This window comes from Diaphorobacter aerolatus (assembly GCF_014489535.1).
GTDB classification, from domain to species: domain Bacteria; phylum Pseudomonadota; class Gammaproteobacteria; order Burkholderiales; family Burkholderiaceae_C; genus Diaphorobacter_A; species Diaphorobacter_A aerolatus.
Window position 1 is genome coordinate 634,386 of the sequence record NZ_CP060783.1, and the last position, 230,686, is coordinate 865,071.

Consider the following 230,686-nt stretch of genomic DNA (forward strand, 5'->3'; position numbering starts at 1 on the left):
TGCGTAAAAATCACCATCGCGCCCTATGTACGAGAACTGCGTTACCTGCCCGGAGAGAAACCGCTTATCGCTGCCTGCCGATTCGGTTGTGAGATCGATCTCGATGGACATGTCCTTGCCCAGCAAACTCCTGGCGGCAATCGACGAATTCTGGCTGATCACGCGAACCCGGTATTCAAACAATCGCGAGATCTGCTCACTGCCCTCCAATGAGCGGAATTCCAGTTCCTCACCCAGCGGACTGTGGGCAACGAAGGTTCTGTTGGACATGGAAACTCCATCGAGAAATAGTTTTAGATAGTTTTCATAAATACTATGCGTAACTCTGGTTACCAGCAACACATGTTCCAACACGTTATACGGGAAGACTCGGCTTTTAGACCCGCAACAGATCAGGTTTCACTTTCGTGCGAGGGGAAACGTATGAATTGTTAAAAATCATGCTCAAACACGAGTGCTCTAACAATAGTGTCTGTCCAGGTGACGAATGCCTCATTCGCTACAGGCTTTTTACTGCTTGAGAGGCAATTTTTCAGCGCTACACTCGGGCCGAAGTGAGCCGCAGTCGCGTTGATTTCCACTGCGCTCGCACCAAAGCCACGCGCTGGCTGGTTGTGCAACATAGGAGGACCGCCGATGAACACCCCAGACACCGTATATGCCTGCATCGACGGACTCGATGCGACCGCGTCCGTAATCGATAGTGCCGCATGGTCTGCTCGGCGGTTGCATGCGCCGATCACGTTGCTCCATGCGCTGGAACGCCCTGACCCGCTGCCGCCCGTGGGTGACTACAGCGGGCTGATCGGCGTGGGCGCGCAGGAGGTGCTGCTGCAGCGCCTCAACGAGCTTGACGAAGAGCGCGCCAAGATCGCGCATCAGGCCGCGCATCAGATGATCGAACAGGCGCTCAAGCACATCGATCCCGAGAGCGTTCCCGCGCTGCATACCTATATCAAGGATGGCAATCTGACGGACGTGTTGCTGGAGCAGGAGCCCACCGCGCGCCTGTTCGTGCTCGGCAAGGGCTACTGCGCGACGGTCGCGCGCAAGCTGCGGCTTGATCACCGCGTGGAGAGCGTGATCCGTAGCGTGAAGCAGCCAGTGCTGGTGATCACGGCTGGGAGCTTTGTTGCACCGACTCAGTTCGTCGTCGCGTTTGACGGCAGTCCTACCTCGATGCGCGCGGTGCAGGCGGTCGCGCGCAGTCCGCTTCTGCGGGGGATGGCGGCGAGTCTGGTGATGGCGGGCGAGCCGACCACCGACATGCTGGAGCAGCTCCGTATCGCGCAGGAACTGCTCGACACTTCAGGATTCAAGGTGACGACCAAGATCGTTGCAGGCGTACCCGAAGAAGCGATTCCGGCATTTCTTTCGACCCGCGCAGACGCCTTTCTGGTGCTCGGTGCCTACGGACATTCACGCATCCGCCAATTGATCGTCGGCAGCACCACGACCACACTGCTGCGCCTGAGCACGGTTCCCGTGCTGGTGCTGCGCTGAACACCGGAACAATCGGGAGCTATCCGCCGCGTAGAAACGGCAGCGCCGCTTCCAGCAACGGTCCGGGCGCTTCTTCGGCGATGTAGTGCCCGCATGGCAAGGTGTGGCCTTGTACGTTGGTTGCCACGTTCTGCCATTCCTTGAGCGGATCGAAGCAGCGATGAACCACGCCCTGCTCGCCCCACAGCACGAGCGTGGGCACATCGAGCAGGTGACCGGCCTCGATGTCGTCGCGATCATGTTCGAGGTCGATGTCCGCCGAGGCGCGATAGTCTTCGCACAGGGCCTGCGCTGCGCCCGGCAAGGCCATGCAGCGCTCGTATTCGGCCAGCGCGCGCAGGTCGAACGGTGCGAGACCGGCACTGCGCCCGCCAATCACGTCACGCACATAGGCAGCAGGATTCGCGTTGATCAGGCGCTCCGGCAACGGCGACTTCTGGATCAAAAAGAACCAGTGCCAGTAGGCGCGCGCGAATTCGTCCGTCGTGTTTGCATACATGGCGAGTGTTGGCGCGATGTCCAGCAAGACCATGCGCTCGACCGAGCCAGCATGATCCAGCGCGAGCCGATGCGCCACGCGCGCACCACGGTCGTGCGCCATTACCTTGAAGCGCTCATGCCCGAAATGCTGCATCACCTGCAACATGTCGCGCGCCATCACCCGCTTGCTGTAGTCGGCACTTCGCGCTCCGCCATTGGGCTTGGACGAATCGCCATAACCACGCAAATCCGCCATCACCAACGTGAAATGCCTGGCAAGTTCGGGAGCCACCTTGTGCCAGATGGCCGACGTCTGCGGATGCCCGTGCAGCAGAAGCAATGCAGGCCCCTGGCCGCCGGTGAGCGCGTGAATGAAGATGCCATCTCCGGCAGGAATCAGTTCACTCCGAAATTCGGGAAAAAGTTCTGGATGCATGTTCCATCATAGGCACAGTCTCCATTCAACGAACTTAACTTCGCTCAAGCTGGGCCACCGTTGCCGAACGCCTCGGCGCAGAAGCGAAGGATCTGGTCTCCCAGCCAGTGCTCGTCGGTATCGAAGTGCGCCATGATGGAGACATGGTTATGGTCGGCGAGCGTGAGGTGCAAGGGTGCCTTTCCCCGAGTCACGCCGCCGCGAGCCTCCGCTCACCCATCCACCCGGGCGGCCGCAACCAGCTTCTGCGTATATGGATGCCTGGGCGCATCCAGCACGTCGGTCACCGAGCCGCTCTCCAGGATCTTGCCGTCCTTCATCACGATCACTCGGTGTGCCATGGCGCGGACCACGGCGACGTCGTGCGTGATGAGCAGATAGGAAAGCCGATGCTCCTTCTGAAGGCGTTGCAGAAGGCTCAGCACCTGCTGCTGAATGGTGACGTCCAGCGCGCTGGTGGGCTCGTCGAGTACCAGTAGTCGGGGCTCGACGATCAATGCACGCGCAATGGCCAGGCGTTGGCGTTGGCCGCCCGAGAACTCGTGCGGATAGCGCAGAAGCAGTCCGGGAAATTGCGCATCGGTCAGGCCGACGTCGGTGAGCATCTGAATCACGCGTTCGCGGCGCTGGGTTTCGGTGAGTTGTGCCGCGTGCACCTTGAGGCCCTCACCGACGATCTCCTCGACGGTCATGCGCGGCGACAGGGAGGAGAACGGGTCCTGAAACACCACCTGCACATGCCGCCTGAGCGCCTTGTTGTGGACGTTGTTGCGCTCCGCGGGTTGCTGCCAGTGCTGGTGGGCGATCTCCATCTCGCCCGAGAACGGCAGCAGGCCGAGCATGGCCTGCGCGAGCGTGGATTTGCCCGAGCCGGATTCGCCTACCACGCCGAGCGTCTGGGCCGCCGGAAGCACGAACTGCGCATGTTCGACCGCGTTGAACCGGCCCTTGCGAAACCAGCCGCGAATGCCCGGCAGCGGCACGGGGTAGCTCACCGTCAGATCGTTGACCTGCGCGGCGATGTCGCCCACCGGGTTTGACTCGTCCACCTCGATCACGTCGCGCACCGGCGCACTGCCGATCAGGCGTTGCGTGTAGGGGTGCTGCGGGTTGCTGAAAATGTCTTCGACCGGCCCCTGCTCCACCAACACGCCGCGCTCCATCACGGCCACGTGATCGGCGAAACGTCGCACCAGCACCAGATCGTGCGTGATCAGCAACACCGCCATACCGGTCTGGCGCTGCAGGTCGGAGAGCAGGTCCAGAATCTGGCCGCGCAGGGTCACGTCGAGTGCGGTGGTGGGCTCATCGGCCAGCAGCAGACGTGGCTTGCTCGCCAACGCCATGGCAATCATCGCGCGCTGCCTCTGGCCTCCCGAGAGCTGGTGCGGGAACGCGGCCGCGCGCCGCCCGGGCTCCGGGATGCCGGTGCTCGCGAGCAGCTCTATCGCCTGGTCATGGGCCTGCTGACGGGTCAGCGCCTGCTTGAGCTGCAGGACCTCGGCGATCTGCTCGCCCACCGTCATGAGCGGGTTCAGCGCGGTCATCGGCTCCTGGAAGATCATGGCAATGTCGCCACCGCGCACGCCGCGCAACTCGCGTTCGCTCAGCCCGAGCAGATCGCGACCATTGAACATCGCCTGACCGGAGATATCGGCATCGCTTGCCAGCCGCAACAACGAAAGCGCGGTAATGGTCTTGCCGGAGCCTGACTCGCCGACCAGCGCGAGTTTCTCGCCGGCAGCCACGTCGAAACTTACGCCGCGCACGACCTCCTTGTCGCCAAATCGCACATGCAGGTCCCGCACCGAGAGCAGCGGTGTCCGGGCGTCGGCAGGGGTGGTGTCAGTGGCGCGCATCGGGTTCGTCGAATCGGAAATGGGAGGATTGGCAGCCATGGCGTGATCACTTGTCCAGCTTGCGCGGGTCCAGCGCATCGCGCAACGCGTCGCCCATGAAGGTCAGCAGCAGCAAGGTCATCACCAGCACCACGAACGTGGACAGCGAAATCCACCACGCGTCGATATTGTTCTTGCCCTGCGACAGCAGCTCGCCCAGACTCGGCGTGCCGGGCGGAACACCCAGCCCGAGAAAATCGAGCGATGTGAGCGCCAGAATGGCCGCCCCCATTCGAAATGGCAGAAAGGTCACCACCGGCGTCATGCTGTTGGGCAGGATGTGGCGCGTGATGATCTGCCAGTTGCTGACGCCGAGCGCCCGCGCGGCCTTCACGTAATCGAGTTGGCGATTGCGCAGGAACTCGGCGCGCACATAGTCCGACAACCCCATCCACCCGAACAGCGACAGCAGCACCAGCAGCAAGGTGATGCTTGGCGCGAACACGGCCGAGAAGATGATCAGCAGGTAAAGCTCGGGCATCGACCCCCAGATTTCGATGAAGCGCTGAAATGCCAGATCGACCTTGCCGCCAAAGAATCCCTGCACCGCCCGGCCACCACGCCCAGCACCACGCCCACGGCGGTAAGCGCAAGGGCAAACAGCACGCTCACACGAAATCCATAAATCAGTTGCGCGAGCAGATCACGCCCACGATCATCGGTTCCGAGCCAGTTTTCGGCGGTGGGGCCGGAAGGATTGGGCGACTTGGCGAAGTAATTCAGCGTCTCGGGCCCGTAGCGGTTGATCGTGTGGATCGCCCAGTTGCCGTCGCTCGAGAGCTTCTGTTGAATGAACGGATCGAGGTAGTCGGTCGGCGTCTGAAAATCCCCGGCGAAGGTGGTCTCCGGGTAGCTGTGCAGCATCGGCACATAAAGCTCGCCTTGGTACTTGACCAGCAGCGGCTTGTCGTTGGAGATCAGTTCCGCGCCAAGGCTCAACACCACCAGCACGACGAAGAACACCAGGCTGAAGAACCCCAGACGGTTCCTGCGAAAACGGCGCCAGGCCCGCTTCGCGGGTGACTGATGTTTGTTCGTGTTGGTGGTAGCGCGCTCGGTCATTGCCAATCATTCTATGAGGGTTTACAGACGCCATGTCGGCATGCCTGCCGACAGGCGAGAACATGGCTGTTGCTCTCCAATCGTGTGCACCGTACAAAAAATACTCCCACACGTGTCATCCAAAGAATCGCGCCTGCGCCAGGCCATCAAGGCCGTTGCCGTATTCGAGGCGCTCAAGGGTCTGGCTGCGCTGCTCGGATTGCTTGGGCTGCTGAGCCTGCTCCATCACGACCTGCATCGCCTCGTGGTGGAGCTGATCGGTCACTTCGGCCTCTCGCCCGATTCGCGTTATCCGCACATCGTCGTCAACGCCGTCGACAAGCTGATCGGCACTCCCACGCATGCCATCGTGCTGCTCGGCTGTACATACATCGCCATACGCTGGGTCGAGGCCTGGGGACTGTGGCATGACAAGGCGTGGGGCGAATGGTTTGGCGCGCTTTCGAGCGGCATCTACATTCCGCTCGAAGTCCGGCACATCATGATCGACCGCCATTGGCAAGGCGTGGCCGTGCTCGCGCTCAACGTGGCCTTGATGCTGGTGCTGCTGTGGCGCATCCGGGATCGCAAACGTTCGCATGCCGCTGCGCCGTCAGGGACTGTGGTGAACAGGTCCTAGGGCCTGTTCACGCAACCCACGGGGTCGCGCAAGCCCGAAGAGTTGTGCAGTCTTGGGCGGTCTGCGGCGTTGCAGTCTCTCACAAGGTACCTACCTTGCTTCGAGCCTGCGCCTTGCATCCCATCCCAAGAATGCACAACGCGATCCCCGTGCGTTGGGTGAACAGGCCCTAGTCAAACTTGACGCGCGGATCGACCCACACGTAGCAGAGGTCGCTGACGAGCTTGGTGACGAGGCCAATGAGCGTGAACAGGTACAGCGTGCCCAACACGACCGGATAGTCGCGGCGGATCACGCTTTCATAACTCAGCAATCCCAGGCCGTCGAGCGAGAAAAGCGTCTCGATCAGCAACGAGCCCGCGAAGAACGCGCCGATGAAGGCCGCCGGAAACCCGGTGATGATGGGAATCAGCGCATTGCGGAACACGTGCTTCCACAGCACCTGTTTTTCGGAGAGGCCCTTGGCGCGCGCGGTGAGCACATATTGCTTGCGGATTTCCTCAAGGAACGCGTTCTTGGTGAGCATGGCCGTCACCGCAAAGCTGCCTGCGACCATGGCTGTGATCGGCAGCGTGATGTGCCAGAGATAGTCGGTCACCTTTCCCATCAGACTCAGCTCATCCCAATTCGGCGAAGTCAGGCCGCGCAGCGGAAACCACTGCAACTGCCCACCAAAGATTACCAGCAGCGCCACGCCGAGCACGAAGCCCGGTATCGCATAGCCGACGAGAATGATCAACGTGGTCACGAAGTCGAAGCGCGAGCCCGCGCGCACGGCCTTGGCCACGCCCAGTGGCACGGCCACCAGATAGCTGATGAAGAAGGTCCAGAGACCGAGGCTGATCGACACCGGCAGCTTTTCCTTCACCAGCGCCCAGACATCCTTGTTCTGAAAAAAGCTGCGCCCCAAATCGAAACGCGCGAACTGACCCAGCATCTGAAAGAAGCGTTCATGCGCGGGCTTGTCGAAACCGTAGAGCTTCTTGATCTGCTCTAGCCGCTGCTTGTCCACCCCTTGCGCGCCCCGGTACGCCAGGCCACCGCCCTCGCCTGCTCCGCTGTCACCACCACCCATGCCCTGTACACCGGCCTTGGACTCGGCCAGGTATTGTTCGACCGGGCCGCCGGGCACGAACTGGATCACCACGAAGGTCAGCAGCAAGACGCCCAGCAAGGTGGGAATCATGAGCAGGAAGCGTTTGAGAATGTAGGCAAACATGGCTGATTCCGGTTTCGTTCAGGGCTTGCCGGGCGTTGCGGTCAGCGGCGGCACGCGCGCCCACCAGTTGCCGATCACCCAGGGCTCGCCGTTGACATAGGGTGGCACGATGCCCGGGCGCTCCAGGCGCCAGGCGTTGTAGACCATGCGGTGCACGCCCGAAAAATATTGCGGAATCAAATAATGCTCGGACGCGATGATGCGCTCCAGCGCATGGCATGCGGGCAACATCTGCTCCTTGGTCTTGGCGCTCACCATGGCCTTGATCATGGCATCGACGGCGGGATTCTTCACACCGGGGAAATTTCCAGAATCCTCCTGATCGGCGGCCGCGCTGCCGAAAACGTCGAGGAATTCCTGCCCTGGATTGGTAGTCCCCTGATAGGCGATCGTGGTGATGTCGAAATCAAACTTCTGCAGGCGCTGCTGGTACAGCGCAAAGTCCACGGCGCGGAATTTGAGTGTGACGCCGAGCTTCTGCAGATTGCGCATCCACGATGAAAAGGTCTTGATGCCAGTTTCGCTGCTGTCCAGATATTCGAGCACCATCGCCTCGCCCTGGGTGTTGCGCAGGACGCCATCACGCACCTCCCAACCCGCATCCTTGAGCAGCGCCTGGGCGCGCCGCAGATTGTCGCGCAGGCTGGTCGCTCCATCGGTGGTGGGCGGCGCATACATGTCGCCGAACACCGCCTCGGGCAGATCCTTGCGCCACGGTTCGAGCAAGGCCAGCTCGTCTGCGGAGGGCTTGCCCGTGGTCTCGCACATGGTGTTGCCGAACAGTCCCTTCACGCGCGTGTAGGAGCCGTAGAACAACTGGCGATTCATCCATTCGAAGTCGAACGCCAACCCCAGCGCCTCACGCACGCGGCGATCCGCGAGCACGGGCCTGCGCGTGTTCAGCACAAAGCTCTGGAAACCCGAGGGCAGCTTGTTCTGAAACTCGCCCTTGACCAGTTCGCCCGAATCGAATTTTTTGCCGTTGACGCGACGCGCCCAATCGCCCGCGCTGAAAATGCGCATCAGATCGAACTCGCCCGCTTTGAGCGCCTCGAGCCGCGCCGTGTTGTCCTTGTAGATCTTCACCTGCACGCGGTCGAAATTGTTCGAACCCTTGATGACGTTCAGGTCGCGCGCCCAGTATTGCGGATCGCGCACGTAGGTGATGTCCTTGCCGAAATTCACCGGGCCGATTCTGTAGGCTCCGCTTCCGATCGGAATGTCCATCACGACCTGATCGAAGGGCTTGGGCTTGCCGTCCTCCATGCCCCAGTCGCGGCTGAAGATCGGCAGCGCTCCCACGGTCAGCGGAAGCTCGCGGTTCGGGCTCTTGAAGCGAAAACGCACGCTGCGGTCGCCCAGGATGTCCACGCCCGCCACATCGATGAGCAGCGTCTTGTAGCCGGGCGAGACATGCGGGCCGACGAGCGTGTCGTAGCTGAACTTCACATCCTGCGCCAACACCGGTTTGCCGTTGTGAAAGCGCGCCCTGGGGTTCAGCCGAAAGGTGGCCGAGAGTCCGTCAGCGGCGACCTCGACGTCCTCGGCGAGCAATCCGTAGCCCACTCCGGTCTCGTCAAGCGGGGATGTGAGCAGTGAATCGAACATCATGCTGCCCAGATACGCCGGAGCATTGCCGCGCACGGTGAACGGGTTGTACTTGTCGAACGTGGAAACCCGCAGATTGCTCACCAGCCGGATCTCGCCGCCCTTGGGCGCATTCACGTTCACATAGGCGAAATGGTCGAAGCCTGCGGGAAGCGCCGGTTCGCCCCACATCGCATAACCGTGCGCCGCCCACACGGGCACCGTGGACAACAGGCCCACGCCCACAAACCCAAGCTCTTGATTAACCGCATGCGACAATTCTGCACCAGACGGGCAAAAGCGCTCCTCAGCGGTTGCGCGCCGTCATCCGATCCGATTTTTTCTGGAGAACAACACAATGGGTTTCCTCGCTGGCAAGAAGCTGCTCATCACGGGCGTGCTGTCCAACCGCTCCATCGCCTACGGCATCGCCAGGGCCTGCCACCAACAGGGCGCCGAGCTGGCATTCAGCTATGTGGGTGAGCGCTTCAAGGACCGCATCACCGAGTTTGCCGCCGAATTCAACTCCACGATGATCTACGACTGCGACGTTGCAGATGACGCCCAGATCGAGAAGATGTTCGCCGATCTGTCGGCCACGTGGGGCACGTTCGACGGCTTCGTGCACTCCATCGGTTTCGCCCCGCGCGAGGCGATTGCCGGCAACTTCCTAGAAGGCCTGAGCCGCGAGGGTTTCCGCATCGCGCACGACATCAGCGCCTACAGCTTCCCGGCCATGGCCAAGGCGGCGCTGCCGCACCTGAACGACAAATCGTCGTTGCTGACGCTGTCATACCTAGGTGCGCTGCGCTCGATTCCCAACTACAACACCATGGGTCTGGCCAAGGCCTCGCTCGAAGCATCGGTTCGTTATCTGGCCGAAGCCGTGGGCCGCACCGCCGATGGTCGTGCGATTCGCGCCAACGGAATTTCCGCAGGACCGATCAAGACACTGGCCGCATCGGGCATCAAGGACTTCGGCAAGCTGCTGGGCCGCGTCGCCGATGCCGCGCCGCTGCGCCGCAACGTGACCATCGAGGACGTCGGCAACGTGGCCGCGTTCCTGCTCTCGGACCTCGCGAGCGGCGTCACGGCCGAAATCACCTATGTCGATGGCGGCTTCAGCCAGACCGCGGGACTGTCCGCGGATCAGGTCTGACGCGACATTGCGCTACGCGCACCGGCATTGATTGACTGATTGACTGACTGATTGATCGTTCTTTTGCAGGCCCCGTGAGTTTGCCCGCTCGCGGGCCTTGTTCCTTTCCGATCCGGCGCGCGCCACCAACGGCTAAGGGCGCATGCTTGACACGGTGGATTCATCGCCAGCAAGATCGTCCACATGCAGACAACACACACATACGACGTGCTCATCAGCGAGGTCGGCCCGCGCGACGGACTCCAGTCGGTCGCGCGCACGATGGCAACCGCCGACAAATTCGCGTGGATCGATGCGCTGGTCGCCGCCGGGTTGCAGGAGATCGAAGTGGGCTCGTTTGTCTCGCCCAAGCTGTTGCCGCAAATGGCGGACACCGCCGATGTGGTCAGGCACGCACGCGGGCATGCGGGCGTGACCATCATGGCGCTGGTTCCCAATCTGCGTGGCGCGCAGGCCGCGATGCAGGCGGGCGTGCACAAGATCACCATGCCGATCTCCGCGAGCCGCGCGCATTCGCTCGCCAACGTGCGCAAGACTCCCGAGGAAATGGTCGACGAAGTGCGCCAGATCGCCGCGCTGCGCGACGACATCGCGCCCGGTGTTCATATCGAAGCGGGCATCTCCACCGCCTTTGGCTGCACCTTGCAAGGCCTGGTGCCCGAGGACGAGGTGATCGCGCTCGCGGTTGCCTGCGTCGAAGCGGGCGTGGACGAATGCGGACTCTCGGACACCACCGGAATGGCCAACCCCGCGCAGGTCAGGCGGCTGTTCACGCGCCTGATCGCACAGCTTGGTGACAGGGCCGGCGCGGCGCACATGCACAACACGCGCGGCCTGGGACTGGCCAATTGCCTTGCCGCCCATGAGGCCGGAACCCGCACTTTCGATGCATCGCTTGCGGGCCTCGGCGGATGTCCCTATGCGCCGGGAGCTTCCGGCAACGTGGTGACCGAAGACCTGGTCTTCATGTTCGAAGCCATGGGCATTCGCACCGGCGTCGATCTCGCGCGCCTGATCGCCGCACGCGAGCCGCTCGCGCTGGGCTTGCCCGGCGAGCCGCTCTACGGCATGACGCCGCTTGCCGGTCTGCCCAAGGGCTTCGCACCCCAACACTACCGCTGAACAGGCCCACATGACAGAACAATCACCGCCCGCATCCACCAGCGATCACACAAGGCTGCCGTACAGCGGCATCCGCGTGGTCGAATTCGTCCACATGGTCATGGGCCCGAGCTGCGGGCTGATGCTGGCGGATATGGGCGCGGAAGTCATCAAGGTTGAACCCGTCGGCCATGGCCGCGATGGCGATGCCACACGCAAGCTGCTGGGCTCGGGCGCGGGCTTTTTCCCGCTGTTCAATCGCAACAAGAAAAGCGTCGCGCTCGATCTGCAGACGCCCGAGGGCAAGGAGGCTGCGCTCCGGCTGATCGCCACCGCCGACGTGGTCAGCGAGAACTTCAAGCCCGGCACCATGCGCAAGCTCGGCCTCGACTACGAAAGTCTCAAGGATCGGTTTCCGCGCCTGATCTACGTGAGCCACAAGGGCTTTCTGCCCGGCCCCTACGAACACCGCACGGCCCTCGACGAGGTCGTGCAGATGATGGGCGGCCTTGCCTACATGACCGGACGCCCCGGCGATCCGCTGCGCGCGGGCACGAGCGTGAACGACATCATGGGCGGCATGTTCGGGCCATGGGCGCGATGGCCGCGCTCGCGCAGCGCGAGAAGACTGGCAAGGGCCAGGAGGTGCAGAGCGCGCTGTTCGAGAACAACGTGTTCCTGATCGGCCAGCACATGATGCAATACGCCGTGACCGGCAAACCCGCGGCGCCGATGCCCGCTCGCATTTCCGCGTGGGCGATCTACGACGTGTTCGAGGTGAAAGATGGCGACCAGATCTTTCTCGCCGTGGTCAGCGACACGGCCTGGCGAATCTTCTGCGACGCCTTCGACCTGCCCAAGCTGCGCGACGATCCGCGCCTGCACAGCAACAACGCCCGCGTGGTTGCACGCGAATGGCTGATCCCGCTGTTGCGCGAGAAGATGGCCCAACACAGCTCGGCGCACATTGCAGAGGTGTTCGAATCAAACGGCCTGCCCTTCGCGCCCATCGCCATGCCGCACGAACTGCTCGACGACAGGCACCTCAACGAAAGCGGTGCGCTGGCCCCTATGGAACTGCCCGATGGCCGCATGACGAAGACGGTGTTGCTGCCGTTGACACTCGACGGCAAGCATCTGGAAGTCCGCCTGTCGCCGCCCAGGCTCGGCGAGCACAGTCTCGAAATCCTCACGCAACTGGGTTACAGCGCGGAAGAAGCCAAGGCCCTGTCGTCCGGCGAACCATAAGCAACATGCGCCGACGCTGCGGCGCGTGCAATGCAGTGAAGAACGAAAAAAACGCCAGGCGGCATGACCGGCTGGCGTTTTTTGAGAGGGGTCGCTGAATCACTTCAGCGAATCAGGCTCAGACGTTGCGCGCAAACGGGCCGGTGTCACCCACCTGCACGAGGCTGTCGGTCTGCGCGTCCGCCCGTTCCTTGATGGCCCGCGTCGATTTCGCAATCGCGGGCTTGGGAAAGGGAGCCTTCTTGGCCGATCCCTTGCTCTTGGCTGCGCCCTTCTTCGCTGCGACGGTCGGCGCCGGCAATGCCTTTTGCGCCGACGCCTTCTTCGCCGCGGGCTTGCTGCGCGCCACTTCGACCTCCGCCACGCAATCGGCAAAGTAGCTCACGTTGCCATCCACATCCTCGATCTCGACCAGACCGTGAATGTCGGTCTCGAAACCAGGGCTCAGCGCCGAGAACTCGCGCGAGAACTTGAGGTAGTCGACGATCTTCTTGTTGAACACTTCGCCCGGAATCAGCAACGGAATGCCTGGCGGATACGGCGTGATCAGGCTCGTCGTGATGCGGCCTTCGAGTTCATCGATTGGCACGCGCTCGGTGCGACGCTGTGCGATGTGCGCGAACGCATCGCTCGGCTTCATCGCCGGTGTCAGGTCCGACAAGTACATCTCGGTGGTGAGACGCGCGATGTCGTACTTCGCGTAGAGCTGGTGCACGTGCTGGCACAGGTCGCGCAGGCCCATGCGCTCGTAGCGCTTGTGCTGCTGGCAAAACTCGGGAAGGATGCGCCACATCGGCTGGTTCTTCTCGTAGTCGTCCTTGAACTGCTGCAACGCCGCGAGCAGCGTGTTCCAGCGGCCCTTGGTGATGCCGATGGTGAACATGATGAAGAACGAGTACAGGCCCGTCTTCTCCACGACCACGCCGTGCTCGGCCAGGTACTTGGTGACGATGGACGCGGGAATGCCGGTCTTGTCGAACTTGCCGTCCAGATTCAGGCCCGGCGTGACGATGGTCGACTTGATCGGGTCGAGCATGTTGAAGCCGTCCGCGAGCGGGCCGAAGCCGTGCCACTTGGTGTTGCCGGACTTCTTGCTGCCCTTGGTGTCGCCGCGAATGATCCAGTCTTCGGCCGTGCCCACGCCTTCGTCGGCGAGCTTGTCCGGTCCCCAGACCTTGAACCACCAGTCGCCCTTGCCGAATTCCTCTTCGACCTTGCGCATCGCGCGGCGGAAATCGAGCGCCTCCAGCAGCGACTCTTCCACCAGCGCGGTGCCACCGGGCGGCTCCATCATCGCGGCGGCCACGTCGCAGCTGGCGATGATGCTGTACTGCGGCGAGGTCGAGGTGTGCATCAGATACGACTCGTTGAACAACGGACGATCAAGCGGCACGGTCTGCGAGTCCTGCACCAGCACGTGGCTGGCCTGGCTGATGCCGGCCAGCAGCTTGTGAATGGACTGCGTTGCGTACACCACCGAATGTTTGGGACGCGCACGCTTCTTGCCCATGGCGTGGTAGCTGCCGTAGAACGGATGGAAGGCTGCGTGCGGCAGCCAGGCCTCGTCAAAATGCAGGTTGTCCACGTAGCCATCGAGCATGTTCTTGATGGTCTCGGTGTTGTAGAGCACACCGTCGTAGGTCGATTGCGTGATCGTCAGGATGCGCGGCTTCACGGTCTTGGCATCGACGCCCTTGAGCAGCGGATTCGCCTTGATCTTGGCCTGGATCGCGCTGTGCTCGAACTCGCTCTTGGGGATCGGGCCGATGATGCCGAAGTGATTGCGCGTCGGCTTCAGGAACACTGGAATCGCGCCCGTCATGATGATCGAATGCAGGATCGACTTGTGGCAGTTGCGATCCACCACCACCACGTCGCCCGGAGCGACGGTGTGATGCCACACCATCTTGTTCGACGTAGACGTGCCGTTGGTCACGAAGAAGCAGTGATCGGCATTGAAGATGCGCGCCGCGTTGCGCTCGCTCTCGCCAATGGCGCCGTTGTGGTCCAGCAACTGACCCAGTTCCTCCACCGCGTTGCAGACGTCCGCGCGCAGCATGTTCTCGCCATAGAACTGGTGGTACATCTGCCCCACCGGGCTCTTGAGGAACGCCACGCCGCCGCCGTGACCCGGGCAGTGCCACGAGTACGAACCGTCTTCGGCGTAATCGAGCAGCGCCTTGAAGAACGGCGGCTGCACGCCTTCGAGATACGCCTTGGCCTCGCGCACGATGTGGCGCGCGACGAATTCCGGCGTGTCCTCGAACATGTGGATGAAACCGTGCAGCTCGCGCAGGATGTCGTTGGGCAGATGGCGCGCCGTCTTGGTCTCGCCATGCACGTAGATCGGCACCTCGGTGTTCTTGCGTCGCACCTCGGTGATGAAGCTGCGCAGGCTCAGCACGATGGGGTCGATACCCGTGTCCGACGTGAATTCCTCGTCGTCGATCGACAGAATGAACGCGCTCGCACGGCTTTGCTGTTGCGCGAACTGCGTGAGGTCGCCATAGCTCGTCACGCCGAGGACGTCAAAGCCCTCCTGTTCAATGGCGGACGCCAGCGCGCGGATTCCCAGACCGGAAGTATTCTCGGAACGGTAGTCTTCGTCGATGATGACAATAGGAAAGCGGAATTTCATGCGCTGACTCCAGCAAGCAAGGGGCGAAAAAAACGAAACAGCCGCGAAGTGTAAGGAATCTGCGTGTCCATTCTTCAAACGGGGCAGTATTTCGCCCAAAATGTCTCGGTTAAAAGACAGCTTTCAAACCCTCACGGCAAGGAGAACCGCCCATGCAACTCGATCATTCCACCCTCTGGTGGATCGCGGCCGGCATCACCGTCGCAGCGGAACTGCTGATCGGATCGTTCTACCTTCTCATGATCGCGCTCGGCCTGGCCGCCGGCGGTCTGGCCGCCTACATGGGACTCGGCTTCACCGGACAGGTGCTGATCGCCGCGCTCGTCGGCGCGCTCGCGGTGCTTGCCTGCTATTTCGTGCGGCGTGCACGCCCCGGCGACCCGTCGCCACGCGCAGACCGCAGCGTGAATCTCGATATCGGCGAGACCGTGATCATCGACGCTTGGGCCAGCGACGGCACGGCACAGGTGAAATACCGCGGCGCCAACTGGACCGCCATTCACCGCCCCGGCATCACCCCTGCCACCGGCACGCACCGGGTGTCCGAACTCGTCGGCAACCGCCTGCTCGTCGATCCCGTCTGAGCAACAAGGGCTTGCACGCCCGTCGTTATCATGCGCCGTACCCCTCCATTCACTGAAGGAAGCAGACCATGGAATTCGCCATAGTTCTCGCAGTCATCGCCGCCATCTTCATTGCGCGCTCCGTCAAGATCGTTCCTCAGCAGCATGCGTGGGTGAAAGAGCGCCTCGGCAAATACGCGGGCACGCTCGCCCCGGGCCTCAAATTCATCATCCCCTTCATCGACAAGATTGCCTACAAGCACAGCCTCAAGGAAATCCCGCTCGATGTGCCAAGCCAGGTCTGCATCACGCGCGACAATACGCAGTTGCAGGTCGATGGCATCCTCTACTTTCAGGTGACCGACCCGATGCGCGCGAGCTACGGCTCAAGCAACTACATCACCGCCGTCACACAACTCGCACAGACGTCGCTGCGCAGCGTGATCGGCAAGCTCGAACTCGACAAGACCTTCGAGGAACGCGACATGATCAACGCACAGGTCGTCTCCGCCATCGACGAGGCCGCGCTCAACTGGGGCGTGAAGGTGCTGCGCTACGAAATCAAGGATCTGACACCGCCCGCAGAAATCCTGCGCTCCATGCAGGCCCAGATCACCGCCGAACGTGAAAAGCGCGCCCTGATTGCCGCCTCCGAAGGCCGTCGCCAGGAACAGATCAACATCGCCACCGGCGAACGCGAGGCCTTCATCGCCCGCTCCGAGGGCGAAAAGCAGGCCGCCATCAACCAGGCCCAGGGCGAAGCCGCCGCCATCACCGCCGTCGCCGACGCCACCGCCCAGGCCATCGAACGAATCGCCACCGCCATCCGCCAGCCCGGCGGCGAGCAGGCCGTCCAACTCAAGGTCGCCGAAAAAGCCGTAGACGCCTACAGCAAGGTCGCCGCCGACGCCACCACGACACTCGTCGTTCCCAGCAACATGACGGAAGTCTCCGCCCTCGTCACCTCGGCCATGAAGATGATCCAGACAGGCCAACGCAGCGGTTGAGCGATGATGCTTCGCAAAAGTTTTTGGACGAAAAACACAAACTTCGCGGCCTGCCGCATTTTCTAATCTATAATTGAGGGCTTCCGGAGAGGTGGATGAGCGGTTTAAGTCGCACGCCTGGAAAGCGTGTGTGGGCTAATCCCCACCGCGGGTTCGAATCCCGCCCTCTCCGCCAGAATAGCAAAAGGCCTTGATTTTCAAGGCCTTTTTCCTTTTTTGACGTATTCGTCGCGGCTAAAAATGTGCAAAGCACGTGAGGCCGACGGTCGTACTCTGGCTCTGGCTCGCCAGAGCTTCATCCCCACCGCGTGACTACGCCGCAGTACCCACTTCCCGTTCCCACGCCAGGAACGAGTCATAGGCGCGGTCCAGCAGTTGTCTGAGTTGCACCCATTCGTTGGGCGTCAACTGGGCGAACATCTGCCCTTCCAGCGACTCGCCGATCTTGTTGCTTTTCTTGCAGACGCGTTCGCCCTCCTTGGTGAGAGAGAGCAATTGCAGTCGGCTGTCATTCGGGTTCGGCATGCGTTGGACGAGCCCGCGCTTTTCCAGATAGGAAATGTTCTTGGACATCAGCGTTTTGTCCAACACCAGCTTGCGACGCAGCTCCGTGGCGGTTACGCCGGGGCTCTCCAGTAGCAATCGCAGCACACGCAACTCCCGCACTCGCAGGTTCACGGCCTTCAGGTAGTGCGGGTTGGCCGCTTTGATGGCCGCAGTCTTGAGTAGCTCCAACTGGTAGGTGAGATATGCCATGGTGTACCTTGGTGTCGTCGGTGGCCTGAGGATATTTCCTCCCCGATTGTCAAAGGTCGTCCGAGTGGAAACAAGCCGTCAAGCTGAATCCACTGAGGCAACTCAGAGCATCGGGCAGGACGTAGCAGACAGACACCATGGCAAGGGGCCGCTTCGACGTGCGGCGCTCAACGCAGATAACTTTGCGCGATGGCTACCCAGTAGGCCGCTCCAACGGCGAGGTTCGACGGGTCGAATACATACTTTGGATGGTGCACCATGGGCGTGTCGCCGTTGCCGATGAATGCATAGACGCCGGGCTTTTGCTGCGCGTAGAACGCAAAATCCTCGCTGCCCATGAACGTGGGGCCGGGTACGACCACGTTGTCTTCCCCAAGCAGATCGCGCGCGATGCGCACGCAGCTTTGAGTTTCATCTCCATCGTTGAAAAGCACCGCGCCGGGCTGGCCTTCGCGGATGACGTGCTGGACGTTGTAGGCCTGGGCGATGGCGCTGGATATGGCGCGTATGCGCTCGAGCACCAACGTGCGCGTTGCAGCGGTACAAGTGCGGGTGCTCAAGCGAAGCAATGCGGACTGCGGAATCACGTTGCCCGCATCGCCCGACTGGAACGCTCCCACGCTCACCACGGCCGAATCCTTGGCACCTACATTGCGCGAAACAATGGTCTGTAGCGACATCACCAGCGCGGCGCCAGCGACCAGCGGATCGATGCTCTTCTCCGGCATGGAGCCGTGGCTGCCCTTGCCGGTCAATTCGATTTCCCAGTTGTCCACCGCCGCCATGATCGGGCCTTCGGTGAAATACAGCTTGCCTACGTCGAGCCCCGGCATGTTGTGCAGGCCGAAAATCCGGTCCATGGGAAAGCGTTCAAACAGCCCCTCCTTGATCATCGCCGGTGCGCCGCCCATGATTTCCTCAGCGGGCTGGAAAATCAGGTTCAGCGTTCCGTCGAAATTGCGGTGCCTGGCGAGATACTCTGCCGCGCCCAGCAGCATCGAGGAATGCGCATCGTGTCCGCACATGTGCGACTTGCCGGGCACTTCGCTCTTGTAGGGAAGATCCGAATCCTCGCGCACCGGCAAGGCATCGGTGTCGGCCCGCAGACCGATGGAGGCCTTACCATCACCCACCTTCAAACGGGCCACGACGCCGGTCTTGGCGATACCTTCCGTGACTTCGTAGCCCCAGCCGCGCAATTGCTCGGCGATATAGGCTGCGGAACCGGACTCTTCAAATGCGAGTTCGGGGTGGCGATGCAGATAGTGGAAATGCTTTTCCAACGCGCCCTGTTCGGACTTCAACTGATTCAAAAGTGCGTTCATGAAATAACTCCTATGGGATGTGGATGAATGCGTGAGCCTCACGCGGCAGACGCGTCACGCGTTCTTCTTGCCTTTCGGGATGGTGAACATGATGGAAATGACCGCGAACACGACCATCACCAGATTGAAAAGCAGCGCGATGATGGCCGCCTCGCGGGTAGCGACGTTGTCCTGGCGTCCCGCGAAATTGATCAGGCCCTCCATCCATTGCACGCTGGAGTTGTCCATGCGCAGCGCGGTGAAGATGGCAGCGGAGATCGCAACGCCAAAGGCACCGCCCAGCGAAGAAGCCATCTTGTAGATACCGGCGCCGGAGCCTGCCTGGTCAGCGGGCAGGTTGGACAGGGCCGCGTCGGTCGACGGTGTCGCGTAGAACGCCAGTCCAATACCGAACAGCGTGTACGCAATGATGGACATGATCTTGTAGTCGTCCAGCATCAGGTTGGCCGGCATGAGCAGGATGATGGAAACTCCGGTGATCAGGCAGCCCCAGATCATGGGCTTGCGCGAACCGAAGCGCTGCAAAAGCTTTTCGCCCACGCGGATGAACGCGATGATGGCAATCGCATAGCCCAGCGTCAGCATGCCCGCCTGCTGGGCCGAGAGTCCACCGCCCAACTGCAGCAGTTGCAGCGAAACGATCAGCATCCCGGCCACACCATTGAGCATGAAGTTGGAGATGGTCGCGCCGGTGAAAATCGGGTTATTGAACAGTTTGAAATCGACGAAACTGTTTTCCGCCCTCGCCTCGAACCAGAAGAACAGCCCACCCGCAACGAAGGTGACCGCCACCATCAGCAATACCAGAGGGCTGGTCCAGCCGAACTTGTTGCCTTGTGTGACGACGATCTGCAGCGCCACCATCGCGACCATGAAGCTCAGAATGCCCGGAATATCCAGCTTGTGGCTGCCGGTGCTGCGTACCTTGCTTTCGGGCGTGCCGCGCACCATCAGCATGCCGACCAGCGAAACCGCTGCGCATGCAAAGAAGATCCAGCGCCAGCCGAAATTTTGCGAGACCAGTCCGCCAAACATGGCACACAGGCCCGAGCCTCCCCAAGAGCCGATGGACCACATGCTCACGGCGCGCTGGCGTTCCGCGCCCTGCCAGTAGGTTTTCACCAAAGCGAGACTGGCCGGCATGATGCACGCGGCGGAAATGCCCTGGATGGCGCGTCCGACCATCAGGAACGGTATCGCCAGATCGCCCTTCGGTGCCAGCGCGATCAGCAGCGCGCCGACGATGCTCAGCACGAAGCCCAGCATCATGATGCGCACACGCCCCACGCGATCGGCGAGCCCGCCCATCACCACAATGAACATGCCGGAGAACAGTGCCGTGATGGCCACTGCGATGTTCATCAGATTCGGCTCGATGCCCAGATCGGCCTGCATGTCCGGGCGACGTTGAGCGTCGTCTGTGCGAACAGCCAGAAGGCGATCACGCCCAAGATGATGCCGAACAGCACCCTATCGTTGCCTTTGTACGGCTGGTTTGCAGAATCGAGTGATGTACTCATTTTCCGTTCCTTTAGTTAATTTCGAAGGCCCGGAAATGCCACACGTCTGCGCAGGTCATCGAGCACCTCAGCGCCAGGACGCGTGCGTCACCGTTTCCTTCTCAAGTAGTTGAAAAATTCAACAGTTGAAAAGGTAAACTTTTTGAAAAGGAAAGGCCACGCACATACATGCATGAATTCGCAGATTCCCCGGATGGGGTCGAATTTCGCGCGACAAATTGCGCGAACACATGCGATGGCGCGACTGCACTTGACGATTTGCGAGCGGCTGTGCAACTTCATGCGCGGTGTCGTTGGTACCGCAGAATTGCTTCGCTACCGATATCGAGAAGGAACGCCATTAGCGAACGTCATTGCGACGTTCTGGCTCACCTTATCAGCCGCACAAGTCAAATTGGCGACGAGGACTGAAGAGCCCTTTCCACGTAGCTGCCGGGCAAGCCAGGGCCGCCCTTCGCGTTGGCTTAAGAACGTTCCGTCGAGCGGCGTCCCCGCAGCACTCTGACAGCGCTGAACGCCAGGGCCAGCATCATGATGAACAGCGCCCACTGAGACAATGTGGGAACCGCGACCGCGCCGGGTGCGTCAACCGTGCCGACGACGCCTGGTCCACCCGCATCGATGATGACGCCGTTGGCGCTGAGATCATCATCGCCCGGGCCGCCATCGACGATGGTGAGTCGCACGGTGTTGCCGACGATGTTGGCACCGGGAAATGCATACCAATGCGGCGCAGCGCATTCCGATGCACTGCTGCATCCAAGGCCCGAGGGTGTGGGACCGTATTTCCAGTAGACCGCGCCGGATGGCAAAGTCGCGGGATAGGTCACATGCACCTCGGCTGCGCTGCCGGGTGTGCCGCCTTCGAGCACGAAATCGAACAGGCCATGCGGAAACGACACATTGGCCGGGGCAGAGCCAATGGTCGAGGCGGCGATGAATGCGGCAGAGCGGAACCTCCAGCCCGAACCGCCAGCCACATCCGCCGAGGCGGCTCCCGACGAGGTCGGCGTCTGCGCCCAAGGGCCGAGCAGGTGGCGATCTGCGCGTTGGCGGCCTCGCAACTCCATTGGTACGCGCCATTGGCCGACCTGATCGCCGATGCGTTGCCCACGGCGCAGAGGTTGGCACGCGGCGCAATCACGCTTGCCACACCGCCCGCGCTGCCGCACAGCGCTGTGGACGTGCCGAGTGGCGTGACCGGTGCTGATGCTACCGAAGCCTCGCCGACACCGATACTGTTGCGCGCCGCGACGGTGCATGTGACGGGCATGCCGCTCGCAAGACCCGAGACCGTGATCGGAGAAACGGTAGCGCTGGCACTTTGCGCGCCACAGGTCGCGATGAAGTCGATCAGGGGCGGATTTCCCAGCGTCTCCGCGGCTGCGGTGAAGCTCACCTGCACCCGCCCTTCTCCTGCAATGACGCCTGCAATGACTGGTGGCTTGGGCACGAGGGCAGCCTTGGCTACCTGTTGCAGCGCCACGGCATCCGCAGGCGAGATACCCAGATCGACGGCAGCCAGTTCACCTGCGCCGAGCGTCGTCGGGTCCATGCCCGAGATGCGGCCCAGGTGCACGAGTGCGCTCAGGTACGAGCCGTATTTGCTCGGATGAAAGTAGTCGGTATGCCAGAGATTGATCTTGCCCGCCTCGGGCACGTAGGGGTCGCGCATCGCCACGCCCGAACTCACCGCGCGCAGGAACGCGTCGCCGACCGGCGACACGCCTTTGAAGCGCGGATTCGCGGCCGCGCGGCCGAAGTAGCCTGCGTGGAAATCCGCCGTCATGGCTTCCAGCCCCTCGGCGGCCGTGTAGGTCGTGCCGTTTACGTTCGAGCCATTCGGCGCGATCAGATCCGGGCGCGCCCAGGTCTGGTAGAGATAAATGTCCGCGTTGGCGTTGGCATTGAGATTGGAGCCAGGCACGGTGCGCACCGCGTCACAGGTGGACTGCGATGCTCCCGTGATGCTGGAACAGTTCGCGCCGAACAGCTGCGTTTCGGTGAACGTGCCGCCTGCGCCATCGTGAATCCACTGCTCGAACTTGTCGGCATAGGCGTTGAAATACGGCAAATTCGCATTGTGGCTGCGGCCCGCAGGCAGTGGTTCGTCGCTCAGGTCCTGCAGCACGACGGTGGTCCATTTTTGCGATGCGGCGTTGCTGCGCAGATCCCAGCCTGCCGGGTTGGAGTTCAGGAAATGCCCGCGCAGCGACGCGGCATTGCGTGCGGAAATGGACACATCGTAGTCCAGTCCCACCTGCTCACTGAGCTTCTTGAACACGCCGGGAATGCCGCCCCAGGGATGCGGCTCATCGGCGTTGGAGCCGGTGGGATCGCGCTGCCACATCGCCATGGTGAGATCGGTGACGTTCGCGGTGTTGTAGCTCATGACCGGGTCGATCCGGCCAAAGGTATAGCTGTTGCCGAGAAACAGGATCACCTTTTTGGCGAAGGTCACATCGACGGTGCACGGCGCGTTCACGGGTTGTGTCGTATAGGTCGTGCCTTGCAACTGGCCCCCGCAAGTGCCACGCACCGCCACCGCATAGCCCTCGTCGGGAATCACGGTGAAACTTGCCGAACTGCCCTGCGGCACGCTTTGCGGCGCGTTGCCCGACACGCTGCCGTGACCCCTGCTGATGGGAGTGACGCTGAATACCGGCAGCGCGACAAAAGACGCGTTAACCGTGCAGTCCGCCGCAATCGGACCGGTGGTGTAGACCGACCCGGAAAGCGACCCGCCGCAGGTGCCGCCGACCGATGCCGAGTAGCCCGGCGCGGGCGTGACTGTGAACGCTGCAGTGCTACCGTAGGGCGTGGCCTGCACCGCGCTCGGACTGATGGCTCCATGCGCTCCGGCGCTCGGCGTGACGTTGAAGCTTTGCAGCGAAAACGTGACATCGACGCTGCAATTCCCGCCAATCGCCGAGGTGGTGTACGTGGTGCCGCTCAGCGTGCCGCCGCAGGTGCCGCCGACGTTCGCGCTGTAGCCCGCCTGCGGACTGACCGTGAAGGTCGTGCTTTGACCGGCGATCACCGTCGTCGGCAAGGCCGGCTGTATGCTTCCGCCCGGCGTGGCAGAAGGAGTCACGGTATACGTCGGCTGCTGTGTAAAGCTGACATTCACCGTGCAGTCTGCCGTGAGCGCCTGCGTGGTGTAGACGCCTGCATTCAGGCTGCCGCCGCAAGTGCCTGCAGCAACCGCCGTAAAGCAGGGATTCGGCGTGACATTGAAGCTCGCCGTCTGGCCGTGAAATACCGTTCTGAGTGGAGGATCGATGCTACCGTTGGCACCAGCGGCGGCAGTCGCCGTCACGCTCACTTCAGGGGCGAGCGCCACACCGCGAAAATTCTGCAACGCGCCCGCCGTGCTGAGGATTGTGGGCGTGCCGGAGAATGTTCCACCAAAGCCGCTGGCGTCAACCATCGAGACCAGCGTATTGCCGCCACGGATTGCGAACACCGTCACCGCGCCAGCGGAAACGGTCGCCGTCAATCCTCGATACGCATCCGCTGAACCGCCCACCGTGCCTCGTGCCACCCAGCTTCCCGCCGCAAGGGAATACTTGGCTATGCCCATGTTCTCATCTGCCACATAGAGCGTGTCCACACCGGGCGCGCCATCAAGATCCAGCAGCGCGAAAGCGTAGGAATTGGGAGTCTCCGCATCGCTCAGTCCCGGCAATCGCGTGGCGGTGGTTGAAGACGTCGGCGTGCCCGAGCCGACGCGATTCACGCCCTTGAACGATTCGGTGCCTGTGTTCGAGCTGTTGTAGAGCTGCCCGTCCACCACCATCAGTGCGCGTACGTTGGCCGGGGTTGCCGCCACGATCGTCGCGGTGGTACCACCGACGGACGCGGCGCGCGTGCCATCCACACCGCTGCTGATCCACAGGTTCGTGCAGTCGGAGCTTGCGGCCCCGCGAAAGTTGTTGGCACCGGAGGTGTGACCCGTCAGTGCGGTCGTGGTGTCCACCGCGCCGTCTCGCGAAACAATGCCACCACGCGAGGAACGCCGGCTGCGCTCACCAGATTGCCGCTGTTGGTCACCGCCGGATCGCGACCGTAACCGGGCACGACCAGGCAGCGCTTGTCCTGGGAGCGGGTCATCCAGCCATCGGTCAGCGCCGTGCCACTGCTGGCAAACGGCTGCTGCGCTCCATTGGCCGAGGTGGGCATGGCAATCGATTGCACCAGGTTTCCGTTGGGCTGGAACTCATCCAGAAATGCCGGATTGCCCGTGGTCACCAGCGCCCCCGCGCCATTTCCCACGCGCAGTACCACCACATTGCCCGGAGTGAACGCCGCCGCAACTGCGGGAGCGCTTTGGCATACGGTCACGACCAGGGACAGGCAGAGAAGCGCTCGCCGAGTGAAGATTGCTCGCATGGTTGTTTGTCTCTTTTGTTTTGTTGGATTTCGTTCGGGCCGGAGCACGGCTGTCGCGTGATCCTATGCGCGGCATATGCGAAAGTAAAATATCTTCAACATGGGATTTGCATATCTTTTGCATATGCAAAAAGACACTCTTGCGATCCGCAAAACGCCCGATTCAGCGGTTGGCTTCGCGCTCCACCTGCTCGGCAAAATCCTGCGCGGTGCCCATGAATGGCTGGTTGTTCGCCTCCAGCAGTCGGTCGCGAATCGTCGATGACCGCAACGCCTGCTCGACCGACTGGTTGATCTGCTCCACCAGATCGACAGGCGTTCCCTTGGCCGCGAACAGGCCGAACAGCGAATCGAGATTGGCCTGCGCGTAACCCAGTTCCGCGAGCGTTGGCACATCGGCAAGCAGCGGAAGGCGCTGCGGCGCTCCCACCGCCAGCGCCTTGAAGCGGCCTTCGCGCAGTGCATTCAACTGCTGGGACGCCACGTTGGTGGACAGCACCTCGAAATGCCCGCCAAGGGCATCGGTCAACTGCTGCCCTCCTCCCTTGTACGGCACGTGGATGATGTGCACGTTGGCCTGCCGACTGATGCGCTCCAGTACTGCGTGTCCGGTCGTGCCCTCGCCCGTCGTTGCCCAGCGCAATTGGCCGGGATGGCTACGCGCATAGTCCACCATGTCCGCCAGCGTCGTTCCTTCCAATGCAGGCGTGCCGACCAGCAGCAGCGGCGTGCGCATCACACCCGCAACCGGAACCACGGGCAGCGGCGTCACGCTCTTGCCGACGGATCGGCGCAACTCCGCATCACGCATCGCGGCCAACGCGGCGGATGCCGTGAAGACCAGCGTGCGCCCGGTGGGCGGGCTGCGCGCGAGCAGATCGAGCGCCAGCGTTCCACCCGCGCCGGGACGGTTTTCCACCAGCACCGGGACCTTCAATTGTTCGGACCACTGCCGCGCAAGCGAACGCGCCACCAGATCGCTTACTCCGCCCGTCGGATAGGCGACCACGATGCGCACGCCGTCCGCCGGCCAGCGCTGCGATGCGCTCGTCCACGAATGCATGGCCGCCAGCGAGACCCCCGCCCCGCCCGCGCAAGCAGCGTTCGCCGTGTGCAAGCCCGGGCTTGAGGATCGGCGGAAGGTTCGCGTTGCCCGGGCATGGTTCTGTCAGCGGCTCTTGGCCATGTGGCGCCTGGCCAGCTTCTTGGCGAGCGCGATGAACGAGCCCAGTGGTCCTTCGCAGTCATTTGCGCGATAGACCAGCGTGAGCGGCGCGCTCAGATTGACCGACGGGTCGAACGCGCGATACACCACGGCGTCGTGGTGCGAGCCCTTGATCGACGCGGGCACGATGGACAGGCCCACGCCCGCCGCGACCAGATTCACATTGGTCATCATGCGTTCGACCTCGGCGGCGATCTCCACCTGCACGTTCCGGCGCGCACACAGCGCGAGCAGATTGGCATAGAGGCCGGGTGCGCCGGGGCGTCGCACCAGCACCAGACGTTCACCGTGCAATTCGTCGAGCAGCACGGGCCGGTGCCGTTCCTCGGCCAGTCGATGGTCCACCGGAATGGCGAGCAGCGACTCCTCCTGCAACAGTGCCTCGAACGCTAGGCCCTCGGGCTGCGCTACCGGCACGCGCAGAAATCCGCAGTGCAGGCGCTGCGCGGCTACGGCTTCGGTGATCTCGGCAGCGTTGTTCTCGCTCACGCTCAGGAGAATGTCCGGACGCTGCTTGCGGCAGGTACGAAGCACCTCGGGCGTGAAGGCGTGCGCTGCGGCGGAGCTCGTGAAGCCCACTTGCAGATGCCCGCGCTCGCCGCGTGCGAACGCCTGCATGCGCGCGGTCACGGCGTTGAAATCGGCCAGCAGCCGCTCGGCCTCGCCGCGCAACTCGCGCCCCGCATCCGTTAGATCGACGCCCTTGGCGTGGCGGTGAAACAGCGTCGTGCCCAGTTCGGTCTCCAGCGCGCGGATCTGCAGTGACAGCGGCGGCTGCTGAATGCCAAGGCGTTCGGCCGCACGCGTGATGTGCCCGCTCTCGGCGACGGCCAGAAAGTAGCGCAGATGCCTCAGTTCCATATATCTAAAAAGTATGCAATTGATATTTTAGAAATCTTTGAAATATTTTAAAAGTGACTCCAGAATCCGGTTCACACGGTGCCAAAGCCTTTCTACCACCGTTCGGCACGGGCCGCTTTCAGTTCCAAAAACTCCAGGAGACATGTTCCATGCGTTTGAATCTTCGCCCCTCCGGCCTTTCTCTGCTCGTTCTGTTGGCGCTCACCGGCTGCGGTGGGGGCTCGGTGGTGCTGCAAGGCCCATCGACCTCCGATGAGGCAGCGCCACAGCCAGCCGCCTGCCCTGCCGAGGTTCCCACCGACGCCAAATGCCTCTCGGGCCGCGACTCCAAGGGTGCGTTCTACATGATCGCCATGCCCGCGAAATGGAGCGGCACGCTCGTGATGCATGCCCATGGCGGGCCGGATCTGCAGGCGCCCGATCTCGCGCGTTCGCAAGAAGACCTGACCCGCTGGTCGATCATGGTGAAGGCCGGTTATGCGTGGGCGGGCTCGTCGTATCGCCAGGGCGGCGTGGAAGTACGCGCGGCCGCCGAAGACACCGAACGCCTGCGCGGCATCTTCCGCAAACACGTCGCCAAACCCACGCGGACGATTCTGCATGGACAGTCCTGGGGCGCGGGCGTTGCCGCCAAGGGTGCGGAGATGTTCACCGAAGACACCGTCGGCGAGCGCCCCTACGATGGCGTGCTGCTCACGAGCGGCGTGCTCGGTGGCGGTACACGCTCGTATGATTTCCGGCTCGACCTGCGCGTGGTCTACCAGTATCTCTGCGGCAACCACCCACGCCCGACCGAGCCGCAATATGCACTGAATCTCGGCCTGCCCGCCGACGTCACCATGAAACAGGCCGACGTCGCCCTGCGCGTCAATGAATGCCTTGCGCTGAACAAGCCCGCCGCCGAGCGCACTGCCGCGCAGAGCGCGAAGATCAAGACGATTGTCGATGTGATCAAGATTCCCGAAAGCGCGATCCAGTCGCACATGAACTGGAGCACGATGCACTTTCAGGACATCTCCGCCAAGCGCACCGGCGGCGCGAGCCCGTTCGGCAACGAAGGCGCGGTCTACAGCGGCTCCGGCGACGACGTGGCGCTCAATGCCGGGGTGTTGCGCTACAAGGCCGACACCTCCGCGTACCAGAAGTTCGCGACCGACTCCGACCCCGTTGGCAAGATTCCCGTGCCCGTGCTCTCGACCAAATGGATCAGCGACCCCACGGCTTTTGTCGAACTCGACTCGCGTTTTCGCGACGTGATGCGCCAGGGCGGCAGCAGTGACCGCCTGGTGCAGACTTTCACCACCAAGGGCACCCACAGCTTCATCAGCGATCCCACCTATCCCACGCTGATGACCGCATTGCTGCGCTGGGTGGATGCGGGCGTCAAGCCCACGCCCGCCGACATCGCCAAGGCCTGCCCCGGCTTCGAGGCGCAGTTCGGCACAGGCTGCGTCTTCAACGCGGACTACACCTCGCCCGCGCTCGAAACCCGCGTGCCCGCCCGCCAGCGCCCGCAATGAGCGGCTGAAACCTACAGGTTTTCGCTCCATGCCCACGACAAATGCCTACTCGCTTTTTCTTTCAGGACTTTGCACCATGAACGCCCTCATTCCACTCTCCGCGATCACCCTGGCCGCTCTCACCGCACTTGGCGCCCAGGCACAGACCTATCCCGCAAACGGCAAGACCATCACCATCGTCGTGCCCTTCACGGCGGGCGGCCCCACCGACCGCGTCGCGCGTGATCTCGCCGAAGCCCTGCGCAAGCCGCTGGGCGGTGCGACCATCGTGGTGGACAACACCGCAGGCGCGGGCAGCTCCATCGGCGCGGCCAAGGTGGCGCGCGCCAATCCCGACGGCTACACGCTGCTGCTCAACCACATCGGCATGGCCACGATTCCCAGCCTCTACCGCAAGCTGCCGTTCAACGTCGAGAACGATTTCGAATACCTTGGCATCATCAACGATGTGCCGATGACGCTGGTCGGCAAGCCCACGCTGCCCGCCAACAACTACAAGGAACTGGTTGCATGGATCGCGGCCAACAAGGGCAAGATCAATCTCGCGAACGCCGGTGTCGGCTCCGCCTCGCATCTGTGCGGCCTGATGTTCCAGTCCGAACTCAAGACCGACATGACACCCGTCCCCTACAAGGGCGCAGCGCCCGCGATTGCCGACCTGATGGGCAACCAGGTCGATCTGCTGTGCGACCAGACCACCAACACCACCGGCCAGATCGAATCCAAAAAGGTCAAGGCCTACGCCGTCACCACGCCCAAGCGCCTCACGACACCGAGCCTCAAGGACCTGCCAACCCTCAAGGAATCGGGCCTCGGCAATTTTGAAGTCACCATCTGGCACGGCCTCTATGCCCCAAGGGCACACCCGCTGCCGTCGTCAAGACCATCAACGACGCCCTCAAGGTGGCACTAAAAGACCCCGAATTCATCAAGCGCGAGGAAGCGCTCGGCGCGGTCATCACCGCCGACAAACGCATCGAACCGGCTGAACATAAAAAATTCGTCTCCTCGGAAATCGGCAAGTGGGGGCTGTGATCAAGGCGGCGGGGGAGTATGCGGATTGAGGGATGCGCGGTGCGAGTGGAGGGACTGCGGGGGTTTTGGACGTGTGCCGCAGTTTTCATATACGAATGATTGGTCGCGTAGGAGCTTTAAAATTTGATTAGAGGGATTTCATTTTTCGCAATGAGATGCCAACGACGGCTGTGCGTAGTGGCCGTCATCCGCAGCGGTCAATCAAAGTTCAAAGTTTCACTGCGAACGACCGCTGTGCAGCGGTTGCTGTCGCTCATGGCTGCATCGTGACCTATCGGTCACAACTAAATAGCTATCATCCAAGGTTCAAGACTGTCGGCTGCCCAACGACAGGTTCCAGGCGAGCAGCCGCCAGTGACCATCAATGCAGCCCGTGAGACTGCTGGAGGTCGGCTATTGCGGCTCACGACTGGCGTTGCCGACCCTTTGCGGACCTCAAGCTAGCCAGACTGGGCACCAATTAGCGATCCTCGTGTCGACTGACACGGTGACATCACGCAGAGCTAAGTGACTGGCTAGGTAATTGGAGTGCGCCCTCGCACGAAGACCGTAGTCAGCTTGAGCAGCTTTGCTCAGAAGTAGAATTCTTTGGTGTCGTTATCGTCGTTCACCTCACTGCCCGTTTCGTCCTCATCCGAGGACTCGTCTTCATCGAAGACGACACCCTCGTATCCACCGTCACCTGCTTCGTACTCAAGATAGTCGTCGGCGTCGTCGCGCTCAAAGAAGTCATCGAGGTCATTCAGCTTGAACTTCTCCAGCGTGCCGGGCTTCAGGTTAAACAGTAGTTTTGATGATGCCGTTTGATCGTAGAAACGGATACCAAAAGCATGAAGTTTCTTAAAATAGTCATCGGCCAATATGCGCGCGCTATTGAACCCACCCCACCCTCGGATTCCCGCCTCGTAGCACATCAGCCAGAGTTCTTCGCGCAATGAATCTTCTCCATCAATTGATCGCCAGAAGGTATCTTTTGGAGCACTTTCCAACTTGCCAGATTCGGAAAGATCCATCAGAAGTAGGGCGCACACGGAGCTTTGCATGGAAGCGACCAAGTCTACGCCAGCTTGTTCTAGCTGAATGTCCAGTTCCTTGCACATCCAGAGACACCAAGCCACTTCGCTGTGGTGGCCTAAAGCTGCATGCTCAACAATCAGCGTATTCAGGGTGCGCTGAATTCGTCGGCCGTTGAGCTTGTAGGCGTAGACCTTGTATGTTGCGAGAATCTGAGAAATAGTCTGCAAGGTGTTCGGGTGAGACAGGGCGATGTGGCAGATATGCGCCTCAAACGATTCCCAGTTCTCTGGCTTGATGAGCACCGAGGACGCTCGCTTCAGCGCGTACGTCATGACGTTCTCATCGGCATTTTTCGCCGCAATGTTTTTAGCAAATTCGAAGAAATGATGAATGTCAGATCTTTGTTTTCTGACATGCTTGGCGATTTCAAAGTTACGAAGCTGCCGCGTCCAGTAGTCATCAACGATCTCAGAGACCGGACAAATGTATGTCTTCTCGAAATTGATCTGAAGTTCAAACTCCTTCAGTGCCCTAGACAGTGCGGCAAGTGCCGATTCTGCTTCGGCCAGGGACGGGAAAAACAAGTAGTAGTCATCCACATAGCGAAACCCCGCTGGCCAAGACTTCAGCGAATCCCGCAGCAAAAGGTCCACGGACGTCGAGATGGTCTCTGCGACGACGTGCGATGTGTCCGGACCAATCGGCAAACCCATTGTTTGCTCGTCCTGTCCTTGCCGCAGTGCCTGGTCAATAAGATTGCCGAAGTACCTCCCCGTAGAATCCCACCGTTTTGCCTTGGCAACCAACTTAGAGTGCAGTGCCCAAGGAACTGAGTGTGTGTAAACCGTTGGAAAGAACCGAGAAACGTCTGTACGAAGCATGTATCTGAAACCGGCCGAATCTAGCACCATGCGCTCATGGAGACGTTGCATCGATGGGATACAGGCTGCGCGACCACCTGCCCGAAGAAAGCGTGGGTGACTCGCACTAAGACGGGACTTCCGAAAGTGCTGCAGAAAATCAGCCCAGTGCCTTGCAACGAAGGTCACCAAGAACAGCTGCGGCACTGGGTTAACGATGCTTGTCATGCGCCGCTGGTGCCCTACGCGAGCTACACTGAAGAACTCAGGTTTGCAAGCGGGTGCTTTATTGCCTTTTCTGTTCACATCCCATTGCAACTGAAGCACAGCCAGATTTGACGCAAATTGTTGTGTTGTAAATGCAGGGGCAATTGCGATGGAAAGTACCCATTCGACAAAAGAGCTTCCGTTCGATTCATTTTCCAATTCCTTCAGGTCTCCTATATGTTGGCGTTGGGTCGATCCCCGACGCCACCACCCAGCATCAAAGTGTTCGTTTGCTTGACGCGGTGCGCCTCCTATAGATTTCTTGGTCTTGACGCGGTAGTTGTGCTCGGGCCTCCGACAATCTGGGCTGCAGGATCATGATGGTGCGTGGCGCAGTGGACTAGAGATTGCGTCCGGAACGATCTGCCTAACGCACACCGTTTGGAGTATCCAGATACGGCACGCTCACTAACGCGCTTGCCCGACAAACAACTCCCATAAAAACTCGGCGGCCCCTCCTGGGATAAGTGCTTGTCGTGACCACTACCCAAATACATACCCATGGACTTGAAGTGCATGGATTGGTCGCCGGCCTCTGGGTTTAGCATCTCGTTGTACGATCCCGGCGAGGCCGATGAGTCGTACGAGAACATGATTGCGTTGCTGCGTCCAAGCGAATCGAGGCGTACCGAGCACTCCGCAATCGTCTTACCGCTGCGATAGAGGATCGCCGCCATGCGGCGAGAGTCGATGCGATCAAAGGTGCCAGTGATTTCGGGGTTACGCTCGCCTATGGCTTGAACCGAGCCATCGAAAAATCTGCAGATGAAGTCGAAGCTCGAGCGCACAAATTCGTCAGCATCTTTGTCTGTGAATTCCTGCTTAAGGCGCAGATTGCTTGAGCGAGGTTGATTCGAGGCGATAGCTATCAGCCCCGCCGAAACAGAGCTAGCCTTCGCCGACTTCGCCGCAGCGGCGCTGATCGCCTCGACGGCTTGTCGAACCTGCCTTGCAACGTCGGCAAGCGCTTCGTCGCGGTCGGGCCAGGAGGCGACGGGCTTCCCATCACGAGGTGCCGCCAGGAGCTTGCCGAAGGGTGCCCTAGTCCAGTCACAGTGGCGTAAGATTATTGGCATGACCCGAGCCTCACCAGCACCGTGGCGCTCCATAGCCCGTACCATCTCCCGCGAATAGCAATACGCCGAGTTGATGAAGTCCGAACTCACCAGTAGCAATATGATGTCCGCTGCCTCAAGCTGGCTGAATATGGTGTCGTCAACTTCGTCGCCCGCGACGATTCGGCGGTCGTGCCAAGCTTCGACTAGCCCTCGTGCTTGAGCAAAGCAAGATGAGCTTCGAGTTCGTTGCGTAGGACCTCGTCTTTGTGACTGTACGAGAAGAAGATGGTAGTCATACATTCACACTCCAGCGGCAGATGCTTTAGAAGCGCCCGAACACTCGAGCAAGGAATCCGACCATGGTGACGGCAGTGGGTACGCGCCATAGTGCCTCTGACAACTGCAAGTTAAGAAACTGGGAATCATGAGCACAGGATACACTTTTTCATGCGTGTTTAAAAAAGTCCCAACTTAATGAAAGCACCTCATATACCGATCCGTACTCCGCCTTCGGCAACTCTTAACGTGCCCCCCCCCGCAGTCGTGAGCGACCGACGGAAGGGGTTGGGCCGGCCGCGAGCGAACGACCTTTCGGCGATATGGAAACTGCTACGCGCCAAGGACGCCGAATTCCTAGTGTCGACCGGCTATCCAACGACGCCGATGTAGCCAACTTGCACTACCGTCCCCTCCCGCTTTCCGCCCTCCCTCGGACACTTTTGAAAGCTTTTGTACGGCGCCTATGCACCGGATATATCAGCCCCTGCGAAGCGACTGTGCAGCGATACGGCGGGACAGTCCACAACCAGCACGACATTGACATTTTTGCCATCGACCCTTTGGGCACCACTCTTTCCAGTACAAGCGGGTCAACGAGTTCGGCGCTTAAATGGTCCACACAGCAGTGGCAGAGCGAAGCTCCTTGAACTCACCCAATCACTCCTGCTTTGTCGCATACCCCAGCAGCTTCATCGCACCCGACAAAGACAGTGCGGACCGGGCATATGCATCCCACACCGAATTGCCCACGCGCAGGCGTTCGTCGATGTTGCGCACGCTCCAGTGCGATCCGCTGGTGACACGGTCAAGCTCCTTCCACGCCAGCGGAACGGACACGCCCACACCGGCGCGGGCGCGGGCCGACCAGGCGCTTACGGTGGTGGCGCCGCGTCCGTTACGCAGGTAGTCGACGAAGATTTTCCCCTTGCGATTCTGGGGGCCGCTCTTGGCGACGAAGCGTTCGGGAATGGTGTCTGCGAGGTGCTGCACGATGTGTTTGGAAAAGCCCTTGACGGCGCCCCAGTCATGGCGTCGTTGAATCGGCACGACAACGTGCAGGCCCTTGCCGCCGCTGGTTTTTAGAAACGGCACGAGCCCCAGTTCTTCGAGCATTGTCTTCACGAGCAGCGCGCCCTCCTGCACGTTTTGCCATGCAACGCCTTCGCCGGGATCGAGGTCGAGGGTCATGCGATCAGGCCGCTCGATGCGGTCCTTTTTGGCGTTCCAGGTATGAAACTCCACGACGTTCATCTGCGCGGCCTCGACCAGCCCTTGCGGCTCGGCGACCTCGACCAGCGGCGCATGTCCCGGATCGAGCGCGGGATCGAGCTGGCGCATGCCCGGCATGTCCAGCGTGGCGAGGTGCTTTTGAAAGAACCGTTCGCCGTCCACGCCCTCCGGCGCGCGCATCAGTGCCACGGGGCGCGCGGCCAGATGTTCCATCATGAGCGGTCCGACAGTGGCGTAGTAGCGCACGATATCGAGCTTGGTGACGCCGCTTTCAGGGTCCATCACCCGTTCGGGATGCGAGACCTGCACCTGGCCCACCATGGATGATGATGATGACGAAGACTTCGCTGACATCGGCAACTCCCTTCGGATTTCGCTCGCGGGCTTGTCATCGCGCAGGCCGTGAAAGACGGGGTGACGCAGATGACCATCCTTCGTCCACGCCATGAAGGAAACCTCGGCAACCAGCGTTGGCTTCACCCAATGCACACCACGGTAAGGAATGCTGCCTGCTGCATCGTGAAACGGTGCGCCTTTCGCATGCTGCCTGACAAGCAGGGCATGCAGCCGCGCAAGCGTTGCCTCGCTGAATCCGCTGCCCACATTGCCGACATAGTCCAGCGTGCCCTCTGGCCCGTGCACGCCGAGCAGCAACGAGCCAATGCCCTTGCGCGAGCCCTTGGGGTCGGTGTAGCCGCCGATCACGAATTCCTGCCGTTGCTGGCATTTGAGCTTGATCCAGTCGGCGCTGCGACGTGACGCATAGGAAGCGCTGCGGCGCTTGCCGATGATGCCTTCGAAGCCGAGGGAGCATGCCGACGCGAGCAGATCGGCAGGCGCCGCGTCGAAGGTCTCGCTCAGGCGCAGCGCCTGCGCGTGCACGTCGTCCATGAGCGCTGCGAGCCGAGCGCGGCGAACGCTCCATTCGTCGTCGCGCAGATCCTCGCCGTCACCGAACGGCAAGTCAAAGGCGAAATAGACCAGCTCCGCTTCCGCCGAACCATCGAACGCATTCTGAAGCCGCTGGAAATCGGGCGCGCCGTTGTCATCCAGCGCCACCACTTCGCCGTCGAGCCAGCATTCCTGCACCGGCAGGGTCTGCAAGGCTGCGGCAATCGCGGGCATGCGGTCGGTCCAGTTCTTGCCATTGCGCGTGAACAGATTCACCTTCTCACCCTGCTTGCGCGCGAGCATGCGGTAACCATCGAATTTGAGTTCCCAGGCCCACTGCTCCGGTTCACTTGGTGCGGACTCCGCCAGCACCGCGAGTTGCGGCGAGAGCATTGTCGGCAGTGGGGCGATGACTTATCGGACCGTGAAGAGGTAGCGCGCTTTGCTGCGGGTCGCGATGGCCTGCGTTGTGCCGGCTCGCTCGCAACGCTGTCGGGCATGGCCTCGACGACGTCGAAATCGGCGGTGGCGCGCTCCGTGCCGTCCGCCTCCTTGATCAACAGCCACGGCGGTTGACGCTCCTTTTCCCGCCCGTGCATGCGCACCAGCGTCCAGCGGCCCTTGAGCTTGTGCCCGTGCAATTCAAAATGCAGCTTGCCCGCGTGATAAGCCGTTTCAGGATCGGAGAGCGGCACCCAGAAGCCGCTATCCCAGATGATGACCTTGCCCGCGCCGTACTGCCCGGCGGGAATCTGTCCCTCGAACTGGTTGTAGGCAATGGGATGATCTTCCACCTGTACGGCCATGCGCTTGGTGTGCGGGTCGAGACTCGGGCCCTTGGGCACGGCCCAGCTTTTCATCACGCCGTCGAGTTCCAGCCGAAGGTCGTAGTGCAGTCGGCTTGCCCAGTGTTTCTGGATCACGTATTGCAGCCTGGTCGCATGCGTAAGTCCACCTTCCGAGGGCTCCGGCGTTTTCGTGAAATCGCGTTTGCCCTGGTAAGTGGACAGCGATCCTGGCATACGCGACCTCGTTATCCGGGATCGCGCTCAGGCCGAGCGGCGCTTCCTGATGCTTGCAGGCGTGGACGCCGATGGTGATGCCGACTTGCGCGCCGCCGGTTTTTTCTGCGCCGCAGCCTTCTTGGCCGCCGACTTGGCAGCAGGCTTGGGCAATGCGGTGACGGATGCTGCCTTCGCGGGTTTGGATTCGGCTGGCGCGGAAGCAGCGCCCGCTTTGGAGCGCCCTTCGAGGCTGCGCTTGAGCAACGCGGTGAGATCGACGATGTCGGCCGTGGCTCGCGCGGGTTCGGCGGCAGGCTTGACGACTTCCTGCACCTGTCCGGACTTCACCTTGGTATCGATGAGCTTGTGGATTTCTTCCGAGAACGAATTGCGAAAATCGTCCGCGTCCCACTTCTGCGTCTGTTCCTCGATGAGCTTTTCCGCCATAGAGAGTTCGCTCGCGGAGATTCCGGCCGCCTTGGCTCCCAGCGGCGGCAGATCGAGTTGCTCGAACGAGCGTATCTCACCGCCCCAGCGCAGCAAATTGAGCACCAGCGCGCGACCACAGGGCATGAGCACCGCCAGATGCTGCTTGGTCTGGATCACCACTTTGGCGATGCCGACCTTGCCGGTCTTGTGCAATGCCTCGCGCAGCAATGCGTAGACCTTCTCGCCGCGCTTGAGCGGTGCCGTGTAGTAAGGCCGCTCCAGATAGATCATCGGGATTTCGTCGGCATTCACAAAGGCTTCCAGCTCAATCGTCTGCGTGATCTTGGGGAACGCCGACGCGATCTCGTCGGGCGTGAGAATCACATACCGGCCATCCTCGTATTCCACACCTTTCACGATGTCCGAGGATGCGATCTCCTTGCCCGTGGCCTTGTTGATGCGGCGGTAACCGACCGGCTCCATCGAGCGCTTGTCGAGCCAGTCAAAGTCGATGCCGCTGTCCAGCGTGGCCGAATAAAGGCCGACGGGAACATGCACCAGTCCAAAGCTGATGGCACCCTTCCACATGGTGCGCGTGGAGGTGGGCGCGAGGCCCTTGCGATCCGACATGATGGCGGCGTACTTCAGATCAGAAGTCCTCGATCACCAGCGCGTGATAACGCCGTGCAATCGTGTAGCCCGAGGCCGCGATGACGCGCTTGATGCGCTCGGCGGCCTCGTCGTCCTTGGTGACGATCAGCAGGCCATATTGCCCTTCACGCGCCAGTTTGACGAACTCGCGTGCGGTGACGCCATCGGTACCGGCCGAGGGCAACGGCTCGTCTCCGTTTTCAACCGTCGGGGCGATCTGCGAGATGATGTCGGCTGGCGGCGCAAAATAGATGTCGTCACCCGTGAAACCATCGGCGAGCAGCTTGTCGGCGCTGTCTCGGGCCTGCGCTTCGTTGGCGTACATCACCATGGTGTGGCCCGATGGATAAAATGCTCCACCGATCAGGGCTCGCAGACTGGAATCGACGACCAGGGGTTTCATGATGATCTCCTTGTTTTATGGCTTGTCCCGTGAATAACGAAACCACTCTAATCGCGATGATGTCGTTGCACTGTAGGCGCACGCCCTCAACGGTCGGTGTTTTCGCATTCAGGGAAAACGCCTAACGCCTTCTGGAAAGTTGAAAAATTCAACGGGAATCGCTGGAAAACTTTGCAGGGGTTGATTCAAAATGTCGCAATTCATCTGGAGAAAAGAATCGTGCCATTAGAGTTTCTGAAACAGCTTCGGCCCATTGCGTTGCCGATCACCGTCAGGGATCCTCATGACATCGACAAACTGCGCGTGCTGCGCGCCGCAGGAATGGTCATCGCGGACATCAACGAGTCGGCATCGGGCACCGAGGCCGTCGTTCATGAGTTGACCAACTACGGGAAAATCGAGCTATCCATAGAGGAAGACCCCGCGAACTGAGCACTCGCTGCTGCCTCGCTCTTACCTTCCTTTACCTTCCTCCTTCCTGTTACTGCGCGGAATCTCCTACCGGCGACTTCGCGCAGTGACTACCCGCAGCGTCTGTGATTCCACTTAGGCTTGAAGACAAGATCAAGCGAAGGAATCACATGCCAGAAGCGTCAACGGACAGCGAACGCGATCATCGACTGCCGGTTCGTCTCACGGTCAACGGGCAGCAACAACAGCTCACACTCGATACCCGCACCACCTTGCTGGATGCGTTGCGCGAGCATCTGCATTTCACCGGCACCAAGAAGGGATGCGATCATGGACAGTGCGGTGCCTGCACCGTGCTTGTCAATGGTCGGCGCGCCAATGCCTGTCTGACGCTGGCCGTCATGCACGAGGGCGACGAGATCACCACCGTCGAGGGTCTGGGCACGCCGCAGCAGATGCACGCGCTGCAATCGGCGTTCGTCCAGCACGATGCGTATCAGTGCGGCTACTGCACACCGGGCAGATCTGCTCCGCCGTTGGAGCGCTTGATGAACTGCGGCGCGGCGTGCCAAGCCACGTCAGCGCCGATCTGCGCAGCCAGCCACTGCTCTCGCCCGAGGAACTGCGCGAACGCATGAGCGGCAACATCTGCCGCTGCGCCGCGTATCCCAACATCATCGCGGCCATCCTGGAAGTTGCGGAGGCGCGCACATGAAACCGTTCACCTACGAGCGCGCCACCAGCATCGAGCATGCCATCGAGGCGGCGCGCAGCAAGCCTGGAGCGCGCTTCATCGCGGGCGGCACGAACCTGCTCGACCTGATGAAGTTGCAGATCGAGACGCCAACGCATCTGGTCGACGTCAACACGCTGCCGCTTGCACGCATCGAAGCCACCGACGAAGGAGGCCTGCGCATCGGGGCCATGGTTCGGAACGCGGATCTCGCCACCGACGAACGTGTCCGGCGTGACTACGCCGTGCTGTCGCGCGCGCTGCTTGCGGGCGCGTCCGGTCAGTTGCGCAACCGCGCCACCACGGCGGGCAATCTGCTTCAGCGCACGCGCTGCCCCTACTTCTACGACACTGCGCAGGCTTGCAACAAACGCCGCCCCGGAAGCGGCTGCAGCGCTATCGACGGTGTGGCGCGAAATCTCGCGGTGTTTGGCACCAGCGACGCCTGCATTGCCACGCACCCAAGCGACATGGCGGTCGCGATGCGCGTGCTCGATGCGAGGATCGAGACCGTGCGTGCGGACGGAAGCCGGCGCGTGATTCCAATTGCCGAATTTCACGAAACGCCCGGCGACACGCCGCACCAGGAAACCGCGCTCGAATCGGGCGAGCTGATCACCGCAGTCACCCTGCCACCACCCGTCGCGGGCGAGCATGTGTATCGCAAGGTGCGTGATCGCGCGTCGTACGCCTTCGCACTGGTTTCGCTCGCGGCCATTGTTCCGGCCGACGGTTCATCCGCACGACTGGCACTTGGCGGTGTCGCGCCGAAGCCGTGGCGCGTGGAAGCCGCCGAGGCGCTGACCGCCGAGGGCCGCAGGCCGTGAGCCAGCGCCTGCTCGCCAATGCGCGCACGGCACCCGATAACGCATTCAAATTGGACCTGGCCGAGCGCCTTGTGACCGCGACGCTGCGCACGCAAAGGAGCGGCTCATGAAGTTCGACACGCCCGCGGAAATCAATCCCGTCGATCAACTCAAAGTTGTCGGCCACCCTACCCCACGCATCGACGGCCCGCACAAAGTCACGGGCCAGGCGCGTTTCGCCTACGAGCATCGCGACGAAGTGCCCGATCCCGCATACGGCTGGGTGGTCGGCGCAACCATCGCCAAGGGCCGCATCGAGTCCATTGAGCTGGATGCCGCAACCGCCGCCCCGGCGTGCTGACCATCGTGACCGCAAAAAACGCCGGCCCGCTGAAAAAGGCCAGGCGCAACACCGCCCACCTGCTGGCGGACCGGAGATTGAGCACTATCACCAGGCCGTGGCCTTGGTGGTCGCAGAAACGCTGGAACAGGCGCGCGCCGCCGCCGAGTTGCTGGACATCCGGTACAGCACCGCAGACGGAAAATACGATCTCGCGCAGGAGCGGCAGACCGATTCGGAGCAGAACCCGCCAAGCCCCAAGGACGGCGATGACCCGCACACCCATCGATTCGGCGACTTCGAAGGCGCGTTCAGGCAGGCGCAGGTTCAACTCGACGCGACCTACACCACGCCCGATCAGTCGCACATGATGATCGAGCCGCATGCCACGCTCGCGCGCTGGGATGGTGATCGCCTGACGCTCTGGACCTCGAACCAGATGATCGACTGGGCCGCACCGACATCGCCACCACGCTCGGCATGCCCAAGGATCATGTGCGCATGATTTCCCACTTCGTGGGCGGCGGCTTCGGCGGCAAGCTCTGGTTGCGGGCCGACGCGCTGCTCGCGGCTCTGGGCGCGCGCGCCACGGGCCGCGCCGTGAAGGTTGCGCTGCACCGGCCGCTGATCGCCAACAACACCGTGCACCGCCCCGCGACGATCCAGCGCATCCGGTTGGGCACCGATGCCGAAGGCCGGATCTCCGCCATTGCGCACGAGGCGACCTGCGGCAATCTTCCCGGTGGCGAAGTCGAAACCTCGGTCGATCAGACGCGTCTGCTGTATGCCGGTGCGAATCGGCTGACATCGACGCGACTGGTTCGGCTCGATCTTCCCGAAGGCAACGCCATGCGCGCGCCCGGCGAGGCCAGCGGCATGATGGCGCTCGAAAGTGCGATGGACGAGATGGCCGAAAAGCTCGGGATCGATCCCATCGAATTGCGCGTCAGAAACGATACCTGGACGCACCCCGAGGAACCCGACAAGGCGTTCTCGCAGCGGCAACTCATCGATTGCCTGCGCCGGGGTGCCGAGCAGTTCGGCTGGAATCGGCGCAGCGCCACGCCCGCGCAAAAACGCGAAGGCGAGTGGCTCATCGGCATGGGCGTGGCTGCAGCGTTTCGCAACAACCTGACGATGAATTCCGCCGCCCGAGTGACGCTCGACGACACCGGCACGATCATCGTCGAGACCGACATGACCGACATTGGCACGGGCTCGTACACCATCATCGCGCAGACCGCCGCCGAGGTGATGGGTGTGGCGCTGGATCGGGTGGCCGTGCGGCTCGGCGATTCGGACTTTCCGGTCTCGGCGGGCTCGGGCGGCCAGTGGGCGGCAACTCGGCGACCGCCGGTGTGTATGCGGCCTGCATGAAGCTACGGGACATGGTGCTCGAGAAGCTGGGTATTTCTCTGAACGTCGACGCGCGCTTTTCGGACGGCATGGTGCACGTCCGCGACGAGCAGTTCCCCCTCGAGAGCGCGGCAGCAGACAAACCACTGGTTGCCGAAGACCTCATCGAGTTCGGTGCGCTCGGCAAGAAGTTTCAGCAATCCACCTTTGGCGCGCACTTTGTGGAAGTGGCTGTCAACGTAGTCACCGGCGAGCCCCGCGTTCGCCGCATGCTCGCCATCTGTGCATCGGGCCGCATACTCAATCCGATGTCGGCGCGCAGCCAGGTGATTGGCGCGATGACCATGGGCGTGGGCTCGGCGCTCACCGAGGCGCTGAGCGTGGATGCTGCGCGCGGATATTTCGTCAACCACGATCTGGCGGGCTACGAAGTGCCGGTGCATGCGGACATTCCCGATCAGGAGGTGATCTTTCTCGACGATCCGGACCCCCTGTCCTCGCCGATGAAGGCCAAAGGCATCGCGGAGCTGGGCATCTGCGGCGTGGCCGCAGCCGTGGCCAACGCGGTCTACAACGCGACCGGCATCCGCGTTCGCGACTTTCCCATCACCGTGGACAAGCTCCTGCCCCACCTGCCCGAGTTGTGAAACGCCGCGCTACACCAAGCCTTCCTCGCGCGCAATGCTGAGCGGCGAGGAGCGCCAGACCTCGATCAGCAGATCGGGGTCTTCACTGCGCGAATAGCGCTGCCATGGCAGCGTCCCGGCGATGCACGCGTGCACCGTTTGCGTGGAGATCGTTGCCTGCTCGAAGGGGTGCCGCCAGTGCGCGGCCAGAAGCATGGCGTCATCGGCCGCCGATGCGGCAACGTGTCCCACGATCCCGCGCAGTTCGGCTTCGCTCCAGTAGTAGCCAATGTCGCACAGCAGCACGGCATCGAATCGGCCCTCGGGCCAGTGCTGCGTGAGATCGGCGCATTGCCAGTCGATGTGGGGCACATCGGGCAGGCGGGCTCTGGCCTTGTCAATCGCGACCGGGGATATGTCGACGGCGGTCACGCGCTCTGCGCGCGCCGCGAGATGAGCGGTCATACGGCCCGTGGAGCAGCCAAGTTCCAGCACATGCGAGAAACGCGGCTTCACCAGGCTCGCGAGCGTCAACATGCGGCGGCGTTCCTCGTACCAGCTGCGCTCGTAGCCCCAGGGATCGGCATCGCGGTGCGGCACGTCGAAGTCGGGGCGCGCTGTCACACGCATGCCCGTGCTCACGCGAGGTACTCCTCTGCGCTGCCGACCAGTGTCTCGAACACGCGCTCGCTGATCACCGGCGGCGCGCCCTCGAACGGAAAAATCTGCGTGACGAAACAACGTGCGGCGGCCTGTTTGCGCGCCACGGTAACCGCATCGAGCGCGAGCGATACAGGCTGCTCGCGGGAAAGTGTCGCGCGCCGATGAACGCGTGCCCACACGCGGTAGAACATCAGCTTGCAACCGTGCTTGCCAGGAACCACCTTGGCGGCGCGACCTGCGGCCTCGTGATCGGGATGGTCGTCGCGCGGATCGCACGAGACGAGCAGGCTGCGGCCAGTGACACGCGAGCCAAGCTCCTGCGCGAGCACGCCCCTGCATGCCGGGAGCCCACCGTCGGGCAAGCCGAGAAACACGTGCCGCGCCTGTATGCCAAGCGCAAACCCCGCGACAACGGACTCCGCCGGACGCAGTTGCGCCAGTTGCGCGCGCGTGGCATCGGGCAATTGCGGATAGCAGGCCTCGCCATTCGACGCGATCACGATCTCGGTCGGAAGACCCGCTTCGTGCGCCATCAGCAGCAGACCCGAGCAACCGAAAATTTCGTCGTCCGGGTGCGGGGCAAGCACCACCATGCGGTCGAACTGCTCGGGATGCAGCCAGTCCCGCAGGGACTCGAGAGACATCACAGCATCCATGGCGGGCCTTCCTTGGCGACCAGGGCGCCGAGCGCCGCGTCGTCGCGCTCCGCATGCTGCTGCGTGATCCAGACCGACAGGTCCGCGCAGCGCTGCGCATGCACGGCATCGGTACACAGCGGACCGGGGCCGAGCGCACGCGCCAGACGCTCGATCACGTCGCTGGCCACGCGCCGCGTGCCGCTGCGCAGCGCCATGACTTCGACCAGATGCGGATCGTGCGGACTCGCGTCGATGCTCCGTGCGAGCGACTCCAGCATCGCGCGAATCGAACGCAAACCGGCATCGATGGCGCCCAGATGCGCGCAGGCATGGGGATTGTCGGGGTTGAGCACCGTTCGCAATCGCTCTGCGACGGCGCACGCCCCACCCCACCAGCAGGCCGCAATGCCCGCGCCGCCATGCCAGAAACCGGGCCGCTCGAGATAGGCCCCGCGCCGCCGAGCAGCGCGACCACCGGCACATCGTCGAAGCTCAGGCGCGGCGTGGCGACCGAGCGCATGCCAAGGCCCCTCCAGGTGCTCGCATCCTGCGACAGCCCCACCGAGCGCATGTCGACATGCGCGAGCCAGACCTCTTGCTGCGCCCCGCGACAGGTGACGAGCGCATGGCGCACCACGTCGGCACCGGAGCACCAGTGCTTGTCGCCGTTCAGGCGTGCCGACGCTTGGGTTTTGGTGCTGAGCGTCAACGGTGCGACCGGGTGATCGGCGGCCCAGACTGCCCAAGCGCCCTCTGCGTGCCCGGGAACGTAGTCGAGTTCACTCAGAACGCTTTGCGCGTCCCAATGCGCCTCCGCGAGCTTGGCGGCACCGAGATCAACCGCGCCGAGCTGCGCAAGTGCGCGCCAGCGATCCAGCGTGCGACCCCGCCCCGGATCGGGCAGTCGTGGCGTCTGCGCGATGGCGCCGCAGAAAAGTGACTGCGATTTGCGTCTCGCCGCCACGTCGGTTGCCGCGAGCGCGGAATCGCCGTCGATGGATGGCGCATGCATGATGTTTTCAGCCTTGCTGTTGTTCTTCGGTATTTTTGAGTCCACGCACATTCAATATGGCGAGCCCGACCTGCAGGGCCACCAGCGCGTAGGCGCGCGTGTGCACGCCCCACGCAATCCAGAGCACATTGCTCGCAAGAAAAATCCAGAAGCCGATATTCCTTGCGTGTTCGCGCTTTGCAGCCACCAGCCATGCGGCCCACAGCGACGCGGCAAACGCCGGCCACTGCAGCAGATCAAGCCATTGCATGTCCATGTCGCCCTCCAGGCGTTGCTGCCGCGCTCACTCACGCCAGGGTGCGCACCTCGGGCTCGCGTTTCCAGAAACGGCCCTGGGCCGCTTCGACAAACTGCTTCGTGTCCTTGGGATCGAACACGCCATCGTCGGGCTTGATACCGGCGGCGGCAAGAATCTGGTGCGTGGCCTTGCAGGCCGCAATCGCCTTCAAATGGCCGAAGGCATCGCGGAACCAGTCCTGCGCCGCGCCATCCTTGCTCAGGCGCGCACCGGCCTCCATGGTGAGCACCGAGGCCACGGCGTCGAACTGCGCCGATGGCGCACCGGCCAGTTGCGCGTCGGCCTTGCAGTGCGAACCATCGCTCAGGCGCGCTCCGCCAATTTTGGGCGCGATGATCTTGACGCTCGCCTTCTGCGCCTCGATGGCCTTGCGCAGTGCGTTCACGCTCTGCGCGTTGGAGTCATCGTCCAGAAGAATGGCGACGCAGCGCCCCTCCAGCGTGGCGCGCATGCGGTCGATCAGGCGCAGCGCAGGGCTAGGCGCGAGGTCGCGCACCGGCTGGGCATTACGCGCTGGCTCGGGCAGTTCCGCCATGCCCAATCCCTTGGCAACGCGCTTGCCAAGATCGGTGTCGATCACGAGCAGATGGCTGACCATGGCGGTGCGCACATGTTCGGTTTGCACCTTCGAGAGTTCAAACACCAACGCAGAGGCCATGTGCGCCTGCTCCACCTTGCTCTGGCTGCGATAGAACATGCGCGGCTGGCTGTAGTGATCGGCAAAGCTCTCGGGCCGCACGCGGCTCTTGGTGTCGTCGCTGAAGCGCTCGGCGTAGCTGCGAAATCCCGTGGCTGCGTCGGCGCGCGGCGTCTTGGGGTCGAGGCTGGACGGCTCGTAGCCCACGCGCCCCTTGGGCACCTGCATCTGCATGTGTCCGTCACGCTGGAAATTGGCGAACGGGCATTTCGGTGCGTTGACCGGAATCTGCGCAAAGTTCGGCCCGCCGAGGCGCGAGAGCTGCGTATCGAGATAGGAAAACAACCGTCCCTGCAACAGCGGGTCGTTGCTGAAGTCGATGCCCGGCGGCACGTTGGCCGGGCAGAATGCCACCTGCTCGGTCTCGGCAAAGAAATTGTCGGGCCAGCGATCCAGCACGAACGAGCCGATTTTCTGCAGCGGAATCACCTCTTCGGGATCAGCTTGGTGGCGTCCAGGTGGTCGTAGGGCAGTTGATCCGCCTGCTCCTGCGTGAAGAGCTGCACGAACAGATCCCATGCGGGAAAGTTTCCAGCCTCCACGGCCTCGAACAAGTCGCGGCGGTGGTAGTCGTTGTCAGCGGATTGCAGCTTTGCGGCCTCGTCCCAGACATTGGACTGGATGCCGAGTTGCGGCCGCCAGTGGAACTTCACGAAGGTGCTCTCGCCCTTGTCGTTGATCAGCCGGAACGAGTGCACGCCGAAGCCCTCGATCATGCGCAGGCTGCGCGGAATGGTGCGGTCACTCATCGCCCACATCACCATGTGCATGGTCTCGGGCATCAGCGACACGAAATCCCAGAACGTGTCGTGCGCGCTTGCGGCCTGCGGAAACCCACGGTCAGGCTCCATCTTCACGGCGTGCACCAGATCGGGGAACTTCATCGCATCCTGAATGAAGAACACCGGTATGTTGTTGCCCACCAGGTCCCAATTGCCTTCCTCGGTATAGAACTTGATGGCAAAGCCGCGCACGTCACGCGGCGTATCGACTGAGCCGGCACCGCCGGCCACGGTCGAAAAGCGCACGAACACCGGAACCTTCACGCCGGTCTCGCCGAGCACCTTTGCCGTGGTGTATTTCTTGAGCGATTTGCTGAGCACGAAATGCCCATGGGCGCCGGAGCCGCGTGCATGCACGATGCGCTCTGGAATGCGCTCATGGTCGAAATGCGTGATCTTCTCGCGCAGGATGAAATCCTCGAGCAGCGACGGCCCGCGTGCGCCCGCCCGCAACGAATTCTGATTGTCCGGAATCACGATGCCCTGCTGCGTCGTGAGCTGCGGATGGCCTGCTCCCGCCTGCTGCTGCAATTCGCCGCCCTGTCCGGTGGTCTGATCAGGATTGGATTTGGAGGATCGTTTCATGGGTGCCATCTCGCTGAAGATTTCAAAAGGTCTATGGTCGACCCCTGGCGAGACTGCCCCTGTCAGAAAATGACCTTTAGGTGCGTGAGCCTCTCTGAAGCTCGGCGGTGCAAAGCTCCGCGCCACGAATGACGGCATGCATTTTCCCGGGCCGATACGGCCTCGGCGCGCGTTATGCGCGCACAGCGAAATGCGCTACGCTGCCAGCACAGGCGCGTTGATTGCATCCGCGATGGCCCTGCGACATCAAGGAAGCGCATGATCGGAGTATTGATACCCGCTCGCAACGAAGAAGCCACGCTCGAAGCGTGCCTGAAGTCCGTGCGCGCGAGCGCAACCCACGCGCGCGGCAAGGGCCTCGACGTGCACGTGGTGGTCACGCTCGACCAATGCACGGACGATTCGGACCCCATCGCCAGGCAGTGGGCCGATACGGTGCTGCAAACCGATGTAGGCAATGTCGGCCTTGCACGCAAGATGGCGGCCGACCGGCTGATCGCGCTCGGCGTGGACTGGATTGCCAGCACCGATGCCGACAGCGTCGTGCCCAAGGACTGGCTCTGGGCGCAGCATGCGTGTGATGCCGACGTGTTCTGCGGCATCGTCAAGGTCGAGAACTGGGAAGACTACGACAGCGCCGTAGTGGCCGCATTCCACGCCACGATTCCCACCGATGGACATCCGCACATTCACGGCGCCAATCTGGGCCTTTCGGCACGCGCATATCGCCTGAGCGGCGGCTTTCAGCCCGCCCAGGCACACGAGGACGTGGAACTGATCCGGCGCTGCGAGGCCGCCGGTCTCCAGATTGCGCGCTTGATCGAACCAGCGGTCACCACCAGCGCACGCCGTGACGCGCGAGCACGCGGCGGGTTCGGTGACTTTCTGCTCGAACTCGAACGCACCACGCGCGCGCTCTGACGATCACTTCAGGCTTTGGGCGCGCAAGTCCCGCGCGGCATCACAGATATCGACCACGCACATTTGCCATGTATCCATGGACGTGCAAACGATGGAACCACCAGACGCGGCGCTAGGGGAAAGTCCTCATGAACGCGCGATCCCCTACCCTTGGCCGTCCTGCATCCAGAGCGTCTTCAGCGCATCGTGCAGGGCAGCGGGTGCCACGGGTTTGACGAGCAGCGTCAGCGACTCGGCCCTGGCCTGCTCTCGCAGCGCGGATTCGGTTTCGCCGCTCATCAGCATGACGCGCATGCCGCGTGTGCGCAGTTCGATGGCGAGGTCGATGCCCGACATCTCTCCCGGCATGCGCACATCGCAAAGCGCCAGGGTCGCCTGATGCTCCAGTTGCAGCGCCTCCACGGCCGACTCGGCATGGCAGACGTTGAAACCCCACTCATTCATCAACAGCGACATGCCGCCGGCCACGTGAGGATCGTCTTCGACCAGCAGAATCTGATCGTCGCCGGCCCCGATGCGCGTCAGCGACGCGGCGGGTGCCACCATTTCGGGATCGCGAACCGCCACCTCACCCACGGGCGCACTTGCAAGAATGATGTTCATCGTGGTGCCCCGGCCCGGGCGGGAATGCACCTGAATCGCGCCGCCCATCACGGCGCAAAAGCGTTTGACGATGGCAAGGCCGAGCCCGAAGCCCTGGGCGCTCTGGCGGGCGGTGTTCTGCGTCTGTATGAATTCGTCGAAGATGCGCTCCTGTTCGGACTCCGCGATGCCCGGTCCCGCGTCGCGGATCTGGATTCGCCAGGCATCGCGTCCGTCGAGCCGCGAGCGCCGCGACAGCATGGCGATGCGCGAGCCCTCGGGGCTGAACTTGATGGCATTGGTCAGCACGTTGGCCACCGCGCGCTGCAGCATCAGCGGATCGGCCCGCACGTAGCGCAGTCGATCCCCGCCGATCACCACGAGCGCGATCTGCCGGTTCTGGGCAGCGGCGGCGTGCTGCTGGGCGACGTCGCGCAGCAGCGCCGACACATCGACGCTCTGGAACTGCGGCTGCATGGCGTTGGCATCGAGCTTGGTGAGGTCGAGCACTTCGCCCAGCAGCTTGTCCAGCGAATGCCAGGCCTGACGTATGCCTTCAAGCGCCTGCCGTTGCTGCGGCTGCTGCACTTGCAGCCCGCGCAGGAACTCGGCATACAGACCAATGGCATGCACCGGCTGACGCAGATCGTGGCTGGCCGCGGCAAAGAAACGCGCCTTGGCCAGGTTGACCGAAGCCACGGCCTCCACCGCGCGCTCGGCGCGCTCGCGCAGGCGCCGCTGCTCTTCGAGCATCTGCTTGGCCTGATGCGCCACGGCAGCCAGTCCGGCGGAAATCATGATTCCGCCCAGCCCCAGCAGAATATGAATGCGATCACCTTCGGCCAGATAGCGCAGGCTCGTGGGCACCAGTACCACCGCCGCCACGAGTCGGGGCGCGCCGCCCACGCTTTGCAGCGCCATCAACGCCGCCACGCACAGCAGCGAGACGTTGAGCACCCCCTGGTAACCGAGGTTGCCGGGCACATAGAGAAAGAAGGCTGCGGTGCCGAAGCAGACGGCATTGAACCAGAATGGCCAGACCGGCGCGGCGACGCCCGGCCCCTTGGGAAACAGCGTGTCGGTCAGCAGATCGGCGCAGGAGCCGCTCACGGCAACGATCGCCCACCAGGTGATGACCATCCAGTTGGGCAAGGCTCCCCAGAACATGCCCGCGATCAACACCTCGCCGCCGCGAAACACGGCAAACGTCAGCCACGCCAGATAGGGTTCAAGACGCCCTGCATCCTTCATTGCTTGCATCCGTGCTCATCCATTAGCTGGAACGATGATTACACACAATTGATTGCAATCATGCATGAAACGTATGCGGTCGATTGAAATGCTGTGCCGACGCGATACGCGGGCTTCGGCGATACTTGCGTCCACATTCACTTGCATCTTGCTCTCCGCGTCCGTGTCCCCGAAATCCGTCGTACCGCCTGCACCGGCTCTCAAACGGTCCCTGCCTGCTCCGTTCGATCAGATTGCACTGGACGCCGGACATCGCGAGCTGCTGTGGCGACAACTCTTTCAACAGATCAGCGAGTTGCTCAAAAGTGGCGCGGTGTCCGAAGGAATGAGTCTGCCGGCCGAGCGCGACATGGCGCAGATGCTTGGCGTGAGCCGCATGACCGTCAAGCGCTGCTATGACGAGCTAAGACGTCACGGCGCTGTCGGTGGCCGTGGGCGCGCGGGCAGCGTCGTTCAGCCCAGCACCGCGCCGCCGCGTGTTCAGCCCACGCTTGGCAGGCTCAAGGGCTTCACCGAGGAAATGCGTGAACTCGGCATGCAGGCGTCCACCGAACTGCTGGTGTTCAAGACCGCCCGCAGCGAACGCGTTGCCAGCATCTTTTCCCGCCCGGTCAATGCGCCGTTCCTGCATGTGGTGCGTATCCGCAAGGGCGACGGCACGCCGATGACGCGCGAACAGGCATGGTATGACCTGACCGCCGCGCCCCAACTGAGCGAATGGGATGGAAGCGGCTCCGCCTATGCGTGGCTGGCCGAACACTGCAGGCTGCCGCTGAGCCACGCCGAGCAGACCGTGGAGGCCGTTCTCAGTTCTGCGGACGAGATGCGCGCCTTTGGCTACGAATCGCCCCAGCCCTGCCTGCTGTTCAAGCGCTGGACTTACGCGGGCGTCGCGCCGACCATGCTCGTGGAATATGTCGAAGGCACGTTCCGGGGCGATGCCTATGTCTACAAGACCCTGCTGACCACCTGACACTGCGTCTCACGCGGACGGAACGCCGCGCACCGCAGGCAGGTCGTTTGCAGCCGCCCACGCCGCGAGCGCACGGCCGTCGGCCAGACGCGCCAGCACGCCCGCGCCGCCGACCATGTGCGCCGCGCAGCGATGCGCGTTCCGCATGGCGCGCGGGACGCTCAGCCCTTGCGCGATGGCGGCCACATAGGCTGCCGAAAAAGCGTCTCCCGCGCCCACCGAGTCCACCGCCTTGCAGCTCGACTGCTCACAGACCAGCGCGGTCCAGTCGTCACGGATCGACGCTCTCGAAAACCCAAGCCCGCCCGCTCGCCCAGCGTCACCTGCAATTGCAGCAGACCGGGCCAGTGCGATGTGAGCCGCTTGAGCACCGAGGGCCAGCGGTCGCTGCCAAGCTGCGCCAGCAGTTCCCCCGGGTCTTCCTGCAGATCACACAACAGGGCCTCGGCCTCGAGACCATTGACGATCAGCACCTGCGTCGTGGCGCGCAGCTCCGCGCCCGGCTCGCGCCACGGCGAGGGGTTGAGCACGGTGGTCACTCCCGCGTGCGATGCGATGCGAAACGCCTCGCGTATCGCGTCTGGCGCGGCCTCGAACTGCGCGTACACCACGTGCGCACGATCCATGCGTGGCGCTGCCGCCAGCACATGCGCGGCATTGACCAGCGCATTCGCGCCGGGGAAGACCACAATCTGGTTCTCGCCGGTCGGGCCGACGTGGCCGCTGCCAATGCCCGAATGCGCGGGCAGGCGAATCACGTCGGTGGCCGCCATGCCCTCTCGTTCCAGCAATGCGAGCAACTCGTCGCCTGCGGGGTCGTCGCCACAGCCCACCAGCAGCGACACCTCGCACTCGAGACGCGCGAGCCCGACCGCGACGTTGAGTCCCTTGCCTCCGGCATCGACGCGAAAGTCCGTGGCGAGAATGGACTCACCCGCCTCCGGCAGGCGCGCCACGTACCAGCAACAGGCCTGCACGTAGCTGCCAACCACAAAGACCCTCTGCAAGTCCTTGCCGTTCGCCATTTCAGGCTTCGGTAAGCGTGCGCGCCGCAACCACGGCCTCGGTGCGGTTGCGCACATTGAGGGCGCGGAAAATCGCCGCCAGATGAATCTTGACCGTGCCTTCGCTGATGCCGAGGCTGCGTCCAATCAGCTTGTTGGGCTTGCCCTGCGAGAGAAGCTGCAAGACCTCCACCTGCCGCGCGGTCAGCACCTGCCTCAGGGTCTCCATCGTGGGCGGCTGACTGCGATCCGGGCCGGGCGCGGCAACGCGGAACAGCTCGCGATCGGCCGGCACGTCCACCGAAGCATCGGCCGCGAGCACCGGCAGCATCATCGGCGGAACATACACGCCGCCCGCAAGCACCAGTCGCACGGCCGAGAGCATCACGCTGGGTGAGTAGGCCTTGGGAATGAAACCGAGCACGCCGCGCTGCAGCACGGAACGCATGATTCCCGGGTCTTCGGAGCCGGAAAACACGATGATGGGCAGCGTCGGACTGCGCTCGCGCAGCGCATCTATGTGCGAATAGTCGCTTGCGCCGGGAATGCTCAGATCGATCATCGCCACATCCACGCCATCGAGACTCGCTTCCTCGAGTTCTTCGGCATTCATGGCGATCACAAACTCCACGCGCTCCTCCAACTCGGCCAGCTTGGTCTGGACCGCTTCAAGAATGAGCCAGTGATCGTCTGCAACGAGAATTTTCATGGTCGGCGGGAGCCATTGGCTCCTGGCAACTGTTTTATGGTGAAACGGATGGGCTTACCTTATCGCCCTTCGCGCGTGCAGGCAAGGTTTGTCAGCACCACTGATGGCCTAGCACCGAAGGTATAGAGCGGCCCGCCCTAGCGCGGCCCAAGGCGACGGCTCATCCCGCGCGGCTGACGCTCAATTGCCGAGCCGCACAGCGCACCTGCAGCACCTGGGCCTGATTTGCGGTGATCTGGCTCAGCTCGCGCCAGCGCGAGCGGTCCAGGTCGCGGTAGGCGGCCATGAATGCCAGCACGCGCGCGTCGTCGGGCAGGGTGAGATTGAGCACGCGGCCTTGGCCCGGATTGAGCAGCACTTCCTCGCGCCGCAGCAGCTCCGCGCCGAGGGTGGCCTGATCCTTCTCGAACAGCGTGAAGAAATCCGCTGCCTCGAACAGGCTGGAGGTCTTGAGCGCATAGACCCTGACGCTCAGCGGTGACGCCCGGCCGCGCGCATCGGGATTCACGTCCGCATCCGCATTCAGGCGCACTTCGACCGTGGTCGGCTTCGGTGGTTTAGGTGGCGAACTGCAACCGCCAAGACCCGCCATGGCGGCCGCTCCAACCCCGGCGCTGACCAGGAAAAAACGACGGCCATAGGTTGAATGGAGGGTGTCGAAATTGTTCAAGCTATCTCCTTTGTTGCATTGACCGGATCCCGTGGATCTTTGAACATTTGCAGCACCGAGGCACCCAACACATGCTCACTCAAGACGTCATCGATGCACTGCTGACTCCCGTCTCCGAAGGATCTCCCTGCGGCGACGACCTGGAGTATGACGCGGCATTCATCAGTTTGGAATCGGCCGCAAAGCGTAAGCCGGAGCAGCAGTTCGGCGACACCCTGATCCCCGCCGTCGAGCCGGAATGGCCGCAGGTGCAGGAGCAGGCCATCGCCCTGCTCTCGCGCACCAAGGACCTCAGGCCGTGCGTGCTGCTGCTGCGCGCGTCCACCCGGTTGCAGGGTGTGGCCGGGTTTGTGCTGGGCCTGCAACTGCTCACGGGTCTGCTGGAGCGGTACTGGAGCAGCATCCACCCCGCGCTCGATGCCGATGACGACAACGAACCGACGATGCGCCTGAACGCACTCGCCCCGCTCGGCGACGATGCCCTGGTCGTGCGCGATCTGCACCATGCGGTTCTCGGCGACGCACGCGGCGTGGGCCTGATCCGTGTGCGCGATGTGGCGATTGCCCGCAATGTGCTGAGCTCCAACGACGCGACCTATTCCGCATCCCAGGTGGAAGGCGCCCTGCGGGCATTCTTTCCGACGACGGCAATGCGGCGCAGGCGATGCGGGCCACCTCAAGCGAGCTGTCGCGTCTCAGGCGAAGCATTGGCGAACACACGGGGCGCGCCGAGGCCGTCGACTTCTCGCGTCTCGAGACCATTGGCAAGCTGCTGAGCGACATCGCCGCTGAAGCGCCCGCCCAGCCGGGCGACGCGTCATCCTCCGCCATCGATGGCTCGGGCGCAGCGCTGGCAGCCAGCACCAACGCGTCGGCGGGTCACGCGCCCACGGTCAGCGGTCCGATCCAGACGCGGCAGCAGGCGATGCAACTGCTCGATCAGGTGATCCAGTTTCTCGAACGTACCGAGCCCGGAAACCCCGCACCGCTGCTGATTGACCGGGCCAAGCGGCTCATCGGTGTGAGCTTCCTCGAAATCATCAACAACCTCGCGCCCGATGCCATGTCCACCATCGCGAACGTCACCGGTGCGCGAGTCGACACCGAGTCTTCGCAATGACCCGGACCGCCATCGGCGAACCCACTCACATGACCCACTCAAACGCTCATCCACAACCTGTTCCGGGAGTCATTCATGTCCAAGAGTAGCCAGAAGTTCATCGCCCGCAATCGCGCGCCGCGTGTACAGATCGAGTACGACGTGGAGTTGTACGGTGCGGAAAAAAAGGTCCAGCTCCCGTTCGTGATGGGCGTGATGTCCGACCTGTCCGGCAAACCCGAGAAGCCGCTGGAGCCGGTAGCGGATCGCAAGTTCATGGAATTCGACATCGACAACTTCGACTCGCGCATGAAGGCCATGCGGCCACGCGCCGCGTTCGAAGTGGAGAACACGCTCACGGGTGAGGGCAATCTCAAGGTCGACCTGACCTTCGAGAGCATGGAGGATTTCTCTCCCGCCGCCGTCGCCCGCAAGGTGGATGCGCTTCGCAAGCTGCTGGAGGCGCGCAACCAGCTCGCCAATCTGGTCACCTACATGGACGGCAAGAACGGCGCCGAAGAACTGCTCGCGAGAGTGCTCGAAGACCCGGCCCTGCTCCAGACCCTGGCCAGCACCAAGGCACAGGGCACGGACGCCGCAAAACCTGCCGAAGGAGAAGCATGATGGACAACACCAGCCAGACACCGCAAGGCGCGTCGCTCAAGGACGTCGAGTACGCAGGCAGCGACTTTGCATCGCTGCTGCAAAAGGAATTCAAGCCTCGCAGCGATGAAGCCAGAAGCGCCGTGGAACAGGCCGTGCAGACGCTGGCTCAGCAGGCGCTCGGTCAGTCGCAACTCATCGGCAAGGACGTCACGCAGTCGATCCAGTCGATGGTGGCCGCGATCGATGCCAAGCTCACCGAGCAGATCAACAAGGTATTGCACCAGCCTGAATTCCAGAAGCTCGAGAGCGCCTGGCGCGGTCTGCACTACATGGTGAGCAACACCGAAACCGACGAACACCTGAAGATCCAGGTGATGGACATGTCCAAGCAGGAGCTGGCCAAGAATCTCAAGAAGTTCAAGGGAGCGGCCTGGGACCAGAGTCCGATCTTCAAGAAGGTCTACGAACAGGAATACGGCCAGTTCGGCGGCGAGCCCTTCGGGCCATCGTGGGCGACTACCACTTTGACCACACGCCCCCGGACGTCGAACTGCTTGGCGAAATGTCCAAGATTGCCGCGTCGGCCCATGCTCCATTCATTACCGGCGCGGACCCGAGCCTGATGCAAATGGAGACCTGGCAGGAACTTGCCAATCCACGCGATCTGACCAAGATCTTCCAGACGCCCGAGTACGCCGCGTGGCGCAGTCTGCGCGAGTCGGATGATTCCAAGTACCTGGGCCTGTGCATGCCGCGCTTTCTTGCCCGCACGCCCTACGGAGCGAAGACCAATCCGGTGGAGGATTTCGACTTCGAGGAGGATGTGCAAGGCACGCATCACACCAACTACGCATGGGCCAACGCCGCCTACGCCATGGCGACCAACATCAACCGTTCGTACAAACTGTATGGTTGGGGATCACGCATTCGCGGCATCGAATCGGGTGGCGCGGTTGAAAACCTGCCGCTGCACAGCTTCCCGAGCGACGATGGCGGGGTGGACCAGAAATGCCCCACCGAGATCGCCATCAGCGACCGGCGCGAGGCCGAGCTTTCCAAGGCCGGACTGCTCTCGCTCATCCATCGCAAGAACTCGGACTTCGCTGCCTTCATCGGCGCGCAGTCGCTGCACCGGCCTGCGGAGTACGACGATCCGGACGCCACGGCCAACGCCAATCTGGCGGCGCGCCTGCCCTATCTGTTTGCCTGCAATCGCTTTGCTCACTATCTCAAGTGCATCGTGCGCGACAAGATCGGCAGCTTCAAGGAACGCGACGAGATGCAGCGCTGGCTCAACAAATGGATCATGAACTACGTGGACGGCGATCCGGCCAATTCCTCGGAAATCACCAAGGCACAAAAACCGCTCGCGGCCGCCGAGGTGGTGGTCGAGGAAGTGGAAGGCAACCCCGGCTACTACACCAGCAAGTTCTTCCTCAGGCCGCACTACCAGCTCGAGGGATTGACCGTGTCGCTCAGGCTGGTCTCCAAGCTGCCTTCGGCAAAGGGCGCTGCATGAGCGCATTTTTTACCTAGCCTCTTCACAACATCGCGTTTTCGGTCGGTTTGTCAGCGTCTTTTTTGCTGACGGGATTTCTTTTGTCTTTTTTTCTCTTCATCCATCCCCGCGTTTGGTTCGCGGGTCTCAACCCAGGAGTTCAACATGTCCAGCGACTTTCATATCAAGCTTGATGGCGTCAGCGGTGAATCCACCCACAAGAATCACAAGGACGAGATCGAAATCCTGTCCTGGTCATGGGGCGTGGTAAACGCGTCGGGCTCGGGTTCCGGAGGTGGCTCGGGCAAGGGCAAGGCAACGCCCCAGGAACTGACCTTCATGCACAAATACGACAAGGCATCGCCCGTACTCGCCCAGAAATGCGCGGACGGCAAGCATTTCAAGGATCTCGTGCTGACCTGCAGAAAGTCCGGCGACGGTCAGCAGGAGTTCCTGAAGGTCTCCCTCAAGGAGGTTTTCATCTCCACCGTGCAGATCAACGGCTCTCAGGGCGGTGACCTGCTGGAGGCCGTCAGCGTCAGCTTCAAGGACATCGAGACGGCCTACAAGCCGCAGGACGACAAGGGTGCCGGCAAGGGCGAGGTGAAATTCGGCTGGAACATAGCCGCGACGGAAGTGCGTTGACCCCTGCGACCCACCAAACGCAACTGGAGGCAAGGCCATGGCCATCACCGTCATTTACTACAGCATTGCATCGGGACGTTCCGCCCACTTCTACGACCTGACGGGCGCCGTGGGAATGGGCTCCAAGGTGCCAAACCAACTGGAAGACGTCCTGCTTGCGCAAACACTCATGGACATCATCTTCTACATCTATCCGATGCAAAAATTTCAAGGTCCGTCGAGCATCGGGAAATTGAACGTGGATGGCAAATACACCACCAATACGCATTTGCACCTGGCACATTTCAAACAGCAGATGCGAAAAAAAGGCTATGCCACGCCTTCCGACGGGAAGATGGATCCGATCCCGGGTGGCCCCTATAAAAAAACCCGCCGAGGCTACTTGCCGGTTCTCAACGCGATGAACGACATGGCACTGCAATGCTGTACGCAGGCCCAGCATCCAAATGACTATGTGCTGCACGGCCCGCGAGATCGGGACACATTCCAAGTGGACCCCGGCTGCTCGAGGCGCTGCAAAAAAACAGGAGAACCGACCCCGACAACTGGCCGCCACATCCCTTGCCACTGTGATCTTCGATGCGTCTGGCGGTTCAGGCTGCCAGATGTATCGACACCGTCGTTCCGCGCCCGTGACCCGAGCGCAGTCCGATGCGCGCGCCCAGCAATTCGGCCAGATGCCGCACGGTCGCAAGGCCCAGCCCGCAGCCTTCGGCCGCTGGCTTGGTGTCGATGAGTCGGCGCTCGGTGACGGATGCGGCCATGGCCTGCGGTGACTGAAGTTCGCGAACCAGTCCCTCGCCCGTGTCGCAGACGTCGATGCGCACGCCGCCGGTTTCACGCCGCACGCCCACCAGCACGCCGCCATTCTGGGTGTTGTGAAGCGCGTTGGATACGAGGTTGTTGAGCACTCGCGTGAGGATGGACACATCGCCGCGCGCACTCAGATCGGTGGGACGCACGACCAGACGCAAGCCGCGCCTTCGCGCCAACGCATCGAATCGGCGGCCCACGTCGTCCAGCAACGGAGCCAACTCGACGGGGCGGGTGCGGGGACCGAGATCGTTTGCCTTCATTTCGGTCAGGTCGAGCATGCCGGCACTGAGGCGATCCAGCGCCTCCATCGACTGGCGAACCCGAATCGCCGCATTGAGCTGCGACGGGGACAGCGCTTCCCCGGACAGGGCGTCGGAGAAAAACAGCGCCGCCTGCAAGGGCTGGCGCAGATCGTGAACCGCCGCAGCGAACAATTGCACATGCGCCAGATCCTGCGCCTTGAGCTGCGCATTCTCACGCCGCAATTGCTCCAATTGCGCCGACATGTGGGCCAATTCGCAAGACTCACCGACTCCACGCCCCTTCAGCATGGCGCGTTGGAGAACTCTTCGGATCGCTTCCATGTGGTATGCCCTCGCTCCTTTTTTGGACTGTATTTGGACTTATTCCTTCGCGATTGTGCTCCTATCCGCAAAAAGGTAAACAATTATTTTTGCGATTCAATTGTTTTTTTAAAACAGGAGCACGCAAGGCCTACAGCCAAGGCCCAAGCGCAGGGGTTGGCTGCAAAACCTTCAGAGCAGTACCGTCCGGTCTTCGGCCTGCATGCCCACCCAGATCACCAGAGCGGTGAAATTGTCGCTTCCGGGCTTGGAAAGCGACGATATCCGGGTATTGAGCTGCGCCACCCATTGGGCCGCCGAAGCGCAGCCGCGTAGCGCATCGAGCAGGCCTGCATCGCCCAGCACTTCCCAGACGCCGTCCGAGCACAGCAGCAGCACATCGCCTGCGCGCAACTGCATGCCGCTGGACACGGCGATATCCGGCGGTTCTTCGTTCGAGCCCAGCGCCGACAGCAGCACGTTGCGTTGCGGATGCCGACGCGCGCCCTCCTCGTCTAGCATGCCGCCCGACACCATCTGCTGCACCAGACTGTGATCCGTGGTGCGCGCCACGATGGCATGGTCGCGAAACAGATAGGCGCGGCTGTCTCCGCTGTGCGCCCACATCATGGATTCGGTGTGCAGGTCGATCACCGCGAGCACGGCGGTCGAACGCATGTGCGCGAGGCTGCCGCCCTGCGCCTGCAAGGAGACGATGTCCGCATTGGCCTGCTCCAGCAGAGCCCGCATGCCGGAAGCGTCGAGCGCCGGGTGCATCGAGAATCCGCCCAGCACGCTGCTCTTGACCGTCTGCGCCGCCACGTCACCGCCGCCATGACCGCCCGCGCCGTCGGCCACGAGGCAGGCGAGCATGTTCCCGTCGTGCCAGTGTCCATGCACGTCTTCGTTGTAGTCGCGTCCGCCCTGGCTGGACAGCGTGGCAATCTCGAATTCCAAGCGCGTCTCCTCGCTGATGTGGCCTTGCTACGTCTCAACGACGATGCTCGTCGCTCTTGAGGCGTGCCATCTGCTGCTCGTAGGCCTCGGCAAAGGCCTTGCCGAACAGCGCATGAAAGTCGTCCTCGGCCTCGCGCGCAATCGTTGCGTAGAGCGCGATGAACTGATCCCACAGGCGCGCCTTGCGTTGTGCGGAAAACAGGCTGTCGAGCGCGGATTTCGCGGCGATCTTCTTCTCGAGATGCTCGGGGCCGAAGCGCTCTATCAACTCGGCAAGCGCAGCGCGCATTCCCACCATCACACCAAATTGATGAGCGCGTAAATCGTCGAACGCGTCGTGCATCGCCGGCTCGGCAGGCATGAAGCCGCGAATTGCGGGGCCGAGCAGATGCGCGAGCGCCACGTCGGCAGTCGGCGAAAACTTCAGCGGATTATTGGCCTGCGCACCGATCAGGGTGACCTCGGCCCGCACCTCGCGTTTGAGTTCCTGGCGCGCCTGCAGCAATTGCAGCGTGCCCTCGGTGCTGCTGCGCAGCAGCACGCCAATGCGCTCCATCAGCGCGGGCGTCAGCTCGGTCGGCATCTGATGCAATGGCCCGACGCCACGCAGGAAAGCGGCCAGCAATGCATCGGCCTCGAGCGAGCCCTGGGCGGCGCGTGGTGCCACCGGTGGCGCAGGCGCAGCGGGAACCGGCGCAGGAGCGGGAACCTGAGCCGGAGCAATGACCGGCGCGGCCCCTCGCTCGCGTGCCATGACCGGCGAGACAAACCCAAAGCGCTCCACGGGCACGTGATCCGGCCTCGGGTCGCCGGTCGCCGCAGGTTGTTGGCCGAAGGACGCAAACGGGTCGTCTGCCGAGGCGTTGGTGTTCGGCTGCAATGGCGAACTGGACGGCGACAGACCCAGCGGGTCATCCCCCATCAGCCCGAGCCCGCTTCCGGATGCCGGTGCACCAAACAGCTCGTCGATGCGGGCGGCGGCACGCACCGGCGCCGAAAAACCGGGCATTCCGAGGTCGGAAAAATCATCCGGCGTAGAGGCTGCCGGTGCGGCAACCGGAGACAGCAGGTCCGCAAAGGGATCGTCATCGGGCGTCTGCGCGGAGGCGGCAGGACGCGGATCTACCGGCCTCGCGGATTCAGGTGTGGACGCCACGGCCACCGGCACGCCGGGCAGGCCCGCGAGCAGATCAGCAAACGGGTCGTCGTCCGGGGTCGACGAAGCGGTTGCCGCCGGGGCCACCTGCTCCATTCCCGGCTGCTTTGGGGTTGAAAGCAACTCCACCGATAGCTCGAACGTGCCCACGAGAAGGCGCGCGCCATCGGTCAATGCAAGCTCGTTGCCATTGCCGAGCGGAACGCCGTTGCATTGCAATGGGTTGCTGCCCCGATCCACCACGAAAAACTCGCCGCCTCGGTGCAGCACCTGGGCGTGAACGCGCGAGACCGTTCGATCCGGGTCGCTGAGCACCAGCGTGTTCGTATCGGCACGCCCGATGGTGCCACCCGCAGGGCCGAAGTCTTGCGCCAGACTGCCATCGAGGGAAACGCCGTGACGTCCGACTACCCGAATACGAATCATGAAATCGCTCCATCAGCCTCGAGCCATCGCTCCGCAGACGGAGCGCCCCGGCTCAGTATCGACGGCCCGTTGCGGCGGCGGAATCTGCCATTTGGCCTAGGGCCAGAGCCACACGACCCACGGCATTGCGCAGTCGTGGGTGAGCCGCGCCTCAGAAATCAGGCATCTCGCATTCGCTCAGCACCCTGTCGATCACCGGTTTGGACAGCACGGCCAGAATGCTCGCGAGTATCGGGAATTCGTTGCCGATGATCGCGAGACTCTTGTCCACCTGCGCCTGGGCCTGCTGCTTGGCGGTGTCGATGGCCGCCGTGCCCGAGTTTTTCGCGATGTTCTTGCCCGCATCCTTGGCCCGCGAGGCCACGGCGGCGGGCTCAGGCGGCTTGCCTTGTTTCGCGTCTTCGATCAGATCGTTCGCGAGCGCCGCGCCCTCCTGCCTGGCTTCGTTGGCAGCGGTACCGGCCGCAGCGTCTGCCGTCTTCGCGCCGGCGTTTTTCGCATCGTCGCCAAAATCCTTGAATGATCCGGGTGACTCGCCTCCAGCGGGCGCGGGAGCCGCAGACGATGGCGCGCCGGCGCCTGGCGGCGCGGGTAGGCCCGGAATGCCTGATCCCGGGAAATCGGGAATGTCGTTGCTCATGTCGTTCTCCTGATTAGGGCCTGTTCACCCCATCTCGCCCACCGCATCCGCAGCCTTGCCGAACAGCACAGCGGCAGCGGGCGGGCCGATGACGCATCCCAGAGTAGCCACCACCGCTCCGGCGGCACCGGTGCCTTCGGTGGCATCCATGGATTCGGCGACGAAATCCACCACGGCACTCAGCGCCGCGCCGATGATCGCGCCGCCTAGGGTTTCGGGAATCAATTTGCCGTACATCCTGTCGCTCATCTTGTCCGTCAGATTGTCTCCAACCATGCTGATGGCTGCGGCCAGCAGATCGCACAGCGACATGCCGACCCAGCGCGTGGTCGGCAAATGGAACTGTATGCCGCACGGCAGGCTGACGGGATCGGAGCAATGCTGGAGCGCAATCATGCATACGGGCGTACACACGGCGATGGGATCGTCGGGCGCCTGCGCGGCTACCAGCAGACCGCCATTGGCCGTCTCCATCACCGAATAGGCAGGCAGAAAATGCTTGTGGCTCGCGCCGATCATCACGGGAACGATGTTGGAGGCCAGGATCGGCGGGATCGGAATATGCGGCTGCATCGTGCCCCAGTCGTTACCGGTGATGGTGTCCAGCATGCCGTCGGTGAGGGTCTGCGTGGTGAACTTGCCGCTCAGGCACAGACTCGGATAGTGGACCAGCAAGGCCAGCCACGGGGCCGTCGGAACCGGCGGGACCGGCAACGGTGGAACCACCGAGCCCGGCCCGATCTTGTGCATGTCCAGACCGAAGCCCGGCAACGGTGGAAACTTGGCGACGCGCATGCTGAAGCTCATGTCAGCCTCTCCCCGCGCAAGGCAATGCGCTTGAGCCACTCCCGATCTTCGCCGGGCATCAGTTCCCGATCCATGAACCAGCTTCGTCCCCAGAGGATTTCCGCGCGCCGCGCATCTGCGTCGATGAACAGTTGCCACATGCGCGCCGGCTCCTGCGGCTGGTCGGGCAGCACGAATACCGGCCGCTCCGCGGGCAGGCAGATATCCCAGCGCGGCAGATCCGCGCGCATGCCCACCAGGCTGACCGTCTCCGTGCCGACAAGCCACGGCAGGCGCAGGCCAATCGGCGCAACGCGCCAACGATCCGGATGCGGGATGTCGGGCACCCGCTCATCGGGCGCGGACACCACATTGCCGCGACTGAAATCCTCCGGCAACTGTCCCCACTCGACCTCGATCACCCCTTCGCAGGTTTGCGCGGGTAGCCGAGCGGTGGCAGGCCCATCATGGCGGTGCGCGGGAACATCGGCACGTCCATGAAGTCCATGCCAGCGGGAACGGGCTTTGCAAGCCATTGCAGCGGATTGCCCGCGCCAAAGCGCTCGGGATTCAGGGGATCGCATTCCAGCTCGATGCGTGGCAGCGCCACGTCGTGCAGCGCTTCGGCAACCGCGTCCGCGACGTAACCCGTTCCCACCGGATTGCGCGCATAGCACAGCGGTGCCACGGCGGGAAGCGTGTCCTTGAGGAATGCGCTGGCGCGCCTGAACTCCAGATCGCCCAATCGCTGCCGGGCCAGTTTCAACGCAAGTTGCAGGGCGACCGCATCCACGCCGCCATAGGCCAGTTCGTAGCGCAGCGGAACGCGCTCGAACCACTGCGGCTCGCTGAACGCGACGCGGCCCCGTTCCACGCGAGTCAGGCGTTCGCCCGACACCCGCAGCTTGTGCGCGTGCTTGCCGATCACCACGCCCGCAAGCATCTCGCGCACGGGCCGCGCGCTGGCCGCGTGACCGCGAATCACCACGTCCGTTCCCGACTGCGTGACCCGCGCTTCGGGCACGGTCTTCATGCTGCCCTCGCGCCCCGCAGCACGCCCCAGCCAGTCGGGCAGCGGCGCATGCGGTACACCAGCGCGATGCACCGGCTCCTGCTGATCCACGCGATACAGCACGCCGTCATCGCCCACGCCGTAGGTGATCTTGCGCAGCACCGCCCATTGCCAGCGCTCCTCGGGCCGATACTGAACCCGCGCGCTGACAAGGGCCAGCGGCGAAGGCTCGAGCCGGTACTGCGGCGCGATCTCGCCGGGCGCCGTATCAAGTATGGAGTGAGGGCGACCGTATCGCATGTCAGCGCTCCAGCGTGAAGTGGGTGTCGCCCGACCACCGCAGGATCGTGCGGCGCACATCGCGCGGCTGCATCATGTAGCGGAACGCGGCCGTGTAGCCCACGATCAGGCGCCGATCCGGCACCAGCACGATCAACGATGCGATTCGCAGCGCGAAACTGCTGCGCAGCGCGCCGACCTCCACGAATGCGCTTGCGCCGCGCTCGTGCTTGGCCACCTCGGGCGGCAAGGCGAAACGGATCAATCCGGATTCGTCGAAGCCCTTGAGCAGCATGTCGCCGCCGAGACCGCCCCTGGGGCAGACAAAATCCGGCGGCGCCTGCTGAAATGAATGCCGCATCATCGCGCCGGTCAGCTTCATTCCGTCGTCGCCGATTTCCTCCCACGAGCCCGGACCGCTGGTGTCGAGCAGCAGGCCGCCCTGCGGTTTCTGCAGGCACGCCGGAACGGGCCGGTCATCCCATTTTTCGATGCGTCGATCCATGCGTTCCAGATTGGGCAACGGGGTTGCCGCAATCGACGTTTCCTCGACGACGAACCCCTGCCCCGCCGGGTTCATCAGAAACGGCAACTGGCGACCATCGAGCGACGCCTTGCCGCCAAACGCGCGGCATTCCGCCAGCTCTACCGACTCAAACGGCTGCGGCGTGCTCGCCTGCCAGGGCTCGTCGTCGCGCAGTCGCTGCCATTGACGATCACCTACCACGTCGTACTGCCGAACGAACCGGCCGCTCGCAACGCCGACGCGCATTTCACGCGCGCGCTTGCCGGTGGGCGCAACCGCGTCACCAAACACCAGAATATCGATGTCCTGACGGCGAAAATCCGAGTCGGGCAGCAGCAAGGTGCCCTCGAAGATTTGCGGCGCGCGCGTGATCGGCCACATCTCGGCGGCGGGCAACGGCGACAGCCCTCCATCCTCGTCCCATGCATAGCTCACGCGGCAACTGAGCAGGCCGAGCTGCTCGATGTCCGAGGTCGATCCCAGCTCCAGCGCTGCGGGAAACGGTGTCTGGTTGTCAAACTTCATTGCGCGACCTGCCGGGGGAATTGATATGCCGGATCGCCCACCATCGGGATCTGGCAGAGTCGCTGGTGCGATATCAGCACCGCGGCATCGGCGGCGGCCGTCGCGCGTGCAACATAGTCCTTGCGGTGATCCGTCACGCCGCGCTTGTTCGCTATGCCCATCGACATGACTGCGTCGTCGCAGTAAAGAATGCGCGCAATGCCGAGAATCGCCTCGCGTTCCTGCTCACGCAACTCTTGCTCGCTCATCGGGTGACCCGCCAGCATCCTCTGCAACTGCTGCTCGCGCACCAGCGACAAAGCCCGCTCCAGGCTCAGGTTGGCGGCGGTATCGCGGATGCTGGACAGAACGGACATGATGCGGTGGCTTCCTGTATTTTTTGGGGCGTGCGGTGAGGCTCGGGCGACTTCACGAGTTCATGCGGATGCGTTCGCCGTCAATGCGCACGTCGTCATTCGCAACGATCAGCGCATCGCCGCTCACGGCCTCAAGCGCAATCGCGTCGGCCGTCACACTGAGTTTTCCACTGGCGCACAGATGCATGTCGCCCGCTGAAACCAGGCTCAGCGATTCCTGTGCATTCAGCGCAAGATGGGGCGCTTCGACCAGCAGCGCCTCGTGCGAACGCAGGCGCATGCGTCCCGAGAGGCACTCGACCACGAATTCCTGCTGCACCAGCGCCACGCGCAGGCACAACTGCCCGTCGGCCGATTGCACGACGAGATCCGATCCATGTCGCAGAACCAGCGCTGCATCGTCCACGGAGCCGGTAGAAAGATCAGGGTTGGGTTTCATGCTTGTCTCGTCTCAGGCATTGATCTTCACAACCCCGGCATCGATCTTCACCTCGGTTGAAGCCCGGGCGGCGATGTTCAGCTTCGCTGCGAGCTGGATGTTGTGGCCGTTGAGCATGATGGTCTTGGCGTCGATCAACACCTCATGCGGCTTGATCGTGATGCTGCTGTCACCCACCTGCAGCAGGATGGAATCGTTGCCGCTTACGATGACATCATTGGCTCCCATCTCAAGCAGATTCCCGCCTTGCAGCGATTGAGTTTCGCTGGCCGATTGCATGAGTGTCGTTGCGTCGACCGTCACCATGGGCGCGCTCAACTGGTACGACGGCGTGTCGATGGAATAGGTGGCCGTGGCAACGCTGCTGATGGCGACCGCGTTCAATGAGTAGAAGCTGTTGCAATTCATGTACATGTTGGTTGCGACAGCGGTCCAGTCAAACGTGGAGATGAACGTGGTGCTTTTCTCCACGACCTCTTTCTTGAAGCCAACGATGGTGATCTCCTGGTCCTTGACGACCTTGAGAAAGTCGTTGCCTCCCACGTCCACCGTGCGCTTGCCTCCCACCGAGGTCTGGCAGACGCCCGCGATTTTGGTGTAGCGGTTGGTGCCTACCTTGCGCGTCTCCATCTTCTCCACGAGCACGTCCAGGTCCTTCTCGGCATGCACGTGAATCTGTTCCTTGCCCTTGGCGTCCTCGAAGCGCAGTTCGTTGAACGTGGAGGTGTCTCCATCGGGCGTGGAGCGCGTCTTGATGCCGCTTTGCGTGTGCGATGCGAATGGCAGCGTCTGCTCGTTGTTGTAGACCCGCCCGATGATGATCGGCCGGTCGGGGTCGCCGTTGAGAAAATCGACAATCACCTCCTGGCCGATGCGCGGAATGAAATACGCGCCCCAGCCTTTGCCCGCCCAGGGCTGCGAGACGCGTACCCAGCAGGTGGAGTTCTCGTCGCTTTCACCGTAGCGATCCCAATGGAACTGAACCTTCACGCGGCCATGCGGGTCCGCAAAAATCTCGTCCCCCTCGGGACCGACGACGATGGCGCTCTGCGGTCCGGGCATGGTCGGTCGCGGCGTCAGACGTGGCGGGCGGTACGGCACCTGCGCCTGCAACGCGGTGATGCCGAAGCGCCCCTGTCCGTTGTCATTCACGCCTGCGGAAATCACCTCGCGGAGCTGGATTTCAAGCCAGTTGTGGCGCACGTCGACAGCAGCGCCAAACAGGGGATTGTCCAGCGCGTGCTCAAGAATCAGGGCGAGCATCTGCTCATGCAGCACTTCGATCTGCCTGGAACCGTCCACGCCCTCGTAACCCGGCTGCCGCACGCACAGCACACAGCCGACGATCAGATAGTCGCCCTCGGGCGCGCCGCCTGTCTCGGCTCCGGCGTATTCAAAGCTCTTGCCCACCGCAACGTCGGCCCAGTTCGTGCGCCCGTCATACAGTTCGCGGCGCGCGGCCAGTTCCTCCATGCGCAGGCGTGCGTGACCTTCGCGATCATCGGGATTGAAATATCCGCCGGGAAACTCGAACACCTCCATGTCCGCGAGTTCGTGCGAATCGGGGTCGCTCTTGTCGCCGAGCAGTTTCTTGCCTATCACCTTGAAGTCGCTGTCACGCGAGGCGTAGGCACCGGAGCCCGCCTGATTCACGGCGGTGAAATAGAACAGTTCGTTGAAGCGCGGCTGCGTTCCCGCCTGATAGGGCCATTGCTTGAGCTGCGCGGCGGCAGGCAGGGTGGAATGCGCCACGGTGCTGGTGTCGGACAGATGCATGGTGCCCGGCGCATCGTGTGCGTCGAACCAGTAGTAGATGCCCTCGTCTTCTAGCAGCCGCGCAATGAACGCGTCGTCCTTTTCCTGATGCTGCACGCAGTAGCGGCGAGGCGGGTGGCTGGCAATGACGTTGTCCTTGTCCACCTTCCTCACCTGCTTCGCGGACGAGCTTTCAAGCACCTCGTCCATCACTTCAAGAACCGTCTGTTCCTGAAAGATGCGCGAATTGACGCGTTTGGAGAGCAACGCGAACCAGGAACGCAGCGTGACGTGATACTGAAAATAGCGCCCGATCTTGGAGAGCTGCGCAAATCGGACCGCATATCCCTGGGCATGGCGCTCGTGCATGGCACCCGACTCGTCGTCAAAGCCCATGACCACATCAAACGCGTGACCGAGAATCTGCCTGGCGTTGATCGAGCCATTTTTCGAGAGAATGCGCAACTCGTAGGCCGAAGGACGGCCAACGCACTCATACCCGGCAATACACCAGAACATCAGATCCGCCTTGACGGGAGAATCGCTTTCAATTCGGAATTCCTGTGCGGCCATGATTCTTGTTCCCCTGATTCCCGCGCCTGTTGTCAATCGAACGCGTAGCTGAAGTCGCCGTCCCGCACGTCAAGCGCAACCCGCCTGATTCCACCACCCGAGGCAAGGCGCTGCAGATATTCCACCGAGATCGTCGGCAGCACCGTGTTGGTGAGAATCGAATCGATCGCACGCCCGCCTGATTCGGGGTCCTGGCAACGCGCCACGACCTGCTGCACCACCGCATCGCTGTAGTCGAACGGAACCCCATGGTTGGCCTCGACGCGCTTTTTCACGCGTCCGAGTTGCAGCCGCACGATCTGCGCCATCATTTCCGGCGAGAGCGGGTAGTAGGGAATCGTCACGAGCCGCCCGAGCAACGCGGGTGGAAACAGCTCCATCAGCGGCGCCTTGAGCGCGTCGCTCAGCACCTGGGGATCGGGCAGGTTCTGTGGATCGCGGCACATGCGCATCACCAGCTCGCTGCCCGCATTCGAGGTCAGCAAAATGATGGTGTTCTTGAAATCGATCATGCGCCCCTCGCCGTCCTCCATCCAGCCCTTGTCGAACACCTGGAAGAAGATTTCGTGCACGTCGGGATGGGCCTTTTCCACCTCGTCGAGCAGCACCACGCTGTAGGGCCTGCGGCGCACGGCTTCGGTGAGAATCCCGCCCTCGCCGTAGCCCACGTAGCCGGGCGGCGCGCCCTTGAGCGTGGAGACCGTGTGCGCCTCCTGGAACTCGCTCATGTTGATGGTGATGACGTTCTGCTCGCCGCCGTAGAGCGCCTCGGCCAGCGCCAGCGCGGTCTCCGTCTTGCCCACGCCCGAGGTGCCGCAGAGCATGAACACGCCAATCGGCTTCTGCGGATTGTCGAGCCGCGCACGCGAAGTCTGGATGCGGCGTGCAATCATTTCGAGCCCGTGCTTCTGTCCGATCACGCGCTGGTTCAGCGTGCTCGCGAGATTCAGTACCGCCTCGATCTCGTTCTTGACCATGCGGCCCACGGGAATCCCCGTCCAGTCGGCCACCACCGAAGCCACCGCCTGCTCGTCGACCGAGGGAAGAATCAACGGCGATTCGCCCTGGACCGCGTGAATCCGGTCTTGCAGCGCGTGTAGCTCGGCAAGCAGCGCGTCGCGATCATCGCCGCCGCGCTCATCGCCTTCGCTCCCTCCGTCTGCGCCTTCGCTCCCTCTCCCGCTTGCGGGAGAGGGTTGGGGTGAGGGGGTTCCCGATTCAAGCGGCACCGAAAAGGAAGAAGAAGAAGAAGAAGAACCCTCACCCCCGCCCTCTCCCGCAAGCGGGAGAGGGAGTTCATGCGGGCTCACAAGCGGTAGAGTGAGTTCACCCAGGCTCACAATCGGCTGATGGAGTTCATGCGCGCCCCTGAGCGGCATAGGGAGTTCACGCGCACCCGCAGGCGATGGCCCGGCCCCATCCACCTCGCGATTTCCCGCGCGCAGTCGGGCTCGCAATCCCAGCAGCCGATCCACCAGCCCCTTCTCCTCCTGCCACCGCGCATCGAGCTGCCCCAGCTGCGTGTTCGCCTCGGCCAACAGCGTTTCCACTCGCGCGGCCCGCTTGCTCACATCGACGCCGATGGTCGCCTCGCGGCCGATGATTTCCTGCTCCAGTGTCAGTGCCTCGATGCGCCGCTGGCAGTCCTCGACCTCGGGCGGGGTCGCATGCTGGCTCACGGCCACGCGCGCGCAGGCCGTATCGAGCAGGCTCACGGCCTTGTCAGGCAACTGGCGTGCGGGAATGTAGCGATGGCTCAAGCGCACCGCCGCCTCGATGGCTTCGTCTAGAAGCTGCACCCGATGGTGTTTCTCCAGTACCGAGGCCACGCCGCGAAGCATGAGAATCGCTTTTGTCTCGTCGGGCTCTGGCACCTGCACGACCTGAAAACGCCGCGTGAGTGCGGGGTCCTTTTCAATGTATTTCTTGTACTCGGCCCAGGTGGTCGCGCCGATGGTGCGCAGATTGCCGCGAGCGAGTGCCGGCTTGAGCAGGTTGGCGGCATCGCCCGTTCCCGCTGCGCCACCGGCACCCACCAGCGTATGGATCTCGTCGATGAACAGGATGATGGGCTGGGCAGAAGATTGCACCTCCTCGATCACCTGCCGCAGACGCTGCTCGAACTCGCCCTTCATGCTGGCACCGGCCTGCAGCAAGCCGATGTCGAGCGAGAGCAACTTCACATCCTTGAGCTGCGGCGGCACGTCGCCGCGCGCCAGACGCTGCGCAAAGCCCTCGACGACGGCCGTCTTGCCAACCCCCGCCTCGCCGGTCAGCAGGGGATTGTTCTGCCTTCGGCGCATCAGGATATCGACGATCTGGCGAATCTCCTCGTCGCGTCCGGTGATCGGGTCCATTTCGCCCTTGTGCGCCTTTTCGGTCAGATCGACGGCAAACTTCCGCAGCGCATCTCCCTTGCCCATCGCGGCCGGCGCGATGGCCTGCGAGTCCTCACCGGGAACGCTGCCAGCCATGCCCGTTCCGTCCTGCGAACGCATGCGCGCCTCGGCCGAGCCGTCACAGATCTGCGCGAACCGGTCGGCCAGGTCTTCGGGCTTGACCTTCTCGAACTGGCGCGAGGTCTGTAGCAGGGGATTGCGCAGGCCCTGCGTCTTGAGCATGGCAAGCAGCACATAGCCGGTGCGCACCTGCGCCTCGCCGAACTGCAGCGTGGCGTAGGTCCATGCCCGTTCGATGGCGTTCTCGATATGCGGCGAAAAATCGCTGATCGCCGTTGCGCCGCGCGGCAGCCGATCAAGCGCTGCCGTCATGTCCTTGGCAAGCACCGCCACGTCCAGCCCGTAGTGCTGAACGATGCGATGCACATCGCTTTCGGGGTTCTGCAGCAACTGCGAGAACCAGTGCTCGAGTTCCACATAGGGATTGCCGCGCATCTTGCACAGCACCGTCGCGCTTTCCACGGCCTTGTAGGCCAGAGGATTGAGCTTGCCAAACAAGGCCGTGCGGCTGATTTCGCTCATCGTTCACTCCCTTTGAAGGCCGTCGCCCGATTGCGCGTCACGTGTGCGCCGCGCGCGTCCTGACTGCGGGGCTGGCTGCCCAGCCAGGCGACCCAGCCAAGGCGCGGCTCGTTGCCGCCGCGTTCGCCCGACCCGAGCCGCGTGACCGGAACCTCGCCGCTGCGCACCACTGGCGCGGCATCCCATTCGTACTCGTCGCCCAGCAGTTGCTGCATCCAGCGCTGCAACAGCGCGCAGGCGCTGCCCGTGGGCAGGAATTGCCGATACTGCGCCAGCGTCAACGGCCCCAGATGCACGCGCAGCATGTGCTGACGGTCCCACACCTTGCGGCCCAGCACCGCGCCCTGCCCGAGCATGCGCGAGGCGCTATTGGTATTGCCGACTCCGATCCGCGTGACCTCGCCGTCGGGCAGACTCATCCAGTGCCCCAGCCAGTTCTCGACGCGCACCGGCACATTGAAGTAGGCGCCCAGCACCGCCTCGACGCTTTCGGCGTTGTGCACGCGCCGCGCGAGCCAGCCCGAGAAATGCAGCCGCGCATCGTCGGGAATCTCGTCACGCTGCTGGCGTGCCGCCCCCGCAATGCCGACAAACGCGCCGATCTGGCGGCGAAAGGCGTCCTCCCCCGGCCGGTCCATACCCGTCACGGGCCGCGCCTGCGCCCAAGCGCGATAGAACTGGAGACCGAAGCGATGCATCAAGGCGTCGAGAAACGCCAGCAGCGTGGGATCGCCGTGGTTGAGCGCACGTTCGCGCACCAGCTCGGCCAGATGCAGCGGAAGCGGCGCGTTTGGCCCCACATAGCCAAAGAATGGCTGCCTGACCCGCGCGGTGCCCCCGTCGCTTGCGGGCTCGAATCGCGCGACGCTGGCCGGCGCAAAGGACATCGATGGCTCATGTGCCACGCGCACCGACTCCATTGCGGGCCGCGGTGCATGGCCCCAGCGCGGCGCGTCCTTGGCCATGCATTCGAGCCTGCGCATCACCGCAAAATAGTCGTATTTCCAGGCCTCGTGCGCGCGCTGCTGAAGCCACGCGCCAACGGCGGCGCGCGTGAGCGGCTGCGCCGGTGTCAGAGAATCGGTCGTGTGCCGCACATCGCCCCCCATCGCATCAGTTCCCCCTTGCCCGAAACCGCGAGCACGGTCTCCACGAAGTGATTGGCCTCCACGTGCCGCGCAAGCCAGTGCGCCATCACGGCACCAAACAGAAACGCGCTGTGCCCATGGAAGGCCGCGCCATCGATGGTGAGCGTCGCCTCGATTCCGCGCCGAACGCAATCGGCCCGGCCAGCGGAAGCCTGCGCACCAGGGGTTTGCACTGCACGGAAAGCAGGCCACGAACCAGCGAACGGCGCACGTCGTCGGAGTGCACGGCGTAGAGCGCCAGCATCTCGCGAAGCGCGGCCGCACCCTGCGCGGGCGTGGAATCGGCAAGCGAGAGATAGTTGATCGCGAGATGATCGATGACGCGCCACCCCAGGCCCTTCTGCACCACGGGAGAGACCGGGCGCGATGGCCCGGAAATCATGCGCACGGCGCGCAGCGGAAAGGATTCGACGCATTCGAGGTCGTTGCCGTGCCCGACCGCCATCAGCAGCGGCAGGTCCCGATTGGTCACGAGCGCCGAGACCGCCAGTTGCCGCAACGTGGCGGCAAACGGCGCCTGCTGCGGATCGACCAGTTGCAGATACATCTCGGAGCCGACGTGGCTGCTGCGGTTGCCCTGCGTGCGCTCGCGCGCCGACGTGACGCGCGGCTCGCGGCTGGTGGTGTAGTAGGCCGGATGGGCGTCACGGCTGCCGTGAAAGGCAGCATAGAACGGCAGAAACACCTGCTCGCGCACACCATCGCCCGGGGCACCGTGACCGAGCACGTCGGTGATCGAATGAATCTCGAAATCCTGCGCGCGCGTGCGATCGGCAAGCAGGTGAAACTGGCTCACGCTCTCGTTGACGGAAACGCGGTCCAGTTGCTTGGGAAACAGATTGACGACCGGCGTGCAATGCAGCAGCACGTTCTCCGCCGTGACCAGTTTTTCGAGCGCGGCATCGCCACGCGAGAAGAGGATGATCAGCTCCACCTCCGAGCCCGTGCAGGAAGCAAGCGCACCCTGCAGGCGCGTGATCCGGGCAAAGCGGTAGCGCTCGGGAAACGCAAAATATTCCTGCACCAGACGAAAGCCCGAGAAGCCCGTGTGCGTCCTTGGCAGCAGGCTCTCGTCATCGGCAAAGCCCACCTCCTCGACCGCACTCGCGGGCAGCGAGCGCAGCAGCCGAGACGTGAGCGGATCGCGCAGCATCACGCCGACGGGTTTGCCCAGCACGCACTCATGCAACTGCCAGGCGACGTCGTCGGCACCGCTGAAATGCAGCGTCAGCTCATCGAGCGCCAGTGCTGCAAATGCAAGGCCCGCGGTGACCTTCAGGCGGATGCGCAGCCCCCCGCGAATGTCCCGCGCACGCGGGTGCTCGGCAAGCGACAGGTCGGGAGCGTATGTGAAGTACTGCGCCGAGACGATTTGCAGCGGCCACAGACGCAACTCGTGGGCGGTGCGGAACTCGCAATGCGTGTTCTGCCCGACCGCCTGGCGCGCCCGCAGCGCGCTGCCGCGCGGCACGCGGATTCCCTGCGCCAGATTGGCATCGTCGAGATCGGGTGCCATCGCGCAGATGCCTGCCGACGGTGTCGGCGCAAGAAAATGCGGATAGACGATATCCAGCAGGTGTCCGGTGAAACGCGGGTACTCCGCCTCCACCTTGAGGCTCACGCGCGCCGCCAGAAAGGCCGTGGCCTCGATCAGTCGCTCGACATAGGGATCGCCGACCTCCTGCCCGTCGATGCCCAGGCGCCGCGCGATCTTGGGGAACGCTTCGGCGAATTCCGCAGTGTTGTCGCGGAAGTAGCGAAGTTCCTGCTCGTAGGCATTGAGCAGCAACGGATTCATGGCCGTGCTCCTGCGCGCGGGCCGCCGCCGTTGGCCACGGAGCGCTGCACGTCCTCGATTTCAATGCGTCCCTCTTCGAGATCGATACGGCTGCGCATCAGGAATTCGAGCGGCACAGGCTGCGCCCACAACATACCCCGAATCGTGAGGCCGATGCGGTTGTGCGAATCGAGCGGAGAGCCTTCCATGACGAGTTCCACCTCCAGTGTGTGACCGAGAATCCTCGGCTCGAACAGCGCAATCGCGCGCTTCAGGGCTTGTTCCATGCTGACACGCTGCACCGACGATGTGAACTGGCCAGACAGCATAGGCAGTCCGTAGTTGAGCACCGAGGCGCTGACGTTCGGATGGCGCTTCTCGCTCAGATCCTCGCCCTGCCCGCAGGCGTTGAGCAGCCAGCCAAGATCGCGCAGCACCGCCTGGCGCAAGGCCTGCCGCGTGAGCGTGCGCCGCTCGTCGGGCTCGATCTGCTGATCGGGGCGTCGTCGATCAGCCGGTCGAGCAGCGAGGGCTGGAGGTAGTCCTGCGCGTTTTTGTCGTTCATGACCGCACCTTGCCTGTTGCTGCTGCTACTGCGCGCGTCAGCTCACGCCGGTTGCGGCCATGAGGCACTCGCGCACCGCGCCGCGCATGCCGGTCTTTTGTTGCGCCGCCGAGTTCACGACCATCTTGCGGTAGCTGAACACCAGCACTTCGGTGAGCATGCCGCTGCTCTGGCCGGTGACGAAATACTGGCCGATGAGCTGGCCCTCCTCGATCCGGAACTCGAACATCGGGCCGGTATCGGGAGCGCTGGGATCACCGCCCGCGCGGAACACACTGATGCATGCCGTGAGCTTGAGGCTGCGGTTGTAGGCGAGACTCGAGAGCGTGGCGCTTGCGGCATCGGCCATGCGCACTACGGTCAGCGGTGCGAAATTGCGCGATCCGTCGGCCGAACCACCCACCGAGTTCACCATTTGGCCCCAGGACCAGCCCTGGATGTCCAGGCGCGGCTTGCCGTCCGGGTGCTTGCGCGGCGATTCCCCCTCGACGGGGGAGCCTGCGTTCTCAAGCAGCATGACCAGATCGGGCAAGCTGGTGCTGCCCGCCCCAGCTCGGCCACGCGCATCAGGGTGTCGATATTCCAGTAAGACATGGTGAACTCCTCAAAGCCTCAATTCCTCACAAGACAAACAGCGGTCCTAGTCCGCACAGTTCTCGTCATCCGCAACCAGGCAGTTGGGCAGATTGCCCACGCCGCGCGTGCGCAGGCCCGGCAGCGGATGGCTGCTGGCCGACGCCACGACCTGCCCTCGCGGCAGCAGAATCCATAGCTGGCCGCGCTCCTTCATGCGACGCGCCTGCTTCGCTGCGGTATCGCCATTGCCAAAGAAATAGTCGGCGCGCACGGCACCGCGGATCGCGCCGCCGGTGTCCTGTGCAATCGTCAGGCGCTGCATCGGCGCGCTGGAACCCGGAACCCGCGTGGACACGAACACCGGATAACCGAGCGGCGTGGCACGCGGATCGACGGCAATCGAGCGCCCCGCCTTGAGCGGCACGCCCAGCGCGCCCAACGGGCCGTTGGCGGCGGGCTCGGAAATCTCGCGAAAGAACACATAGCTCGGATCCTGAATACCCGAACCCTTGATCGACGCATTCACGCTGCGTCCCGGCACCACCACGGCGCCGCTGGTGAGTGGACGGGCCAGCGTGAAGCCGCGCGTGCGAATCACGCTCTCGTCGCCAAGGCCGGAATCATCGTCGTCGTCGAGTTCCAGTTCGATGGCGCTGCCGCGCGTGCGCACTGCGGTTCGCGGCTTGCCGCCCGGGCCCTTGGCGATCGTGGGGCGAAACGGCTGGCCGTTCTGCTCGGCATAGCCCACGCGGATGACGTCACCGTCCTTCAGCCGGATGCGGCCCGAACCCTGGATCTGCATCTCGTACAACTGCATGGCGTTGTTCACGAAGGCCAGCACCTTGGCGTTGGGAGCGCCAAGGGTCTCGATCTCGGCGCGCGTGTAGTAGGGCTTGAGCTGCCTGCCTTCGATGCGCAGTCGCGCCTTGCGATCCGCCGTGTCCCGCACGATCTGCGAAAGATCGAGCGTGTAGGCACCCGCGCCACCCCCGGGCTGAACCGCCACGTTGCGGCCCTTGACGACCGCGTTGACGACGGCGTCCCCCGCAGGCAGGGAACGCGTATCCAGGTACAGCATGTCCTGCGGCTGGGCGTAGACCGGATAGATGAATGGCGGCGCGTAGTTGCGGCTGCCTTCGATCTCGGGCTCGAAGTAGCCGGTGACCACGCCATCGGCCCTGCGGTCATCGTCGCGAATCTGGTAGGCCGCAAACTCGCGCTCGAAAAATCCGCGAATGGCCGGCGCACTTTGCGCATCGACCGAGCGGGCCTGCGCGCAGACATGCTTCCATTGCGCGCCACGGCTGGTCAACACCCGGCAACTGGTCAGGAAGGCGGGCCAGCTCTCGGCAAGATCATCGCGTTCCCAGCCCGGCAGCGATGCAAACGGCACCGAGGTGTAGACGGCCATGCGTGTCGAGAAGGTACGTGTCTGCCCGGCCAAACTACCGCCGCGCGGCGCGGCTTCGGCGGGCGCGGGCGCGGCTGGCGTGCCGATCACCACGGGCTCCCTGCTCGCGGCGGGAACCGGTGCGGGCGATGCCGCCCGGGGATTGCTGGCGCTGGTACCCGCATCACCACTTGCGGTTGCGGACTCCGGCGGCTGCGCGCAGGCCGCGAGCAACGCGGCGATGGACCCCATGGCGGCCATTCGCGCATGCGCCCTTTTGCTTGCGCGCGCTGCCACCGATTGCTGTTGATCGGACATGATTCACTCCTCTGTGACGCTGAAGAACGCCACGCCGTATTCATTGCCACACTGGCCGCCCGAAGGACAGACCGCCTTGCCCAGCAGCGGCGACGCCGCGCCGGTGTTCGAGGAATTGGCCGTTTCGAGCGCCGCCAGCACGTTGAGCGGAATCTGCGAGAACACGCCGTCGCTCTGCGCGCCGGTCTCGCTGAAATCACGCTCGACAGCGCTCACGATCACCGCGAACTGATTGACGCCGCGCGGCCCGCCCGCCGTCATCGGCCATGCGGGGCGCGGCAGCTTGAGGGTTTCCGATGGCCGCACGCGGTTGTGTCGATCAAGCTGGTTGGGAAACAGCAGCATCAACTCGCCACCACTCGAAAGCAGGTAAACATAGACAAAGCCATCGCGCTGGCTTTTCAATTCAAACTCCAACGCGTCCTTGCCGATCCGCACGAGCGGCTTGAGTGCCGTTGCCTGCACGCCAAACGCGGCAGATGCCTGATCGCCGAGTGCCTGCAAGGACTGAAGCGGCGTTCTCGCTTCAACTGGCGGCGCAGGCGGTGAAACCGGCGCGGACGCAGGTGAAGGCAAAGGCGAGTCCGTGCCCGATGCCACGGACACCGGACCGGGATCCGCATCCGCCATCTGTGGATCGGGCTTGAGCACCAGCCACGCGGCGCCCGCAGCGAGCAGCAAGATGCCCAGCCCGCCGACGATCCAGAGGCTCTCGGGCAGGTGCCGGGGGGCATTGCGGAACTCCGTGGGCAGTGGCGCCGGTGGCGCACTCGGCGGCTCGGCGTCAGGCACCGGCTGGCGCAAGGAGCGGGGCTGCGCGAACGATGCCGCTTCGCTGATCAGCGGCTGCGTGCTGCCCGCACTGCCCTCCAGGCCCAGCAGCGCCCTGAACTCGCCCATGGAATGGGGCCGGTGCTCGGGTCTCACGGCCAGGCCGTTGTCGATGGCCTCAAGCAATTGCAGGCTGAATCTCTCGCGCAACTGCCCATTGTGGGCAAGCGGCAGGTATCCATCCGACATCACGCGCGCCACGGACGGCGGCGGCGGCCTTCCGCATACCGCCACGTGCAGTACCGCCGCAAGCGCGTAGACGTCGGTCCACGCGCCCTGCTTCATGTCGGGCATTTCGGCGTATTGCTCGACCGGTGCATAGCCGGGCTTGAGAATCACCGTGATGGCCTGTGTCTTGTCGGTGATGACGCGCCGCGCCGCGCCGAAATCCAGCACCACCGGACGACCGTCTTCATCGAGCAGCAGGATGTTGTCGGGCGCGATGTCGCGGTGAAAGCAATTCGCCCCATGCATCACCGACAGCGCCCTCGTGACGGCGTCGGCCATTTGCAGCAACCAGTCCTCGCGCACGTTGCCTGCCATCTGCGAGAGCACCTGCCGCAGCGTGCGTCCGCGGTACAGCGGCATCACGAGATAGGTGGTGCCCCGGTCCTCCCAGAAGCGGTAGACCTTGAGCAGCGAGGGATGATCGAACTGGGCCAGCAGGCGCGCCTCGTTGATGAAGCTGCGCATGCCGAGATCGAAGGTCTCGCGATGGCGTTCCGACAGCGGTGCGACCGACCCGTCCGACTGCCGCGCCGACAGCGACGACGGCAGATATTCCTTGATCGCGACCGGCCGCTCCAGGACATGGTCCCAGGCTTCGTAGACCGCACCAAAGCCGCCCTGCCCGATCAGCGCCCGGATCTCGAACTCCCCAAGGCGTGTGCCCATGGCGAGCACGCCGTTCTGGTGCGATGCGGCTGCGGCCTTCTGCGCACCGGGCGAAAGCGCGGCCACGGCCTGCCCCTGGCTGATCACGCGCGTCGCGCCATCGTCCTCATCGCCGGGCATTGCGGAGTCGGGGCTATCGCTCATGCGCCGCCCTCCGCCGAATGCTCAAGGTGGGTTTTCGATCCGAACAAATGGGAAAACCGCTCCCCGCGCGGCAGGCCAAAGCAGCGCATGTGCGGCCTCGCGGTTGCGCCCCATGGATCGGCGAGCCACAGGCATTCGCCTTGCAGCGGCCAGACCCAGTCCCGGGACAACACGTCTGCAATGGCCTCGTCGGGCCTTGTCTCTTTCTCGATGGGCATCGAAAAGCGCGTATTCAGCGCAAGCTCGAATGCAGACGCGTTCATGTCCTCTTCGAGTGCGCTCAGCGCCGCATGCGTTGCGCGATGCCACCATTGGGCGCATTCGTTGCCCAGCTCGATACCCCGCGGCGCGCGGCTCAGCTCGCTGGCCAGCGTGAGCGGGAAATAGCGCCCCACGGAATCGACCGAAGGCATGATGATGCCAATCCAGTTGGAGTACTCGGCGATGTCACCCCGAGCGCGAACAGCCAGACCGGGCTCGCCAGATAGTGTTCGACCCAGTTGGATTCGTGCTCGCGCAACGAGCCGAAGCAGGACTGCAACCAGCGGTCCCATTCCTCGACGAACCGGGTTCCGTCGAATCTGCGGCCCGCGAAATCCCCATGCCGGGCAGCTTGCCCCACCAGCCCGGCAGCGCATCGGGACTCGTGAGCAGCGCAGTGGCTTCGGGGATCACAGGCCCTCCGGACACGCAAACTCTTGCAGCTCTCGCAGGCGCAGCGGGTGCTGCACGCTGTTGGTGGTGACCTCGAATTGCGCACGCCGCGCATCGACCTGAAAGGTCACGATGAATTTTTCCGGGGCGTCGCTGACCGCCATCTGCCCCTTGTCGAGCATCCTGAACAGCGCCCACGGCCCTCGGTGGTCATGCCCGACGTGCCACCGGGCGCCGTCGGCTGCACCGCGACGCGCACCTGATTGCTGTTCTTCGGACCGGGCCACTGCACGCTCATCGGCACGACCGGTCCGTGCGCGTATTTCACGAGCTGGCCGTCCACGTCGAGCGTGAACTGGGTGATTGCGGCGTCCAGTTCCACGGGCTTGAAATCGAGCCGGATCGACGGCCCCTTGCCACCGCCGCGAAAGAAGATTTGCCGGATACGATCCGCGCGCTCGAATTGCCGGATGGCCGCAGGCGATATCGCGCCCTGCTCCGCCACCGGGCGGTAACGCCAGGGCCGGGTGCTGGTGTCCACCAATTGCACCAGCCGCTTCTGGAAGAAGTCGTCCATGAGCCCGCCCGCGCCGAACATCTGCCCGAAGTCCTCGGGCAACACATCGCGCGTGCTGCCTTCGACGAACGGATACCGCCCGGCAATCGCGCGCTGGCAGAACTCGGTGATCGGTCTGAGATCCTGGCTCAGATTGCCACGCTCGGCCACGCGCGCCTGCGCGGCGCCGGTGCTGCTCAGGCCCTCGATCATCGAGCGCACCGGCTCGGGCAGACGACCCGCATCCGACTTGAGCTTACCGGCCACGTCGCCCGGCGGCGGCGCGCTGCGGCTGCGCGTTGCGGTGTCCACCGCCGTGAGGTAGACATAAACCTCGTTGAACAGTTTGAGCGCATCGTCGATGGGCGCGGCTCCGCCCTGGGTTGCAGGCGTGACGAGTCGCCGCAAGGGCTCGAAGCGGTCGTCCACGATGCTTTCGATGCTCTTGCCCGCGGGCGCCTGCCTGGCACCGTCGGCAGAGCCCAGCAATTCCTCGAGCCCGCGCCGCGCGTCCTTGACCGTCTGCGCGGCGCGCTCTCCGGCCGACTTCTCGTTGGCGGACTGGCGCGGCGTGAGCGTGGTTTCGCGCACCGCGGCGCGCAGGAAGTTGGCGAGCGGCGAGTCTGCGCCCGACAGCGTTCTCGCCATCTCGATGTTCTTTTCGATGCTGTTGGCGCGAATCAGGCGCACGTCGCCCAGAAAGGCCTGCCAGACCTTGCCGTACTCATCGAGATAAAGACGCCGCACGCGATCGGTGAGCGCGCCCAATGCGGCCACGTCGCGTGCACGGTCGAGCGCCGTTTTTTCCTGCCCCAGCACCCAGGGATCTTCGGCCGCGAGCATCGCGCTCACGATGCCCACCTCACTCTGAAAGCGCTTGTGGTAGCCGTCGTAGGTGAACAGGCCGGGGACACCTTCGGTCAGCGGCTTGCCGCTCGCGCGCTCGAACACCAGCGGAGCCGACGGCCCTGCGGCACTGGCGACGGTGAACGCCGGAACGTCGCGCCCGATCCGCTGGCGCTTCAGGCGGCTGAAGACCCGCTGTTCGGCAGGATAGCTTGCGAGCAGCGCGCGCACGCTGCGCACCAGATTTTCATCGAGCTTCTGCGGCACGCGCGGCGGCCCCTGGCCGATCAGCGTGTCCAGTTGCTCCTGCAACGCGCCGCGCTGGTCTTCGGTGATGCCGCGATCCAGCGTGCGCTCCCAATCGAGCGTGATCCAGGCCTTGAGCGCATCGGCATCGAAGTGCTCGGGCTGATGCAGCATCAGGTAGCTTTTGAGCGCCTCGTAGGTGTATTCGAGGTTGTCGCGCTGCGCGGTGCGAAGCTGGTCTTCGATGCGCCGCGAGAGCTGCGGAAGAAAAGCCTCGCGCAGCGCCCGTTGATGCGCCTGCTGCGCTGCGGCCTCGAGCTTGTCGCCCTGATAGAGCCCGATGGTCATCGACAGCGGCTCGTCGCCATCGCGATTGACCGGCGTCTTCCAGATGTCGCGCACCGCCTTGAGCAGCGGAGACAACTGCACGAGATTCGTCCCCTGCACCGGCAACGCGGCCAGGCTCTGGCGCACCGGCTCCACCTTCGCCTGCACCGACTGCAGGTATTGCACGTTCTTCCACGCGCTGAATCCCCAGGCTGCAAGCAAGCCAGCCGACAGCAACAGCATCGCGGTGGTGCCCGCGAGCCGCAACACATGCGCGCGCCGCTCGACCTTGGCATCGGCACCGGCAAGGCGCTGCTCGGGAAACACGACATCCTTGAGCAGGCTGTTGAGAAAATAGCTGCGCCCGCTCGATTTCTGCGGTGCCAGCATCGCCCGCTCGAGACCAAAGCTGCGCGACAGCACACCCATCACGCGGTCGATGGGGCTGCCCTCCTGCGTGCCGCTGGTGAAATACACGCCGCGCACCCACGGCGGTTGCGCAAAGCGCGAACCGGTGAAGACCTGATCCAGAAAGTCCTGAAGCAGCGGGCCTATCGACGCAAACTGCGCCGGAAAGCCGAACACCGCGGCGCGGCGCAGGCCGTCGCTCTCCTGCTGCATGCGCTCGATCACGCCCTGGTTGAGGCGTTCGTGCAGCAGCGCGAACTCGCGCTCGAATGGCGCGTTGAGCCCATGCTCGGACAACGGGGCGCTCTCCTGTAACGGCAGCGTGAAGCCAAGCACCTGCGCGCGTTGCTCCTTGCCAAGATCGGCGAAGTATTCGCTGAATCCATACAGCAGATCGCTCTTGGACACCAGCACATAGACCGGCAGGCGCGTGGCAAGCCGCTCGTCAAGCTCCTGCAACCGGGCGCGGATGGACGCCGCAAGCGCGCTGCGCTGCTCGAGGTTCTGGGACAGCAAGTCGCCCACGCTCACGGTGAGGAACACGCCGTTGAGCGGCCTGCGTGGCCTCGATTTCTTGAGCAGCATGAGAAAGCCGTCCCACGCGCTGCGGTCTTCTGCGCCATGGCTGTCCTGCGTGGTGTAGCGACCTGCGGTGTCGATCAACACCGCCTCATCGGTGAACCACCAATCGCAGTTGCGCGTTCCTCCGACACCGCGAATCGCGCCGGGGCCGAATTTTTCGGCGAGCGGAAAATGCAGGCCCGAGTTCACGAGCGCCGTGGTCTTGCCCGAGCCCGGCGCGCCTATGAAGACGTACCACGGCAGGTCGTAGAGATAGTTGCCTCCCGAGAGGGACAGCCAGTCGCGCCACCCCGGCTTGCGCCCGGCGGCGCTCAGACGCATCTTGCGCAGCATCGCAATGGCGTTGGAAAAGCGTTCGGACAGCAGCTTCTGCTCCGCGCCTTCGGCGGGCGCGGCCTGGGTGTCGGCGGGCTTGGTCAGGCCATCGACCAGTTGGCGACTGGCGCGTTTGGCCTGCCACTTCCTGAGCAACCAGCGCAGCAGCACCAAGGCGACGACGACACCGATCACGATGCCGCGTGCCATCGCGCTCTGTAGCGGCGCGAGTTCACCGACCCGAATCAGCGGCCCCACCCACCACACGAGCACGGCCAGCACGAGCAACGCCACCAGCGTCAGCAGCCATGGGCTGAAGAGAAAGCGAAAGGCCTTCCTGATCATCGCGCCGCTCCTGCTGCGCCGCTGCCCTGCTGCGTGACCGGTGTCAGCAGCACGATCTCCACGCGGCGATTGCGGGCGCGATTGGCCGGAGTGTCGTTTGGCGCAACGGGCTCGGCATCGGCCTTGCCCTCGGTGGTCATGCGCGCCGCGTCCACGCGCGGGCTCAGCGCCTCCTTCACGGCCTGCGCGCGAGCCGCCGACAAGTGCCAGTTGGAGGGATAGCGCAGCGAACGAATCGGCTGGCTGTCCGAATGTCCGTTGATCAGCACCTCTCCGGGCACCTCGGCGAGTGCCTGCGCAATTCGCGTGAGAACTGGCGTCGCGGGCGCAAGCGGTTCGGCATTGCCCGAACCGAAGAACGCATCGCCACGCAGCCGCACGACGCTGCGGTTGGCCTCGTCGGTCACCGTCACCAGCCCCTGCCTGATCTCGGGCTCGAGAAATCGCGCCAGACGCGGCGACCTGGCGGGCGCGACCGGCGCGGCGACCGCCACGCTGGGCACGCGAAGCGTGGAAAGCTGCGACCAGACTTCATCGGACTGGTGATTGAGCCAGATGCGCAGCCCAAGCCAGACGAGCGTGAGCAGCAGCAGCAGGCCCGAGCCAATCACCCAGAGCGGCACGGAGTCGCTCGCACGCCGCACGCTCGCACCCGCTCCCTGCCAGTGCAGTGACAACTGCGGATCGTGCGCTGGCCGGTTCTTGCGGATGATTTCGGCAAGGCGCGCTCGCACGCCATCGAGTTGCGACCGGCCGTTGTCGACCACGCGATAGCGCCCCTCGAAACCAAGCGCCAGAACGCTGTAGATCAGTTCCAGCAGATCCAGATGTTTCGCCGGATCCTGCGCGAGTCGCGACAGAAGCTGAAAGACGCGCTCGCCGCCCCAGGTTTCGTTGTGAAACTGGACCAGCAGACTCTGCTTGTTCCACCCGCTTTGCGTACCCCAGGGCGTGTTGGCGACGGCCTCGTCGATGGCGGTGCACAGCACATAGCGTGCGGCGAGCACGGTTTCATTGCTCGCCCCCGAGGCGCGGGCATCGCCGTCGAATCGCTGCAAGGCAGCCACCGTCGAGGCGCGCAGCGCGCCCACGTCGGGCTGCTGCACCAGCGTGCGCATCTTTCCGAGCAGCACCAGCAAACGACCGGCTGCCGAGACCAGCGGATTGAGCAAACCCAGCTCGCCTGCGTCCATGGGCACGGCGTCGGCCATCGGCGGCGCATGGGTCGCCGCACCTGCGGGCGAAGCCCCTGCATGCCGGCAGCCTGAGCCGAGCGCGGCTTGGGTTTGATGATCGTGCGCTCGGACTCGAAGGCCGCAAAGGGATCGGGCTGGGTCATGATCGAATCGCCCAGAACGCCAGATCAAGCCCGGGAAAATCGCCAGCGATGTGCATCGCCATTCCCCCGGATTGCTCGAGCTGCCGCCACAGTTCGCTGCCACGCGTGTCGAGTTCAAAATAGTTCGCGCCCGAGTGAAACGGAATCTGGCGCGGCGCGACCGGCAGCGGTGTCAGCGTCACGCCCGGAAGCTGTAGATTGACGAGGTCGCGGATCCGCTCGACCGGCCCGATCTTGACCTGCGTGGGAAAACGCGCGCGCAGCGCCTCGCTGGCCATCTGCGACTGCACCGCGAGCACGAAGGTCGCGTTGCGCTGTAGTTGCACGTCTGGAATCAGCGCCACGCGCACGCCGTGCTTGCGGTCATGCAGCTCGATGCGGATCGCGGATTGTTCGAGCACCATCGACAGGCTGCGGCGCAGATCCTCCATCACCGGCGCGAAGGTGGCTGCCAGATCGTCATGCACGTAGGGGCCGAAACGAGTGGCGCTGCGCGACTCGCTGAAGGTGCCGAGTTCGCCCGCAAGTTGCAGGGCCAGTTCATAGAAATGCAGCGGATGCAGCGGCTGGGTACGCGCGAAATGCGCGAACAGCGGCAGGTTGCGGTTCACCGTCTGCAACAGCAGAAAATCCGCGATTTCCGCCACGCCGCCCGACCCTCCTTGCGAGAGCCTGCCCGCCAGGGCTTCGGCGCGATGCAGCAACAGGCCTTGCAGCTCGTCGACCCAGCCGCGAATCACCGCGTGCGCGCCCACGTCGAGCAGGGGCGGCAGATAGGCCTGGCGCAGCACCACCTGGTTGTCCACGCGCCGCTCCTGCACGCGCGCCACGCTCAGTCCGGTCCAGGCGTCCGAGGCATCGCGGGCGCGCATCAACCTCGTATGCAAGGCACCCACCTGCACGGTCACGCTACGGTCTCCCGAGGTATTGGAATCGGGAATGTCCGTCTCCTGCACGCGATGGCGCACGAGTTCCTCGAAGCCCTCGGTATCGGCCTCGCGCGCACCCGAGCGGCGCAGGGGCAAGGCGAGGACGATCCGCTCGTCGCGCAGATCGGCGGGAACGTCCATCGGCTCCGGAAGCGGATCGACCGCCGGCATGTCGAACGGCGTGCCGTCGCCAAACACACCCACGGCGCGCACCAGGGAAATCTTGCCGAGCGCGAGCGCCGCCGTGTCCAGCTCCAGCGTCACCAGCCCCATGCGTAGGCCACGGTTTCGCGAACCAGCAGATGCCGCGAATGATCGGCATGCCGCTCCGCCTGCTGCAGATGCTGCGGCGCAAGGAGCATGCCTTCGCTCCACACAACTTTGGATCGCCAGTTCATCAGCAGGTGCTCCAGAATCGAAAACTCGGTTGCCACGCAGGCGGTGGGCATTCGTCGATGAACACCGCTGTCCGTGCATGGGAGTTTCAGGTGGCAGAGCCCGCGAGCAAATCCGCCGGAAGGCCTAAACCGGCTCTCGCCGCGTAGCGCAAAGGGACTAGAACCCGCAGATTGCGCGCTCGCATGGCGCTGGGCGGCGAGGCGCATGGCTGAGAAACTGCGCGCGCCCCTATTGGCAATATCCCGAAACGCATAGGCGCGGCGCCCTGCCCGGCTGTCCGCTCTAGAGACAAGACTTATGGGGCGGCTAACATGAAGGAGGCGACGCCTGATATTCAATTCGGGGAATATGTTCTATTCTGATCCTGAACAGTCTGCCGCCCGGACAGCACGAGGACAACGGCTTGAGCACCACACCCGTCACCGATGCGGCTCCTGAGTCGCCGCCCGAATCCGGCACGTCGCACGCCAGGCGGGAGTGCACGGTGCGGGACTCCTGCCTGACGTTGACGCAGCAACTGGTGCTGCTCGCGGTTCTGCCCGCGTTGCTGGCCACCCTGGTCGCGGCCATCATTCTTTCGCAGCACCATCTCGACAGCGTGCGCAACCTGACACGCTCGAACGCGCAGAGCATGGCCCAGCAACTGGCCACGACCGCCGATGCGGCACTGGTTCAGGCGGATCGCCAGGCTCTGCAGCGCGTCGTGCAGACGGGCATGCAGCATCCCCACGTGCACAAGGTCCAGATCCGCTCCACGGGCGGGGAGCTTGCCGCCCAATCCACCTCCGACGACACGTCGACGCGACCCGGATTGCAGGTGATCGTGCCCGTGAGCGATGCGGCCGGCATCGAGCATGGCGAACTCATGATCGAGATGAGCCTCGATTCGCTCGCCACGGCCCAGCACACCATGTGGGTGGTTTTGCCCGCGATCCTGGCAGCGATCGGACTCAGCGTGGTGCTGTTCGGCCTCTGGGCCGCGCAGCGCATCAACGCTCCGGTGCGCGATCTGGCCCTGGCCATGGACAGGCTCGGCGCGGGCGAAGAGGTGCAGATGCCGTTGAGCGGGTCGGCGGAAATGCGCCATCTGCAGGCCGGTTTGAACAATGCGGCGAGCGCCTTGGGCGAGAGCCAGCGCGAACTCAAGTCGCGCGTCGAGGCGGCAACTGCCGAACTCGCGCGCAAGAACCGGCAACTGGAGATCGCGAGCCAGTCCAAGACCCGGCTGCTCGCCGCCGCAAGCCACGACCTGCGCCAGCCGCTGCATGCGCTGACCCTGTTCTCGGACTCGCTGGAGGAAGGCGAAACCGATCCGGTGCGCATCACCCGCATCGGCCACATACGGGCCTGTGTCGAGTCGCTGGACCGATTGTTCTCCGAGCTTCTGAATCTCTCGCAGCTCGATGCCGGTGTGCTGCGCCCGCAATGGTCCGACTTTCCACTCGATCAGCTGTTCGATGACGTGAGCCGCAATTTCCGGCCCGTCGCGGAAAAGCAGGAACTGCGCCTCGTCGTGCGCAAGACCGACGCCTGGGCGCGCAGCGACTACGTGATGCTCTCGCGCATCCTCTCCAATCTGATCTCCAACGCGATCCGCCACACCAAGAGCGGCGGCGTGCTGGTCGGTGTGCGCGGGCGCGGACGCACGCTGCGTGTGGAGGTATGGGACAGCGGTGAAGGCATCGCACCGGAGCACCAGACGCGCGTCTTCGAGGAGTTCTATCAGGTGGATCCGCAACGCGCCAAGGCCGTTTCGGGAGCGCAGGGAATGGGTCTGGGCCTGTCAACGGTACGGCGCTTAGCCGATCTGCTGAACATGCATCTGGAGCTGCGCTCCATCCCCGGCAAGGGCACGATGGTGCGCGTCACGGTGCGTGCCGTATCGGCGCGCGAAGTCGCCAACCGGCCACAACTGCCGCGCAACGAGGTACGGCTCGACGGGCTTTGCGTGCTCATCATCGACGACGAACGCACGATTCTCGAAGGCATGCAACTGGTGCTCTCGCGCTGGGGTGCCCGGGTACGGACGGCGTCCACGCGCGAGGAGGTCATGGAACTCGCCTCCCACTGGACGTCACCGCCTGACGTGGTGATCAGCGATCTGCTGCTGCAGGGCCCGAAGACGGTCTCGCCCTGCTGGCGGAGCTGGAACAGCATCCCAACGGCATCACGCCGCTCACGGCCAGGCTGCTCGTGACCGGCGAGACCAATCAGCACCAACTCAGCAGCGCCTACATGCAGGGCATTCCGGTGCTTCACAAACCGGTGACGCCCGCGAAACTGCATCACGCCATACTCGCGCAACTCAATCATGTGCGCGGGATCATCTGGCAACCCCTTTGACTACTGGCGTGAATGCCTGCAAAGCCGGATTCGGTTCAGAAGTCTCCGCAACCGTTCTTGCGCTCGGTGTCCATGCAGCTCGTGATGCTGGGGCGTGAGCGCACGCGCGACCATTCGCTGGCCAGCAGGTCCGGCCCCTGCTGCGACCGTGCGCCCCCAATGGCCCGGTCGCAAAGCAGATCGGCGGATTGCCCAGATTGTGGTCGAAGGTGTAGGTATTGGGCTCGTCCCGCACGAACTCGGGTTGCGGCGCGAACGGGATGCTGGTCACCGTGAGCGTGCCCGGCACCACGTTCACGCGGTAGCCAGACGCAGACGCGAAGGTGCCGTTGATCGCATAGTTTCCCGCAGGGCTGGACGCAGTGGCCGACGTGCTCACCGAGCCCGAAACCGCGGCATTCGTGTCGCCGTTGACCAGCCCGCTCACCGTATAGCCGAGCGGCGGGTTGTTTTCACCCTGCCGACGACGGCTGTCGCTGATTGCCACCGTCGCCGTCGGTTGCTGCGCGTAGATGAAATGGTTGTCGCCCGGCGTCACCGTCACGTTGCACGTCCCGCCATAAGCGCAGCCGTAGAGATTCGGCGTGCTGCCCGAGCCAGCCATTGCGCCGCGTGTCTCGCCCTCCCAGGTTGCCGCCCACACGCGCCACGGCGCGCCGCCCAGGGAATGGCTCCCCGGATTCTGAAACCGTGCGGCGGCCACCAGATCGGCACCCGCGCGGCTCGACACATCGGTGGCCAGCGTGAGGTCTTGCGACAGCGTGCGCACGAACACCGTATCGCCCTCGATGCGGCCCGAGGTCACGGTCTGCGCGGCGTTGACGTCGGCATCCGCGCCCGTCACCGAGACCACGCCAAGCCGCAGCGCATCCACGTCCTGATACCGGAAGCTGCCGCGCGCGCTGCCGCCGAGCGTGTTGTCGCTCACGTTGTTGCCGGCACGGTCAAGCAGCACGTTGCCATTGGCAGATCGCGCCAGCAGGGTACGCGCCCGCACCGGCGCGGCGGCGACCTGGGTGATGTCGCCGCTTGCGACAAGGCCCACACGCTCGGCCGTCACCGGCGCATTGAGCACGATCAAGCCGCCCGCGCCCTCGCTCTGCAGGCTCAGCCCGTTGTTGCTGGACACCGCGCCCGCCACCGTGATGGTTCCCGCATGACGATTGCTGCCCAGCACCACGTCCGGCGCGGAAAGCCGTGCAAACTCATCGCTCGAAATCGAAAAGCCGCCCACCGAGCCTCCACCCAGCGTGATCGGTGTGTTGACGAGGTCGCTCGCCGTGCCATCCGCACGAATCTCCCCGGGCCGCAGATTGAGCATGCGACCCGCAGACACCGTTCTATCGATCACAAGAGCATCTGTACTGCCATTGTTGCTGGCGCGCAGAATCACGTCGCCCGTGCTGCGGATCGCATCGCCCTGCCCCGCCAGAATCCGCACTCCTGGCCCCTGCCCGCATGGCTGCCCGTGACTTCGATGGTTCCCCCGCCACTGCTCGCGATGCTTGACCGCGACCCCAACTGCACCCCGCTGGAATAGCCCTCCGTATCGATCCCCGATGCGCGCCCGCGAATCACCACGTCGCCCGTGGTCGTCTCGATCCTGTTGACAAGGCTATCGCTCGGCTCGTCGAGCAGTGCGACACCGTTGTCATTGGCATTGCTGCCGATCACGCTCACATCTCCGGCACCGCTGCGGATGCTGGTGCCGCGCAGGCTCACACGGCCCGAACGCAGGCTCACCGCTCCTCCCTCGGCCGGCTGCACACCGCGCGTGTCAATGCTTGCGTTAGCAAGGCTGATGTCGCCGCCTGGCGTATCCGCAACGCCGGTCTGCATGCTCACCGCCCCGCCCGCGTGAGCACCGATCCGGAGAAATCGATGCTGTGCTCGCCACCGTGGACTCCCGCATTCATCGCCACCTGCAGCGGACCGGAGGCGGAACGAATGACGGTTGGACCTTGCGATGCGATGTCGCCATCGGCGCTGAACGTCAATGCGACGGGGTTGCTGGTCTGGGTGCGATCAATCACGGCGTCGCCAGCAAGCGTCAGGTTGCCGCGATCCCTACCGTGGGACGCAGTGGAAATGCCGACATTCGTGCCGTGATTCAGGGCGAAGTTGATGTCACCATCCTGAATCTGCCCTCCGGCAACGAGCGTTGATGCTGCTGTACCCTGGGTGCTGCCATGCACGACGCTCAGCCCATTGCCGTTGATCAGCCAGGTACCGGCGCGTCCGGATGTCGTACCGGCATCGACATCAATGCCCTCCAGGTACAGATTGCCCGAGACCTGGAAACCCGTGCCCTGCGCCACCGCAGAGGTCTCCACCAGACCACCATCACCGCCATTCGCTCCGCCCCGCGCGGAAACTCGGCCATAAGCAACCAATGCGCTCGGCGCCGCTAGCGTCACCTTGCCACCATTGCCCGTGCCAAGCGCGTCTGCGCGGAGCGTGGTGGTCTCGTCCAGCACCAACAAATCGATGCTTCTCACACCTGTCCGCGGTTGCGACGTCATCGAGATCGAACCGCCTCCCGACTGCCCGCTGACGTCCATCAGCGGCTTGATGGGTGTTGAATCCACGAACGGGATTTCCCAACTCGAATCCACAAGCCCTTCCAACGAACCTGACGACACCCGCACGTCGGCACCCCGCAACTGGATGCTGCCGCCGGTGGTGCCCGGCGCATCTCCGCGTGCCTGCAACGTGCTACGCGACACATGCACTCTGCCTTCGCTCGCGAGAACAATCTCGCCATTGCGGTTGTACATGGTGTTGGCCGTCAGTTCCGATCCGTCGTGGACGATCACTCCACCGGCTTCTCCCTGCCCCTGTGTCGAGTCCAGGACGATGCGACCGCCGTTGGCCGATATCTTTCCCTGGCGGTTCTCGACCCCGGTGCTAATCAGGCTCGAATCCTGCCCCACCGTCAGCTTGGTCAGGCCGTCGCCGCCCACGTCGAGCGTCACGCGCCCGCCAGCACCCAGGGCCACGGTGCCACCATCGGCCTTGATCGTTCCGGTGTTCACCACATACGGCGCGATCAGCGCGATCAGTCCGCCTCGCCCTCCGGAACCGGTTGCCGTCAGATTGCCGGTGTTGACGACGAACTCCCTCCCCCTCCCGATGGACGCACTAGCGTCTACAGATGGAGCAGTTCTTTCAAATACAAAGTTCTCACCTCCGGCCATGAACGCGGCGTTGCGATCAGTGCCGGTCGTCTGGGCCAGATCGAGCGACGAAGCGACGAGGCCGCCAACGTTCACCTGAGCAGTGCGGCCAAAGAGCACGCCCAGAGGATTGATGATGAACACCCGCCCCGGTGCATTGATGTTGCCATTGACCACCGAAGCTCCGCCGAAGCTGCTTGTGCCTACCACCCGATTAAGCGTGATGCTGCCAGTCCCGGGCTGCTGAAAGTTCACCGTAGCACCTTCGACCACCGAAAACGTGGACCAGTGAATCACCGAGCGGTCGCTGGTCTGGTTCACGTTGAGGACGTTTGCGCTTGGCCGCGAGACGCTAGCGTTGCCTGCGATCACGTTTTCGCCCACGGGCAAGGTCTGCGCAAGGGCCGCAGCCGCACCTGCGGACATCAGCGCAACGACCAGCGGCCTGAGCGGGCCAAGCGCCGTTCGGGGCGCCCTGCATGTAAGGGAGGCGTGGGCTTTTTTCATGGTGCTGTTTCTCCGGAATCCATTGACTTGCATGGTGGATCTGCCCGTTCAGAAAGTCTTCTGGGCCTGCACGTACAGGCGCACGCCACGCTTGCCGCCATCGGTCACGGGAACCTGTGTTCCGGCCCGCCAGGCGAGCGTCGCGTTGATCGAGAAATCTCCGGCACGCGCCCAGCTCAGTCCCAACCCCGCACCGCGCAGGCTACGCGAGAGATTGGCGTCGTCCAATGGAGCGCGGTTCTTCACGAGCCGGCCCGGGCAGCGTCATAGAAGACGAACGGCGTCAGCTCCGGCGTGGCCGACCAGCGCCACTCGATCATGCTGATCCAACCCTGATCGACCAGCACCTCGCCCGAGGCATAGGCGCGCACCGCGCGTGCGCCGCCGAGAGCCAGCTTTTCAGACGAATCGAGGTTCTTGCTGGCCACCTGCCCGCCGAGCGATACATAGAGGGAATGCGCCTGCATCAACGCCTGCAGCCGGGAGAACTGGAACGTCAGTTTGGAGAAGCTGCCATCCGTGGCACGCCCACCAAATGCGCGATCGGCGGCACGCAACTCTGCATCGCGGAGGGACAGATCGCCGTGGTAGAGCGTCCCCGCGCTCGCCCAGTAGCCGCCGCCCAGCCAGTCGTCGCGCCGCTCCCAGGCCCAGCCCAAGCCCAGGCCCGTCACGCGCTTGCGCGCCTGAAAATCGACGGCACGGTATTCATCCTTGAGCTGCTTGCTGTCGGCGGACAGGCGCAGATATAGGTTCTGATGCCTCTGCCGGATCACCGGATAGTTCAGCGACACGTCGAACACGTCGGCCGTGCCTTGCGCTCCGAGCGCTTCAAACTCCCCGCCCAATTCATAGTTCACACGCGCCAGGCCGATGCCCGCGCGCAGCCCGTTCGAGCCGAGTGGCGCCTCATACGCCAGCCGCCCGAACTGCATGCCATTGCCGTTGGAGACCATGGCACGCAAATCCAGGTTGTCGCCAATGCCCAGCGGACTCGCCCAGCGCACGGTGCCCCCACCCGGAAACGGCCCGATTCCTTGGTCCCGTGATTGTCCGCTTCGGCCACGAAGATCCAGCGCCTGGCGGCGTTCACATCCACCATCAGATCGGTCGTGCCGACCTGCGTTCCTTCCTGCAACGTCGATGCCACGCGGATGCCCGGCTGGTCGGACAAGAGCAGCATCGCGCGCTCGTAACGCGGACCATGCACCACCTCGCCCGGCTGCATGCCCGAGAGAAACGCCGTAACGCGTTCTTCGCCAATCGGTGCCTGCTCGTCGAGATTGACCTCGACCTTGCCGATGCGGCCCTCGATCACGCTGATGTCCACGACGCCCTCGCGCACCGTCTGAACCGGCACGATGGCCTGCGCGAGAAGATATCCACGTTCGCGGTAGAGCGCGGTGACGCTGGCGGCAATGGCTTCAAGATCGGCCAGCGTGACGTCGCGCCCCACATAGGGTTGCGCGAGCGCCTTGAGTTCTGCGTCGTCGATGGCCTGCGCGCCGTAGAAGCGCACCTCGCTCAACCGGAAGGAAGGCGCAGCCGCCGTGGACGAAAAGGCCGCGTCGCCGACACCCGGTGCCGCAGGAGCCGCGTCCCTGGCGGAGCACCCGTCGCAGCCCATCTGCGCGGGCAGCAGGGGCAATTGCTGCGACGGTGACTGCGCGAGCACCTTGCCATGCGCCAGCGCCACCAGCAGCAGCGTGGCCAGCCCGACGAAGCCGCGCTCACGGTGTATCAGGCCGCTGGTCTTTGTTGTCGGCATGTTCATGCTCCACCTGCCTTGAGCTTGAGTCGCCAGTCACCGATCAGATTGAACGGTGCCCAGAAAAAAGGATGCGCGAGTTTGGGCTGTTTCAGCACGGCAATCTGCGCGGCCTGCACGGACTTCTGCACGTCATTGCCGCGTATGAGTTCACCGTAGAGCGTGGTCATGAGCACCTCGGTGGCATCATCCGAGACCGGCCAGAGCGAGACGATCAGGCTCGAACTGCCCGCCGAAAGAAACGAGCGGGTGAAGCCCAGAACCTCGTCACCCTGAGCGATGCGCCCCAGCCCCGATTCGCAGGCGGACAGCGTGACCAGAGCCGTGCCCTCAAGCCGCATGTCCAGCACTTCATGGGCCTCCAGAAAGCGCTGCTCACCGCCCTCGTTCGCCAGCAGAATGCGTGAGTACAGCGGATCGACCTGATCCGCCTCGGCGTGCGCGGCCACATGCATGATCGCCGAGCGTGAACTGACCTGGCGGAACTGGGTCTTGGTCGCCCGCTCGCCCAGGAACAGCTCCTTGCGCGAGAACATGCCCGCGAGCTTCTTGACCTCGGCCTCGGAGCCCGGCAGGTCGTACTTGTCCTCGATGCGCGGATTGCCGAATGCCGTCAGGTCCGATGGCACCGTCTGCGAGCGCTGAGCCAGTTGCATGGCAATGCTGGCCGAAGGTGCCACGGACATGGGATGCGTCTCGATCAGGAAACGTCCATCCGTGCGCAGCGCCTGGAATGGCAGGTAGTGCAAGGCCCCATGCGGCACCACCGTCAGGCGCTGTCCGCCCTGCAGGCCGAGGGGCGCAATCAGCGCAGCGCCCAGCTTGTCTCCGTTGCCAATGGCCGAGCGATTGCCACGCACCACCGAGTTGCGGTAGGTGTCGACCAGATCCACCAGTTCGTCACGCGTGACCGCCACCGGCAGCATGCGAATGTCCTGCGGACCGATCACCCACACCGCGATCCGCGTCGGCAAGGAATGGAACACGACGATGCGCTCATCGCTCTTGAGCGCGCCCTGCATGGCCGACAAGGCCATCACGCTGCCGAGTGAATCACCGGCACTGGCATGTCCGCGCATCGCATCGAGCAGCGCACGCGAACGGCTGCGCTCGCTGATCTCGAATGCGCGCGCGGCATTGCCGTCGGTGACGGCCGCGTCGATGGCGCGCTCGAAGATGGTCTGCATGTCCGAGAACAGCCCCATCTTGATTTCATCGCTGCGAAAGCGCGAGCGCACCTGATCCATGCTCTGGATTGCCTGATCCATGGCCTGCGCGGCCGCCGCGCCATTGCCCAGCGCCTGCTCGCTGCGCGCCACGCCATCCCAAGCCCACAACCGGTAATAGGCAGAATCGCTGCCCGAGCGTTTTGCGGCGAGCGCGGCGAATGCATCGCGCGCCTGTTCGTGCTTCTTCTCCGCCAGCAGCAGATTGGCCCGACTGCGCTCGAGCTGGGCCTGCAACGCCGCTTCGCGTTGCACCGGTATCTGCGCCAGCAGTTCGCGCGCGGCAACGAGATCGGACTCCTTGCCGGATTCGATCAGCGCATTCGCCATCGACACCCGCACCAGGGGCGCATAGCGATCCGAACTGCCCGCGAGCGCGTCGCGGTAGTTCACGAGCGCTCCGGCATAGTCGCGGCGGCGTACCGCCACATCGCCGAGCACCTTGTTCGCGGGTCCGACAATCTGCTGCGGCTCCCGCACCTGCGCCTGCAGGGCAAGCGCCTCGCGCGCAAACTGCTCGGCCTTCTCCAGTTGCCCGGAGTAGCTGTAGACGATTGCCAGATCGCGCTTGGCCACTGCGTTGAGCGCCGGGTCCCTGGTGGCCTGGGCCAGGTGCAGGGCCTTGCTCGCGGCGCGCACACTCTGGCGAAATTCGCCTGCCTCGGCCAGCGCGACGGCCTGACTGCAATACTGAAAACCGCTGAGCTTGAGCTTGTCCTGCGCGTACAGCACGGCGCCGTCGTTGCTCAGGGCGAGCAAGGTATCCATGTCCGCCAGCCGTGCCTGCTCACGTTGGCGGGCGACGGCTTCGGTATCTGCCTGAGCCCATGCTGCCGGCAATGCACCACCCGAGGCGGCCAGCGACAACATCGCCAGTTGCAACGCGGTGCGCCGCAAACGACTGGAAAAGCTGTAGGTCATTTTTTGTCCAATAGCTGAACCCACCGACACCACGTCAGGCAAGTGAACAAAGTCTATGGAGCAAGCGCGTCACAGCCTATTTGCACTAAGGTCTAGCGCGAAAAGTCTAGGGACTGTTCAGCCAACGCAAGAGGATCGCGAGGCGCAGGCTCGAAGCCAGGCAGGTAGCTGGCCAGAATGGGTGCCCAGGAATCAATAGTGCTTTGGTCATATGTCTTCTTTTGAGCTACGCTCGCGACGGGTGAGCATTCCCGTACCGTGTGTACATGCCTCAGGAGACGACAGGTGACGTTCAATTCAACACCGGGGTTTACCCCGCTCTCGGGTTTCAGCGTTCTGGATCTGAGCCAGGGCGTGGCCGGCCCGTATTGCACGCAGTTGCTGGCGCATCAGGGAGCGGCGGTGATCAAGGCCGAGCCGCTTGAAGGCGATTGGGGACGGCACGTCGGTGTGGCAAAGAACGGGCACAGCACGCTGTCGACCACCTATAACAGCGGCAAGCAGAGTCTGGCCATCGACGCGAAACAGGCCGAGGGTCGCGAACTGCTGATCAGGCTCGCCGCGCAGGCCGATGTCATCGTGCAGAACTTTCGGCCCAGCGTCACGAGGCGGCTCGGCCTGGACTACGACAGTCTGAAGCAGCGGGGCCTGAATCCGGTCTATGTCTCCATCAGCGGCTATGGGCCGGATGGTCCCTACGCCGACCATCCGGCAACGGATTCGGTGATGCAGGCGGACAGCGGGTTGATGAATACCAACCGCGATGGCGTAGGCGCTCCGCAGCGTGTCGGGCTGCTGCTGGCCGACATCGCCACCGGCGTCTACGCCGCGCAGGCCTGCACCGCTGCCTTGCTGCATCGCGCGCGATCCGGCGAAGGCTCGCATGTCGAACTGAATCTCTTTGATGTGTGCTGCGCCTTGCAGTCCACCGCGCTGTCGGAGGAAATCATCGCCGGGCATGTCGTCAAGCAGGCAGTGAGCGCGCCCAACGGCGTGTTCGATGCAGCCGACGGCAAGATCAGCGTACTCGCCCTGAGCCATGCGCATTTCGAACGCATCGCCGAAGCGCTTGGGTTGTCGCACTGGCTTGGAGATGTCCGTTTCTCCACCAACCACTCACGGCTACAGCACCGGCAAACGCTGCATGCGGATCTGGCGGCTGCGGTCCGGCATCGCAGCGTGGCCGAACTCGAGGCGCTGTTCGAGAAGCATGGCGTTCTTCATGCACGCGTGCGCAAGGCCGAGGACGTGCTTGCGCATCCGCAGGCGCAGCATCTCGGAACCTTCGACACCGTCAACCAACCCGGTTTTGGCGAGGTATTGCTGGCCGCCACGCCGTGGCCGAAAAATCCTGCTGCGCCGTCTCCCGCCCACGCGTTGGCGAGCACGGCGCGCAGATTCTCAGGACACTGGGTTGCAGCGACGACGAGATTGCCGCGTTGGCCAAAAGGCAAATCATTGCGCTATGACGGGGGAGGCCATCGTATGAAGACCCCGCCGCACGCCAACCACGAATCAGAGTTGATGCACGACCAGCCGGAACTCCGGGTCGTCCGGAAACGCCTTGACCTCAAAGCCGAGTCGGCGCATGAGCTTGAGCATGTTGGGGTTGTTCGCCAGCACCAGCCCCTGGATTTCGGCAAGGCCGCGATCACGCGCGACCTCCATGATCGCGAGCATCAGGCGCGAGCCGAGACCGCGCCCAGCGAAATCGTCGGCGACCAGCAGCGCGAACTCGCAGCTCGATTGATCGGGGTTGGTCACATAGCGCGAAACGCCGACGATGCGATCCGTCTCGCTCACCTTGCCATGCTCGTCCACCGAGCTTTGCCGGTGCACTGCCACCAGCGCCATCTCGCGGTCGTAGTCGATGAGCGTGAAGCGCGCGAGCATCGTGGTGGGTAGCTCGGCGAGTTGCGAGACGAAGCGGAAATAGCGGCTTTCGGGCGAGAGTTCGCGCACCAGTTTTTGCAGCATTTGGGCATCGTCGGGGCGGATCGGACGCACATGGTATTCGCCGCCGCCGCGCATCGGCCAGAATTGTTCGTAGCGCGCCGGATACGGCATGATGGCCAGATGCGCGTAGCTCGAATGCGCGCCGAGCAGCCCCGTGGTGAGCATGCCGGAGGCACCGTGCGTTGCCTCGCCGACGACGATGCGCGCATCCACCGCGACCACGCCGTCCGCATCGACGATCAGCGGATTGATGTCCATCTCGCGCAGTTGCGGCAACGCGCAGGCCATCTCCGAAACGCGCAGCAGCACCTGTTCCAGCGCCTCATGGTTGACCGGATCGGCGCCACGCCATTCGCCCAGTGTTTCGGCAACGCGGGAGCGCTCGACCAGACGCCGTGCGAGGAACTGGTTGAGCGGCGGCAACTCCATCGCGCCATCGTCCATGAGTTCGACCATCGTGCCGCCCGCCCCGAAGGTGATGACCGGCCCGAAGTATTCGTCGCTCACGAGGCCGATGCAGATCTCGCGACCGCGCCTGGCCCGCGCCATGTTCTGCACCGTCACCCCGTTGATGCGCGCCGAAGGCTGCAGGCGCGCGACGCGCTGCACCATGTCGGCATAGGCGTCGCGCACGGCGGTGCCGGTGTGCACGTTGAGCGCAACGCCGCCGACGTCGGACTTGTGGCTGATGTCGGGCGAATCGATCTTGAGCGCCACCGGGTAGCCAAGCTGCGTGGCGATCATCATCGCCTCATGCGCGCTGCGGGCCTGTACGGTGCGCGTGACGGGGATGTGGAACGCTGCGAGCAGCGATTTGGATTCCATCTCGGTGAGCACCTTGCGGCGTTCGGCGAGCACGCTTTCGATCACGAGGCGCGCGCCTTCGATGTCGGGCTTGGCGAGCGCCGACAGCGACGGCGGGGTCTGCAGCAGCAGTTGCTGGTTGCGATAGAAAGTGGAGAGATTGCAGAACGCGCCCACGGCTGCCTCGGGCGTGCGAAAGCTCGGAATCTGCGCCTTGCGCAGGGTCTCGCGCGCGGGCAGCACCAGGGTGTCGCCAAGCCAGCTCGTGAGCAGCGGCTTGTTCATGGCGCGCTTGGCATCGGACAGCGCCTGCGCTACGGCCATCGCATCGCCACCCGGTTTGGGCGAGAAGATCGCGAGCACGCCGTCGATGTCCTTGTCCTTGTTGGCGGCCTCGATGGCGAGGCGGTAATGCTCGGGACCGGCCTCTTCCGACAGGTCGATCAGCTCCGAGAGCGTGGCCAGCGGCGGCAACTGCGGCGCGAGCTTTTGGGCCGGCTCGGCCGACAGACGGCCCAGCGACAGACCCTTTTCATTGATCCAGTCCGCGGCCAGCACGCCCGGACCGCCACCATTGGTGATGACGGCCAGCCGCTGGCCCACCGGCCGGTAGCGCGAGGCCAGGCATTTCGCCGCCGAGAACAGCTCGACGAAGGTGCCCACGCGCACCGCACCCGCGCGGCGCAGCGCCGCGTCAAACACCTCGTCGCTGCCAACGATAGCGCCGCTATGGGTGAGCGCCGCAGCATTGCCCGCGGGCTTGCGCCCCGACTTGAGCACGATGACCGGCTTGGCGTTCGCCGCCGAGCGCAGCGCGCTCATGAAGCAGCGCGCGTTCTGAATGCCTTCCATGTAGATGACGATGCTCTGCGTGCGCGGATCGTTGGCGAGAAAATCCAGCACCGCGGCGATGCCCAGATCCGTATGCGGGCCGAGCGAGACCACGCTCGAGAAACCCACGGCGTTGCTGCGTGCCCAGTCGAGAATCGAAGCGGTGAGCGCGCCCGACTGGCAGATCAGCCCGAGCGACCCTTCTGCCGCCAGCGGCCCCACCGCGCTCGCATTGAGTTGCAGCGACGGGCGCTGAATGCCCAGCGAATTGGGGCCGAGCAGGAACATGCCTTCGCGTTTGGCAATGCGCTTGAGCTCGGACGCCTGGGCCTGCGGCATGCCCGTGGACAACACCACGGCGGAGCGGCAGTTCATTCGCCCCGCCACCTCCAGGGCGGCGACCACCTCGTCGGCGGGCAGGGCAATCACCGCGAGATCGGCCCGCGCCTGCGCCAGATCGGCCAGCGTGCCGCTCGTGTGAATGTCCATGAAGCTCAGGCTGCCGGTGAACTTCTGCGCGCGCAGCGCCTCATGGAGGTTGCGGGCCAGCGTGGACTGTGTCTCCGCCTTGTCGTTGGGCCCGGCCAGCACCACGATCGACGTGGGCGCAAACAAGGGGGTGAGGTAGTGCTTGTCCAACATGATGATGATTGAATGCGGTGGCGGATGATGACCGTCACGCTCGCTCACGAGCGGTGAAAGACTGAGGTCTTCCATTGTCTTTCACTTAGGTGAAAACGCTGACTTCAAAGACTGTCGTGTTTGCCATGGGTCATTGTGCACGCTCATCGACAGGGCTATTGAGCGCAATCGCTCGCATCCCAGTGCGCTTCATCCGCCTGCCGCGCCCGGCTGCGGTGTCGAACGCATCTGCTCAACGACGGCCCACGCCGTGGATCGCGCCGCGCCGCGATGCGCGCTCGTGAAGGCGTGGCAACGCGATGCGAGATCGGCCAGACGCGCGGGCTCGTTGACGAGGCGCACGGCTTCGGTCACGCCTTCGTGCATGTCGGCGGCGCGCAATGCCACACCGGCCTCGGCTGCGAGTTCGGCGGCCTCGGCGAAATTGAAGGTGTGCGGCCCCATGATGACCGGGCAGTCGCAGGAAAGCGCCTCGATCAGGTTCTGTCCGCCGAGCGGCTCGAAGCTCCCGCCCAGCATGGCTGCATGGGCCATGCCGTAGTACTGCGCCATCTCACCCATGCTGTCGCCAAGCCAGACGTCGGCGGTGGGCGGCTCATCGGCCCACGTGCTGCGTCGCGAGACCGTGAGCCCGGCGTCGGCGCACAGCGCCATCACCTCGTCGAAACGCTGTGGATGGCGCGGAACCAGCAACCATTGCACCTGCTGGCCGCGTTGCGCAAGGGCCTCGCGCGCGGCAAGCCAGGCATGCAGCCAGGCGGCCTCCTCGCCCTCGCGGCTGCTGGCGAACAGCACCACGGGCCGGGCACTCGCCGCGCGCCAACCACGCCCGCGCGCAAGGAGTCGGGCATCCGGCACACTGTCGAATTTGAGATTTCCGAGCACCGCACGCACCGGCGCGCCAATGTCGGTCAGTCGCCTGGCGTCGGACTCGGTCTGCGCCCACACGGCACGCAGACTCCGGTAGGCGGGCCGCGCCAGCCACGCGAATCGTTTGGCACCGCGCCAGGATTTCTCGTTCATGCGCGCATTGGCGAGCACGAGGGGAATGCCACGTGCCTTGCAACCGGCGACGAGATTGGGCCAGATCTCCGTTTCCATCAGCACGCCGATGTCGGGACGAAAATTGCGCAGGAATCGACCAACCGCCTGCCGTGAATCCCACGGCTGCCAGACCTGGATGTCGCCGCCGCGCAGCAGCTTCCTGCCCTCTTCCCGGCCCGTCGCCGTGCCATTGCTGAGCAGCAACTGCATCTGCGGCAGCAGTTCGCGCAGCTCCTTGAGCAATATCGCTGCGGCTCGCGTTTCCCCGAGCGACACCGCGTGAATCCAGATCAGCGGGCGGCCCGCCTCACTCGGGCCGCGCGGCGCGATGTCGTAGACGCCGAAGCGCTCGGGCACGGCCAGGGCATAGCCCGGCTCCGTCTCTGCGCGACGACGCAGCTTGCGCCGCAAAAGCGGCGTCGCCAGTCCAATCGCCAGTGAATACAGTCCTAGCACCGGATGATCCGCCACGCGAGGGTTCAGTGCGCGGCGCCGCCTACCTGAGCGCCGGGCTTGACACGTTCGAGCAGCGCCAGCATCGCGCCTTCGATGCGGTGCATCGCATCCTGCGTGTGTCCCTCAAAGCGCAGCACCAGCACCGGCGTGGTGTTGCTCGCGCGGATCAGGCCGAACCCGTCCGGCCAGTCCACGCGCAGACCATCGATGGTGCTGATCCGGGCGGGCTCGGCAAAGCTGCTCTCGGCCAGCGCCTGAAGTTCGGCGGTCAGGCGATGCGGTTCGCCTTCCTCGCAGGACACGTTGAGTTCGGGCGTCGAAAAGCTCGTCGGCAGCGCGTTGAGCACGGCGCTGGGATCGCCGCTCCTGCTCAGGATTTCGAGCAGACGGCAGCCTGCATAGGTGCCATCGTCGAAGCCGAACCAGCGTTCCTTGAAGAAAATATGGCCGCTCATCTCGCCGCCAAGCGGCGCATCGAGTTCCTTCATGCGGGCCTTGATCAGCGAATGCCCGGTCTTGTACATCACGGCCTTGCCGCCCGCCGCCTCGATGGCGGGTGCCAGGCGCTGCGTGCATTTCACGTCGAACAGAATCGACGCGCCCGGCACGCGCGAGAGCACGTCCTGCGCGAACAGCATCATCTGGCGATCCGGGAAGATGTTGTGGCCGTCCTTGGTGACGATGCCGAGACGGTCGCCGTCACCATCGAACGCCAGGCCCAGTTCGGCGTCGCTGTTCTTGAGCGCGTTGATCACGTCCTTCAGGTTGTCGGGCTTGCTCGGATCGGGATGGTGGTTCGGGAAATCACCGTCCACCTCGGAGAACAGTTCGATCACCTCGCAGCCAATGGCGCGAAAAATGCCGGGAGCCGAAGCGCCTGCCACGCCATTGCCCGAATCGACGACGATCTTCATCGGGCGCGCCAGTTTCACGTCGCTCACGATGCGCTCGGTGTAGGCCTTGAGCACGTCGGCCTCGCGGATGCTGCCGCCGGGCGCGAGCGTGAAGAGCTGCTCGTCCATCGCGCGGCGCAGGCCCTGGATCTCATCGCCGTAGATCGCCTTGCCGGCGAGCACCATCTTGAAGCCGTTGTAGTCCTTGGGATTGTGGCTGCCGGTCACCTGAATGCCGCTTTGGCACAGCGTTGCGGCGGCAAAGTACAGCATCGGCGTGGTCACCATGCCCAGGTCGATGACCTCGATACCGACTTCCACGAGCCCCGCCATCAACGCACCTGCGAGCGCCGGGCCGGACAGGCGACCGTCACGACCGACGGCCACGACGGACTGCCCCTTGGCCCGGGCGGCCATTCCGAACGCCCTGCCCAGATTGCGGGCTACGTCCTCGTTGAGGGTGCTGGGGACGATGCCGCGAATGTCATAGGCTTTGAAAATGGCTGGCGAAAATGGCACGAGACACCCTGCAATGGAAGTAGAAAACGGCGTTGATTGTAGGCGTGCCGGGCACGCGGGGCATTCCGCAAAAAATTCCGACGCACGAGTTTTTTGTGGACATGTCCGAAAACGGCCAGTCTTTTGGCCACCGATCCCTATCATGAAGCCATGACCAAGATCATCACAGCACCCGAGGAAGACGCCCGCTACCTGGCCCTCAAGGCGCGCGATGCGCGTTTCGACGGCAGCTTTTTCACCGGCGTGACCAGCACCGGCATCTATTGCCGCCCGGTCTGCGCGGTGCGCACGCCACGCCGCGAAAACTGCCGCTTTTTCGATCTCGCTGCCCAGGCCGAGCATGCCGGGTTTCGCCCGTGCCTGCGCTGCCGCCCGGAGCTGGCGCCGCAGTCGCTCGTCTGGTCGAGCCAGGACGCGAGCGGTATTCTGCTGCAACAGGCGCTGCGCATGCTCGACGCGCCCGAGAACTGGTCGGACGCAGAAGGCGGCGCCGTCATCGACTGGCTGGCGAGTCGCCTTGGCGTGACCGACCGGCATGTGCGCAGGATCTTCAGCGCGGCGCTGGGCATCTCGCCGCTGCAATATCTTCAGACACGCCGCCTGCTCGCGGCCAAGCAGTTGCTGACCGACACCACATTGCCGATCACGCAGATTGCGCTGGCCAGCGGGTTTCGCAGCGTGCGTGGATTCAACGCCGCGTTTCAGCAGCACTATTGCCTGCAACCCGGCCAGTTGCGTCGCGAAGGCAGCGAGCAGCTCCGGGGTGACAACAGTCAGTCCCATGTGATCCGGCTCGGCTGGCGCCCCCGTACGACGTGCAGGCGATGCTGGGTTTTCTCAAGACCCGCGCCATCGGCTCGCTCGAACAGGTGGAACTGTTGCCCGCCAAGGGGCTGCCCGGCATGCGCCGGACGCTGCGCATCGGAGACGGTGCGAACGCCGCCAAGGGCTGGTTCGACGTGCGCTTTGACGAGCCCGCCTCGCGGCTGCTGCTCGTGGTGAGCGATTCGCTGCTGCCCGCGCTGCCCGCGCTCATCGCACGTGTGCGTGCAATGTTCGATCTCGATGCCGATCTCACGGTGATCGATGCGGCGCTCGGGATTTCTTCGATGCAGGCGAAGGCATGCGCGTGCCGGGCGCTGCCAATGGTTTCGAACTCGCGGTCCGCGCCGTGCTCGGCCAGCAGATCACGGTGGCGGCGGCGCGAACGCTTGCCGAACGGCTGGTGCGGCAGTTCGGCGAGCCGATTTCCACGCCGTGGCCAGAATTGACGAACCTGTTTCCCACCGCCGAAGCGCTGGCGCAGGCAAGCGGCGACGCGCTCGGCTCCATCGGCATCGTGCGCCAGCGGCAGACGGCCATCAAGGCCCTTGCGGCGGCGGTAACCAGCGGCGCGCTGCGCCTTCAACCCGGCGAAGATCCCGAAAGCACCATGGCCGCGCTGCGCGAGTTGCCCGGTATCGGCGACTGGACCGCCCAGTACATCGCCATGCGCGCCCTGCGCTGGCCCGACGCCTTTCCCGCAGGCGACATGGCGCTGCAATCGGCGCTCGGAATCGAACGCGGCACGAGCGCCGCGCGCAACGCCGCCGCGGCGTCGCAGGTCTGGCGCCCCTGGCGCAGCTACGCGGTCATGCGTACCTGGGCAGGTCTGGCAAAACTGTGACCCCGCGCCCACCCATTGAACCCATCGACAGGAGATATTTCATGACGACATTTGCAAGCAATCTTGTGTGCACACGCTTTTCGACGACTCTGGGCGATATGTATGCCGCCGCGTCCGACCAGGGCCTGATCGGCCTGTGGTTCCACGACCAGCGTCATCTGCCCCATGAACTCGCGCCCGAGCTGCCCGGCCCCGCGTGGAAGACCGACGACAACCACCCGGTGCTGGTCGAGGCCAGGCGACAGGTGCAGGAATTCTTCGACGGCCAGCGAACGGAATTCGATCTTGCGCTCGATCTGTCGGCCGGAACGCCGTTCCAGCAATCCGTCTGGCAGGCGCTGCTGGACATCCCCCGGGGCAAGACGACGACCTATGGATCGATCGCACGCGGCATCGGCAAGAGTCAGGCCGTGCGGGCAGTCGGCGCGGCCGTGGGCCGGAATCCGCTGAGTCTGGCCGTACCCTGCCACCGGGTACTCGGTCAGGACGGCAGCCTTACCGGCTATGCTGGTGGTCTGGATCGCAAGATCGCTTTGCTGCGACTCGAAGGTGCCATGCAGCAGTCCCGCCCCGAAGAATCAACCGCCACATGACGACCCCACAAGCCGCATCGCCGCCGCCCCAACGTTCATGGATGCCCGAGTTCCTGTTGTTGTCCGCGATCTGGGGCGCTTCGTTTCTTTTCATGCGCGTTGGCGCGGCAGAGTTCGGTCCCTTTGCGACCGCAGGCTTGCGCGTGGCGCTGGCTGCGCTGGTACTGACGCCGTTCATGGTGCTCAAGGGCGAGTGGCCCGCACTGCGCAAGCATTGGAAGCAGGCGATGCTGGCGGGGGTGATCAATTCGGCCATTCCGTTTGCGCTGTTCGCCTGGGCGGTGATGCACATCACCACCGGCCTGACTTCGATTCTCAACGCGACGGTGCCGCTGTTTGGCGCGCTCGTCGCCTGGATCTGGCTCGGTGAGCGCATCGCGGGACTGCGCTGGGTCGGCCTGCTGGTCGGCTTTGTGGGCGTGGCGTTGCTGGCCTGGAAGGCTCCGGGCGGTGCAGGCATGAAGAGCGAAGACGCGGTCTGGGCCATCGGCGCCTGTCTTTGCGCCTCGACCTGCTACGCCATAGCCGCTAATTATGCGAAGCGGTATCTGGTAGGCGTTCCACCACTCGCGTCCGCCACCGGCAGTCTGATGGGCGCCACGCTCTGCCTGGCCATTCCCGCGATCATGAACTGGCCCGCGCAGATGCCCGGCGCGCGCGCTTGGGCCGCCATCGTGGCCATCGCCATTCTGTGCACCGGCATCGCCTACTTTCTCTATTTCCGTCTGATTGTGATCGCCGGCCCCAGCCAGGCGGTCGCCGTCACCTTCCTCGCTCCGGCCTTTGCGGTCGTCTATGGCGCGGTCTTTCTGCACGAGCCCGTGACGGCGTGGATGCTGGGCTGCGGCGTGATCATCGTGTGCGGGACAATGATGTCCACCGGGCTGATCGGCTCGGCGCGCCAACGGACCTGAAATCCGTGCAAAAGTTTGCGCACCGGGCTCGCCGCGCCTGAAGCAATAGATTACAATAATTTAAATTAAAAACCGATAGGTTTTGCGGTAGACCTGATGCAATGGGTTTTGCCGTAGCGGCGATGGGCGCGCTGGGTCCTTGAGGAAGGGGACCGGTATGCCGCCTGCATTCACTTCACTTCATTCAATGGCGGTCCATTTGGCATATGACCAATGAATTCTTCGTCACGGGATTGCTTCTGGTGACCTTGATCGTTGGTGCGGCGCTGCTGCCGATTTCGGTGCTGTTGCGCCCCAACCACAAGCAACAGATCGGAATCGGCGTGCTCAGCGGCGTCGCCGCACTGCTGGTTGCCGTGCTGCACCTGCACGGTCCGCTGGCGAGAGTCTCGTTCGTTCCTCCGAGCATTCTCGCGTCGGTGAGCTTTCTGTTCGGACCGGTTGCCGGTGGCGTGGCGACGGCCATTTCACTGCTCAAGCTGGTGGTGCACAGCCCCTACGGCTGGTGGATCAGCGCCGGGCTGTCCGTCTCGCTTTGGGGCCTGGGCAGTCTGATGTGGCAGTTGCAGCGACGCATGCGCGTGAATTTCTGGCTGATGCTGAGCCTGCTGGTATTGCTGGTGCCGCTGTTCATCGCACCGTGGGCCGCACTGAGCAATCCGTTCATCTTCCGCGAATGGAACGTCTGGGAAGTGATTCCCTGGCGCTACGTCATCGGGATGGTTCTGCTGTGCGGAGCCATGGGCCTGCTCATGAGCCGCGCACGCGTACTGCTGCGCCTGCGCCAGCGCGAGCGCGAGCTGCATCAGGCCCTGCGCGCGTCGGGCGGGGGCCGCTGGGAATGGAGCTGGCGCTCCGAACGGCTCTCCTACCAAGGCAGCTTTTTTCGCGATTTTGGTCTTGAGGACAGTCCCGACGATGACGCGCTTTCGGTACTCAAGGCAACGCAGTCGCGTGAAACGCTGGATGCACTGCGCGCCCGCGTGAACAAGGAAGATGCCAAGCGCCTCAAGATGTCGATAGAACGTTTGCGCTCGGGCACCGCGCAACATTTCCACGAGGAATTTCGCATCCGCGACAAGACCGGCAAGTGGCGCTGCGTGATTGCCCGCGGCAGCGTCGTCGAGCGCGACGCGTCCGGCGCGTGCTTGCGCCTGTCCGGCATGTTGCTCGACGTGACGGAACACCATGCCATGGCCGATGCGCTGCATCTGTCGGAGGTGAAATACACGACCTTCTTCAACACCCTGCCCGACCCCGCCGGAATCGTGCGCATGAGTGACGGATGCTTTGTGGACGTCAATCCGGCGATGGCAAGGCTGTTTCAGCAGCCCGCGTCCGAACTCATCGGCAAGCGCGCCGAGGAGATCGGCCTGAGGATGGACGAAGCCGATCGCGACCGGCTCCTGTTCCTGCTTCAGGAAGATGGGCAGGTCCACACCTCGCAGATGAAGATCAGCGTCGGCAACACGCTGATTCCCGGCGTGGTCTCGGCCCGCCGCACCCATGTGGACGGCGAGAGTTGCCTGGTGTTCGTCTTTCACGACATGACGCATGCGAATGCGGTGCAGGAAAGCCTGCGCACCACCAACGATCTGCTACGCGAGGCGAGCTGGCTGGGCCGTCTGGGCTCATGGGAAGGCGTGTCTGGCGTCGGTGTCACCTACTGGTCCGACGTCTGCTGTGAAATTCACGGCGTGCCGGCCGGAACGCCCGCTCCGCTCGACTACGTGGAACGCTTCATCGCCCCCGAATGGCAAGAGAAGGTGCGGGCGTCCAACAGTCTTCCGCGCGACGACAGCGCGGTCTGGGACATGGAGTTCGAAATCGTCCGTGCGGATGGCAGACGCGTGTGAGTGCGGGCGCGCAGCGAGACGATTTCGCACTACGGGGATAGCATTCACATGCGTGGCGTGCTCCAGGATATTGACACGCTGCGCCGCACCTCCGAGCGCATGCAGGCCTCGGAAGTACGGTTCGAGCGCATCTTCCATTCACTGCCGATTCCGCTGGGCTTTGTGCGCGACGACACAGGCCAGTTCGTGGATGTGAACCCCGCGTGGGAGCAGGCACTGGAATATTCGCGCGAGGAATGCATCGGTCACTCCATGGTCGATCTGAACATCTACTCGCAGGCCACGCGCGTGCAACTGCGGCAAAAAGCGATGGCCAACGGTCAGTTGGTGGCCCACGAAAACGAGTTGCGCACCCGCTCGGGCACCCTGCTCACGGTGCTCCAGTCCATGAGCCCGATCGAGGTCGCAGGCCAGTCCTGCTGGCTGATTTCGGTGCTCGACATCACCGGACGCAAGAAACAGGAAAGCCTGGTCCGCGAGCGCGAGGAGCTGCTCTCGCTCACGATTTCCGCCGCGTCGATTGGTCTTTGGGACTGGGATCTGCACGCCGGCACGATAGGAGGCGATGCGCGCTGGCATGGAATGCATGGCCGCGCTCCCGACCACGATGATCAGGCCGATGCGCTGCCATGGGAAACCGGCGTGACCGGCGCGCAGTTGGGAATGATCGAGCACGTATTGCACGAGCACATTCTCGATCCGTCGGTGCCGTTTGACGTCACCTGGCGCATCGCGCCGCCCCAGGCGCCCACGCGCTGGCTGCGCAACGTCGGCAAGATCGTCAAATGGGATTCGCATGGCGTTCCCGAGCGCATGCTGGGCGTGTCGATCGACGTGACGCTTCAGCACGAGCAACAGGAACTGCTGCACCACATGGCGCACTACGACGCCCTGACCGGCCTGCCCAACCGCGTGCTGCTGCAGCAACGGCTGCGTGCGGCTCTGGACGCGGCGGGCGCTTCAGGCTCATCGCTGGCTCTGGCCTATATCGATCTCGATGCGCTCAAGGCCGTCAACGATTCGATGGGACACGAAGTCGGCGACAGGCTGCTGGTGCAGGTCGCCGGAAGATTGCAGCGCGCACTGCGGCCCACCGACAGCGTCGCGCGCCTCAGTGGCGACGAATTTGCGGTCATGCTCTCCGATCTCGGTGACCGGGAATCGGCCGAAAAGCGCCTTCGCGTGCTGATGGAGGCGGTCGGCAAACCGTATGACCTCGAAGGCGTGTGCCTCGATCTCACGGCCAGCGTCGGCTACACCTATTTTCCCGAGGACACGGCCGACACCGACACCCTGCTGCGCCACGCGGACCAGGCCATGTACCAGGCCAAGCAGGCCGGAGGCAATCGCCTGCGCGCCTTCGACTCGGTCGAAGAGATGGCGAGGCAGACATTGGTAGAGCAACGCGACCGGTTCGAGGATGCGATCAACAACGGGGAACTCGCGCTCTATCTGCAACCCAAGATCAACGTGCGTACCGGCGAAGTCGTCGGGGCCGAGGCGCTGGTGCGCTGGGAACACCCGGAACACGGTCTCATCCTGCCCGGATCGTTCCTGCACGTGATCGACGGCACGGAACTCGAGGTCAAGTTCTCCGAGTGGGCCATGGATGCGGTGCTCCTGCACATCGAGGACTTCAAGCGCGAGGGGCTGGAGATGCAGATCAGCATCAATATCGATGCCGAACGTCTGCGCCACCGGGAGTTCGCGAACTGGGTGCTCTCGCATCTGGAGCGACATCCCAGGGTGAGCCCGCGCCAACTGGATCTGGAAATCACCGAAAACGCGGCGCTCTACGACGTCACCCATGTCGCGCGCGAACTCACGCAATTGCGTGCCGTGGGCGTGTCGGTTTCGCTTGATGACTTCGGCACTGGCTATTCGTCGCTGGCCTATCTGCGCAGGCTGCCGATTGATCAGCTCAAGCTCGATCAGAGCTATGTGCGCGGCATGATGCATGACGCCGCCGACCAGGCCATCGTGCAGGGCGTGATCGGGCTCGCGCGGTCATTCGGCTATCGCATCGTGGCCGAGGGCGTGGAGTCGGTGGAACAAGGCGTGCTGCTGGCGCGCATGGGCTGCCCCATCGTGCAGGGCCACGTCGTCTCGCCGCCCATGTCTGCCGAGCACTTTGCCGACTGGGTCCGCTGCTGGCAGGCGCCACAGGCATGGCGGGAAGCGGCCCGGAGAACCTCCGAGGAACCGCTTCCGCTGGTATAAAAAGAGCTGCTACCACCGCTCCAACCGCGATAACAGCCGTAAAACCGTTTGCCTGCTGCGTCCCAGTCAGCCCAGCAGTTCCTTGATCTGCTGCAAAGCCGTCGGGTCCTCCATCGTCGTCACATCCCCCGGATCGCGCTTTTCGGCAACCGCCTGCAAGGTGCGGCGCAGCAGCTTGCCGCTGCGCGTCTTGGGCAACGCGTTCACGAAGAACACGCGCGCCGGACGTGCCACGGCGCCGAGCTGGTTGTCGACATGCTTCATGATCTCGCCCTCGAACTTCAGCCGCGCGGCGTCGTCCGTCAGGCCCGACGCATCGCGTGCCACGGCGAACGCCATGGCCACCTGACCCTTGAGACTGTCGGCCACGCCCACCACCGCGACCTCGGCGATGTTGGCGTTGCCCGAGATGCATTCCTCGATCTCGCGCGTGCCCAGCCGATGACCGGCAACGTTGATCACGTCGTCGGTGCGACCCAGGATGAAGTAGTAGCCATCCTGATCGCGAATGCCCCAATCGAAGGTGCTGTAGATCAGGCGACCGGGAATGCTTTTCCAATATGTGTTGACGAATCGCTCGTCGTTGCGCCAGACCGTCTGCAGGCAGCCGGGCGGCAGTGGACCCTCGATGGCCAGCACGCCCTTCTGGTTGGGCGCGATCAGTTCCTCGCCATTGGTCTCGTCGATCAGCTTGACGTTGTAGCCGTGGACCGCCTTGCCAGGACTGCCGAAGCGCGAGGTCTGCTGCTCGACGCCGTTGCACAGCGTGAGAATCGGCCAGCCGGTTTCGGTCTGCCAGTAGTTGTCGATGATGGGCACCTCGAGCGCCTCACTGATCCACTTCGCGGTCGGCTCGTCGAGCGGCTCGCCGGCGAGCCACAGGGCCTTGAGCGTGGACAGGTCATGTCGCTTGAGATGTTCGGGTCCTGTTTCTTGAGCACACGCACCGCCGTCGGCGCGGAAAACATGTGCGTCACCTTGTACTTCTCGACAATGCTCCACCAGATGCCTGCATCGGGGCGCACCGGCAGACCTTCATACATGACCGTCGCCATGCCCGCGAGCAGCGGCGCATAGATGATGTAGCTATGCCCCACCACCCAGCCAATGTCGCTGGTGCAAAAGAAGGTGTCGCCCGGGTTGGCGTCAAAGATCCAGCGCATGCTCGATGCCAGCGCCACGGCGTAGCCGCCGGTGTCGCGTTGCACACCCTTGGGTTTGCCCGTCGTGCCGCTGGTGTAGAGCGTGTAGCTCGGCTGCGTGGCGTCCTGCCACACGCAGGGCACGTCCGCATCCAGATGCTGACTGCGCAGCGCGGCCCAGTCGTGGTCGCGCCCCGCGCGCATGTTGGCAGCCGCAAGACCGCGGTCAACGAGTAACACGGCCTGCGGCTTGTATGCCGAGAGTTCGAGGGCTTCGTCGAGCAGCGGTTTGTAGGCCACGACCTTGCCGCCGCGCGAGCCCGCATCGGCCGACACGATCACGGTGGGCTCGGCATCTTCGATACGCGAGGCCAGCGAGGAGGAGGCAAAACCGCCGAACACCACCGAATGAATCGCGCCGATGCGCGCACAGGCCAGCATTGCGAACGAGGCTTCGGCGATCATCGGCATGTAGATCAGCACGCGGTCCCCCTGCTTCACACCCAGGGCCTGCAGACACGCGGCCATGCTTTGCACTTCCCTGTGCAACTGCGCATAGCTGTAGACACGTTCGGTATTGGTTTCGGTGGAGATCGCGATCAGCGCGTTCTGGTGGGAGCGTTCGGCGAGGTGACGATCGACAGCGTTGTGGCACAGATTGGTGGTGCCGCCCACGAACCAGCGCGCAAACGGCGGATTGCTGTAGTCGCAGATCTGTCGGGGTGGGGTCTGCCACTCGATGAGCTGCGCCTGCTCGGACCAGAAGGCATCGCGATCTTCAATCGAGCGACGATGAAACTCGGAAAAACTCACCATGGGAACTGTCTCCTTATTTGATTCGACGAAGTTGTCCACCAATTTGGCAACGCCGTTGAATTCATTATGAATAGGCGAGTTTTCGTCAAGCTGACGCGACCACGGGCTCTGATCCCAGCTCACTTGACCAGCGCGAGCATCTCCTTGAAATCAGGGTGCTCGCAACTGCGCAGCCATTCAAACGCAACCATCTCGGTCGTCACGAGTTCGGCACCGGCTCCGGCCAGACGATCAAAGGCCGCGTCGCGATTGCGCTCGGTGCGCGAGCTGCACGCATCGGTTACCACCCAGACGTCGAACTCGTCCTCAAGCAGGTCAAGCGCCGTCTGCAGCAGGCAAACATGCGCCTCACAGCCGGCTATCACGATGGTGTTGCGCTCACTCGCCGGCTGCTGCGGCTTTTGCAGGTGTTTGGGCAGGCTGCGCGCATTGCCACCCTGCTGCGGCTTGGAAGGCGGGCGCAACCATTCGCCCAGACCTTCCTCGGCGGCGCTGAAATGCATCTTGGAGAGCGTTTTCGCGCACAGTGCGCGCAACTCCGCATCGTTTGCACCGAGCCGTGAAGGGTTCTGCTCCGTGCCCCAGACCGGCACATCCATCAACCGTGCAATCTTCGCCAGACGGCGCGCGTTCTCCAGCACCAGGGCAGCTTCGAAGATCACGGGCATCAAGCGCTCCTGATAGTCCACAAGCACCAATTGGGATTCGGATTCGTCAAGCAGCATGGAATCTACTCTTTCTTGCTAACGAGCAACGGGGATTCAAATCGGGGGATTGTCGCAGGAACCCGCCCTGCGGCAGCGATGGCGCCGGGCCGCGTCCGCCATTCGTGAATCATCCACGTTCACACACATGGCCGCCATCGTGCTGCTCGCCAAGTGGATGTGTCACGTGCCCTGAATGTGAACGGTTGCGGCTCCATCAGGGCTTGATACGCAGCAGCTTTCCATCCTGGCTGTCTGTGAGCAGATACAGCAGGCCATCCGGCCCCTGGCGGACGTCCCGCACGCGCTCCTTCAGATCGGGAAGCAAAATCTCGTCCTTCACGACCTTGTCGCCCTCCAATTGCACGCGATGCAGGCGCTGGAACTTGAGCGAGCCGATGAACAGACTGCCCTTCCATTCAGCGCCGTAGCGATCGCTGGTGAGCTGCACCATTCCCGACGGCGCTATCGACGGCACCCAGTAATGAACGGGCTGCTCCATGCCCGGCTGCTCGGTAATGCCCTTGCCGATGCGCCCGCCCGAATAGTTTTCACCATAGGTGATCACTGGCCAGCCGTAGTTGCGGCCCGCGCGCACCAGATTGAGCTCGTCGCCGCCCATCGGGCCATGTTCGACGAGCCAGAATTTTCCATCCGAAGCCAGTGTGGCTGCCTGCGTGTTGCGATGGCCCCAGCTCCAGATTTCCGCGAGCGAATCGGCCTTGCCCTCCAATGGATTGCCGGCCGCCGCGCCACCGTCCGGCTTGATGCGTACCACCTTGCCCTGATGATTGTTCAGCGTTTGCGCCTGTTCCTTGAAGTTGTACCGGTCGCCAAGCGTGAGAAACAGCATTCCGCCGGAATCCTGAACGATTCGGCAGCCAAAATGCATGGCGCTGCGCACCTTGGGCTGCTGGCTGAACAGCACCTTGAGATCCTTGAGCGCATTTCCCCTCGCATCAAGCGTCGCGCTCGCCAATGCGGTGGAGTTGATCGAGCGATCCTTCGCGTCCGGCTCGGAAAAGCAGAAGAAGATCCGCTGATTCCTTGCGAAGTCACGATCAAGCACCACATCGAGCAGACCGCCCTGCCCACTCGCCGCCATATGCGGCATTCCGCGCAGGGCGGGACCGAGCAGGCCCGACTCGTTGACGATGCGCATGCGACCGGGCCGCTCCGTCACCAGATAGCCGCCTCCGGGCAGAAACGCCAAGCTCCAGGCGTGCTCCAGACCCTGCGATACGGTCTCCACCTTCAGCGTGCGTTTGGACGCCTCGGGCAAAGGGGTGTCTGCGGGAAACGGCTGCGCAACCGCGTTCATGGCAACCGAACCCACCCAAAAAACCACCCCCCACGAGGCGGCGTTGCGACAAGTCGCGAAATTTTTTACATATTGCAACATATTATCCCCTGATTGATCCATATGAGTGATCTCGCCGGTTCGATGTCGCCCAGCTTTCCGCTATTTATATAGGACAAGGCCTTGTTCCATTCCTTTTTCACCCTTTCAGGCCTCAGGTAACGATATGTCAAAAAAATGACAGATTCAGGGTTTATCCGAATCCCTGTAACATTTTTACCGGTAGATACAGAGTCAAGTCGTGCTACTCTCGCGCCCCATGTCCAGATGGTTTTGCGTACTGTTACTTGTGTTTGCGAATGCTACCTATGCCGCGCCGAAGAACGGTGGCGATGATATGGAGCACCTGCTTGCCGAACGTGGCCTGATAGCTCAGCTTCAGGACGTGCGCCATGGCATGGCGGATCGCACTTCCGAACTCATTTCCACCGCCATGGGCTTCATTGGCGTTCCCTACCGCCGTGGCGGCAACACGGCGGAAACCGGATTTGACTGCAGCGGCTTCGTCCGGGCCATCTACGAGAAAGCGCAAGGCCTTGCATTGCCGCGCGTTGCCAGAGAGCAGGCCGACGCCACCGAAGTCATTGACAAGCAGGATCTGCGTCCCGGCGATCTGGTGTTCTTCAACACGATGCGCCGCGCATTCAGCCACGTCGGCATTTACCTGGGCGACGGCAAATTCATCCACGCCCCGCGCTCCGGCGCATCGGTTCGCGTGGAAGACATGGGCATTTCCTACTGGCAAAAGCGTTTCAACGGTGCGCGTCGCGTGAGCGACGAAGAAGCCGCCGATGACATCGTCAGGCTGATCCAGCAAAAGTAAACCGGGCAACGTTTCCCGACCCAAGGCCTGCATGAACCCATGCAGGCTTTTTGCTTTTTGCGCAGTTCATCGCAAATGCAAACTTGTTTTGTCGTCTTTGCGCAAACCTATCGGATGCCAAGCACAATATGCGCGCCGCGCGTGCAGCATCTTCGCTGACACACAATCGAGTTGGGACTGCGTTACAGTCAGCGCCTCCATCTCGTTGGCGGGCGCTTTCTCCCGATTTCCCACAATCGGGGACGGTCTGCCGACTCAATCAATGAATCAATCGTTTTTTCCAAGGGAGCTGGTTTCAACATGATGAATATTCTGGGTACTTTGTTTGTAGGTCTGATCGTTGGCTTTCTCGCACGCGCGCTCAAGCCGGGCGACGACAGGATGGGCTGGATCATGACCGCGCTGCTGGGCGTGGCCGGTTCGTTCCTTGCCACCTACCTCGGCGTGGCCATGAACTGGTACCAGCAGGGTGATGCCGCTGGCTGGATTGCCTCGGTCGTCGGCGCCATCGTGTTGCTGTTCATTTACGGCCTGATCCGCCGCAAGGCATGATCGGTATCGCGACATTGGCGAACCTCGGGGTGATCGTTTGAAGAGCGGGTTGTTCACGCGCGGTCCCAGCGCCGAGCATCTGGCGGGAGACGATCCCGCCTTGCGGGCTGCCGTCGCGCGCAGCCGCAAGCTGCTCAAGAATCGAGCGCTGGTCGCGGCGGTTGCCGGAGCGGTGCCCCTGCCCGGCCTCGATTGGGCAGCGCAGGCGGCCTTGCTCTCGCGCATCATTCCCAAGATCAACGCCGAGTTCGGGTTGACGCCGCAGCAGCTGGATGAACTCTCTCCCGAAAAGCGTGACCGTGTGCAGAACGCGATCACGGTGGTCGGCTCAGCATTGATCGGCAAATTCATCACGCGCGAGATGGTGCTGCGCCTTGCCAAGGTAGTTGGCATGCGCATGTCCACCGCTCAGGCGGCCAAATATGTGCCGCTCGCGGGCCAGGCCGCTTCGGCCGCGCTCAATTACGCCACGCTGCGCTTTCTTGGCGAACAGCATCTGCGTGATTGCGTGCAGGTGGCGAAGCAGGCGCAACTGACGCTTGAGCCCGCGCCCACGCGGTCTGCGATTTCCACGCCATCACATTCGCGATAATATTTCCGCTTTTCCGGTGTCGCCGGTTTCTGCTCCCTCGCCCACACAGGTAAGCGCAGGAAGACCGGCTCCGCGCAGCATCCCGTGCCGCGCCTTTCGTACCCGAGACCACTCCCGTGCCCTCCTCCTTTCAGCCACGCATCACGCTCATGACCCTGGGCCGTGGTGATGGCTTGCTGGGCATGCGCTCGCAGGGCAAGCTCGGGCCGCGCGGCGATTCCGTGAGTTTTGCGCAGATCGACTGGGTCTACCGGCTGAACGACGGGACGCTCTGGCAGACACCAGCGCCGACCTCGATTCTGCAAACGCGCACGCCGCAGGGCATTGGTACCGTCGAGCGGGACCGATCCGCAGAGCGGGACGCCATGGATCGCGTCTGGACGCTCGGGCTCACGCCCGTCGCCTCCGACCGTCTGCAATGGCGTCATCCCGACATCGAGCGCGAACTCGGGCCGCTCTGGACCTTGCCGCAGGAAGCCATGTTCGCGGATTTCTGGGCCGACATGCTTCCGGTGCTGCGTAGCGAGGGCTGGGACATCCACATGCGGCCCGGTTTTGCGCACGAGAGCGTGGCCGTGCAGCGCTGGCACATACGGCTCGGCAGCGCGTCCGGCGAGATCGAAAGCCTCCAGGTCGCCGGTGATTTCGCGGCCAGACCGGAGCCGGTTCAGGCGATGCAGCTCGCACGCCGTGAGGGCGCATGGCTCCTGAGTCTGGGCATCGAAATCGACGGCGTGACGCTCGATCTCGTTCCGATGCTCGCGAATCTGCTGGCGCGGGACTCGCGCTGGCTGTCGCTCGAGCATATCGACAGCGTTGACGATCTTTCAATGGTCCAACTGCGCGCGGTCGGCGGCAAACGCATCGACGTGCCCGCCGCGCCGCTCAAGGCGATACTGCGCACCATGGTGGATCTCATTGCCGATCCGGCACGCAGGCAATTGCGCGAGGGCGAGCCCATCGCATTGCCGCACTGGGACCTGCGCCGCATCGAAGCGCTGCGCACCGCCCTGCTCCAGACCGGCCGCGTTGCCCCTGACAACCAATGGCAACTACAGGGCGATGCGGGCCTTGAGCTGCTCAGCAGGCGGCTGCGCAAACAGGGCACGCCGCAGCCCCTGGACGCGCCGCGAGGTCTGGGCATCACGCTGCGCAACTATCAGCTCGATGGCCTGGCATGGTTGCAGTACCTGCGTGCCAATCATCTGGGCGGCATTCTGGCCGACGAGATGGGGCTCGGTAAAACAGCCCAGGCGCTCGCCCATGTGTGGATGGAAAAGCAGGCGGGACGGCTCACGCATCCAGCGCTGATCGTCATGCCGACCTCATTGATTTTCAACTGGCTGGCCGAGGCGCGCATGGTCACGCCCGAACTGCGTGTTCTTGCGCTCGTCGGCCCCCATCGCTCCGAGCGCCTGCTTCAGGCCGGTGACCACGACCTCGTCATCACCACCTACCCGCTGGTCTGGCGCGACGTCGATGCCCTGTCGGCAAAGCCCTGGCATCTGCTGATCCTCGACGAAGCGCAGATGGTGAAAAACGCGGGCAGCCGCACGGCGCGGGCGCTGCGCCGCATCAAGGCACCGCACCTGCTGTGCCTGACCGGAACGCCGCTCGAAAATCATCTCGGCGAACTCTGGGCGCAATTCGATTTTCTGATGCCCGGATTTCTCGGCGATCCTCATGGCTTTGGTCGGCGCTGGCGCAAACCCATCGAGGAAAACGGCGAGACGCTGCGTGCCGAACTGCTCGCCAAGCGGATTGCACCCTTCGTGCTGCGCCGCCGCAAAAGCGAGGTAGCGAAGGAGTTGCCCGAACGCACCGACATACTCGTGCGCGTCGAACTAGAGGGCCGCCAGCGCGAGCTGTATGAAGCCGTGCGCACCGCCTGCGACAAGGAGGTGCGCCGCGTGCTCAAGGCGCAGGACTGGGGCAATGCCGCACAGATCGCGATTCTCGATGCCCTGCTCAAGCTGCGCCAGGTGTGCTGCGATCCGCGCCTGCTGCGCGGCACGAGCGTGCACCCGGACACCGAGCGCGCCAAGCTCGAACATCTCGCGCAAATGCTTCCCGAGTTGGTGGAAGATGGCAGACGCATTCTCGTGTTCTCGCAATTCACGTCCATGCTGCGGCTTGTGGCCGAATTGCTCGATTCACTCGGCCTCGGTTATCTGATGCTGACCGGTGCGACCGCGCCGGGGGAGCGCGAGCACATCGTCGCCCGTTTTCAGCAAGGCGGCGAGAATGCGCCACCGATCCTGCTCGCCAGCCTCAAGGCCGGCGGCACGGGATTGAACCTCACCGCTGCCGATACCGTGATTCATCTCGATCCCTGGTGGAACCCTGCCGTTCAGGAGCAGGCGACCGCGCGGGCCCATCGCATTGGCCAGACGCAGCCGGTGTTCGTCTATCGCATCGTCGTGCAGGGCAGCATCGAGGAACGCATGCTCGAATTGCAGGAACGCAAGCGCCTGCTCGCGCAAGGCGTCCTCGGCAGCGACGCGGCGGGTGCCATCAAATTCAGCGCCGACGAACTTGCGGGGCTTCTGGCACCGCTTACCGAACCCGGCAACAATCCGCTCGCAATCCTCGCAGCCGATACCAGGCGCTGGGGTGGCACGGGCAGGCGCGGCCTTCACTGAGGCCGCTTTCCACAAGGGCTGAACGCCTCATCGTCCGTGCGGCGGTGAGCTTATTGAGCGTGTGGTCATTGGCAGTGCGATTCGCCAATCTTGCAACAATGCCCCATGACGAACACAAAGGATGCCAGACGCTTCTGGCTGATGAAATCCGAGCCCGATGAATGCTCGATCGACGATGCCCTGGCTGCGCCAAAGTCCACTGTGCCATGGACGGGAGTGCGCAATTATCAGGCTCGCAATTTCATGCGCGATGAAATGAAGATCGGCGATGGCGTGCTCTTCTACCACTCGAGTTGTCCCGAGCCAGGCATTGCAGGCATTGCGGAAGTAGCGTCTGCCACCCGGGCCGACCCCACGCAGTTCGATGCGCGCTCGGATTATTTCGATGCCAAGTCCGATCCCGAAAAACCACGCTGGTTGCTGCTCGACGTGAAGGCGCTGCGTAAGACTCGCTTGTTGAGCCTTGCCGAGTTGCGCGAAGACCCCGAACTTGCCGATCTCACGGTGCTGAAACGCGGCAATCGGCTGTCCATCACCGAAGTGAACGCTTCCGACTGGAAACGAATACTCCAACTTCTGAAGTAGCACGGCGCCACTTGTTTAGCGTGAGATAGGCAAAGCTTAGCGACAGCTGGAATCAAATCCTTGCTTAAAAAAATAGCCTGATTTCCCAAGCGCGTGCACAATGCGCACATGCCAAATATTGCCGCAATCCTCAAATCCGAAATTTCACGCGTCGCCCGTAAGGAGGTTCGCGCTGAAACCGAGTCCCTACGCAAGATGATCGCCGCACAGCGATCCGCGATTGCCGCGCTCAAGCGCGAACTGGCCGAATTGCGTAAAGACACCAAGCGCACGGCTCCCGCGAGGAAGACCGCCGAAGTCGATCTCGACGCGCCGCAAACCGACGAGGTCAAGCGCCGCTTCAGTGCAGGCCGCCTCGCCACGCACAGGCAAAAGACCGGGCTGTCCGCTGCCGACTACGGCGCGCTGGTCGGCATCTCGGGCAGAGCATCTATCACTACGAGCAAGGCAAGGCGCGTCCTCACGCCGCCGTCGTGCGCAAGCTCTCGATGATCAAGGAAATGAGCAAGGCCCAGCTCGCTGCGCTGCTCAGCGAACAGAAAACCCCGACCTGAGGAATATCGCGAGGTAGCAGCGGCCCACGGGCATGCACCCGTGGTGCGGCTGCCCGTCAATCGTGGCGCATCGAGATCGTCTTCAACTGCGTGAAGCCGTACAGCGCCTCGAATCCCTTCTCGCGCCCATGGCCGCTCGCCTTGTAGCCTCCAAAGGGCAACTCGATGCCGCCGCCCGCGCCGTAGTTGTTGATGAACACCTGCCCCGCCCTGATCTTGCGGGCCATGCGCATCTGCCGACCGCCGTCGCGCGTCCAGACGCTCGCAACGAGGCCAAAATCCGTGCCGTTCGCAAGTGCGACGGCCTCTTCTTCGGTATCGAATGCCGCCGCTGCGATCACCGGGCCGAAGACTTCTTCCTGCGCCAGGCGATGCGTGATCGGCACGTCGCGCACCAAGGTGGGCACCTGATAAAAGCCGTTCGCGGGTGCCCCATCGGCAAGTGCGCCCTGGGCGGCAATCGACAGCCCGTCCTTTTGCGCATCGTCGAGGAACGATTTCACGCGCACCTGCTGGCTCTTGCGAATCAGCGGGCCGCAATCGAGATCCATCTGCGATGAGCCGACCTTCAACTGTGCAAAACGCCCGGAGAGCAGCGCAATCACTTTCTCGTAGATGCTGCGCTGCACCAGCAGGCGGCTGCCAGCGGAGCATGTCTGGCCCGCGTTCTGCACGATGGCATTGATCACGACGGGCAGCATGGCTTCGAGATCGGCGTCCTCGAATACGATTTGCGGCGACTTGCCGCCAAGCTCGGTGGTCACCGGCGTGTGATTTTCAATCGCCGCCTTCACGACGAGTTTGCCCACGTTGGGTGAACCCGTGAACGAGACGTGGTCCACACCGGGGTGGGCGACGAGATCGGCGCCCGCCTCGTGCCCATAACCGGTGACGATGTTCAGCGTCCCGGCAGGAAAGCCGACATCGCGGGCCAGCTCCGCCACGCGCAAAAGCGACAGGCAGGCATCTTCGGCAGGCTTGACGACCACCGTGTTGCCCGCCGCCAGCGCACCGCCCACGCTGCGCCCGAAAATCTGCATCGGATAGTTCCAGGGAACGATGGCGGCAGCCACGCCGTAAGGCTCGCGGATCGTGAGCACTGTGTAGCCATTCTGGTAGGGAATGGTCTCGCCCATGAGCTTGTCGGCCGCGCCGCCGTAAAACTCGAAATACCGCGCAATCGCTGCCGCATCGGCGCGGGCCTGCTTGAGCGGCTTGCCGCAATCGCGCGCCTCGATCTGCGCAAGTTCTTCTGCATGTTCGATCAGTTTGGCGGAGAGCTTCATCAGCAGGCGTCCGCGCTCGGTCGCCGTAAGCTTTCCAAAATCGCCCATAAACGCTGCACGCGCGGATTGAACGGCGGCATCCACATCGGCCGCCGTACCTCGCAGGATGCTGTCGTAGGTCTCACCCGTGGACGGATCGACCACGTCGATGGTCTCGCCCTGCCCGGTCCACTGGTTGTGAATGAAGTGCTGATGCATGATGCGGTTTGTCTCCGTTGTCTGAACAGGTTTGTTGCTCGCCAATTTACCGGCTGTGGCCTACCCCGCGCTGCAACGTGGTCACCAGACTCGGCACCAGGGCCTCGGCGCCCGCCTGCGCTACCGCGCTGGCATAGGTATCGTGCACGGCGTCGGCAATGTCCTGCGCGGCATGGGTGTCGTGGGCCATCGAGACGTAGTAGCCCATGTCCTTGAGCGCATTGCCCATGAAGAACCTGAGCCCGCTCGGGTCCTGATCGAGCAGGAAGGGACGCAAACGCTCGAGCGCCACGCCACCGCCGCCGCCCTTGGCAAGCACGTCGACAAACACCTCGGGCGATACCCCGCCGCGAAACGCACAGGCTGCGGCCTCCGAAATCAGCGCGACCGTGCCAAGGGACACATAGTTGTGCAGCAGTTTCATGCGATGGCCGGTACCGACCGCGCCGGTATGCGTGACGTTTTCGGCAAAGCTGCGCAGAATCGGCATGCATTCGGCCAGCACCGCCGCATCGCCACCCACGAGCAGGTTGAGCCGGCCTTCCGCCGCCTCCCTGGGCGTGCGCGTCATTGGTGCATCGATGAAGCGAATCCCCACGGCAGCCGCCATCGCCGCCACGCGTTCGGTCGAATCAGGCAAGGCGGTGGAGCAGTCGATCACCGCCGAGCCTGGCTTCATCGCAGCCAGCGCACCTTCGTCGCCGAGCAAAATGGCTTCGACCTGCGGCGACCCGGTCACGCAGAGCACCAGCACGTCCACACTGGCGGCAAGCGCCTTGAGCGAATCGACCGATTGCACGCCGAGCGCCTGCAATTGCGTCAGCGGCTGATTGCCGGGATGCTCAAGCACCGTCAGCGCATAACCCTTGCGCGCGATGTTCAGCGCAATGCCGTGGCCCATCAGGCCGACGCCGATCAAACCGATATGTGGGGAACTCATGCTGCAGATCTTTCAGGAAGGGTTAGGCGTCAGTTGGCCGAAAAGAACATCATCGCGGCCAAGGCAGGGTTCCATCTCCGCGATTTCACTGACTCCATGAATCAGATCCATTTTGCCTCGGTTGTCGCCATGCCCGTGGTGTCCGCCAGCGCGATGCCCGCGAAGCCGAGCAAAGCGAAATGCCCGGCGATCTTTCGCACGTCCAATCGGGCAGGCATCACCTGACGCTCGAAAATCTCCAGCGCGAATTTCCGATAAATTTCCGAGAATCGTCAGGGATGACAGATTGGCTTTCGCTAACCCTGCACAATGGGGCATGGATTTCAAGCCAAAAGATCTCAGTTCCACCCCATCACCCATCGCTCTGCCTGCCGTTCGCCCACTGGTCAGCGCAATCCTGCTCGCACTGATGCTGAGTTCCTGCGGTTCCACGCCCAGGACTCCGGTCAACACAGTGGATCGCGCCCGGCCAGCGCCTCCCGCAGTCGTGAATGGCAATGGCGTGCAACCGGATCGGCCTTCGCTCAGTCAGCCCGAGCCAGCAGCTCCCGCGCAGATCGCACCAGTCCCGACGGTCACGCCTGTGGAACCTGCGGAACCGATTGTCCAGGTCGCTGCGGCAACGCAAGAAGCGGCGTCGGCCCCGGCGGCTCCCGCAACGCTCCCCGAACCGGTGGGTGCCGCGAGAAAGGAAAGTTTCGAGCAGTGGCTCAGCACCTTCGAGCAGCGTGCGCTTGACGCCGGCATCAGCGCTGCCACGGTCAAACTCGCGCTCGACAAGGCCCGGTTCGTGCCGCGCATCGTCGAACTGGATCGCGCCCAGCCCGAGTTCACGCGGCCGCCTTGGGCGTACATCGATGGTGCCGTATCGCAGGCACGTATCGACCAGGGCCAGGCGCTCATCAAGAAGCATCAGCGCGTCTTCAATGCCGCCGCGCAGCGCTACGGCGTTCCCGCCTCGGTCATCACCGCGATCTGGGGCATGGAAAGCAATTTCGGCAAGAACTTCGGCAGCTTCCGCGCGGTCGATGCACTGGCCACACTCGCCTACGATGGCCGCCGTGCCGACTGGGCGAGCCGCGAACTGCTGATTGCGCTGAAGATCATTGATCGCGGCGACATCCCTGCCACGCAGATGCTCGGCTCCTGGGCCGGTGCGATGGGCCACACGCAATTCCTGCCTTCCGCGTATCAACGCTTTGCGGTGGATGCCGATGGCGACGGCAAGCGCGACATCTGGGGCAGCATTGCGGATGTCATCCACTCCACCGCCAACTTTCTCGCCCAATCCGGCTGGAAAACCGGTGAAGACTGGGGCACGGAAGTGCGGCTACCCGCCAATTTCGACTACGCGCGTGCCGAGGTCAAGCTGACACAGCCAACGTCGGCCTGGGCCGCAGAAGGTGTCCGAAGCCTCGACGGCAGCCCGCTGCCGCCGCTGGATGACGCGTCCATCATCACCCCGGCGGGCGCTCGCGGACCGGCGATGCTGGTGGGCAACAATTTCCGCACGCTGCTCAAGTACAACAACTCGAACAACTACGCGCTTGCCGTGGCGTTGCTCGCCCAGCAGATCGACGGCGGAAGCGGACTGGCTTCGAGCTGGCCACGCGAGCTGGAGCCGCTTTCGCGCTCCGAAGTGCGTTCGCTGCAGGAAGCGCTCAATGCCAAGGGGTTTCAGACCGGCACGCCCGATGGCGTCGCCGGCCCGGCCACGCGCATCGGCCTGCGCGAATACCAGAAGAGCGCAGGTCTGCCTGCCGATGGCTATGCCACGAAGGACCTGCTGGCCAGGCTGCTGGGCACGGCCGCGCCCCGCTGACGCATGGAAAAAAGCCCGCTCGAATTGGCGAGCGGGCTTTCATGAGCCAATGGAAGGAGGATGGGATGCCCCATCCACCCGTTCAAGCCTTCCTGGACTTTTCGTAGTTCGCCACGCCGTCGGTCAGTTCCTTGTGCGCTTCGTCCATGCCGCCCCAACCCAGTACCTTGACCCACTTGCCTGCTTCCAGATCCTTGTAGTGGGCGAAAAAGTGCTCGATGGCCTTGAGCTTGATCTCGGGAATGTCGCCCAGCGTCTTGATGTCGGCGTATTCCTTGAGAATCTTGGCGGTCGGCACGGCCAGCACCTTGCCATCCATGCCGGCTTCGTCTTCCATTTTGAGGATGCCAAGCGCGCGGCAGGGAACCACCACGCCCGGTGGCAGCTTGTAGGGTGTCATCACCAACACGTCCACCGGATCACCGTCGCCCGACAGGGTCTGGGGCACATAGCCGTAGTTGGCCGGGTAGAACATGGCGGCCGTCATGAAACGATCCACGAAGATGCAACCGGTTTCCTTATCCACCTCGTACTTGATCGGATCGGACTCCATCGGGATCTCGATCACGACGTTGAAGGCTTCAGGCAGGTTCTTGCCAGCGGGGACGTTGTTCAGGGACATGGTCTCGACAGTCTTTGAATGAAGAAATGGGGGATTGACGTTTCGCCTGCCGCCAAGAAGCGCCGAACAATCCATCGACGTGTCGCAGGGCAGGAACACGTCGATTTTAAGACCAAGCCTCTTGCGCGGGCTTTCAACCCGACGGACGGCCATCGCGAGCGAGAAAAAACCGGAACCAAGGCGACAGCGGAAACATGGCGTCTATCGCACAATGGCGTAGTTTTTGCGCCAGCGCAATACTGCCCCCGCCACGACCCAAATAGAAATGCCGCTCTCTTCGCCTGTTGCCCGTACCGCCAAACATGTCCGCCGCGTCACCTATCAAGGCTTTCAGCGTGATGATGGGCTATGGGACATCGAAGGCGAATTGCACGACAGCAAGGCTTACGACGCGCAGCACGTGCGCGACGCGAGCCGGATGCGCCGCGCGGGTGAGCCGATTCATCACATGTTCCTGCGCGTGACCGTGAACCGCGAACTGGTCGTGCAGGCCATTGAGGCGTCGATGGACGCACACCCGCTCGGTGGCTGCCCCGGCGCGCTCGAGTCGCTGCAAAGCATGGTCGGCTGCAGCATGATGCGTGGCTGGCGCAAGGCGATTCAAGCCAATCTGGGCGGCGTGGTCGGCTGCACCCACATTCGCGAACTGCTGTTCAACCTCGCCACCGCTGCCTTCCAGACGATGCCCTCGGTGTTCGAAAGTGACAATGAGGAACCGCCGCGGCACCTGAACCAGTGCACGGGTTGGGCCTTCGACGGCGAGGGCGTCAAGGAGTTCTATCCGCAGTTCTACACGCGAAGCGCCGTCACCGGAACGAACTGACGCGAGCGGCGACCAACCCGTCGCCGATGCCCGACCGCGCCGCATGGCGCAAGCCCGGGCCATCCTCAAAACGTCCCTACCCGCAACTGCATTGCGATGCGGCGTTTATGATCCCGGGGCAACTTTTCGATCCTGTATGTATCGAAAAACGTCATGGATAGGCGCTTCATGAATTGAACCGCCTCAGGTTCCATGCACAGGCATTTGCAGAAACTATAAAACCCCATGGCAGAACGCGTCATTCCTCTCGTTGATCAGCGCCGCAGCGCATTTCCCGCCGCCGTGCCAGCCGGAGGAGTGCCGGACCTTGCCTCGCCGCTGCTTGATCGCCACCAGAGGCCCTTGAGAGACCTGCGCATCAGCGTCACCGACCGCTGCAATTTCCGCTGTTCCTACTGCATGCCCAAGGATGTGTTCAACAAGGACTATCCGTATCTGCCGCACAGCGCACTTCTGAGTTTCGAGGAAATCACGCGCTTGGCCACGCAGTTCCTGCGTCTCGGCGTGCGCAAGATTCGACTGACCGGTGGCGAGCCGCTGCTGCGCAAGAACATCGAACAATTGATCGCGCAACTCGCGCGGCTGCGAACCAATGACGGCAAGGTGCCGGATCTGACGCTCACCACCAACGGATCGCTGCTCGCGCGCAAGGCTAGGGCATTGCGCGAAGCGGGCCTGTCGCGCGTGACCGTGAGTCTTGACAGCCTCAACGACGACATTTTCCGTGGCATGAACGACATGGATTTCCCCGTTGCCGAGGTGCTTGCCGGCATCGAGGCGGCAAACAGGGCCGGGTTCGAACATATCAAGGTCAACATGGTCGTCAAGCGCGGCACCAATGATCACGAAATTCTGCCGATGGCGCGGCACTTTCGCGGCACGGGCATCACGCTGCGGTTCATCGAATACATGGACGTCGGTTCCACGAACGGCTGGCGCATGGACGAGGTATTGCCTTCGGACGACGTCATCCGCCTGCTTCAGGACGAATTCCCGCTCGTGCCGCTCGCCGCGAGTTCGCAGGGCGAAACCGCCAAGCGCTGGGGTTACGCCGATGCAAGCGGCGCGCACGACCCCTCGCAGGGTGAGGTGGGAGTGATCAGCAGCGTCACCCATGCGTTCTGCGGCGACTGCAACCGCGCACGGCTCTCCACCGAGGGCCAGCTCTATCTCTGCCTGTTCGCCCAGCAAGGCTACGACCTGCGAAGCCTGCTGCGCGGCGGTGCCAACGACGATGACATCGCCGCCGCCGTCAGCCAGATCTGGAATGGCCGCAGCGATCGCTACTCCGAGCTGCGCGCCAGTCTGCCCGCCGATACCGGAGCGGGCACGCGCCGCGTGGAAATGAGCTACATCGGCGGATAAACTGCGGGCTTCTCCGCTGCTTCGCGCCCGATCATCGCGGGCGTGTGTTTCATGCCCTCTGACGCCGACGCCCCCACGCACGCCCCGGTGCGCATCGCGCTACTGCAATCCGCTGATGCCCCGGCCTACAAGGTGCTGCGCGACGCCTCTTTGTTGCGCACACCCGAGGCGTTCTCGACCGACTACGCCACCGCTGTCACAAGGCCGCCAGCCATATATTCGGCGCGCTTCTCCCGTCCCGGAGATGGCCCGTTCTATCTGGGTGCGTTCACGGAACAAGGCCGGCTCGTTGGCAGCATCGGCTTTGATCGCGAGGAGGCGCGATTCAAGCGCCACATCGGCCATATCAATGCAGTCATGATCGATGTCAATTTTGAGCACCAAGGAATCGCACGACAATTATTGGAAGCCTGCATCGCGCACGCCGAGCAGATTGCCGGTCTTGAGATCCTGCAACTGGGCGTCACCGCGAGCAGCGAACGTGCCGTGCGGCTGTATCAAAGAGCCGGCTTTCGTTCCTATGGCCGATTGCCGCGCGCCGTCGTGATTGACGGCATCGGTCACGACCATCTGCTGATGCTCCGCCCCCTCGCTGCCTGCCCCGCCTTGAATTGACCCCATAAATGACGTCTCTTGAGTCCATCGCCTCCAACATCGCCCACTACGACGAGGACGACATGCACGTCGACGCGGTGCATGGGTTTCTCGCGCGCATGATCACCCCGATCACGCAATGCGAGACGGTGCCGTTGATCGACGCGCTCGGGCGCGTGCTGGCCGCCGATGTGATCTCCGCGGTCAACGTTCCACCGCACGACAATTCCGCCATGGACGGCTTCGCGTTTCACGGATCGAGCCTTCAGGGCGGCAGGCCGCTGCACCTCAAACCCATAGCCACCGCACTCGCTGGACACGCCTGGTCGGGCCATGTGGCCGCCGATGAATGCGTGCGCATCATGACGGGTGCCGTCATGCCCGCCGGGCTTGACACCGTGGTTCCCATCGAGCGCACCACCCAGGCGGCGGATGGCAGCATCGAGATCGCAGCCGACGGTTTGCGCCCCGGAGCGAATCGCCGCCTCAAGGGAGAAGACCTGATGCAGGGCGGCATTGCTCTGGCTGCGGGCGAGCTGGTCACGCCTGCCGCGCTCGGGCTGCTCGCCAGCCTCGGGCTCTCGCAGGTCAGCGTGACGCGTCGGCTGCGCGTGGCCTATTTCTCCACGGGCGACGAAATCCTCGGGCCCGGCGACGCCCCGCGCGAGGGAGCGGTGTACGACAGTAACCGCTTTTCCCTGTTCGGATTGCTCATGCGCCTGGGCGTCGAGGTGATCGACCTCGGCACGGTTCGCGACGAGCCGCAACGGATTGAAGCCACTTTCTTCAAGGCCGCTGCGAGCGCCGACGCCGTCATCACGAGCGGCGGTGTCAGTGGCGGTGATGCCGACCACATCCGGGCAATGATGAAGCGGCTGGGTGACGTCGCGTTCTGGCGCATTGCGATGCGGCCCGGCAGACCCATGGCCGTCGGCTGGCTGAATCGACAAGACTGCGCCGACGACGGTAGGCGCTGCGTGCTCTTCGGCCTGCCGGGCAATCCGGTCGCGGCAATGGTGACGTTTCTCGCGTTGGTGCGCCCTGCCTTGCTAGCGATGATGGGCTGCAAGCGCGCTGCCCCCCCTCGATTGCAGGCCGTGTGCACCGAAACCCTGCGCAAGCGCCCCGGACGCACCGAATTCCAGCGTGGCATCGTGACCCAGGCAGCCAGCGGCGCACTCGAAGTGTGTACAACCGGTAGCCAGGGATCGGGCATGCTCAGTTCCATGGTGCATGCCAATGGGTTGATCGTCCTGCCGCACGACACCGCCAGCATCCACCCCGGCGACACCGTGGAAGTGATGATGTTTGAAGGAATGATCTGACGCGACAAGTCGATATCCACCCCCTGAAATGCGTTCGGCCGCCGCGCAAAATGGCCGAACTCGATACTTGATCGCGCCACAATCGGGAGACAAACAACATGCCCTACACCAGCCGTCACGCCGCCACTCCACCCACGCGCGAATCCGTCGATCAACTCACGGGAGCCACGGTCATCGAGTTTGGAACGCCATGGTGCGGCCACTGCCAACGCGCGCAGCCGCTGATCGAACAGGCGCTTGAAGACCTGCCTGACGTCGCACACGTCAAGGTCGAGGATGGCCCCGGTCAGCGCCTTGGACGCAGCTTCGGCGTCAAACTCTGGCCGACACTCGTGTTTCTCAAGGACGGCAAGGAAATCGAACGCCTGGTTCGTCCCGGAACGGCACAAAGCATTCACGAGGCGATTGAAAAAATCTCCTGAACGACCGGGCACGTCGGCGACTACTCGGGAACTCTGGCTCTCGAACGCTTCATAATTCGAGGCTTTGTGTCCGCTAGACATCTCGCATAGTGCGATGGGCGGCAGTTGTTCCTATTCCCCCTATCGCCGCCCGCCATGCTCTACACCCCAAATCCCGCGACCTTCGGTTGGTACGAACTGGGATGGTTTGCCTTTGTGCTTCTGTATTCGGCAACCCTTGGCTACACGTTTATCACCAGCATTCATGGGCGCATGGACAGCAGCAGCAACGCCGACCATTGGCACGCGGCGTTTCCCTTTGCGCTGACCCTGTTTCTCTCATCGGCCACAGGATTGGCCCTGACCACGCAGCTGTTGTTCTTGCTGGGTTTGCTGGAGGGCCTGAACGCTTCCGCGACTTTCGCCACTTGTGCCGCACTCTGGGCGATCTGTGCGTTGCTCGCATGGCGCGATTCGCTTCGTTTTTCTGCGCGATCGAAAATCCGCTTCGGCGTGGGGGATTTTGTTCCGCCGCTGTTGATGTTGATCAGCGTCGGGATTCTTCTCACCGCCAAAAGCTCGGGAGCCCCCGGTCACTGGGATGACACCAGCTTTCATCTGCCGCTCGCGCGCTATTTTCTCGAGACGCAATCGCTGGGCGTCAACCCATGGTTGCGCTATCCCCTTTTCCCGGCGAATGCGAATCTTCTGTTCTCTGCATCGCTGCTCGCGGGCGGCGAGACGTTTGCGCAGATCATTGCCAATGCCGTGCCGCTGTCGCTGACTCTCGTGGGAATCTACGGCTTTATGGAACATGTGGCGAAATCCCGTTGGTCTGGATGGCTGGCCTGCGCGGTTTTCTGCACCTTTAAGCCACTCCTCCAAACACTGGGCTTTGCCTACATCGACCATCTTTTCGCGATGTACTGCTGGGCCTTCGTTGCATGTGCGGCATGCGTGCTGCAGGCCGATCCGGATGGTGGCAAGCGCTCTGCCTTACTCGTTTGCGGATTGCTCGCGGGCACGGCCATCGGCACCAAGCTTTTTGGAGTCGTCATCGTGTTTTTCATGAGCCTTGCGCTCGCGCATAGGCTGGGCCGGAAAAATCGCCAGCTTCTGATCTATCTGGCGTCATTGTTCACATTCGGCATCGGGTGGTACCTGCGCAGCTTTGTGGTTTCCAACGATCCGGTCCATCCCGCGGGGGGAGCCTTTTCGGTTACTACCTGTGGAATGCACAGGACATGTGGCTGCAGAGACTGGATCTGAACAGCCTCGGGATCAGCAAGAACCCATTGATGCTGCTCGGCTCCATGCGTACTTTGGGCGTTGCCGCCGCCGCGACAGGCCTGCTGACTATATTTTTTCCGCAGACCAGACGAGCGCATTTGCTGGCACTGCCCATCACCTTGCTCGCCTATCTGCTGATCTGGCAACAGTTTTTTCCGCTCGGTCGCTACCTGCTGCCGATCCTTCCGTTGGCTGCCGTGCTTTGCGCCCTGTTGGTGCACGCATTCGTGCCACAGGGCTGGCTTGAACGCAGATCTTCGAACATCTCGAAAGTGATGGGCACGCCGCTTCAAATCCTGCTGCTGTGCGGACTATTGTTCGCAGCCTCCAAGGCATCAATTGAAATCTTTGCGGAAAAAGCGGCCACGTGGCAGGCGACCCTTGCGTCCCGCGGCGGTTATGAAGTGTTTCGTGTTGCGAGCGAGCGCAAAAAAACGCCGCAGGAACAGATCGTGCAAATCGGTTTTGAAAACGGGATCTATTTCTATGACGGAGTGACCATCGGCGACTGGTTCGGTATCGGTCGCTACTCGCAATTCACGAGACTGAACCTGGACAAGCCGCCCTACGTTGGAGAAATCGTGGCGCCTCAGGCTCTGCTCGACGCAGTCAGCAAATTCCACGTTGAGATGATTGCCGTCAATGCGGGACGTTTCCAATTCGAGCCCGACAAGTACCGCACGCTGTTCGAGGTCGAGGCTGTCACGCCGACGGCCTATCTGCTTAGGCCGAAAGCACGAATCGATTGATGGATCCAGGTGTCAGATTCGACCCAGCGCCTTCTCAACGCCCTTGTTCGCGAGCGCGTCGGCGCGCTCGTTGCCTGGGTCTCCGGCATGCCCCTTGACCCAGTGCCACTCGATGCGGTGACCGGCGCTGGCCACCAGTTCATCGAGGCGTTTCCAGAGCTCGACGTTCTTGACCGGGTCACCTCCGGCGGTGCGCCAGTTTTTCTTTTTCCAGCCATGAATCCACTCGGTGATACCCTTGCGCACATATTGGCTGTCCAGATAGAGTGCCACCTCGCAAGGACGCTTGAGCGCCGAAAGCGCCTCGATCACGGCAAGCAGCTCCATCCGGTTGTTGGTGGTGTCAAGCTCGCCGCCGAACAGTTCCTTCTCCGATTTTCCCGAGCTCAACACGGCACCCCAGCCACCCGGGCCGGGGTTGCCCTTGCATGCCCCGTCCGTATAAATCACTACTTGCGTCACTGAAAAACTACTCCTGATGAAAACGATGTGGCCGCACCTGCGCCACAGGTACCTGCGATGGCGCTGGCGCGGTCTGAGGCGCCGCGCGCCATGATGGCCCGATCAGCCGCACGCCCTGTACTTTCTTCGTCGCAACTATCACATAGGCGGCACCCAGAATCGGCCACCAGCGGGCTCCGAGCGCGTCCATCCATGCATAGGTTTCCAGCCAATGACTGGAGCGTATCGCGGGCCTGTAACAACCGAAACTGATTGAGTCCAGCTCGAACCCCAGAAGGCGCAGCCAGTCACGCAGGCGACCCGGCGCGATGAACTCGCCTTTCTCGGGCAAATACAGCCGCCCCCCAGCCCGAGGCGACGATGCAGCCGTGATCTCGCCTGGCGCATGCCCAGAGACTGAACGGATTGAGCCCGCTGATCACCACCTGGCCCTCGGGCACGAGCACGCGCTGCACCTCGCGCAGCGCCGCATGTGGGTCCGCGCAGTCTTCGAGCGAATGCGGCAGCAGCACCAGATCGAGGCTGGCTTCGGCAAACGGCAGCATTTCCGGCTCGGCGAGCAGGTTGGCCGTTTGCAAGGATTCTTTTGACTCCTCTGGCTGCTCGCTATCGGCAAGCGCCTGTCTCTCTAGTATCATGGCCTGCGCCTGACCCACGGCGAGAAAGCGATGCGGCATGCGATTGGCTCGCAAGCCCGCCAACCGGGGCATGCCGAGCTGCAACGCATGGTAGCCAAACCGGTCCGCGACGAGTTCGTCAAAGCGCGCCTGCTCCCAGTCCAGTACGTAGCGTCCCGGGGAGTCGTTAGCCAGTCGTGCAAACTTATAATTTCGCCGTTCATGAATCTGTTGCCACTGCCCGCTTTCTCCGACAACTACATCTGGATGATGCACGATGGAAAAACTGCCATCGTGGTGGATCCGGGCGACGCCGACGCCGTGTTCGACGAGTTGCGCAGCACCGGGTTGTCACTGGCCGCCATTCTAGTCACCCATCACCATGGCGATCACGTCGGTGGCGTCGAGGATCTGTATGCAGGAACCGGAGCGCGCGTCTACGGTCCCGCGCGCGAAATCATGCCCGAGCCGATCACCCGCGTCGCGCAGGGAGATGTGGTCACCGAACTCGGCCTTCAATTCCGCGTGATCGACGTTCCTGGTCACACCTCGGGGCACATCGCTTATTTCTGCCCCGACATGGACGGCACGCCGCTGCTGTTCTGCGGCGACACGCTGTTCTCGGGCGGCTGCGGTCGGCTGTTCGAGGGCACGCCTGAGCAGATGCGCACGTCGCTCGACGCGCTTGCCGCCCTGCCCGGCAACACACGCGTATGCTGCGCGCACGAATACACACTTTCAAACCTGAAATTCGCACGCGCGGTGGAACCAAGCAACGCGGCGCTTCTCAAGTACCAACAGGAATGCATGGCCCTGAGGGATGCGGACCGGCCCACATTGCCGTCAAGCATCGCCACCGAGCTGGCAATCAATCCTTTTCTTCGCACGCGCGAGTCCGAGGTCGTCAACGCGGCCAAGGGGTTCGATGCGCGCGTCAACCCAAGCGATGCGACGTCCGTCCTGGCGGCGTTGCGTGAATGGAAAAACAACTTCCGATGAGACTTCTCCAAATTCTTGGACTCGCCAGCGTCGTCTGGCTCGCCGGTTGCGCAACCAACAATGCTTCCGATTCCAGTGCACTGGATGCCACACCGGCCACGGAAACCACCAGCAGCACCGCTGCCGCCGCCAGGCACATCACGCCGAGCTATCCGACCGGCCCGCTCAGCGCCATTTCTCCCTATGAACTCGGCAGTGGCGCCTACGACGTCACGGGCATCAAGGCTCCGTCCGATCTGTGGGATCGCATCCGCCGTGGCTTTTCCATGCCCGACCTGCAAAACGATCTGGTGCGTGATCGCGAGCAGTGGTACGCCACGCGACCCGACTACATGCAGCGCATGACCGAGCGCTCGAGCAAGTACCTGTTCCACATCGTCGAAGAGCTGGAGCGTCGCGGCATGCCGAGCGAACTCGCACTTCTGCCCTATATTGAAAGCGCATTCAACCCCCAGGCCGTCTCGACGGCCAAGGCGGCCGGCATGTGGCAGTTCATGCCCGCCACCGGCACCTACTTCGACCTGAAGCAAAATGCCTTTCGCGACGACCGCCGTGACGTGCTGGCATCGACCAAGGCGGCGCTCGACTATCTGCAGAAGCTCTACGGCATGTTCGGCGACTGGCATCTGGCGCTCGCCGCCTACAACTGGGGTGAAGGCAGTGTGGCGCGTGCCATTGCCCGCAATGAAAAGCAGGGCCTCGGCACACGCTACGAAGACCTGAACATGCCCAACGAGACGCGCATGTACGTGCCCAAGCTGCAGGCGGTGAAGAATATCGTGGCCAATCCCGATCGCTTCAACTCCGAACTGCCGCTGATCGAGAACCACCCGTATTTCCAGGCCGTGGACATCACGCGCGACATCGACGTCACGCTGGTCGCAAGCCTCGCTGCCATCCGCGAGGAAGACTTCCGCGCGCTCAACCCATCGTTTCACAAGCCGGTGATCCTGGCTGCCGGCACGCCGCGCATCCTGCTGCCGTGGGACAACGCACAGGTCTTCCGCAAGAACCTCGAAGCCCACAACCACGGGCAATACGCGAGCTGGACGGTCTGGAGCGTGCCCAACACCATGACCGTGGCGAATGCCGCGAGCCGACTCGGCATCAACGAAAGTGACCTGCGCAAGATCAATGGCATCCCGCCACGCATGATGATCAAGGCCGGCTCGGCACTGATGATTCCGCGCGCCGCAACCACGCAGCAGGACGTGTCCAGCCAGTTGGCGGACAACGGCCAGATCAGCTTCACGCCGGAAATCGTGAACCGCCGCACCGTGGTTCGCGCCCAGAAGCGTGGTGAAACCGTCGCCGCCATTGCCGCACGCTACAAGGTCAGCGCATCCGACGTGGCCGACTGGAACGACGTCAAGACCTCCAGCCGCTTCAAGGGCGGAGAGCAGGTCACCATGTACCTGCCCGTGCGCCTGACCTCCACCTCGTTTGCCAACCACAGCGCGCGCCAGCCAAGGGCCAGGGCCACGGAAACGAGCGGCAAGACCTCATCTGCCGCGAGTAGCAAGGCATCATCGGCCAGCACGCGCAGCAGTGCCGCCAAGGCGCCAGCAAAAGCCGCAGCCGCGCCACGCAAGACCAGCACACCAGCGCCCGCCAAGCGCAAGCGCTGACACAAACCCGGCCCGCTGTTCGTTCAGGTCAGACCACCAAGGCCAGCCAGCGTGCTGGCCTTTTTTTGTCCAATTCTCTAGAGCTGGAACTTCAGCTTCGCCTGGGTGACCCACTCATTGCTGTAGGTCAGCCCCAGATTCACCTTGGGCGCGGTCTGGCCTTCGCGCAGCCGCGCCACGGCCCTGAGTGCGGTGGCCGGCCCGTCGTCGGGCATCAGGCCATCGGGCGAGAGCGTCGCGCGCCCCTTCTCGAACGCGGCGAGATAGGCCGCTCGATCATCGAGCCAGTATTCCGTGGGAACCACACGTGCCAAATCAGCCGGACTGGCGGTCTGCATCCATTTGAGGGCACGCACCACGGCGTTCACGAAAGCCTGCACCTCACGCGCGCGCTGCTGAACGAACGTCTGCGATGCATACATGCATGCCCCCGGCATGGGACCACCATAGAAATCGGCGGAGCCTTTCAGCGAGCGCGTATCCGCAAGAATCTGCACTTCGCTTCGCTGTTCGAGCAAGGTGATCAACGGATCGACGTGACTCAGGGCCTGCACATGTCCCTGCCGGAATGCGGCGATGGCACTCGCGCCGCTGTCCACGCCGATGAACTGCACCTGCCGGGCTGAAATGCCGGCCTGCAACAACCACAGACTTGCGAAAAATTGCGCCGATGATCCCGGCGCCGCCACGCCAATGCGCAACTCGCGCTGGTGATTCAGCGGTTTCTTCGGCCAGTAGCGCGGGGAGGCGGCCAGCACCAGTTGCGGCGTGCGTCCCATCAACACCAGACAGCGGCACGGAAAACCCAGTGCCTGCGACTCGATCAGGCGGTCGTAATCGCTACAGCCAATATCGGCCCGGCCGCTGTGCACGGCGGCCATGGCCAGCGGGGCACCGGTGTAGTTCTCGATGTCCAGCGACAGGCCCTCATCCCGAAAATATCCCAATCGCTCGGCCACCGTGAGCGGCAGGTGGTGAAGATCACCCTTGCCACCCACCGCCACGCGCAGCGGCACGCGTGAACGCTCGCCCCATTGGGCCTGCGCCGGTACCAGCCACTGCGAGCCGCCCGCGCACGCCGCGAGGGCCAAGGCCGCTCGCAGTCCGAGTTGTCGACGGGTAAGGGAGTTAGTTTCCATAGGAAAATGCTGCAGTGCAGCAATAATGCCCGATTCTGAGCCCTTATGGCATCAGGGGCAATCCTTGCGGAGAACTACCTAAAGGGAAGCAGTGACATATTCCTGACACATGCTGCCGGACGAATCCCGGTCACGCCTTCCCGGCTCAGCGGTATCCGAGAAACAGGATTCCGACATTGACCAGAAATCCCGCGCCCCAGATCATGCTGCGCGCCGTGGGCAGGTCGCCCACGTACATCACGATGTAGAGCAGGCGGATCAACACATAGGCCAGCGCCAGCATGTCCAGAGGCGTCTGCGCCGCGCCAAGCTGGTGCGCAATGATGACGGCACCAATGAAGAACGGCAGCGATTCGTAGCTGTTGGCCTGCGCCGCGTTGGCACGCGCGCGCCAGCCGGTCTGCTTGGTGAGCCATTGGCGCGGATCGTGATTGTCCCGTTTCATGCTGAACCCACCCCGCTTCGCCAGCATCGCGCAGCCAATCGGCAGCAACACCGCAACCAGAACGCACCAATAGGCAACAGTGAAGTGTGCAAGCTGCGTGGACATGCTCTTTTCCTTGCGGGGCTGCGGGTGCAGCCATTAAAAATTCGAAATTCAACCGGGACACGGCCGCCAACAACGCAGCCGCGCGCAACTACCTACGATCTGCAAGAGCATGGGCAATCGTGCCCAGATCGACGAATTCCAGCTCACTGCCCACGGGAACTCCGCGTGCCAGCCGCGTGACCTGGATACCGCGCGGTCTGAGCGCTTCGCCGATGGCATAGGCCGTCGCCTCGCCCTCGGCGGTGAAACTGGTGGCCAGAATGACCTCCTGGACCATGCCATCGGTAGCGCGCTCGATCAGCTTCTTGACGCCGATGTCCCTGGGCCCTACGCCATCGAGCGGCGAAAGGCGGCCCATGAGCACGAAATACAGGCCTTTGAATGCGCCCGTGCGCTCCATGGCCGATTGATCGGCGGGCGTCTCGACCACGCACAGCCGCGACATGTCACGGCCCGGATCGCTACAGACCTCGCAAATCGCCGCTTCCGTGAAGGTATGGCAGCGCTCGCAATGGCGGATCGAATTCGATGCCTCGTGCAGCGCCCGCGAGAGCATCTCGGCGCCCTCGCGATCATGCTGCAGCATGTGAAACGCCATGCGCTGCGCCGACTTGATGCCCACGCCCGGCAGTCGCCTCAGCGCCTGTATCAGGGCGTCCAATGAACTGGTGTCAGACATGCGAGCGCAGTGATCGTGCTTGAAGCAAACGAGCGATCAATCAGAACGGAAACTTCATGCCGCCGGGCAGACCCGGCATGCTGGCGGTGATCTTGCCCATCTTCTCCTGCGAGGTCTCCTCGGCCTTGCGCACTGCGGCGTTGAAGGCAGCGGCCACGAGGTCTTCCAGCATGTCCTTGTCGTCGGCGAGCAGGCTGGGGTCGATGGTCACGCGCTTGACGTCGTGCTTGCAGGTCATCACGATCTTGACCAGACCGGCTCCGGACTCGCCTTCCACTTCGATGTTGCCCAGTTCGTCCTGGGCCTTCTTCATGTTGTCCTGCATGGCCTGCGCCTGCTTCATCAAACCGGCGAGCTGTCCCTTGTTGAACATGGTGAATTCCTTTGCTTTTTATGGATTGAAATGAACGGGTGAAAAAATAAAGCGCGAAGCAGCGATTGTGCGATGAAAGAACGAGCCAACGGAAATGTGACGGTCTTTGCCCCGAATCGATGCTCGCAAATCACGCGGGCTTGATGCTCCCGGGCACGATCTTGGCACCGAAGTCGCGCATCAGTTTCTGCACGCGCGGATCGCTCTGCACAATGTCTTCGGCCAGCCGCTGGCGCTGCGCAGCCGCATAGGCATTGCGCCGCGATGGACTGTCCATGACCTTGCCGACCTCCACGGAAATCTGCGCGGCATGACCCGCGGCATCCAGCGCCGCACGCAGCTTTTCGCGCGCCGCTGGCTGATTCAGCGATTCGCGCTCGACGCGCAGCAGCCAGTGATTCTGGTCACGGGCGATCAATTGCGACTGAAGCGCAAGCTCACGCACCAGCGCATTGATCGCGCCGGCGGCAATCAGTTCCTGCACCGTCTGGTACCAGACTTCGCCCTCCGCCGTGGGCACCAGGCGCTGAAGCGCGGCATGACCATTGACGCTGTGCGCCTGCGTGCGCATGCCGGGCTCGGGCGCGTTGCGCACCGGAATCTCGAAGGTGTCGGAGTCCGCCTGCGGCAGAGGGTCCGCATCGGACATTTCCAAAGGCCGATGCGCGACCTCCTCGGGGGTTCGCACCGGCAGGCGCATCGCCGAATGATTTGCAGACTGCGGCGAGGCCGGTGGCTCGGGCGATGGTTCCGGTTCCAACTCGGGCTCGGGCAGCGGCGCGGCGGCTTGCGCCACCGCCTGCGGCGCCGGTTCCGCCGTCATCGCCGGGGCGGTTTCAGCGGGCGTCAGAGTTTTTTTTTCAGCCTCGGCCGGGTTTCCGGCCGTTGTGCTTGTCGTCGCGCCGTCCTGCGGCTTCTTGAACGCCAGCAAACGCAGCAGCACCATGGTCAGCGCGGCATATTCGTCGGGCGCAAGACCCAGCTCGGCGCGGCCATGCAGGCACATGCTGTAGAGCAACTGGGTTTCGTCGGCGGGCATGACCGTGGCGAGCCGGGCCATTTCCTGCGCCTCGCTGTCATGCGGGTCGACACCCGCCGCCATGTGGGGCACGGCCTGCAATACGGCCATGCGTTGCAGCACGGTGCTCGCTTCTTCCAGTGTCGAGGCGGCAGACAGCCCGTTGGTGCGCAACTCGTCCACCGTTTCCACCACGGTGCGGCCATCGCCGCGCGCCAAGGCATCGATCAGGCGGAAAACGTAGGTGCGATCCACACTGCCCAGCATCTGCCTGACACCGGCTTCATCGAGCTTTCCGCTGCCGAATGCAATGGCCTGATCGGTCAGGCTCAGCGCATCGCGCATCGAGCCGCGCGCCGCACGCGAGAGCAGCCGCAGCGCGCCCTGATCGGCATCGACGTGTTCCTCAGCAAGCACGCGCGTCAGGTGCTCGAGCACCGTCTCGGGCGCCATCGGGCGCAGATTGAACTGCAGGCAACGGCTCAGGACCGTCACCGGCACCTTTTGCGGATCGGTGGTTGCAAGCACGAATTTGAGATATTCCGGCGGCTCCTCCAGCGTCTTCAGCATCGCGTTGAAGGCCGTGTTGGTGAGCATGTGCACCTCATCGATCATGAAGACCTTGAAGCGACCCTGCACCGGCTTGTAGACCGCCTGCTCGAGCAGCCCCTGCACCTCGTCCACACCGCGATTGGAAGCGGCGTCCAGCTCGGTGTAATCCGGGAAGCGGCCACTGTCGATGTCCATGCACGCCGGGCAAACCCCGCACGGCGTGGCGGTGATTCCGCCCTGCCCGTCCGGCCCCTGGCAGTTGAGCGACTTGGCCAGAATGCGCGACACCGTCGTCTTGCCGACACCGCGGGTTCCGGTGAAGAGATAGGCATGATGCAACCGCTGCTGCGTCAGCGCATTGGTCAGCGCCTGAACGACATGCTCCTGCCCCACCATCTCTGAGAAGGTCTTGGGACGGTATTTACGGGCCAGCACTAGATAAGACATATCAGCCAATTCTACGGCCCCTTGCCGACCGGATATTCCTTGATTTGCTGCAACGCCACACGGACTCGGTTTACAATGGGACGTGACGGGCCTCCTCGCATGGGGAAGCGGCCAACCGGGTCAGGTGGGGAACCAAGCAGCCCTAACTGTGAAACCAGTGCCGAGGGTAAGGCTCGTCACCTTTGTTCAGAAAATCTCTTCAAGTCGCAAGAGCCTCATTCTGATCAAAACCCCACTCAGAAATTTCCATCACCCGCTCCCGCGTCAACGGGAGAGCGAGCAGGCTTACGCGCCCAAGGCCCCTTCGGCGTCCACAAAAAGACGCGCACCCTCGCCCGCCAATCGGCCCGTTGCACAGCTTGCCGTGATCAGGTAGCCGCCGGTGGGGGCCTCCCAGTCGAGCATCTCGCCTGCGCAGAAGACACCGGGGAGTTTGCGCAGCATGAAATGCGCGTTCAGTTCCGGGAGTCGCACACCGCCCGCCGTGCTGATGGCTTCGTCGATGGGCCGAGGCGCGATCAGCGTGATCGGCAACGCCTTGATCGCGCGCGCCAGCACTACCGGATCGGCCATCTCGTCCTTGGTCAGTTGCTCATACAGCATTGCCATCTTGATGCCGTCGAGATGCAACCGGCTTTTCAGATGCGTGCTCAGGCTTCGGGAGCCGCGCGGGTGACGCAGTTCTTCCAGCACGCGTTCCGGTGTGATCGCGGGCAGCAGATCCAGTTCGAACGTGGCGCTGCCCTTTGCTTCGATTTCATCTCGCAGCATCGCGCTCACGGCGTAGATCAGGCTGCCTTCCACACCGGTCGCAGTGGCAACGAATTCGCCGCGGCGCTGGAACGAGCGGCCCTTGCCGTCGGTGAACGCGATGGCCACGGATTTGAATGGCTGTCCTGCAAAACGCTCGGTGAACAACTCGCTCCAGCCGAGCGATTGGGACGCATCCGATTGCCCGAACATGCTGCGCAGAAAATCCCTGCGCGTCTCGCCCGAGGACGCCTGCGCGCGCGCCACGTCGAAGCCGCAATTAGATGGACGCAGCGGCGCAACGTCGATGCCATCGGCTGCCAGCAGCGGTGCCCATTGGCCGTCGGAGCCCAGGCGCGCCCAGCTTGCGCCGCCGGGCGCCAGCACAACGGCGCGCGCGCGCACCTGAACCGCCGCCTGCGGCGTGGTGAACTGCAGCATGCGAGTGCCGGGTTGGTCGCTCGCACCCCAGTCTTCCCAGCGATGGCGCATGTGAAAAATCACGCCCTGCGAGCGCAGCCGCTGCAACCAGGCCCGCAGCAGGGGCGCGGCCTTCATGTCCTTGGGAAACACGCGACCCGAGGTCCCGACAAAGGTGTCGATTCCGAGGCCCTGCGCCCAATGCTGCAATTGGTCGGCACCGAATGCTTTCAGCCAAGACTGCATGTCCGTTTGCGCGTCGCCATACCGTTGCACAAAATTCTCGAACGATTCGGAATGGGTCAGGTTCAGGCCGCCCTTGCCTGCCAGCAGAAACTTGCGGCCGACCGAGGGCATGGCATCGAATACGTGAACCGTCACGCCTGGCGTGGCCGCCGCTGTCTCTGCGGCCATCAGTCCGGCAGGACCGCCGCCGATGATGGCGATGTCGCATTGCATTGGGACGGAAGTGCTTGATGAATCTGACATGAAATAAGAATGAGAAAGCGGAAAGAAAGGGCCACGATCAAAACAGCGAACCCTGCCCGGAAGCCGATTCGTCTTTCAAGGAAGCTCCATTGTCCGCCCGGCCAGCCATGCCCGTTGAACCTGCCGCAGAACCCGCCGTCGGCGTGCCGCTGTCGTCAAGCTCCACCAGGCGTCCGTCGCCGGTCAGAAAGGCCGCGTGCACCGCGCCTTCATGTCCAAGCTGCTGCTCTACGGCACGTAGATACTGGCGCAGTTGCTCGATCAATTGCGGCTGGCTCTGCGGCGTCACGGCGCTCTTGTAATCGAGCACCCACCACTGGGCACTGCGCCCGTCTGCGGCGCGTTTGCGCACAAGGCGGTCAAGGCGTAGATTCTGCCCCTGATAGACCAGCGACGCCTCGTTGATGGACCGGTCGATCACCGACGCATCCCAGGCCCACGCGCCCTCGCCCTCAAGAATCGTCTGCGCGATCCGGGCCGCGTTGCCCGCCTGTTCGGGCGTCAACTCAAACTCGCGCGCCAGCCGCGAAACGCGCGCGTCGCTCCATCCGGTTGCACGCAATTGCGTCAACGGCGAACCAACCACGCCTGCAAGTTCCAGCAATTGATGCATGGCCTCGCCCTGCCGCGAGGCGGGGGTGGAAACCTTCGCCAAAGCCTTCTTGACGATCTTGTCGCGCGGCGGATTCGGGCATCCGCGACGCCGCCCGCATCGGCCGTCGCAGCCATATAGGGCGCAAGCTCCAGAATGCGTGCGGTTTCGCTTTCCTGCGCTCCGGGCGCCGCGTGTGGGTCGGTGTGGGGCGGCGGAAGATCCTGCACGCAGGCGTCGAGCCGATTCCACCAACTGTCCGGCGCCGACGCCTTGCCGCCCTGCGTGGCGGAGATCGTCAGGCACTGCTTGGCGCGTGTCATCGCAACATACAAGGTGTTCAATTCCTCGCGCTTGCGCTCGCGTTTTTCGGCTTCGAGCAGATCGACGGCGCTTGGCGGCGGATTCGTCTCGCTCGCCAGAAAGACGAAGTGCAGCGGATGCTCGCTCTGCCCCGGCCAATCGACGAGTGCGCCCATGGTCTCGGCCTTCTGCGCGGGTGCGTCGGTGTCGAGCATGAGCACGCTGTGCGCCTCCAGCCCTTTCGCACCATGGACCGTGAGCAACCGCACGGCGGCGAGATCGGCACGGCCCGGCGCACGCATGCCCGGTCGCTTCATCGCGCGTACAAAGGCATAGGGCGTGAGATACCGGCCACCATCGAGCTGCAACGACGCCGCGAGCAGCGCGCGCAGATTGGCCAGCACCGCATCGCGCTGCGTGGCGACGCTGGCTGCCGCGAATCGCGCAAACGCATCGGCATGGTCGAAGATGGATTGCAGTGCATCGTGCGGCGGCAGGTCCCGCACCCATTGGCGATAGACCTGAAGGCGTTGCGACGCATCCCGAAGCGGCTCGCACAACGCATCTCCGCCCTGCGTGACGATCTCGTACCAACTCGCTTGCTGCCACTGCGGCTGCCTGCGCAGCAGCGCGATTTGGGTCAGCGCCTCGTCGTCCACTCCAAACAGCGGCGACTTGAGCGCGCGCGCCAGAGACAGATCATGCGTATTCGACACCAGCACATCCAGCAGCGCGATCAGGTCCTGCACTTCGGGCGCCTCGCACAGTTCGGTCTTTTCGGGCTGTACGCACGGAATGTGCAGGTCGCGCAGCGCATCCTCCATCTCGGCCAGACGTGCACGCTTGCGCGCGAGCACCATGATTTCCTTCGGCGCAATGCCCGCGCGTATCTGTGCGGCAACCCACTGCGCGGCCTGCGCGCTCTCGCGCATGCGCAGCGTTTCCTCGGCCTCGTTGCGCGCCACCGTCAGGCTGTCGCGCCATGCGGCAGGCTCCGGCTGGGGCACCTGCGCGGCATCGGCGTCGGCTCCATCCACCACATCGTCGTTGCTCACCTTGGGCAGACGCCAGAGTTGCCCCGGCACCTGTGATTCGGTCGTGTGATCGCGAAAGCCCGAATATTCCTGCTGCGCCTGCGCGGCCTGCATGACATGGTTGACCGCTGCGATGATCCCGGTGGCGTTGCGGCGCGTGTGGTCGCAGGCCAGCAAATCACCTTCGAGGCCTTCGCGCACAAATGCCTGCGCGGCCAGGAACACCTGCGGTTCGGCGCGGCGAAAGCGGTAGATGCTCTGCTTGGGATCGCCGACGATGAACACGCTGGGCGCGTGCGAGCCGCCGCCGACGCCCGCGTAGCCCTCAAGCCATGCGTGCAGCGCCTGCCATTGCAGCGGGTTGGTGTCCTGGAACTCGTCAACCAGCAGATGCCGCACACGCGCATCAAGCCGTTCCTGCACCCAGCCGCTCAGCACCGGATCGGACAGCAGAATCAACGCCGTGCGCTCCACATCGTTCATGTCGATCCAGCCGCGCTCGCGCTTGAGCGCGCCGAACTGCGCAATCAGTTCACGCGCCAGTCGCGCGATGCGCTGCTGGTGTTGCCACGCGACGTGCTGACGCTGCGCGGCGCACAGTTCCTGCAGTTCGACCTCGGCCTCCTGCGCTGCGGCGAACTTGCGCAGGTGCGTGGTCAGCCGATCTTCCTTGGCCACAAAAAAAGCATTGCGCAATGCGAACAGCCGCTGTTCCGGATCTGTGAGCATGAAAGCGTCGATCACGCCCTCGGCCGCCTTTTGCGGCGTCTTGGTCGACTCGCCACCGAGCTCCTTGGCCCATGCCATCCAGCGCGCACGCGCGGCATCGCCCTCAAGCGCTTTGCCGGGTGCATCGAACCCCTGAAAATTCGGGAACTGTCCGGCAAAATGCGGCACCGAGCCGTCGATCACGCCAGCCTCGTCGGCGAGCGCAAATTCCACCCGTTTGGACAAAGCCGCCTCGAGCGCCTTGTGCGTCTGGAATCTGCCATGCAAGGCGACAGCCGCGTGGTAATCAGCGCGTAGCTGCTCATTCGTGGTGATCGCGGCCAGAAACGGCCGCCAGACCTCGCGCACCGCCTGCGCGTCTTCTTCGAGCAGTTCGAAATGCGCCGGCAGTCCCAGGTCGTGCAGCACTTGCAGCGGCGCGGTGCCGAGCAGCGCCGCAAACCAGCTGTGAAAGGTGCGGATCTGCACCGGCCTGCCGCTGTCGAGCGTCCTGCGATACAGGGTTCGCAGGCTCACAGCCTGCTCCTTGACGCGCAGCGCGTCCACGCCACGGGCCAGCAGTTCCGCTTCCAGTTCGTGCTCAGGCCGGTCGGCGAATTCCTCAAGCCATTCCTGCAAACGCTGGCGCATTTCGCCCGCGGCCTTCTTGGTGAAGGTGATCGCCAGAATTTCGTGCGGCGCGCAGCCATCGAGCAGCGCGCGCAGCATGCGCGAGACCAGCATCCAGGTCTTGCCCGCGCCCGCGCACGCCTCGACCGCCACGCTGCGCTGCGGGTCGCAGGCAATCGCGTAGAACGCCTGACGCGACACCGGCTGACCATTGTGTTCATAGGCCGCCGTGCTGACTGTGCTGGTTGCCGTCATGCCCAGAAATCCTTGCGGCACAGCCCACGCGCCGCGCAATATCCGCACACCGCACCCTCGCCGAGCGCGGGCATCGCAGCCCCTTCGGCGATGCGCCTCATGTCGTGCAGAACGCCCTCGATCAGTTCGTCGCGCAGGTGCACCACGTCGTCCTGCTCGAACATCCGCGTTTCGCCGCGCTCGCCCACGTTCACGTAGGCCGCGCGCAGCACATCGTCCTGTAGCAACGCAGCATAGAACGCGAGCTGCAAATCCTCGGACCTGGCCGTGACGCGCTTGCGCGTGACCTGCTCGTTCTCGGTCTTGTAGTCGATCACGAGCCGCACGGGACTGCCCTCGCCTCTCACGAGGTCAACGCGGTCGAGCTTGCCCACGAGCGTGAGTTCGCTGCCAAGCGGCTGCGACGCATCAAGCTCGGCCAGCTTGAAGCTCGAGCCGCCCTGTTCGTGCTTTTCCAACCATTGCAGATAGCCATCCCGCAGCGCGGGCCAGCCCGCAGAGAACGGCAGAAAATCGCCTTCGTCGAGGTTCAACGCGCTGCTCGCCTTGTCCGCGCTCGCATCCATGAGCGCGATGCGTTGGTGTCCGTCGTCGGTGGGTGATTCGCTGAGGGCCAGATGAAAATGCTGCAGCGTCGCATGCAACCAGGTGCCGAAGTCGCGCTTGTCGACTTCCGCGCCCAGTTCGTCGGCCTCCTGCAGGCGCAACTGGCGCAGCGCGTAGAAGCGATATGGGCAGTGCCGCAGATCGGAATAGGCCGACGCGGACAGCTTGTGCACCGGCAGCGACGCGCCAATCGGCAAGGGGCGTTCGGTGAGGGTCACGGGCACGTCGCGCGGCACGCGATCATCCTCCCCTTCGCGCCGCCCGCATCGAGCTCGAGCGCCAGCACCAAGGGGCTTGCAAGCAGCGGCTCGCCGCCCTCGTCGCTCGTGCGCCAGAGAATGTCCACATGCGGCATGCGCACGGCCTGCCGCCAGGCGGCGCGTTGAGCATGCTCCAGGGCTTCGCGCGTCGGCAGACCCAATGCTTCGCGCTGAGCGCGCGTCCATGTGCCCGGCGGCTCGGGCGCGGCCAGCATGCGCTTTTCATCGCAGCCGGGCAGCACCAGCGCCGCAAACGCACGCGCGAGCAATTGCGGCATCGGCAGCACGATCACCGGCGCGTCGGAATCGGAATCGGGCCGGAAGCGACCGGCCTCCATCACCTCGTTGGCCCAGTTGGTGAACTGCGCGAGTGTCATGCGCCGGTCGGAACCACCAAGACCTTGCAGATCGGCCTCCAGCCCGTCAAGCAGGCGCAGTTCGGCCAGCACCCTGGCACCGGCCTGATCGGCGTTCAGGCTCTCCCAAAGGCCCGTCTGCTGCAACTGAGCGCGCAACACCAGCAGCCATTCGGTCAGCGTTCGCGAGCCCTTGAATCCCGAGCGCCAGACGTCAACCTGCGCGCACAGCGCGACGACCTCAGGCTGCGTTTGCGGCTCGTTGCGGCGGGCCTGCATCCATTGCCGCGTGCCCAGACCGCGCAGCCAGCGTTCGAGCTGCGGCAGTGCGGGAACGGTGTCGGCAGGCAGGTGCTTGAGCCAGTCGAGCACATCGTCGCTCGACGCATGCCACGCCGCAGCGCGCAGGATCAGCATGATCTGCGCAGCGGCGCGCGTGGTGGACAGCGTCCAGCCGTTTTCGTCCTTGACCGGAACACCCTCACCCACCAGCAATGCGACGACGCGGCGCGTGAGGGCGCGGTCCGTGGCCGCTAGCGCCACCGGCACCTGGCCGAGCGAGAGATGGCGCATCACGCAGGCGGCTGCGCGCTGCGCCTCATCCTCCGCATCCAGCGCCTGATGCAAGGCGACACGCTGATCGGGCGCGTTCGACGCGACGGCGGAAAACACATCATCGAGCGGAATCGACAAACCGCCTTCATCCCAATGCGCAAGCAGGCTCGCGGCAAGCGGATCGGGATGAAAACCTTCGAGCGCCACCAGCATCGGCGTGGCATTGTGCACACCATCGCCGAACAGCACGTCGGTCGGCGACTCCGTGGCAAGCACCCATTCGAGCGCAACCCTGGCGGCGGCGGATTCAAGCCGCAGCGCATCGCCCGCGAGCGGCGCATCGAGCAGACTGCGCGCAGCCACCGCCCATTGCGCGCGCTCAGCGGGGGCCACGGCGGCCACCAGGCCAGACAGTTGTTGCGCCATCTCGAGCATCAGGCCCAGCATGGCATCGGCCTGCGATCCAAAGCCTGCGGTTTCGAGCAGGCTGCGGCCCGTGAGCGCGTCACAGGCCACGTCGAGCCGAAAGCCGGTATGCGAGGCGGGCTCCGCACCAAGCGCGGTCGCCCAGTTGCGCGTGGTCTCGAAGCGCGGCATGAAGCCATCGGCAAAATGCGCCGCCCACTGCTCGCGCGCCTGGGCCATGAGTTGCGCATACGGCACAAGCACCACCACGCTGGACAGGTGCACGCCACGCTGCTGCGCCGCCTGCGCAATGCGTGTGAGCACAGCACGCCAACCCTCGGCGACAAGATTGTTTTTCGCTATGACAGTCATAGCACCATGCTGTGCGGCCATACCGTGATGCAGGGAATCAGTTTCTGTCACAATGACTCCTAATGTAAACGCTCCCGCCATATCAAATAGCTCTATTCAAGGAAAAGCCCATGGCAAACGATCTCATCAAACACATTTCGGACAGCAGCTTTGAAACCGACGTGCTCAAGGCCGACGGCGCCGTGCTCGTGGACTACTGGGCAGAGTGGTGCGGTCCCTGCAAGATGATCGCCCCGATCCTCGACGAGATGGCCACGACCTACGAAGGCAAGCTGACCATCGCCAAGATGAACGTCGACGACAACCGCGAGATTCCCGCGAAGTTCGGCATTCGCGGCATTCCCACGCTGATGCTGTTCAAGAACGGCGAACTGGCTGCGACCAAGGTCGGCGCGCTGAACAAGACGCAACTCTCCGCCTTCATCGATCAGCAACTCGCTGCCTGATCGCGCCTCAAAAAACGCCCTCGCAGTGCCTTCGCCGATGGCAGCGAAAGCACTGCGCAGCGGCCACTGAACTCCCCCTCGTGCATCACACCCGAAGGTGCACCGCTGTGAAATGATGCAAGCCTTGGTAAGCGGCTCTGCATGCCTTTCAAATTTTCTGTAATAATCCGGTTCGATCCCTTCGCCGCACTTCGTACAAAAGTCAGCGGCCCTGTTCAGGATCATCGGCTTGCCAAGCGCCATATCCGGCCCGCACGGCTTACAGCTCTCTCCCCAGATTCAAATTCACTCCGCAAGGAGTCACCCCATGCACTTAAACGAACTCAAGGCACTGCACGTGTCTGAAGTCCTCAAGCAGGCTGAAGAGCTTGAGATCGAAAACGTCGGCCGCATGCGCAAGCAAGAGCTGATGTTCGCCATCATCAAAAAGCGCGCCAAGGCCGGCGAACAGGTGTTTGCCGACGGCGTGCTCGAAATCCTGCCCGACGGCTTCGGCTTTCTGCGCAGCCCCGACACCAGCTTCACCGCCAGCACGGACGACATCTACATTTCTCCGAGCCAGGTGCGCCGCTTCAATCTGCACACCGGCGACATGATCGAAGGCGAAGTGCGCACGCCCAAGGACGGCGAGCGCTACTTTGCACTGACCAAGCTCGACAGCGTCAACGGCGGCCCGCCGGAGCAGAACAAGCACAAGGTGATGTTCGAAAACCTGACGCCACTGTTCCCCAAGGAACAGATGCGTCTTGAACGCGACATCAAGTCCGAAGAGAACATCACCGGTCGCATCATCGACATCATCGCCCCCATCGGTCGCGGCCAGCGCGCGCTGATCGTCGCACCGCCCAAGAGCGGCAAGACGGTGATGATGCAGCACATCGCGCACGCGATCACCGCCAACAATCCCGACGTCCACCTGCTGGTGCTGCTCGTGGACGAGCGCCCCGAAGAAGTGACCGAAATGCAGCGCACCGTGAAGGGCGAGATCATTGCATCGACCTTCGACGAGCCCGCCGCGCGTCACGTGCACGTCGCCGAAATGGTGATCGAGCGCGCCAAGCGTCTGGTCGAACTCAAGAAGGACGTGGTGATCCTGCTGGACTCGATCACCCGCCTGGCCCGTGCCTACAACAACGTCGTGCCTTCCTCCGGCAAGGTGCTCTCGGGCGGTGTGGACGCCAACGCGCTGCAGCGCCCCAAGCGCTTCTTCGGCGCGGCCCGCAAGGTCGAGGAAGGTGGCTCGCTCACCATCATCGCCACCGCCCTGGTCGACACCGGCAGCCGCATGGACGAGGTGATCTTTGAAGAATTCAAGGGCACGGGCAACTGCGAAATCCACCTGAACCGCCGCCTCTATGAAAAGCGCGTGTTCCCGGCCATCGAACTCAACAAGAGCGGCACGCGCCGCGAAGAGTTGCTGCTCGCCCCGGAAATCCTGCAGAAGACCCGCATCCTGCGTCAGTTCATGTACAACATGGACGAGATCGAGTCGATGGAACTGATGATCAAGAACATGAAGGCCACCAAGACGAATGTCGAGTTCTTCGACATGATGCGCCGCGGCGGTTGATCACCGAGGGCCCTCATCCGACACCCCGCAGACCCCAAGGCTGCGGGGTGTTTTGTTTCTGCCCGCACCCGGGATTTTTGCCACCCGCCGCAAATATGCAATAATAGAGAGCTTTTTATTGCGGAAAGTACGTCAGGCTGGCTGGCGCGGCTCCCGCAGCTGACCTGAAGGAAAAGATCATGAAAGAAGGCATCCACCCCGACTACCGCGAAGTGCTGTTCGTGGACCTGTCCAACGGCTTCAAGTTCGTTACCCGTTCCTGCGTGAACACCAAGGAAACCGATACGTTCGAAGGCAAGGAATACCCGCTGTACAAGCTGGATACCTCCAGCGAATCGCACCCCTTCTACACCGGTACCCAAAAGTCCGTGGACAACATGGGTGGCCGCGTCGAGCGTTTCCGCAACCGTTTCGGCAAGACGACCGCGAAGTAAGCGCCATAGCGCTGCAGGCTCGGCTCTCGTCGTTCTCTGGCGACCTGGTGCCGACCACTCGAAAAAAGGCAGCCGTATCCGCGCTGCCTTTTTTCGTTCAAGGCCCGCCCGAGACAGTGTCTCCCGCCGCCAATTTGCCGCTATGCTCTGACGTGGCGGCCCGATTTCCTTGCAGCGCCGCCGAACGGCTTCGCCAGCCACTGTCTGCGTCAGTGTGAACTATCCCAATCCCGCCATCGTTGCCCAAAGTGCCGTACGTCCGCTTCATCGCTGGGCCCTGTGGCTGCTGTGCGCGGCCTATGTGACTTTCGGTTTCGTCGGGCGTGATCCATGGCGCAATTCCGATGTCACGGCGTTCGGGTACATGCGCGAGTTGGCGCTGGGGAACACGCCATGGCTCACGCCGACACTGGCCGGCCTTGCGCCCGACATCGACGGCCTTCTGCCCTATTGGCTGGGCGCGTGGGCGATCCGCATTGCGCCGCAGTGGATTCCGATGGAGTTCGCGGCGCGTCTGCCCTTCATCGCCATGCTCGCGCTGACGCTGTCGGCCACCTGGTACAGCATTTATTATCTTGCGCGCCAACCGGGTGCGCAGCCGGTGGCGTTTGCCTTCGGGGCGAGGCCTATCCGCTCGACTATGCCCGCGCCCTGGGTGACGCAGGCCTGCTCGCGCTGATTGCGAGTCTCGGGCTTGCGCAGTTCTCGCACGAAACCACGAGCTATCTGACCCAGCTTTGCTGCACGGCGCTGGTGTTCTTCGCCGCCTCCAGCATTCCGCATCGGCGCAACCTGTCTGCCCTGCTCGCATTTCTGGGGCTGCTCGGCCTGTCGCTGAGCGGCGCGCCGACGGTGGCCGTGCTGCTCGGACTTGGCAGTGCATTGATCGCGTCGAAATCGGGGCTTGCCTCGCCCGCCAAGCGCATCGAAAGCGGTGTCATTCTGGCCGTCGCCACGCTGTTGGCCGCAGGCGTGGCTGCGGTGCTGGGCCTGTGGCGTTTCAACGCGGTTGCGCCGAGCGGCTTCAAGGATTTTCAAAGCATTTTCCGCCTCGTCCTGTGGTTCTGCTGGCCCGCGTGGCCGCTCGCCCTGTGGACGATCTGGCGCTGGCGCCACCTGATCTTCACCGCGCAGTGGAACCGCCATCTGCTGCTGCCGCTGTGGTTCCTGCTGGTTGCGGTGGCCGCGGCGCTCCTCACCCGCCCATCCGATCGCGCATTGCTGCTGGGCCTGCCCGCATTGGCAGCGCTTGCGGCCTTTGCGCTGCCGACCCTGAGCCGCAGCATTGGCGCGCTGATCGATTGGTTCACGCTGATTTTTTTCAGCATTTCGGCCATTGCCATCTGGGTCGTCTGGATTGCGGTGCAGACCGGTTTTCCTCCCAAGCCCGCTGCCAACGTGGCGCGGCTGGCACCCAGCTTCGTGCCGACGTTTTCATGGCTCGAATTCGTGCTCGCGCTGGCGGCCACCATTGCCTGGTGCGCCCTCGTCTGGTGGCGCGCGGCGCGCAATCGCGATGCGCTCTGGAAAAGCCTGATCCTGCCTGCCACCGGGGCGACTCTGGGCTGGATCCTGCTCATGACGATCTGGCTGCCGATGCTCAATCATGGCCGCAGCATGGCTCCGCAGATCAAGCCGCTGGTCACGCTGATCGGTGACCGCAGCGGCTGCATCGGCGGCTACGGCCTTTCCCGCGCGCAGATCGCGGCCATCAGCTATTACGGCAACATCACCATGGTCGCGTCGCCCGATGCTGATCGCTGCGAGTGGATCATCACCGATGCCGACGCCACACCGCCGGTGACCGATGTCTGGCCCGATGCGCAATGGGAAGAAGTGGGCGGCGTCGCGCGGCCCACGGACAGAACCGATCGCCTCGTCATATTGCACAGGCGTTCGCGCTGATGCCCGAACGCTCGATCATCGTGCGGCACGCGGTCACGGTGCTTGCGGGCCAGTTGGCGGTGATGGCCTTCGGCGTGACGGACACCGTGGTTGCCGGTCGCCATTCCGACGAGGCACTGGCCGCGCTGTCCATTGGCTCCGCCGTATTCATCAGCGTCTACGTCTCGCTCATGGGCGTGCTTCAGGCGCTGCTGCCGATCTGGGCCGAGCAGCGCGGTGCAGCGCATTCCACGGCGCTCGGCGCGAGCCTGCGGCAGTCGCTATACCTCTGGCTTGCGGCGAGCCTGATCGGCATGTACGCGCTGCTCTCACCCGATGCCATCCTGCGCTGGACGCGCGTGCCACCCGATCTGCGCGAGGTCGTGCTCGACTACCTGCACATCCTGGCCTTCGCCCTGCCACCGTCCCTGCTGTTTCGCATCTACAGCACGATGAATCAGTCGCTTGGCCATCCGCAACTGGTGACGTGGCTGCAGGTGGCGTCGCTCGCGCTCAAGGTGCCGCTGTCGATCTGGTTCACCTTCGGCGGCGCGGGTCTTGCCGCACAAGGCGCTGCGGGCTGCGCCTGGGCCACGCTGGTGGTGAATTATTCGCTGATGTTCTGCGGCATCGTGATGCTGCGCACGCAGCGTATGTACGAACCGCTCGCGCTGTGGAAGGCGCTGGAAAAACCCGATTTCGCGCAGCTCGGCAGATTCTTGCGCCTCGGTGTGCCTGCGGGCCTGTCGATTCTGGTCGAGGTCACCTCGTTCACGTTGATGGCGCTGTTCATTGCGAGGCAGGGAACGCTGGCAGCGGCCACGCACCAGATTCTCGCGAACATGGCCGCCGTGCTCTACATGGTGCCGCTTTCGCTGGCCATAGCGACAAGCGCGCGTGTGAGTTACTGGCGCGGCGCGGCCAATGAAACGGCCGCGCGCGCTGTCGCCATGCAGGGCTTCGGCATGGCGGCGACGATGGGGCTGGTGCTGGGGCTCGTGCTCATCCTTACCCGGCATCAGGTGGTGGCGTTTTACTCCACGAACACGGCCGTCATCGCACTCACGGCCTCATTGCTGATCTGGGTGGCCGCCTACCACATGGCCGACGCGATCCAGACGCTCTGCATTTTTGTGCTGCGCAGCTACCGCATCACATTTTTGCCGCTGGTCGTCTACGCGCTGATGCTCTGGGGCGTTGGCCTTGCGGGTGGCTATTTACTGGCTTATGAAGGCATTGCGGGTTTCGGGCCGATCCCTTCGCCCGCGCCGTTCTGGGCCTGCAGCGCCGCAGTGCTGGCCGTCACGGCGCTGATCTTCACAGGGCTGCTGGTTCGTGCGCTGAGGCGTTGTGCGGCGCCTGCAACGCGATCTGCGACTTGAGGACCTGAGGCTGTGCGCCGCGAAGGCGCATTGCCGGAAACTCGACCGCGAAGGTCGAGCCCTTGCCCACCACGCTCGAAATCTGGAGGGTCGCGCCGTGACGCTGCACCGCATGCTTGACGATGGCGAGCCCCAATCCCGTGCCACCCGTCTCGCGCGAGCGGCTGCGGTCCACACGGTAGAAACGCTCGGTCAGGCGCGGGATGTGTTCGGGCGCAATGCCCACGCCGGTATCGGTGACCACAAAGCGTGCGTTGCCGTTGTCGAGCATGTCCCAGCACACCGTGATCCTGCCGCCTGCCGGCGTGTAGCGCACCGCATTGTTGACAAGGTTCGACAGCGCACTTTGCAGCTCGGCCACGATGCCAGCGATCTGCCCGGCGGCCCTCATGGTCTCGACGGGCGGGAAGATGATCTCGTGGTGCTTTTGCTGGTTCACGGTGAGCGTCGCGGAAAGTCCTCGCGCCTCCTCCTCGCTGCGCTTGAGAAGCGCCTCGACCGGCACCCAGTCGCTCATGCCCGGCAACGGACTGCCCTCCAGCCGCGAAAGCGTGAGCAAGTCCAGCACCACGCTCTGCATGCGCGCGGCCTGCTGCGACATCATGCCGAGATAACGTTGCCGCTCGTCGTCGGTCAGCGGCAGGGTCTGCAGTGTTTCGACGAAGCCGGTGAGCACCGTGAGCGGCGTGCGGATCTCGTGCGATACGTTCGCAACGAAGTCGCGCCGCATCGCCTCGGCCTGTTCGAGCGCCGTGATGTCCTGCGACAAAAGCAGCTTGCGGCCATCACCATACGGATGGAGCTGCACCGAAATGCGCACCGGCCGCGCGGTCGTGCTGGATCGTCCCTGAAGCGCCACCGGACGTGAGAAATTCTGCGCGTTGTAGTAGCGCGTGAAATCCGGATCGCGCACCAGGTTGCCGACGGTCTGCATCAGGTCGCGCCCTACATCGAAGCCGAAATGCGCCTCGGCCATCTGGTTGCACCACTCGATGTGACCTTCCTCGTCCAGCAGCACCACGCCGTTGGGCGACGCCTGCAACGCCGACAGGATGTCGTGAAGGCGCGCATCGCTCGCCCTGATCTGATGATCCGCCTGGCGAATCAGGCGCCGCGCGCGATCCGCCGCCTCGCCCCACATGCCGCGCAACGACGGCGCGGTCTGTGGATCACCCTGACGCAGCCACCGGAGCACGCGGCTGCCGCGCCAGAAATCCCAGATGAACCAGACCCACGTGGCGACGCCCGCGCCGGCGATGGCGCCCCACGGCCCTCCCTCCACCAACCCAGGGCACCGCCGATGAGCTGGAAACCGATGAAAAAAATAAATCGCCAAAGCATGTTGCAGGGTGGAAGGCGACGTCTCGGGACGCCGCTCTGGTTGAAGTATGCGGTTTATACGCCCAAGCGCATACCCTCAGGAAAATCAGAACATGGCGAAGCCAGAAACAAAAATGCCGGGCTTGCAGGCCCGGCACATCGCCTTCTTCCTGTGGCTGTGGCCGTTGTTGCTTAAGCCTGCATCAGCGCGGGCGGTTGCGCCGTGAGGCGGTAACCGGCACCGCGCACGGTCTCGATCATCGCCGATGCCGAACCGAGCGCCTCGCGCAGTCGCTTCACATGTACGTCCACCGTGCGCTCCTCGATGAAGACGTGATCGCCCCAGACCTTGTCGAGCAATTGCGCACGACTGTGCACGCGCTCCGAGTGCTTCATCAGAAAATGCAGCAGCTTGAACTCGGTCGGGCCGACCTTCAGGCCCTGGCCCTGAAAGCTCACCCGGTACGTGGCGGCATCGAGCGTCAGTTCGCCAATCGACACGCTGTCGCTCACCTGCTCGGGCGCGCGGCGGCGCAGCACGGCGCGGATGCGCGCGAGCAGCTCCTGCGTGGAGAACGGCTTGGTGATGTAGTCGTCGGCACCGGCATCCAGCCCCGCGACCTTGTCCGGCTCGTCGCCGCGCGCGGTCAGCATCAGGATCGGAATCGGCTTGGTGCGCGGGTCGGCGCGCCACTTGCGCGCCAGTTGAAGACCGCTTTGGCCGGGCAGCATCCAGTCGAGCAGGATCACATCGGGCAACACGGCATCCAGCTCGCGCTGGGCCGATTCACCATCTTCCGCCCAGATGGGCTGGAAGCCGTTGTGACGCAGATTGACCGCGACGAGTTCGGCAATCGCCGACTCATCTTCAACAATCAGGACGCGAGGTAATTTCTTCATCTGACGAACCGCCTTTCAACCGACCGCCGACTCGATTTCATCGAGCGCAGTGTGGCGCACATCCTTGCCCTTGACCAGGTAGATGATGAGTTCGGCCACATTCTTGGAATGGTCTCCGATGCGCTCGATGGCCTTCGCGAGGAACAGCAGGTCGAGGCTTGCGGAAATCTTGCGCGGATCTTCCATCATGTAAGTGATCAGCTTGCGCACGAAACCATCGAACTCCTTGTCGATGAGGTCGTCTTCCTTGAGGATGTCGAGTGCCGTCTTGGTGTCGAGTCGCGCAAACGCATCGAGCGCCTTGCGCAGCAGACCCGAGGCCAGATCGGCGGCCACGCCCAATTCGCTCGAAGGCAGGGAGCGCGCGGCGCCGCTTTCGATGATCGACTTGACCATGCGCGCCATGCGCGTGGCCTCGTCGCCCATGCGCTCCAGATTGGCGATGGCCTTGCTGAACGCGATCAGCAGGCGCAGGTCGCGAGCCGTCGGCTGGCGGCGCGCGATGATGGTGGAGAGTTCGTAGTCGATCTCGACTTCCATCGAGTTCACGCGCTTTTCGAGTTCTTCGACCTGATCGGCGGCTTCCACGCTGAAGTGCGAGAGCGCATAGATCGCCTGGCGAATCTGCGACTCGACAATACCGCCCAATTCCATGACACGCGCCGAGACGCTGTTGAGTTCGCTGTCGAACTGCGAGGAGAGATGTTTATCTGGCATATCGTTTTCTCCTTGGATCATCAACCGAAACGGCCGGTGATGTAGTCTTCCGTTTCCTTGCGCTGCGGCTTGAAGAACATCTGTTCCGTATCGCCGAATTCGACCAGATCGCCCAGGTACATGTAGGCGGTGTAGTCGCTGCAGCGCGCTGCCTGCTGCATGTTGTGGGTCACGATGACCACGGTGTAGTCGTTCTTCAACTCGGCAATCAGCTCCTCGACCTTGGCGGTGGAGATCGGGTCGAGCGCCGAACATGGCTCGTCGAGCAGCAGCACTTCGGGCTTGATCGCGATGCCGCGGGCAATGCACAGACGCTGCTGCTGACCACCGGACAGACCCGAGCCGCTCTGGTGCAGCTTGTCCTTCACCTCGGTCCACAGCGCCGCCTTGCGCAGCGCCCATTCCACCCGCTCGTCCATGTCGGTGGCGTTCAGGCTCTCGAACAGCTTCACGCCAAACGCGATGTTGTCGTAGATCGACATCGGGAACGGTGTCGGCTTCTGGAACACCATGCCGACCTTGGCACGGATCAGCGCCACGTCCTGCTTGGATGTCAGCAGGTTGTCGCCGTCCAGCAGGATCTCGCCTTCGGCGCGCTGCTCGGGGTACAGCTCGAACATGCGGTTGAAGGTACGCAGCAAAGTCGACTTGCCGCAACCCGAGGGGCCGATGAATGCGGTCACCTTGTTCTCGGGGATGTCGAGATTGATGCTTTTGAGCGCGTGGAACTTGCCGTAGTAGAAGTTCAGGTTGCGAACGGTGATCTTCGAAGGCGAAGGCGATAAGCTGTTCTTGATGGGAGCCATGATGAGGTGTTCCTCTACTCTTTGATTCTTGGATTCGGTTTACTTCTGACGCGTCACGAAACGCGCCAGGATGTTGAGACCCAGCACGGCCAGCGTGATCAGGAACACACCGGCCCATGCCAGGTGCTGCCAGTTTTCGTACGGGCTCATTGCAAACTTGAAGATCGTGACCGGCAGGCTGGCCATGGGCTTGGACAGGTCGCCATTCCAGAACTGGTTGTTCAACGCGGTGAACAGCAGCGGTGCGGTCTCACCAGCGATGCGCGCCACGGCCAGCAGCACACCGGTGATCACGCCGGCGCGGGCCGCACGCAGCGTCACCAAGGTAATCACCTTCCACTTGGGCGTGCCAAGCGCGTAGGCCGCTTCACGCAGGGCCGAAGGAACCAGCGTCAGCATGTTCTCGGTCGTGCGGATGACCACCGGAATCACGATCAAGGCGAGCGCCAGAATACCGGCGTAGGCCGAGAAGCTCTTGAAATACGCGACGACAATCGCATACACGAACAGACCGATCACGATCGATGGAGCAGACAGCAGGATGTCGTTGACGAAGCGCGTAGTCGAGGCAAGCCAGCCGCGCGGATCGTATTCGGCCAGGTAGACACCGGCCATGATGCCGATCGGGGTGCCGACGAAAGTCGCCAGGGCCACCATCACCAGCGAGCCGAAGATCGCGTTGGCGATACCGCCGGGCTCGTTGGGCGGCGGCGTCATTTCGGTGAACAGCGTCAGGCTCAGGCCACCGATGCCAAGGCGCAAGGTTTCCCAGAGAATCCAGATCAGCCAGAACACGCCAAAGGCCATGGCGGCAAGCGACAGCGTGAGTGCGATCTGGTTGACGCGCTTGCGCGTGCCGTAGCGCGCAGCACGCACTCTGGCGAGTTCCTGCGCGGCGATGAGTTGAGTGGATGTTGTCGTGTTCACGAACGTGCTCCTTCGGCTTTCTTCAGGCGGTTGAGCAGCAGCTTGGAGAGCGTCAGAACCACAAAGGTGATGAAGAACAGAACCAGGCCCAGATAGATCAGCGAAGCCTGGTGCAGGCCCTCGCCTGCTTCGGCGAACTCGTTGGCGAGCGCCGAGGTGATGCTGTTTGCGGCCTCGAACACCGACAGCGAATTGAGCTGGTTCATGTTACCGATCACGAACGTCACGGCCATGGTTTCACCCAGAGCGCGTCCGAGACCCAGCATGACGCCGCCGAGCACACCGGCCTTGGTATACGGAAGAACCACCTTCCAGACCACTTCCCAGGTCGTGGAACCCAGGCCATAGGCCGATTCCTTGAGCAGCGCGGGAGTGACTTCAAACACGTCGCGCATCACCGAGGCGATGAACGGAATGATCATGATCGCGAGGATGATGCCGGCAGACAGGATACCGATACCGACCGGCGGCCCGGATACCAGCGCACCGAGATACGGCACGCCGTTGAGCAGCTTCTGCAGCGGCGCCTGCACGTAGGTGGCAAGAATCGGGCCGAACACCATCAGACCCCACATACCGTAGACGATGGAGGGAACCGCCGCCAGCAATTCAATCGCGGTGCCCAGTGGGCGCTTGAGCCAGGCGGGCGAGAGTTCGGTGAGAAAAAGCGCGATGCCGAAGCTGACCGGCACGGCAATGATCAGCGCGATGGCGGAGGTCGCGAGCGTACCGTAGATCATCACCAGACCGCCGTACTCGTTCTGTACCGGGTCCCAGACGCTGCTGGTCAGAAATCCGAGGCCGTACTTGCTGATCGAGGGCCACGCACCGATGATGAGCGAGACAAGAATACCGATCAGCAAGAGCAGCGTGAGCACAGCCGCGCCGCGCGCGCACCAGCCAAACAATCGGTCAATGAACGCGCCGGCCATCGGAGACGGGCGGGACGGAGGGGTGTTTTTTGACACTCTATCCATATCCTTCAAGGAAGAATTGGCAGATGATACGGGCAGTGTGGTGGACACGGGGTGCGCCTCGGTAGGAATTAAAAGTCGAAGATCCGTTCGAGTTCGGGCCATCCGGCAGACAACCCACGAAGATCGACGAACCAGTGCGTTGATCTTCAGTGGGGTGCATCACTCGGGCGGATCGCCGTGAATCACTTCACGGCAATTGCCTTGCCGGAGCTGTCCTTGATCTCAGCCCAGGACTTGTAGACCACTTCCTTCACGCTGTCGGGCATGGGCACGTAGTCCAGATCGGCAGCAGTCTTGTCGCCATTCTTGTAAGCCCATTCGAAGAACTTCAGCGAAGTGGCTGCCTGCACCGGCTTGTCCTGCACCTTGTTGAACAGGATGAAGGTAGCGGAGGTGATTGGCCATGCGTCCTTGCCGGGTTGCTCGGTCAGGATCTGGTAGAAGCTCTTGCTCCAGTCGGCACCGGCAGCGGCAGCCTTGAACGTGGCATCGTCAGGCGAGACGAAGTTGCCGTCCTTGTTCTGCAACTGTGCGTAGGTCATCTTGTTTTGCTTCACGTAGGCGTACTCGACGTAGCCAATCGAGTTCGGCAGACGGCCCACGAAAGCGGCCACGCCTTCATTGCCCTTGCCGCCTGCGCCGGTAGGCCAGTTCACCGCCGTGCCTTCACCGATCTTTTCCTTCCACTCGGGGTTCACCTTCGACAGATAGTTGGTGAAGCCGAAGGTCGTGCCGGAGCCGTCCGCGCGGCGCACCGGAGCGATGGTGGCATCGGGCAGGTTCACGCCGGGGTTCAGCGCCTTGATGGCAGCGTCGTTCCAGTTGGTGATCTTGCCCAGGTAGATGTCGCCCAGCACCTTGCCGGAGAGCTTCAACTGGCCTGGAGAAATGCCCTTGATGTTGACGACCGGAACGATGCCGCCGATCACGGTGGGGAACTGCACCAGACCCTTCTTTTGCAGCTCGTCGTCCTTCAGGGGAGCGTCGGAGGCGCCGAAGTCAACGGTCTTGGCTTCGATCTGCTTCAGGCCAGCGCCCGAGCCGACCGACTGGTAGTTGATCCTGACGCCGGTGGCCTTGTTGTAGTCGGCGGCCCACTTGGAGTAGAGCGGCGCCGGGAAGCTGGCGCCAGCGCCTGTTGCTTCGCTCTGTGCCATGGCGGAGGAGAACGCACCCATGGCGACCAGACCGGACACGAGAATACGAATTGCAGACATTGTCATGAGAGAGACCTCAAGGTTGAACAAACATGTGATGGAACGAAATGTAGAAGCGCCATATGACAGAGTCGTGACACATTGGCTTTGTCACAAAGTTTTTTCAGAGGGAAAGTGCCATGAAAACGTCATAAAAGCGCCTTTATAGCGTCGTAACATGAAGTTTCTAAACGCAATAAATCGCATATCACATGTCTCAACCAGCGCCCTCGTCTGCCGTTCTGACCCGCCGGGATTGGCTTCGCAACACCTCGCTCGCGGCAGCCGTGGCCGCAACGCTGCCCGCCACCTCCGCGCTGGCCGCAGGCGATGCCAACGTCGTCGCCTCCGTCACCCAGATCGTGGACATGTCACCGTTGCAGCAGGACATTGGCCGCGACTTCCTGATCGGCTCGCGCGTCGCCTGGCAGGAATTCAATGCCCGCGAACGCGGCAACGGCAGAACGATTCAGCATCTGGTGGTCGAGACCGACGGCAGCGCGCGCGCCATCCAGGCGGCGTGGCAGGGCGCGATGATCGATCCGACCTGCGTGGCGCTGAGCGGCTGTGTCGGTGACGCGGCGGCCGCCGCCGTGGCGAGCCTGCAGCGCACGCCCGGCAACCATGCCCTGCCCCTTGTTGCACCGTGGCTCCAGCGCGAATGGGAGGACGGGCAGAACCTCGTCTTTCAGGCATTTCCCGACTATCAGGCCCAGATCAGCCACGCGCTGAAATCGCTCGCCGTCATGGGCGTCAAGAAAGTTGGCGTGGTCTACGCGACACCGGCACTGCAAAAGGAAATGGTCGCGTCCATCACACGCGCAAGCATCATCAACGGGCTCACGCTACTGGCGCTCGAGCCGGGCAAGCGCCCTGCCTCGCCGCCCGCGCTGATTCTGTTCATCGGCGGCACACCCGAATTGCATGCCTACGCGCAATTGATCGGCGGACGCAACGGATCGCACACCTATCTGATCGCGATGTCGGACGTGAATCTGCAGGTGCTCACCCAGCTCGGTGGCGTGCCGCGCAACGTGTCGGTAATCGTCACACAGCCGGTGCCGACAGTGACGGCCGGGCTGCCAGTCGTGCGCAGCTACCGCGCTGCGCTCGCCAAGCTCTACGACGAGCCGCCTTCGCAACACGGGCTTGCGGGCTATATCGCCGCACGCTACACCTCGGACGTGCTGGCAACGCTGGGTTCGTCCGTGAATCGCGCCGGTGCTCTGGCGGCGTTTCGCAAGCGCGTGGATCTGCGCATTGGCGGTTTCCTGATCGCCTACCAGGGTGAAAAACTCAGCAACGTCAACGTCACACAGAGCATGCTCACCGCCGATGGACGCATCGTCGGATGAAATCCGACCATGTCCTGCACTAGGCCATGATTGTCGATGCTATGCTGCGCCGCGAATCAAGACGCGCAAAGCACCAAGCCCTTTTTTATGCAAGATGGAACATTGCTGGCTGCCGTGGACCTCGGGTCCAACAGCTTCAGACTGGAAATTGGCCGCTACGAGCATGGCCATATCGAGAAAATCGAATACTTCAAGGAAACCGTACGCCAGGGCGCAGGGCTGGATGAAGACAAGAATCTCACCGCTGAATCGATGCAGCGCGGCTGGGACTGTCTCGCCCGTTTTGCCGAGCGGCTGTCCGGTTTTCCGAAGGCGCAGGTACGCGCGGTTGCCACACAGACGCTGCGCGAGGCCCGCAACCGCGAAGTGTTCATCGAACGCGGCAATCAGATTCTCGGTTATCCGATCGACATCGTCTCCGGCCCGAAGAAGCGCGCCTGATCTATCAGGGCGTGGCGCGCCTGCTGCCGCAGTCCGACGAGCGCCGCCTGGTGGTGGACATCGGTGGCCGCTCGACCGAGATCATTCTCGGACGCCAGTTCACGCCGAGTGCCGTGGCTTCGTTCCGCGTGGGCAGCGTGGCGTGGTCCACGCGATATTTTCCCGACGGGCAATTCACCCCGCGCGCATTCGAGGCCGCCGAGGTGGCCGCCAAGGCCGTACTCGACGAGGCGCTCGACACCTACCAGCGCAACACCTGGGACGTGGCCTATGGATCTTCAGGCACCGTGGGTGCCGTGGGCGATGTGCTGGCAGCGGCCGGTGCGTCGCCCGAGGGCCGGATCACGCGCAAGGGCCTCGATTGGCTGCGTGACCAGTTGATCGCGGCGCGCGGCGCCGACCGTGTGCGCCTGACCGGCCTCAAGGAAGATCGCCGTGCCGTGATTGGTGGTGGCGTGAGCGTGCTGTGCGCCATTTTCAGCCTGCTGGACATCGACGAGATGCTGGTCGCCCAGGGCGCGCTGCGTCAAGGAGCGCTCTACGACCTGCTCGATCGCGAGCAGCCGCAGACCGACCTGCGCTCATCGACCGTGCGCGGACTGATGCAACGCTTTGCCGTGGACGAACTGCATGCGCAGCGCGTGGCGCAGATCGCCACGCAGCTCTTCACGCTTGCCGCGCCCGAGGGCAGCGAGCGGGCCGCCCGCAAGCTCGACTGGGCCGCACGTCTGCACGAGATCGGCCAGCGCATCTCGCACAGCGGCTACCAGCGCCACGGTGCCTACATCCTCGACCAGACCGACGCCGCCGGCTTTGCGCTGCCCGAACTGCACCATCTGAGCCAGCTCGTGCTGGGCCATCGCGGCAAGGTGCACAAGATCGGGCTTGAGTTGAGCGACGCGCAATTCGCCCTGCAGCTCATGTGCCTTCGCACCGCCATCGCGCTGTGCCACGCCCGCCGCGAGCCGGACACGCGCGGCTTCATGCTGCGTTTTGACGGCGTGCGCTGCGTCGTCTCGTCACGCGAAGGCTGGGCCGAGAGCTATCCACAGTCGGCGCACCTGCTCGAGGAAGAATGCTATTGCTGGCAGAAGACGCCTTGGGAATTTGTCACGGAACTGAGGTGACATTTATTTCGATAACGGTATAAACTGTTTATACCGTTTTACAAAATATCACCATGACCGCCAACACCAAGTCCCCCGCCATTCCTTCCGAAGCGCCGGCACCCGTTGCCGCCGCCGCCAAGAAGGTTGTTCAGCCAGCCGCCGTGGCCGCACCGGCCCCTTCGGCACCCGCGCCCGTAGCCAGGAAGGCCGCGCCCGCCGCCGCCGAAACGGCCGCGACCGCCAAGAGCAGGAAGCCCGTCAAGAAGGCCCCTGCCACCACGGCCAAACCCGCGGCCAAGCCCGCCGCCAAGGCAGGCAAGACAGCCGCCAAGCCAGCGCAGAAGCAGCCCAAGCAAGCCGTGGTCAAGGAACCCAAGGCGAAGAAGCCCAAGCTGGTGCGTGACAGCTTCACCATCCCCAAGGATGAGTACGCCGTCATCGACACGATCAAGCTGCGCAGTGCGAAGCTCGATCACCAGGTCAAGAAGAGCGAACTGCTGCGCGCCGGCCTCAAGCTGCTCGCATCGCTGAGCGACCAGCAACTGATGACCGCACTGCGCGCCGTGCCGGCCATCAAGACAGGTCGCCCAAAGGCCGAGGACCACGGCAAGTCGTCCAGGAAGTGATCCAGGGCCTGTTCACACAACGCGATCCGCGTGCGTTGTGTGAAGTGGCGGTCTAGGGTCTGTTCACCCAACGCACGGGGATCGCGTTGTGCAGTCTTGGGATGGGATGCAAGGCGCGGGCTCGAAGCAAGGTAGGTACCTTGCGAGAGCCTGCAACGCCGCAGACCGCCCAAGACTGCGCAACCCTTCGGGCAAGCCAGGCAACGCCGCAGGGGCGGCCCTGCCTGGCTTGCGCGACCCGTGGGTTGGGTGAACAGGCCCTAGAGAAAATCCGGAGACTGCACCGATAGCAGAATCGTTTCTTCCAGTTCCTGACGGCTGCGATAGCGCAGCCACCAGACCGAGCCCTTGCGAATGGCGCACTGGCTCGCCGTCATGCCCAGCAGTCGCGCCGCCGTTTCGCCGAGCATGGGCTGATGCCCCACCACTAGGACGGCACCGCGCGACTTCGGCCATTGGGCCAATTCGAGCAGATCATCGACCGATCCGCCGGGCAGCAACTCGGCGCGCGGCTTGAATTTTCGGCCCAGCGCGCGCGCCGTCTGCTCGGTCCGACGCGCGGGGCTGACGAGCACGCGCAGGCCTTCGGGCAGTTGCCGATCCAGCCAGGAGGCCATGCGAGCGGCCTGTTTTTCACCGCGCGCCGTGAGCGGACGGTCCAGATCTTCCCCACCATCTGGTGCATCTTCGGCTTCAGCGTGCCGCCAGAGAATCAGATCCATTTCGCAGCTTTCTTCGTCGTGAGTCGTCGTCGGGTTTCCTAGCGATTGCGTGTTGGCGCGTAACGCGCCATCAACGCCTTCTGGGCACCCAGTCCATCAATCACGTGCGGCGCGCGTTCGTAGTGCCCATCGGCCTCCAGTGTCCACGCGTCGCGATCATCGTGCAGGTAGGACACCAGACATTCGTCGATGATGCGCTGGCGCAGCTTGCGATCCTTGACCGGCCAGGCGAGTTCCACGCGGCGCAGCATGTTGCGGTTCATCCAGTCGGCGCTCGACAGGTACAGGTCTTCCTTGTCCCGGCAGCGAAGTAGAACACGCGCGTGTGCTCCAGAAAGCGACCGATGACGGAGCGCACCCGGATCCGCTCGGAGAGCCCCGGCACCTGCGCGGGCAGCATGCAGGCACCACGGATGATCAGGTCGATGTTCGCACCGCGCTCGGCCGCCCTGAGCAGCGCATGGATCAGCGCCTCGTCGGTCAGCGCATTCATCTTGGCGACGATGCGCGCGTTCTCGCCGCGCGAGGCCGCAAGCCCTACCGCGTCGATCATGTCGATCATGCGCTGCTGCAATTCGAACGGCGCGAGAAGCATGTCATTCAATTTGGGCACGCGGTTCTGGTTGGCCAGATGGTCGAACACGGTGTCCATGTCGGCGGTGATGCGCTCGTCGGCCGTCAGGCAGCTCAGATCGGTGTAGAGCCTGGCGGTGCGCGGGTTGTAGTTGCCCGTGGACAGATGGCCATAGCGCCGCAGATGACGCCCTTCGCGGCGCGTGACGAGCAGCATCTTGGCGTGCGTCTTCAGCCCCACCACGCCGTACACGACCTGCGCGCCAACGGATTCGAGCGCCTCGGCCCAGTTGATGTTCGCCTCTTCGTCAAAGCGCGCCTTCAACTCGACTACGACCGTGACCTCCTTGCCGCGGCGCACGGCCTCGCGCAGCAGGTCCATCATCTCGGATTCGGAGCCGGTACGGTAAATCGTCTGCTTGATCACCAGCACCTTGGGATCGTTGACCGCCTCGCGCAGAAAGGCAAGCACGCCATCAAAACTCTCGAACGGCTGGTGAATCAGCACGTCGCGCTTTCTCAACTCGGCAAAGATCGAGGCGGTGCGCGGCAGTTGCACGGGCCACGCTGGTTTCCAGGCCGGAAACAGCAGGCTGCGGTCGGCCACCAGATCCACCACCTGCGACAGCCGCACCAGATTCACGGGCCCTGCACGCGATACAGCGCGGCCGCTGGCAGGTTAAATTGCGAGAGCAGAAAATCCGACATGTAGCGCGAGCAGCCCGAGGACACCTCGAGCCGCACGGCCTGACCGTAGTGCCGGTGCTGCAAGCCCTGACGCAGCGCCATGCGCAGATTGCGCACGTCTTCCTCATCGACCGCGAGATCGGAATGACGCGTGACGCGAAACTGCGAGAACTCCGTGACTTCACGCCCGGGAAACAGGTCCGCGAGATGCGAGCGGATGATGCTCGAGAGCGTGACCAGTTGCACGCCCTTGGGCGCGACCTCCGCAGGCAGGCGGATCACGCGCGGCAGGATGCGGGGAATCTTGACGATGGCAATTTCATTGGAGCGCCCAAACGCATCGCCGCCCTTCAAGCGGACGATGAAATTGAGCGACTTGTTCGCCACCTGCGGGAACGGATGCGAGGGATCGAGCCCGACGGGAATCAGGAGCGGGCGCACGTCGCGCAGAAAATAATCCTTCACCCAACGCTTTTGCGCGCCCGAGCGCTCACCATGAGACACCACATGAATGCCGTGCGCCTCGAAGGCCGGCATCAGCGAATCGTTGTAGAGCGCGTATTGGCGATCCACCAGTTCATGGGCCTTGAGCGCCAGGGCTTCGAACGACTCCACGTTGTACTCGCCCTTGGTCTCGCCCTGCTGCGCGGCCGTCAGGTGCGCCGCCGCCCGTACCTCGAAGAACTCGTCCAGGTTCGACGACACGATGCACAGAAACCGCAGCCGCTCGAGCAACGGAACATCGGGGCGCACGGCCCAGTCGAAGACACGCTCGTTGAACGCCAGAATGCTGTGATCGCGATCAAGCAAATCGACTCGCCGACCGCCCAACGCCTCGCTGGTGCGAGTGGTGAAAACGGCGGCACTTCCCTCTATTGCTGGTATGGATGATGGCGTGGACACAGAAAATGACATACGAATGAAACGAGACGCGGACAACAATTAGTATCAATTGCGCCTGTGACAGGCTCATGACAACGTCATTGTTTTGTCATATCTCAAACAAAATACTCATTCGAATAATGGATTAGTTTTTTAGTCCAATGAGTAAGAAGACGCCGCCAGAAGGCACTACCGCCGCGTCGGGCAGTGCCTTTCGGCGCGCGCTCAACGGTTGAGAAAGTGCTTGCGGTACTTGGCAGGCAGGTCCTCGAGTCGCATGAGCATGGGCAGATCGGCGGTGTTGAAATCCGGATCCCACGCCGGTGCGCCCAAAATGCGGGTGCCCAGGCGCAGATAGCCCTTGATGAGCGCAGGCGGATCCACGTCGAGGTTCGAATCAAGTGTGTCGAGCGGCAGCGGCAGGCGTGGACGCACGTGGTATTCGATCGGCGCCATGTGCGTCTCGCTGATGCGGCGGTAGATGCTCGCCGCCACATCGCCGGTCACCACGCCGTTGTGCAGCATCGGAATGCTTGCGCAGCCAATCATGGTGTCGAGCGAATTGCGCACCATGAAGTCGGCGAGTGCGCCCCAGAGCGCCAGCACCACACCGCCATGGCGATGCTCGGGATGCACGCAACTGCGGCCCAACTCCACCATGCGGCTACGCAGGGTGCGCAGCCGCGTCAGGTCGAATTCGGTGTCGCTGTAAGTGCTGCCCACGCGGCGGGCCTGCACGGGAGTGAGTACGCGGTAGGTGCCGATCACCTGGCGGGTCAGCGCGTCGCGCACCAGCAGGTGTTCACAGAAATCGTCGAACAGATCGATGTCGTGACCCGCGACCGGCGTATTGAGCTGTGCGCCCATCTCGGAGACGAAGACGTCATAGCGCAGCTTCTGCGCCTCCCTCACCTCATCGAGATGTCTCGCCCATGAGACTTCAATACCGCCACGCGCCTGTGCAGCCGACTCCACATGCTTCGCATCAGATGAACGGTGAAGTGACCCCCTGGGCAAGGACACGGGGCTCAGAGGCATCGTCGGGCTTGGCAAGTCATTCATGGGGGCATTCCTCAACAATTTCGGAGGACATGCCGGACAGCTACCTGTGCAGGAGCGCCCCGCCTCCGCAGGAAATTGTGGAAGGCGGCGGTGACGACTGCGTGTCAGGCGAATGACGATTCGGTGACGACAGGGGAATGTGGCGTCATGCCGACGCCGAGCCGATCAGCTCGCTTCGCGTGCCACGTTGGCGAGCGTCTGTGCGTAGTGGTTGGCATCGTCCGCGCTCTCGGCCTCGACCATCACGCGCAGCAAGGGCTCCGTGCCGCTCGCCCGGATCAGAATCCGCCCCTGATCGCCGAGCGTCTGTTCGGCATCGCGCGTGACCTCGGCGAGCCGGGTGTTGGCCTTCCAGTCCTGTCCGGGCTGCAATCGCACGTTGAGCAGCACCTGCGGAAAAAGCTTCACATCGGCCAGCAGTTGGGGCAAGGATTTCTCGGCGCGCACGCAGGCCTGAAGCACCTGCAGCGCGCTCACCAGGCCGTCGCCGGTGGTGTGCCGATCCAGTGCCAGCAGATGGCCCGAACCCTCTCCACCGAGCTGCCAGCCATTCTTGACAAGCTCTTCGAGCACGTAGCGGTCGCCCACCTTGGCGCGCACGAACTGCACGCCCTTGCGGCGCAGCGCCACCTCGACCGCCATGTTGGTCATGAGCGTGCCGACCACGCCGGGCACGGCCTCGCCGCGCGACAGGCGGTCGATGGTCATCAGGTACAGAAGCTCGTCCCCGTTGTAGAGGCGCCCTTGTGCATCGACCATCTGCAGCCGGTCGGCGTCTCCGTCGAGCGCGATGCCGTAGTGCGAGTGATTGGCCCGCACGGCACGCACCAGCGCATCGGGATGCGTGGCGCCGACATCGCGATTGATGTTGAAGCCGTCGGGCGAGCAGCCGATGGAGATGACCTCCGCGCCGAGTTCGTGAAACACCTTGGGCGCGATGTGGTACGCCGCGCCGTGTGCCGCATCGACGACGATGCGCAGGCCGCGCAGCGTCAGGTCGTTGGAAAACGTGCTCTTGCAGAATTCGATATAGCGGCCCGCAGCGTCTTCGAGGCGGCGGGTCTTGCCGAGCGATTGCGAATCGGCCCAGACCGGTGGCTCGTCGAGCGCGGCCTCGACCTGCTCTTCCCAGCGATCAGGCAACTTCGTCCCTTGAGCGGAAAAGAATTTGATGCCGTTGTCCTGAAACGGATTGTGGCTGGCGCTGATCACCACACCCAGGCTCGCGCGCTGCGCACGCGTGAGATAGGCGACGCCCGGCGTCGGCAGCGGCCCGAGCAGAACCACGTCGACACCCGCCGAGTTGAAACCGGATTCGAGCGCACTCTCAAGCATGTAGCCGGAGATGCGTGTGTCCTTGCCGATCAGCACCGTGGGACGATCCTCGGTGCGACGCAGCACCCGGCCCACGGCATGAGCGAGCTTGAGGGCGAAGTCGGGGTGATCGGTGCGACACCCACGGTGCCCCGAATTCCATCGGTTCCAAAATAGCGACGCGTCATCTTTTTGCTTTCCTCTGCCCAATGGCTCTCGAAATAAATTGCTGATTCATTTTTATCAATCCGTGCCTGCCTGTCGCTCGGTGGCAGCAAGCACCTTGAGTGCCGCCACCGTGTCGCGCACGTCGTGCACGCGCACGATGCGCGCGCCCTGCTGCACGGCCAGAATGGCCGCAGCGACGCTCGCACCGAGACGTTGATCGACGGGAAGGCCGGTCACCGCGCCCAAGGAGGATTTGCGCGACCAGCCGGCCAGCCAAGGGTAGCCGCCAGACAGGCGCACAAGTTCGTTCTGCCGTGCAAGAAGCGCAAAATTTTGCTCCACGGTCTTGCCAAAGCCGATGCCCGCATCGAGCACGATGCGTTCCCTCGCCACACCGAGACCGAGCAACGCACGGAGTTCGCCGTCCAAAAAACGCCACACTTCATCCACCACCGCACCGGTCATGGTCTGCTGCTGCATGGTCTGTGGATCACGGTGCATGTGCATCAGGCAGACGCCGCAATGGGTATGCGCCGCCACGGCCTCGCGTGCGCCCGGCTGGCGCAGCGCCCAGACATCGTTGATGATGTCGGCGCCCTCGTCCAGAGCGGCGCGCATGACCTCGGCCTTGTAGGTATCGACGGACAACGGCACGCCGAGCGTGCGCGCCGCGCGCACGACGGGAATCACGCGCGCCAGCTCCACCTCCAGCGGCACGGCGGGACTGCCCGGGCGCGTGGATTCGCCGCCGATGTCGAGCAGATCGGCGCCCTGCCCGATCAGTGCCTCACAATGCGCCAGGGCATCGCGGGCGTTGTCATGGCTGCCGCCGTCCGAAAACGAATCGGGCGTGACGTTGACGATGCCCATCACGCGGGGAGTATCCAGATCGATCTGGAAACGACCGGCTTGCCAATGCATGGTTTGAAAAATCCCTGGTTGATTGCCTGTAGCGCCACGGGCCATTTTTTTGTTCACTCGCCCCGGAATGAACAAACGGGGCGCTGGGCCCCGTTTGTCGTGATGGTCAAAGCAGACTGACTGTGATCAGGCTGCCGTGGGCGCCGGGTCGGAGTTCACCGCCGGAGTGCCACCGCCCGAGTTGTTGTCGCCACCCGATGGAGGCACGCGCGGCGTCCAATCCTTGGGCGGACGCGGCGGCTTGCCGGCCATGATGTCGTTGAGCTGGTCCGCATCGATGGTTTCCCATTCCAGCATCGCCTTGGCCATGGCATGCATCTTGTCCGAATTCTCTTCGATCAGCTTGCGCGCCAGGTTGTATTGCTCGTCGATGATGCGGCGCACTTCCGTGTCCACCTTCTGCATCGTCTCTTCGCTGATGTTGGTGGTCTTGGTCACCGAGCGGCCCAGGAACACTTCGCCTTCGTTCTCGGCATAAACCATCGGGCCAAGCGCCTCGGACATGCCGTAGCGCATCACCATGTCACGCGCGATCTGCGTGGCACGCTCGAAGTCGTTGCTCGCGCCCGTGGTCATCTGGTTCATGAACACTTCTTCGGCGATACGACCGCCGAACAGCATGGCGATCTGGTTGAGCATGAATTCCTTGTCATAGGAATAACGGTCCTGCTCGGGCAGGCTCATCGTCACGCCCAGCGCACGGCCGCGCGGAATGATGGTGACCTTGTGAACCGGATCGCACTTCGGCAGCAGCTTGCCGATCAGCGCGTGACCTGCCTCGTGGTAGGCCGTGTTGCGGCGCTCTTCCTCGGGCATGACCATCGACTTGCGCTCGGGCCCATGATGATCTTGTCCTTGGCCTTCTCGAAGTCCTGCATCTCGACGGTGCGCGCGTTGCGGCGCGCAGCCATCAGCGCGGCTTCGTTACACAGGTTCGCGAGATCGGCACCAGACATGCCGGGCGTGCCACGCGCGATGATCGCGGGGTTCACGTCCTGGCCGACCGGAATCTTGCGCATGTGCACGTTCAGGATCTGCTCACGGCCACGGATGTCGGGCAGCGTCACATAGACCTGGCGGTCGAAGCGGCCCGGGCGCAGCAGCGCGGCGTCCAGGATGTCGGGACGGTTCGTCGCGGCCACGACGATCACGCCGAGGTTGGTCTCGAAGCCGTCCATCTCGACCAGCATCTGGTTGAGGGTCTGTTCGCGCTCGTCATTGCCGCCGCCGAGGCCGGCGCCGCGCTGGCGACCCACGGCATCGATTTCGTCGATGAAGATGATGCAGGGCGCGTTCTTCTTGGCGTTCTCGAACATGTCGCGCACACGGGCTGCGCCCACGCCGACGAACATTTCCACGAAGTCGGAACCCGAGATCGAGAAGAACGGCACCTTGGCTTCACCGGCAATGGACTTGGCAAGCAGGGTCTTGCCGGTACCCGGAGGGCCGACCAGCAGCAGGCCGCGAGGAATGCGACCGCCGAGCTTCTGGAACTTGTTGGGGTCCTTCAGGAAATCGACGACTTCCTTGACCTCTTCCTTGGCCTCGTCGCAACCGGCCACATCCGCGAACGTGACGGTGTTGTTGTTCTCGTCGAGCATGCGGGCCTTGGACTTGCCGAAGCTGAATGCTCCGCCCTTGCCGCCGCCCTGCATCTGGCGCATGAAGTAGACCCACACGCCGATCAGGAGCAGCATCGGGCCCCAGCTCACGAGCAGGGTCATCAGCAGCGAACCTTCTTCGCGCGGCTTCACGTCGAACTTGACGTTGTTGCTGATCAGGTCACCGACCAGACCACGGTCCAGATAGGTAGCCGTCGTGCGGATCTTGCGATCATCACTGGTCACGGCCACCACTTCGGTACCGCCAGGGCTTTCCTGAATGGTGGCACTCTTGATGCGACCATCGCGGACCTGCGTGAGAAAGTCCGAATAGCCGACCGTGCCCGCACCGGCACCGGCTCGGGTGTCAAACTGTTTGAACACCGTAAACAGCACCATGGCGATCACGAGCCATACGGCGACTTTCGAAAACCACTGATTGTTCAAGCGGAGCTCCAGATTCTAAAAATATTGAACAACGGTGACATATGCCGGTCACGACGTTGTTTCAGCGCATTTGGGGGACATTTTAGACTTTTCAACCGCATCGCCCATCCGATTTACCCCGGCATCAGCCATGGTCACCCGACCGTAGGGCAATTGCAGACCCTTTCATTCGGGTTTCAGGGTCTTTTCAAGCCAATGCCCACGAGGAACGTCTCCGAAGACTTGTCGCGCGACGCCTTGGGTTTGACGGGCTTGACCACCTTGAAGGTGTCGCGAAACAGTTGCACCAACTGCGTGTAGCCGCTGCCATGAAACAGCTTGACCACGAGCGCACCATCGGGCTTCAGATGATGCACTGCAAAATCGACCGCCAACTCGATCAAATGCGAGATGCGTGCCGCGTCCGTTGAATCTATACCGGAGAGATTGGGTGCCATGTCGGACACCACCACATCCACTGGTCGACCTCCGACCGCCTGCTGCAATTGCGCAAGCACCGATTCCTCGCGAAAGTCCCCCTGGATGTACTGGACGCCTTCGATCGGCTCCATCGCAAGCAGGTCAAGACCGATGATCGTGCCATTGAGTTCGCCCACCGCAGCCCCCGACGGCGACATGCGGCGGCGCAGGTACTGGCTCCACGCTCCGGGCGTGCAGCCGAGATCCACCACGACCTGGCCGGGCCGGATCAGATGGAACTGCTCATCGATTTCCTTGAGCTTGTAGGCCGCACGGGCACGGTAGCCCTCCTTGCCGGCGAGCTTCACGTACGGGTCGTGGATATGCTCGTTGAGCCACGCCTTGTTGACCTTCTTGCTTCTGGTTTGAACTTTCATATCGGTTCCTGCCCCGTCCCGGATGCTCCGAACGACAGCAACTGCACTGCGCCAATGACGGGAAAATCCATCGTTTGGGACCTTGAGCGCACACAGAATCCTTCATTGTGAAGGCAAACCACGCACTCATTGAGATAATACGGGCTATGCCTCAAATTCAACTCACTCCGACCGAGCGTCGGGAACACCGTGCCGAAGCCCATCATCTGGACCCCGTGGTCATGATCGGCGGCGACGGTCTGACACCCGGCGTGCAAAAGGAGATCGATGCGGCGCTGAACGCGCACGGCCTCATCAAGGTACGCGTGCATGGTGACGACCGCGCCGCACGCGAAGCAATGTACCAGCAACTGGCCGACACCTTGAACGCTGCGCCTATTCAGCACATCGGCAAGCTCCTGGTGCTGTGGCGTCCGCAGCCGGAAAAGGACAAGCAGGTCGACGAAGACCGCATGCCTGGTCCGCGCGACGTCAAGATCCTCAAGTTCAGCAAGCGTGCCGGACAGAAACCCGAAGTCAAGCAGATCCGCGTGCTCGGCAACCAGCGCCTGACCGCAGGCGGACAGGTCAAGCGTGCCAAGCCCAAGATGAAGTCGGTGAAAAAAGGCCGTCTCGACTGAGCCATCCCGTCGGGATCGCCTCCATTCCTCCCTGCCTGACCATCGCTGACGACATGCTCCCAAACACCGCGCAAGCCGCGCAGCCGCAGCCCCCAGAGCGCCACATCCTCTGCATGAAGTGGGGCACGAAATACGGCCCCGAGTACGTGAACCGGCTCTACGCCATGGTGCGTCGCCACCTGACGGGGACTTCCGCTTCGTCTGCCTGACCGATAACACCGATGGCCTGCGCCCCGAAGTGGAGTGCCACCCGATTCCGGACATCAACTTCAATCTTGCGCCGGGAGAACCCGATCGCGCCTGGAAGAAGCTCACCACCTTCGAGGCCGATCTCTACGGCCTGCGTGGCACGGCATTGTTTCTGGACATCGACATCGTGATCGTCGGTAGCCTCGACGATTTCTTCACCCGGCCCGGCCAGTTCCTGATCATCAAGGACTACCCGCGCTTCTGGCGCAACAACGCCAAACGCATCGTCGGCAACTCGTCGGTATACCGGTTCGAACTGGGCGCGCATGCCGACGTGCTGGCGTATTTTCGCGAGCACTCGCAGGAGATGCGCGACAAGTACCGCAACGAGCAGGAATACCTGTCGCACTTTCTGAACAGGCAAGGCAAGCTGTCGTACTGGCCCGCCGCCTGGTGCCCGAGCTTCAAGTACGCCTGCATTCCCGCCTGGCCGACCAACTACTGGAAGGAACCCCTGCCGCCCAAGGATGCGCGCATCGTGATCTTTCATGGCGAGTGCAATCCACCGGATGCGCTGGCGGGGCGCAGCAACCGCCCGTTCCGGCACATTGAACCGGCGCGCTGGGTCACTGCGGCCTGGAACCCGTGACGCGGCGATTGCTCTCATAGCGCGCCGAGCCGCCTGCTGCGGCACTACCGGCGTGCATCGACCAATGCATGCCCCTTCATGCCCGTCAGTATTGCGAGCAGGCTGGCGGCCTTGTCGTATTCGGAACCGGGCGGCAGAAACAGCGTCTGTTCGAGCATGTATTGGCCGGCCATGACGGAGTGCACCGCCTGATCCGAAAAACACACCCAGCTCGAACCCGCCGCAAATTCCACGGTTTCCTGCGGAGCGTGCTGCTGGTACTCCGAGTCACTCTTCATGCCGTCGTGCAACTGCAGCATCAGGTGGTCATATTCGCTGCGAAACGACTTTGTCACGTGCAGGGTTTTGAGCGCCCTCGCCTGCCAGGCCACATAGGGCTTGGCGCGTGGCAGAAATCTGCGCGCCACGTCCTCGAATGGTTCTCCGACGCGCCACACGCGCGGCGCGCCGTCGGGGTTCACGTTGGTGAACACGCGCAGGATGCGCTCGCCGTAATTGGGCCTCGAAGGAAACGCATCGACATGCATGCGACGGTCGTCGGCGCGCCAGGATTGCGAACGTGTCTCGACCTGCATGGGCCGAAAACTCGTGGGAGCGATGCGCATGACCTCGGCGTACGCAGGGAACAGCCGGGAAATAAGCCCGACCGCCTCGGCGCGAAAGCGCTGCACCATGGCCACAAGCTGCAGCCGTGTGGCCTCGTCACCCGCCGCGCCCTTGAGCGTGCCATCGACGTTCAGGCTGATGTTGCGTGATCTGGGATCACGCACCTCGGGCCGCAGCAGTTGCTTCTCCTGCGGCGTGAGCGCAAACGCGAGTTGCGGAAAATACAGCACCTTGCCGGATTCCAGCGCCGTGACCCATTCAGGGCGCGCGGAAATCGTGTGCCAGTTGCTGCCAATGATTTGTAATATTTGCGTATTCATGGCATTCCCAACAAATTGTCGTGAAGGCCATGGCAGATAACTCGTCGAGGTGTTTCAGCCCTTCGAGGAAAGGCGCCTTGCGCTCAATTTCCAGAGCAACGCGGCTGCGCAGAACCACTGCAACGCATACATGACAGTGCCAACACTGTGCCAGAGTTTAATCTGTTGGCGGGCAACGATGCGCGGCGACACGCCGTATTGAACAAGCAAGGCCAGCAGCAGACCGGCAATCACCAGCACCAGACCCGACTGCGCCCAGGGCTCTTCGATCTCGGCATGACGACGCTTGGCGAGCAGCAGCAGCGCCACGGCACAAGCAATCGTCACCCAGGTCTGCGCGGCAAACAGCTTGGCCGCCATGTTGCCTGCCATCGTGGGATTGCCCAGATGCATGAACAGCATGGGCACGGCCAGAAAACCGATGGCCGTGAGGCTGCCCCACCACAGCGCGGCGGCAAACACAGGCAGGCGCTCATACATGGACTTGCCTCTTTCAGGTGATCAGAGGTAGCGGACAGCGACCACTTCGTAGCGACGCTCGCCGCCCGGGGCCTGCACCACGGCGGTATCGCCCTCTTCCTTGCCGATCAGCGCGCGAGCGATGGGGCTGGACACGTTGATCAGGCCTTGCTTGAGATCGGCCTCGTCTTCGCCGACGATCTGGTAGGTCACCGCGTCGCCGCTCTTCTCATCCTCGAGATCGACGGTGGCACCGAACACGATCTTGCCACCGGCATCGACGGCCGCCGGGTCGATGATCTGCGCAGCCGAGAGCTTGCCTTCGATTTCGAGAATGCGGCCTTCGATGAAGCCCTGGCGATCCTTGGCTGCTTCGTATTCCGCGTTTTCGCTCAGATCGCCCTGCGCTCGGGCTTCGGCAATGGCCTGCACGATGGCAGGACGCTCTACCGACTTGAGTTGCTTGAGTTCCGTCTTGAGTTTTTCAGCGCCGCGTGTGGTGATTGGAATTGTGGCCATGGTTCCGACTCCGTTTGTCTGTTCGTTTTTGGCGCATGGCGTGCGCCGGGTTCGCTGGGTACTCCAATGTGGTGATTCATCCAAAGAACCGTTCCCCAGAGCCCAAAAGCAAACCGCCGCGCGTTGCCGTGCGGCGGTCATCCATTACGCAAGCATTATGCCGGTTTTATGTCGACCATCTGCCTACAAAACCCGCCGCCCGGTTCGGGCAGCGGTTGCTTGCATCAAAGCGCAAGCTGTGCGTGCAGTTCCTGAAGGGAGTAGACGTCCAGATGGTTCAGATGCTTCATGCCCTCGACGGCGGCTTCCGCGCCGAAGATCGTCGTGAAGGTCGTCACGCGTGCGAGCAGCGCGCTGGTGCGAATGGCGCGCGAGTCGGCAATCGCATTGCGGCGCTCTTCCACGGTGTTGATCACCATGGCGATCTCGTCGTTCTTGATCATATCGACGATATGCGGTCGGCCTTCGGTGACCTTGTTCACGGTCTGCACCTCGATGCCGGCCTCGGCAATGGCCGCAGCCGTGCCGCGCGTGGCGCAGAGCTTGAAGCCCATCGCCGCGAGTTCCTTGGCGATGGCAACGGCGCGCGCCTTGTCGGCATTCTTCACCGTCATGAAGATCTTGCCTTCGGTCGGCAGCTTGGTGCCAGCGCCCATCTGGCTCTTCACGAAGGCTTCGCCAAAGGTCTTGCCCACGCCCATGACTTCACCGGTGGACTTCATCTCGGGGCCGAGAATCGTATCCACTCCCGGGAACTTCACGAATGGGAACACGGCCTCCTTCACGCTGAAGTAAGGCGGCGTCACCTCCTTGGTCACGCCTTGTTGCGCGAGCGTTTCACCGACCATGCAGCGCGCTGCCACCTTGGCGAGCTGGATGCCCGTGGCCTTGGAGACGAAGGGCACGGTGCGCGAGGCACGCGGGTTCACTTCGAGCACGTAGATCACGTCCTTGCCATCGCGCTCCTGAATCGCGAACTGCACGTTCATCAGACCGACGACGTTCAGGCCGTGGGCCATCTCGGCGGTCTGGCGCTTGATCTCGGCAACCGTTGCGGCGCTCAGGTAGTACGGAGGCAGCGAGCAGGCCGAGTCGCCGGAGTGCACGCCCGCCTGTTCGATGTGCTCCATCACGCCACCGATGAACACGGCACCGGTCTTGTCGCGCACGCAATCGACATCGCACTCGATGGCGTCGGAGAGGAAGTGATCGAGCAGCACCGGCGAGTCGTTGCTCACCTTGACCGCTTCGCGCATATAGCGTTCGAGGTCGCGCTGCTCGTGCACGATTTCCATCGCCCGGCCACCGAGCACGTAGGACGGACGCACCACCAGCGGATAGCCGATGGCCGATGCGTGTTCGAGCGCCTGCTGCTCAGTGCGCGCCGTGGCGTTTGGCGGCTGCCGCAGCTTCAGGTCGTTGAGCAGCTTCTGAAAGCGCTCGCGGTCTTCCGCGGCGTCGATCGAATCGGGCGAGGTGCCGATGATCGGCACGCCTTCCTTCTCGAGACCGAGCGCCAGCTTGAGCGGCGTCTGGCCGCCGTACTGCACGATCACGCCCACCGGCTTCTCGACGGCGACGATCTCGAGCACGTCTTCGAGCGTCAGCGGCTCGAAGTACAGGCGGTCGGAGGTGTCGTAGTCGGTGGAAACCGTTTCGGGGTTGCAGTTGACCATGATGGTTTCATAACCATCTTCGCGCATCGCCATGGCCGCATGCACGCAGCAGTAGTCGAACTCGATACCCTGGCCGATGCGGTTCGGGCCACCGCCGAGCACCATGATCTTCTTCTTATCGGTGGGCTGCGCCTCGCACTCGTCGTCATAGGTCGAGTACATGTACGCGGTGTTCGACGCAAACTCGGCCGCGCAGGTATCCACACGTTTGTAGACCGGGCGCACCTTGAGCGCGTGGCGCGCGTCGCGCACGGCCTTGTCGGTGGTGTGCAGCAGCTTGGCGAGGCGGCGGTCGGAGAAACCCTTTTGCTTCAACGCGCGCAGCGTGTCGGCGTCGAGCGCGGCCAGCGCCTTGTCGCCGTGCTCCGCGTAGAGCTTGTCGAGGTCGAGTTCGATCTTCACGATCTCCTCGATCTGCACCAGGAACCACTTGTCGATCTTGGTGATCGTGTGCACTTCATCGAGCGTCCAGCCAGCGGCGAACGCATCGCCCACGTACCAGATGCGGTCGGGACCGGGCTCGCCGAGTTCCTTCTCGAGAATCTCGCGATCCTGGGTCTTCTCGTTCATGCCGTCCACGCCGACTTCGAGACCACGCAGGGCCTTCTGGAAGGATTCCTGGAACGTGCGGCCCATGGCCATCACCTCGCCCACCGACTTCATCTGCGTCGTCAGGCGGTTGTCGGCCGTGGGGAATTTTTCGAATGCGAAACGCGGAATCTTGGTGACCACGTAGTCGATGGAAGGCTCGAACGACGCAGGCGTCTTGCCGCCCGTGATTTCGTTCTTGAGTTCATCGAGAGTGAAGCCCACGGCCAGCTTGGCGGCGATCTTGGCAATCGGGAAGCCGGTGGCCTTGGACGCCAGCGCCGACGAACGCGAGACGCGCGGATTCATCTCAATGACGATCATGCGGCCATCGGCGGGATTCACCGAGAACTGCACGTTGGAGCCGCCCGTATCGACACCGATTTCGCGCAGCACCGCCAGCGAGGCATTGCGCATGATCTGGTATTCCTTGTCGGTCAGCGTCTGCGCGGGCGCGACGGTGATCGAATCGCCGGTGTGCACGCCCATCGGATCCAGATTCTCGATCGAGCACACGATGATGCAGTTGTCCGCCTTGTCGCGCACCACTTCCATCTCATACTCTTTCCAGCCGAGCAGCGATTCCTCGATCAGCAGTTCGCTGGTCGGCGAGGCTTCGATGCCGCGCTTGCAGATGGTCTCGAATTCCTCCGAGTTATAGGCAATGCCGCCGCCCGTGCCGCCGAGCGTGAAGCTCGGACGGATCACGGTCGGGAAGCCGACGGTCTTCTGGACCGCCCAGGCCTCTTCCATGGTGTGCGCTATGCCCGAGCGCGCCGAACCCAGACCGATGCGGGTCATGGCTTCCTTGAACTTCTGGCGATCTTCGGCCTTGTCGATGGCTTCGGGCGTGGCGCCGATCAGCTCGACCTTGTACTTGTGCAGCACGCCGTTCTTCCACAGATCGAGCGCGCAATTCAGCGCCGTCTGCCCGCCCATGGTCGGCAGGATTGCGTCGGGACGTTCCTTGACGATGATTTTTTCCACCGTCTGCCAGGTGATCGGCTCGATGTAGGTGACGTCGGCCGTGGCCGGGTCGGTCATGATCGTCGCGGGGTTGCTGTTGATCAGGATGACCTTGTAGCCCTCCTCGCGCAGCGCCTTGCAGGCCTGCACGCCGGAGTAGTCGAACTCGCAGGCCTGGCCGATGATGATCGGGCCAGCGCCAATGATCAGAATGGTTTTGATGTCTGTGCGCTTTGGCATTCTCAATTCTCCTTGGCCGAGGCCATCAATGCCGTGAAGCGGTCAAACAGGTATCCGATGTCGTGCGGCCCGGGCGATGCCTCGGGGTGTCCCTGGAAGCAGAACGCGGGCTTGTCCTTGTGCTCAAGGCCTTGCAGCGTGCCGTCGAACAGGCTGATGTGCGTGGCGCGCAGGTTCGCGGGCAGCGACTCCATGTCCACGGCAAAACCGTGGTTCTGGCTGGTGATGCTCACGCGTCCGTTGTCCAGATCCTTCACGGGGTGGTTCGCGCCGTGGTGGCTGTTGTCCATCTTGAACGTCCTGGCACCGGCGGCAAGCGCCATGATCTGGTGCCCGAGGCAGATGCCGAACGTGGGCTTGCCCGACTCGACGATTTCCTTCACGGCCGCGATGGCGTAGTCACAAGGCTCCGGATCGCCGGGGCCATTCGAGAGAAACACGCCATCGGGATTCATCGCCAGCACGTCCCTGGCAGGCGTCTCGGCGGGCACCACGGTCAGCGCGCAACCACGTTCGGCGAGCATGCGCAGAATGTTTTTCTTCACGCCGAAGTCATACGCCACGACCTTGAAACGCGGCGCGGTCTGCTTGCCGTAACCCTCGCCCAGCACCCATTCGGACTCGTCCCAAGGATAGTTGCTGGTGGTGGAGACCACCTTGGCGAGATCGAGGCCCTTCATGCTCGGCGCCGCCTTGGCCGCAGCGACGGCTTGTGCAATGCGCTCGTCCGTCACGGTTTCGCCGACTGCGAGACCGACGATGGCGCCATTTTGTGCGCCCTTGTCACGCAGCAATCGCGTGAGCTTGCGGGTATCGACATTCGCAATCGCCACCGTAGCTTCGCGCACGAGGTACTGGTTGAGCGTTTCCTCGGAGCGGAAGTTGCTCGCGAGCAGCGGCAGGTTCTTGATGATCAGACCGGCAGCATGGATCTTGTCGGCTTCGACGTCTTCGGAATTCACGCCATAGCTACCAATGTGCGGATACGTCAGCGTGACGATCTGCTGGCAGTAGCTGGGGTCGGTGAGGATTTCCTGATAGCCGGTGAGCGAGGTGTTGAACACCACTTCGCCGACCGTGGTGCCGGTGGCACCAATCGAATTGCCAATAAAGACCGTGCCGTCTGCGAGCGCCAGAATGGCGGATGGGAAGTTTCCCTTGAGAGACAAAAGCACTGGGTTCTCCGAATGGTTACGGGTCGCCCGGGAGCCTGCGGAGGTGCACCGACGAAAAAATTAGCGTCTGACACGTCCTGCGGACTACTGCGTTGAATGAGTTGCTTTGGTGCGGCCGGGCGACAGATTTCTGGAAAGCCGCCAATTATAGCGTACCGGGAGTAACCCGAAGATGGTCTTGAGCCTTGCAATTGGCATGTGAAGCTAACGAACACCAGCACCATGCGGCACTCTGAGCACCTTGCGAACATCCACGCCATTGCTGCGCCCTACTTCAAGCAGCCGGTCGTAGGTGGCATCGTCCATATCGGGTGACCGCGACAGTATCCAGAAATATTTGACGTCGTCGCCGATCACCACCGCCGTCGAATAATCCGCATCGACGTACACCACGTTGTAGCCACCCTGGAATGGCCAGAAGAACGAGACCTTGAGGGAACCAACGCTGCTGTCGCCGAGAAACTTCGCCTTCGCGTGCGATTGTTTCCATGTGCCCCTGGCCGGATCGAACCCACGGTTGACAATAGAAACGGTTCCGTCGTCGAGCAGCTTGTACTGCGCGGTCGTGCTGGTCATACCGCGTTCGAAGCGGTGATCGATACGTGCGATTTCGTACCAATGCCCCATGTACTCTGGCGCATCGAAGTCATTCACGGGCAACACGCCCTTGGGCACCGTGACGCGATCAGCCATGAAATAACCCACCGCCAACGCGATGCCACTGCCCAGCAAAACGGCTGACGCCACCTTGCCATCACCATCCTGACACCGGCCCGCACGTTGATTTCGCATATCGCTGCTCCTTCAAAGGATCGTTTGTAGCAACTTCCGCAGACTCGCCGCGTAGTCCACTTTTGAGCAAAGGTACGGCAGTGGCTCCTACACAAGGCCATGCCAGGTAGTGCGCGTGTTTGCCCACTCGGCCTTTCATCCGCCGCAACTATTTGTCGCCTTGAACCTTGTCGTCTTCGCTCTTGGCATCTTCCATGGCCTCGGGCTCCAGCTTTTCCGCCGACGTGTTCAGATGAACAAACACACCCCAGCCCGCGAGCAAAACACCGACAGCGCCGATGAGCAGCGAAGCGTTGAGCATCACCTCGTGTTCTACGGAAGCCTTGAAGATCGTGATCAACGCCTCGACAGCAAGCGCAACCACCAGAACCACCATAAAACGCGAAAGAAAGCGCCGCACTCGCGTGGGCCCGCTGATGTGCGTGTCGCGCACAACCTCTTCTTCAAGAATGGTCTGCGCGATCTGCAACGCCACCACGCTGGCCGCCAGCACGCCCAGCGCCTCGACCAACTTGAACATCTCGTCAGGGCCGAGCCCATTCTGAAACGCGGCCCACCCCTTGCTCCCGGCAATCCACAGCAATCCCATCGCACACAAGGTAAACATCGCCGCCATCAGGCAATGAATGGCCACAAAAACAGCATGCGCGAATTTCATAGGAACTAGGGACTGGTGAACAACAAACGCGCATTGTTGACGCCGTGGCGCGCTACGGATGTAGGAGGTGCTCGCGTGTGCGTGGCGGGAGGATGGTGCAGTTGCGTGGGAGAGAGGAGAGTTCGCTACCGAAGATGCTGGGTCACATCTTTGAGCCAGTCGAGCAGATGGCGTACCGCAGGGCGCATGCCTTTGCGGCCCAAATGCACTGCATGAATAATGCTGGCGGGCGCTTGCAGGTCTAGCGCGACCTCGATCAATTCCCCTTGATCGATCGCGTTGCGGACATAGATCTCCGGAATGATGGCCATCCCAATGCCTTGCAAAGCCGCTTGCCGCAACGTAGCCAGATCATTCACCAGCAAGCGAGGGCGCAATGGCACCTCCACCGGCAATCCATCTTGGGCAATCAACTGCCACGATGGCTGCGTGTTCGATGTTTTCCAGGCAATCACGGGTGCATGTTCCAGCGTTTCGTGCAGGCTACCCTTGATCGCCGTGGCCCAGCGGGGGTGCACCACCAGACGCAGTGGCATCGTACCGAGCACGACCGGTACGAAATGCTGGGGATAGTCCATCTGAGAACGGGCGCGAATCACAAAATCGACGTCCTCGTTTTGAAGATCAACCTGGCGATTGGAAATTTCCAGCTCCATGCGAACCTGCGTATGGATTTGCATGTAGCGCATGACCTCATCTCCCAGGTGCAACTGCATTAGCGAGGGAGGAATGGCTGCGCGCACTACCCCACTGGGTTCACGCTGCAGGTTTTCCACCATCGCAACGGCATCGTCCAGCTGCGCAAAGATGTCCAGGCTGCGGTCGTGAAGAATACGCCCTTGCTCCGTCAGCTTGAAGCTACGGGTGCTGCGCTCTATCAGGCGGGCGCCCAGCGCGGTTTCCAGCTCGGTGACATGGCGGCTGAGCGTCGCGCGCGACTGCCCCGTTTTGCGGTGGGCGGCGGTGTAGCCGCCAGCGTTCACCACCTCCAAAAAAATCTTCAAACTATTGAGGTCGTGCATCGACTGCGGCGGGGTTTTCTGGAGAGGCGTCAGACACTGTAGTTCACTTTATTTGCATCGAAAATGAAATAGTAGTGGTCAATTATGGTGCTTTTTTGATGTTTTGAACTGTTTAACATGCAAATCATCGATGGATGTTCGTCGATGTTTGTTCACTTGCTGATGGGAGATGCCATGCAAAGCACAGTCATGATTGCCAAGACTTACGGTCAGGCCGATGTCCTTGAATTCCTTAGCGTAGAGCTACCGCCGCTTGCCGTGGGCATGGCGCGCATTCAGGTGCGCGCGGCGGGTATCAATCCCATCGATGCGCGACGCATGACGGGTGAGTTCCGTCACGCTGCTCTGCCGCAGACTTTTGGCACCGAGTTCGCAGGAGAGATCCTCGAGATCAACATGCCCGAGAATGCCAAGTGGTCCGTAGGCGATGCTGTTTTGGGCTCGGGTGGGGCTTTTACGCATGCCTCCGTCATCGATGTGCCTGTCGGCAATTTGGTGGCCAAGCCGCCTGCCATGTCGTGGGAGGTTGCAGGCTCGCTGGCAGGTGTCGCGCAGACGGCCATGACCATTCTGAATGAAGTCGGCAAGGTGCGGTCGCTGCTGGTGCATGGCGCATCCGGTGGCGTGGGCTCGATTACCGTGCAGTTGGCGCGTGAGCGCGGCATGACCGTGGTGGCCACCGCATCGGCCAGCAACCAGGATTATTTGCGCTCGCTGGGTGCCGTACCTGTGGTGTACGGAGCAGGTCTGACTGAGCGTCTCAAAGCAGCTCATCCTCAGCCGTTTGATGCATCCATTGATATGTCGGGTACGGAAGAAGCGACACAAGCCTCTTTGGCTACCGTGGTTTCTGGCGGTTTCATGGGCTCCATTGCCGGGCGAAAGCTGTCTTCACCGCTGATCAAGGCCGTCTGGGTGCAGCGCAACCCGGCCAATTTGCAGCATGTGGCCGATGGCGTGGCGGCTGGGCGCTTCAGCTGGACCGTGAGCAAAACCTATCCCTTCGCGCAAGCGCGAGCGGCCTACCTGGCGATCCTGGAAGGCCATAGCCGTGGCAAGACCGCCTTGATGTTTTGAGCTGCATCGCGCCAGTCTGATTGCTGGCGCGTCATCAGAAACGTGGAAAGAGGATGGACACGCCCCGCGCGCCAGGCAAGCCCCATCTGATTTCCTTTCGACAGCGGTAGGGGCGGATGACAGCCCGGTCGCCGCTGACCAGAACTTCAATGCACCGCGAGTTTGCACCATGATTCAACCTCTTCCCGACAACCCCATCCTGGAATGCATTGAGCTGACGTGGCCCTGGGTGGGCGTGGATCCGTTTTTGCTGTGCGCCCACCATGTGGAGCACTACCCGGCCGGGGATGCCCACCATGCAGTACCGCAGTCCCAGCGGGCAGGCCACCCTGCTGGCAACGATTTTGCCAATCCTGATGGCTACAGCCTGTATGCCGGTGCAGATGGCATGCCGGGTTTTCCCAATCACCCGCACCGTGGAATGGAGACGGTATCCATCCTGCGTCAAGGCTATATCGACCATGCGGACTCGTTGGGAAACAGTGGGCGTTATGGCCCAGGCGATGTGCAGTGGATGACGGCCGGTGGCGGCATTCAGCATGCGGAGATGTTTCCGCTTCTCCATCAAGAACGCCCCAACCCACTGGAGTTGTTTCAGATCTGGCTGAACATGCCGGGACGCAAAAAAATGGTGCATCCGGAATACAAAATGATGTGGGCCGAGCAGATTCCGCACTACACCCATGGCGGCGCCGACGTTCAAATCATCGCCGGTGCCTACCAGCCGCAGGAACCGGGCGGCGCCGCGCTCATCGCTCCCCTACCTCCCACACAAGACACCTGGGCGGCAGACCCACGGTCTGATATTGCGATCTGGATGATTACCTTGGAGCCTGGTGCCATCCTGACCTTGCCGGCCGCGCAATTGCCCGGCAGCCTGCGCACCTTGTTTGTCTATGAAGGCAGCGGCCTGCTGGTGGACGGCCAGGATGTGGGGAACAACCGGCGCGTGCGGGTGGTCGCCCAGACCACTTTGCCACTTGCCAATCGCAGTGCACACACCGTGCGTTTGATGCTGATGCAGGGCGTGCCGCTGCAAGAGCCAGTCATTCGCTCCACGGTGTACGTGACGAACACCCTTGAAGAATTGCACCAGGCCAAACGCGATTTTCAACGCACACAGTTTGGTGGCTGGCCCTGGGAAACACGGCAGCCCATGCATGGGCCGGGGTTTGAACGGTTTGCGTGGTATGCCGGAAAGAAGGAGACGGAGAGGCCATGAATGGAAGTTGGATGACTGTCGTTGTCTGATGCTAGGCCGGCTTTGGCGCAACAAGCATTCTGGCGTTGCGCAGCACATCAAACAACGCGTCCCGTCCCATCGCTATACCCGCACCGCCTGGGTCTGTTTCATGCGCGCAGCGTGGCACTGGCAGCCCTGGTAATGCGCCTGACGGCTCACGCCCATGTGTTGGCAAGTTCTGCTCGCACTCATTCCTTGGACGAGTTTTTCCTGGAGATCGATCATGCGGCTCCCGTTCAGGCAATGATGAAAGATTGGTATTCCAAGAAGCCTGAGCGATTCAAGGAGCAGGTTTAGAATCAATCGGGACTTGACATATAGACATCACCAACCCATCCTTTCGCTTAATTAAGAGACTAATTAGTCGCATTATAGACATGACTTGCCCGACGTGTCAAAGCTCAGATTTGCGATTGCTGTGCAACGGCCCCTGCTCGTCTAAGCCTCAACGAGGAATGGAGCAGGTCCGTTCTTTTCCAGCTTCAGTCGTTAGTACATTGGCTTGCGGGTGTCCTCGGGAGGAGGCATCGTCACCAACCGTGCAAGTTTGGGCCGCAGCCAGTTCTCGAAGTCATCCATCACCGCATACACCACGGGCACGAGCACCAGGGACAGCGCTGTGGAGGAAACCAAACCGCCGATTACCGCGATTGCTAGTGGCTGGCGGAATTCCGATCCGTTGCCCAGGCCGAGCGCCGTGGGCAACATGCCCATGGCCATGGCGATCGTGGTCATGATGATGGGCCTCGCACGTTCGTGCGCCGCGTCCAGCAGTGCCTGCGTCTGCGTGCTTCCGTTGCGTTCGGACTCCACCGCATGCTCCACGAGCAGGATGGAGTTCTTGGCCGCAAGCCCCATCAGCATCAGCAGGCCAATCAACACCGGTAGGTTGAGTTCGCCCCCACGAGCAGCAAGGCCAGGAAGGCTCCGGCAAGCGACAGAGGCAGTGCAGCCAGAATGATCACCGGCTTCACAAAGCTCCTGAACAGCAGAATGAGCACGCCGAGAATGAGCCCTACTCCAACCAAAATCGCCACACCAAAGCTGGCAAACAATTCATTCATGCTCTCCGCATCGCCATACAACGGGCGTGTCACACCTTCCGGCAGCTTCTTGAGGATCGGCAGCTCCTTGATGGCGGCATCGGCCTCGCCGAATGACGCACCCGCGATCTCGGCTTCCAGCGTGATGCGACGCTCACGGTCAAAACGGTCGATATGCGAATCGCCCACCTGGAAACTGAGATCAGCCACAGCGGAGAGCGGCACGTTGCCACCATCAGCCGTCGGAACGCGTAGCGCACCGATGCTGCCCACGTCCTGGAGCGCCGTCTGCGGCAGGCGTACGCGCACAGCGAGCCGCTGACGGCCGGTGTTGAACTTGGAGGCGGTGGCATCGAGGTCGCCCACGCTGGTCATGCGCGCTATTTGGGCAACAACGTCGGGCGTCACGCCCAGGCGCGCAGCTTCATCCGGTTTGAGGCGAATCACCAGCTCTGGCCCCGGCAGCGGCGCGACTTGGTGTACGTTCTTCAACATGGGGAGCGCGCGCATTTGCCGCTCAACCTCACCCGCTGTCTTTGCCAGTACGGCACCGTTATGCCCACCCAGAATGACCTGGATATTCTGCGTCCCACCACCTTCGCTTGCCGTGTAGCTCAGGCGCACGTCAGGCACGGACATCAAAACTGGTCTGATGTGGTCCTGGAACGCACGGGTGTTCATGGAGCGCTTTTCATGCAACTGCACGATGGCCGTTCCCTTGCGCGGATCGCCATCGCGCAAACTGCTACCCACGTTGACAAAAACATCTTTCACATCTGCCTCGGCACGCAATTGGCGCGTCAGCTCGACCATGGATGTCCGCATGTCCTGCGTGGTGGCGCCTGGCGCTCCCTGGACGCTGATCTGCACCGTACCGCTGTTGCCAGTCGGAGAGAACCCCGTAGGCAACCAGCTCGCCAGCACCAAGGAGCCCACAAAGATGGCCACACCCGCGCTCATGGACCACCAGCGGTGCGCAAGAGCCCACTCCAACACAGTGCGGTACCAACCAGTGAAGGGTTTGTGTACTTCCGGCCGGGTGGACGGCTTGAGAAGGTATGCACACATCAGCGGTGACAGCATGCGGGCTACCAGCAGCGAGAACAGCACAGATACGGCCACTGTCACGCCGAACTCACGGAAGTATGGACCCGCATTGCCGCCCATGAACGCTACTGGCAGGAACACGACCGCAATCGACAATGTCGTTGCGACCACGGCCAGCCCGATCGCATCGGCTCCCTCCATCGCAGCGCGCCAGGGAGACGCCCCCGCCTGCACGCGCTTTTGGATGTTCTCCACCTCGACAATGGCATCGTCGACCAGCACTCCGATCACTAGCGTCAACGCCAGCAACGACAGCATATTGAGGGTGTAGCCGAGTGCATGGATGACCGCAAAAGTCGGAATCAATGAAATGGGCATCGCGACAGCGGCGATTACCGTCGCACGCCAGTCACGCAGGAACATAAAAACCACGACAGCGGCAAGCAGCATCCCTTCGAGCAGCGTATGGACCGTGGCGTCGAAGCTCTCTCGAGTGTTCTTTGCGCCCGATGTGACCAACTTGAACGAGACGTGCGGATGCTCTTGTGAGAGTTTGGCGACTGCAGCGCCTACCGCCTCTTCCACACTGACATCCGATGCGGCCTTGGTCTTCATGACCTGAAAACCCACCACGGGCTCGCCATTCAGAACGGCAAAGCCGCGTCGATCGCTCGCGCCGCTCGCCACCGTGGCGACATCGCTCAAACGCAAATGGCGACCGTCGCGCGTAGCAATTACCAAGTCTCCAAGAGATTGCACCGTCGCAGGTGCGGCGAGCACGCGAACCTGCTGCTCCTGAGAGCCTATCTCGGCGCGCCCACCAGATGCGTCCAAGTTGTGCGCACGCAAAGCATCGTTGATAGTCACTGCTGTCAGGCCCAGCGCCTGCATACGTGCGGGGTCGAGCGTGACCGTCACGTCCCGCCCTACACCTCCGACACGGGTGACCTGTCCAACGCCCTTGAGCGACACAAGCTGACGGGCGACCGTATCCTCGATGAACCAGTTGAGCTCCACATCGTCCATTTTGTCCGCTGCGACCGCATAGGTCAGCAGAGGCATGGCATCAAAGTCGACTCGCTCGACGATCGGCGGCTCCACGCTGGAGGGAAGGTTGGCCCGTACGCGGTCAACCGCCGAGCGCACTTCGTCAATCGCCCGCTGCGGATTCTGGCCGATCTCGAATTCAACCACCGTGGAGGACATGCCCTGAGTGACAGTGGAGATGACATGTTTGACACCGGCGACATTCGAGAGACCATCCTCCACCACCCGTGTTACTTGGGTCTCCACCTCAGTAGCTGCGGCGCTGGGCAAGGCCACAGACACCTGGACGGCCGGAAACGATACGTCAGGGAACAGCTTGATGGGCATGGCCCGGTAGGCCAACAAGCCGGACACAAGGATCGCGATGAACAGCAGTACGACGGGAATAGGGTTCTGGATAGACCAGGCCGAGATCCGCATTTTCATGATCGTCCTGCCTTTCTATCGTCTGCAGTTGGGCGACCGCTCGTCTCTCCGTTTTGCAACGTCAACGTCTGCCCTCTAGGCGAAGGTTGCTGTGTCAGAGGTTGCGTTACTTTTACCAACACGCGGTCACCCTCCATCGCGAATGCGCCACCACCAAGAGCGATGCGCGTTCCCACGGGAGGACCGCTGCGCAGCTCAACCCATCCATCGGCGCGGGCGCCCAACGTCACCGGAAGCTTGCGAATGCGTCCCTCTGCATCGACGGTAGCCAACAGTGGCCCCCGGCCTCGAAGTGCACCGCCTTCTCTGGAACAGCCGCCACGGGCCGTGCCTCTGGCTGAAAGCTCGCACGCGCAAAGCCTCCGGGGCGCAGGTCCTGGCGGACGGGCAAGGTCACGCGCACCTGTACCAACTTGGTTTTCTCATCCACACGACGCGACAGTAGTCGCACTTGCCCTTGCACATGAGCTCCCGACGCCAACACGACAGACACCGCCTCGCCTTGCCGGATGCGCCCCAGCTGGTGCTCGGGCACTTCTGCGGCCAGCTCCACCAGCCCTTCACGGGCCAGGCGGAACATCGGCTCAGCCCCCGATGAGGCCACGTCGCCACGCCGCACCGTGCGCTGCAGCACCACCCCTGCAACTGGCGCGCGCAAAGTCATGCGTTCGGCCTCGACACGCAATCCAGCAAGCTGGGCCGCTGCCACGTCTGCATTAGACTGTCCGCTGGCAGAAGCCGTACGTCGCTGCTGGATCTGCTCGTCCGACAGCACTCCTTGCCCGTCAAGGCCCGCCACGCGCGCCGCTTCCGCCTGCGCCTGCTTTGCCTGAGCTCTCGCCTGGGCAAGCGCGGCTTCGGCTTGCTTGATCCGCGCCTGCAGCAAGCCGTCATCCAGACGGGCCAGCGGCTGACCCGCGCGCACGGCATCCCCTTCATCGACCAGAAGCGACGCAACTCGATAACCGGAAAGCTCTGGACCGACTACCACTTCCTCACGCGGCACCAGCAATCCGGAAACTTCTTGGCTTGCATCCATCGGACGCATTTCCACCTCCGCTGCACTCACGGCACGAACCGACTCCACAGGCGGCTTCTGGACCACACTGCCCTCGCCCTGTGAACACCCCATCAGCGCCATGGCAGCTGCCAGCACGCCCAATTCATATCTCATGTTGATCCTCTTTCCTACTTGTCTGGAGGCTAAGTTGTGAACCACCACCCAGCGCATGAACGATTCGGGAGGCATTCGGATGCCCACGCCGAATCCGCTGTACGAATATGTCGCCACCAATACAGCGATAGCAGCGATCACGACAACGATCCATCGAGTCACGTTGCTCAGCTCTGCGGCACCCAACTGGCATCAGCCTGCCAACCACCGCCCAATGCCTGGAACACCTGCACCGCGTGGTTCAGCGCTGTACCTCGTGCGTCAGTCAACGCAACGCGCGCCTGACGATAGGTTCGTTCGGCATCCAGCACTACGATCAGATCAAAGACACCAGCGCGATACCCCTTGTCCGCAGCTTGGAACGCGGACTCCGCCCGGTCTTGCGCGCGCTGTAGCATGTCTAGCCGCTGCTGGTCAGACGCCATCTGCAGTAATGCTTGATCCGTCTCCGAAAACGCCCGCTGGACCGTCTGCTCATAGGCAATCACCGCCTGCTCCGCACGCGCACCTTGCGCTTTCGCCTGCGCCAACAGACGAGGCCGGTCGAGCACGGGCAAGAGCACATTGCCCGCCAGGGACCAATAACCTGTGCGCAGCGAATTTCCATTGCCTTGCCAATTCAAACCGACACTGGGCGTGAGCGTGATGCTGGGCCACAGCGCCAGGCGCGACAGCTCCAGCCCTCCCGCGGCGGCATTCATCTGCGCCCTCGCCATCAGCACATCGGGGCGACGCGTCAGTAGCTCGGAAGGCAGTGCATGCGGTAACCCTGGTGGCTTTGACAGGAGAGCAGCCGAAGGCAATGTGTCAAGCGAAGCATCTCCGAGCCCCACAAGCACTAGGAGGGCACGCCGGCTAGCGTCCCACTTCGCCTGCAGCACTACCTCATCGGCTTGGGCAGCCCACAAACTCGCCTCAACGCGTGCCAGTTCTGAGACTGGAGCAAGACCTCTGTCCATCTTGCGGGCGAGCAAATGCTGCAGGTTCCGCTGAATGGTGACCGTGGCCCGGGCATCCTCTAGCGCAGCAGACAGACGCTGCACCCCAAACCAGGTTCTCGCAACCTCGGCTACCAGTGCGGCCCGTGCGGCATGGGCGGCATACAGTGCCGCGTCATATTCACCCTCGGCCTGCCGCGTATGAGCCGCACCGCGGCCAAAAACATCTAACTCCCAAGATACCCTTAGCCCGAGTGCTGCACTGTCCTGCGTGCCAAGATCCATCGCCGCGCCGTCGCCCTTGGAGCCTTCCAGCCTGCGGGTACCACGGCGCTCGACTCTTGCGTCCATACCACCCTGGGGCGGTACTGCGTCAGTGCCGCCTCGCGTATCGCGCGCGCCTCACGCATGCGCGCCACCGCCATTCGCGCCTCTGTGCTGTCTCGAAGCGCCTGCTCCACCAAGCGGTTCAGTTCGGGAACATCAAATAGCATCCACCAGCTATCTAACGATGCACTCGCCTCAGTACCCACTGGCACAGTCTTTGATGATGAATAGTGCGGCGCCATCACTGCAGATGGAGGCGGTGCATCCGTAACAGCAGCGCATCCCGCCAACGCTATCGCCGACAGAGGCATCATCCAGCGAGACCAAGTCTTCATACCGACCTCTTCCTGGTCTTCAGTTCAAGTTCTGCTTTCGACAACTTCGCTGCCTGATGGCTGGATGTTGACGCCCGCTGCTTCACTGCCTTAGCTGGTGATCCTGAACCTTGCGATTCGACCCCGCCCCTCCATCCTTCACTATCAAGCTTGACGAGCATGGCCTGCATAGCCTCCGCAGTTACGCGATGAAAGTGTTGAGCTTCAAGCAAACGCTCGACCGCATCGTCGGTTAAATCACAAGTTGCCAGCAACTCCTCCACATAGCCGGAAAAACGCAGGCACTCTTGGATACTCTGCTCAAGCGACATGGCAAATGGATTGGCTTGCAACTGGAAAAAATCCTGCCGCTCGCCGCGCACAGCGACCCGTTCGATAACTCCCAATCGCTCGAGCAGACGAGTATTGGTGCTCACGCTTCCGCGACTGGCTTGAACGCGCTCCGCCAGGTCGGAAAAACTGATAGGGCCACCGTCAAGCAGTAGCACGGCTATCAGGCGCCCTGCTATACGAGACAGGCCGCTGTTTTCCGCCTGCATGGCGTTGCGCTCAATGAACAACTCTCGCGCCAACTGACCTGTGACATTGTTTGGACTCATGTGATGCTCCAGTTTTTACATTCGATTTGTTCAGTATATACTAAACATAACGAACGATCAACCCAACACCAGATCTCAAGGGAGCGCTACAAGATGCCTATGGACGTACCCAGTCAACACACCTTGCGTCTTGCCGAAAGTGATCGCCGCCGTCTCCAATCACTGAGGCGTTGCAGTGCGAGAAGAAAGAGGTCAGGCGTCTACACACAGCGGAGGCACCCCATCCTTAACGGCGACCCTCGGTTGCGACAGCCCTGCACAACAAAATCAACAGGAGTCAGAGCACGAGCTGCCTCGATTTGCGGACTGGATAGATGACTGAAGATGTGTGAGCCCCCCCACACAAGCGAAGTAGCACAGCGCCCTGCACTTTGGATGCCCCTCGGCCAGAGGCTGCGTTCTGCAAGGGCACGATTCACAAACTTCGCAGCCACATTGATGTGGCGAATCAGTCTGGCGCCGCCGACAGGCTCCCTCGCCAATGTCTTCTCGGTATGCCACTTTGTTCACCGCTCTTTCACATGTCGAGCCCAGGCCCTTCACGGCGGCATGTCGACTTGGCAAGATCGCGATACAAACATTCGAGGGGAGATCTCCGCATCAACTGGGTTGACTCCGCTCTTCATTCTTACTAACACTAATGGAACTAACAGTGCAAAAAGTAAAAAGACAACAGCCCATCAAGGCGTGGATGGCACGGCTCTTCTACATGTCCCTCCTCAGCCTTGCATCAGTTGCACCATTGCACGCCAATACTTTCAATGTGCTTGGTGTTGGTTTAACCAAAGGCAATTCCAACACCAACGAGGGACGCAGTGGCGCAATTCAATCGCAGCTCGATGCGGCCAAAGCGTTAAACGCTGAGGCAGATACTCTTGCTCAAGAGTTGGACCGTCTTCGCGCAAACACGCAGGTACCACCGTCCCCCCTCCCTCCGAGCAAAGAGCAGATCAAGCAATCATTTGAAAGCTGGAAACAACGCATCCCTGCAGACGCTGACATTGAAATGCTTGAGCGCGTACTTGGTGAGGAACGCAAAGCGATTGCTACGCTTAAAGCCGGTATCGAACAAACCGCCACAGCTCAAGCCAATGTGGTTTCGCAACCCACATCAAGACGTGTTGATATATCTCAGCTCCAGCAACTTGTACGGGACAGTTCTGAGCCAGTAACCGCAGAGCCTGGGGAAACGGCTGAGCTTACACAAGCTCGTCAAGTACGACGAAGTGCGGAACATCGTCGAGCCTCGCTGGAATTAACCCTCCGCCAAGAAGAGCAATCCACGTTAGAAATTCGCCAGCGCTTGCTTTCAGCCCAACTGAACGCGCAGCGTACTGAGCTTACAGAACGCCTCTCTCATGTGGAATGGTTAAATCAGAACATCGCAGAATATAACAATAGGCTATTAGAGTTGCAGTCTCAGGAACTGCATCGATTTGCAAGTCAAATCCCACAAGACCAATTAGTCATAAAAGAGCTAGCAAAACAAAATTCTGATCTCGCGGGTGAAATTTTAAAAAATTCCGTTCAATTGAATCGAGAACGTGACGAGTTAAGCAATGACGAATACCTCCGCGATCAGTTGGTCACAATCGTCAATGAAACACGAACCCGGCTACGTTTAGGAGGGAACAATGCTTCCGTAGGACAATGGCTATGGAGCCAAAGGATGGGTTTATCATCAAATAACGCTATACAGTCGAGATACAAGGCTACACTGCCAAAAATTGCAGACCTCCGCCTCGCAATTTTCAATGCTGGAAAAGCGAGAACCACACCAGATAGCACAACACCCAACGACATAAAAACAAAAGAGGAAAATAACAATCTATCCCCTGAACAGGCATTACAGCGTGATTCGCTACGAAGCCAGCAAGCTAATTTAACGAGTCAACTACAATCATTTCTTCTCCGCCGCGTCGGTGTACTAGAGCAATCAGGCGAAACTCTACAGGTAATTCTTCGTCAGAGTAGCGATTTGCGTCAAGTCTTAGACAAAGAACTCTTGTGGCTTCCTAGCCACCGCCCAATGGATAGCATTTGGTTGCGTGAATGGAACTCCGCGCAAGGCTCCAAACACAACTTGGAAAATGTTTTAAGCGCATCCCCTTTAAGAACGGCACGAGCACTCCTTATTGACCTATTAAGGACCCCTTGGCCATACATCATTTCTTCGGCAGTGGTAGCCTTACTATTGGTCTTGCGTAAATATGCGCTACGACAAATGTCAAAAATCGCACAGCAAGTGATGGATTTTTCAAAAGATAGATTTGGCCTGAGTATGGCGGCCTTAGGCTGGAGTTTACTTTATACACTACCTTGGAGCGTTGCAGCAATAACGTTCGGAGAGATAATGCAGGCATCTCCAGCACTGGATAACTCATTGGGTCCACTTGGTAGCGCCCTAAAGCAACTGAGTGCATTTATTTTTGTAGCAACACTCATCAACGCAATATTTCGCTCCAACGGTTTAGCACTTGCTCATTTTCAATGGCCAACAGAAGATGTGAAAACGTTACGCCAAGTGATGCGCCAATGTGCATGGCTTATTGTTCCGGCTGTGTTACTTGGAGGGATTGCCTACTATAGCCCTGATGATAACGCAATTAGTACCTGGGGCCGACTATCAACGCTTGTTCTATCTATCGGTTTAGTTTTAGTAGTCTGCAGCTACATACGGCGAGAAGCAGCAAAAAATCGATATCAATTTCGCTGGGACTTGATTGCAAGTGTAATGCTCATCTTTATGCTCATAGGTCTAACTATTGGTGTAATACTGGGGTATGTCTATACTGCCATGGAGTTAATACAGGCACTTCTGACTAGTTTCGTTTTTTTAACAGCTTCAGAAGTTGCAATTGGACTACTGCAACGCTGGCTGCTTATAGGCGAGCGCCGATTAGCATTAGATCGCCTGCGAACTGCATCTACACACACCAAAGAAATCACAGATAACGGCAGCATTTCAGCAATTAATTATGAAGCAGATCAACTCGCATTGGTAACTGTGAGTCAACAAACGCGTCGACTACTCGGGCTATTGGAAAAAGCATTAATCACTCTGAGCTTGCTCTATGCTGCACTCCCTATATTACCTGCGCTTATGCGCTCCGAAAGCATTGGACTTTGGTACACCACCAATATAGGAGTTGATGGCCTACCTCAATCATCCCCTGTGACACTAATGGATGCAATATTGGGCATATTAACATTACTCTTAACCATCAGTCTCGCGCGCAACCTGCCAGGTCTGCTTGAAATAATATTATCCGCATCCGCCAGAATCAGCAGATCAACACGCTATACCACAACCACTTTGGTTCGCTACGCCACTACTATTATTGGAACAGTGATTGCATTTTCGCTATTTGGATTGCGCTGGGGTCATCTACAATGGTTAGCCGCAGCACTAACTGTAGGCTTGGGTTTTGGACTTCAGGAAATTTTCGCAAATTTCGTTTCAGGATTAATTCTTTTGGTGGAAAGGCCCTTTCGAGTGGGCGATGTCATTTCTATTGAAAAAATTAATGGAACTGTCATGAGAATTCATACACGCGCTACTACAGTCCTTGATTTTGACAATAAAGAAATTGTTATTCCAAATAAAACATTCATAACTGGCCAGGTTACAAACTGGACACTAAGCAATGATGTCACTCGTCTAGTCATTGATATAGGAATTGCACACGGAAATGATCCTGCACAAGTGCAAAACATGCTACTCGATATAGCGCATACGCACCCGGATGTTCTCGACGATCCCAAACCAAGCTGTTGGTTCATGGCTCTAGAAGGCTCAGGTCAACGATTTGAGCTTCGAGCCTATGTTGGAAACGTTGATAATCGGCTGCAAGTGCGTAACGACCTCAATCGCGAGATCAATGAGCGTCTTTCAGCAGCTGGTATTGGTATTGCGGTGCCTCAAATGGATATTCATATGCATGATTCTCCGCGAGGTTTTATGAAACACCCTTGTACAGCCTCCAGCGACGCTTGATAGCACCGCTTCACCGCTCGTGAAAATCGTGGGTAAAGCGTTTCCAATTGCATGGCATTTGATGGTCGTCTCCCCAAGTACAGTTGGTATCGCGAGCAGTGCACGCTGTAGGTGGCGGCAAGCCACCGGACGGCATTGCACCTTGTGCCTTTGTTGCAGTAGAGTTTCACACCTGTACTTGGGCGTCGAATTCCATCGCAAAGGTGGCACCAGGCCTTGTCATGCAACGATCGATCCAGGCATCAATCACCGGGTCGCCGGGTTTGCCCATCCAGGCATAGGGCGAATGCAGCAGCAAGTCAGCGGCCGTGAAGTGTTTGCCAAACAAGAAGTCTTGGCCTTCCAGAGCCTTGCGCAGCCGTGTCAGGGCCTCCGCCTTGGTACGGAAGGTATTCATTAGCACGGGATGTTGCAGGCCGGCGAATTCCAGCACCAGGAGCGGCTCCAGCACACCCGAGTACCAGGCGAACCAACTCAGGTAAGCGCCACGCTGTGGATGATCTGGAGGGATATTCAGGCCCGTAGCTGGAAATCGGTCGGCGAGGTATTGGATGATTGCCGCCGACTCCCAGACCTGCACATCGCCATCCATCAGCAACGGTACCTTGCCATCCGGATGGGGGTTGCGCGGATCGGGCGCGCCGGAGCCGTCCAGCCGCTGGATGGTGACGATCTCGATGTTGACTTCCTCCAGCGCGCCCAGCTCCTTGAGCAATGCGAGCACACGGGTGGAACGGCTTCGGGGCTATGGAACAGTGTCAGCACGGAGAACTCCTTGAATGGGTAAAGGGATAATCTATCCGATACTCCTGTCATTTTCTGTCAGTTGCTGATGGCTCGCCCCGATCGATTGTTTCGCCTCCTGCACGCGCTGCGCGTACTGCCTTCACCTGTCACAGCCGCACAATTGGCCGCGGAGACGGGCGTGTCGGTACGCTCCATCTACCGCGACATCGATAGCCTGCGCGAGGCGGGGGCCGAGATCGGCGGTGAGCGCGGGCTCGGCTATTGCCTGATAGAGGATGGGACGCTGCCGCCGCAGATGTTCAACCGCATCGAGATTGAGGCGTTGGTACTCGGCTTGGCTGAGGTGCGTCACAGCGGCGATCCGGCTCTGGCAGAGGCAGCCGCCTCGGTGCTGGCCAAGGTGGCTGCGACGCTGCCGCAGGCGCACCAGCAGCAGGTGCTGCATGCCGTCTCGCAGGTATACAGGCCGACTCTGAGGTATCCCGAGATGCCTTGTCTACCCGCCATTCGAGAGGCCTGCTGGCGCGAGGAGGCGCTGGTTATCATGTATTGCGACAAGGACGGCCAACTCAGCGAGCGCACTATCTGGCCTCTGGCCATCGTCTATCTGGAGCAAAAGCTCATGGTGCTGTCCTGGTGCTGTTTGCGCGAGGATTTCCGTATGTTCCGCCCGGACCGCATTACGACAGCCACGCCCACGGGGCGAGTTACCGACCTCAACGGGTAGGGCTTCTGCGCAGATACATCGAGCGTATGTCGGCAGCGAGAAGTCTCAGCGAGTCGCCAGCATGACCAGGCAACCTGTTGGTTGGCGCTACCACATGCCGTTGCCGTGACTACGACAGAGGTAAGGGATCGCAAAGGTGCACTGCTGCGTGAAGGCGGCTGCCGCGATTTTCATATTGGCAATTGTCCACGAGTGACTTTTTTTGAGCGATCGAACCTAGCGTTTCCCCATATACCTCATGACGTCTCCCCATATTCGATCACTTCTGACCTTGCCCCTGAATTCCGTACCCCATAGCCGAGCTACGAATGGGCTTGTCTGGCCTGTGCTGCATGCCAGTCTTTTTCGAACTGCATCGGGCTGACGTGCGCCAGCGTCGAGTGTAGCCTGCTGTGGTTGTACCAGAGCATCCAGTCGATGACCTCGTCCTTTGCCTGGCGCCGTGTCACAAAGCGTTGGCCGTGCAGCCGCTCCACCTTCAGCGAGCCGAACAGCGTCTCGCTGCAAGCGTTGTCCCAGCAGTTTGCGCGCCGGCTCATGGAGGCCGTGATGCCGTACTCCGTCAGCACCTGGCGGAAGTCCTCGCTCGCGTATTGGCTGCCCCTGTCGCTGTGGAAGATCAGCCCGGCATTCTTGTCCGGATGGCGCTTGAACCAGGCCATGCGCAGCGCATCGATCACGATGTTCCGCGTCATATCCTCGCGCAGCGACCAGCCCACCACCTGGCGGCTGAACAGGTCGATCACCACGGCCAAAAACAGCCAACCTTCGTCAGTCGAGATGTAGGTGATATCGCTCACCCAGACCCTGTTGGGCTCGCCCACGTCGAACTGCCGATCCAGCACGTTGGGCGCAACCGGCAAACCGTGGTTGCTGTTCGTGGTGACCTTGAAGCGGCGCTTGCCCTTGGCCCGGATGCCATGCAACTGCATGAGCCTGCGCACCCGCTCCTTGCCCACGCGAATGCCTCTGGCCTGCAGCGCTTTGCAGGTGCGTGGCCAGCCATAGCTGCCGTGAGTCTCGGCGTGGATTGCCTTGATGTGCACCAGCACGGCATCATCGCTGAGATGCAGCCTCTGGGCACCGTGGACACAGCGAGCGAAGTGCTCGTGGTATCCGGCGATACTGGCCTGCAGAACCCGGCACTGCACCGAGATCGGCCACATCCTGCGGTTGCGATGAATGAAGGCGTACTTCAGCTCTGCGCCTTCGCGAAGTACGCCGTCGCTTTTCCCAGGATGTCGCGCTCCATCTTCACACGCGCCAGCTCCGCGCGCAGCCGGCTGATCTCCATCTGCTCGGCACTCACAATGTTGCCGCCCGCTCCTGTCAGCGTGTCCAGCCGATCCGCCTTGACCCAGTTGAACAACGTCTGCTCCACCAACCCCAGCGTCCGCGCCGCCGCCGCGATACTCTGTCCACCCTTCACCAGGCGCACCGCCTCCTGCTTGAACTCTAGCGTGTAGCGCGCCCGCACTGTCTTACTCATTTTCGATCTCCTTGCTTGCATTGAAACACTCTGCAAGGGATACGGGTTTTGGGGGCAAGGTCAGACTGCATCAACTGATCGGTGAGGCGCTCGTTAATTGCCCCCAGCTCATCCTTATCAGCAGCCAGAACAAACAGCAGGCCGACAGGCACATGCAATGCTTCGGCAATCTTGGTGATCGTCGAAAGTGTCGGGTCGCGCTTATTATTCTCAAGCATCGACAGGTAGGATACGGAGCATTTGGCGCTGTTCGCTATGGCACTTTGAGAGACCCCCCGTTGCGTTCGGCAAAGTCGAATGGCTTGCCCTACGTTCATGGTGTTCGTTTCCCTCTAGTTGCAACTAGGCCGATACGATCAAATTTTACTACCAGTGAACCCCATTTAAACAAAGCGTTGCCCAAAAATCACGGCAATGGCAATGGCTTCGGGCGGCCACTCATACAACGATGCGAGGCCCGTGCTCTGGCGACAGAGCCTTTTCGAAATGTAGTCCCTGTCACGCTCTAGGATCGAGGGTCAAGTATTTCCGCATTGTGCTCCCCCTTCTGCTCGCCAAGGCATCAAGCACGTGTTCCGGTGCGTGATGCGAAAGCACTGCCGACGCGAAGTCCAGCAGACTCCGATTCAGGGTGTTTCAATCCAAAATCTTTTGGTAGATAGGATGGTAGAAAACCAAAAGCCCCTGAGCGCAGAACACCCAGGGGCTTGATACTTGGCGGAAACGGAGGGATTCGAACCCTCGATGAGGCTCTACACCCCATACTCCCTTAGCAGGGGAGCACCTTCGGCCACTCGGTCACGTTTCCAATTCCAATATTGTAGCCTAGTCACACAGCAGTTTTGAACTCTGGCCAAAAATTCTGACCGGCCTTGTTCGTCACAACATCACGCCTGATCGAGCCCGAAAGCCTTGTGCAGTGCGCGCACTGCGAGTTCGACGTACTTTTCGTCGATGACGACCGAGGTCTTGATTTCGGAGGTGGAGATCATCTTGATGTTGATACCCTCTTCGCTCAACGACTTGAACATCTTGCTTGCGACGCCGACGTGGCTGCGCATGCCGATGCCGACGATGCTGACCTTGGCGATCTTGGTGTCGCCGGTGACTTCCTGCGCGCCGAGCTTGGGCAGCACTTTTTCCTTGAGCAGGTCGATGGTGCGCTGGTAGTCGTTGCGGTTCACGGTGAAGCTGAAGTCGGTCTTGCCGTCCTTGCTCACGTTCTGGATGATCACATCAACGTCGATATTGGCGTCGGCCACTTCGCCCAGGATCTGGTAGGCGATACCGGGGGTGTCGGGCACGCCGAGCACGGAAATCTTGGCTTCGTCGCGGGTGAAAGCGATGCCGGACACGACAGCTTTTTCCATTTTTTCGTCTTCCTCAAAAGTGATCAGCGTGCCGGAAACGGCCTCTTCATTGACGTCGATGTCCACGGGCGTGAAGCTCGAGAGCACACGCAGCGGCACCTTGTACTTGCCGGCGAATTCGACCGAGCGGATTTGCAGCACCTTGCTGCCAAGGCTCGCCATTTCCAGCATCTCTTCAAAGCTCAGCGTCGTGAGGCGCTTGGCTTCGGGCACCACGCGCGGGTCGGTGGTATAGACGCCATCGACGTCGGTGTAGATCAGGCATTCGGCGGCCTTCATGGCTGCGGCGATGGCGACGGCGGAGGTGTCCGAGCCGCCACGACCGAGGGTGGTGACGTGGCCGTCCGGGTCAATGCCCTGGAAGCCGGTGATGATCACCACCTTGCCTGCGTTCAGTTCGGCGCGCACGCGTTCGTCGTCGATGGATTCGATGCGGGCCTTGGTGTAGGAGCTGTCGGTGCGTACCGGCACTTGCCAGCCCGTGAAGCTGACCGACTCCATGCCCTCGCCCTGTAGTGCGATGGCGAGCAGCGCGGACGATGCCTGTTCGCCGGTGGCGGCCAGCATGTCCAGCTCACGATGATAGGCCGTGGAGACGCGCGAGGGAGCCAGCTCTTTGGCCATGCCCAGCAACCGGTTGGTCTCGCCACTCATGGCGCTGGGCACCACCACCATCTGGTGGCCTGCCCGCGCCCACTTGGCCACGCGCTTGGCGACGTTCTTGATGCGCTCTGTCGAGCCCATCGATGTGCCGCCGTATTTATGAACGATCAGTGCCATGGAATTTTCGGGGTGACGAAACTTTTTTCAATCACGGCGCAAATGGACTGAAAATTGTTTTGGCGCGCCGACGTTCCGTGCAAAAAGTTGAATCCAAAACTCGTCAATTGTACCAATCGAGCGAGCCGTCTTTTCTCTCGACGAATCCATGCCCCACCTTGAGGCGGATTCGGTGACCGCGTGTGGTGCAGGCCGCCACCTGATCGAGCAGTTCGCCAAGCTGCGCGGCGCTGGGCGTGGTGGCGTGCGTTGTGCGCAGCCAGTGGCGCAAAGCATTGGCCTGCCGCGCGCGGCTCAAGGTCTGCAACGCCTTGATCGATGGCGGATTGCCGGTGTTCTGCAGATCCTGCTGCGCCAGTTCATCGAGCAATTCGGCAGCCTGCGCCGCGTTTTCCGCGCTACGCGCAAAGGTATCGCGAAACTGCGCGAACGTGGCCTCCAGCGCGGGAAGAATATGTTTGCGGATGCGGTTGCGCGTGTAGCGCTGATCGGCGTTGCTGGGGTCGTCCACCCACGCCGCGCCCTGCGCGCGGAGCCAGCGCCGGATGTCCTCGCTCGAGACCTGTAGCAAGGGCCGGTGCCACGGCAAGCCCGCACGCTCCCAGTGGCCGGGCATCGCCGCCAGGCCTGCGACGCCCGCGCCGCGCGAAAGCGCGAGCACGATGGTCTCGACCTGATCGTCTGCATGCTGGGCCAGCGCCATGCTGCGGATCAGCGGTTGGTCCGCGAGCATCGCGTCGAGCGCGCCATAGCGTGCCTGCCGGGCGGCATCCTCCGGGCTCTGCCCTGCCGAAGGCCTCGCGTTCACATGGCTCACCCGCAGAGGGATACCCCACCGCGTACAAAGCGTCCGGCAGTGGGCCTCGAAACCGTCCGCCGCCGCCTGCAAGCCGTGGTGGACATGAAGCGCATGCACCTGACCAGGCCAGCGCCGCGCGCATGCGATCAGCAAGGCCGTCGAGTCCGCGCCGCCGCTCAAGGCCACGGCCAGAGGCAGCGTGGGATTGAACGACTTGATGGCAGATTCGATGGAGAGAGTCATACGATTCCCGGATTAGACCGTAGAACGTGGAACGCCAAAACACCAACGGCCCGAAGGGCCGCCGTGCTGGGCATTCAACAACGCGCAATCAGGCGCTCTCTGCCTTGGTGTCGTTGAAACGGCCGTAACTTTGCACACGTTCGTAGCGGCGATCCAGCAGTTCCTTGGTTTTCAGGTCGGCCAACTGACGATAGGCGTCGCCCAGAGCGCGCTTGAGGAACGAGGCCATCTGCTTATGGTCGCGATGCGCGCCGCCCACGGGCTCGTTCACGATCTTGTCGATCAGCCCCAATGCCTTCAGGCGGTGCGCCGTGATGCCCATCGCATCGGCCGCGTCCTGCGCCTTGTCGCTGGTCTTCCAGAGAATCGACGCGCAGCCTTCCGGGCTGATCACCGAGTACACCGAGTACTGCAGCATGATGACCTGATCGGCCACGGCAATCGCCAGCGCGCCGCCCGAGCCGCCCTCACCGATCACGGTGGTGATGATCGGCACTTCGAGCTGTGCCATTTCAAAGATGTTGCGCCCGATCGCTTCGGACTGGCCGCGCTCTTCCGCGTCGATGCCTGGATACGCGCCGGGCGTGTCCACGAACGTGAACACCGGCAGCTTGAACTTCTCGGCGGTCTTCATCAGGCGCAGTGCCTTGCGATAACCCTCGGGCCGGCTCATGCCGAAATTGCGCGCTGCGCGCTCCTTGGTGTCGCGGCCTTTCTGCTGGCCGAGCACCATGCAGGGATGACCGTTGAAACGGGCAAGCCCGCCCACGATGGACAGGTCATCCGCGAAGTGGCGATCTCCGTGCAGCTCGATGAAATCAGTGAAGATTTCGCGAACGTAGTCCATGGTGTAGGGACGCTCGGGGTGGCGCGCGATCTTGGTGATCTGCCACGGCGTCAGGTCGCTGTAGATGTCTTTGGTGAGCTGGTGACTCTTCTTGCTGAGCTGGTCGATCTCCTCGGAGATGTCCACGGCGCTTTCGTTCTGCACGTAGCGCAACTCGTCGATCTTGGACTCCAGCTCCGCAATGGGTTGCTCGAAATCCAGAAATGTTTTTTTAGCCAACGTAATTCTCCTTGGGCGCTTGTAGGCCCCAATTGCCCGACTTCCCGGCGCGCACGCGATTAGGACGCGTTTGCGTGAAATTTGCAACTGTTTGAATCAATGATCGAAAAAAGCCCGGCGATCAGCACTGAACAGGCATCGGAGCAAGCGATCTCCAAATATACCAACTTGCGACGCTGCACCATGGCTTCCAGGCCTCTGCAACCTCGCGCGCATCGCTGCGGCTGACCGGCTCACCAGAGAAATACTGGTTGCTGATACCTTGTAAAAGCGTGGGGTCATCGAGCGGCATCACGTTCGGACGCCCCAAATGAAACAGCAGGAACATGTCGGCCGTCCAGCGACTGATGCCGCGAATGGCGACCAGCTCGGCAACGATGGCGTCATCGTCCATGCCATCCCACTCGCCCACGTGAAGCCGCCCGCTGTCAAAGTGCAGCGCAAGGTCGACCAGATACTCGACCTTGCGAGCAGAAAGTCCCGCCGCGCGCATGTCGTCCACTTTGAGGCGCAGCACGTTTGCGGGCGTCATCTCGGCGGGCAACAGAGCGAATTTTTCCCAGACGCGCTGTGCGGACGCCACCGCCACCTGCTGGCCGACGATGCTGCGCGCAAGCGTCGTGAACGCGTCACCGCGCAAGGTCAGCGAGACATTGCCAAGCTCGGGAATCAGGCGGCGCATCACGCGATCCTTCTTCATCAGATGCTTGCACGCCTCCTGCCAGTAACCGGGCGGGGCGAGATCGGGCTGACTGTCGTTGCCGACTTTCTTGAGGGTAGCCATCGATCAGCAATTCCACGCCAGATTTGGCAAAAGACGCATGGCCGCACAAGTGCCGAAGCACTCATCGCATAAACGGATCACTGCGCAGCCTCCCAGGTGGTGCCAGCGGCAGAATCCTTGAGGACGATGCCCTGCTCCAGCAAGTCCTTGCGGATGCGGTCGGCCTCGGCCCAATTCCTGGCCGCCTTGGCCGCGGCACGCGCGGCGATCTGCGCCTCGATGGCGGCGCCGTCGAGACCGCTCGCATCAGCACCTGCTTGCAAGAAGCGCTGAGGATCATCCTGCAACAAGCCGAGAAAGCCACCCAGTGTCTTGAGCAGACCCGCCGCTTCGCGCGATTTGCTGCGATTGACCTCGCCAGCCAGATCGAACAGCACCGCAACCGCTTCGGGCGTGCCAATGTCCTCGTCCATCGCCGCCTTGAACCGAGCGGCATACGGATCGCTCCAGTCGATGGAGACTGCGGCGGCGGGCACCAGGCTCAGTGCGGTGTACAGGCGCTTGAGCGCGTTGCGCGCGTCGTCCAGATGCACGTTGCTGTAGTTCAGCGGGCTGCGGTAGTGCGCGCGCACGACGAAGAAACGCACGGTCTCCGCGTCGTATTCCTTGAGTACGTCGCGAATGGTGAAAAAATTGCCCAGCGACTTGGACATCTTCTCGTTGTCCACGTTGATGAAGCCGTTGTGCATCCACACTGAGGCCAGCTTCTTGCCCGTCGCGCCTTCGCTCTGCGCAATCTCGTTTTCGTGATGCGGGAACTGCAGGTCGGCTCCCCTGCGTGAATGTCGAAGGTCTCGCCGAGCAGCGCGCAGCTCATGGCCGAGCATTCGATGTGCCATCCCGGGCGGCCCGGACCGTATGCGCCGTCCCACTTGGCGTCGTCGGGCTCGGTGGGCTTGGCGCTCTTCCACAGCGCGAAGTCGAGTGGATCTTCCTTGCCATCGAGCACCGCCACGCGCTCGCCAGCATGCAGCTCGTCGAGCGATTTGCCGGAGAGCTTGCCGTAGCCGGGGAATTTGCGCACCGCGTAGTTCACGTCGCCGCTTGGCGAGCGATATGCAAGGCCCTTCTCCTCAAGCCGTCCGATGATGCCCAGCATCTGCGGCACGTATTCGGTGGCGCGTGGCTCATGCGTCGGGCGTTCGATGCCAAGTGCATCGGCATCTTCGTGCAGGGCATCGATCATGCGATCGGTCAGGTGCCGGATCGACTCGCCGTTCTCGAGCGCGCGCTTGATGATCTTGTCATCGATGTCGGTGATGTTGCGCACATAGGTCACCTCAAGGCCACTCGCACGCAGCCAGCGCTGCACCACGTCGAAGGCCACCATCGAGCGCGCATGGCCCAGATGGCACAGGTCGTAAACCGTCATGCCGCACACATACATGCGGACCTGACCGGGCACCAAAGGGGAAAACTCCTCCAACGCACGCGACAGCGTGTTATAGATTCGCAAGCTCATGGGAATAAAAAAAGAAGGTCTGAAAGTAGTCTGGCCTGCACCGGCAGCAGGCTTCAGCAGGGCATGGCGCTTGGAAAACACCCGCGATCAAAGCAGTGACAACAGCTCACAGGCATGGCACACCCCTCAGCTACAATTCGCCGCAGTATAAGCCCGCTGTGCAACTTCGCGGGTCTCTTCCGTCTTTCCTCATCGCATGAATTCATCACGTCCCACCGTTCGATCCCTTCTGCGTCTTGCTGTTCTCGCCAGCGCCCTCGGCGTGTCCTGGGCGCATGCAGAGGACTATTCCAGCATCAACACCCTGCTCAAGCAGAAAAAACCCGACCAGGCATTGGTCGCCGTGGACAAGCGCATCGATGCCGCTCCACGCGATCCGCAACTGCTGTTCCTGCGCGGCGTGGCGCAGAGTGATCTCGGCCGGACCGACGAGGCTATCGAAACCTTCACGCAACTCACGCAGCTCTACCCCGAACTGCCCGAGCCGTACAACAATCTGGCCGTGCTGCACGCCAAGAAAAACGAACTCGAGAAGGCCCGCCGCGCGCTCGAAATGGCGGTGCGCGGCAATCCGAATTACGCCGTCGCATACGAAAATCTCGGTGATATCTACGCGCGCCTGGCAGCCGAGTCGTATGACAAGGCCCAGCGCCTCGATGGCCGCATGACCGCATCCGTCGCGCCCAAGCTCAAGCTGCTGCGCGAGATTTTTGGCGGCGATGCCAGCAGCGCAAACACCAACGCGGCAGTGCCCGCGACCACCGGCCGAAAATAGCAGCTCATCGCGTCGCGGACTGCGCCCCCGTCGGCCCGTTCGCGCCATCCCTTTCACTTTGCAACATCGTTTTCGTTGAAGAAAAAAAGGAGTTGAATCCATGTTTTCCCGTCGCAAATCCCTGCTGAACATTGCAACCTTCGCGGCAGCCGCCCTGATCGGCAGCGCGCCGGCCCTCGCGCAGGATGCAGCGCCCAAGGTCAAATTCGCCACGTCGATGGGTGAGATCGTCGTTCAGCTCGATCCGGCCAAGGCACCCAAGACCGTTGAGAACTTTCTCTCCTACGTGAAGGACAAGCACTACGACGGCACGGTGTTTCACCGCGTGATGAACGACTTCATGATCCAGGGCGGTGGCTTCACAGCCGACATGCAGCAAAAGGCCACCAAGGCACCGATCCCGCTCGAAGCCAATAACGGCCTCAAGAACGACAGATACACGGTTGCAATGGCTCGCACCGGCAATCCGAATTCGGCCACCTCGCAGTTCTTTATCAACGTGAAGAACAATGACAACCTCAATGCACCCAACCCCGATGGCTTTGGCTACACGGTGTTCGGCAAGGTCGTGAGCGGCACCGAAGTTGTCGACAAGATCAAGGCCGTTGCCACCGGCAACAAGGGCGGCCACCAGAATGTGCCCACGACACCCGTGGTGATCGAATCGGCCACGCTGGTGAAGTAAGCTCCGGCTCTTGTTCTTCGTCCATTCCAATCGAGTCCCATTTCGAAAGCAGTCACCACCATGAGCAATCCTCAAGTTGAAATGACCATCGCCGGTCACGGCACCATCACCATCGAGCTGGATGCCGAGAAGGCACCGAAGTCCACCGAGAATTTCCTGAACTACGTGAAGAGCGGCTTCTACGACGGCACGATCTTTCACCGCGTGATCAAGAACTTCATGGTGCAAGGCGGCGGATTCACGCCTGGCATGCAGCAGAAAACGACCGAAAAGCCGATTGAAAACGAAGCCAACAACGGCCTGAAGAACGACAAGTACACACTGGCCATGGCCCGCACCAGCGATCCGCACTCGGCCACGGCGCAGTTCTTCGTGAACGTGGTGGACAACGGCTTCCTGAACCACACCGCGCCTACCGCCCAGGGCTGGGGCTACGCGGTGTTTGGCAAGGTGGTCAAGGGAACGGAAGTGATCGATGCGCTCAAGGGCGTTCAGACCGGTCGCAAGGGTTTTCATGACGACGTGCCCAAGGAAGACCTGGTCATCGAAAAAGCTGTCGTTCTTTAAATTTGCTCGGTTCACGAAGCCTGGCGGCTTCGATTGGCGCTTCTTTTTGAGGTGCCAAGATGGCCTTTTCTATTTTTTATGACCTTGGCCGCTCCCTCGTTTCAGGAAATCATTGCGCCGGGGGAGTGGCGTTCAGTGGAGTTCGTCTCCGATCTGCATTTGCAGCGCGAAGAGCCCGAAACCGTTGCGGCTTTTGCGCGGTATTTGCAGGCTTCCAGGGCCGATGCGATCTTCATGCTGGGCGATCTTTTCGAGGTCTGGGTCGGTGATGACAGCCTCGACGAGGCGGGCAGTTTCGAGGCTGAATGCTGCGCGCTGATCGCGGATGCAGCGCAGCGCCAGCCCCTGTTTTTCATGCACGGCAATCGCGACTTTCTCGTCGGCTCGCATTTCGAGAAATCCACGGGCGTGCAATTGCTCGCCGACCCTGCGGTACTGGTGTTTGCGGGTGAACGCTGGCTGCTGAGTCATGGCGATGCGCTGTGCCTTGACGACGTCGAGTATCAGAAGTTTCGCGCCATGGCGCGCGATCCACAGTGGCAGGCGCAGTTGCTGACGCTGCCACTGGCCGCACGTCGCGCGCAAGGCCGCAGCGCCCGCGCCCAAAGCGAGGCGCGCAAGCATTCTCCCGAGGCCTTCTATGGCGACGTGGATACCAAGGCCGCGTTGCAATGGCTGGGCGCTGCGCGAAGCCAGACGCTGATCCACGGCCACACGCACCGGCCAGCAGATCATGTGCTGACGGGCGACGGCACGCAGGCGCGGCGCGTCGTATTGTCCGATTGGGACCTCACCGCCGACAAACCGCGCGCCGAAGTGCTGAGACTTTCGGACAAGGGCTTGGAACGCGTGCGCCTCGTCCCCATGTAGGGCGAATGTCGCCCACCGCCCTCACCCGATTCCTGCGCCGCGCCAGCAACGGCCTGCGCTCCAGACTCGCACCCGTTCCGCAAATTCCGGCGGAACTGTGGTTGCAGACCACTGCGCAATATCCGTTTCTCGCCGCATTGTCCATGGCCGAGCAATCCAAGTTGCGCGCGATCAGCGCGCTGTTTCTTCAGCAAAAGGAATTCACCGGCGCGCACGGCATGGAGGTCACCGACGCCATGGCCGTCGCCATCGCCGCCCAGGCCTGTCTGCCGCTTTTGCACTGGGGCGATGCGGCCCGGGCACTGTCCTGGTACGACGATTTCGTGGGCATCGTCGTTCATCCCGCCGAAGCCGTGGCAACGCGGCGAAGCACCGACGCGGCAGGCGTCACCCACCAGTACAGCCAGGTGTTGCTCGGCGAGGCCATGGAACGTGGCCCGGTAATGCTCGCCTGGCCCGCAGTCGCGAGCGCCGGACAGGACCCGGAAGACGCCACGAGCGTGGTGATCCACGAGTTCATCCACAAGATCGACATGAAGGACGGCGCGGTCAATGGTCGCCCGCCGCTGCGCCTCGGATTCGCAGGCACGGTCACCGCCGCCGAAGGCCGCAAGCTCTGGGGCGATACGTGGACACGCGCCTATGAAGACTTTCGCGAGAAGGTCGTCATCGCCCAGCGCTTTGGCGGCGAGCGGCCCTGGCTCAACGGCTACGGAGCCACCGCCCCCGAAGAGTTCTTCGCCGTGGTCTGTGAAGCCTATTTCGTCGAACCCGTGCGCTTCGCCCAGGAATTTCCCACGCTGGCGCCGCTGCTGGACGCATTCTTCAAGCCCGTGGGCGATCCGCTCCATTAGGGCTGTCCACCCAACGCGATCCCCGTGCGTTGGGTGGACGGCCCTGAGTTCAAACCGACATCAATCGAGCATCACGCCGTATGCCACGCCATCGCGTCCCGGGTCGGCCCCGCCCTTCAAGCCGCTGTCGGTGATCTGCACGCCATGCACCCAGCCGATGGTGTAGTTGTAGGGATTACGACCAACCTCGTAGCCTTGGGACTGCAATTCTCGCGTGATGAAATGTGGCACGCGGTTGCATACGTCGATCGAGTTGCTGGTTGACGAAAAACGCGGTGCGGAGACTGCCTCCTGCATGCCCATGCCTTGATCGATCATGTTGAGCAGCACATGCAGCACGCCCATGGCGATCTGCGTGCCGCCGGGTGCGCCGAGCACGATTTCCGGCTTGCCGTGGCGGTCGAAAACAATGGTCGGACATGCGGATGAAAAGCGGCTCTTGCCCGGCTGGATGCTGCCCGCGCGCCCCGGGCGCGGATCGAAAACACCCATGCAGCCGTTGTAATAAAAACCCATGCCCGGCGTGATGATGCCCGAGGGCATCGCCAATGAATGCGTGAGCGACACGCAGTTGCCATCGCCGTCGACCACGCTCAGGTGCGTCGTGTCCCTGGGCACCGGCGCACCCGGGTTCACGCGCACGACCTCGAAACGCCTGCCTGCGCGAATCTCGGCGGCGATCCCGGCTGCTCGCTCCTTGGACAGCAGCGTGTCCAGCGGCACATCGACAAACTCCGGATCGCCGATGTAGCGATCCTTGTCCGACGTGGCCTTCTTCATTGCCTCGCTCACGAGCTTGAGGTACTCGACGCTGCCGTGCTCCATGGCTCCGAGATCGAACTGCTCGAGAATGTTCAGCATCTCCAGCAGCATCGCTCCGCCGCCCGGCGGCTGGTTCGTCGTGATCGTGCGATCGCGATACTGCCCGGAAAGCGGCTGCACGCGCTTGACGGAATACTGCCGAAGATCTTCCATCGACAACAGACCACCAAGCGACTGCAGATGATCGATCATCCCGCGCGCCAGCTCACCTTCGTAGAACGGCGCAATGCCTTCGCTCGCGACCTGCGACAGCACGTTCGCCATATCCTGATTGACGAGCCTGGTGCCGATGCGCTTGGGCGAACCATCCTCGTCGCAATACAGCCTGCGCGCTTCTTCGCAATACTGCAGCCGCGCCAGATTGCTCGTGCGTCCGGCGAGCGGTTTGTCGATCCAGAACGAATACATCCCGGGCCGCACGATGCAGCCTTCGCTCGCCCAGCGGATCGCGGGCTCGAGCACCACGCCCCACGGCAGTCTGCCGTGTGCGCCGTGCATCTCGAACAGGCCCTTGAGCGTTGCAGGCACCGCAATCGACTGCGGGCCGATGTCATTCACCGCACCCTTGAGAATGAAGCCAAAGCCGTCCTTGGTCTCGCCTTCGAGTAGCGCCTCCCACATGTCTTCACGCGCGGCCAGCGGCGCGGGCGAATGGAAATCAAAATACTCGTGCGTGGACTTGCCTGGCATATACACCGCCGCCGTTCCAAAGCCCGCAATGCCGCACATCAGCGGATCGACCACGGTCTGCGCCACTGCGCACGCTACGGCAGCGTCCACGGCATTGCCGCCCGCCTTCAGGATTTCAATTCCGGACTCCGCCGCTTCGGGCTGAGCGCAGGACACCATTGCTTGTTTTTTCATACGGCCTCTCCGTTCAAGTGTTGCTACCTGCGTAACCGGTCCGTGCCAGCTCAGCGATTCCCGAAGAGCGCGCGAACGCCGAAGCCAGGCAACCGGCAGATCACTTGTTGCTCAGATTCAGCGAATCCAAAGTGGGCCCCCATGCTGCCGTATCGCGCTTGGTCACCTCCATCACCTGACTTGCGGGCCCGGCCATCGGAATCACGACCATGGCCTTGAGCTTTTCCTGTACTTCGGGGCTGTTGTGAAACGCCCGGGTTGCCTCATTCAGCTTGTTGACGATGGTCGCTGGCGTGCCCGTCTTCGCGACAATGCCGCTCCAGCCCATGTAATCAAAGTCTTTCACGCCCAGCTCATTCGCAACTGGCACGTCTGGCAATTCCGCCAAGCGCCTGGGTGCCAGCACGACGAGAGGAATCACCTTCTTCGCCTTGATGTGCGCAAGCGCCGTGCCAACCACCGGAGCCATCACCTGTGTCTGCCCGCCGATGGTCGCCATCACGCCATCAGGTTCACCCTTGAACGGCACGTGGACCATGGAAATGCCAAGTTTCTTCTGCAGCAGTTCGACGGCCAGTTGGGTGGAGTTTCCAAGGCCCGCCGATGCGAAATTCAGCTTGTCGGGATGAGTCTTCGCATAGTTGACGAGATCGCCTAACGACTTGAAACCCGTATCGGGATTGGCCACCAGCACGAACGGCACGGTGGTCAGCATGCCGACGCCGGTGAAGTCCTTCTCGGGGTCATAGGGCAGCGGTTTGTAGGTGAAGCGGTTGAGTACCATCTGCGACACGCCGCCGAACATCAACGTGTAGCCGTCGGCGGGCTGGCTTAGCGCCTGCTGCGCGGCGATGATTCCGCCCGCGCCGGGCTTGTTTTCCACAACGATGCTGCCGTTGATCGCCTTGCCCGCGTGCTCGGCCCAGAGACGCGCAATGGTGTCGGAGCTACCGCCCGCCTGTTGCGAGACGATCAGCCGGATCGGACGAGCGGGGTATGCGGAATCCTGAGCGAACGCCGGAGCCTGCGCGATCACACCGAGAGTCAAAGCGGACGCCATGACCCTGGCGATGTAGAAATATTTTTTCATACTGGTGATCCAAAGGAATGGTCTCGTACAGCCATCGGCTGTTGAAGCGTTGATTATTCGCACGCGCACCAAGTTGCACCAGTGAATTGATGAGATGGATGTATTAGTATTTACTCATGATTAAGATTGATGACATGGCGTGGGCGCGCAGGCTCAAGGTCAAGCACCTCGAATCCTTTCTCGTGCTCGACGAGGCTGGAACGCTGACCGGGGCCGCCGCGCGCATGCACATGACGCAATCCGCTATGTCGCACTGGCTCGCCGATCTGGAGGAACTGGTGGGCATGCAGCTTGTCACGCGCGGCCGGCGTGTGCAGCTCACTCCCGCGGGCGTGCTGGTCAAACGCCTCGCGATCAGCGTTCTTGGCGATATCTCGCGCACGCACAAGGAACTGGGTGCCGTCGCGAAGGGCCTCACGGCACGCCTGCAGATCGGCAGCGTGTGGGCAGGCGTGGCGCGTGTGCTGCCGCAGGCACTCGCGGAGTTTCAGATGCGTTATCCGCATATTTCGGTCTACATGTCCGAAAGCCCATTCACGAACCTGCTTCAGGGACTCGCAAACAAGGAACTCGACGTGGTCGTCGGATCGCTCGATGCCAGGGCGTACGGCGACCAATTGGAGCATCGCGAATTGTTTGAAGACAACGTCTGCCTGGTGGTCGGCAAGGCCAGCCGTCACTGGGACAACGACGGCACGCCCGTGCGCCTCGTGGATTTGCAGCATGACAACTGGATCATGCCGCCCAAGGGCACGCTGACGCGCACACAGCTCGACGCCGCGTTGCTCGACCAGGGCATCTCATGGTTGCAACCCAAGGTGGAAACTGCTGCCATCACGACCTTGCAGGCGCTGATGCACACGGGCGACTACGTCGGCGTGTGCTCCGAAGCGATGGCACGGTATCAATCGGCGCTTGGCAGCATGAAGATACTGCCGCTAGACATACAGATCCGCTTCGGCCCGGTGGGCGTGGTCTGGAATCGGGACAACCATTCCGAAGCCGTGCGGCTGTTCGTCGAACAACTCACGCGGTCGTAGGCCCTCCCTGGCCTACCTCGACAATGCTTTCGCGGCATGAACGATGCTTGCCGCATCAACGCCAAAGTACGCGCGAAGTGCGGCACGCGTGTCGCTGCGCCCAAAACCGTCTGTGCCGAGCGTGAGATAGTTGCGGCCCGCAGGTGCGTAGGCGCGCACGGATTCGGGAACCGCACGCACATAGTCGGTCGCCGCAATCACCGGGCCGCTGGTCTGCGAAAGCAGTTGCGCAATCCAGGGTAATTCTCCCGTCGGCTCGCGCTTGAGCAGGCGCTGCTCCACGGCCTGTCCATCGCGCGCCAACTCGCTCCAACTGGTGATGCTGACGACATCCACCTGCCATCCCTCGCTTGCCAGCGCGGCGGCGGCCTTGCGCACTTCGGTGAAGATGGCACCGGAGCCCAATAGCGTCACGCGCCGGTTCTGCGCGGCCGACCCATTGCCCACACGCTCCAGCACATAGCCGCCGCGCAGCACGCCATCCGCTACGCCTTGCGGTAAATCGGGTTGGGCGTAGTTTTCGTTCATCAGCGTTATGTAGTAGAAAACATCCTTTTGCTCGACCAGCATCTCACGCATGCCCGCGTCGAGGATCACCGCGAGTTCGCCCGCATATGCGGGATCGTAGGCCTTGCAATTGGGAATGGTGGCGGCCACGAGATGGCTGCTGCCGTCCTGATGCTGCAGGCCCTCTCCGCCAAGCGTGGTGCGGCCAGACGTGGCGCCGAGCAGAAAGCCACGCGCACGTTGATCGGCGGCGGCCCAGATGGCATCGCCCACGCGCTGGAAGCCGAACATCGAGTAGTAGATGTAGAACGGCAGCATCGCCAGCCCATGCACGCTGTAGCTCGTTGCAGCGGCCGTCCAGCTCGCGATGGCGCCTGCCTCGCTGATGCCTTCCTCGAGAATCTGGCCGTCCAGCGCCTCGCGATAACTCAGCACCGACCCGATGTCTTCGGGCGCATATTGCTGGCCGACGCTGGAATAGATTCCCACCTGCTTGAACAGATTGGCCATGCCGAAGGTGCGTGCCTCATCGGCCACGATCGGCACGATGCGCTTGCCCAACTGCGCATCCTTGAGCAAGGCGCCGAGCATGCGCACAAAGGCCATCGTCGTGCTCATTTCCTTGCCATCGGCCCTGAGCGCGAACTGTGCAAACTGCTCCAGCGGCGGAACCGCAACCACATCGCACGCAGTCTGGCGACGCGGCAGATAGCCACCGAGTTGAGCGCGTTTTTCGCGCAGATACTTCATCTCGACGCTGTCCTCGGCCGGTTTGAAGAAATCGAGTTGCGTTGCCTGGATGTCGGTAAGCGGCAGATTGAAGCGGTTGCGGAATTCGATTAGATCCGTTTCATCCAGTTTTTTCTGGCTGTGCGTGGTCATCTTCCCCTGCCCGCCGAACCCATGCCGTAACCCTTCTTGGTGTGCGCAAGAATCACCGTGGGTTTGCCGCTGGCCCGGGCCGCTGCCGCATAGGCTGCGTAAATTTTCACGAGATCATGACCGCCACGCTTCAAGCGATCAATCTGTTCGTCCGTCATGCCCTGCGCCAGCGCGATCAGTTCCGGGCTCTGCCCGAAGAAGTGGTCGCGGTTGTATCGCCCGTCCTTGGCCGCGAAGGTCTGCATCTGCCCGTCAACGGTGCTGCCGAGCGCGCGTGTCAACGCACCTGTCAGATCGCGCGCGAACAGGCCGTCCCAGTCGCTGCCCCACAGCAGCTTGATCACGTTCCAGCCCGCCCCGGAAAAGAGGCGCTCAAGCTCGTCGATCACGCGGCCGTTGCCGCGCACCGGGCCGTCGAGGCGCTGAAGATTGCAGTTGACCACCCACACCAGATTGTCGAGGCCTTCGCGCGCGGCCAGCGTCAGCGCGCTCATGCTCTCGGGCTCGTCCATCTCGCCATCACCGAACACGCCCCAGACCTTGCGCCCCGCGCAATCGAGCAGTTTGCGGTGGGTGAGATAGCGCATGAACCGCGCGTGGTAAATGCTGCTGATCGGGCCAATGCCCATCGAGCCCGTGGGGAACTGCCAGAAATCCGGCATGAGCCAGGGATGCGGATAACTGGAGAGCCCGCGCGCGTCCTCGCCCGGCGCGACGATTTCCTGCCGGTAGTGCTGTAGATCGGCCTCGCTCAAGCGTCCTTCGAGATACGCCCGCGCGTAGACACCGGGCGCGCTGTGCGGCTGGAAAAACACCAGGTCGCCGCGATGATCCGAACTCTCGTCACGCGCGTGAAAGAAATGGTTGAAGCCGATCTCGAACAGATCCGCAGCACTGGCATAACTCGCGATGTGCCCGCCGAGTTCGCCATAGGCCGTGTTGGCGCGAACCACCATCGCAAGCGCGTTCCAGCGCATGATCGAGGCCAGTTTCTCCTCGACCGCGAGATCGCCCGGAAACACCGGCTGCGACTCCACACCCACCGTGTTCACATAAGGCGTGTTCAGATCGGGCTGCCAACCGATGCGCTGTGCACGTGCGATGCGCGCCATTTCGTCGAGCATGAAACGCGCGCGTTCCGGCCCTTCGGTGGCCACCAGCGCGAGAAAGGCTTCGCGCCATTCGGCTGTCTCTTCGGGATGCGCGTCCATGGCTGGCGGCTCCGGGGTCAGGCTGTGTGGGGGCAAGGCGGCATTCATACCTGAACTCCATGAAAAATTGGCGAAATCGAGTGCCAAGCGCGAGGGGATTGCGATTCAGGAAGCCGACACGGAATTCAGTTGCGCGAGCCACGCCACCACGGCCTGCAGCTCCGCCGGGCGCAGTTCGTGCGCTCCTTCGAATTCGCGATAGGTCAGCTTCAAGGGAAGATTCTGCACCTGCTCGCAGATGAATCTGCCGTTGTCAGGCGGAATCACGTTGTCCTGCAAACCCTGGCTCACCCACAGCGCCTTGCCCTCAAACTCGGAAGCAGGCGCGATCTGGTTGACGACCTCGGGCAGCAAGCGACTGTGCAGTGCCATCCCACCCGCGACCATTTGCGGGCGCGTGAGCAGCACGGACAATCCCATGATGCCGCCCTGGCTGAAGCCGCCGACGATCACGCGCGATGCGGGCACGCGAAGTTGGCGCGCCGCCGTTTCAATGGTCTGCAACAGCAACGCGCGGCTTGCGGATTCCTGCGGCGCGTTGATGGTGCGCGAACCATCGCCATTCACCGAAAATTCAAACCACGCGTTCGCATTCGGCCCCATGCGGTAAGGAGCGCGCAGACTCAGCACGTGAAAGTGTTCGGGAACATAGGGCGCGAGGCCGAACAGGTCCTGTTCGTTGCTGCCCACGCCGTGCATGAGCACCAGAAGCCATGCCTGATCGTCGCTGACGGCGGCGGGGCGATGCAGGGAATTCAAGGGGATATCGAGCATGAAACGATCAATCCAAAAATAATGGCGTGAGAAAAATCACGGCCCTGATCTCTTGATTGTGCGCCGTCGCGCAAAGTTCAATCCAACGTTTGGCGTCGTGCTATTCGTCCCGCACCCTGCCCCGCTGTGCCTTGACGCCCGAGCGCTGCGATTTCGTCTGCAAGCGCCGCTGCTGCGAACCCCATGTCGGCTTGGTGGCGCGGCGGGAGCGGCGCACCACCGCAGCGCCGTCCACCAATTCCTGGAGCCGCCGCAGCGCATCGAGCCGGTTGGCCTCCTGCGTGCGATATTGCTGGGCCTTGATGACGATGACACCGTCCTGCGTGAGTCGCTGATCGCTCAGCGCGAGCAGTCGCAACTTCAGGTCGTCGGGCAGCGACGAGGCCGGCACATCGAAACGCAAATGCACGGCGCTTGAGACCTTGTTGACGTTCTGCCCGCCCGCACCCTGCGCGCGTATGGCCTTGAACTCCACTTCGCGCTCGTCAATCTGCACCACGGCCCTGATCCTTCACGGCTTTTCGCCGTTTTTCAGCGCTGCAAGCAACGCCTGCTTGAAGGCTTGCGGGCGCTCGAATTGCACCCAGTGTCCGCAATCGGGCACGAGCGCGAACCCACGAAAATCCGGCGCGGTCCGGACGTAGGCCTGCTCCAGCACCGTGATCCACTCCTTGTACAGCGAGTCAAGCGCGCCGTAGATGGCGTGCACGGGGCAATGCACCTGCGGCAGTGAGCGCGCGAGAATGTCGGTGTGTGCAAGGCGGCGGCGCTGCATGCGGTCACGCACGACGTTGGCGACATGCACCTGCAACGCCTCGCCCTCGATCAGCGCGGGATCGGAGAGCATCAGCGCGCCCAGATTGAAGCGGTGTGCGGCGAGTTGCTCGGCTGGCGGCAGATGGCGCCAGGCCTTGAGTTCGAATTGCCGCTTGGGCACCACGCCCATGGCCGGTGCGCCGACCAGCACGAGTTGTCGCGCCAGTTCGGGGTGCGCCGCAAGCAACATGCCGGCCGTCATGCCGCCGAACGAGAATCCGACGAGATCCACCGGGCTCGCGCCAAACAGTTCGCGCATGCTTGCATACAGGGGCTCGATGATGCCGTCGGCATCACCGCTGCCCACAGGCGACACGGCGGAATCCCCAAAGCCCGGAAGATCGACGGCCCAGACCTGCCGACCCGCCGCGACCAGATCGTCGATGTTGCGAATCCAGTGCATCCAGCTTCCGCTGCCGCCGTGAAACAGCACCAGCGGCAAATCTCCGGGCGCGCACTCGCCCCATACGTGCCAGACGACATCGCCGTCGCCGCAGGCCGTGCGGTGCACCGTGGCAGCGGCTTCGAGCCGCGCGGCTTGCGGTGGGGCGCCAGCTCCGCGAGCGCCTGCTCCGGCTGCACGCTCATGATTTCCACTGCGCCATGGCGTCGATCGCGATTCCGTATCCGGCGACGCCGAAGCCGCACATCACGGCCTTTGCGGCGGCGCTGAGATACGAGTGGTGGCGAAACGACTCGCGCGCGTGCACGTTGCTGATGTGGAGTTCGATCATCGGAACGCCCGTGCCCTTGACCGCGTCCAGCAACGCCACGCTGGTGTGCGTGTAAGCGGCGGCGTTGAACACCAGGCCGCGCAGCCTGCCTTCGGCAAGCAGGCGGCCGGCTTCGTGAATCCAGTCGATCAGTTCGCCCTCGTGATTGCTCTGGCGAAAAACGAGTTCCAGACCGTGGCGCTGGCAGGCGTCGGCGCAGATTTTCTCCACGTCGGCAAGCGTCTGCGATCCGTAGACCGTCGGCTCGCGAGTGCCGAGCAGATTGAGATTGGGGCCGTTGAGGACAAAAACGCTTTGGTTCATGGTGTCGTGGTGTTCGCGGTTAGGTGAACGAACACGGTGCAGCCGCACTGCCGTGTTGTTCACCCCGCATTATGCGGGGGTCATCCATGCAAAACGGCCCCGAAGGGCCGCTCGAATGGAGTGCTGCCGCCACAACGGCTCAACGCCAGTTGCGTCCACCACGATGGTGGTGGTGATAGTCGTGACGATAGCCGCCACGGTAGCCGCCTCCGTAGTACACGGCAGGAGGTGCCACCACAACCGGCGGGGCGTAATAAACCGGTCGCGCAGGACGGTAATACACCGGAGGTGGCGGCGGAACGTATACGGGCTGCGGGGCGTAATAGGCGGGTGGCGGCGAGTAGTAGTAGGGTGACGCCACACCTACCGAGACACCGGGGCCACCGATGCCGACGGACCAGGACACGCCACCATGCGCCTGGGCCGCTCCGGAAGCAGTCAACATTGCCAGAGCGACGCCAGCACTGGCGACCAATGCATGAAATGAGCGACGTTGGATCATGAAATTCTCCTTGGAAACAATGATGAGGCGAAGCGTGATTGCCGGACTCTCATCGATGTGGGCATTCGGGTTATGACTCCATAACGCACGACATGCGGTTCAGGATGTCATGATCTTTGACATTTCTTGTGTCTGAAAGTTGCAAGAGTCTTATCGACGCGGTGTATCCGATTTCAATGCAACGGCACTTGCTTACAAAACACCGCACGCAATCGGCTTGGCGCGAGCTATCGGACCCTGCGACGCGGCTCCCGCGGACTTACGGTGCGAAAACCGTCGCCCTCAATCTCGACCACGGCCTGCGGCTGCAGCTTGTTGAACTCGATCTCGCAGCCCTGACTGATGGGCGTGAATACCAGCCTTGCGCCCGGAACGAGCTTGGGCACCGTCTGGTGCAACGGCAGCGACAGATCCACCGGCGAGCGCACGGAACGGTAGACCAGATCGTTTTTGGAACTATAAAGTTCATAGCATGCCGCCTGCGCCTGCGATGCCAGCAGCGCACACAGTGCGCCTGTGGCCAGCATTCCTGCGCGGCGCGACGTCGAAGATTTGCTCATATCGCTCTCCCCTTCCAAAATTGGCTTTGTCCTCGCATTATTACCAATCACAGGACAATTTCCATAGCGCATATCAACCGTTGGACTCCGCTCATCCGAGAACATGCAGGTGCGTGGAGTTCTTCACTTCCTCCATGACCGCATACGTGCGTGTCTCGCGGACGCCCGGGAGCTGCCACAGAACATCGCCCGCGAACTTGCGATACGCCTCCATGTCGGCCTGCCGGGTCTTGATCAGGTAGTCGAATCCACCGGCCACCATGTGGCATTCCATGATTTCGGCGCGCGTCTGCACGGCGGAATTGAATTCCTCGAACACATGCGGCGTCGTGCGGTCAAGCAATACCTCGACGAACACCAGCATGCCCGCGCCCAGCAACAGCGGGTTGAGTCGCGCCTCATAACCGAGGATGTAGCCGTCCCGCGTCAACCGCTGCACACGCGCCAGCACCGCCGTCGGCGACAGCGTCACCTCCTCGGCCAGCTTGAGATTGGCAATACGCCCATCGCGCTGAAGGATGTGCAGTATTTTTCTATCGATCTTGTCTATTTCCACTATTAAATACCTGTTTTGAAACTAATTATTCATCATGACTGCCGGTATTTTGAATATTAATTCAGTAAAAAAACAAGGATGATCACCCCATCACCAGAATCCTCGCAACCGATCATGAACACCACCATCCTGCCCATGACCGCCCCGATTTCATCGGCATCGGGCCAACAGTCCTTCGCCCCGCGCGTTCCGCAGGACGGCCCGTTGCGCCAAGCCATCACCGCCGCCTACCGGCTGCCCGAGCCCGAGGCGCTCGGCGGTTTGCTGGAACTGGCCCGCGTGCCTGCCGACCAAGAGGCCGCGGTGCACGATCTTGCCCTTCAACTGGCGCGCACGCTGCGCGAACGCAAGGCCGATCAGGGACGCGCGGGCATCGTGCAGGGCCTGCTGCAGGAATTTGCCCTGTCGTCGCAGGAAGGCGTCGCGCTGATGTGTCTGGCCGAGGCGCTGCTTCGCATTCCCGATGCCGCCACGCGCGACGCGTTGATTCGCGACAAGATTCGCAACGGCGACTGGGATCGTCACCTCGGCAAAAGCCCTCGCTCTTTGTGAACGCTGCCACCTGGGGATTGCTGATCACGGGAAAGCTGGTCAGCACGCACAGCGAAGGCGGTCTGACGAGCGCGCTGCGCCGCATCACCGCACGCGGTGGCGAGCCCTGATCCGCAAGGGCGTGGACATGGCGATGCGCATGATGGGTGAGCAGTTCGTGACCGGCGAGACGATTGCCGAAGCGCTCAGGCACGCGGCGCCACTCGAACAGGAGGGCTTTCGCTACTCCTACGACATGCTCGGCGAGGCCGCGCTCACGGCCCATGACGCCGAACGCTACATGCAGTCCTACGTCGATGCGATCAACGCCATTGGCTTGGCCTCGAACGGGCGCGGCGTGTACGAAGGCCCGGGCATCTCGATCAAGCTCAGCGCACTGCACCCGCGCTACAGCCGCGCGCAGCACCAGCGCGTGATGAACGAGTTGTATCCGCGCGTGCTCCAGCTCGCCCTCCTCGCGCGCGAGCATGACATCGGCCTGAACATCGACGCCGAGGAGGCCGACCGGCTCGAACTCTCGCTCGACCTGCTGGAGCGCCTGTGCCACGAGCCCGCGCTCCAGGGCTTCAAGGGCATAGGCTTTGTGATTCAGGCCTACCAGAAGCGGTGCCCGTTCGTCATCGATTTCGTGATCGATCTTGCGCGCCGCACCGGGCATCGCCTGATGGTGCGCCTCGTCAAGGGCGCCTACTGGGACAGCGAGATCAAGCGCGCACAGGTCGATGGCCTGAGCGACTATCCGGTCTACACGCGCAAGTCGCACACCGACGTTTCCTACATCGCCTGCGCCCGCAAACTGCTGGCCGCGCCCGATGCCGTCTATCCCCAATTCGCCACGCACAACGCGCAGACGCTGGCCACCCTCTATACGCTGGCCGATCCTGCCACTTATGCGCCGGGGCAATACGAGTTCCAGTGCCTGCATGGCATGGGCGAGCCGCTGTACGAACAGGTCGTCGGCGATGTAGCCAAGGGCAAGCTCGGACGCCCGTGCCGCATCTACGCCCCGGTCGGCACGCACGAGACGCTGCTGGCCTATCTCGTTCGCCGACTGCTCGAAAACGGCGCGAACACCTCGTTCGTGAACCGGGTCGCCGACAACCAGTTGCCGCTCGAATCACTGATCGAAAACCCCGTCGCCACGGTCGATGCGGACACCCGCGCCGAGGGCACGGCCGCTTTGCCGCATCCCCGCATCCCGCTGCCGCCCGCACTCTATGGTGCCGAACGACGCAATTCCGCTGGCATCGATCTGTCGAGCGAGTTCGTGCTTGAAGACATCGAGCGCGCGTTGCAGGCAAGCCGCCTGCAACCGTTTCACGCCAGCGCTTCCTCGGGTCAATCCGATCATCAGGGCGAAGTCAGCAACGTGACCAACCCTGCCGACCGCAGCGAAATCGTGGGGCAGGTGCTTGAAGCGACTCCCGCCGACGTCGATACCGCGCTGCAGGCCGCGCAGGCGGCTCAACCCGCCTGGGCCGCCACCTCGGCTACCGAGCGCGCCGCACTGCTGCGTACCGCTGCCGAGCTGCTCGAAGCCGATCTGCTGGCCCTCGTCGCCCTCACCATGCGCGAGGCGGGCAAGACCGCCGCCAACGCCGTGGCCGAGGTGCGCGAGGCGGTGGATTTTCTGCGCTACTACGCCGCGCAGGCCGAATTGCTGGCCGATGACGAACAGGACAGCCATGCGCCGCTCGGCCCGGTTACCTGCATCAGCCCGTGGAATTTCCCGCTCGCCATCTTCATGGGACAGGTCTCCGCCGCGCTCGCCGCGGGCAACACTGTGCTGGCCAAACCAGCAGAGCAGACACCGCTGATCGCTGCGTATGCCGTGCGTCTGCTGCATCGCGCGGGCGTGCCCGAACCCGTGGTGCAACTGTTGCCCGGCCGGGGCGAGACCGTGGGCGCGCAGCTCGTCGGCGACGCGCGTGTGATGGGGGTGATGTTCACCGGATCCACCGAGGTCGCGCGCATTCTTCAGCGCAATCTCGCCACACGTTTTGATGCGCATGGTCAGCCGATTCCACTGATTGCCGAAACCGGCGGACAGAACGCGTTGATCGTCGATTCTTCGGCGCTGGTCGAGCAGGTGGTGGTGGACGTCGTTTCCTCCGCGTTCGACAGCGCAGGTCAGCGCTGCTCTGCGCTGCGAGTGCTGTGCGTGCAGTCGGACGTAGCCGAGCGCGTCGGCACCATGCTGCGCGGTGCGATGCAGGAACTGCATGTGGGAGACACCACGCGCCTGTGCGTGGACATGGGCCCAGTGATCGATGAGGACGCGCGCGCCACCATCGAGGCCCACATCGAGCGCATGCGCGGCAAGGGCCACGCCGTCTATCAGTCCGAGGTGAATGCAGGCGAACTCGCCAATGGCAGCTTCGTGAAGCCCACCTTGATCACGCTGGACCGCATCGGCGATCTGGGCCGCGAAGTGTTCGGGCCGGTCCTGCATCTCGTGAGTTTCGAGCGCGAACAGCTCGATCAGCTGCTCGACGAGATCAACGGCACGGGCTACGGTCTTACGCAGGGCCTGCACACACGCATCGACGAAACCGTCAGCAAGGTGGTCGAGCGCGCGCATGCGGGCAACGTGTATGTGAACCGCAACATCGTCGGCGCGGTCGTCGGCGTGCAACCCTTCGGCGGTGAGGGCCTGTCGGGCACCGGACCCAAGGCGGGTGGGCCGCTGTATATGCTGCGGCTGATGGCGCGCCACGCGCCCAACGCGGCACGCAACGCGCTTGCGCGCACCGCAGTGAAGACACCCGACGCGAGTCTGCAGCTCGCGCTGCAGACCCCGCTTGAGGCATTGGCCGACTGGGCGCGCCAGCGTCAGCATTCGCGCCTTGTGGATGCATGCGCCGCGCATGCGCAGTCGGCCTGCGCTGGCGTGCTGTGCACCCTGCCCGGCCCCACGGGCGAGCGCAACGAGTACCGCGTGCTGCCACGCGAACAGGTGCTCTGCGTTGCGCAGGACGACGACGCGCTGCTCGTGCAACTGAGCGCCGTGCTGGCGGTTGGCGCGCGGGCGCTCTGGCCCGGCGCCGCGCAGGCACTGCATTCGCAACTGCCCCTGCCGTACAGCAACGCATCGTGCTCGCAAACGACTGGACCAGCGGCACCGCGCATTTCGACGCCGCGCTGCATTCCGGAAGCGCGCAGTCGCTTCAACAACTGTGCGAGCAGATCGCGCAGCGTGAGGGTGCCATCATCGGCGTGACGCACGTGGGCAGCGATGATCGCGTGCCGCTGGAGCGCCTGGTGCTGGAACGCGCGCTCAGCGTCAACACCGCAGCCGCAGGCGGCAATGCCAGCCTGATGACGCTCGCCTGACACACCCGTGCTGCATCCATTCCCCCAAGGGAATGGGGTGCATGCTCCAGGAGCGATATGCTCGCCGGTTCATAGGCATCACGCGCGGCCCACTCGGGCGTCACCACATGGGGCAAACACTGCAGATCGGGCCATTCACGCTTGCGTGGGTTCTCATCGTTCTACTGACCGGCTGGCTGGCCGGCACCTGGCTCGCCGAGCATCTGGCGCGCAAGCGCGGAATCAGGATCGAGCGCCACATCTGGCTGATCGCGCTGGCCGGTCTGCTGGCCGCGCGCCTGGCATTCGTCGCGCAATACGCGTCGGCCTATGCAAGCAGCCAATGGAGCATCGTCGACATACGCGATGGTGGCTGGGAGCCAATGGCCGGCCTCGCCGCAATCGGCGTCTATGTTCTGGCGCTCTGGGTCTGGCATAGCGCGAGCGCCAGGGCCGTGACGGCGGGCGCGGCGCTGTTCACGGCGATCTGGCTGGGCGGCTCAACCGCGCTGTCGCTGCTCGCGCCCCAGAACACCACGCTTCCGCAGTTCACGGGTGTCGCACTCGACGCGCAGTCACTGTCGCTTCCCGATCTCAAAGGTCAGCCGGTCGTCATCAATCTCTGGGCGACCTGGTGCCCGCCCTGTCGCCGCGAAATGCCCGTGCTGATGGACGCGCAGAAGGCGCATCCCGGCGTGCGCTTTGTCTACGTGAATCAGGGCGAGAAGCCCGATGCGGTGTTGCGCTACGTGCAGCAGATCGGCATGGCCGAGAGCAGCATCGTGCTGGACCCGCAAGAGGCATTGAGCCGCATGGTGCAGCAGCGCGCCCTACCCACCACACTGTTTTTCAACGCCCAGGGCAGGCAGGTTGCGGTGCGTTCGGGTGAACTGTCGAAGGCAACACTCGCCCAGCATCTCGAACAGATCGACGCACCCAGATAAACTCGGCGTGCCTCGGCGCAAAGACACGTTCATCCGGCATCGGCTCACCGATGCAGAGCGCTCGATCTGATGCAGCACATTCACGGGCTTTTCTGCGCGAAAGGAGCGCATGCATGACCACGATTCTCTGGGACTCTTTTCATCCGGGGTCAGCGCTTGCGGGCGGCGTTCTGATCGGCGTTGCCAGTGCGATGCTCATCGTGCTGATTGGCCGCATTGCCGGCATCAGCGGCATCGTCGGCACGCTGATGCAACGCGACGCCTGGGCGCACTACTACGGCTGGGGGTGGCGGCTTGCCTTCGTGGCCGGACTGCTTGTCTCGCCGCTCGTGTGGCAACTGTTCGCACCGCTGCCCGCCATCGAACTGCCGAACAATCCACGCCTGATCGTGCTGGCGGGCCTGCTGGTGGGCTTTGGCACGCGACTCGGATCGGGCTGCACCAGCGGTCACGGGGTGTGCGGAATCTCGCGCCTGTCGCGCCGCTCGCTTGTGGCAACGCTCACCTTCATCGTCTTTGGCGCGCTGACGGTGTACGTGATGCGCCATGTGCTCCATTGACCGGCAACCCGACAAGGCACGACTCACATGACCTCAATTTTCGCCGCACTCATCGCCGGGTTGATATTCGGACTCGGACTGCTTCTCTCCGGCATGGGCAACCCTGGCAAGGTGCTGAATTTTCTGGATTTCTTCGGCACCTGGGATCCGTCTCTGGCGCTCGTGATGGTGGGCGCCATCGCCGTTGGCATCATTCCCTTTACCTGGGCCAAGCGCCGCAAGACCGCCGTGCTCGGCGAGCCCATGCAACTGCCGACCGCAACCGCAATCGACAAGCGCCTGCTGCTGGGCGCGGCGATGTTCGGCATCGGCTGGGGAATCGCTGGTTTTTGTCCCGGGCCGGCCGTGATGAACCTGCTCACGATGCACAAGGAAGTGATCATCTTCGCGGTCTCGATGCTCGTCGGCATGCTGTTGCAGCAAACCTGGGCACGCAAGTAAAAATGGCGAGGGCGCGTCGACTACACGACGCCTGACCATCCCGCCAAAGCCGCGAGCAGCACCACCCAGACCGGCGACCAGCGCGCAAACACCAACAGCCCGAACGCCAGCAGCGCCAACGCAAAATCGGCGCGTGAATGGATCGCGCTGGTCCATACCGGGTCATACATCGCGGCGAGCAACACGCCGACAACGGCGGCATTCACGCCCGCCATGGCCTGCTGCACGCCAGGCCTTTGGCGCAGGCTCTGCCAGAACGGCAAGGCACCGATCACCAGCAAAAACGCGGGCAAAAAGATGGCCCCCAGCAACCCAAGCGCACTGCCCCATCCGCCCCATGCCAGCATCGGCTGCGGCAGCACCGCTCCCAGATAGGCCGCAAACGTGAACAGCGGCCCCGGCACCGCCTGTGCCGCACCGTAGCCCGCGAGAAACACGTCGTTGGAAACCAACCCCGGCGGCACCACCGCCGATTGCAGCAAGGGCAGGACGACATGCCCGCCGCCAAACACCAGCGAGCCCGCGCGGTAGAACTCCGCTGCGAGCAGCCACATCGGCGACTGCCAGGCCGCCGCCAGCGCAGGCAGTGCGAACAACAGCACGACGAAGATCGCGAGCAGTGCGGCACCCGTGCGTTTGTTGCCGATGCCCTCGTGTTCCGCCACCGGCACGGCACCGGTCGGCAGTCGCAGAGCGAGCCGCCCGATCAACGCTCCCAGCGCCATCGCAATGATCTGGGTGAACGCGCTCGGCACCCACAAAACCAGCGCGGCTGCCGCAATCGCCACCGCAGCGCGCAGCCGATCCGGGCACAGCGATCGGCCCATGCCCATGACGGCCTGCGCCACCACCGCCACGGCGACCACCTTGAGCCCGTGCACCGCGCCGGACTGCGCGAACGCCGCCCAACGCGTCACGCCAAAGGCAAACAAAATCAGCAACGCAGCCGACGGCAGCGTAAACCCCACCCAGGCGGCCAGCGCACCCGGCCACCCCGCGCGTTTCATGCCGAGCGCCATACCCACCTGGCTGCTCGCAGGTCCCGGCAGAAACTGGCACAGCGCCACGAGATCGGTATAGCTGCGGTCGTCGAGCCACTGACGACGCTCGACGAATTCGCTGCGAAAGTAGCCCAGATGCGCGACCGGGCCGCCAAACGAGGTCAGCCCCAGCTTGAGAAACGCAAGAAAGACCTCGAGCATGGATCCATTCCGAAAATGTCAGCGCGGATGCATGCCTTCCACGCCCTTGCCGCGAGAATCGCCGTCGCCACCCAGGCCGAGACGATCCAGCAGACCCCCACCGCGAGCCGCCTCGCTCGGCGGCCTGCCGCTCACCTGATCAACGGAGCGCATGAAATACGCCAGCCCTCGACCGCCTGCGCGATGTCGTCACCACTGTTGACCGTGGCGTCGATGTAGCGCTGCTCGCCGGTGTACACACGCACCCAGCTTCGCGGACCGTAGGCCAGCTTTTCGACGAACGTGAGCGGCACGTCGAACGCCGTGGCGGGATAGCTTCCGGCGGGCGGCTGCACAGAGGACTTGTTGCGCACACGAACGACCTCACTCGCGCCCAGATGGAAGTCGGCGCCGGTCACCTCCAAGCCCTGAGGTCGGGCACGCCAATCGTCATGCGGGCAACACCCGAGCGCGCGCTCGTCCAGTCCGCACCGATCACCGGGCACTGAAAGGAATTCTGCAGGTTGGTCTGCCCCTGACCGCAGGCCGCGCGGTAAGGCTGAATGCTCACCAGCTTGTCTCCCGATTCCGAAGTGCTTTCCTTCACCTGCGCCGCAATGCCCTTGCCACCGCCGCTCTTGCTTTCGCTGTTGCCGCTCGCACAACCGGTGAGCGCCATTGCGCCAAAAATACCCAACGCGCCCAGCGCCGCTGCCAACCTTGGCTTCATACCTTGCTCCTGTTTTTCCATTCGTCCACTCGCCCATGCGGCGCGGACAAAAAACGGGAGCCGCCATCCATCCGGCAGCGCCCCACTACGTCGAATCATAGAAGAGTCCGCAACCCCTGATCCCCAAGTCGGGAAGCCGGGCCAAGCGAATCCGTAGTGACCATGCCACGCAGCCGCGCTAAAAACGAGCAGATTTGGCGACTTGCGCACGAGCGTGCAACAGTTTGTCGCGCAGCTTTTAGAATCGACCTCATCGCGTCCGGTGCAGCGCTCAGGCGGCACGCACGCCATCACACACACACGAGGGTCACCCCACATGGTCAGATTTTTGAGCGCCGCACTGCTGGCAGCAGCAGCCAGCGCCACCCCGGCAGCGGCGTTTGCGCACTGCTATTCGGTCTACGACAAGAAAGACGTGCTGATTTTCCAGAGCACGCAAAGCCCCGTCGACCTGCGCCAGCCAATCTCCGAAGCCATCAAGCAGCGATTCTCGACCGACGCACGCATGGTCTTCACACCGAACTCCGACGACTGCCCAGCCGTGGACAAGACCGTCACCCCGACAGGCGTCCCCGACTTCAGCCAGACCCCGCGCCGCTGATTCCCACCCGTCGTGGCGCTTTCCCGGTAGACCGGTACCCCGCTTCTACCGCGTCGCAGCCGCGCGATCCCGTGCTCGCTCGTAGTTGGACTTGGCGCGCTGATTGCACACCGACCGGGCCTCGCCCACCAGATCATCACACCGCTCACGAGCCACCGAATTCGCCGCCTTGGCCTTGGCGATGTCCACCTTGTAATTCTGCTTGGCACTCGGCTCGATCCGCGCACCCAACTGCGCCTTGGCCACCGACACCCGCCCCTTGGCCTGCTGCTTGCAGACGTCCCTGGCGTTCCCACCAACGTCTTGCAATGCCGTATCGCGGCCTTGTACTCGTTGGCAATCCGATATTTTTCAGACTTGTATTCGGACTTCGTCATGGCGAACCCCGATGAAGCCAACGTGACCGTCAGCAACGCGCCCAGCAGTTTCCATCTCAGAGTCATGTGATCGTCTCCCAAAAACAAAGCGAATCGCGTGCAAAGTTTACTGGGTGGGTATGGGATTGCAAATGGGATAGTCGGGATGCCCAGATCACACTTTCTTTACTTTATTGCGGACTCCAGACAAGTCTGCACGGGTGACACCGGGGTAGAGCACCATTGCTTTGTAGATCCAAGGCTTTTCCAGACATGGCATCTGCATCGACCGTTGCCATGTAGCGCACTGATATTTCTTGAATTTTCCACTGCATAACATCGATGGATTGCTTTTTGAGCAATGCGTGGCCCAGTTGGTGCCAAGGGGTTTGGCCTGTGTAGGCCATGGTATCGATCAGATGGGACATGAGAAAACTCCTGGAAGATCAGATATGAAAGACGTGGCCGCAGTCCTGGCACACGAAGTTGCCCAGGTAGGTGTGGTCGATTTGTTCACCGATACGTCCACCAACTTCGTGACCCACGGTGCCGCCTACAACACCTCCGATGAGTGTGCCCAACAAAGTACCCAGTGCACTGCCTACCGGGCCTGCGACCATGCCCACGGAGGCACCGGTGGATGCGCGTTGCACCGCACCGGCCACACCGGTCGCCGTGCCTGCTGCGCCTCCTACGCGCTGAACGATCTGTTTGGCTACGCCCTTGCTGCGCACATTGACGGACTGGCAGCGGGAACATTGGATTGACATGAATACTCCAGACGTAAAAAAGCGCCCTGGGCATGGAGCCGAGGGCGCTGAGATGGATGAAAGAGGTTGATGCTCCGTCAGTTCAAAACGAACTTGTCTCGCATCACGTCAAGGATATATTGCCGAAAAATTTTTATTTGAAGGTCTGGCTAAGGCTGGTCTCCGGCATTCGCTCACGGTCCCAGCTTACTTTCCCGCACACCTGAAAACGGTTCGAGAATGTCAGTTCGCAGAGCTGGCTGCCACCGGTCATGTCTACTCGGTCTGAGTGAACGTGATGTAGTGCAGGTTGGATGTGGGAACCGGAATACGCGCCGATCACCGAGCGGAAGCACCTGCTTGGGGTATCCTCAGCCACACTAAGGAGGAGAACAACGTGGCGGTATTGATTCCTGCAATGGGAGCCTGCGTTGGTCGGATGACGGCAGGTGAGCGTCGTTTGGCCGAGCGGCTGGAGCAAAAACTCGATGACGACTACATGCTTTGGTACGACGTCCCCATCGGTCCCAAACAAACGCACCCTGATTTTGTCGTGATCCACCCACGCCGTGGCATCCTGATTCTTGAAACCAAGGACTGGCGGTTGGATACGGTTCAGGAGGCGACCAAACAAGCGTGGACACTCACGGTTGAAGGCAGGCCCAAAGTCGTTATTAATCCAGCCGCACAGGCCCGGCACTGCGCCATCCAGGTCGTCAACGCGCTTGAGCGAGATTCGCAACTGATACAGAGCGAAGGGCCGCATCAAGGAAAGCTGTCATTTCCATGGGGTAGCGGTGTTGTATTCACCAACATCACGCGCAAGCAATTCGAAGACTCCGAACTGAATCGCGCTGTTGATGAACATCTCGTCATCTGCAAGGACGAGATGTTGGAATCCGTCGATGCAGAAGCCTTTCAACAGCGATTGTGGAACATGTTTCCTCACGCATTTGGCAAGGCCATCTCCGTGCCACAACTGGAGCGGGTGCGGTGGATCATGTTCCCGCAGGTACGCGTTCCGGTGCAAGGCAGTCTGCTACCTGATGACGCGGACGATCTGCCGGACATCATGAGGGTCATGGATCTGCAGCAAGAGCAACTCGCACGTAGCTTGGGAGATGGACATCGTGTTATCCACGGGGTTGCAGGCTCCGGCAAGACCATGATTTTAGGCTATCGCGCCGAGCATCTTGCCAAGTCATCTTCGGCCAAGCCCATCCTCGTGCTTTGCTACAACGAACCGTTGGCTGTAAAGATGAATGCTTGGTTCACCGCCAAGGGGCTTGCCGACCGCGTCCACGCTCGCAACTTCCACAAGTGGTGCCGCCAGCAATTGGTGGCCTATGGCCAAACACTGCCCACTCAGGGCGCTGGCATGTTCGATCAGATGGTGGAGTTCGTGATCCGCGGGGTAGATCGACAACAAATTCCATCCGGGCAGTATCAAGCGGTCTTGGTGGATGAGGGACACGATTTTCAACCCGAATGGCTCAAGCTCGTCACCCAGATGGTTGACCCCGAGACCAACAGTTTACTGATCTTGTACGACAGCGCACAGAGCATCTACGGCAAAAGCAAGGCCCGTGGGTTCAGTTTCAGGAGCGTGGGTATCCAAGCCTCAGGTCGCACCACCATTCTCAAGATCAACTACCGCAATACCAAGCAGATCCTGCAGATCGCCAACCGTGTTGCAGCAGAGTTCTTGCAGCCCGATGCACAAGACGATGATGGCGTCCCACTGGTGCAGCCAATCAGTTGCGGTCGCGATGGACAGGAGCCACTGATCGTGCGCCTGCCCACGTACAAAGACGAGCCAGCCAAGATTGCAGAGCTTCTTGCCGCTGCGCATCAGGAGGGCCACGCATGGGGCGATATGGCCATACTCTGCCGAGATCACGAATCCATGAATCAATGTGCAGTAGCGCTTGCCCACCGCAAACTGCCTTATCGTGTGCGGCATCGGTCAGGGGACTTCGATCCGTTGGCAGACACCATCAAAGTCATGACTATGCACGCGAGCAAGGGACTGGAGTTTCCGGTGGTAGCGATTGCCGGAGTCGGTCAAATGCCTCGCGAAGGCGAAGAGCCAGCGGACGA

The 230,686-nt window shown here is 62.6% G+C and carries 184 protein-coding genes, 2 tRNA genes, 1 other RNA gene and 28 pseudogenes (2 of these 215 only partly in view); 76 read left to right on the plus strand and 139 right to left on the minus strand.

The window, feature by feature from the left end:
* Positions 1-270, minus strand: a pseudogene (locus H9K75_RS25380) (type VI secretion system Vgr family protein) (its annotated part extends 1,988 nt beyond the left edge of the window); the annotation flags it as partial.
* A gap of 366 nt (positions 271-636) precedes the next feature.
* On the opposite strand from H9K75_RS25380, the gene H9K75_RS02990 reads away from it, so the two are divergent.
* Positions 637-1,503, plus strand: coding sequence for a universal stress protein (locus H9K75_RS02990; RefSeq protein WP_187724717.1), 867 nt, complete (start codon positions 637-639; stop codon positions 1,501-1,503).
* A 19-nt stretch (positions 1,504-1,522) separates the two neighbouring features.
* Here H9K75_RS02990 and H9K75_RS02995 read toward each other — a convergent pair whose 3' ends face one another.
* From H9K75_RS02995 to H9K75_RS03005, 4 genes and pseudogenes are all read right to left on the minus strand, one after another.
* Positions 1,523-2,419 carry an alpha/beta fold hydrolase gene (locus H9K75_RS02995; protein WP_187724718.1) on the minus strand — a complete coding sequence of 299 codons (897 nt, stop codon included), beginning with the start codon at positions 2,417-2,419 and terminating at the stop codon, positions 1,523-1,525.
* A 44-nt stretch (positions 2,420-2,463) separates the two neighbouring features.
* Positions 2,464-2,592: a hypothetical protein gene (locus tag H9K75_RS24570; protein WP_264293958.1), complete on the minus strand. Its 129-nt coding sequence runs from the start codon at positions 2,590-2,592 to the stop codon at positions 2,464-2,466.
* A 39-nt stretch (positions 2,593-2,631) separates the two neighbouring features.
* On the minus strand, positions 2,632-4,278 hold the full coding sequence (locus tag H9K75_RS03000; protein ID WP_226858673.1) for an ABC transporter ATP-binding protein: 1,647 nt from the start codon (positions 4,276-4,278) through the stop codon (positions 2,632-2,634).
* Positions 4,279-4,324: 46 nt separating this feature from the next.
* Positions 4,325-5,379, minus strand: a pseudogene (locus tag H9K75_RS03005) (ABC transporter permease).
* A 112-nt stretch (positions 5,380-5,491) separates the two neighbouring features.
* Here H9K75_RS03005 and H9K75_RS03010 point away from each other — a divergent pair.
* On the plus strand, positions 5,492-5,998 hold the full coding sequence (locus tag H9K75_RS03010; RefSeq protein ID WP_226858482.1) for a DUF2127 domain-containing protein: 507 nt from the start codon (positions 5,492-5,494) through the stop codon (positions 5,996-5,998).
* Between the two features lie 169 nt (positions 5,999-6,167).
* Here H9K75_RS03010 and H9K75_RS03015 read toward each other — a convergent pair whose 3' ends face one another.
* A complete protein-coding gene (locus tag H9K75_RS03015) occupies positions 6,168-7,217 on the minus strand; it encodes a microcin C ABC transporter permease YejB (RefSeq protein WP_187724720.1) in 1,050 nt (349 codons plus the stop codon).
* 18 nt (positions 7,218-7,235) lie between these two features.
* Complete coding sequence (locus tag H9K75_RS03020; RefSeq protein WP_187725883.1) at positions 7,236-8,996, minus strand: extracellular solute-binding protein; 1,761 nt, start codon at positions 8,994-8,996, stop codon at positions 7,236-7,238.
* Between the two features lie 166 nt (positions 8,997-9,162).
* Between H9K75_RS03020 and fabI the strand changes: the two genes are divergently transcribed.
* The 3 genes and pseudogenes from fabI (at position 9,163) to H9K75_RS03035 (ending at position 12,312) form a co-directional block, all read left to right on the plus strand.
* Positions 9,163-9,963 (plus strand): enoyl-ACP reductase FabI, encoded by an 801-nt coding sequence (gene fabI / locus H9K75_RS03025; RefSeq protein ID WP_187724721.1) that lies wholly within the window; start codon positions 9,163-9,165, stop codon positions 9,961-9,963.
* 183 nt (positions 9,964-10,146) lie between these two features.
* Entirely contained in the window at positions 10,147-11,085 is a 939-nt protein-coding gene (locus H9K75_RS03030) for a hydroxymethylglutaryl-CoA lyase (protein WP_187724722.1), read from the plus strand.
* 10 nt (positions 11,086-11,095) lie between these two features.
* Positions 11,096-12,312: pseudogene (locus tag H9K75_RS03035) on the plus strand (CaiB/BaiF CoA transferase family protein).
* Positions 12,313-12,430: 118 nt separating this feature from the next.
* Here H9K75_RS03035 and H9K75_RS03040 read toward each other — a convergent pair.
* Positions 12,431-14,950, minus strand: coding sequence for an arginine/lysine/ornithine decarboxylase (locus H9K75_RS03040; RefSeq protein WP_187724723.1), 2,520 nt, complete (start codon positions 14,948-14,950; stop codon positions 12,431-12,433).
* A gap of 152 nt (positions 14,951-15,102) precedes the next feature.
* Between H9K75_RS03040 and H9K75_RS03045 the strand changes: the two genes are divergently transcribed.
* The 3 genes from H9K75_RS03045 (at position 15,103) to H9K75_RS03055 (ending at position 16,695) form a co-directional block, all read left to right on the plus strand.
* Positions 15,103-15,534, plus strand: coding sequence for an NfeD family protein (locus H9K75_RS03045; RefSeq protein ID WP_187724724.1), 432 nt, complete (start codon positions 15,103-15,105; stop codon positions 15,532-15,534).
* 68 nt (positions 15,535-15,602) lie between these two features.
* Positions 15,603-16,520 (plus strand): SPFH domain-containing protein, encoded by a 918-nt coding sequence (locus H9K75_RS03050; protein ID WP_187724725.1) that lies wholly within the window; start codon positions 15,603-15,605, stop codon positions 16,518-16,520.
* A gap of 85 nt (positions 16,521-16,605) precedes the next feature.
* Positions 16,606-16,695: transfer RNA gene (locus tag H9K75_RS03055), tRNA-Ser, on the plus strand.
* 137 nt (positions 16,696-16,832) lie between these two features.
* Here the strand turns inward: H9K75_RS03055 and H9K75_RS03060 are convergent.
* From H9K75_RS03060 to H9K75_RS03095, 9 genes are all read right to left on the minus strand, one after another.
* The gene (locus tag H9K75_RS03060) at positions 16,833-17,276 is read right to left on the minus strand and encodes a MarR family winged helix-turn-helix transcriptional regulator (protein WP_187724726.1); all 444 of its coding nucleotides are present in this window, start codon (positions 17,274-17,276) and stop codon (positions 16,833-16,835) included.
* A gap of 167 nt (positions 17,277-17,443) precedes the next feature.
* A complete protein-coding gene (locus H9K75_RS03065; protein WP_187724727.1) occupies positions 17,444-18,601 on the minus strand; it encodes a M20 aminoacylase family protein in 1,158 nt (385 codons plus the stop codon).
* Between the two features lie 54 nt (positions 18,602-18,655).
* A complete protein-coding gene (locus tag H9K75_RS03070; protein WP_264293959.1) occupies positions 18,656-19,963 on the minus strand; it encodes an MFS transporter in 1,308 nt (435 codons plus the stop codon).
* A complete protein-coding gene (locus tag H9K75_RS23395; RefSeq protein WP_226858484.1) occupies positions 19,963-20,121 on the minus strand; it encodes a hypothetical protein in 159 nt (52 codons plus the stop codon). Before H9K75_RS23395 ends, H9K75_RS03070 begins: the two co-directional genes overlap by 1 nt.
* A 464-nt stretch (positions 20,122-20,585) precedes the next feature.
* Positions 20,586-21,023, minus strand: coding sequence for an IPTL-CTERM sorting domain-containing protein (locus tag H9K75_RS03075; RefSeq protein WP_187724728.1), 438 nt, complete (start codon positions 21,021-21,023; stop codon positions 20,586-20,588).
* Positions 20,948-24,100, minus strand: coding sequence for a hypothetical protein (locus H9K75_RS03080; RefSeq protein ID WP_187724729.1), 3,153 nt, complete (start codon positions 24,098-24,100; stop codon positions 20,948-20,950). Before H9K75_RS03080 ends, H9K75_RS03075 begins: the two co-directional genes overlap by 76 nt.
* Positions 24,079-24,513, minus strand: coding sequence for a hypothetical protein (locus H9K75_RS03085; RefSeq protein ID WP_187724730.1), 435 nt, complete (start codon positions 24,511-24,513; stop codon positions 24,079-24,081). The genes H9K75_RS03080 and H9K75_RS03085 overlap by 22 nt, the downstream gene beginning before the upstream one ends.
* Positions 24,514-24,676: 163 nt before the next feature.
* A complete protein-coding gene (locus H9K75_RS03090; RefSeq protein ID WP_187724731.1) occupies positions 24,677-25,576 on the minus strand; it encodes a tripartite tricarboxylate transporter substrate binding protein in 900 nt (299 codons plus the stop codon).
* 105 nt (positions 25,577-25,681) lie between these two features.
* The gene (locus H9K75_RS03095) at positions 25,682-26,599 is read right to left on the minus strand and encodes a LysR family transcriptional regulator (RefSeq protein WP_187724732.1); all 918 of its coding nucleotides are present in this window, start codon (positions 26,597-26,599) and stop codon (positions 25,682-25,684) included.
* 149 nt (positions 26,600-26,748) lie between these two features.
* Here H9K75_RS03095 and H9K75_RS03100 point away from each other — a divergent pair, with 149 nt between their 5' ends.
* Positions 26,749-28,119: a hypothetical protein gene (locus H9K75_RS03100; RefSeq protein ID WP_187724733.1), complete on the plus strand. Its 1,371-nt coding sequence runs from the start codon at positions 26,749-26,751 to the stop codon at positions 28,117-28,119.
* 76 nt (positions 28,120-28,195) lie between these two features.
* Positions 28,196-29,183 (plus strand): annotated as a pseudogene (locus tag H9K75_RS03105) (tripartite tricarboxylate transporter substrate-binding protein).
* A gap of 543 nt (positions 29,184-29,726) precedes the next feature.
* Here H9K75_RS03105 and H9K75_RS03110 read toward each other — a convergent pair.
* The 5 genes and pseudogenes from H9K75_RS03110 to H9K75_RS03130 form a co-directional block, all read right to left on the minus strand.
* Complete coding sequence (locus H9K75_RS03110) at positions 29,727-31,457, minus strand: RNA-directed DNA polymerase (RefSeq protein ID WP_226858485.1); 1,731 nt, start codon at positions 31,455-31,457, stop codon at positions 29,727-29,729.
* A gap of 92 nt (positions 31,458-31,549) precedes the next feature.
* On the minus strand, positions 31,550-32,656 hold the full coding sequence (locus H9K75_RS03115) for a toll/interleukin-1 receptor domain-containing protein (protein ID WP_226858486.1): 1,107 nt from the start codon (positions 32,654-32,656) through the stop codon (positions 31,550-31,552).
* Positions 32,657-33,292: 636 nt separating this feature from the next.
* A pseudogene (ligD, locus tag H9K75_RS03120) lies at positions 33,293-35,778 on the minus strand (DNA ligase D).
* A gap of 27 nt (positions 35,779-35,805) precedes the next feature.
* Positions 35,806-36,819: a non-homologous end joining protein Ku gene (ku, locus tag H9K75_RS03125; protein WP_187724734.1), complete on the minus strand. Its 1,014-nt coding sequence runs from the start codon at positions 36,817-36,819 to the stop codon at positions 35,806-35,808.
* A 19-nt stretch (positions 36,820-36,838) separates the two neighbouring features.
* Positions 36,839-37,243 (minus strand): hypothetical protein, encoded by a 405-nt coding sequence (locus H9K75_RS03130; RefSeq protein ID WP_187724735.1) that lies wholly within the window; start codon positions 37,241-37,243, stop codon positions 36,839-36,841.
* Between the two features lie 96 nt (positions 37,244-37,339).
* Here H9K75_RS03130 and H9K75_RS03135 point away from each other — a divergent pair, with 96 nt between their 5' ends.
* The 4 genes and pseudogenes from H9K75_RS03135 (at position 37,340) to paoC (ending at position 41,536) form a co-directional block, all read left to right on the plus strand.
* Positions 37,340-37,675 carry a hypothetical protein gene (locus tag H9K75_RS03135; protein ID WP_187724736.1) on the plus strand — a complete coding sequence of 112 codons (336 nt, stop codon included), beginning with the start codon at positions 37,340-37,342 and terminating at the stop codon, positions 37,673-37,675.
* Between the two features lie 149 nt (positions 37,676-37,824).
* Positions 37,825-38,369, plus strand: a pseudogene (locus tag H9K75_RS03140) (2Fe-2S iron-sulfur cluster-binding protein).
* A pseudogene (locus H9K75_RS03145) lies at positions 38,366-39,324 on the plus strand (FAD binding domain-containing protein). Before H9K75_RS03140 ends, H9K75_RS03145 begins: the two co-directional pseudogenes overlap by 4 nt.
* Positions 39,321-41,536: pseudogene (gene paoC, locus H9K75_RS03150) on the plus strand (aldehyde oxidoreductase molybdenum-binding subunit PaoC). Before H9K75_RS03145 ends, paoC begins: the two co-directional pseudogenes overlap by 4 nt.
* Before the next feature lie 9 nt (positions 41,537-41,545).
* Here paoC and H9K75_RS03155 read toward each other — a convergent pair.
* The 6 genes and pseudogenes from H9K75_RS03155 to H9K75_RS03175 form a co-directional block, all read right to left on the minus strand.
* Positions 41,546-42,157, minus strand: coding sequence for a class I SAM-dependent DNA methyltransferase (locus H9K75_RS03155; RefSeq protein WP_187724737.1), 612 nt, complete (start codon positions 42,155-42,157; stop codon positions 41,546-41,548).
* A complete protein-coding gene (locus H9K75_RS03160) occupies positions 42,154-42,822 on the minus strand; it encodes a PIG-L deacetylase family protein (RefSeq protein ID WP_187724738.1) in 669 nt (222 codons plus the stop codon). The genes H9K75_RS03155 and H9K75_RS03160 overlap by 4 nt, the downstream gene beginning before the upstream one ends.
* Positions 42,822-43,031, minus strand: a complete 210-nt coding sequence (locus tag H9K75_RS23400; RefSeq protein WP_226858487.1) for a hypothetical protein — start codon at positions 43,029-43,031, stop codon at positions 42,822-42,824. The genes H9K75_RS03160 and H9K75_RS23400 overlap by 1 nt, the downstream gene beginning before the upstream one ends.
* Positions 42,989-43,828, minus strand: coding sequence for an acyl-CoA dehydrogenase family protein (locus tag H9K75_RS03165; RefSeq protein ID WP_226858488.1), 840 nt, complete (start codon positions 43,826-43,828; stop codon positions 42,989-42,991). The genes H9K75_RS23400 and H9K75_RS03165 overlap by 43 nt, the downstream gene beginning before the upstream one ends.
* 7 nt (positions 43,829-43,835) lie before the next feature.
* Entirely contained in the window at positions 43,836-44,084 is a 249-nt protein-coding gene (locus H9K75_RS03170; RefSeq protein WP_226858489.1) for a hypothetical protein, read from the minus strand.
* Positions 44,085-44,115: 31 nt separating this feature from the next.
* Positions 44,116-46,199 (minus strand): annotated as a pseudogene (locus H9K75_RS03175) (catalase).
* Between the two features lie 249 nt (positions 46,200-46,448).
* Here H9K75_RS03175 and H9K75_RS03180 point away from each other — a divergent pair.
* Positions 46,449-47,111, plus strand: coding sequence for a glycosyltransferase (locus H9K75_RS03180; RefSeq protein ID WP_187724739.1), 663 nt, complete (start codon positions 46,449-46,451; stop codon positions 47,109-47,111).
* A 144-nt stretch (positions 47,112-47,255) separates the two neighbouring features.
* Here the strand turns inward: H9K75_RS03180 and H9K75_RS03185 are convergent, their stop codons facing one another.
* Positions 47,256-48,953, minus strand: coding sequence for a hybrid sensor histidine kinase/response regulator (locus H9K75_RS03185; RefSeq protein WP_187724740.1), 1,698 nt, complete (start codon positions 48,951-48,953; stop codon positions 47,256-47,258).
* A 154-nt stretch (positions 48,954-49,107) separates the two neighbouring features.
* Here H9K75_RS03185 and H9K75_RS03190 point away from each other — a divergent pair, with 154 nt between their 5' ends.
* Positions 49,108-49,917, plus strand: a complete 810-nt coding sequence (locus tag H9K75_RS03190) for a GntR family transcriptional regulator (RefSeq protein WP_226858490.1) — start codon at positions 49,108-49,110, stop codon at positions 49,915-49,917.
* A 9-nt stretch (positions 49,918-49,926) separates the two neighbouring features.
* On the opposite strand, the gene H9K75_RS25385 is transcribed toward H9K75_RS03190, so the two are convergent.
* The 4 genes from H9K75_RS25385 to tssJ all read right to left on the minus strand — a co-directional run bounded on the left by H9K75_RS25385 (position 49,927) and on the right by tssJ (position 52,300).
* Entirely contained in the window at positions 49,927-50,145 is a 219-nt protein-coding gene (locus H9K75_RS25385; protein ID WP_226858491.1) for a PfkB family carbohydrate kinase, read from the minus strand.
* Positions 50,079-50,942 carry a PfkB family carbohydrate kinase gene (locus H9K75_RS03200; RefSeq protein ID WP_187724742.1) on the minus strand — a complete coding sequence of 288 codons (864 nt, stop codon included), beginning with the start codon at positions 50,940-50,942 and terminating at the stop codon, positions 50,079-50,081. Before H9K75_RS03200 ends, H9K75_RS25385 begins: the two co-directional genes overlap by 67 nt.
* A gap of 1 nt (position 50,943) precedes the next feature.
* Positions 50,944-51,630 carry a LuxR C-terminal-related transcriptional regulator gene (locus H9K75_RS03205; RefSeq protein ID WP_187724743.1) on the minus strand — a complete coding sequence of 229 codons (687 nt, stop codon included), beginning with the start codon at positions 51,628-51,630 and terminating at the stop codon, positions 50,944-50,946.
* A 160-nt stretch (positions 51,631-51,790) separates the two neighbouring features.
* Entirely contained in the window at positions 51,791-52,300 is a 510-nt protein-coding gene (gene tssJ, locus H9K75_RS03210) for a type VI secretion system lipoprotein TssJ (protein WP_226858492.1), read from the minus strand.
* Positions 52,301-52,371: 71 nt separating this feature from the next.
* Here tssJ and H9K75_RS03215 point away from each other — a divergent pair, with 71 nt between their 5' ends.
* The 5 genes and pseudogenes from H9K75_RS03215 (at position 52,372) to H9K75_RS03230 (ending at position 56,148) form a co-directional block, all read left to right on the plus strand.
* On the plus strand, positions 52,372-53,076 hold the full coding sequence (locus H9K75_RS03215; RefSeq protein ID WP_226858493.1) for a type VI secretion system protein TssA: 705 nt from the start codon (positions 52,372-52,374) through the stop codon (positions 53,074-53,076).
* Complete coding sequence (locus tag H9K75_RS23405; RefSeq protein WP_226858494.1) at positions 52,965-53,420, plus strand: type VI secretion system protein TssA; 456 nt, start codon at positions 52,965-52,967, stop codon at positions 53,418-53,420. The genes H9K75_RS03215 and H9K75_RS23405 overlap by 112 nt, the downstream gene beginning before the upstream one ends.
* Positions 53,421-53,495: 75 nt before the next feature.
* Complete coding sequence (gene tssB / locus H9K75_RS03220) at positions 53,496-54,023, plus strand: type VI secretion system contractile sheath small subunit (protein WP_187724744.1); 528 nt, start codon at positions 53,496-53,498, stop codon at positions 54,021-54,023.
* Positions 54,023-55,524 (plus strand): annotated as a pseudogene (tssC, locus tag H9K75_RS03225) (type VI secretion system contractile sheath large subunit). Before tssB ends, tssC begins: the two are co-directional and overlap by 1 nt.
* A gap of 144 nt (positions 55,525-55,668) precedes the next feature.
* Entirely contained in the window at positions 55,669-56,148 is a 480-nt protein-coding gene (locus tag H9K75_RS03230) for an Hcp family type VI secretion system effector (RefSeq protein WP_187724745.1), read from the plus strand.
* Positions 56,149-56,741: 593 nt separating this feature from the next.
* Here H9K75_RS03230 and H9K75_RS03235 read toward each other — a convergent pair.
* From H9K75_RS03235 to tssK, 25 genes and pseudogenes are all read right to left on the minus strand, one after another.
* On the minus strand, positions 56,742-57,470 hold the full coding sequence (locus H9K75_RS03235; protein WP_187724746.1) for a sensor histidine kinase: 729 nt from the start codon (positions 57,468-57,470) through the stop codon (positions 56,742-56,744).
* Between the two features lie 249 nt (positions 57,471-57,719).
* Positions 57,720-58,484, minus strand: coding sequence for a PP2C family protein-serine/threonine phosphatase (locus tag H9K75_RS03240; RefSeq protein ID WP_187724747.1), 765 nt, complete (start codon positions 58,482-58,484; stop codon positions 57,720-57,722).
* A gap of 34 nt (positions 58,485-58,518) precedes the next feature.
* Positions 58,519-60,066 (minus strand): type VI secretion system-associated FHA domain protein TagH, encoded by a 1,548-nt coding sequence (gene tagH / locus H9K75_RS03245; protein ID WP_187724748.1) that lies wholly within the window; start codon positions 60,064-60,066, stop codon positions 58,519-58,521.
* 151 nt (positions 60,067-60,217) lie between these two features.
* Positions 60,218-60,706, minus strand: coding sequence for a hypothetical protein (locus tag H9K75_RS03250; protein ID WP_187724749.1), 489 nt, complete (start codon positions 60,704-60,706; stop codon positions 60,218-60,220).
* A 24-nt stretch (positions 60,707-60,730) separates the two neighbouring features.
* On the minus strand, positions 60,731-61,513 hold the full coding sequence (locus H9K75_RS03255; protein WP_187724750.1) for a hypothetical protein: 783 nt from the start codon (positions 61,511-61,513) through the stop codon (positions 60,731-60,733).
* On the minus strand, positions 61,510-61,914 hold the full coding sequence (locus H9K75_RS03260) for a DUF2169 domain-containing protein (protein ID WP_187724751.1): 405 nt from the start codon (positions 61,912-61,914) through the stop codon (positions 61,510-61,512). Before H9K75_RS03260 ends, H9K75_RS03255 begins: the two co-directional genes overlap by 4 nt.
* A complete protein-coding gene (locus H9K75_RS03265; protein ID WP_187724752.1) occupies positions 61,911-62,804 on the minus strand; it encodes a DUF2169 domain-containing protein in 894 nt (297 codons plus the stop codon). Before H9K75_RS03265 ends, H9K75_RS03260 begins: the two co-directional genes overlap by 4 nt.
* A 1-nt stretch (position 62,805) precedes the next feature.
* The gene (locus H9K75_RS03270) at positions 62,806-63,834 is read right to left on the minus strand and encodes a DUF2169 domain-containing protein (RefSeq protein WP_187724753.1); all 1,029 of its coding nucleotides are present in this window, start codon (positions 63,832-63,834) and stop codon (positions 62,806-62,808) included.
* Positions 63,831-64,190, minus strand: coding sequence for a hypothetical protein (locus H9K75_RS03275; RefSeq protein ID WP_187724754.1), 360 nt, complete (start codon positions 64,188-64,190; stop codon positions 63,831-63,833). The genes H9K75_RS03270 and H9K75_RS03275 overlap by 4 nt, the downstream gene beginning before the upstream one ends.
* 52 nt (positions 64,191-64,242) lie before the next feature.
* Entirely contained in the window at positions 64,243-64,629 is a 387-nt protein-coding gene (locus tag H9K75_RS03280) for a hypothetical protein (RefSeq protein ID WP_187724755.1), read from the minus strand.
* A gap of 12 nt (positions 64,630-64,641) precedes the next feature.
* On the minus strand, positions 64,642-66,957 hold the full coding sequence (locus H9K75_RS03285; protein ID WP_187724756.1) for a type VI secretion system Vgr family protein: 2,316 nt from the start codon (positions 66,955-66,957) through the stop codon (positions 64,642-64,644).
* A gap of 32 nt (positions 66,958-66,989) precedes the next feature.
* Positions 66,990-69,938, minus strand: a complete 2,949-nt coding sequence (locus H9K75_RS03290; protein WP_187724757.1) for a type VI secretion system ATPase TssH — start codon at positions 69,936-69,938, stop codon at positions 66,990-66,992.
* The gene (gene tssG / locus H9K75_RS03295; RefSeq protein WP_187724758.1) at positions 69,935-71,047 is read right to left on the minus strand and encodes a type VI secretion system baseplate subunit TssG; all 1,113 of its coding nucleotides are present in this window, start codon (positions 71,045-71,047) and stop codon (positions 69,935-69,937) included. Before tssG ends, H9K75_RS03290 begins: the two co-directional genes overlap by 4 nt.
* A pseudogene (gene tssF, locus H9K75_RS03300) lies at positions 71,011-72,884 on the minus strand (type VI secretion system baseplate subunit TssF). The gene tssG and the pseudogene tssF overlap by 37 nt, the downstream one beginning before the upstream one ends.
* Positions 72,881-73,312 carry a type VI secretion system baseplate subunit TssE gene (locus tag H9K75_RS03305; RefSeq protein ID WP_226858495.1) on the minus strand — a complete coding sequence of 144 codons (432 nt, stop codon included), beginning with the start codon at positions 73,310-73,312 and terminating at the stop codon, positions 72,881-72,883. The pseudogene tssF and the gene H9K75_RS03305 overlap by 4 nt, the downstream one beginning before the upstream one ends.
* On the minus strand, positions 73,246-73,428 hold the full coding sequence (locus tag H9K75_RS23410) for a hypothetical protein (RefSeq protein WP_226858496.1): 183 nt from the start codon (positions 73,426-73,428) through the stop codon (positions 73,246-73,248). Before H9K75_RS23410 ends, H9K75_RS03305 begins: the two co-directional genes overlap by 67 nt.
* Positions 73,429-73,465: 37 nt before the next feature.
* Positions 73,466-73,960, minus strand: coding sequence for a type VI secretion system tube protein Hcp (locus tag H9K75_RS03310; protein ID WP_187724759.1), 495 nt, complete (start codon positions 73,958-73,960; stop codon positions 73,466-73,468).
* Between the two features lie 108 nt (positions 73,961-74,068).
* Complete coding sequence (gene mltA / locus H9K75_RS03315; protein ID WP_404826402.1) at positions 74,069-75,712, minus strand: murein transglycosylase A; 1,644 nt, start codon at positions 75,710-75,712, stop codon at positions 74,069-74,071.
* Positions 75,713-75,715: 3 nt separating this feature from the next.
* Positions 75,716-77,581 (minus strand): serine/threonine-protein kinase, encoded by a 1,866-nt coding sequence (locus H9K75_RS03320; protein ID WP_187724760.1) that lies wholly within the window; start codon positions 77,579-77,581, stop codon positions 75,716-75,718.
* Complete coding sequence (locus H9K75_RS24585; RefSeq protein WP_187724761.1) at positions 77,578-77,994, minus strand: TagF domain-containing protein; 417 nt, start codon at positions 77,992-77,994, stop codon at positions 77,578-77,580. The genes H9K75_RS03320 and H9K75_RS24585 overlap by 4 nt, the downstream gene beginning before the upstream one ends.
* The gene (gene tagF, locus H9K75_RS25390; RefSeq protein WP_404826404.1) at positions 77,937-78,203 is read right to left on the minus strand and encodes a type VI secretion system-associated protein TagF; all 267 of its coding nucleotides are present in this window, start codon (positions 78,201-78,203) and stop codon (positions 77,937-77,939) included. The genes H9K75_RS24585 and tagF overlap by 58 nt, the downstream gene beginning before the upstream one ends.
* 49 nt (positions 78,204-78,252) lie before the next feature.
* The gene (locus tag H9K75_RS24590; protein ID WP_264293962.1) at positions 78,253-78,399 is read right to left on the minus strand and encodes a hypothetical protein; all 147 of its coding nucleotides are present in this window, start codon (positions 78,397-78,399) and stop codon (positions 78,253-78,255) included.
* Positions 78,363-81,860, minus strand: coding sequence for a type VI secretion system membrane subunit TssM (gene tssM / locus H9K75_RS03330; RefSeq protein ID WP_264293963.1), 3,498 nt, complete (start codon positions 81,858-81,860; stop codon positions 78,363-78,365). Before tssM ends, H9K75_RS24590 begins: the two co-directional genes overlap by 37 nt.
* Complete coding sequence (locus tag H9K75_RS03335; protein WP_226858497.1) at positions 81,857-83,071, minus strand: DotU family type VI secretion system protein; 1,215 nt, start codon at positions 83,069-83,071, stop codon at positions 81,857-81,859. The genes tssM and H9K75_RS03335 overlap by 4 nt, the downstream gene beginning before the upstream one ends.
* A gap of 124 nt (positions 83,072-83,195) precedes the next feature.
* A pseudogene (gene tssK / locus H9K75_RS03340) lies at positions 83,196-84,526 on the minus strand (type VI secretion system baseplate subunit TssK).
* A gap of 404 nt (positions 84,527-84,930) precedes the next feature.
* Here tssK and H9K75_RS03345 point away from each other — a divergent pair.
* Positions 84,931-86,724 carry a hybrid sensor histidine kinase/response regulator gene (locus H9K75_RS03345; protein ID WP_226858498.1) on the plus strand — a complete coding sequence of 598 codons (1,794 nt, stop codon included), beginning with the start codon at positions 84,931-84,933 and terminating at the stop codon, positions 86,722-86,724.
* Complete coding sequence (locus H9K75_RS23420) at positions 86,721-86,870, plus strand: hypothetical protein (RefSeq protein ID WP_226858499.1); 150 nt, start codon at positions 86,721-86,723, stop codon at positions 86,868-86,870. Before H9K75_RS03345 ends, H9K75_RS23420 begins: the two co-directional genes overlap by 4 nt.
* Here H9K75_RS23420 and H9K75_RS03350 read toward each other — a convergent pair.
* Genes H9K75_RS03350 through H9K75_RS03370 form a run of 7 tightly spaced genes read right to left on the minus strand, consistent with a single transcriptional unit; the run spans position 86,851 to position 94,468 of the window.
* A complete protein-coding gene (locus H9K75_RS03350) occupies positions 86,851-88,311 on the minus strand; it encodes an MBG-2 domain-containing protein (RefSeq protein ID WP_187724762.1) in 1,461 nt (486 codons plus the stop codon). The two genes, H9K75_RS23420 and H9K75_RS03350, sit on opposite strands and share 20 nt — an antisense overlap.
* Positions 88,260-88,715 (minus strand): hypothetical protein, encoded by a 456-nt coding sequence (locus H9K75_RS03355; protein ID WP_187724763.1) that lies wholly within the window; start codon positions 88,713-88,715, stop codon positions 88,260-88,262. Before H9K75_RS03355 ends, H9K75_RS03350 begins: the two co-directional genes overlap by 52 nt.
* Positions 88,712-90,553 carry a two-partner secretion domain-containing protein gene (locus H9K75_RS03360; RefSeq protein ID WP_187724764.1) on the minus strand — a complete coding sequence of 614 codons (1,842 nt, stop codon included), beginning with the start codon at positions 90,551-90,553 and terminating at the stop codon, positions 88,712-88,714. Before H9K75_RS03360 ends, H9K75_RS03355 begins: the two co-directional genes overlap by 4 nt.
* A gap of 48 nt (positions 90,554-90,601) precedes the next feature.
* The gene (locus H9K75_RS23425; RefSeq protein WP_226858500.1) at positions 90,602-90,799 is read right to left on the minus strand and encodes a hypothetical protein; all 198 of its coding nucleotides are present in this window, start codon (positions 90,797-90,799) and stop codon (positions 90,602-90,604) included.
* A complete protein-coding gene (locus H9K75_RS23430; RefSeq protein ID WP_264293964.1) occupies positions 90,796-91,518 on the minus strand; it encodes a ShlB/FhaC/HecB family hemolysin secretion/activation protein in 723 nt (240 codons plus the stop codon). Before H9K75_RS23430 ends, H9K75_RS23425 begins: the two co-directional genes overlap by 4 nt.
* On the minus strand, positions 91,410-92,321 hold the full coding sequence (locus H9K75_RS23435; protein WP_226858501.1) for a POTRA domain-containing protein: 912 nt from the start codon (positions 92,319-92,321) through the stop codon (positions 91,410-91,412). Before H9K75_RS23435 ends, H9K75_RS23430 begins: the two co-directional genes overlap by 109 nt.
* A 2-nt stretch (positions 92,322-92,323) precedes the next feature.
* Positions 92,324-94,468 (minus strand): CHAT domain-containing protein, encoded by a 2,145-nt coding sequence (locus H9K75_RS03370; RefSeq protein WP_187724765.1) that lies wholly within the window; start codon positions 94,466-94,468, stop codon positions 92,324-92,326.
* 354 nt (positions 94,469-94,822) lie between these two features.
* Between H9K75_RS03370 and H9K75_RS03375 the strand changes: the two are divergent.
* Positions 94,823-95,749: pseudogene (locus tag H9K75_RS03375) on the plus strand (CaiB/BaiF CoA transferase family protein); the annotation flags it as partial.
* Positions 95,750-95,983: 234 nt separating this feature from the next.
* Here the strand turns inward: H9K75_RS03375 and H9K75_RS03380 are convergent.
* The 3 genes from H9K75_RS03380 to H9K75_RS03390 form a co-directional block, all read right to left on the minus strand.
* A complete protein-coding gene (locus tag H9K75_RS03380) occupies positions 95,984-98,701 on the minus strand; it encodes a bifunctional acetate--CoA ligase family protein/GNAT family N-acetyltransferase (RefSeq protein ID WP_187725889.1) in 2,718 nt (905 codons plus the stop codon).
* 189 nt (positions 98,702-98,890) lie between these two features.
* Positions 98,891-100,216, minus strand: a complete 1,326-nt coding sequence (locus H9K75_RS03385; protein WP_226858502.1) for a 3-deoxy-D-manno-octulosonic acid transferase — start codon at positions 100,214-100,216, stop codon at positions 98,891-98,893.
* Positions 100,217-100,224: 8 nt separating this feature from the next.
* Complete coding sequence (locus H9K75_RS03390) at positions 100,225-101,613, minus strand: phosphomannomutase/phosphoglucomutase (RefSeq protein WP_187724766.1); 1,389 nt, start codon at positions 101,611-101,613, stop codon at positions 100,225-100,227.
* Positions 101,614-101,763: 150 nt separating this feature from the next.
* On the opposite strand from H9K75_RS03390, the pseudogene H9K75_RS03395 reads away from it, so the two are divergent.
* The 5 genes and pseudogenes from H9K75_RS03395 to H9K75_RS23445 all read left to right on the plus strand — a co-directional run bounded on the left by H9K75_RS03395 (position 101,764) and on the right by H9K75_RS23445 (position 108,862).
* A pseudogene (locus H9K75_RS03395) lies at positions 101,764-103,279 on the plus strand (Ada metal-binding domain-containing protein).
* A 41-nt stretch (positions 103,280-103,320) separates the two neighbouring features.
* Positions 103,321-103,872 (plus strand): methylated-DNA--[protein]-cysteine S-methyltransferase, encoded by a 552-nt coding sequence (locus H9K75_RS03400; RefSeq protein ID WP_187724767.1) that lies wholly within the window; start codon positions 103,321-103,323, stop codon positions 103,870-103,872.
* Positions 103,869-104,786, plus strand: a complete 918-nt coding sequence (locus H9K75_RS03405; RefSeq protein ID WP_187724768.1) for a DMT family transporter — start codon at positions 103,869-103,871, stop codon at positions 104,784-104,786. The genes H9K75_RS03400 and H9K75_RS03405 overlap by 4 nt, the downstream gene beginning before the upstream one ends.
* Positions 104,787-104,992: 206 nt before the next feature.
* Positions 104,993-106,642, plus strand: coding sequence for a PAS domain-containing protein (locus tag H9K75_RS23440; RefSeq protein WP_226858503.1), 1,650 nt, complete (start codon positions 104,993-104,995; stop codon positions 106,640-106,642).
* 48 nt (positions 106,643-106,690) lie between these two features.
* Positions 106,691-108,862 carry a sensor domain-containing protein gene (locus H9K75_RS23445; RefSeq protein ID WP_226858504.1) on the plus strand — a complete coding sequence of 724 codons (2,172 nt, stop codon included), beginning with the start codon at positions 106,691-106,693 and terminating at the stop codon, positions 108,860-108,862.
* 66 nt (positions 108,863-108,928) lie between these two features.
* Here H9K75_RS23445 and H9K75_RS03415 read toward each other — a convergent pair.
* The 3 genes and pseudogenes from H9K75_RS03415 to H9K75_RS03425 all read right to left on the minus strand — a co-directional run bounded on the left by H9K75_RS03415 (position 108,929) and on the right by H9K75_RS03425 (position 112,845).
* Positions 108,929-110,820 (minus strand): annotated as a pseudogene (locus H9K75_RS03415) (propionate--CoA ligase).
* A gap of 119 nt (positions 110,821-110,939) precedes the next feature.
* Positions 110,940-111,545, minus strand: coding sequence for an isochorismatase family protein (locus H9K75_RS03420; RefSeq protein ID WP_187724769.1), 606 nt, complete (start codon positions 111,543-111,545; stop codon positions 110,940-110,942).
* A 196-nt stretch (positions 111,546-111,741) separates the two neighbouring features.
* Positions 111,742-112,845: a PQQ-dependent sugar dehydrogenase gene (locus H9K75_RS03425; protein WP_187724770.1), complete on the minus strand. Its 1,104-nt coding sequence runs from the start codon at positions 112,843-112,845 to the stop codon at positions 111,742-111,744.
* Between the two features lie 298 nt (positions 112,846-113,143).
* Between H9K75_RS03425 and H9K75_RS03430 the strand changes: the two genes are divergently transcribed.
* The 6 genes from H9K75_RS03430 to H9K75_RS03455 all read left to right on the plus strand — a co-directional run bounded on the left by H9K75_RS03430 (position 113,144) and on the right by H9K75_RS03455 (position 118,570).
* Entirely contained in the window at positions 113,144-113,707 is a 564-nt protein-coding gene (locus H9K75_RS03430) for a C40 family peptidase (protein WP_187724771.1), read from the plus strand.
* 300 nt (positions 113,708-114,007) lie between these two features.
* The gene (locus H9K75_RS03435) at positions 114,008-114,259 is read left to right on the plus strand and encodes a GlsB/YeaQ/YmgE family stress response membrane protein (protein ID WP_187724772.1); all 252 of its coding nucleotides are present in this window, start codon (positions 114,008-114,010) and stop codon (positions 114,257-114,259) included.
* 49 nt (positions 114,260-114,308) lie between these two features.
* Positions 114,309-114,851 carry a hypothetical protein gene (locus H9K75_RS03440; RefSeq protein WP_226858505.1) on the plus strand — a complete coding sequence of 181 codons (543 nt, stop codon included), beginning with the start codon at positions 114,309-114,311 and terminating at the stop codon, positions 114,849-114,851.
* 149 nt (positions 114,852-115,000) lie between these two features.
* Positions 115,001-117,493 carry a DEAD/DEAH box helicase gene (locus H9K75_RS03445; RefSeq protein ID WP_187725892.1) on the plus strand — a complete coding sequence of 831 codons (2,493 nt, stop codon included), beginning with the start codon at positions 115,001-115,003 and terminating at the stop codon, positions 117,491-117,493.
* A gap of 105 nt (positions 117,494-117,598) precedes the next feature.
* Complete coding sequence (locus tag H9K75_RS03450) at positions 117,599-118,078, plus strand: EVE domain-containing protein (protein ID WP_187724773.1); 480 nt, start codon at positions 117,599-117,601, stop codon at positions 118,076-118,078.
* 108 nt (positions 118,079-118,186) lie between these two features.
* Positions 118,187-118,570 (plus strand): hypothetical protein, encoded by a 384-nt coding sequence (locus tag H9K75_RS03455; protein WP_319016870.1) that lies wholly within the window; start codon positions 118,187-118,189, stop codon positions 118,568-118,570.
* Between the two features lie 118 nt (positions 118,571-118,688).
* On the opposite strand, the gene H9K75_RS03460 is transcribed toward H9K75_RS03455, so the two are convergent.
* Both H9K75_RS03460 and H9K75_RS03465 read right to left on the minus strand, forming a co-directional pair.
* Positions 118,689-120,116 (minus strand): aldehyde dehydrogenase family protein, encoded by a 1,428-nt coding sequence (locus H9K75_RS03460; RefSeq protein ID WP_187724774.1) that lies wholly within the window; start codon positions 120,114-120,116, stop codon positions 118,689-118,691.
* A 46-nt stretch (positions 120,117-120,162) separates the two neighbouring features.
* Positions 120,163-121,056, minus strand: coding sequence for an NAD(P)-dependent oxidoreductase (locus H9K75_RS03465; RefSeq protein ID WP_187724775.1), 894 nt, complete (start codon positions 121,054-121,056; stop codon positions 120,163-120,165).
* A gap of 33 nt (positions 121,057-121,089) precedes the next feature.
* On the opposite strand from H9K75_RS03465, the gene H9K75_RS03470 reads away from it, so the two are divergent.
* The gene (locus tag H9K75_RS03470; RefSeq protein WP_187724776.1) at positions 121,090-121,281 is read left to right on the plus strand and encodes a hypothetical protein; all 192 of its coding nucleotides are present in this window, start codon (positions 121,090-121,092) and stop codon (positions 121,279-121,281) included.
* A 184-nt stretch (positions 121,282-121,465) separates the two neighbouring features.
* On the plus strand, positions 121,466-122,878 hold the full coding sequence (locus H9K75_RS03475; RefSeq protein WP_187725893.1) for a lytic murein transglycosylase: 1,413 nt from the start codon (positions 121,466-121,468) through the stop codon (positions 122,876-122,878).
* Between the two features lie 82 nt (positions 122,879-122,960).
* Here the strand turns inward: H9K75_RS03475 and ppa are convergent, their stop codons facing one another.
* Positions 122,961-123,500, minus strand: coding sequence for an inorganic diphosphatase (gene ppa / locus H9K75_RS03480; RefSeq protein ID WP_187724777.1), 540 nt, complete (start codon positions 123,498-123,500; stop codon positions 122,961-122,963).
* Between the two features lie 265 nt (positions 123,501-123,765).
* Between ppa and H9K75_RS03485 the strand changes: the two genes are divergently transcribed.
* From H9K75_RS03485 to H9K75_RS03515, 7 genes are all read left to right on the plus strand, one after another.
* Positions 123,766-124,323, plus strand: a complete 558-nt coding sequence (locus H9K75_RS03485; protein WP_187724778.1) for a DUF2889 domain-containing protein — start codon at positions 123,766-123,768, stop codon at positions 124,321-124,323.
* 225 nt (positions 124,324-124,548) lie between these two features.
* Positions 124,549-125,688 (plus strand): GTP 3',8-cyclase MoaA, encoded by a 1,140-nt coding sequence (moaA, locus tag H9K75_RS03490; RefSeq protein WP_187724779.1) that lies wholly within the window; start codon positions 124,549-124,551, stop codon positions 125,686-125,688.
* A 51-nt stretch (positions 125,689-125,739) separates the two neighbouring features.
* Complete coding sequence (locus H9K75_RS03495) at positions 125,740-126,303, plus strand: GNAT family N-acetyltransferase (protein ID WP_187724780.1); 564 nt, start codon at positions 125,740-125,742, stop codon at positions 126,301-126,303.
* 8 nt (positions 126,304-126,311) lie between these two features.
* Positions 126,312-127,607: a molybdopterin molybdotransferase MoeA gene (moeA, locus tag H9K75_RS03500; protein ID WP_187724781.1), complete on the plus strand. Its 1,296-nt coding sequence runs from the start codon at positions 126,312-126,314 to the stop codon at positions 127,605-127,607.
* A 98-nt stretch (positions 127,608-127,705) separates the two neighbouring features.
* The gene (locus H9K75_RS03505; RefSeq protein ID WP_187724782.1) at positions 127,706-128,029 is read left to right on the plus strand and encodes a thioredoxin family protein; all 324 of its coding nucleotides are present in this window, start codon (positions 127,706-127,708) and stop codon (positions 128,027-128,029) included.
* A gap of 333 nt (positions 128,030-128,362) precedes the next feature.
* Positions 128,363-129,277: a hypothetical protein gene (locus H9K75_RS03510; RefSeq protein ID WP_187724783.1), complete on the plus strand. Its 915-nt coding sequence runs from the start codon at positions 128,363-128,365 to the stop codon at positions 129,275-129,277.
* Positions 129,253-130,047 (plus strand): hypothetical protein, encoded by a 795-nt coding sequence (locus tag H9K75_RS03515; protein ID WP_187724784.1) that lies wholly within the window; start codon positions 129,253-129,255, stop codon positions 130,045-130,047. Before H9K75_RS03510 ends, H9K75_RS03515 begins: the two co-directional genes overlap by 25 nt.
* A gap of 12 nt (positions 130,048-130,059) precedes the next feature.
* On the opposite strand, the gene rnhA is transcribed toward H9K75_RS03515, so the two are convergent.
* Together rnhA and H9K75_RS03525 are read right to left on the minus strand one after the other, a co-directional pair.
* Complete coding sequence (gene rnhA, locus H9K75_RS03520; RefSeq protein ID WP_187724785.1) at positions 130,060-130,509, minus strand: ribonuclease HI; 450 nt, start codon at positions 130,507-130,509, stop codon at positions 130,060-130,062.
* Between the two features lie 7 nt (positions 130,510-130,516).
* A pseudogene (locus tag H9K75_RS03525) lies at positions 130,517-131,350 on the minus strand (class I SAM-dependent methyltransferase).
* On the opposite strand from H9K75_RS03525, the gene gloB reads away from it, so the two are divergent.
* Together gloB and H9K75_RS03535 are read left to right on the plus strand one after the other, a co-directional pair.
* Positions 131,349-132,125 carry a hydroxyacylglutathione hydrolase gene (gloB, locus tag H9K75_RS03530; RefSeq protein WP_187724786.1) on the plus strand — a complete coding sequence of 259 codons (777 nt, stop codon included), beginning with the start codon at positions 131,349-131,351 and terminating at the stop codon, positions 132,123-132,125. The pseudogene H9K75_RS03525 and the gene gloB sit on opposite strands and share 2 nt — an antisense overlap.
* Positions 132,122-133,753, plus strand: a complete 1,632-nt coding sequence (locus tag H9K75_RS03535) for a transglycosylase SLT domain-containing protein (RefSeq protein WP_187724787.1) — start codon at positions 132,122-132,124, stop codon at positions 133,751-133,753. Before gloB ends, H9K75_RS03535 begins: the two co-directional genes overlap by 4 nt.
* 77 nt (positions 133,754-133,830) lie before the next feature.
* Here the strand turns inward: H9K75_RS03535 and H9K75_RS03540 are convergent, their stop codons facing one another.
* From H9K75_RS03540 to dnaX, 5 genes are all read right to left on the minus strand, one after another.
* Entirely contained in the window at positions 133,831-134,892 is a 1,062-nt protein-coding gene (locus tag H9K75_RS03540) for an ABC transporter substrate-binding protein (RefSeq protein WP_187724788.1), read from the minus strand.
* A gap of 145 nt (positions 134,893-135,037) precedes the next feature.
* Positions 135,038-135,442, minus strand: coding sequence for an MAPEG family protein (locus H9K75_RS03545; protein WP_187724789.1), 405 nt, complete (start codon positions 135,440-135,442; stop codon positions 135,038-135,040).
* A gap of 88 nt (positions 135,443-135,530) precedes the next feature.
* Positions 135,531-136,121: a recombination mediator RecR gene (gene recR, locus H9K75_RS03550; protein ID WP_187724790.1), complete on the minus strand. Its 591-nt coding sequence runs from the start codon at positions 136,119-136,121 to the stop codon at positions 135,531-135,533.
* A 40-nt stretch (positions 136,122-136,161) separates the two neighbouring features.
* Positions 136,162-136,494: a YbaB/EbfC family nucleoid-associated protein gene (locus H9K75_RS03555; protein WP_187724791.1), complete on the minus strand. Its 333-nt coding sequence runs from the start codon at positions 136,492-136,494 to the stop codon at positions 136,162-136,164.
* 130 nt (positions 136,495-136,624) lie between these two features.
* The gene (dnaX, locus tag H9K75_RS03560) at positions 136,625-138,511 is read right to left on the minus strand and encodes a DNA polymerase III subunit gamma/tau (RefSeq protein WP_187724792.1); all 1,887 of its coding nucleotides are present in this window, start codon (positions 138,509-138,511) and stop codon (positions 136,625-136,627) included.
* An 84-nt stretch (positions 138,512-138,595) separates the two neighbouring features.
* On the opposite strand from dnaX, the gene ffs reads away from it, so the two are divergent.
* Positions 138,596-138,692, plus strand: an RNA gene (gene ffs, locus H9K75_RS03565) — signal recognition particle sRNA small type.
* A gap of 104 nt (positions 138,693-138,796) precedes the next feature.
* On the opposite strand, the gene H9K75_RS03570 is transcribed toward ffs, so the two are convergent.
* The 5 genes from H9K75_RS03570 to H9K75_RS25015 all read right to left on the minus strand — a co-directional run bounded on the left by H9K75_RS03570 (position 138,797) and on the right by H9K75_RS25015 (position 146,198).
* Positions 138,797-140,140, minus strand: a complete 1,344-nt coding sequence (locus H9K75_RS03570) for a TIGR03862 family flavoprotein (RefSeq protein WP_226858506.1) — start codon at positions 140,138-140,140, stop codon at positions 138,797-138,799.
* Between the two features lie 67 nt (positions 140,141-140,207).
* Positions 140,208-140,783, minus strand: coding sequence for a hypothetical protein (locus H9K75_RS25005; protein ID WP_319016871.1), 576 nt, complete (start codon positions 140,781-140,783; stop codon positions 140,208-140,210).
* Positions 140,738-143,692: a UvrD-helicase domain-containing protein gene (locus H9K75_RS03575; protein ID WP_319016872.1), complete on the minus strand. Its 2,955-nt coding sequence runs from the start codon at positions 143,690-143,692 to the stop codon at positions 140,738-140,740. The genes H9K75_RS25005 and H9K75_RS03575 overlap by 46 nt, the downstream gene beginning before the upstream one ends.
* Positions 143,689-144,534, minus strand: coding sequence for a RecB family exonuclease (locus H9K75_RS25010; RefSeq protein ID WP_319016873.1), 846 nt, complete (start codon positions 144,532-144,534; stop codon positions 143,689-143,691). Before H9K75_RS25010 ends, H9K75_RS03575 begins: the two co-directional genes overlap by 4 nt.
* Complete coding sequence (locus H9K75_RS25015) at positions 144,513-146,198, minus strand: hypothetical protein (protein ID WP_319016874.1); 1,686 nt, start codon at positions 146,196-146,198, stop codon at positions 144,513-144,515. The genes H9K75_RS25010 and H9K75_RS25015 overlap by 22 nt, the downstream gene beginning before the upstream one ends.
* A 158-nt stretch (positions 146,199-146,356) precedes the next feature.
* On the opposite strand from H9K75_RS25015, the gene trxA reads away from it, so the two are divergent.
* The 5 genes and pseudogenes from trxA (at position 146,357) to H9K75_RS03605 (ending at position 151,962) form a co-directional block, all read left to right on the plus strand.
* Positions 146,357-146,692, plus strand: a complete 336-nt coding sequence (gene trxA / locus H9K75_RS03585) for a thioredoxin TrxA (protein WP_187724794.1) — start codon at positions 146,357-146,359, stop codon at positions 146,690-146,692.
* A gap of 307 nt (positions 146,693-146,999) precedes the next feature.
* Positions 147,000-148,262, plus strand: a complete 1,263-nt coding sequence (rho, locus tag H9K75_RS03590; protein ID WP_187724795.1) for a transcription termination factor Rho — start codon at positions 147,000-147,002, stop codon at positions 148,260-148,262.
* 179 nt (positions 148,263-148,441) lie between these two features.
* The gene (locus H9K75_RS03595) at positions 148,442-148,696 is read left to right on the plus strand and encodes a type B 50S ribosomal protein L31 (protein ID WP_187724796.1); all 255 of its coding nucleotides are present in this window, start codon (positions 148,442-148,444) and stop codon (positions 148,694-148,696) included.
* A gap of 214 nt (positions 148,697-148,910) precedes the next feature.
* Positions 148,911-150,601: pseudogene (locus H9K75_RS03600) on the plus strand (hypothetical protein).
* Positions 150,601-151,962 carry an MATE family efflux transporter gene (locus tag H9K75_RS03605; RefSeq protein WP_187724797.1) on the plus strand — a complete coding sequence of 454 codons (1,362 nt, stop codon included), beginning with the start codon at positions 150,601-150,603 and terminating at the stop codon, positions 151,960-151,962. The pseudogene H9K75_RS03600 and the gene H9K75_RS03605 overlap by 1 nt, the downstream one beginning before the upstream one ends.
* On the opposite strand, the pseudogene phoR reads toward H9K75_RS03605, so the two are convergent.
* Positions 151,898-153,303, minus strand: a pseudogene (gene phoR, locus H9K75_RS03610) (phosphate regulon sensor histidine kinase PhoR). The gene H9K75_RS03605 and the pseudogene phoR sit on opposite strands and share 65 nt — an antisense overlap.
* Here phoR and H9K75_RS03615 point away from each other — a divergent pair.
* The gene (locus H9K75_RS03615) at positions 153,263-153,478 is read left to right on the plus strand and encodes a hypothetical protein (protein WP_187726187.1); all 216 of its coding nucleotides are present in this window, start codon (positions 153,263-153,265) and stop codon (positions 153,476-153,478) included. The pseudogene phoR and the gene H9K75_RS03615 overlap by 41 nt on opposite strands.
* On the opposite strand, the gene phoB is transcribed toward H9K75_RS03615, so the two are convergent.
* The 6 genes from phoB to pstS form a co-directional block, all read right to left on the minus strand.
* Positions 153,475-154,182 (minus strand): phosphate regulon transcriptional regulator PhoB, encoded by a 708-nt coding sequence (gene phoB, locus H9K75_RS03620; RefSeq protein ID WP_187724798.1) that lies wholly within the window; start codon positions 154,180-154,182, stop codon positions 153,475-153,477. The two genes, H9K75_RS03615 and phoB, sit on opposite strands and share 4 nt — an antisense overlap.
* 15 nt (positions 154,183-154,197) lie before the next feature.
* Positions 154,198-154,899, minus strand: a complete 702-nt coding sequence (gene phoU / locus H9K75_RS03625; RefSeq protein ID WP_187724799.1) for a phosphate signaling complex protein PhoU — start codon at positions 154,897-154,899, stop codon at positions 154,198-154,200.
* Positions 154,900-154,919: 20 nt separating this feature from the next.
* Positions 154,920-155,705, minus strand: coding sequence for a phosphate ABC transporter ATP-binding protein PstB (gene pstB, locus H9K75_RS03630; protein ID WP_187724800.1), 786 nt, complete (start codon positions 155,703-155,705; stop codon positions 154,920-154,922).
* A gap of 39 nt (positions 155,706-155,744) precedes the next feature.
* A complete protein-coding gene (gene pstA / locus H9K75_RS03635) occupies positions 155,745-156,632 on the minus strand; it encodes a phosphate ABC transporter permease PstA (protein ID WP_187724801.1) in 888 nt (295 codons plus the stop codon).
* Complete coding sequence (gene pstC / locus H9K75_RS03640) at positions 156,629-157,609, minus strand: phosphate ABC transporter permease PstC (protein WP_187724802.1); 981 nt, start codon at positions 157,607-157,609, stop codon at positions 156,629-156,631. The genes pstA and pstC overlap by 4 nt, the downstream gene beginning before the upstream one ends.
* Positions 157,610-157,791: 182 nt before the next feature.
* The gene (pstS, locus tag H9K75_RS03645) at positions 157,792-158,832 is read right to left on the minus strand and encodes a phosphate ABC transporter substrate-binding protein PstS (protein ID WP_187724803.1); all 1,041 of its coding nucleotides are present in this window, start codon (positions 158,830-158,832) and stop codon (positions 157,792-157,794) included.
* 185 nt (positions 158,833-159,017) lie between these two features.
* Here pstS and H9K75_RS03650 point away from each other — a divergent pair, with 185 nt between their 5' ends.
* From H9K75_RS03650 to H9K75_RS03660, 3 genes and pseudogenes are all read left to right on the plus strand, one after another.
* Positions 159,018-160,160 carry an ABC transporter substrate-binding protein gene (locus H9K75_RS03650; protein WP_187724804.1) on the plus strand — a complete coding sequence of 381 codons (1,143 nt, stop codon included), beginning with the start codon at positions 159,018-159,020 and terminating at the stop codon, positions 160,158-160,160.
* 87 nt (positions 160,161-160,247) lie between these two features.
* Positions 160,248-161,728, plus strand: a pseudogene (locus H9K75_RS03655) (Ppx/GppA phosphatase family protein).
* Between the two features lie 53 nt (positions 161,729-161,781).
* Positions 161,782-162,336 (plus strand): hypothetical protein, encoded by a 555-nt coding sequence (locus H9K75_RS03660; RefSeq protein WP_187724805.1) that lies wholly within the window; start codon positions 161,782-161,784, stop codon positions 162,334-162,336.
* A gap of 260 nt (positions 162,337-162,596) precedes the next feature.
* Here the strand turns inward: H9K75_RS03660 and H9K75_RS03665 are convergent, their stop codons facing one another.
* The 7 genes and pseudogenes from H9K75_RS03665 to H9K75_RS03695 form a co-directional block, all read right to left on the minus strand.
* Positions 162,597-163,058 (minus strand): SixA phosphatase family protein, encoded by a 462-nt coding sequence (locus H9K75_RS03665; RefSeq protein ID WP_187724806.1) that lies wholly within the window; start codon positions 163,056-163,058, stop codon positions 162,597-162,599.
* Between the two features lie 38 nt (positions 163,059-163,096).
* A pseudogene (gene ppk1 / locus H9K75_RS03670) lies at positions 163,097-165,233 on the minus strand (polyphosphate kinase 1).
* A gap of 192 nt (positions 165,234-165,425) precedes the next feature.
* On the minus strand, positions 165,426-166,262 hold the full coding sequence (locus H9K75_RS03675; RefSeq protein WP_187724807.1) for a GNAT family N-acetyltransferase: 837 nt from the start codon (positions 166,260-166,262) through the stop codon (positions 165,426-165,428).
* A 165-nt stretch (positions 166,263-166,427) separates the two neighbouring features.
* Positions 166,428-167,764, minus strand: a pseudogene (gene glmM / locus H9K75_RS03680) (phosphoglucosamine mutase).
* Positions 167,765-167,819: 55 nt separating this feature from the next.
* Positions 167,820-168,665, minus strand: coding sequence for a dihydropteroate synthase (gene folP, locus H9K75_RS03685; protein WP_187724808.1), 846 nt, complete (start codon positions 168,663-168,665; stop codon positions 167,820-167,822).
* 126 nt (positions 168,666-168,791) lie between these two features.
* Positions 168,792-170,713 (minus strand): annotated as a pseudogene (gene ftsH, locus H9K75_RS03690) (ATP-dependent zinc metalloprotease FtsH).
* A 176-nt stretch (positions 170,714-170,889) separates the two neighbouring features.
* Positions 170,890-171,549: an RlmE family RNA methyltransferase gene (locus tag H9K75_RS03695; RefSeq protein WP_187724809.1), complete on the minus strand. Its 660-nt coding sequence runs from the start codon at positions 171,547-171,549 to the stop codon at positions 170,890-170,892.
* Between the two features lie 146 nt (positions 171,550-171,695).
* Here H9K75_RS03695 and H9K75_RS03700 point away from each other — a divergent pair, with 146 nt between their 5' ends.
* Complete coding sequence (locus tag H9K75_RS03700) at positions 171,696-172,169, plus strand: YhbY family RNA-binding protein (protein ID WP_187724810.1); 474 nt, start codon at positions 171,696-171,698, stop codon at positions 172,167-172,169.
* 113 nt (positions 172,170-172,282) lie between these two features.
* A pseudogene (locus H9K75_RS03705) lies at positions 172,283-173,007 on the plus strand (glycosyltransferase).
* Positions 173,008-173,051: 44 nt separating this feature from the next.
* On the opposite strand, the gene H9K75_RS03710 reads toward H9K75_RS03705, so the two are convergent.
* The 8 genes from H9K75_RS03710 to H9K75_RS03745 all read right to left on the minus strand — a co-directional run bounded on the left by H9K75_RS03710 (position 173,052) and on the right by H9K75_RS03745 (position 182,028).
* On the minus strand, positions 173,052-173,933 hold the full coding sequence (locus tag H9K75_RS03710) for a Kdo hydroxylase family protein (protein ID WP_187724811.1): 882 nt from the start codon (positions 173,931-173,933) through the stop codon (positions 173,052-173,054).
* 54 nt (positions 173,934-173,987) lie between these two features.
* Complete coding sequence (locus H9K75_RS03715) at positions 173,988-174,413, minus strand: DUF4149 domain-containing protein (RefSeq protein WP_187724812.1); 426 nt, start codon at positions 174,411-174,413, stop codon at positions 173,988-173,990.
* A 21-nt stretch (positions 174,414-174,434) separates the two neighbouring features.
* Complete coding sequence (gene greA / locus H9K75_RS03720) at positions 174,435-174,911, minus strand: transcription elongation factor GreA (RefSeq protein ID WP_187724813.1); 477 nt, start codon at positions 174,909-174,911, stop codon at positions 174,435-174,437.
* Positions 174,912-175,135: 224 nt separating this feature from the next.
* Positions 175,136-178,381 carry a carbamoyl-phosphate synthase large subunit gene (gene carB, locus H9K75_RS03725; RefSeq protein WP_187724814.1) on the minus strand — a complete coding sequence of 1,082 codons (3,246 nt, stop codon included), beginning with the start codon at positions 178,379-178,381 and terminating at the stop codon, positions 175,136-175,138.
* Between the two features lie 2 nt (positions 178,382-178,383).
* Complete coding sequence (gene carA, locus H9K75_RS03730; RefSeq protein ID WP_187724815.1) at positions 178,384-179,556, minus strand: glutamine-hydrolyzing carbamoyl-phosphate synthase small subunit; 1,173 nt, start codon at positions 179,554-179,556, stop codon at positions 178,384-178,386.
* Between the two features lie 204 nt (positions 179,557-179,760).
* On the minus strand, positions 179,761-180,348 hold the full coding sequence (locus tag H9K75_RS03735) for a lipocalin family protein (RefSeq protein ID WP_226858507.1): 588 nt from the start codon (positions 180,346-180,348) through the stop codon (positions 179,761-179,763).
* Positions 180,349-180,496: 148 nt separating this feature from the next.
* The gene (locus tag H9K75_RS03740) at positions 180,497-181,006 is read right to left on the minus strand and encodes a hypothetical protein (RefSeq protein ID WP_187724816.1); all 510 of its coding nucleotides are present in this window, start codon (positions 181,004-181,006) and stop codon (positions 180,497-180,499) included.
* 125 nt (positions 181,007-181,131) lie between these two features.
* Complete coding sequence (locus tag H9K75_RS03745; RefSeq protein WP_187724817.1) at positions 181,132-182,028, minus strand: LysR substrate-binding domain-containing protein; 897 nt, start codon at positions 182,026-182,028, stop codon at positions 181,132-181,134.
* Positions 182,029-182,145: 117 nt separating this feature from the next.
* Between H9K75_RS03745 and H9K75_RS03750 the strand changes: the two genes are divergently transcribed.
* The 3 genes from H9K75_RS03750 (at position 182,146) to H9K75_RS03760 (ending at position 184,645) form a co-directional block, all read left to right on the plus strand.
* Positions 182,146-183,105, plus strand: a complete 960-nt coding sequence (locus tag H9K75_RS03750; RefSeq protein WP_187724818.1) for an NADP-dependent oxidoreductase — start codon at positions 182,146-182,148, stop codon at positions 183,103-183,105.
* A 169-nt stretch (positions 183,106-183,274) separates the two neighbouring features.
* The gene (locus H9K75_RS03755) at positions 183,275-184,327 is read left to right on the plus strand and encodes a pirin family protein (protein WP_187724819.1); all 1,053 of its coding nucleotides are present in this window, start codon (positions 183,275-183,277) and stop codon (positions 184,325-184,327) included.
* A 141-nt stretch (positions 184,328-184,468) separates the two neighbouring features.
* Complete coding sequence (locus H9K75_RS03760; RefSeq protein WP_187724820.1) at positions 184,469-184,645, plus strand: hypothetical protein; 177 nt, start codon at positions 184,469-184,471, stop codon at positions 184,643-184,645.
* Between the two features lie 192 nt (positions 184,646-184,837).
* Here the strand turns inward: H9K75_RS03760 and H9K75_RS03765 are convergent.
* From H9K75_RS03765 to H9K75_RS03785, 6 genes and pseudogenes are all read right to left on the minus strand, one after another.
* A pseudogene (locus H9K75_RS03765) lies at positions 184,838-187,911 on the minus strand (efflux RND transporter permease subunit).
* Positions 187,912-188,137: 226 nt separating this feature from the next.
* Positions 188,138-189,085: an efflux RND transporter periplasmic adaptor subunit gene (locus tag H9K75_RS03770; protein WP_187724821.1), complete on the minus strand. Its 948-nt coding sequence runs from the start codon at positions 189,083-189,085 to the stop codon at positions 188,138-188,140.
* 167 nt (positions 189,086-189,252) lie between these two features.
* A complete protein-coding gene (locus H9K75_RS24600; RefSeq protein ID WP_264293967.1) occupies positions 189,253-189,786 on the minus strand; it encodes a TolC family protein in 534 nt (177 codons plus the stop codon).
* Between the two features lie 186 nt (positions 189,787-189,972).
* Positions 189,973-190,374: pseudogene (locus H9K75_RS25395) on the minus strand (TolC family protein); the annotation flags it as partial.
* Positions 190,269-190,517 carry a hypothetical protein gene (locus H9K75_RS03780; RefSeq protein ID WP_187726188.1) on the minus strand — a complete coding sequence of 83 codons (249 nt, stop codon included), beginning with the start codon at positions 190,515-190,517 and terminating at the stop codon, positions 190,269-190,271. The gene H9K75_RS03780 and the pseudogene H9K75_RS25395, both read right to left, overlap by 106 nt.
* Positions 190,518-190,681: 164 nt before the next feature.
* Positions 190,682-191,284 carry a GbsR/MarR family transcriptional regulator gene (locus H9K75_RS03785; protein WP_187724823.1) on the minus strand — a complete coding sequence of 201 codons (603 nt, stop codon included), beginning with the start codon at positions 191,282-191,284 and terminating at the stop codon, positions 190,682-190,684.
* A gap of 652 nt (positions 191,285-191,936) precedes the next feature.
* Here H9K75_RS03785 and H9K75_RS03790 point away from each other — a divergent pair.
* Positions 191,937-195,281, plus strand: a complete 3,345-nt coding sequence (locus H9K75_RS03790) for a mechanosensitive ion channel domain-containing protein (RefSeq protein ID WP_226858508.1) — start codon at positions 191,937-191,939, stop codon at positions 195,279-195,281.
* A gap of 166 nt (positions 195,282-195,447) precedes the next feature.
* On the opposite strand, the gene H9K75_RS03795 is transcribed toward H9K75_RS03790, so the two are convergent.
* Positions 195,448-196,005: a glutathione S-transferase family protein gene (locus H9K75_RS03795; protein ID WP_226858509.1), complete on the minus strand. Its 558-nt coding sequence runs from the start codon at positions 196,003-196,005 to the stop codon at positions 195,448-195,450.
* A gap of 108 nt (positions 196,006-196,113) precedes the next feature.
* Between H9K75_RS03795 and H9K75_RS03800 the strand changes: the two genes are divergently transcribed.
* Positions 196,114-196,755, plus strand: coding sequence for a helix-turn-helix transcriptional regulator (locus H9K75_RS03800; RefSeq protein ID WP_226858510.1), 642 nt, complete (start codon positions 196,114-196,116; stop codon positions 196,753-196,755).
* Between the two features lie 302 nt (positions 196,756-197,057).
* On the opposite strand, the gene H9K75_RS03805 is transcribed toward H9K75_RS03800, so the two are convergent.
* From H9K75_RS03805 to cysS, 8 genes and pseudogenes are all read right to left on the minus strand, one after another.
* Positions 197,058-198,244 (minus strand): IS3 family transposase gene (locus tag H9K75_RS03805; protein WP_187724824.1). Its coding sequence is split into 2 segments (ribosomal slippage): positions 197,058-197,989 and positions 197,989-198,244, totalling 1,188 coding nucleotides; the frame shifts between segments, so codons are not numbered across the junction.
* Complete coding sequence (locus H9K75_RS03810) at positions 198,241-198,561, minus strand: helix-turn-helix domain-containing protein (protein ID WP_187724825.1); 321 nt, start codon at positions 198,559-198,561, stop codon at positions 198,241-198,243. Before H9K75_RS03810 ends, H9K75_RS03805 begins: the two co-directional genes overlap by 4 nt.
* A gap of 398 nt (positions 198,562-198,959) precedes the next feature.
* Positions 198,960-199,052, minus strand: a tRNA-Ser gene (locus H9K75_RS03815).
* A gap of 79 nt (positions 199,053-199,131) precedes the next feature.
* Entirely contained in the window at positions 199,132-200,394 is a 1,263-nt protein-coding gene (locus H9K75_RS03820) for an aspartate kinase (protein ID WP_187724826.1), read from the minus strand.
* 103 nt (positions 200,395-200,497) lie between these two features.
* Positions 200,498-201,436 (minus strand): tRNA lysidine(34) synthetase TilS, encoded by a 939-nt coding sequence (gene tilS, locus H9K75_RS03825; RefSeq protein WP_187724827.1) that lies wholly within the window; start codon positions 201,434-201,436, stop codon positions 200,498-200,500.
* A gap of 88 nt (positions 201,437-201,524) precedes the next feature.
* A complete protein-coding gene (locus H9K75_RS03830; RefSeq protein WP_187724828.1) occupies positions 201,525-202,502 on the minus strand; it encodes an acetyl-CoA carboxylase carboxyltransferase subunit alpha in 978 nt (325 codons plus the stop codon).
* A 121-nt stretch (positions 202,503-202,623) separates the two neighbouring features.
* Positions 202,624-203,286, minus strand: coding sequence for a DNA-3-methyladenine glycosylase family protein (locus H9K75_RS03835; RefSeq protein WP_187724829.1), 663 nt, complete (start codon positions 203,284-203,286; stop codon positions 202,624-202,626).
* Between the two features lie 77 nt (positions 203,287-203,363).
* Positions 203,364-204,748: pseudogene (gene cysS, locus H9K75_RS03840) on the minus strand (cysteine--tRNA ligase).
* Between the two features lie 262 nt (positions 204,749-205,010).
* Between cysS and H9K75_RS03845 the strand changes: the two are divergent.
* From H9K75_RS03845 to H9K75_RS03865, 5 genes are all read left to right on the plus strand, one after another.
* On the plus strand, positions 205,011-205,523 hold the full coding sequence (locus H9K75_RS03845) for a tetratricopeptide repeat protein (RefSeq protein WP_226858511.1): 513 nt from the start codon (positions 205,011-205,013) through the stop codon (positions 205,521-205,523).
* Between the two features lie 100 nt (positions 205,524-205,623).
* The gene (locus tag H9K75_RS03850; protein ID WP_187724831.1) at positions 205,624-206,208 is read left to right on the plus strand and encodes a peptidylprolyl isomerase; all 585 of its coding nucleotides are present in this window, start codon (positions 205,624-205,626) and stop codon (positions 206,206-206,208) included.
* Between the two features lie 60 nt (positions 206,209-206,268).
* Positions 206,269-206,775: a peptidylprolyl isomerase gene (locus tag H9K75_RS03855; RefSeq protein ID WP_187724832.1), complete on the plus strand. Its 507-nt coding sequence runs from the start codon at positions 206,269-206,271 to the stop codon at positions 206,773-206,775.
* Between the two features lie 78 nt (positions 206,776-206,853).
* Positions 206,854-207,645, plus strand: coding sequence for a UDP-2,3-diacylglucosamine diphosphatase (locus tag H9K75_RS03860; RefSeq protein ID WP_187724833.1), 792 nt, complete (start codon positions 206,854-206,856; stop codon positions 207,643-207,645).
* Positions 207,646-207,650: 5 nt separating this feature from the next.
* Positions 207,651-208,499, plus strand: a complete 849-nt coding sequence (locus H9K75_RS03865) for a M90 family metallopeptidase (protein WP_187724834.1) — start codon at positions 207,651-207,653, stop codon at positions 208,497-208,499.
* Between the two features lie 60 nt (positions 208,500-208,559).
* Here H9K75_RS03865 and ggt read toward each other — a convergent pair whose 3' ends face one another.
* Together ggt and H9K75_RS03875 are read right to left on the minus strand one after the other, a co-directional pair.
* Positions 208,560-210,185: a gamma-glutamyltransferase gene (gene ggt, locus H9K75_RS03870; protein ID WP_187724835.1), complete on the minus strand. Its 1,626-nt coding sequence runs from the start codon at positions 210,183-210,185 to the stop codon at positions 208,560-208,562.
* 100 nt (positions 210,186-210,285) lie between these two features.
* The gene (locus tag H9K75_RS03875; RefSeq protein ID WP_187724836.1) at positions 210,286-211,275 is read right to left on the minus strand and encodes a Bug family tripartite tricarboxylate transporter substrate binding protein; all 990 of its coding nucleotides are present in this window, start codon (positions 211,273-211,275) and stop codon (positions 210,286-210,288) included.
* Positions 211,276-211,391: 116 nt separating this feature from the next.
* Between H9K75_RS03875 and H9K75_RS03880 the strand changes: the two genes are divergently transcribed.
* On the plus strand, positions 211,392-212,315 hold the full coding sequence (locus tag H9K75_RS03880) for a LysR family transcriptional regulator (protein ID WP_187724837.1): 924 nt from the start codon (positions 211,392-211,394) through the stop codon (positions 212,313-212,315).
* A 12-nt stretch (positions 212,316-212,327) separates the two neighbouring features.
* On the opposite strand, the pseudogene mdeB reads toward H9K75_RS03880, so the two are convergent.
* The 8 genes and pseudogenes from mdeB to H9K75_RS03920 all read right to left on the minus strand — a co-directional run bounded on the left by mdeB (position 212,328) and on the right by H9K75_RS03920 (position 219,163).
* A pseudogene (gene mdeB / locus H9K75_RS03885) lies at positions 212,328-214,963 on the minus strand (alpha-ketoglutarate dehydrogenase).
* Between the two features lie 57 nt (positions 214,964-215,020).
* The gene (locus H9K75_RS03890; RefSeq protein WP_187724838.1) at positions 215,021-215,689 is read right to left on the minus strand and encodes an alpha/beta hydrolase; all 669 of its coding nucleotides are present in this window, start codon (positions 215,687-215,689) and stop codon (positions 215,021-215,023) included.
* 100 nt (positions 215,690-215,789) lie between these two features.
* Complete coding sequence (arfB, locus tag H9K75_RS03895) at positions 215,790-216,188, minus strand: alternative ribosome rescue aminoacyl-tRNA hydrolase ArfB (RefSeq protein WP_404826405.1); 399 nt, start codon at positions 216,186-216,188, stop codon at positions 215,790-215,792.
* A 12-nt stretch (positions 216,189-216,200) separates the two neighbouring features.
* Positions 216,201-217,016 carry an alpha/beta fold hydrolase gene (locus tag H9K75_RS03900; protein WP_187724839.1) on the minus strand — a complete coding sequence of 272 codons (816 nt, stop codon included), beginning with the start codon at positions 217,014-217,016 and terminating at the stop codon, positions 216,201-216,203.
* Between the two features lie 73 nt (positions 217,017-217,089).
* Complete coding sequence (gene aroQ, locus H9K75_RS03905; protein WP_187724840.1) at positions 217,090-217,542, minus strand: type II 3-dehydroquinate dehydratase; 453 nt, start codon at positions 217,540-217,542, stop codon at positions 217,090-217,092.
* 139 nt (positions 217,543-217,681) lie between these two features.
* On the minus strand, positions 217,682-218,044 hold the full coding sequence (locus H9K75_RS03910) for a hypothetical protein (protein ID WP_187724841.1): 363 nt from the start codon (positions 218,042-218,044) through the stop codon (positions 217,682-217,684).
* Between the two features lie 227 nt (positions 218,045-218,271).
* Entirely contained in the window at positions 218,272-218,604 is a 333-nt protein-coding gene (locus H9K75_RS03915; protein ID WP_187724842.1) for a hypothetical protein, read from the minus strand.
* 91 nt (positions 218,605-218,695) lie between these two features.
* Complete coding sequence (locus H9K75_RS03920) at positions 218,696-219,163, minus strand: Lrp/AsnC ligand binding domain-containing protein (RefSeq protein ID WP_187725897.1); 468 nt, start codon at positions 219,161-219,163, stop codon at positions 218,696-218,698.
* Between the two features lie 132 nt (positions 219,164-219,295).
* Here H9K75_RS03920 and putA point away from each other — a divergent pair.
* The 4 genes and pseudogenes from putA to H9K75_RS03940 all read left to right on the plus strand — a co-directional run bounded on the left by putA (position 219,296) and on the right by H9K75_RS03940 (position 224,969).
* Positions 219,296-223,045: pseudogene (putA, locus tag H9K75_RS03925) on the plus strand (trifunctional transcriptional regulator/proline dehydrogenase/L-glutamate gamma-semialdehyde dehydrogenase).
* 107 nt (positions 223,046-223,152) lie between these two features.
* Positions 223,153-223,968, plus strand: coding sequence for a TlpA disulfide reductase family protein (locus H9K75_RS03930; protein WP_187724843.1), 816 nt, complete (start codon positions 223,153-223,155; stop codon positions 223,966-223,968).
* Between the two features lie 113 nt (positions 223,969-224,081).
* Entirely contained in the window at positions 224,082-224,528 is a 447-nt protein-coding gene (locus H9K75_RS03935) for a YeeE/YedE family protein (RefSeq protein ID WP_187724844.1), read from the plus strand.
* Positions 224,529-224,555: 27 nt separating this feature from the next.
* Complete coding sequence (locus tag H9K75_RS03940; RefSeq protein ID WP_187724845.1) at positions 224,556-224,969, plus strand: DUF6691 family protein; 414 nt, start codon at positions 224,556-224,558, stop codon at positions 224,967-224,969.
* Positions 224,970-224,989: 20 nt separating this feature from the next.
* Here H9K75_RS03940 and chrA read toward each other — a convergent pair whose 3' ends face one another.
* The 4 genes from chrA to H9K75_RS03955 are packed head-to-tail and all read right to left on the minus strand — an operon-like array spanning position 224,990 to position 226,880.
* The gene (chrA, locus tag H9K75_RS03945; RefSeq protein WP_187724846.1) at positions 224,990-226,171 is read right to left on the minus strand and encodes a chromate efflux transporter; all 1,182 of its coding nucleotides are present in this window, start codon (positions 226,169-226,171) and stop codon (positions 224,990-224,992) included.
* A gap of 18 nt (positions 226,172-226,189) precedes the next feature.
* A complete protein-coding gene (locus H9K75_RS24605) occupies positions 226,190-226,324 on the minus strand; it encodes a hypothetical protein (protein WP_264293968.1) in 135 nt (44 codons plus the stop codon).
* Positions 226,303-226,575 (minus strand): hypothetical protein, encoded by a 273-nt coding sequence (locus H9K75_RS03950; protein WP_187724847.1) that lies wholly within the window; start codon positions 226,573-226,575, stop codon positions 226,303-226,305. The genes H9K75_RS24605 and H9K75_RS03950 overlap by 22 nt, the downstream gene beginning before the upstream one ends.
* A complete protein-coding gene (locus H9K75_RS03955) occupies positions 226,566-226,880 on the minus strand; it encodes a hypothetical protein (protein WP_187724848.1) in 315 nt (104 codons plus the stop codon). The genes H9K75_RS03950 and H9K75_RS03955 overlap by 10 nt, the downstream gene beginning before the upstream one ends.
* A 316-nt stretch (positions 226,881-227,196) precedes the next feature.
* Here H9K75_RS03955 and H9K75_RS03960 point away from each other — a divergent pair, with 316 nt between their 5' ends.
* On the plus strand, positions 227,197-227,481 hold the full coding sequence (locus tag H9K75_RS03960; protein WP_187724849.1) for a hypothetical protein: 285 nt from the start codon (positions 227,197-227,199) through the stop codon (positions 227,479-227,481).
* A gap of 45 nt (positions 227,482-227,526) precedes the next feature.
* Here the strand turns inward: H9K75_RS03960 and H9K75_RS03965 are convergent, their stop codons facing one another.
* Positions 227,527-227,790 carry a hypothetical protein gene (locus H9K75_RS03965; RefSeq protein WP_187724850.1) on the minus strand — a complete coding sequence of 88 codons (264 nt, stop codon included), beginning with the start codon at positions 227,788-227,790 and terminating at the stop codon, positions 227,527-227,529.
* Positions 227,791-228,028: 238 nt separating this feature from the next.
* A complete protein-coding gene (locus H9K75_RS03970; protein WP_187726189.1) occupies positions 228,029-228,265 on the minus strand; it encodes a hypothetical protein in 237 nt (78 codons plus the stop codon).
* A gap of 24 nt (positions 228,266-228,289) precedes the next feature.
* Between H9K75_RS03970 and H9K75_RS03975 the strand changes: the two genes are divergently transcribed.
* Positions 228,290-228,604 carry a hypothetical protein gene (locus tag H9K75_RS03975; RefSeq protein WP_187724851.1) on the plus strand — a complete coding sequence of 105 codons (315 nt, stop codon included), beginning with the start codon at positions 228,290-228,292 and terminating at the stop codon, positions 228,602-228,604.
* 421 nt (positions 228,605-229,025) lie between these two features.
* Positions 229,026-230,686, plus strand: the 5' portion of a protein-coding gene (locus H9K75_RS03980) for a DEAD/DEAH box helicase (RefSeq protein WP_187725898.1). The gene runs 106 nt beyond the window's last position; only the first 1,661 of its 1,767 coding nucleotides appear in the window; the start codon lies at positions 229,026-229,028; its stop codon lies beyond the right edge, outside the window.

What these genes read in the sequence shown, in the direction of transcription:
- H9K75_RS02990 (WP_187724717.1), top strand. Translation starts at nt 637, where the DNA reads ATGAACACCCCAGACACCGTATATGCCTGCATCGACGGACTCGATGCG.
- H9K75_RS02995 (WP_187724718.1), bottom strand. Translation starts at nt 2,419, where the DNA reads ATGCATCCAGAACTTTTTCCCGAATTTCGGAGTGAACTGATTCCTGCC.
- H9K75_RS03000 (WP_226858673.1), bottom strand. Translation starts at nt 4,278, where the DNA reads ATGCGCGCCACTGACACCACCCCTGCCGACGCCCGGACACCGCTGCTC.
- H9K75_RS03015 (WP_187724720.1), bottom strand. Translation starts at nt 7,217, where the DNA reads ATGTTTGCCTACATTCTCAAACGCTTCCTGCTCATGATTCCCACCTTG.
- H9K75_RS03020 (WP_187725883.1), bottom strand. Translation starts at nt 8,996, where the DNA reads ATGTGGGGCGAACCGGCGCTTCCCGCAGGCTTCGACCATTTCGCCTAT.
- fabI (WP_187724721.1), top strand. Translation starts at nt 9,163, where the DNA reads ATGGGTTTCCTCGCTGGCAAGAAGCTGCTCATCACGGGCGTGCTGTCC.
- H9K75_RS03030 (WP_187724722.1), top strand. Translation starts at nt 10,147, where the DNA reads ATGCAGACAACACACACATACGACGTGCTCATCAGCGAGGTCGGCCCG.
- H9K75_RS03040 (WP_187724723.1), bottom strand. Translation starts at nt 14,950, where the DNA reads ATGAAATTCCGCTTTCCTATTGTCATCATCGACGAAGACTACCGTTCC.
- H9K75_RS03045 (WP_187724724.1), top strand. Translation starts at nt 15,103, where the DNA reads ATGCAACTCGATCATTCCACCCTCTGGTGGATCGCGGCCGGCATCACC.
- H9K75_RS03050 (WP_187724725.1), top strand. Translation starts at nt 15,603, where the DNA reads ATGGAATTCGCCATAGTTCTCGCAGTCATCGCCGCCATCTTCATTGCG.
- H9K75_RS03060 (WP_187724726.1), bottom strand. Translation starts at nt 17,276, where the DNA reads ATGGCATATCTCACCTACCAGTTGGAGCTACTCAAGACTGCGGCCATC.
- H9K75_RS03065 (WP_187724727.1), bottom strand. Translation starts at nt 18,601, where the DNA reads ATGAACGCACTTTTGAATCAGTTGAAGTCCGAACAGGGCGCGTTGGAA.
- H9K75_RS03070 (WP_264293959.1), bottom strand. Translation starts at nt 19,963, where the DNA reads ATGAACATCGCAGTGGCCATCACGGCACTGTTCTCCGGCATGTTCATT.
- H9K75_RS23395 (WP_226858484.1), bottom strand. Translation starts at nt 20,121, where the DNA reads ATGAGTACATCACTCGATTCTGCAAACCAGCCGTACAAAGGCAACGAT.
- H9K75_RS03085 (WP_187724730.1), bottom strand. Translation starts at nt 24,513, where the DNA reads ATGCGAGCAATCTTCACTCGGCGAGCGCTTCTCTGCCTGTCCCTGGTC.
- H9K75_RS03090 (WP_187724731.1), bottom strand. Translation starts at nt 25,576, where the DNA reads ATGCATTCGTGGACGAGCGCATCGCAGCGCTGGCCGGCGGACGGCGTG.
- H9K75_RS03095 (WP_187724732.1), bottom strand. Translation starts at nt 26,599, where the DNA reads ATGGAACTGAGGCATCTGCGCTACTTTCTGGCCGTCGCCGAGAGCGGG.
- H9K75_RS03100 (WP_187724733.1), top strand. Translation starts at nt 26,749, where the DNA reads ATGCGTTTGAATCTTCGCCCCTCCGGCCTTTCTCTGCTCGTTCTGTTG.
- H9K75_RS03115 (WP_226858486.1), bottom strand. Translation starts at nt 32,656, where the DNA reads ATGTATGACTACCATCTTCTTCTCGTACAGTCACAAAGACGAGGTCCT.
- ku (WP_187724734.1), bottom strand. Translation starts at nt 36,819, where the DNA reads ATGTCGGATCGCAAGGGCCTCGCGCCCACCTCCACGCGCACCATGTGG.
- H9K75_RS03130 (WP_187724735.1), bottom strand. Translation starts at nt 37,243, where the DNA reads ATGAAACCCCTGGTCGTCGATTCCAGTCTGCGAGCCCTGATCGGTGGA.
- H9K75_RS03160 (WP_187724738.1), bottom strand. Translation starts at nt 42,822, where the DNA reads ATGTCTCTCGAGTCCCTGCGGGACTGGCTGCATCCCGAGCAGTTCGAC.
- H9K75_RS23400 (WP_226858487.1), bottom strand. Translation starts at nt 43,031, where the DNA reads ATGGCGCTGCGCAGCGGCACGCGGCGCGTGGCCAGCGACGTGATCGAG.
- H9K75_RS03165 (WP_226858488.1), bottom strand. Translation starts at nt 43,828, where the DNA reads ATGCATGCGCCATCCATCGACGGCGATTCCGCGCTCGCGGCAACCGAC.
- H9K75_RS03170 (WP_226858489.1), bottom strand. Translation starts at nt 44,084, where the DNA reads ATGGACATGCAATGGCTTGATCTGCTGCAGTGGCCGGCGTTTGCCGCG.
- H9K75_RS03180 (WP_187724739.1), top strand. Translation starts at nt 46,449, where the DNA reads ATGATCGGAGTATTGATACCCGCTCGCAACGAAGAAGCCACGCTCGAA.
- H9K75_RS03185 (WP_187724740.1), bottom strand. Translation starts at nt 48,953, where the DNA reads ATGCAAGCAATGAAGGATGCAGGGCGTCTTGAACCCTATCTGGCGTGG.
- H9K75_RS03200 (WP_187724742.1), bottom strand. Translation starts at nt 50,942, where the DNA reads ATGGCGAACGGCAAGGACTTGCAGAGGGTCTTTGTGGTTGGCAGCTAC.
- H9K75_RS03205 (WP_187724743.1), bottom strand. Translation starts at nt 51,630, where the DNA reads ATGAAAATTCTCGTTGCAGACGATCACTGGCTCATTCTTGAAGCGGTC.
- H9K75_RS03215 (WP_226858493.1), top strand. Translation starts at nt 52,372, where the DNA reads ATGCTCACTCAAGACGTCATCGATGCACTGCTGACTCCCGTCTCCGAA.
- H9K75_RS23405 (WP_226858494.1), top strand. Translation starts at nt 52,965, where the DNA reads ATGCGGGCCACCTCAAGCGAGCTGTCGCGTCTCAGGCGAAGCATTGGC.
- tssB (WP_187724744.1), top strand. Translation starts at nt 53,496, where the DNA reads ATGTCCAAGAGTAGCCAGAAGTTCATCGCCCGCAATCGCGCGCCGCGT.
- H9K75_RS03230 (WP_187724745.1), top strand. Translation starts at nt 55,669, where the DNA reads ATGTCCAGCGACTTTCATATCAAGCTTGATGGCGTCAGCGGTGAATCC.
- H9K75_RS03235 (WP_187724746.1), bottom strand. Translation starts at nt 57,470, where the DNA reads ATGTCGGCGCAATTGGAGCAATTGCGGCGTGAGAATGCGCAGCTCAAG.
- tagH (WP_187724748.1), bottom strand. Translation starts at nt 60,066, where the DNA reads ATGATTCGTATTCGGGTAGTCGGACGTCACGGCGTTTCCCTCGATGGC.
- H9K75_RS03250 (WP_187724749.1), bottom strand. Translation starts at nt 60,706, where the DNA reads ATGAGCAACGACATTCCCGATTTCCCGGGATCAGGCATTCCGGGCCTA.
- H9K75_RS03255 (WP_187724750.1), bottom strand. Translation starts at nt 61,513, where the DNA reads ATGAGCTTCAGCATGCGCGTCGCCAAGTTTCCACCGTTGCCGGGCTTC.
- H9K75_RS03265 (WP_187724752.1), bottom strand. Translation starts at nt 62,804, where the DNA reads ATGCGATACGGTCGCCCTCACTCCATACTTGATACGGCGCCCGGCGAG.
- H9K75_RS03270 (WP_187724753.1), bottom strand. Translation starts at nt 63,834, where the DNA reads ATGAAGTTTGACAACCAGACACCGTTTCCCGCAGCGCTGGAGCTGGGA.
- H9K75_RS03275 (WP_187724754.1), bottom strand. Translation starts at nt 64,190, where the DNA reads ATGTCCGTTCTGTCCAGCATCCGCGATACCGCCGCCAACCTGAGCCTG.
- H9K75_RS03280 (WP_187724755.1), bottom strand. Translation starts at nt 64,629, where the DNA reads ATGAAACCCAACCCTGATCTTTCTACCGGCTCCGTGGACGATGCAGCG.
- H9K75_RS03285 (WP_187724756.1), bottom strand. Translation starts at nt 66,957, where the DNA reads ATGGCCGCACAGGAATTCCGAATTGAAAGCGATTCTCCCGTCAAGGCG.
- H9K75_RS03290 (WP_187724757.1), bottom strand. Translation starts at nt 69,938, where the DNA reads ATGAGCGAAATCAGCCGCACGGCCTTGTTTGGCAAGCTCAATCCTCTG.
- tssG (WP_187724758.1), bottom strand. Translation starts at nt 71,047, where the DNA reads ATGGGGGGCGATGTGCGGCACACGACCGATTCTCTGACACCGGCGCAG.
- H9K75_RS23410 (WP_226858496.1), bottom strand. Translation starts at nt 73,428, where the DNA reads ATGAACGACAAAAACGCGCAGGACTACCTCCAGCCCTCGCTGCTCGAC.
- mltA (WP_404826402.1), bottom strand. Translation starts at nt 75,712, where the DNA reads ATGTCCGATCAACAGCAATCGGTGGCAGCGCGCGCAAGCAAAAGGGCG.
- H9K75_RS03320 (WP_187724760.1), bottom strand. Translation starts at nt 77,581, where the DNA reads ATGAGCGATAGCCCCGACTCCGCAATGCCCGGCGATGAGGACGATGGC.
- H9K75_RS24585 (WP_187724761.1), bottom strand. Translation starts at nt 77,994, where the DNA reads ATGCCTTCGGTCGATTCCGTGGGGCGCTATTTCCCGCTCACGCTGGCC.
- H9K75_RS24590 (WP_264293962.1), bottom strand. Translation starts at nt 78,399, where the DNA reads ATGGCGGTCAGCGACGCCCCGGAAAAATTCATCGTGACCTTTCAGGTC.
- tssM (WP_264293963.1), bottom strand. Translation starts at nt 81,860, where the DNA reads ATGATCAGGAAGGCCTTTCGCTTTCTCTTCAGCCCATGGCTGCTGACG.
- H9K75_RS03335 (WP_226858497.1), bottom strand. Translation starts at nt 83,071, where the DNA reads ATGGCCGACGCCGTGCCCATGGACGCAGGCGAGCTGGGTTTGCTCAAT.
- H9K75_RS03360 (WP_187724764.1), bottom strand. Translation starts at nt 90,553, where the DNA reads ATGAAAAAAGCCCACGCCTCCCTTACATGCAGGGCGCCCCGAACGGCG.
- H9K75_RS23435 (WP_226858501.1), bottom strand. Translation starts at nt 92,321, where the DNA reads ATGCCGACAACAAAGACCAGCGGCCTGATACACCGTGAGCGCGGCTTC.
- H9K75_RS03370 (WP_187724765.1), bottom strand. Translation starts at nt 94,468, where the DNA reads ATGACCTACAGCTTTTCCAGTCGTTTGCGGCGCACCGCGTTGCAACTG.
- H9K75_RS03380 (WP_187725889.1), bottom strand. Translation starts at nt 98,701, where the DNA reads ATGTTGGACAAGCACTACCTCACCCCCTTGTTTGCGCCCACGTCGATC.
- H9K75_RS03400 (WP_187724767.1), top strand. Translation starts at nt 103,321, where the DNA reads ATGACGACATTTGCAAGCAATCTTGTGTGCACACGCTTTTCGACGACT.
- H9K75_RS03405 (WP_187724768.1), top strand. Translation starts at nt 103,869, where the DNA reads ATGACGACCCCACAAGCCGCATCGCCGCCGCCCCAACGTTCATGGATG.
- H9K75_RS23440 (WP_226858503.1), top strand. Translation starts at nt 104,993, where the DNA reads ATGACCAATGAATTCTTCGTCACGGGATTGCTTCTGGTGACCTTGATC.
- H9K75_RS23445 (WP_226858504.1), top strand. Translation starts at nt 106,691, where the DNA reads ATGCGTGGCGTGCTCCAGGATATTGACACGCTGCGCCGCACCTCCGAG.
- H9K75_RS03420 (WP_187724769.1), bottom strand. Translation starts at nt 111,545, where the DNA reads ATGCTGCTTGACGAATCCGAATCCCAATTGGTGCTTGTGGACTATCAG.
- H9K75_RS03425 (WP_187724770.1), bottom strand. Translation starts at nt 112,845, where the DNA reads ATGAACGCGGTTGCGCAGCCGTTTCCCGCAGACACCCCTTTGCCCGAG.
- H9K75_RS03430 (WP_187724771.1), top strand. Translation starts at nt 113,144, where the DNA reads ATGTCCAGATGGTTTTGCGTACTGTTACTTGTGTTTGCGAATGCTACC.
- H9K75_RS03435 (WP_187724772.1), top strand. Translation starts at nt 114,008, where the DNA reads ATGATGAATATTCTGGGTACTTTGTTTGTAGGTCTGATCGTTGGCTTT.
- H9K75_RS03445 (WP_187725892.1), top strand. Translation starts at nt 115,001, where the DNA reads ATGACCCTGGGCCGTGGTGATGGCTTGCTGGGCATGCGCTCGCAGGGC.
- H9K75_RS03450 (WP_187724773.1), top strand. Translation starts at nt 117,599, where the DNA reads ATGACGAACACAAAGGATGCCAGACGCTTCTGGCTGATGAAATCCGAG.
- H9K75_RS03455 (WP_319016870.1), top strand. Translation starts at nt 118,187, where the DNA reads ATGCCAAATATTGCCGCAATCCTCAAATCCGAAATTTCACGCGTCGCC.
- H9K75_RS03460 (WP_187724774.1), bottom strand. Translation starts at nt 120,116, where the DNA reads ATGCATCAGCACTTCATTCACAACCAGTGGACCGGGCAGGGCGAGACC.
- H9K75_RS03465 (WP_187724775.1), bottom strand. Translation starts at nt 121,056, where the DNA reads ATGAGTTCCCCACATATCGGTTTGATCGGCGTCGGCCTGATGGGCCAC.
- H9K75_RS03475 (WP_187725893.1), top strand. Translation starts at nt 121,466, where the DNA reads ATGCTGAGTTCCTGCGGTTCCACGCCCAGGACTCCGGTCAACACAGTG.
- ppa (WP_187724777.1), bottom strand. Translation starts at nt 123,500, where the DNA reads ATGTCCCTGAACAACGTCCCCGCTGGCAAGAACCTGCCTGAAGCCTTC.
- H9K75_RS03485 (WP_187724778.1), top strand. Translation starts at nt 123,766, where the DNA reads ATGCCGCTCTCTTCGCCTGTTGCCCGTACCGCCAAACATGTCCGCCGC.
- moaA (WP_187724779.1), top strand. Translation starts at nt 124,549, where the DNA reads ATGGCAGAACGCGTCATTCCTCTCGTTGATCAGCGCCGCAGCGCATTT.
- H9K75_RS03495 (WP_187724780.1), top strand. Translation starts at nt 125,740, where the DNA reads ATGCCCTCTGACGCCGACGCCCCCACGCACGCCCCGGTGCGCATCGCG.
- moeA (WP_187724781.1), top strand. Translation starts at nt 126,312, where the DNA reads ATGACGTCTCTTGAGTCCATCGCCTCCAACATCGCCCACTACGACGAG.
- H9K75_RS03505 (WP_187724782.1), top strand. Translation starts at nt 127,706, where the DNA reads ATGCCCTACACCAGCCGTCACGCCGCCACTCCACCCACGCGCGAATCC.
- H9K75_RS03515 (WP_187724784.1), top strand. Translation starts at nt 129,253, where the DNA reads ATGTGGCTGCAGAGACTGGATCTGAACAGCCTCGGGATCAGCAAGAAC.
- gloB (WP_187724786.1), top strand. Translation starts at nt 131,349, where the DNA reads ATGAATCTGTTGCCACTGCCCGCTTTCTCCGACAACTACATCTGGATG.
- H9K75_RS03535 (WP_187724787.1), top strand. Translation starts at nt 132,122, where the DNA reads ATGAGACTTCTCCAAATTCTTGGACTCGCCAGCGTCGTCTGGCTCGCC.
- H9K75_RS03540 (WP_187724788.1), bottom strand. Translation starts at nt 134,892, where the DNA reads ATGGAAACTAACTCCCTTACCCGTCGACAACTCGGACTGCGAGCGGCC.
- H9K75_RS03545 (WP_187724789.1), bottom strand. Translation starts at nt 135,442, where the DNA reads ATGTCCACGCAGCTTGCACACTTCACTGTTGCCTATTGGTGCGTTCTG.
- recR (WP_187724790.1), bottom strand. Translation starts at nt 136,121, where the DNA reads ATGTCTGACACCAGTTCATTGGACGCCCTGATACAGGCGCTGAGGCGA.
- H9K75_RS03555 (WP_187724791.1), bottom strand. Translation starts at nt 136,494, where the DNA reads ATGTTCAACAAGGGACAGCTCGCCGGTTTGATGAAGCAGGCGCAGGCC.
- dnaX (WP_187724792.1), bottom strand. Translation starts at nt 138,511, where the DNA reads ATGTCTTATCTAGTGCTGGCCCGTAAATACCGTCCCAAGACCTTCTCA.
- H9K75_RS03570 (WP_226858506.1), bottom strand. Translation starts at nt 140,140, where the DNA reads ATGCAATGCGACATCGCCATCATCGGCGGCGGTCCTGCCGGACTGATG.
- H9K75_RS25005 (WP_319016871.1), bottom strand. Translation starts at nt 140,783, where the DNA reads ATGCATCAATTGCTGGAACTTGCAGGCGTGGTTGGTTCGCCGTTGACG.
- H9K75_RS03575 (WP_319016872.1), bottom strand. Translation starts at nt 143,692, where the DNA reads ATGACGGCAACCAGCACAGTCAGCACGGCGGCCTATGAACACAATGGT.
- trxA (WP_187724794.1), top strand. Translation starts at nt 146,357, where the DNA reads ATGGCAAACGATCTCATCAAACACATTTCGGACAGCAGCTTTGAAACC.
- rho (WP_187724795.1), top strand. Translation starts at nt 147,000, where the DNA reads ATGCACTTAAACGAACTCAAGGCACTGCACGTGTCTGAAGTCCTCAAG.
- H9K75_RS03595 (WP_187724796.1), top strand. Translation starts at nt 148,442, where the DNA reads ATGAAAGAAGGCATCCACCCCGACTACCGCGAAGTGCTGTTCGTGGAC.
- H9K75_RS03605 (WP_187724797.1), top strand. Translation starts at nt 150,601, where the DNA reads ATGCCCGAACGCTCGATCATCGTGCGGCACGCGGTCACGGTGCTTGCG.
- H9K75_RS03615 (WP_187726187.1), top strand. Translation starts at nt 153,263, where the DNA reads ATGAGCTGGAAACCGATGAAAAAAATAAATCGCCAAAGCATGTTGCAG.
- phoB (WP_187724798.1), bottom strand. Translation starts at nt 154,182, where the DNA reads ATGAAGAAATTACCTCGCGTCCTGATTGTTGAAGATGAGTCGGCGATT.
- phoU (WP_187724799.1), bottom strand. Translation starts at nt 154,899, where the DNA reads ATGCCAGATAAACATCTCTCCTCGCAGTTCGACAGCGAACTCAACAGC.
- pstB (WP_187724800.1), bottom strand. Translation starts at nt 155,705, where the DNA reads ATGGCTCCCATCAAGAACAGCTTATCGCCTTCGCCTTCGAAGATCACC.
- pstC (WP_187724802.1), bottom strand. Translation starts at nt 157,609, where the DNA reads ATGGATAGAGTGTCAAAAAACACCCCTCCGTCCCGCCCGTCTCCGATG.
- pstS (WP_187724803.1), bottom strand. Translation starts at nt 158,832, where the DNA reads ATGACAATGTCTGCAATTCGTATTCTCGTGTCCGGTCTGGTCGCCATG.
- H9K75_RS03650 (WP_187724804.1), top strand. Translation starts at nt 159,018, where the DNA reads ATGTCTCAACCAGCGCCCTCGTCTGCCGTTCTGACCCGCCGGGATTGG.
- H9K75_RS03660 (WP_187724805.1), top strand. Translation starts at nt 161,782, where the DNA reads ATGACCGCCAACACCAAGTCCCCCGCCATTCCTTCCGAAGCGCCGGCA.
- H9K75_RS03665 (WP_187724806.1), bottom strand. Translation starts at nt 163,058, where the DNA reads ATGGATCTGATTCTCTGGCGGCACGCTGAAGCCGAAGATGCACCAGAT.
- H9K75_RS03675 (WP_187724807.1), bottom strand. Translation starts at nt 166,262, where the DNA reads ATGAATGACTTGCCAAGCCCGACGATGCCTCTGAGCCCCGTGTCCTTG.
- folP (WP_187724808.1), bottom strand. Translation starts at nt 168,665, where the DNA reads ATGCATTGGCAAGCCGGTCGTTTCCAGATCGATCTGGATACTCCCCGC.
- H9K75_RS03695 (WP_187724809.1), bottom strand. Translation starts at nt 171,549, where the DNA reads ATGAAAGTTCAAACCAGAAGCAAGAAGGTCAACAAGGCGTGGCTCAAC.
- H9K75_RS03700 (WP_187724810.1), top strand. Translation starts at nt 171,696, where the DNA reads ATGCCTCAAATTCAACTCACTCCGACCGAGCGTCGGGAACACCGTGCC.
- H9K75_RS03710 (WP_187724811.1), bottom strand. Translation starts at nt 173,933, where the DNA reads ATGAATACGCAAATATTACAAATCATTGGCAGCAACTGGCACACGATT.
- H9K75_RS03715 (WP_187724812.1), bottom strand. Translation starts at nt 174,413, where the DNA reads ATGTATGAGCGCCTGCCTGTGTTTGCCGCCGCGCTGTGGTGGGGCAGC.
- greA (WP_187724813.1), bottom strand. Translation starts at nt 174,911, where the DNA reads ATGGCCACAATTCCAATCACCACACGCGGCGCTGAAAAACTCAAGACG.
- carB (WP_187724814.1), bottom strand. Translation starts at nt 178,381, where the DNA reads ATGCCAAAGCGCACAGACATCAAAACCATTCTGATCATTGGCGCTGGC.
- H9K75_RS03735 (WP_226858507.1), bottom strand. Translation starts at nt 180,348, where the DNA reads ATGCGAAATCAACGTGCGGGCCGGTGTCAGGATGGTGATGGCAAGGTG.
- H9K75_RS03740 (WP_187724816.1), bottom strand. Translation starts at nt 181,006, where the DNA reads ATGAAATTCGCGCATGCTGTTTTTGTGGCCATTCATTGCCTGATGGCG.
- H9K75_RS03745 (WP_187724817.1), bottom strand. Translation starts at nt 182,028, where the DNA reads ATGCACGACCTCAATAGTTTGAAGATTTTTTTGGAGGTGGTGAACGCT.
- H9K75_RS03750 (WP_187724818.1), top strand. Translation starts at nt 182,146, where the DNA reads ATGCAAATCATCGATGGATGTTCGTCGATGTTTGTTCACTTGCTGATG.
- H9K75_RS03755 (WP_187724819.1), top strand. Translation starts at nt 183,275, where the DNA reads ATGATTCAACCTCTTCCCGACAACCCCATCCTGGAATGCATTGAGCTG.
- H9K75_RS03770 (WP_187724821.1), bottom strand. Translation starts at nt 189,085, where the DNA reads ATGAGATATGAATTGGGCGTGCTGGCAGCTGCCATGGCGCTGATGGGG.
- H9K75_RS24600 (WP_264293967.1), bottom strand. Translation starts at nt 189,786, where the DNA reads ATGAATGCCGCCGCGGGAGGGCTGGAGCTGTCGCGCCTGGCGCTGTGG.
- H9K75_RS03780 (WP_187726188.1), bottom strand. Translation starts at nt 190,517, where the DNA reads ATGCTATTTGATGTTCCCGAACTGAACCGCTTGGTGGAGCAGGCGCTT.
- H9K75_RS03785 (WP_187724823.1), bottom strand. Translation starts at nt 191,284, where the DNA reads ATGAGTCCAAACAATGTCACAGGTCAGTTGGCGCGAGAGTTGTTCATT.
- H9K75_RS03800 (WP_226858510.1), top strand. Translation starts at nt 196,114, where the DNA reads ATGGCTCGCCCCGATCGATTGTTTCGCCTCCTGCACGCGCTGCGCGTA.
- H9K75_RS03810 (WP_187724825.1), bottom strand. Translation starts at nt 198,561, where the DNA reads ATGAACGTAGGGCAAGCCATTCGACTTTGCCGAACGCAACGGGGGGTC.
- H9K75_RS03820 (WP_187724826.1), bottom strand. Translation starts at nt 200,394, where the DNA reads ATGGCACTGATCGTTCATAAATACGGCGGCACATCGATGGGCTCGACA.
- tilS (WP_187724827.1), bottom strand. Translation starts at nt 201,436, where the DNA reads ATGACTCTCTCCATCGAATCTGCCATCAAGTCGTTCAATCCCACGCTG.
- H9K75_RS03835 (WP_187724829.1), bottom strand. Translation starts at nt 203,286, where the DNA reads ATGGCTACCCTCAAGAAAGTCGGCAACGACAGTCAGCCCGATCTCGCC.
- H9K75_RS03850 (WP_187724831.1), top strand. Translation starts at nt 205,624, where the DNA reads ATGTTTTCCCGTCGCAAATCCCTGCTGAACATTGCAACCTTCGCGGCA.
- H9K75_RS03855 (WP_187724832.1), top strand. Translation starts at nt 206,269, where the DNA reads ATGAGCAATCCTCAAGTTGAAATGACCATCGCCGGTCACGGCACCATC.
- H9K75_RS03860 (WP_187724833.1), top strand. Translation starts at nt 206,854, where the DNA reads ATGACCTTGGCCGCTCCCTCGTTTCAGGAAATCATTGCGCCGGGGGAG.
- H9K75_RS03865 (WP_187724834.1), top strand. Translation starts at nt 207,651, where the DNA reads ATGTCGCCCACCGCCCTCACCCGATTCCTGCGCCGCGCCAGCAACGGC.
- ggt (WP_187724835.1), bottom strand. Translation starts at nt 210,185, where the DNA reads ATGAAAAAACAAGCAATGGTGTCCTGCGCTCAGCCCGAAGCGGCGGAG.
- H9K75_RS03875 (WP_187724836.1), bottom strand. Translation starts at nt 211,275, where the DNA reads ATGAAAAAATATTTCTACATCGCCAGGGTCATGGCGTCCGCTTTGACT.
- H9K75_RS03880 (WP_187724837.1), top strand. Translation starts at nt 211,392, where the DNA reads ATGATTAAGATTGATGACATGGCGTGGGCGCGCAGGCTCAAGGTCAAG.
- H9K75_RS03890 (WP_187724838.1), bottom strand. Translation starts at nt 215,689, where the DNA reads ATGCTCGATATCCCCTTGAATTCCCTGCATCGCCCCGCCGCCGTCAGC.
- aroQ (WP_187724840.1), bottom strand. Translation starts at nt 217,542, where the DNA reads ATGAACCAAAGCGTTTTTGTCCTCAACGGCCCCAATCTCAATCTGCTC.
- H9K75_RS03910 (WP_187724841.1), bottom strand. Translation starts at nt 218,044, where the DNA reads ATGATCCAACGTCGCTCATTTCATGCATTGGTCGCCAGTGCTGGCGTC.
- H9K75_RS03915 (WP_187724842.1), bottom strand. Translation starts at nt 218,604, where the DNA reads ATGAGCAAATCTTCGACGTCGCGCCGCGCAGGAATGCTGGCCACAGGC.
- H9K75_RS03930 (WP_187724843.1), top strand. Translation starts at nt 223,153, where the DNA reads ATGGGGCAAACACTGCAGATCGGGCCATTCACGCTTGCGTGGGTTCTC.
- H9K75_RS03935 (WP_187724844.1), top strand. Translation starts at nt 224,082, where the DNA reads ATGACCACGATTCTCTGGGACTCTTTTCATCCGGGGTCAGCGCTTGCG.
- H9K75_RS03940 (WP_187724845.1), top strand. Translation starts at nt 224,556, where the DNA reads ATGACCTCAATTTTCGCCGCACTCATCGCCGGGTTGATATTCGGACTC.
- chrA (WP_187724846.1), bottom strand. Translation starts at nt 226,171, where the DNA reads ATGCTCGAGGTCTTTCTTGCGTTTCTCAAGCTGGGGCTGACCTCGTTT.
- H9K75_RS24605 (WP_264293968.1), bottom strand. Translation starts at nt 226,324, where the DNA reads ATGCGCTCCGTTGATCAGGTGAGCGGCAGGCCGCCGAGCGAGGCGGCT.
- H9K75_RS03955 (WP_187724848.1), bottom strand. Translation starts at nt 226,880, where the DNA reads ATGAAGCCAAGGTTGGCAGCGGCGCTGGGCGCGTTGGGTATTTTTGGC.
- H9K75_RS03960 (WP_187724849.1), top strand. Translation starts at nt 227,197, where the DNA reads ATGGTCAGATTTTTGAGCGCCGCACTGCTGGCAGCAGCAGCCAGCGCC.
- H9K75_RS03970 (WP_187726189.1), bottom strand. Translation starts at nt 228,265, where the DNA reads ATGTCCCATCTGATCGATACCATGGCCTACACAGGCCAAACCCCTTGG.
- H9K75_RS03975 (WP_187724851.1), top strand. Translation starts at nt 228,290, where the DNA reads ATGAAAGACGTGGCCGCAGTCCTGGCACACGAAGTTGCCCAGGTAGGT.